The organism is Consotaella aegiceratis, assembly GCF_036541425.1.
In the GTDB taxonomy this organism is placed as follows: Bacteria; Pseudomonadota; Alphaproteobacteria; order Rhizobiales; family Rhizobiaceae; genus Consotaella; species Consotaella aegiceratis.
Window position 1 is genome coordinate 115,344 of the sequence record NZ_JAZHFT010000001.1, and the last position, 170,984, is coordinate 286,327.

159 protein-coding genes, 1 tRNA gene and 2 pseudogenes (1 of these 162 only partly in view) are annotated in these 170,984 nt (G+C 65.8%); 89 read left to right on the top strand and 73 right to left on the bottom strand.

The window, feature by feature from the left end:
- The 4 genes in view from hutU to hutI are tightly spaced (at most 14 nt apart) and all read right to left on the bottom strand, a layout consistent with a single transcriptional unit that may run on beyond the window.
- Positions 1–371, bottom strand: the 5' portion of a protein-coding gene (gene hutU, locus SMD10_RS00510; RefSeq protein ID WP_331683670.1) for a urocanate hydratase. 1,312 nt of this gene lie to the left of the window's left edge; 371 of the gene's 1,683 nt are visible here — the first part of the coding sequence; it begins with the start codon at positions 369–371; its stop codon lies beyond the left edge, outside the window.
- Positions 372–385: 14 nt separating this feature from the next.
- Complete coding sequence (gene hutG / locus SMD10_RS00515) at positions 386–1,195, bottom strand: N-formylglutamate deformylase (RefSeq protein ID WP_331683671.1); 810 nt, start codon at positions 1,193–1,195, stop codon at positions 386–388.
- The gene (hutH, locus tag SMD10_RS00520) at positions 1,195–2,760 is read right to left on the bottom strand and encodes a histidine ammonia-lyase (RefSeq protein ID WP_331683672.1); all 1,566 of its coding nucleotides are present in this window, start codon (positions 2,758–2,760) and stop codon (positions 1,195–1,197) included. Before hutH ends, hutG begins: the two co-directional genes overlap by 1 nt.
- Positions 2,732–3,943: an imidazolonepropionase gene (hutI, locus tag SMD10_RS00525; RefSeq protein ID WP_331683673.1), complete on the bottom strand. Its 1,212-nt coding sequence runs from the start codon at positions 3,941–3,943 to the stop codon at positions 2,732–2,734. Before hutI ends, hutH begins: the two co-directional genes overlap by 29 nt.
- Positions 3,944–4,009: 66 nt before the next feature.
- Here hutI and SMD10_RS00530 point away from each other — a divergent pair, with 66 nt between their 5' ends.
- Entirely contained in the window at positions 4,010–5,374 is a 1,365-nt protein-coding gene (locus tag SMD10_RS00530) for a formimidoylglutamate deiminase (RefSeq protein WP_331683674.1), read from the top strand.
- Positions 5,371–6,072 (top strand): histidine utilization transcriptional repressor HutC, encoded by a 702-nt coding sequence (gene hutC, locus SMD10_RS00535; RefSeq protein ID WP_331683675.1) that lies wholly within the window; start codon positions 5,371–5,373, stop codon positions 6,070–6,072. Before SMD10_RS00530 ends, hutC begins: the two co-directional genes overlap by 4 nt.
- 116 nt (positions 6,073–6,188) lie before the next feature.
- Here hutC and SMD10_RS00540 read toward each other — a convergent pair.
- A tRNA-Gln gene (locus tag SMD10_RS00540) sits at positions 6,189–6,263 on the bottom strand.
- Positions 6,264–6,543: 280 nt separating this feature from the next.
- Between SMD10_RS00540 and SMD10_RS00545 the strand changes: the two genes are divergently transcribed.
- The 10 genes from SMD10_RS00545 to SMD10_RS00590 all read left to right on the top strand — a co-directional run bounded on the left by SMD10_RS00545 (position 6,544) and on the right by SMD10_RS00590 (position 15,468).
- Entirely contained in the window at positions 6,544–6,777 is a 234-nt protein-coding gene (locus tag SMD10_RS00545; protein ID WP_331683676.1) for a DUF2249 domain-containing protein, read from the top strand.
- Position 6,778: 1 nt separating this feature from the next.
- On the top strand, positions 6,779–7,141 hold the full coding sequence (locus SMD10_RS00550; protein WP_331683677.1) for a metal-sulfur cluster assembly factor: 363 nt from the start codon (positions 6,779–6,781) through the stop codon (positions 7,139–7,141).
- On the top strand, positions 7,138–8,211 hold the full coding sequence (locus tag SMD10_RS00555; protein ID WP_331683678.1) for a DUF8744 domain-containing protein: 1,074 nt from the start codon (positions 7,138–7,140) through the stop codon (positions 8,209–8,211). The genes SMD10_RS00550 and SMD10_RS00555 overlap by 4 nt, the downstream gene beginning before the upstream one ends.
- Before the next feature lie 263 nt (positions 8,212–8,474).
- Complete coding sequence (locus tag SMD10_RS00560) at positions 8,475–9,995, top strand: ABC transporter substrate-binding protein (RefSeq protein WP_331683679.1); 1,521 nt, start codon at positions 8,475–8,477, stop codon at positions 9,993–9,995.
- A gap of 113 nt (positions 9,996–10,108) precedes the next feature.
- Positions 10,109–11,050, top strand: coding sequence for an ABC transporter permease (locus SMD10_RS00565; protein WP_331683680.1), 942 nt, complete (start codon positions 10,109–10,111; stop codon positions 11,048–11,050).
- Complete coding sequence (locus SMD10_RS00570) at positions 11,050–11,907, top strand: ABC transporter permease (RefSeq protein ID WP_331683681.1); 858 nt, start codon at positions 11,050–11,052, stop codon at positions 11,905–11,907. The genes SMD10_RS00565 and SMD10_RS00570 overlap by 1 nt, the downstream gene beginning before the upstream one ends.
- A gap of 4 nt (positions 11,908–11,911) precedes the next feature.
- On the top strand, positions 11,912–13,018 hold the full coding sequence (locus tag SMD10_RS00575; protein WP_331683682.1) for an amidohydrolase/deacetylase family metallohydrolase: 1,107 nt from the start codon (positions 11,912–11,914) through the stop codon (positions 13,016–13,018).
- On the top strand, positions 13,015–14,016 hold the full coding sequence (locus tag SMD10_RS00580; protein WP_331683683.1) for an ABC transporter ATP-binding protein: 1,002 nt from the start codon (positions 13,015–13,017) through the stop codon (positions 14,014–14,016). Before SMD10_RS00575 ends, SMD10_RS00580 begins: the two co-directional genes overlap by 4 nt.
- Positions 14,009–14,959, top strand: a complete 951-nt coding sequence (locus SMD10_RS00585) for an ABC transporter ATP-binding protein (RefSeq protein ID WP_331683684.1) — start codon at positions 14,009–14,011, stop codon at positions 14,957–14,959. The genes SMD10_RS00580 and SMD10_RS00585 overlap by 8 nt, the downstream gene beginning before the upstream one ends.
- Before the next feature lie 8 nt (positions 14,960–14,967).
- Positions 14,968–15,468, top strand: coding sequence for a RidA family protein (locus SMD10_RS00590; RefSeq protein ID WP_331683685.1), 501 nt, complete (start codon positions 14,968–14,970; stop codon positions 15,466–15,468).
- Between the two features lie 49 nt (positions 15,469–15,517).
- Here the strand turns inward: SMD10_RS00590 and SMD10_RS00595 are convergent, their stop codons facing one another.
- A complete protein-coding gene (locus SMD10_RS00595) occupies positions 15,518–16,282 on the bottom strand; it encodes an IclR family transcriptional regulator (protein WP_331683686.1) in 765 nt (254 codons plus the stop codon).
- Between the two features lie 230 nt (positions 16,283–16,512).
- Here SMD10_RS00595 and SMD10_RS00600 point away from each other — a divergent pair, with 230 nt between their 5' ends.
- From SMD10_RS00600 to SMD10_RS00625, 6 genes are all read left to right on the top strand, one after another.
- A complete protein-coding gene (locus SMD10_RS00600; RefSeq protein WP_331683687.1) occupies positions 16,513–17,709 on the top strand; it encodes an aminotransferase class V-fold PLP-dependent enzyme in 1,197 nt (398 codons plus the stop codon).
- Positions 17,710–17,925: 216 nt separating this feature from the next.
- Positions 17,926–20,202 (top strand): sensor histidine kinase, encoded by a 2,277-nt coding sequence (locus tag SMD10_RS00605; protein ID WP_331683688.1) that lies wholly within the window; start codon positions 17,926–17,928, stop codon positions 20,200–20,202.
- Positions 20,175–20,798: a response regulator transcription factor gene (locus tag SMD10_RS00610; protein WP_331683689.1), complete on the top strand. Its 624-nt coding sequence runs from the start codon at positions 20,175–20,177 to the stop codon at positions 20,796–20,798. The genes SMD10_RS00605 and SMD10_RS00610 overlap by 28 nt, the downstream gene beginning before the upstream one ends.
- Positions 20,799–20,861: 63 nt before the next feature.
- Positions 20,862–21,245 carry a response regulator gene (locus tag SMD10_RS00615; RefSeq protein WP_331683690.1) on the top strand — a complete coding sequence of 128 codons (384 nt, stop codon included), beginning with the start codon at positions 20,862–20,864 and terminating at the stop codon, positions 21,243–21,245.
- Between the two features lie 260 nt (positions 21,246–21,505).
- Complete coding sequence (locus tag SMD10_RS00620; RefSeq protein WP_331683691.1) at positions 21,506–21,949, top strand: MarR family winged helix-turn-helix transcriptional regulator; 444 nt, start codon at positions 21,506–21,508, stop codon at positions 21,947–21,949.
- Between the two features lie 520 nt (positions 21,950–22,469).
- Positions 22,470–23,006: a response regulator gene (locus SMD10_RS00625; protein ID WP_331683692.1), complete on the top strand. Its 537-nt coding sequence runs from the start codon at positions 22,470–22,472 to the stop codon at positions 23,004–23,006.
- Here SMD10_RS00625 and glcF read toward each other — a convergent pair whose 3' ends face one another.
- Genes glcF through SMD10_RS00640 form a run of 3 tightly spaced genes read right to left on the bottom strand, consistent with a single transcriptional unit; the run spans position 23,007 to position 27,054 of the window.
- Positions 23,007–24,320, bottom strand: a complete 1,314-nt coding sequence (gene glcF, locus SMD10_RS00630) for a glycolate oxidase subunit GlcF (RefSeq protein WP_331683693.1) — start codon at positions 24,318–24,320, stop codon at positions 23,007–23,009.
- Positions 24,320–25,558: a glycolate oxidase subunit GlcE gene (glcE, locus tag SMD10_RS00635; RefSeq protein WP_432757144.1), complete on the bottom strand. Its 1,239-nt coding sequence runs from the start codon at positions 25,556–25,558 to the stop codon at positions 24,320–24,322. Before glcE ends, glcF begins: the two co-directional genes overlap by 1 nt.
- Positions 25,559–25,560: 2 nt before the next feature.
- The gene (locus tag SMD10_RS00640) at positions 25,561–27,054 is read right to left on the bottom strand and encodes an FAD-linked oxidase C-terminal domain-containing protein (RefSeq protein ID WP_331683694.1); all 1,494 of its coding nucleotides are present in this window, start codon (positions 27,052–27,054) and stop codon (positions 25,561–25,563) included.
- 414 nt (positions 27,055–27,468) lie between these two features.
- Between SMD10_RS00640 and SMD10_RS00645 the strand changes: the two genes are divergently transcribed.
- The 3 genes from SMD10_RS00645 to SMD10_RS00655 are packed head-to-tail and all read left to right on the top strand — an operon-like array spanning position 27,469 to position 31,393.
- Positions 27,469–28,266 (top strand): gluconate 2-dehydrogenase subunit 3 family protein, encoded by a 798-nt coding sequence (locus tag SMD10_RS00645; RefSeq protein ID WP_331683695.1) that lies wholly within the window; start codon positions 27,469–27,471, stop codon positions 28,264–28,266.
- 2 nt (positions 28,267–28,268) lie between these two features.
- Complete coding sequence (locus SMD10_RS00650) at positions 28,269–30,038, top strand: GMC family oxidoreductase (RefSeq protein ID WP_331683696.1); 1,770 nt, start codon at positions 28,269–28,271, stop codon at positions 30,036–30,038.
- Positions 30,039–30,049: 11 nt separating this feature from the next.
- Positions 30,050–31,393: a c-type cytochrome gene (locus SMD10_RS00655; RefSeq protein WP_331683697.1), complete on the top strand. Its 1,344-nt coding sequence runs from the start codon at positions 30,050–30,052 to the stop codon at positions 31,391–31,393.
- Positions 31,394–31,445: 52 nt separating this feature from the next.
- Here the strand turns inward: SMD10_RS00655 and SMD10_RS00660 are convergent, their stop codons facing one another.
- Positions 31,446–31,841 (bottom strand): YbaN family protein, encoded by a 396-nt coding sequence (locus SMD10_RS00660; protein ID WP_331683879.1) that lies wholly within the window; start codon positions 31,839–31,841, stop codon positions 31,446–31,448.
- 338 nt (positions 31,842–32,179) lie between these two features.
- Here SMD10_RS00660 and SMD10_RS00665 point away from each other — a divergent pair, with 338 nt between their 5' ends.
- Complete coding sequence (locus SMD10_RS00665) at positions 32,180–33,535, top strand: dicarboxylate/amino acid:cation symporter (protein WP_331683698.1); 1,356 nt, start codon at positions 32,180–32,182, stop codon at positions 33,533–33,535.
- Positions 33,536–33,659: 124 nt separating this feature from the next.
- Here the strand turns inward: SMD10_RS00665 and treS are convergent.
- Positions 33,660–35,363 (bottom strand): annotated as a pseudogene (gene treS / locus SMD10_RS00670) (maltose alpha-D-glucosyltransferase); the annotation flags it as partial.
- A gap of 355 nt (positions 35,364–35,718) precedes the next feature.
- Between treS and SMD10_RS00675 the strand changes: the two are divergent.
- A complete protein-coding gene (locus SMD10_RS00675) occupies positions 35,719–37,473 on the top strand; it encodes a SulP family inorganic anion transporter (RefSeq protein ID WP_331683699.1) in 1,755 nt (584 codons plus the stop codon).
- Between the two features lie 39 nt (positions 37,474–37,512).
- Here the strand turns inward: SMD10_RS00675 and gyrB are convergent, their stop codons facing one another.
- Positions 37,513–39,945, bottom strand: coding sequence for a DNA topoisomerase (ATP-hydrolyzing) subunit B (gyrB, locus tag SMD10_RS00680; protein WP_331683700.1), 2,433 nt, complete (start codon positions 39,943–39,945; stop codon positions 37,513–37,515).
- 193 nt (positions 39,946–40,138) lie between these two features.
- On the opposite strand from gyrB, the gene SMD10_RS00685 reads away from it, so the two are divergent.
- Complete coding sequence (locus SMD10_RS00685) at positions 40,139–40,426, top strand: hypothetical protein (RefSeq protein ID WP_331683701.1); 288 nt, start codon at positions 40,139–40,141, stop codon at positions 40,424–40,426.
- 123 nt (positions 40,427–40,549) lie between these two features.
- On the opposite strand, the gene cysK is transcribed toward SMD10_RS00685, so the two are convergent.
- Positions 40,550–41,542 carry a cysteine synthase A gene (cysK, locus tag SMD10_RS00690; protein WP_331683702.1) on the bottom strand — a complete coding sequence of 331 codons (993 nt, stop codon included), beginning with the start codon at positions 41,540–41,542 and terminating at the stop codon, positions 40,550–40,552.
- Between the two features lie 330 nt (positions 41,543–41,872).
- On the opposite strand from cysK, the gene SMD10_RS00695 reads away from it, so the two are divergent.
- Positions 41,873–42,697 (top strand): GGDEF domain-containing protein, encoded by an 825-nt coding sequence (locus tag SMD10_RS00695; protein WP_331683703.1) that lies wholly within the window; start codon positions 41,873–41,875, stop codon positions 42,695–42,697.
- Positions 42,698–42,777: 80 nt separating this feature from the next.
- Here SMD10_RS00695 and dut read toward each other — a convergent pair whose 3' ends face one another.
- Both dut and coaBC read right to left on the bottom strand, forming a co-directional pair.
- Complete coding sequence (gene dut, locus SMD10_RS00700; RefSeq protein WP_331683704.1) at positions 42,778–43,227, bottom strand: dUTP diphosphatase; 450 nt, start codon at positions 43,225–43,227, stop codon at positions 42,778–42,780.
- On the bottom strand, positions 43,224–44,444 hold the full coding sequence (coaBC, locus tag SMD10_RS00705) for a bifunctional phosphopantothenoylcysteine decarboxylase/phosphopantothenate--cysteine ligase CoaBC (protein ID WP_331683705.1): 1,221 nt from the start codon (positions 44,442–44,444) through the stop codon (positions 43,224–43,226). Before coaBC ends, dut begins: the two co-directional genes overlap by 4 nt.
- 140 nt (positions 44,445–44,584) lie before the next feature.
- On the opposite strand from coaBC, the gene SMD10_RS00710 reads away from it, so the two are divergent.
- Positions 44,585–45,238, top strand: a complete 654-nt coding sequence (locus SMD10_RS00710; RefSeq protein WP_331683706.1) for a glutathione S-transferase family protein — start codon at positions 44,585–44,587, stop codon at positions 45,236–45,238.
- Between the two features lie 32 nt (positions 45,239–45,270).
- Here SMD10_RS00710 and SMD10_RS00715 read toward each other — a convergent pair whose 3' ends face one another.
- The 4 genes from SMD10_RS00715 to ubiE all read right to left on the bottom strand — a co-directional run bounded on the left by SMD10_RS00715 (position 45,271) and on the right by ubiE (position 49,865).
- Entirely contained in the window at positions 45,271–45,855 is a 585-nt protein-coding gene (locus SMD10_RS00715) for a nucleotidyltransferase family protein (protein WP_331683707.1), read from the bottom strand.
- Complete coding sequence (locus SMD10_RS00720) at positions 45,855–47,285, bottom strand: MATE family efflux transporter (RefSeq protein WP_331683708.1); 1,431 nt, start codon at positions 47,283–47,285, stop codon at positions 45,855–45,857. The genes SMD10_RS00715 and SMD10_RS00720 overlap by 1 nt, the downstream gene beginning before the upstream one ends.
- 99 nt (positions 47,286–47,384) lie before the next feature.
- Entirely contained in the window at positions 47,385–48,968 is a 1,584-nt protein-coding gene (gene ubiB, locus SMD10_RS00725; RefSeq protein ID WP_331683709.1) for a 2-polyprenylphenol 6-hydroxylase, read from the bottom strand.
- Between the two features lie 117 nt (positions 48,969–49,085).
- A complete protein-coding gene (gene ubiE, locus SMD10_RS00730) occupies positions 49,086–49,865 on the bottom strand; it encodes a bifunctional demethylmenaquinone methyltransferase/2-methoxy-6-polyprenyl-1,4-benzoquinol methylase UbiE (protein WP_331683710.1) in 780 nt (259 codons plus the stop codon).
- A 189-nt stretch (positions 49,866–50,054) separates the two neighbouring features.
- Between ubiE and mutM the strand changes: the two genes are divergently transcribed.
- The 10 genes from mutM (at position 50,055) to SMD10_RS00780 (ending at position 59,663) form a co-directional block, all read left to right on the top strand.
- Positions 50,055–50,957, top strand: a complete 903-nt coding sequence (gene mutM / locus SMD10_RS00735) for a bifunctional DNA-formamidopyrimidine glycosylase/DNA-(apurinic or apyrimidinic site) lyase (protein ID WP_331683711.1) — start codon at positions 50,055–50,057, stop codon at positions 50,955–50,957.
- A 196-nt stretch (positions 50,958–51,153) separates the two neighbouring features.
- Positions 51,154–51,927 carry an enoyl-CoA hydratase gene (locus tag SMD10_RS00740; RefSeq protein ID WP_331683712.1) on the top strand — a complete coding sequence of 258 codons (774 nt, stop codon included), beginning with the start codon at positions 51,154–51,156 and terminating at the stop codon, positions 51,925–51,927.
- Positions 51,928–52,121: 194 nt separating this feature from the next.
- Entirely contained in the window at positions 52,122–52,391 is a 270-nt protein-coding gene (gene rpsT, locus SMD10_RS00745; RefSeq protein WP_331683713.1) for a 30S ribosomal protein S20, read from the top strand.
- A 664-nt stretch (positions 52,392–53,055) separates the two neighbouring features.
- Positions 53,056–53,490 (top strand): rhodanese-like domain-containing protein, encoded by a 435-nt coding sequence (locus SMD10_RS00750; RefSeq protein ID WP_331683714.1) that lies wholly within the window; start codon positions 53,056–53,058, stop codon positions 53,488–53,490.
- Between the two features lie 107 nt (positions 53,491–53,597).
- Positions 53,598–55,067 (top strand): chromosomal replication initiator protein DnaA, encoded by a 1,470-nt coding sequence (dnaA, locus tag SMD10_RS00755; RefSeq protein ID WP_331683880.1) that lies wholly within the window; start codon positions 53,598–53,600, stop codon positions 55,065–55,067.
- 176 nt (positions 55,068–55,243) lie between these two features.
- Positions 55,244–56,362, top strand: coding sequence for a DNA polymerase III subunit beta (dnaN, locus tag SMD10_RS00760; RefSeq protein ID WP_331683715.1), 1,119 nt, complete (start codon positions 55,244–55,246; stop codon positions 56,360–56,362).
- A gap of 35 nt (positions 56,363–56,397) precedes the next feature.
- Positions 56,398–57,540 carry a DNA replication/repair protein RecF gene (gene recF, locus SMD10_RS00765; RefSeq protein ID WP_331683716.1) on the top strand — a complete coding sequence of 381 codons (1,143 nt, stop codon included), beginning with the start codon at positions 56,398–56,400 and terminating at the stop codon, positions 57,538–57,540.
- Positions 57,537–58,328, top strand: coding sequence for a molybdopterin-synthase adenylyltransferase MoeB (moeB, locus tag SMD10_RS00770; RefSeq protein ID WP_331683717.1), 792 nt, complete (start codon positions 57,537–57,539; stop codon positions 58,326–58,328). Before recF ends, moeB begins: the two co-directional genes overlap by 4 nt.
- Before the next feature lie 101 nt (positions 58,329–58,429).
- Positions 58,430–58,834 (top strand): response regulator, encoded by a 405-nt coding sequence (locus SMD10_RS00775; RefSeq protein ID WP_331683718.1) that lies wholly within the window; start codon positions 58,430–58,432, stop codon positions 58,832–58,834.
- Between the two features lie 100 nt (positions 58,835–58,934).
- Positions 58,935–59,663 (top strand): DUF7002 family protein, encoded by a 729-nt coding sequence (locus tag SMD10_RS00780; RefSeq protein WP_331683719.1) that lies wholly within the window; start codon positions 58,935–58,937, stop codon positions 59,661–59,663.
- Positions 59,664–59,714: 51 nt separating this feature from the next.
- Here SMD10_RS00780 and SMD10_RS00785 read toward each other — a convergent pair whose 3' ends face one another.
- The 4 genes from SMD10_RS00785 to argH all read right to left on the bottom strand — a co-directional run bounded on the left by SMD10_RS00785 (position 59,715) and on the right by argH (position 65,554).
- A complete protein-coding gene (locus SMD10_RS00785; protein ID WP_331683720.1) occupies positions 59,715–62,318 on the bottom strand; it encodes a TIGR02302 family protein in 2,604 nt (867 codons plus the stop codon).
- A 108-nt stretch (positions 62,319–62,426) separates the two neighbouring features.
- Positions 62,427–63,698 carry a diaminopimelate decarboxylase gene (lysA, locus tag SMD10_RS00790; RefSeq protein WP_331683721.1) on the bottom strand — a complete coding sequence of 424 codons (1,272 nt, stop codon included), beginning with the start codon at positions 63,696–63,698 and terminating at the stop codon, positions 62,427–62,429.
- 73 nt (positions 63,699–63,771) lie between these two features.
- On the bottom strand, positions 63,772–64,065 hold the full coding sequence (locus SMD10_RS00795) for a hypothetical protein (protein ID WP_331683722.1): 294 nt from the start codon (positions 64,063–64,065) through the stop codon (positions 63,772–63,774).
- Between the two features lie 91 nt (positions 64,066–64,156).
- Positions 64,157–65,554 (bottom strand): argininosuccinate lyase, encoded by a 1,398-nt coding sequence (argH, locus tag SMD10_RS00800; RefSeq protein WP_331683723.1) that lies wholly within the window; start codon positions 65,552–65,554, stop codon positions 64,157–64,159.
- A gap of 27 nt (positions 65,555–65,581) precedes the next feature.
- Between argH and tlpA the strand changes: the two genes are divergently transcribed.
- The gene (tlpA, locus tag SMD10_RS00805; protein WP_432757145.1) at positions 65,582–66,241 is read left to right on the top strand and encodes a thiol:disulfide interchange protein TlpA; all 660 of its coding nucleotides are present in this window, start codon (positions 65,582–65,584) and stop codon (positions 66,239–66,241) included.
- Between the two features lie 79 nt (positions 66,242–66,320).
- Here the strand turns inward: tlpA and SMD10_RS00810 are convergent, their stop codons facing one another.
- The 7 genes from SMD10_RS00810 to SMD10_RS00840 form a co-directional block, all read right to left on the bottom strand.
- Positions 66,321–66,683: a GFA family protein gene (locus SMD10_RS00810; RefSeq protein ID WP_331683725.1), complete on the bottom strand. Its 363-nt coding sequence runs from the start codon at positions 66,681–66,683 to the stop codon at positions 66,321–66,323.
- A gap of 84 nt (positions 66,684–66,767) precedes the next feature.
- On the bottom strand, positions 66,768–67,250 hold the full coding sequence (locus tag SMD10_RS00815) for a GNAT family N-acetyltransferase (protein WP_432757146.1): 483 nt from the start codon (positions 67,248–67,250) through the stop codon (positions 66,768–66,770).
- 46 nt (positions 67,251–67,296) lie between these two features.
- The gene (locus SMD10_RS00820) at positions 67,297–68,178 is read right to left on the bottom strand and encodes a 3-hydroxybutyryl-CoA dehydrogenase (protein ID WP_331683881.1); all 882 of its coding nucleotides are present in this window, start codon (positions 68,176–68,178) and stop codon (positions 67,297–67,299) included.
- Between the two features lie 80 nt (positions 68,179–68,258).
- Complete coding sequence (locus SMD10_RS00825) at positions 68,259–69,185, bottom strand: electron transfer flavoprotein subunit alpha/FixB family protein (RefSeq protein ID WP_331683727.1); 927 nt, start codon at positions 69,183–69,185, stop codon at positions 68,259–68,261.
- 19 nt (positions 69,186–69,204) lie between these two features.
- Positions 69,205–69,954, bottom strand: a complete 750-nt coding sequence (locus tag SMD10_RS00830; RefSeq protein WP_331683728.1) for an electron transfer flavoprotein subunit beta/FixA family protein — start codon at positions 69,952–69,954, stop codon at positions 69,205–69,207.
- A 147-nt stretch (positions 69,955–70,101) separates the two neighbouring features.
- Positions 70,102–70,674, bottom strand: a complete 573-nt coding sequence (locus tag SMD10_RS00835; protein ID WP_331683729.1) for a cob(I)yrinic acid a,c-diamide adenosyltransferase — start codon at positions 70,672–70,674, stop codon at positions 70,102–70,104.
- Positions 70,675–70,806: 132 nt separating this feature from the next.
- Positions 70,807–70,995, bottom strand: coding sequence for a twin transmembrane helix small protein (locus tag SMD10_RS00840; RefSeq protein ID WP_331683730.1), 189 nt, complete (start codon positions 70,993–70,995; stop codon positions 70,807–70,809).
- A gap of 219 nt (positions 70,996–71,214) precedes the next feature.
- Here SMD10_RS00840 and SMD10_RS00845 point away from each other — a divergent pair, with 219 nt between their 5' ends.
- A complete protein-coding gene (locus tag SMD10_RS00845; RefSeq protein WP_331683731.1) occupies positions 71,215–72,171 on the top strand; it encodes an AEC family transporter in 957 nt (318 codons plus the stop codon).
- Between the two features lie 43 nt (positions 72,172–72,214).
- Here SMD10_RS00845 and SMD10_RS00850 read toward each other — a convergent pair whose 3' ends face one another.
- Positions 72,215–73,174, bottom strand: a complete 960-nt coding sequence (locus SMD10_RS00850; RefSeq protein ID WP_331683732.1) for an aminoglycoside phosphotransferase family protein — start codon at positions 73,172–73,174, stop codon at positions 72,215–72,217.
- A gap of 130 nt (positions 73,175–73,304) precedes the next feature.
- Between SMD10_RS00850 and SMD10_RS00855 the strand changes: the two genes are divergently transcribed.
- From SMD10_RS00855 to SMD10_RS00875, 5 genes are all read left to right on the top strand, one after another.
- Positions 73,305–74,387, top strand: coding sequence for an NAD(P)-binding domain-containing protein (locus tag SMD10_RS00855; RefSeq protein ID WP_331683733.1), 1,083 nt, complete (start codon positions 73,305–73,307; stop codon positions 74,385–74,387).
- Between the two features lie 127 nt (positions 74,388–74,514).
- Positions 74,515–75,180 (top strand): YcxB family protein, encoded by a 666-nt coding sequence (locus tag SMD10_RS00860; RefSeq protein ID WP_331683734.1) that lies wholly within the window; start codon positions 74,515–74,517, stop codon positions 75,178–75,180.
- A 136-nt stretch (positions 75,181–75,316) separates the two neighbouring features.
- A complete protein-coding gene (locus SMD10_RS00865; RefSeq protein WP_331683735.1) occupies positions 75,317–75,598 on the top strand; it encodes a type II toxin-antitoxin system RelE/ParE family toxin in 282 nt (93 codons plus the stop codon).
- Positions 75,599–75,619: 21 nt separating this feature from the next.
- Positions 75,620–75,931 carry a HigA family addiction module antitoxin gene (locus SMD10_RS00870; protein ID WP_331683736.1) on the top strand — a complete coding sequence of 104 codons (312 nt, stop codon included), beginning with the start codon at positions 75,620–75,622 and terminating at the stop codon, positions 75,929–75,931.
- A gap of 291 nt (positions 75,932–76,222) precedes the next feature.
- Positions 76,223–76,732: a GNAT family N-acetyltransferase gene (locus tag SMD10_RS00875; protein ID WP_331683737.1), complete on the top strand. Its 510-nt coding sequence runs from the start codon at positions 76,223–76,225 to the stop codon at positions 76,730–76,732.
- 192 nt (positions 76,733–76,924) lie between these two features.
- Here the strand turns inward: SMD10_RS00875 and gluQRS are convergent, their stop codons facing one another.
- Positions 76,925–77,812: a tRNA glutamyl-Q(34) synthetase GluQRS gene (gene gluQRS, locus SMD10_RS00880; protein WP_331683738.1), complete on the bottom strand. Its 888-nt coding sequence runs from the start codon at positions 77,810–77,812 to the stop codon at positions 76,925–76,927.
- A gap of 55 nt (positions 77,813–77,867) precedes the next feature.
- Here gluQRS and SMD10_RS00885 point away from each other — a divergent pair, with 55 nt between their 5' ends.
- The 12 genes from SMD10_RS00885 to SMD10_RS00940 all read left to right on the top strand — a co-directional run bounded on the left by SMD10_RS00885 (position 77,868) and on the right by SMD10_RS00940 (position 94,595).
- Entirely contained in the window at positions 77,868–78,590 is a 723-nt protein-coding gene (locus SMD10_RS00885) for a DNA-3-methyladenine glycosylase family protein (protein ID WP_331683739.1), read from the top strand.
- 118 nt (positions 78,591–78,708) lie between these two features.
- Positions 78,709–79,266, top strand: a complete 558-nt coding sequence (locus tag SMD10_RS00890) for an HNH endonuclease (protein WP_331683740.1) — start codon at positions 78,709–78,711, stop codon at positions 79,264–79,266.
- Positions 79,267–79,437: 171 nt separating this feature from the next.
- Positions 79,438–80,202, top strand: a complete 765-nt coding sequence (locus SMD10_RS00895; protein WP_331683741.1) for an SDR family oxidoreductase — start codon at positions 79,438–79,440, stop codon at positions 80,200–80,202.
- A gap of 23 nt (positions 80,203–80,225) precedes the next feature.
- A complete protein-coding gene (locus SMD10_RS00900) occupies positions 80,226–80,699 on the top strand; it encodes a GNAT family N-acetyltransferase (protein ID WP_331683742.1) in 474 nt (157 codons plus the stop codon).
- A gap of 153 nt (positions 80,700–80,852) precedes the next feature.
- Positions 80,853–81,644, top strand: a complete 792-nt coding sequence (locus tag SMD10_RS00905) for an ImuA family protein (protein ID WP_331683743.1) — start codon at positions 80,853–80,855, stop codon at positions 81,642–81,644.
- Between the two features lie 37 nt (positions 81,645–81,681).
- The gene (locus SMD10_RS00910; RefSeq protein ID WP_432757151.1) at positions 81,682–83,091 is read left to right on the top strand and encodes a Y-family DNA polymerase; all 1,410 of its coding nucleotides are present in this window, start codon (positions 81,682–81,684) and stop codon (positions 83,089–83,091) included.
- On the top strand, positions 83,088–86,426 hold the full coding sequence (locus SMD10_RS00915; RefSeq protein ID WP_331683744.1) for an error-prone DNA polymerase: 3,339 nt from the start codon (positions 83,088–83,090) through the stop codon (positions 86,424–86,426). Before SMD10_RS00910 ends, SMD10_RS00915 begins: the two co-directional genes overlap by 4 nt.
- A 355-nt stretch (positions 86,427–86,781) precedes the next feature.
- Positions 86,782–87,933: an efflux RND transporter periplasmic adaptor subunit gene (locus tag SMD10_RS00920; protein ID WP_331683745.1), complete on the top strand. Its 1,152-nt coding sequence runs from the start codon at positions 86,782–86,784 to the stop codon at positions 87,931–87,933.
- Positions 87,934–87,956: 23 nt separating this feature from the next.
- Positions 87,957–91,085, top strand: a complete 3,129-nt coding sequence (locus SMD10_RS00925; protein ID WP_331683883.1) for an efflux RND transporter permease subunit — start codon at positions 87,957–87,959, stop codon at positions 91,083–91,085.
- Between the two features lie 222 nt (positions 91,086–91,307).
- Positions 91,308–92,846 (top strand): DUF4153 domain-containing protein, encoded by a 1,539-nt coding sequence (locus tag SMD10_RS00930; RefSeq protein WP_331683746.1) that lies wholly within the window; start codon positions 91,308–91,310, stop codon positions 92,844–92,846.
- Positions 92,818–93,555: a response regulator transcription factor gene (locus SMD10_RS00935; protein WP_331683747.1), complete on the top strand. Its 738-nt coding sequence runs from the start codon at positions 92,818–92,820 to the stop codon at positions 93,553–93,555. Before SMD10_RS00930 ends, SMD10_RS00935 begins: the two co-directional genes overlap by 29 nt.
- Positions 93,552–94,595, top strand: a complete 1,044-nt coding sequence (locus SMD10_RS00940) for a sensor histidine kinase (RefSeq protein WP_331683748.1) — start codon at positions 93,552–93,554, stop codon at positions 94,593–94,595. Before SMD10_RS00935 ends, SMD10_RS00940 begins: the two co-directional genes overlap by 4 nt.
- Here the strand turns inward: SMD10_RS00940 and SMD10_RS00945 are convergent.
- The 3 genes from SMD10_RS00945 to SMD10_RS00955 all read right to left on the bottom strand — a co-directional run bounded on the left by SMD10_RS00945 (position 94,585) and on the right by SMD10_RS00955 (position 97,774).
- Positions 94,585–95,367, bottom strand: coding sequence for a TIM barrel protein (locus tag SMD10_RS00945; RefSeq protein ID WP_331683749.1), 783 nt, complete (start codon positions 95,365–95,367; stop codon positions 94,585–94,587). The two genes, SMD10_RS00940 and SMD10_RS00945, sit on opposite strands and share 11 nt — an antisense overlap.
- Before the next feature lie 78 nt (positions 95,368–95,445).
- Complete coding sequence (locus SMD10_RS00950; protein ID WP_331683750.1) at positions 95,446–96,300, bottom strand: MurR/RpiR family transcriptional regulator; 855 nt, start codon at positions 96,298–96,300, stop codon at positions 95,446–95,448.
- Between the two features lie 262 nt (positions 96,301–96,562).
- Positions 96,563–97,774, bottom strand: a complete 1,212-nt coding sequence (locus tag SMD10_RS00955) for a winged helix-turn-helix domain-containing protein (protein ID WP_331683751.1) — start codon at positions 97,772–97,774, stop codon at positions 96,563–96,565.
- A gap of 267 nt (positions 97,775–98,041) precedes the next feature.
- Here SMD10_RS00955 and SMD10_RS00960 point away from each other — a divergent pair, with 267 nt between their 5' ends.
- On the top strand, positions 98,042–98,779 hold the full coding sequence (locus SMD10_RS00960; RefSeq protein WP_331683752.1) for a dienelactone hydrolase family protein: 738 nt from the start codon (positions 98,042–98,044) through the stop codon (positions 98,777–98,779).
- A gap of 937 nt (positions 98,780–99,716) precedes the next feature.
- On the opposite strand, the gene SMD10_RS00965 is transcribed toward SMD10_RS00960, so the two are convergent.
- The 5 genes from SMD10_RS00965 to SMD10_RS00985 all read right to left on the bottom strand — a co-directional run bounded on the left by SMD10_RS00965 (position 99,717) and on the right by SMD10_RS00985 (position 105,623).
- The gene (locus tag SMD10_RS00965) at positions 99,717–100,253 is read right to left on the bottom strand and encodes an AAA family ATPase (RefSeq protein ID WP_331683753.1); all 537 of its coding nucleotides are present in this window, start codon (positions 100,251–100,253) and stop codon (positions 99,717–99,719) included.
- Between the two features lie 55 nt (positions 100,254–100,308).
- Positions 100,309–101,574: a c-type cytochrome gene (locus SMD10_RS00970; RefSeq protein ID WP_331683754.1), complete on the bottom strand. Its 1,266-nt coding sequence runs from the start codon at positions 101,572–101,574 to the stop codon at positions 100,309–100,311.
- The gene (locus tag SMD10_RS00975; RefSeq protein WP_331683755.1) at positions 101,574–101,957 is read right to left on the bottom strand and encodes a hypothetical protein; all 384 of its coding nucleotides are present in this window, start codon (positions 101,955–101,957) and stop codon (positions 101,574–101,576) included. Before SMD10_RS00975 ends, SMD10_RS00970 begins: the two co-directional genes overlap by 1 nt.
- 241 nt (positions 101,958–102,198) lie before the next feature.
- Positions 102,199–104,742 (bottom strand): cytochrome c oxidase subunit I, encoded by a 2,544-nt coding sequence (gene ctaD / locus SMD10_RS00980; protein ID WP_331683756.1) that lies wholly within the window; start codon positions 104,740–104,742, stop codon positions 102,199–102,201.
- Complete coding sequence (locus SMD10_RS00985; protein WP_331683757.1) at positions 104,739–105,623, bottom strand: cytochrome c oxidase subunit II; 885 nt, start codon at positions 105,621–105,623, stop codon at positions 104,739–104,741. The genes ctaD and SMD10_RS00985 overlap by 4 nt, the downstream gene beginning before the upstream one ends.
- Before the next feature lie 497 nt (positions 105,624–106,120).
- On the opposite strand from SMD10_RS00985, the gene SMD10_RS00990 reads away from it, so the two are divergent.
- Entirely contained in the window at positions 106,121–106,546 is a 426-nt protein-coding gene (locus SMD10_RS00990) for a metallopeptidase family protein (RefSeq protein ID WP_331683758.1), read from the top strand.
- 32 nt (positions 106,547–106,578) lie between these two features.
- On the opposite strand, the gene SMD10_RS00995 is transcribed toward SMD10_RS00990, so the two are convergent.
- Positions 106,579–106,785: a DUF1737 domain-containing protein gene (locus SMD10_RS00995; RefSeq protein WP_331683759.1), complete on the bottom strand. Its 207-nt coding sequence runs from the start codon at positions 106,783–106,785 to the stop codon at positions 106,579–106,581.
- A 168-nt stretch (positions 106,786–106,953) separates the two neighbouring features.
- Between SMD10_RS00995 and leuD the strand changes: the two genes are divergently transcribed.
- Both leuD and SMD10_RS01005 read left to right on the top strand, forming a co-directional pair.
- Positions 106,954–107,559, top strand: a complete 606-nt coding sequence (gene leuD / locus SMD10_RS01000; protein WP_331683760.1) for a 3-isopropylmalate dehydratase small subunit — start codon at positions 106,954–106,956, stop codon at positions 107,557–107,559.
- Positions 107,556–107,939: a RidA family protein gene (locus SMD10_RS01005; protein WP_331683761.1), complete on the top strand. Its 384-nt coding sequence runs from the start codon at positions 107,556–107,558 to the stop codon at positions 107,937–107,939. The genes leuD and SMD10_RS01005 overlap by 4 nt, the downstream gene beginning before the upstream one ends.
- Positions 107,940–107,960: 21 nt before the next feature.
- Here the strand turns inward: SMD10_RS01005 and SMD10_RS01010 are convergent, their stop codons facing one another.
- Positions 107,961–108,671, bottom strand: a complete 711-nt coding sequence (locus SMD10_RS01010) for a mechanosensitive ion channel family protein (RefSeq protein WP_331683762.1) — start codon at positions 108,669–108,671, stop codon at positions 107,961–107,963.
- A gap of 106 nt (positions 108,672–108,777) precedes the next feature.
- Here SMD10_RS01010 and SMD10_RS01015 point away from each other — a divergent pair, with 106 nt between their 5' ends.
- A complete protein-coding gene (locus SMD10_RS01015; RefSeq protein ID WP_331683763.1) occupies positions 108,778–109,947 on the top strand; it encodes an ISAs1 family transposase in 1,170 nt (389 codons plus the stop codon).
- Here SMD10_RS01015 and SMD10_RS01020 read toward each other — a convergent pair.
- Positions 109,928–110,152: a hypothetical protein gene (locus tag SMD10_RS01020; RefSeq protein ID WP_331683764.1), complete on the bottom strand. Its 225-nt coding sequence runs from the start codon at positions 110,150–110,152 to the stop codon at positions 109,928–109,930. The two genes, SMD10_RS01015 and SMD10_RS01020, sit on opposite strands and share 20 nt — an antisense overlap.
- A 68-nt stretch (positions 110,153–110,220) precedes the next feature.
- Between SMD10_RS01020 and SMD10_RS01025 the strand changes: the two genes are divergently transcribed.
- Positions 110,221–110,739, top strand: a complete 519-nt coding sequence (locus SMD10_RS01025) for a VOC family protein (protein WP_331683765.1) — start codon at positions 110,221–110,223, stop codon at positions 110,737–110,739.
- A gap of 12 nt (positions 110,740–110,751) precedes the next feature.
- Here the strand turns inward: SMD10_RS01025 and SMD10_RS01030 are convergent, their stop codons facing one another.
- The 6 genes and pseudogenes from SMD10_RS01030 to SMD10_RS01055 form a co-directional block, all read right to left on the bottom strand.
- Complete coding sequence (locus tag SMD10_RS01030; protein WP_331683766.1) at positions 110,752–111,642, bottom strand: protein-L-isoaspartate O-methyltransferase family protein; 891 nt, start codon at positions 111,640–111,642, stop codon at positions 110,752–110,754.
- Positions 111,643–111,664: 22 nt separating this feature from the next.
- Positions 111,665–112,129, bottom strand: coding sequence for a GNAT family N-acetyltransferase (locus SMD10_RS01035; protein WP_331683884.1), 465 nt, complete (start codon positions 112,127–112,129; stop codon positions 111,665–111,667).
- A 33-nt stretch (positions 112,130–112,162) separates the two neighbouring features.
- Positions 112,163–112,564: pseudogene (locus tag SMD10_RS01040) on the bottom strand (fosfomycin resistance glutathione transferase); the annotation flags it as partial.
- Positions 112,561–112,959 carry an NINE protein gene (locus tag SMD10_RS01045; protein ID WP_331683767.1) on the bottom strand — a complete coding sequence of 133 codons (399 nt, stop codon included), beginning with the start codon at positions 112,957–112,959 and terminating at the stop codon, positions 112,561–112,563. The gene SMD10_RS01045 and the pseudogene SMD10_RS01040, both read right to left, overlap by 4 nt.
- Before the next feature lie 155 nt (positions 112,960–113,114).
- Positions 113,115–113,495, bottom strand: a complete 381-nt coding sequence (locus SMD10_RS01050; protein WP_331683768.1) for a hypothetical protein — start codon at positions 113,493–113,495, stop codon at positions 113,115–113,117.
- Positions 113,496–113,736: 241 nt separating this feature from the next.
- Positions 113,737–114,306 carry a fasciclin domain-containing protein gene (locus SMD10_RS01055; protein ID WP_432757152.1) on the bottom strand — a complete coding sequence of 190 codons (570 nt, stop codon included), beginning with the start codon at positions 114,304–114,306 and terminating at the stop codon, positions 113,737–113,739.
- A 177-nt stretch (positions 114,307–114,483) separates the two neighbouring features.
- Here SMD10_RS01055 and SMD10_RS01060 point away from each other — a divergent pair, with 177 nt between their 5' ends.
- The 3 genes from SMD10_RS01060 (at position 114,484) to leuB (ending at position 116,937) form a co-directional block, all read left to right on the top strand.
- Positions 114,484–115,041, top strand: coding sequence for a sigma-70 family RNA polymerase sigma factor (locus SMD10_RS01060; protein ID WP_331683770.1), 558 nt, complete (start codon positions 114,484–114,486; stop codon positions 115,039–115,041).
- A complete protein-coding gene (locus SMD10_RS01065; RefSeq protein ID WP_331683771.1) occupies positions 115,038–115,766 on the top strand; it encodes an anti-sigma factor in 729 nt (242 codons plus the stop codon). Before SMD10_RS01060 ends, SMD10_RS01065 begins: the two co-directional genes overlap by 4 nt.
- A 70-nt stretch (positions 115,767–115,836) precedes the next feature.
- The gene (leuB, locus tag SMD10_RS01070; RefSeq protein WP_331683772.1) at positions 115,837–116,937 is read left to right on the top strand and encodes a 3-isopropylmalate dehydrogenase; all 1,101 of its coding nucleotides are present in this window, start codon (positions 115,837–115,839) and stop codon (positions 116,935–116,937) included.
- Positions 116,938–116,991: 54 nt separating this feature from the next.
- Here the strand turns inward: leuB and SMD10_RS01075 are convergent, their stop codons facing one another.
- Entirely contained in the window at positions 116,992–118,254 is a 1,263-nt protein-coding gene (locus tag SMD10_RS01075) for a hypothetical protein (RefSeq protein ID WP_331683773.1), read from the bottom strand.
- Positions 118,255–118,583: 329 nt separating this feature from the next.
- On the opposite strand from SMD10_RS01075, the gene SMD10_RS01080 reads away from it, so the two are divergent.
- The 3 genes from SMD10_RS01080 to SMD10_RS01090 all read left to right on the top strand — a co-directional run bounded on the left by SMD10_RS01080 (position 118,584) and on the right by SMD10_RS01090 (position 121,366).
- Positions 118,584–119,045: a ferritin-like domain-containing protein gene (locus SMD10_RS01080; protein ID WP_331683774.1), complete on the top strand. Its 462-nt coding sequence runs from the start codon at positions 118,584–118,586 to the stop codon at positions 119,043–119,045.
- 310 nt (positions 119,046–119,355) lie between these two features.
- The gene (locus tag SMD10_RS01085; protein WP_331683775.1) at positions 119,356–120,387 is read left to right on the top strand and encodes an aspartate-semialdehyde dehydrogenase; all 1,032 of its coding nucleotides are present in this window, start codon (positions 119,356–119,358) and stop codon (positions 120,385–120,387) included.
- Positions 120,388–120,475: 88 nt separating this feature from the next.
- The gene (locus SMD10_RS01090) at positions 120,476–121,366 is read left to right on the top strand and encodes an alpha/beta fold hydrolase (RefSeq protein WP_331683776.1); all 891 of its coding nucleotides are present in this window, start codon (positions 120,476–120,478) and stop codon (positions 121,364–121,366) included.
- A 159-nt stretch (positions 121,367–121,525) separates the two neighbouring features.
- Here the strand turns inward: SMD10_RS01090 and cowN are convergent, their stop codons facing one another.
- The gene (gene cowN / locus SMD10_RS01095; RefSeq protein WP_331683777.1) at positions 121,526–121,819 is read right to left on the bottom strand and encodes a N(2)-fixation sustaining protein CowN; all 294 of its coding nucleotides are present in this window, start codon (positions 121,817–121,819) and stop codon (positions 121,526–121,528) included.
- 264 nt (positions 121,820–122,083) lie between these two features.
- Here cowN and SMD10_RS01100 point away from each other — a divergent pair, with 264 nt between their 5' ends.
- Positions 122,084–122,746, top strand: a complete 663-nt coding sequence (locus SMD10_RS01100) for a YiaD family glycine zipper/OmpA-like lipoprotein (protein WP_331683778.1) — start codon at positions 122,084–122,086, stop codon at positions 122,744–122,746.
- 128 nt (positions 122,747–122,874) lie between these two features.
- Here SMD10_RS01100 and SMD10_RS01105 read toward each other — a convergent pair whose 3' ends face one another.
- From SMD10_RS01105 to SMD10_RS01125, 5 genes are all read right to left on the bottom strand, one after another.
- Positions 122,875–123,714 carry a patatin-like phospholipase family protein gene (locus tag SMD10_RS01105; protein WP_331683779.1) on the bottom strand — a complete coding sequence of 280 codons (840 nt, stop codon included), beginning with the start codon at positions 123,712–123,714 and terminating at the stop codon, positions 122,875–122,877.
- A gap of 13 nt (positions 123,715–123,727) precedes the next feature.
- Positions 123,728–125,059: a M16 family metallopeptidase gene (locus SMD10_RS01110; protein ID WP_331683780.1), complete on the bottom strand. Its 1,332-nt coding sequence runs from the start codon at positions 125,057–125,059 to the stop codon at positions 123,728–123,730.
- Between the two features lie 92 nt (positions 125,060–125,151).
- Positions 125,152–126,642 carry a M16 family metallopeptidase gene (locus SMD10_RS01115; protein ID WP_331683781.1) on the bottom strand — a complete coding sequence of 497 codons (1,491 nt, stop codon included), beginning with the start codon at positions 126,640–126,642 and terminating at the stop codon, positions 125,152–125,154.
- Between the two features lie 113 nt (positions 126,643–126,755).
- Positions 126,756–127,310: a 16S rRNA (guanine(966)-N(2))-methyltransferase RsmD gene (gene rsmD, locus SMD10_RS01120; protein ID WP_331683782.1), complete on the bottom strand. Its 555-nt coding sequence runs from the start codon at positions 127,308–127,310 to the stop codon at positions 126,756–126,758.
- Between the two features lie 6 nt (positions 127,311–127,316).
- Positions 127,317–129,110, bottom strand: a complete 1,794-nt coding sequence (locus tag SMD10_RS01125) for a pseudouridine synthase (RefSeq protein WP_331683783.1) — start codon at positions 129,108–129,110, stop codon at positions 127,317–127,319.
- A gap of 63 nt (positions 129,111–129,173) precedes the next feature.
- Here SMD10_RS01125 and SMD10_RS01130 point away from each other — a divergent pair, with 63 nt between their 5' ends.
- The gene (locus tag SMD10_RS01130) at positions 129,174–129,623 is read left to right on the top strand and encodes a nucleoside deaminase (RefSeq protein WP_331683784.1); all 450 of its coding nucleotides are present in this window, start codon (positions 129,174–129,176) and stop codon (positions 129,621–129,623) included.
- A 106-nt stretch (positions 129,624–129,729) separates the two neighbouring features.
- On the opposite strand, the gene SMD10_RS01135 is transcribed toward SMD10_RS01130, so the two are convergent.
- From SMD10_RS01135 to SMD10_RS01150, 4 genes are all read right to left on the bottom strand, one after another.
- Positions 129,730–130,440, bottom strand: coding sequence for a hypothetical protein (locus tag SMD10_RS01135; protein ID WP_331683785.1), 711 nt, complete (start codon positions 130,438–130,440; stop codon positions 129,730–129,732).
- Between the two features lie 139 nt (positions 130,441–130,579).
- Positions 130,580–133,573 carry an isoleucine--tRNA ligase gene (gene ileS / locus SMD10_RS01140; protein ID WP_331683786.1) on the bottom strand — a complete coding sequence of 998 codons (2,994 nt, stop codon included), beginning with the start codon at positions 133,571–133,573 and terminating at the stop codon, positions 130,580–130,582.
- A 328-nt stretch (positions 133,574–133,901) separates the two neighbouring features.
- Entirely contained in the window at positions 133,902–134,879 is a 978-nt protein-coding gene (locus SMD10_RS01145) for a bifunctional riboflavin kinase/FAD synthetase (protein ID WP_331683787.1), read from the bottom strand.
- Entirely contained in the window at positions 134,876–135,718 is an 843-nt protein-coding gene (locus SMD10_RS01150; protein ID WP_331683788.1) for a TIGR01459 family HAD-type hydrolase, read from the bottom strand. Before SMD10_RS01150 ends, SMD10_RS01145 begins: the two co-directional genes overlap by 4 nt.
- A gap of 228 nt (positions 135,719–135,946) precedes the next feature.
- Between SMD10_RS01150 and SMD10_RS01155 the strand changes: the two genes are divergently transcribed.
- The 8 genes from SMD10_RS01155 (at position 135,947) to fumC (ending at position 142,993) form a co-directional block, all read left to right on the top strand.
- On the top strand, positions 135,947–136,981 hold the full coding sequence (locus SMD10_RS01155) for a TadE/TadG family type IV pilus assembly protein (protein ID WP_331683789.1): 1,035 nt from the start codon (positions 135,947–135,949) through the stop codon (positions 136,979–136,981).
- Positions 136,982–137,072: 91 nt separating this feature from the next.
- Positions 137,073–137,216, top strand: a complete 144-nt coding sequence (locus SMD10_RS01160; RefSeq protein WP_331683790.1) for a hypothetical protein — start codon at positions 137,073–137,075, stop codon at positions 137,214–137,216.
- An 85-nt stretch (positions 137,217–137,301) separates the two neighbouring features.
- Positions 137,302–137,598, top strand: coding sequence for a co-chaperone GroES (groES, locus tag SMD10_RS01165; protein ID WP_331683791.1), 297 nt, complete (start codon positions 137,302–137,304; stop codon positions 137,596–137,598).
- A gap of 79 nt (positions 137,599–137,677) precedes the next feature.
- On the top strand, positions 137,678–139,321 hold the full coding sequence (gene groL, locus SMD10_RS01170; protein ID WP_331683792.1) for a chaperonin GroEL: 1,644 nt from the start codon (positions 137,678–137,680) through the stop codon (positions 139,319–139,321).
- 314 nt (positions 139,322–139,635) lie between these two features.
- Entirely contained in the window at positions 139,636–140,043 is a 408-nt protein-coding gene (locus tag SMD10_RS01175) for an RrF2 family transcriptional regulator (protein ID WP_331683793.1), read from the top strand.
- Positions 140,044–140,223: 180 nt separating this feature from the next.
- Positions 140,224–141,000, top strand: coding sequence for a sulfite exporter TauE/SafE family protein (locus SMD10_RS01180; RefSeq protein ID WP_331683794.1), 777 nt, complete (start codon positions 140,224–140,226; stop codon positions 140,998–141,000).
- 86 nt (positions 141,001–141,086) lie between these two features.
- Complete coding sequence (locus SMD10_RS01185; RefSeq protein WP_331683795.1) at positions 141,087–141,266, top strand: CsbD family protein; 180 nt, start codon at positions 141,087–141,089, stop codon at positions 141,264–141,266.
- A gap of 335 nt (positions 141,267–141,601) precedes the next feature.
- The gene (fumC, locus tag SMD10_RS01190) at positions 141,602–142,993 is read left to right on the top strand and encodes a class II fumarate hydratase (protein ID WP_331683796.1); all 1,392 of its coding nucleotides are present in this window, start codon (positions 141,602–141,604) and stop codon (positions 142,991–142,993) included.
- Positions 142,994–143,195: 202 nt separating this feature from the next.
- On the opposite strand, the gene SMD10_RS01195 is transcribed toward fumC, so the two are convergent.
- Positions 143,196–145,160, bottom strand: a complete 1,965-nt coding sequence (locus SMD10_RS01195) for a polysaccharide biosynthesis protein (protein WP_331683797.1) — start codon at positions 145,158–145,160, stop codon at positions 143,196–143,198.
- 284 nt (positions 145,161–145,444) lie between these two features.
- A complete protein-coding gene (locus SMD10_RS01200) occupies positions 145,445–145,978 on the bottom strand; it encodes a gluconokinase (RefSeq protein WP_331683798.1) in 534 nt (177 codons plus the stop codon).
- Positions 145,979–146,243: 265 nt separating this feature from the next.
- Here SMD10_RS01200 and SMD10_RS01205 point away from each other — a divergent pair, with 265 nt between their 5' ends.
- From SMD10_RS01205 to SMD10_RS01220, 4 genes are all read left to right on the top strand, one after another.
- Entirely contained in the window at positions 146,244–147,113 is an 870-nt protein-coding gene (locus SMD10_RS01205) for a FadR/GntR family transcriptional regulator (RefSeq protein WP_331683799.1), read from the top strand.
- A complete protein-coding gene (locus SMD10_RS01210) occupies positions 147,110–148,159 on the top strand; it encodes a TRAP transporter substrate-binding protein (RefSeq protein WP_331683800.1) in 1,050 nt (349 codons plus the stop codon). The genes SMD10_RS01205 and SMD10_RS01210 overlap by 4 nt, the downstream gene beginning before the upstream one ends.
- Positions 148,160–148,276: 117 nt before the next feature.
- A complete protein-coding gene (locus SMD10_RS01215; protein ID WP_331683801.1) occupies positions 148,277–148,882 on the top strand; it encodes a TRAP transporter small permease subunit in 606 nt (201 codons plus the stop codon).
- Position 148,883: 1 nt separating this feature from the next.
- Positions 148,884–150,212 carry a TRAP transporter large permease gene (locus tag SMD10_RS01220; protein ID WP_331683802.1) on the top strand — a complete coding sequence of 443 codons (1,329 nt, stop codon included), beginning with the start codon at positions 148,884–148,886 and terminating at the stop codon, positions 150,210–150,212.
- Between the two features lie 96 nt (positions 150,213–150,308).
- On the opposite strand, the gene SMD10_RS01225 is transcribed toward SMD10_RS01220, so the two are convergent.
- The 8 genes from SMD10_RS01225 to SMD10_RS01260 form a co-directional block, all read right to left on the bottom strand.
- Positions 150,309–150,581, bottom strand: coding sequence for an HNH endonuclease (locus tag SMD10_RS01225; RefSeq protein ID WP_331683803.1), 273 nt, complete (start codon positions 150,579–150,581; stop codon positions 150,309–150,311).
- Positions 150,582–150,684: 103 nt separating this feature from the next.
- Positions 150,685–151,299: a hypothetical protein gene (locus SMD10_RS01230; RefSeq protein ID WP_331683804.1), complete on the bottom strand. Its 615-nt coding sequence runs from the start codon at positions 151,297–151,299 to the stop codon at positions 150,685–150,687.
- Entirely contained in the window at positions 151,296–151,919 is a 624-nt protein-coding gene (locus SMD10_RS01235) for a hypothetical protein (protein WP_331683805.1), read from the bottom strand. Before SMD10_RS01235 ends, SMD10_RS01230 begins: the two co-directional genes overlap by 4 nt.
- Complete coding sequence (locus SMD10_RS01240; protein ID WP_331683806.1) at positions 151,916–152,680, bottom strand: ABC transporter ATP-binding protein; 765 nt, start codon at positions 152,678–152,680, stop codon at positions 151,916–151,918. The genes SMD10_RS01235 and SMD10_RS01240 overlap by 4 nt, the downstream gene beginning before the upstream one ends.
- On the bottom strand, positions 152,677–153,735 hold the full coding sequence (locus SMD10_RS01245; protein ID WP_331683807.1) for a FecCD family ABC transporter permease: 1,059 nt from the start codon (positions 153,733–153,735) through the stop codon (positions 152,677–152,679). The genes SMD10_RS01240 and SMD10_RS01245 overlap by 4 nt, the downstream gene beginning before the upstream one ends.
- Before the next feature lie 15 nt (positions 153,736–153,750).
- Complete coding sequence (locus tag SMD10_RS01250) at positions 153,751–154,833, bottom strand: ABC transporter substrate-binding protein (protein ID WP_331683808.1); 1,083 nt, start codon at positions 154,831–154,833, stop codon at positions 153,751–153,753.
- 340 nt (positions 154,834–155,173) lie between these two features.
- Positions 155,174–156,136 (bottom strand): nucleoside hydrolase, encoded by a 963-nt coding sequence (locus tag SMD10_RS01255; RefSeq protein WP_331683809.1) that lies wholly within the window; start codon positions 156,134–156,136, stop codon positions 155,174–155,176.
- An 88-nt stretch (positions 156,137–156,224) separates the two neighbouring features.
- Positions 156,225–157,379, bottom strand: a complete 1,155-nt coding sequence (locus SMD10_RS01260) for a LacI family DNA-binding transcriptional regulator (protein WP_331683810.1) — start codon at positions 157,377–157,379, stop codon at positions 156,225–156,227.
- 385 nt (positions 157,380–157,764) lie between these two features.
- Here SMD10_RS01260 and SMD10_RS01265 point away from each other — a divergent pair, with 385 nt between their 5' ends.
- The 5 genes from SMD10_RS01265 to SMD10_RS01285 all read left to right on the top strand — a co-directional run bounded on the left by SMD10_RS01265 (position 157,765) and on the right by SMD10_RS01285 (position 164,457).
- On the top strand, positions 157,765–159,054 hold the full coding sequence (locus SMD10_RS01265; protein WP_331683811.1) for an extracellular solute-binding protein: 1,290 nt from the start codon (positions 157,765–157,767) through the stop codon (positions 159,052–159,054).
- A 66-nt stretch (positions 159,055–159,120) separates the two neighbouring features.
- The gene (locus SMD10_RS01270) at positions 159,121–160,047 is read left to right on the top strand and encodes a carbohydrate ABC transporter permease (protein ID WP_331683812.1); all 927 of its coding nucleotides are present in this window, start codon (positions 159,121–159,123) and stop codon (positions 160,045–160,047) included.
- A gap of 4 nt (positions 160,048–160,051) precedes the next feature.
- The gene (locus tag SMD10_RS01275; RefSeq protein WP_331683813.1) at positions 160,052–160,885 is read left to right on the top strand and encodes a carbohydrate ABC transporter permease; all 834 of its coding nucleotides are present in this window, start codon (positions 160,052–160,054) and stop codon (positions 160,883–160,885) included.
- A gap of 3 nt (positions 160,886–160,888) precedes the next feature.
- The gene (locus SMD10_RS01280) at positions 160,889–162,034 is read left to right on the top strand and encodes an ABC transporter ATP-binding protein (protein WP_331683814.1); all 1,146 of its coding nucleotides are present in this window, start codon (positions 160,889–160,891) and stop codon (positions 162,032–162,034) included.
- A gap of 44 nt (positions 162,035–162,078) precedes the next feature.
- A complete protein-coding gene (locus SMD10_RS01285; RefSeq protein WP_331683815.1) occupies positions 162,079–164,457 on the top strand; it encodes a glycoside hydrolase family 3 N-terminal domain-containing protein in 2,379 nt (792 codons plus the stop codon).
- An 85-nt stretch (positions 164,458–164,542) separates the two neighbouring features.
- On the opposite strand, the gene SMD10_RS01290 is transcribed toward SMD10_RS01285, so the two are convergent.
- Positions 164,543–165,118 (bottom strand): NADPH-dependent FMN reductase, encoded by a 576-nt coding sequence (locus SMD10_RS01290; protein ID WP_331683816.1) that lies wholly within the window; start codon positions 165,116–165,118, stop codon positions 164,543–164,545.
- Between the two features lie 176 nt (positions 165,119–165,294).
- Between SMD10_RS01290 and SMD10_RS01295 the strand changes: the two genes are divergently transcribed.
- The 3 genes from SMD10_RS01295 to zwf all read left to right on the top strand — a co-directional run bounded on the left by SMD10_RS01295 (position 165,295) and on the right by zwf (position 168,236).
- Positions 165,295–165,666, top strand: coding sequence for a winged helix-turn-helix transcriptional regulator (locus SMD10_RS01295; RefSeq protein ID WP_331683817.1), 372 nt, complete (start codon positions 165,295–165,297; stop codon positions 165,664–165,666).
- Positions 165,667–165,818: 152 nt separating this feature from the next.
- Positions 165,819–166,610, top strand: coding sequence for an SDR family NAD(P)-dependent oxidoreductase (locus SMD10_RS01300; protein ID WP_331683818.1), 792 nt, complete (start codon positions 165,819–165,821; stop codon positions 166,608–166,610).
- A 108-nt stretch (positions 166,611–166,718) separates the two neighbouring features.
- Positions 166,719–168,236: a glucose-6-phosphate dehydrogenase gene (gene zwf, locus SMD10_RS01305; protein WP_331683819.1), complete on the top strand. Its 1,518-nt coding sequence runs from the start codon at positions 166,719–166,721 to the stop codon at positions 168,234–168,236.
- Between the two features lie 22 nt (positions 168,237–168,258).
- Here the strand turns inward: zwf and SMD10_RS01310 are convergent, their stop codons facing one another.
- Positions 168,259–169,371: a glycoside hydrolase family 88/105 protein gene (locus SMD10_RS01310; RefSeq protein ID WP_331683820.1), complete on the bottom strand. Its 1,113-nt coding sequence runs from the start codon at positions 169,369–169,371 to the stop codon at positions 168,259–168,261.
- Positions 169,365–170,888 carry a polygalacturonase PglA gene (pglA, locus tag SMD10_RS01315; RefSeq protein WP_331683821.1) on the bottom strand — a complete coding sequence of 508 codons (1,524 nt, stop codon included), beginning with the start codon at positions 170,886–170,888 and terminating at the stop codon, positions 169,365–169,367. The genes SMD10_RS01310 and pglA overlap by 7 nt, the downstream gene beginning before the upstream one ends.
- Between the last annotated feature and the right edge of the window lie 96 nt (positions 170,889–170,984).

Genomic DNA, 170,984 nt, shown 5'->3' on the forward strand with positions numbered 1-170,984 from the left:
CCCTTGCGATCGAGCTCGTTGAAGTGCTCCCAGGTCGCCCAATGCGGCACCAGATTGGAGTTCGCGATCAGGACGCGCGGCGCATCCTTGTGGGTGCGAAAGACGCCGACCGGCTTGCCGGACTGGACCAGCAGCGTCTCGTCGTCCTCCAGCGTCTTCAGCGTCGCGACGATGCGGTCGAAATCGTCCCAGGTGCGGGCGGCACGGCCGATGCCGCCATAGACGACGAGCTCGTGCGGGTTTTCCGCCACGTCCGGATGCAGATTGTTCATCAGCATGCGCATCGGCGCCTCGGTCAGCCAGCTCTTGGCGCTGATCTGAGATCCGGTCGGCGGATAGATGTCGCGCATGTTGTGCCGGGAACTTGCCATGGCGCGGGGTCCCTTCAATGTCGTGCGAGCGCGCCGGCGAGCGCCCGCTCGCTCAGCGCCTCGAGGATGGCCTTCAGGTGGACGCGCAGCCTCTCGGCCTTCTCGCCGTCGTAGGCGAAGGGCAGCTCCTCGGCGGCGAGATGGGTCGACTGGGCGAGCTCCATCTGGACCGCATGGATGCCGTCCTCGGGTTTTCCATAATGGCGCGTCGTCCATCCGCCCTTGAAGCGGCCGTTGACGACGGAGCTGTAGCCCTCGGCGCGCGCGCAGATCGAGGCGACGGCCTCTTCGAGAGCCGGCGCGCAGCTGGCGCCGTCATTCGTGCCGATATTGAAGTCGGGCAGGATGCCGTCGAAGAGGTAGGGGATCCGGGAGCGGATCGAATGGCAGTCATAGAGCACGGCGACGCCATGCCTGGCTTTCACCCGCGCCAGCTCCGCCTCGAGCGCCGCGTGGTACGGCGCATGAAAGCCTTCGAGACGAGCTTGGATGTCCTGCGGGGTCGGGTCTTGACCCTCCCGATAGATCGGCCGCCCGTCGAAGTCGGTAACGGGGCAAAGGCCCGTCGTGTTCTGTCCGGGATACAGGCTTCGGCCGCTCGGATCCCGGTTCGCGTCGATCAGATAGCGATGAAAACTCGCGCTGACGACTGTCGCATCCGGCACCAGGTCGGCATAGAGCCGATCGAGGTGCCAGTCGGTGTCGGTGAGGCGCTGGCCCCGTTCGTCGAGAGCGCCGTGGACGTCGGGCGGCAGCCATGTGCCGGTGTGCGGCAGGGCCAGAACCAGGCAGCTTTCGCCACGGGATACGGTGAAGGGTTGCATCAGCTCTCTCCCAGGACGAGGCGGTCGCCCAGGCCTGCTGCATCGCAGATCTCGCCGGATGCGATCAGGCCGGCGGACGCCTGAAGGTCCGCCGCGAGATAGCGGTCGGCCTCGAGCGCCGGGCAATCCTGCCGGAGACGCGCCACCACGGCCTCCAGCGGCGGGCTCGATCGAAACTCGGCGCGGAACTCGACGCCCTGAGCGGCGCAGAGCAGTTCGATTCCCAGAATCTGCGCGAGGTTGGCGTTCATGGCCGTCAAGCGCCTGGCCCCATGCGCGGCCATCGACACATGGTCCTCCTGATTGGCGCTGGTGGGCGTCGAATCCGTCGAGCAGGGATTGGCGAGGTGCTTGTTCTCGCTCATCAGGGCGGCGGAGGTCACCTCGGCGATCATGTAGCCGGAATTGAGCCCCGGATCGGGCGTCAGGAAGGGGGGCAGATCGAAGGACAAGGCGGGATCGACCATCAGCGCGACGCGCCGCTGTGCGATGGCGCCGATCTCCGCGACCGCCAAGGCGATCTGATCGGCGGCGAAGGCGACGGGTTCGCCATGAAAGTTGCCGCCCGAGACGATGCTCCCCGAAGAGGTCAGCACGAGGGGATTGTCGGTCACGGCGTTGGCTTCGACCGCCAACGTTTCGGCGGCGTGTCGTAAAAGGCCGACAGCGGCTCCCGTCACTTGCGGCTGGCAGCGGATGCAGTACGGGTCCTGCACGCGGCTGTCGTTGTCGACATGGCTTTCGCGAATGGCCGAGCCGGCCATCAGGTATCGCAGCGCCGCGGCGACTTCGATCTGGCCGCGGTGGCCGCGCAGCGTGTGAATCTCCTCCTCGAACGGCGCCGTCGACCCCATGATGGCGTCCGTGGAGAGCGCTCCTGTGACGACGGCAGCACGGGCGTTGCTCCAGGCCTCGAACAACCCCGCCAAGGCGTAGGCGGTGGAGAACTGGGTGCCGTTGATCAGGGCGAGCCCTTCCTTCGGCCCCAGCGTCACGGGCTCGAGGCCGGCTTCCGCCAGGGCTTCGCGAGCAGGGCGGATATGGCCGCGGTCATCGACCTCGCCCTCGCCGATCATCGCGGCGCTCATATGGGCGAGCGGAGCGAGATCGCCGGAGGCGCCGACCGAGCCCTGGACGGGAATGAGCGGCAGAATACCCCTCTCCAGCATCGCCTCGATCAGAAGGATGATCTCCCAGCGCACGCCCGAGGCGCCCCGTCCCAGGGACAACAGCTTGAGCGACATCATCAGCCGGACCACCGAAGCCGGCGTGCGTTCGCCGACACCACAGCAATGCGAAAGGATCAGGTTGCGCTGGAGCTGCGCCGTATCCTTCGGATCGATGCGCACGCTGGCGAGCTTTCCGAAGCCCGTGTTGACGCCATAGACCGCGGCTGCGCCGTTGGCCGCCTCGAGAATGCGGGCGGCGGCGTGTTCGACGCCGGCCCGGCAGGACCGGTCGAGCGATACCGCGCCGCCTTCGCGATAGATTTCTTCGAGCTGGGCGAGCGTCGCAGCTCCGGGTGTGAGTATCAATTCATTGGCCTCCCGAAAAAAGGCGCTCATGCAGCGGATGGGAACCGATCCAGTAGGAGAGTTCCGACGGTTGTTCGACATTCCAGATGGCAAGATCGGCCCTCAGCCCTGCCCGGATCACACCGGCATCGCTCAACCCGAGCGCGCGGGCGGCTTCACGGGTGACGCCCGCCAGCGCCTCTTCCGGTGTCAGGCGGAACAGCGTGGCCGCCATGTTCATGGTCAAGAGCAGTGAGGTGAGCGGCGAGGTCCCCGGATTGCAGTCGGTGGCGATCGCCATGGGAACGCCGGCCTCGCGCAGGGCCTGGACGGGGGGCTGCTGCGTTTCGCGAAGAGTGTAGAAGGCACCGGGCAGAAGCACCGCGCATGTGCCAGCCTCAGCCATCGCCGCGACAGCGTCCGAATCCAGATATTCGAGATGGTCCGCCGACAGCGCGCCATGGCGCGCGGCGAGCGCCGCGCCGCCGAGATTCGACAGCTGCTCGGCATGGAGCTTGACCGGCAGGCCGAGCGACGCCGCCTTGTCGAACACCTTGGCGATCTGCTCGGGCGAAAAGGCGATGCTCTCGCAGAAGCCGTCGACGGCATCGACGAGGCCACGCGCATGGGCGGCCTCCATGCCGGGCAAGACGATCTCGGCGATGTAATCGTCGGCGCGGCCGCTGAATTCCGCGGGCACCGCATGCGCCGCGAGATAGCTCGTCAGGACGCGCACGGGCCGGACTTCGCCGATGCGCCGCGCCACCCGCAGCATCTTCAGTTCGTCTTCGATGGTCAGGCCGTAGCCGGATTTGATTTCCAGCGTGGCCATACCCTCGGCCATCAGGGCGTCCACGCGCTTGAGCGCGTCGGCCAGCAGCTGGTCCTCGGGCGCCGCCCGGGTCGCCGCGACGGTGGAGACGATGCCGCCGCCCTCGCTGGCGATCTGTTCATAACTGGCGCCCAGAAGCCGGAGCTCGAATTCGCGCGCGCGATGGCCTCCGAAGACCACGTGGGTGTGACAGTCGATCAGTGCCGGCGTGACCAGTCGGCCCTGAAGATCGCGGCGCGTCCAACCCGCATAGCGGGCCGGAAGGTCATGACTGTCGCCGCACCACGCTATTCGACCCCCGTCGATCGCGATCGCGCCATCGTCGATCAGCCCATAGGGCACGGCCCCCTCTTCCATCGTGGCGAGGCGTGCATGGATGAGAATTTCGGGTGAAGGCGCCATCTTGTCCAAGTCCCGTTTATTGATATTATGTATGCACATATTCTGATGTCAATGGGGTCGACAGCCATGCGAACCATCCATGCGGACCAGGCGCTCGTCGGCGGAGACTGGAAGCGCGACGTGCTGGTTCGGATCGGCGCGGACGGCCGGATCGCCGACGTTTCGACTGGCCGCGATCCCGACGCGCGCGAGGTCGGTGTGCTGCTGCCGGCGCCCGTCAATCTGCACTCGCATGCCTTTCAGCGGGCGATGGCCGGGATGACCGAAAAGCGCGGCCCATCCGGGCACGACACCTTCTGGACATGGCGAAGGCTGATGTTCCGCTTCCTGGAGGCGCTGACCCCCGAGGACGTCGAGGCGATCGCGGCCTTCGTCCAGATGGAGATGCTGGAAGCGGGCTATGCGGCGGTGGGCGAGTTCCACTACGTGCATCACCAGCCGGACGGGTCGCCCTATGACGATCTCGGCGAACTCAGCGCCCGCATTGCGTCTGCGGCGCGGCAGACCGGCATCGGGCTGACCCTGCTGCCTGTCCTCTATCAGCAGGGCGGCTGCGACGGCTCCGCCCTCGCTCCGGGCCAGCTCCGCTTCGGCAATTCGGTCGACCGTTTCGCCAAGCTGCATGAGCGGGCGGCAGCGCTGATACGGGAGCTGCCCGCCGACGCCCGCCTCGGCGTCGCACCACACTCCCTGCGGGCCGTCAGCCGGGACGGTCTCGCCGCCTGCGTCGCGCTGGCCCCGCAAGCCCCCCTGCACATGCATCTGGCCGAGCAGGCCGGTGAGGTGGAGGAGGTGTCGTCCGTCTACGGCCAACGACCGGTCGACTGGCTCTTGACGCATCACCCGGTGGACGAACGCTGGTGCCTCATTCACTGCACCCAGATGACCGAGGACGAAACGGTGCGGCTTTCGGCGACGGGCGCGGTGGCCGGGCTCTGTCCGATCACCGAATCCAGCCTTGGCGACGGAATTTTCGACGGCCTCCGGTATATCGGCCGTGGCGGGCAGTTCGGCGTTGGCTCGGACTCCAACATCCGCATCGCGCTGTCCGAGGAGCTGAGGACGCTGGAATATTCGCAGCGGCTGCGCGACCGGCACCGCGCGATCCTCGCCACGCCGGCCGCTTCGACGGGGCGCGTCCTGTTCGAGGGCGCGGTGGCGGGCGGGGCGCAGGCCGCAGGCCGCGCCTCCGGTGTCATCGCCGCGGGACGCTGGGCGGATCTTCTGGCGCTGGACAGCACCCATATCGATCTCGAAGAGCGGGCCGGCGACGCGATTCTGGACAGCTACATCTTCGCCGGCGACGACCGGATGATCACCGACGTCTGGTCGGCGGGCCGGCATCTGGTACAGGGCGGACGCCATATCGACAAGGACCGCATCGAAGGCCGATACCGGCAGGCCATGCGTTCGCTGAAAGACCGGATATGAGGGCCATCAACACCAACTCCTGGCGCGGCATTCACACCGAGCTTCTGCGTCGCATCAACGACAGGGAATGGCTGCCGGGCAGTATGCTTCCCAGCGAAACCGAACTTGCGGCCGAGTTCGGATGCGCCCGAACCACCGTCAACCGGGCGATGCGCGAGCTGGCGGATGCGGGGCTCCTCGACCGCAGGCGCAAGGCCGGCACCCGTGTCGCCCTCAACCCGACGAGCCGGGTGGTGCTCGACATTCCGATCATCCGCCTGGAAGTCGAGCAACGCGGCGCCGAATGGCGATACAGCCTGATCGAGCAGACCATCTGCGCCGCTCCGTTGCCGGTGACGAGCCGCCTCGGCCTGGAGCGGGATACGGAGATGCTGCATGTCACGAGCCTCCATTTTGCCGACAACCATCCTTTTCTGCATGAAGACCGGTGGATCAATGTCGGTGTTCTGCCGAAAGTCCGCACCGCCGATCTGTCGGCGCTGAGCGCCAACGAATGGCTGATCCAGAACGCACCCTATTCGGGAGGCGACATCGCCTTTTCAGCGACGAATGCCGACAAGGCCCTGGCGGATTTACTGGGGGCGCCGGATGGAGCGGCGATCTTCGTCGTCGACCGTATCACCTGGGACAAGGGCGAACCGATCACCTCGGTGCGGCTGTCCTATGCGCCGGGCTACCGGATGAACACCAAGATCTGATCCGCCACCTCACGGGCCGACGATGAACCGCGCCGCCACGGGCGAACGATCGGTCACCGGCGACAGGGAGTCACACACCGACTCGTAAGTCACTGGAAAATATCGATAATCTTGAATGGCTGGGGCGGCAGGATTCGAACCTGCGAATGGCGGCACCAAAAGCCGCTGCCTTACCGCTTGGCGACGCCCCAAAGCCTCGCGAGAGGTGCGTCTATAGCCGTTCGCTCTGCCATACGCAAACCATCGCGAACGCCGATCGCCGGAGAATGGCGCAGCCCTGAGAAACGGCAAGTCTTGCGCGCCCGGCGGCGCCTCAACGACCGATAATGGAGTCGTGCTGTCCGGCTTCTTCGGCTCGACCGCCACGCAACATCCGCGGCTCGCCCAGGCCCGATGCCGATCTTTGTCACGCGACAAAGAAGCGGCCCGCCGGCTCTGCCATCTTCGCCCTCGTTCGGCGGAGTGATGACGATGAGCGATACGGAACCCATACTCGACGTTCGCGGCCTACCCTGCGCGGTGCGCCGCGCGACCATCTTCGAAATGTTCGACCTGCTTCAGGACGGGCGTGCGTTGCAGATCGTCAACGATCATGATCCGGGGGGCCTGCGACGGCATTTCGAAACGCACGCTCCGGGTTGCTACGACTGGGCCTATCTCGTGGCTGGCCCCGAGGAATGGCGCGTACGGATCACGCGAGTCTGACATGCCGGCCATCGAGCAGGAGGTCCGGGAGGCGCTGCGCTCGGTCGACGACCCAGAACTGGGCGTCAACATCGTCGATCTCGGCCTCGTGCGATCGCTCGCGATCCGCGACCGCGATGTCGCGATCGTTCTGATGATGACGACGCCCACCTGCCCTCTCGGGGCTTTGATCGCCGAGACCGCGAAGGCCGCCGTCGAGCAGCGTCTGGGACTGGACTGGACGGTCGCGGTGACGCTCGACCGGGAGACGATCTGGCAGCCCAACCTGGCCGCTCCGGAGATCCGTGCGCGCTTCGCGCAGCCCCTGCCCGCCCTGGGCACAGCGGTAAAGGCAGGCCTCGCCCGCCTGTTCGCGCGGTCATGACGAGCACGATCCTCCTTCGCCTGCCGCTTCTCGCGATCACCGCCGGCGCCCTCGTCCTGGGCTTGGACGGGGGCTTGGCCCGCCTCGGTCTCGCGCCGGCTCCGATGGCCGCGCTCGACCTCCACGGCGCGGTGATGATCTGCGGCTTTTTCGGCACACTGATCGCGGTCGAGCGCGCCGTCGCGGACGGGCGGACCCCGGCGTTTCTCGTCCCGGCACTTGCGGCACTGGGTGCCGTCCTGCTGATCGCCGGCCAGGAGCGGCCGGCGGCCGCCGCGTTTCTCTCCGCCGGGCTCGGCCTGACCCTGCTCACGGGCCTCGCGGCCTTCAAGCTGCGCACGCTGTTTGCCGCGATCATGACGGCCGGCGCCGCCCTATGGGCCTGGGGGTGCGGCCTGTGGATCGCCGGCGCCTTCGTCATGGATGTCAGCTATCTTTGGCTCGGCTTCCTCATCCTCACCATCGTCGGCGAACGGGTGGAGCTGTCGCGGCTGATCAGCGTGGGAACCGGCGCGAAGGGCCTTCTCGTGCTGCTGGTGGCCTTGTTCGTCAAGGCGCTCGGGCGTGGAGAACCGTGGAACGGCGTTGGGCTGCTGGCACCCTCGATGGCCGGGATGGCCTTCTGGCTCTTCGTCCACGACATCGCGCTGAAGACGGTGACGACAAGCGGACTGGCGCGCTATTCGGCGGTCTGCCTGCTCGCCGGCTACGCTTGGCTCGCCGCCGCCGCCGTCAGCATGGCCGTTGCGCCTCCGGGCGTGGCCGCCTTCGGACACGACGCGGTCGTTCATGCCATCGGCCTGGGCTTCGTGCTGTCGATGGTGTTCGCGCACGCGCCGATCATCCTTCCAGCCGTGACCGGCATCGCCGTGCGTTACTTGCCGGCCCTCTATGCTCCGGCCATCCTGCTGCATACGGCGGTGGCCCTGCGCATCATCGGCGATCTCAGCGAACGGATCGCCCTCCTCTCGCTCTCGGCCTGGCTGACGATCGCCAGCATCATTCTCTATGTCGGGACGCTCGTCGCCTCGGCAGGCCGCACCGTCTGCCGGAAGCACCCGATCGCCTAGCCCGATCTTCTTGCCGCCATCAGATGCTGCAGGCATCGCAGTGTCGCCGTTGCGATCCCTCACGCGACGGACCCTCGGTCCATGTTTTTCTTATCGAATCTGAAAAATGTCGCTCTGGTCCCGCCGTCCCAGGCCTGACAGAGGCCGTCATCGGCCGGACAGCCTGCGCCGCTGCCGCTGCAATTGGCATCTTGACAGGCCGCCCAACTTGTACGCATCATCCTTAATTATGGAGCTTGTTACGTAGCAAGGGAATAACGTTTATGAAGACCTGCTTCTCCGTCGTCCTTGCCGCGGCCTTGGGATCGGCCGCCGTGCCAGCCCTGGCCCAGGATGTCATCAACTTCGCCATCATCGGCGAACCGGACACTCTGGATCCCACGGTCTCCACCAAGGACGTGGTGTCCATCGTCACCCAGCACGTGGTGGAAACCCTCTATACGTTCGACAGCTCCTGGGCGGTCGCTCCCCTCCTGGCCAAGGATCTCCCCACGATTTCCGAGGACGGCAAGACCTACGATATCACGCTGCGCGAAGGCGTCACCTTCTCCGACGGCTCGACCATGGACTCGGCCGACGTCGTGGCGTCGCTGGAGCGCTGGATGCGCGTCGCGGCCCGCGGCAAGGTCGTTGCCGACAAGGTGGAGTCGGTGACGGCCAAGGGCCCCTACGAGGTCGAGATCAAGATGAGCACGCCCTATGCGCCGATGCTCTCGCTGCTCGCCTTCTCCAATTCGGCCGCCGCGATCTATCCCGAAGAGATCGTTCCGGACGACGACAGCAACCTCACCGAGGTGATCGGCACCGGCCCCTACAAATACGGCGAGCACGTGCCCGACCAGTATCTGCAGCTCGTCCGTTTCGATGGTTTCGTGCCGCGCGACGAACCGGCCAATGGCGGCTCGGGCAAGCGCGGCCAGGTTCCGGACGAAATCCGCTTCGTGCCGGTGCCCGATCCGAACACCCGCGTCGAGGGCCTGTTGTCGGGCCAGTTCGATTTTGCCGATTCGCTGCCGGCCGAAAGCTATGATCGCATCGCCTCCAGCGACCAGGCCGAGCCTGTCCTTCTGGAACCGTTCGGCTGGCCGGTCTGGGCGATCAACCACAAGGCGGGGCTCTTGACCGACAAGACGATCCGCCAGGCACTGCTCGCCGCGCTGCCCTTCGACGACATGCTGTTTGCCGCCTTCGGCGACGACAAGTTCTTCAAGGTCGACGGCGCCATGTATCCGGAGAGCTGGAACTGGTATTCGGACGCCGGCACCGACCTCTACAATCAGAACGATCCCGAGAAGGCCGCGGAGCTTCTGGACGAGGCGGGCTACGACGGCACGCCGCTGCGGATTTTGACCTCGCGTCAGTACGAGTTCCACTACAAGATGGCCGAGGTCGCCAAGCAGGCGCTGGAGGCCGCCGGCTTCAAGGTCGAGATGGACGTCGTCGACTGGGCGACGCTCGGCCAGCGCCGCGACGATCCGGCGCTGTGGGACATCTACATCTCGCACTCGCCGTTCCTGCCCGAGCCGGCCCTGACCGACATGTGGTTCCCGAACGCGCGCATCGGCTGGTCGGAACCGGAAAAGGACAAGCTGGCCGAGGCCTTCGTCACCGAGACGGACCAGGCCAAGCGCCAGGAGATCTTCGCTCAGCTGCAGCAGAAGAACCTGGAGGACGTCGGCTTCATCAAGGTCGGCAACTTCAATGCGCTGATCGGCGAGGCGAAGTCGCTCGAAGGTGTCGATCCGTCGCCCTGGCCGTATTTCTGGAACGCCTCGAAGAACTAGGCTCCGAAGCGGCGGCCGGCCGCGATCGTCGCCGGCCGCCATCCTGTCGCGCATTGCCTTGCGACGCCCGATGACGGGCGCCGCATCCACCGTATCTCCACCCGGCAGGGATCATGCGGAACTACATCCTGAAGCGGCTGGCCGGTATGGTGGTGGTGGTGTTCCTCGTCCTCACCATCGCCTTCATTCTGGTCCGTCTCGCACCCGGCGACCCGGCGGCGCTGATGCTGGGGCCGGACGCCACTCCCGAGGACACAGCCGCCCTGCGGGCCCGCCTGGGGCTCGATCAGCCGATCGCGGTGCAGTATCTGACCTTTCTCGCCCATGCCTTGCGCGGCGATCTCGGCCAGTCGCTGTTCTTCAACCAGCCAGTCCTCTCCGTCCTGGCGCACCGGGCCGAGCCGACCATCTTTCTCGCCTTGTTCTCGCTCGCCTTCGCCATCGTCATCGCGCTGCCGATCGGGGTGCTCGTCGCCTACTATCGCGGGTCGACCGCCGATCAGGCGGCGGTGTCGACGGCCATGCTGGCGGCCTCCGTGCCGTCCTTCTGGACCGGCCTCATCCTGCAACGCTGGTTCGCCACCGACCTCGGCTGGTTTCCGGCCTCGGGCTATGGCGGTCCGAATACCGGCTTCCTCGACCGCATGGGCTATCTGATCCTGCCGTCGATCGTGCTCGGCATCGTCAACTCGGCGCTGATCCTGCGCTTTGCCCGCGCCTCGATGCTCGACGTGCTGGGCGAGGACTATATCCGCACCGCCCGCTCCAAGGGCATGCGCGAGAGCCGCGTCGTGCTGCGCCATGCCCTGAAGAACGCCGCGATTCCCATCGTCACGGTGGTGGGACTCACTTTCGCGCTTCTCGTCTCCGGCGCCGTGGTGACGGAACGCGTGTTCAACATTCCCGGCATGGGCAACCTCGTCGTCGGCGCCGTGCTCCGACGCGATTACCCCGTGATCCAGGGGACGCTGATCGTGGTCGCCACCCTTTATATCCTGATCAATCTGGCGGTGGACCTGCTCTATCTGCTGATCGACAAGAGGGTGCGCTACTGATGGCCGCCGCATCCGTCTCCGAAGATCCGGGGCTCTTTCGCAATCTGATCGAACGACGCGCAGTGCTGATCGCCCTGATCGTCTTCGGCCTGATTCTCCTCGCGGCGCTTCTGGCGCCTTGGATCGCGCCGGCGAGCCCATCCAGGATGTCGGTCCGCGCGCGCTTGTCGCCACCGCTCGGCGATTACCTGCTCGGCGCCGACGCCTTCGGCCGCGACGTGCTTTCACGCCTGCTCTATGCCGGCCGGATCTCGCTCATGATCGGTCTCGGCACCGCCGTCGTCTCCACGGCCGTCGGCATCGTCATCGGGCTCGTCGCCGGCTTCTTCCGCCGCCTCGATGCGCCGCTGTCGCGTCTGATCGACGCGATGATGGCGTTTCCCGACATCCTGCTCGCGATCGCGCTGGTGGCGATCCTCGGCGGCTCGATCGTCAACGTGATCGTGGCGCTGTCGATCGTCTATACGCCGCGTATCGCCCGCATCGTGCGGGCCGCCACGCTGGTCATCCGCGAGCTGCCCTTCGTGGAGGCGGCGCGCGCGCTCGGCACGTCGAATCTCTCGACCATGATCTGGCACGTGCTGCCGAACATCGTCTCACCAGTCACGGTGCAGGCCACCTTCATCTTCGCCTATTCGATGCTGGCCGAGGCCGGCCTGTCGTTCCTGGGCGTCGGCGTCGACCCCTCGATTCCGACCTGGGGCACGATGATCAACGAAGGCCGCCAGTACATCGACCAGGCCTTCTTCCTGATTCTCTTTCCCGGCATCGCGATCTCGCTGGCGGTGCTCAGTTTGCAGCTGATCGGCGACGGCCTGCGCGACGCGCTGGACCCGCGCCTTGCCAAGGACGTGTAATCGGATGGCTCTGACTCTCACCAATTTCCGCGCGATCGGCTTCGATGCCGCGCCCACGACGATCCACGTCGCCGACGACGGCACACTGACCGCGAGCGCGCCGGACGGCGCCCGGACACTCGACTGCGGCGGCGCCTATCTCTCGTCCGGCTGGTGCGACCTGCACGTCCATGTCTGGCACGGCGGCACCGACATCTCGGTGCGCGCAGCCGAAGCCGGGCGGACCACCGGCGTGACCGCGATGGCAGACGCGGGCAGCGCCGGCGAGGCCACCTTCCACGGCCTGCGCGAATACGTCATCCAGCCGGCGGCCGAGACCGTTCGCGCCTTCATCAACATCGGTTCGATCGGGCTCGTCGCCTGCAACCGGGTGCCCGAACTGATCGACATGCGCTCCGTCGACGTCGACCGGACGCTGGCGGTGATCGAGGCCAATCGCGACGTGATCTGCGGCGTCAAGGTTCGCGCGTCCGGCGTCATCGTTGGCGCCTGGGGCATCACCCCCGCCAAGATCGCCAAGCGCGTCGCCGAGATCGTCAACCTGCCGCTGATGGTCCATGTCGGCGAGCCGCCGCCGATGATCGACGAGGTGTTCGACATCCTCACCGAAGGTGACATCGTCACCCACTGCTTCAACGGCAAGAAAGCCGGCTCGATCGCCGATACGGAAGCCCTGTGGGCGCATGCGATGCGGCTTGCCGATTCCGGCGTGCGCATGGATATCGGCCATGGCGCCGCATCCTTCGACTTCGGTGTCGCCCGCAAGGGCATCGAGCGCGGCATGAAGCCCTGGTCGATCTCCACCGACCTTCATCTGCACAGCATCGCGGGGCCGGTCTACGATCTCGCCACGACCATCGCCAAGCTTCTGGCCGTCGGCTTGCCGCTTGAGGACTGCGTGACCGCCGTCACCCGCAATCCGCGCTCCGTCGTGGGCCTCGGATCGGGTCTCGAACCCGGAACCAGGGCCGATTTCACGATCTTCGACGTGGTCGAGTCCAGCATCGACACCGCCGATAGCCTCGGCAACCATCTGGTTCTCGACCGCATGGTCGAGCCGCGCATGACGGTGATCGGCCCCTCCGTCATGGAGGCCGCGCGGCGCACATGACGGAGGAGCCGATCCTCTCTGTCGAGGCGCTGCGCGTCGCCTTCCGCTCACGCCGTGGCGCGCTGACGGCGTTGCGCGACGTCAGCTTCACCCTGGCGCCCGGACGGACGCTGGCGCTGGTCGGCGAAAGCGGGTCGGGCAAGTCGGTGACCTCGCTGGCGCTGCTCGGGCTGCTGCCGACCAACGGCCGGGTGACGGCGGGCGCCGCGCGCTACCGCACCCGCGAGGGCGAGACGCTCGATCTGACGGGCCTGGCCACCGCCGGCTACCGCCGCATCCGCGGCCGCGAGATCGCGATGATCTTCCAGGAGCCGATGTCGTCGCTGAACCCCCTGTTCACGATCGGCGACCAGATCGGCGAGATGCTGCTGCTGCACGAACAGCTGGACGGGGCCGCGCGCCGCAAACGGGTGACCGAGATGCTGGAGATGGTCGAGATTCCGGCCGCCGCCTCGCGCCTCGACAGCTATCCGCACGAATTGTCCGGCGGCATGCGCCAACGCGTGATGATCGCGCTGGCGCTAGTATGTACGCCGCAACTCCTGATCGCCGACGAGCCGACCACCGCGCTCGACGTCACCGTGCAGGCGCAGATCCTCGACCTGATGCGGCGGCTGCAGCGCGAGATGGGCATGTCGATCCTCTTCATCACCCACGACATGGGCGTGGTCGCGGAGATGGCCGACGACGTCGCGGTCATGTATGCCGGCGCCGTGGTCGAGCAGGCTCAGGTGAAAGCGCTCTTCGCCCATCCGTCCCATCCCTATACGCACGGCCTGCTCGCATCGATTCCGCGCACCAACCGTCCGGATGGCGAACGGCTGACGGCCATTCCCGGCGCCGTGCCGCCGCTTTCCGCGCTGCCGCCCGGCTGTGCCTTCGCACCGCGCTGCCCGCTGGCAATCCCGGCCTGCGAGGAGCCGGTGGCCTTGCGCGACGTGCGGCCCGGCCACCGCGTCGCCTGCATCCGCGCCGAGGAGGCGATGGCCGATGCCTAGCAGCGCGCCGCTCCTGGCGATTCGAAATCTCTCCAAGCGCTTCGAGACCTCGCGCGGCGTCGTTCATGCGGTCGAGGACGTCAGCCTCGATATCGAACGCGGGTCGATCACCGGTCTGGTCGGCGAAAGCGGCTCCGGCAAGACGACGTTGGGCCGCACGCTGCTGCGCTTGATCGAACCCAGTGCCGGCTCGATCAGATTCGACGGAACGGAACTGACCGACCTGTCCGAGCGCGAGATGATGGCGATGCGCCGGCGCATGCAGATCATCTTCCAGGATCCGGTGGCCTCGCTCAATCCGCGTCTGAAGGTCGAGCACATCGTGGCCGAGGGCCTGCGCGCCCACCGGATCGGCAGCGTGCGCGAGCGGCGCGACCGGGTGGCCGCCCTGCTCAAGGAAGTCGGCCTCGCTCCCGATCAGATGAGCCGCTATCCGCACGAGTTTTCCGGCGGCCAGCGCCAGCGCATCGGCATCGCGCGGGCGATGGCGCTGGAGCCCGAATTCATCGTCGCCGACGAGAGCGTCTCGGCCCTTGATGTCTCGATCCAGGCGCAGATCCTGAACCTGCTGCTCGACCTGCGCGAGCGGCGCAATCTGACCATGCTGTTCATCGCCCACGATCTGAGCGTCGTCGACTATCTCTGCGACCGGATCGCGGTGATGTATCTCGGCCGCGTGGTCGAGACCGGCCCGGCCCGGCCTCTGGTTCGCGACCCGTCGCATCCCTATACCCGAGCGCTGCTGTCCGCCGTGCCGCAACCGGACCCGGAGGTCACGCGCCAGCGCCAGGTGCTGGAAGGGTCGATTCCCAGTCCGCTCGATCCGCCGTCGGGCTGCGTCTTTCGCACCCGCTGTCCCCGCGTCCTTCCGGCCTGCGCCGAGACCGTTCCACCGCCTGTGCCCCTCGGCACCGGACGGACCGCCCACTGCATCAATCTCTGATGGATTTCATGGCTTCGATCCCCTCTCTCCAATCCAGTGACGACGATACTCCGGAGGTCCGCCTGTCGCGGGCCGGCATCGTTCTGCCGGCCGCGCCGCCGGTGCCGATCGGCTCGTTCACCAATGTCAGGGACTCCGGCGGCCTGCTCTATGTCTCGGGTCAGGGGCCGGTGCTGGAGGACGGCCAGCTGATGCGCGGCAAGGTGGGTGCCGATGTCGCCGCCGAGGTGGCGCGCGGCCATGCCGAACTGGTGGCGCTCAATATCCTTGCGGCCCTGCGCGCCCATTGCGGCAGCCTCGATGCGATAGGCGGCGTGGTCAAGCTGCTCGGGCTGGTCAATGCAACGCCGGATTTCGACCGTCACTCCTTCGTCATCGACGGCGCCTCCGACCTGCTTGCGAAGATCTTCGGCACCGCCGGCATCCATGCGCGGTCGTCCTTCGGCGTCGCCTCGCTGCCGAACGGCATCACCGTCGAGGTGGAGGCGATCTTCGAACGTGTGGCCTAGTCTCAGCCTTCACCGGTCCGGCGCGACGCATCGCGCCCTCCCCGGCGGACTACGGTCGTCCGAGCGACTGCTCGACGGCAGCGGCGGACGCGCGCACGGCGGCAGCGAGTTCCTCCTGCCGTTCTTCCGCCTTGCGATCGGGCAGGACGATCGAGATCGTGGCGACGCACGCCCCCTTTTCGTCCCGGATCGGCGCTGCGATGCAGGCCACCGAAAACTCGCTGGCGTTGAACTGGACGGCCAGCCGGTTTTCGAAATCGGCCCGTGCCTGGGCCGACAGGCGATCGGGATCGGTCTCGGCCATGCCGGTCAACGACGGGCGGGCCGTCGCCGCAAAGGCGGCACGACGCGCCTTGTCGTCGAGATGGCCGAGAAGCAGTCGACCGGACGCGGTCCAGTTGAGCGGCACCCGCGTGCCGACATGGGAAGCGACGCGGAAATGACCCTCGCCCTCCGCCATGCCGATCACCAGCATCATGCCCTCGTCGCGGGTGCAGATCTGCACGGTCTCGCCCGTCGCCTCGACCAGCTGCTGCATCTCCTGCTGGGCCAAGCCGAAGACGTTCATGCGCGCCCGGTAAATCAGCCCGTAACGCATCAGCCGCGGCCCCAACCAGACGGCATTGTCCGGACCTCGCGACAACATCTGCCGCTCGACCAGTTCATCCACCAGCCGATAGATCGTCGAGATCGGCGCCCCGGCGCTCTTGGCCAGATCGTAGGCCGACATCGGCGTGCGACGCTCGGCCAGGATATCCATCACCTGCAGAGACCGGTCGATTCCGCTGGTCCGGCTCCGGGTCATATCGTTCATCGCGCGCTTTCTCCGTTTGGCTTCCATAAAAGAGGAAGACTCGGCGCGGTCAAGTCACACTCTGACGCGAAAACCGAAAGAGCGTTCAAGCGCCGGCCCGAACACCATCGCGAATGGCAGGCCGATCGGTCTCCCGTCCAATCCGGCCGGCACTCGGCCACAGCCTTTTCCTGATCCCCTCCAAGCGGCACACTCCATCGTCTGCTCACCTATCTGGACCCCGAGAAAAAATGACATCCCCTCTTCGCCACAACTCCCACATCCGGACACGTCTGGGTTTGCGCCAGGTGATCAACGTGTCGGGCACCATGACGTCTCTCGGTGCCTCGATCATGAACGAGGAGGCGATCGCGGCGATGGCCGAAATCGCCCCGGAATGGATCGAGATGGACGATCTGCAGCGTCGCGCCAGCGCCATCGTCTCCCGTCTGACCGGCGCCGAGGCCGGTTTCATCACCTCCTGCTGCGCTGCCGGCATCACCATGACGGTGGCCGGCGCGATCACCGGCGACGATCTTCTGGCGATCGAGCGGCTGCCCGATCGAACACCGGGCCTGAAGGACGAAGTAATCCTGCAGGTGGGCCACGCCGTGAACTACGGGGCGCCGGTCGACCAATCGATCCGGCTCGGCGGCGGAAAGGTCGTTCTGGCGGGCACCGCCACCGCGGTGCAACATCACCACGTCGCCAATGCGATCACCGAGAGCACGGCGGCCATGCTCTATGTCGTCAGTCACCATACGGCGTCCTACGGCATGCTCAGCCTTGAGGAGGTGGTGGACATCTGCCGGCCGCGCGGTGTGCCGGTTATCGTCGATGCCGCCTCGGAATACGACTTGAAGGGTTTTCTGGCCCGCGGCGCCGACGTGGTCATCTATTCCGGCCACAAGTTCCTGTCCGGCCCCACCAGCGGCATCGTCGCCGGCCGAAAGGATCTCGTGCGCGCCGCCTATCTGCAGAATCGCGGTGTCGGCCGCGCCATGAAGGTCGGCAAGGAATCGATTGCCGGCGTGATGGCGGCGTTGGAAGCCTGGGAGACGCGCGATCACGCTGGAATCCGGGCACGCGAGCGTGCGGCGCTCGATCTTTGGCTGGAGACGGCCAACGCCCTGCCGGGCCTCGAGGCGCGCATCGTGCCCGATCCGACCGACAACCCGCTCGATCGGTTGGAGATCACCGTCACTCCGGAGAGCGGCTTCACCGCGACCGGTCTCGCCAAGACGTTGGCGGCGGGCGAACCGCCGGTGATCGTGCGCGACCACGAATCGGAGCGCGGCTACTTCTACTTCGATCCCTGCAATCTCCACCCTGACGAAGCACAGGCCGTCGCGGACGCGCTGAAAGGCGCCTTTGCCGAACCGCGCCCGGACGGGGCGATGGCGCGGCCTTGCCGCAGTGCCGAAGCGGCGTTGCATTGGCCGGATTGAGCGCCAATTCAAATTGAGTGAACCTCGCCTTGCAGGGTCTTGCCAGCACAACCTAAGGATATAAAAAGAAAGAAGAATCAGTGCACGATTCGAGGTCGGCGATAGTATTGCCGACTTACAGAATCGGCAACGCAAAAAACGGACAAGGGAGATTCTCGTGAGCTTCCAGGCCTTCACCCTATCGCTTCCCTCGGGGAGGGAAGCCGGCCAAGTCCTGTGAATCTGTCTCTGCGCCTCTCCATTGTCATGGTCGCGCTCGTTGCGCTGACGGCAGGTGCGGTCGGTGTGCTGATCTACAAACGCGCGGTCACGGCCGTCGTCCCCTCGACCTTGCAGAGCCTGCGGTCAAACGCCGGCCTCGTCGCCGCCAACCTGGAAGGATTTGCGGCCGGAGCTCGAGCCGACGTCCTGGCTTTGAGCACTATGCCGTTCGTCGTCGACGCGGCGGTCGAGCTCGAAACGATCGCCCCCGCGACGCCGAGCGAGGGATCGCCCGGACAATGGCGGTCTCATCTTGCGGCGGTCTTCACCTCGATGCTGCAGGCACAGCCGCACTATCTGGAACTGAGGCTGATCGGCGCTGACAACAGTGCGATGGAACTGGTCCGCGTCGTGCGCGACGAATCCAGCCTCGTGACGCGCGTCATCAACGAAGCCGACCTGAGATCCAGAGCCGACCGCCCCTATGTCGCCGCTACACTCGCGCTGCCACGCGGTGGTGTCTACGTCTCCAGGCTGGACTACAGACGAGATGGCGGCGATGTCATCGAGCCCCCCATACCGGTGTTGCGGATCGCCACGCCGGTGCGCTCTGGAAGTGAAGCGCCGCTGGGCCTGATGATCATCATTCTCGACATGCGTCCAATCCTGCAGCAGCTTCCCGTGCAGACGCCCAACGGCGCAAACCTCTATCTGGTCGACGCTGAAGGCAACTATCTCGTCCATCCCGATCCGCGGCGCGCCTTCGCCTTCGAGCGCGGCGATCCGGCCCTGTTCCAGGACGATTGGCCGAACCTCGCGGACATCGTCACGACCGAAGCCCCGATGACGACGACCGCCGTTGGCGCCGACCACATCGAATATGCCGTCGCCGCCTGGCCGGTCAGGCTGGCGGAGGTTCGGCCGCTGTTGGTGCTGGAGCTGATGCCAATCCCCCAACTGCTGGCGCAGTTCGGCAATGTCGCGCGCTCGAGCCTCAATGTCGGGCTCGCCGCCGCCCTGATCGCGGCGCTGCTGGCAATGGTGATGGGCATCACCTTCACCCGTCCGCTGCGCGAGATCGCCCGCGCGGTCGATCCAGCGGAGACGACCGCGCGCCCCCTGCCGCTCGAGGCCAAGGGCGAGATCGGCGTGCTGGCCCGTGCGCTGCATCGCTATATGGAAAGCGAGACGCGGCTCGGCGCCGTCATCAACTCGTCGGTCGATGCGGTCTTCACCACCACGCTCGACGGCATCGTCACCTTCTGGAACCCCGCTGCCGAAAAGCTTCACGGCTATTCGGCGGAGGAAGCGATCGGTGCCAATGTCGCGATGGTGGTGCCGGACGACCACAAGGAGGAGCTGATGGCGATCATGGGCCGCGTCGCGCACGGCGAACCGGTCGCTCAGCATCAGACCGTGCTGACGAACAAGGACGGCGAGCGCCGCGACATCTCCCTGACGATCTCGCCCGTGCGCAATTCCGATGGCGAGGTGGTCGCGATCTCCAAGATCGCCCGCGACATCTCGCATATTCTGGCCCAGGAACGGCGGGCACATCAGCTTCAGGCCGAGGCGGCGCACGCCTCCCGCCTGAACGCCGCGGGCCAGATGGCCGGCGCTCTCGCCCACGAACTGCGCCAACCGCTGACGGCGGTGGTCAACTACGCCAAGTCGGCGCAGCGCCTGATGAGCCAGCGGCCTTTCGAAGGGGACGAGCGGCTGTCGCGCTATATCGATAAAACCGTGGAGCAGGCGCAGCGGGCCACGATCCTGATTCGCCGGATGCGCGAATTTATCGGCAACCCGAACGCCACGGTCGAGTTAAGACAGATCAACGACGTCGTTGAGGAAGGCCTCGAAACGGCTCTGCTGGGACAAGCGGAGCCGATAGAGATCATCCGCGACTACGATCCCGACCTTCCGTTGGCACCTGTCGATCGCGTGCAGCTCCAGCAGGTCATCGCGAATCTCGTCGCCAACGCCGTCGAAGCGATGACCAACTGCAACCGGCGCGTGCTGACCGTGACCACAAAATTCGACGATGACCGCATCAAGGTGAGCGTCGGCGACACCGGGCCGGGTCTCGCCGCCGAGATTCGCGGGAGACTGTTCAAGCCGTTCCAGACCACCAAGCCGAAGGGCATGGGGTTGGGGCTGGCGATTTGCCAATCCATCATCGAAACCCACGGCGGGGAGATGACGGTTGTTAGTAGCGAAACGGGTACCACATTCTATGTATTCATACCGATCACACAGGCACAATCATGGTCGATGCAAACACTGTCTGCGTAATCGATGACGATCCGGATGTGCTGGACTCTATCTCCGCACTTCTGGAAACTTCGGGCTTTACCGTATCTGCCTTTCGGTCAGCTGCGGCATTCTTGAGTCGGAAACCTTTCGAGGCCGGCTGCCTCATCGTTGATCTCAAGATGCCGGAGATGACCGGGATCGAATTGCAGCGACGGCTTGCCCAGGACGCCGCGCACCTGCCCGTCATCGTCATCAGCGGATTCGGAGAGCTGCGCACCGCCGTCGAGGCCATGAAACTGGGCGCCATCGACTTCATCGAAAAGCCTTTCGACGACGAGATGCTGCTCGGCGCGGTGAAGCAGGCGCTGACTCAGGATCGCAACAAGCGCCAATGGCTGGACGCCCAGAACAGGGCGGCACAACGGCTGGCATCCCTTTCACCGCGGGAGCAGGAAGTTCTGGCGGAAGTCGCCCAGGGATCTCCCAGCAAGATCATCGCCTACAATCTCGGAATCTCGCGACGCACCGTGGAAATCCACCGCACCAACATCATGCGAAAGGTGGGCGTGAGGAATCTGGCCGAACTGGTGAGTCTCACGCATCAGGCGGGACAGGCGCCGGCGCTGGATATGTAGTTTTGCTTATTGTTGAGGCAGTCCCTGTATAGCATGATCTGTCATGCTTGTTGGGGCTCCGCCATGACTCCATTGGCTGGAATCACCGTATTTGTGGTCGATGACGACGAGGCCGTGGGCGAGTCTTTCGCCGCCTTGCTCGAAATCGAGGGGGCTACGGTTCGATCTTTTTCGTCTGCAGAGGAGGTGCGGGCAACGCCGCTCGATGATGACGGCTGCCTTTTGATCGACGTGGACCTGGGATCGGAGAGTGGCCTCGATCTGCTGGCCTGGCTCAGGACACACGGTGTCCGAATGCCCGCCGTCATGATGACAGGCAAGCTATCGCCCGGATTGCCGGCGGCGGCCGCGCAAGCGTCGGCCACTGCGCTCCTGGAAAAGCCGCTGGATAGCGAAGATGTCGCCAGGGTGATCGCCAATTGTGTGGCCATGAGCGGCCGAGCCTAAGCCGAATGTACGGCGTCTTTTATGGAAAACGTTTCATACGTTAGAATTTTCTCGATTTTTTTCATGTTCTAGAATAGTGAAATGGCAGTCTCATTTCATATGATCAGGCGTTCTTACCAAAATCCCTTGTTTAGAGTAAGTATAAATACTAGCTTAAGGGAATTGAAGATTTCTATTAAATCAGAATTGCTTAATACGAGGAGAGCGAAAGGCGCCGGCGCGTAGAGCGGGAACTCGGCACCATAAGGAGAAACGCTGAAATGCTTCAACATCATGACACGGTAGGCGCGGCGGCCTTTGCGTTGACGGACGCGGCACGGCTTCTGCGTAGCGAAATCGACAAGAGCGTGGTCGAAAGCGGAATCGAACTCACACCGGGCGCGATCCGCACGCTTCTGCTCATCCAGCAATACCAGGGCGTTCGCCAATCGGTCTTGGCCGAACGCATGGGCGTCGAACCGATGACGGTGACGGCCTATCTGGACCGACTGGAGGCGCGTGGACTGATCGAACGGAAGGTCGATCCGGCCGACCGTCGCGCCAAAGTGGTGACGGTGACCGACAAGGTCGAGCACGTCTTCAACGAGATTCGCCCGATCCTGACAAGGGCTTACGAACGGGCGATGAGCGGCATCGAACCGATGGCTCGGACCGTCGTCGAATCGTCTCTCGAAAGGATGCGCGTCAACCTGTCCGAGGTTTGAGGCTGCAGACGAGCCGACGCCGCAACACCACAAGGCGCAGCGGCTTCGAACGGTCTGTGATGCGACAGACTCTATTTGCAGCAGGGGATGGCGAGCCGATTCGCTCTGACCCCTCACGGTATCGAGCGTGACACCGAAAACCCGGGTTTTCGGTGTCACGCTCCGGCTGCATTCCGGACAGCTTGCCTCCCCCGCCCAGCAGACAGATCAAGCTTGATCGGCCGGTTGCCTCAAGCCGGATCGTCGTCGGCTGCCATTCAGGTAGTCCGCTTCGGCGGCAGCGCCTGTCATTCTTCTTGATCGCTTGCCCTCCAACACAACACACAGACAATTCAAAAATAAACTTGCGTGACAATCATATGTATTTTTGCGTATTTGAATTTTTTGTGAAAGGTCCTAACGTCGAAAAGTAACGGTCCCATAGTTCTCGAGCTGGAACGCGCGATTGGCGTCGATTGGAGGCCGTGGTCGGTGTGCGTGAACAGCGTCAAACATATCTCGGCGAGCAGAGGGGACGGACATGCCGAGAATTCTTGTCATCGAGGATCGGCTCGACGCGCTGAACACTGTTGGACGGGCGCTGGAATCGCAAGGCTATGTCACGTGCACGGCCGATGATGGCGATCAGGGCCTTTCCCTGTTGGGCCAGGGGCGCTTCGATTGCGTCTTTATCGATATCTTCATGCCCAAGCTCGACGGCCTGGGCACCATTCGCCAGATCCGATCCATCGATCCGGACATTCCCATCGTGGTGATCTCGGGCCATCCCGTTACGCAGGTTTGCGACGGCCGCCCGGACTTTCTCAGAATGGCGGTCAAGCTTGGCGCAGCGGCGGCATTGCGCATGCCGCTGTCGGCAGATCGGGTGATCGATGCGGCCGATCAGGCGCTGGCAACCGCTGGAGCCGATAGCGCGCTGCCGGGATATCGGCAATCCACCGTCCCGGCCGCCGTGGCGTTGCTGACCGCCGGCTATGGCGAGAGCACCGCCGATCGACGCGATGCCGCTCGCCCTGCCTGGCTCAGGTTCGGTCTGGACGCGCCCCTCTTCGCCTAGCTAGGTCGTCCTGCGGGCGGCGAGCTTGTCCGGTTTGGCGCCTCCCAGGGCCCAATCCAGCAGTTCGACCGTATGCAGAACGGGGATATCGGTCGACGGCGCGAGTTGCGTGATGCAGCCGATATTGCCGGTGGCGACCACCTGTGGCGCAACGCTTTCGATGGCGCCCACCTTGCGGGTCCGCAGCTTCGCCGCGATCTCCGGCTGCAGGATATTGTAGGTTCCTGCCGAGCCGCAGCACAGATGGCCCTCCGGCACGTCGCGGACGACAAACCCGGCATTCGCAAGCAGCAGCTTCGGCTGGCGGACGATTCTCTGGCCGTGCTGCATCGAGCAGGCGGAATGGTACGCGACGACGAGGCCGGGTTCTATCGAAGGCAGCGGCAGGTCGAGCCCTGCCAGGAACTCGGTGACGTCCATCGCAAGGGCCGACACCCGCGCCGCCTTCTCGGCATAGGCGGGATCGAGCCGGAACAGATGGCCATAGTCCTTGATCGCCGTGCCGCAACCGGAGGCCGTGATGACGATCGCGTCGAGCCCGCCCTCGTCGAGCGCCCGGCACCATGCATCGATGTTGGCCTTCGCCAGCGCCACGCCTTGCTTCTGCTCTCCCATGTGCTGGACGATGGCGCCGCAGCAGCCCTCCCCCTCCACGTCGACCACCCTCACGCCCAGCCGGATGAGCAGCCGGACCGTAGCGGCGTTGATGCCGGGATCGAGCACCGATTGGGCACAGCCTCGAAGCAACGCGACGCGCTTGCCCGAGGCGGGCCCGGCGGAAACGGCACTGCGCCGATCGTCGCCGGAGGACGGCAGCCGCGCCGGAGCCATGCGCAACATGGCCGCCAGCGGCTTCAGCGATGCAACACGCTCGAAGACGCCCGCGATCGGACGAGCGAGCCGTGCCATCGACAGGGCCGCGCGAAACCGCTTCGGATAAGGCAAGGTCCTGGCGAGCAGCCAGCGAATGGCGCGATCGGCCAGGGGCCGACGATAGGTCTTTTCGACATGCTCGCGGCCGTGCTCGACCAGATGCATATAGTCGACGCCCGAGGGGCAGGTCGTCATGCAGGACAGGCAGGTGAGGCAGCGGTCGAGATGGGTGACGACCTCGGGCTCGGCCGGCCGGTCGTTCTCCAGCATGTCCTTGATGAGATAGATGCGGCCACGCGGCGAATCGAGTTCGCTCCCGAGCGTCACATAGGTCGGGCAGGTCGCAAGGCAGAAGCCGCAATGCACGCATTTGCGCAGGATTGATTCGGCTTCCGCGACGTCCGGATCGGAAAGCTGAGACAGAGAGAAGGACGTCTGCATCAGCCGAGCCGTCCCGGATTGAGTACGCCCTTTGGATCGAACTGATCTTTGAGCCGCCCAGTCAGGGCCGCGAGTGGACCGGCTTGCGGCTGAAATACCGGGATAGCGGCTCGCGCCGCATCGGACGCCCGCACCAGCGTCGCATGACCGCCGCCGAAATGCGCGACGGCCGTCCGCACCAGGTCGGCCTCCGGCTCTCCCACCTCCATGCGCAGCCAGATCAGGCCGCCCTGCCAGTCGTAAAAGGCATCGATGGCTGCCTGCATCCTCAGCGCCATGACGATCTCGTGGCCCCGTGTCGGCGTGACGGACAGGCGCCAGACCGGCTTGTCGGTGCCGTCGGCGAAGGGGACCGCGTCGCGCACGTCGCGCCAGAAGGCGCGAGATTGCCCGGCCTCCAGCCGCTCCAGCGGCGCCACGCGCGTCAGGGCCTGACCCAGATAGGCGGCTCGCGCCTCGACCGATGGTCCGAAGCCTTCGAGCCGCAGCGCCGTCGCCGCGTCGCTTCCGAGCGCGCCGCCGAGAACCCGGGTCGCAACCAGATGCGGCAGATGAGCCGCCCCCGAGACTTCCGCCGACGAACCCATCGCGGCGGCCATGGCACCGGCGGCCGCGTCGTCCAGCAGCCCGCGCAGGAGCAGCGTCGTCTCGGTCTCGGTCTTCGGCATCACCTTCACGGTGATCTCCGTCAGGATCGCCAGAGTGCCGTAGGAGCCGGCCAGGCCCTTGGCGAGGTCGTAGCCGGTGACATTCTTGACGACCCGTCCGCCGGACTTGAAGATCTCCGCACGTCCGGAAACGGCCTGCACGCCGAGCACGTGGTCGCGGGCCGCGCCGTGCTTGATCCGGCGCGGACCGGAGAGATTGCAGGCGACGACCCCGCCCAGCGTGCCCTGGCCGGGCGCGAGCCCGTGCAGCGGGCCGTAATCCATCGGCTCGAATTCCAGCCGCTGGCCGTTCCCGTCGAGCAACCGCTCGATGTCCGCGATCGGCGTTCCGGCCTTGGCCGACAGAACCAGTTCCTCCGGCTCATAAAGCGTGACGCCCGACATTGCGGCGAGCGAGACCGCGCGCGAAGCGTACATCGGCCGGCCGAGGCCGCGCTTGGAGCCGGTACCCTCGACCGCCAAGGGCGCCTCGTCGGCAATCGCGGCGGCCACGACGTCACGCACCGCCTCGGGCGAATCGGGCGTCATAATCGTGAGATTCTGCTCGTCCGCGGTCTGCCATGCAGCCATTGTCAGAACCTCGGCAGATCGGGAAATGCGACCTGCCCTCTGTGAACGTGCATGCGTCCCAGTTCGGCGCAGCGATGAAGCTGCGGAAACACCTTGCCGGGATTGAGAAGGTGCTTGTCATCGAAGGCGCATTTGACGCGCTGCTGGTGCTTCAGATCGTCCTCGCCGAACATCGCCGGCATCAGGTCGCGCTTTTCCACGCCGACTCCGTGCTCGCCGGTGAGTACGCCGCCGACTTCGACGCACAACCGCAGAATGTCGGCGCCGAACGCTTCCGCGCGGTCGAGTTCGCCCGGCTTGTTGGCATCGTAGAGGATCAATGGGTGGAGATTGCCGTCGCCGGCGTGAAAGACGTTGGCGACGCTCAGCCCATATCTCTCCGATAGCGCCTTCATGCCTACCAGAACCTGCGGTAGCGCCTTTCGCGGGATGGTGCCGTCCATGCAGTAATAGTCGGGCGAGATACGGCCCGCCGCGGGAAAAGCCGCCTTGCGCCCGGCCCAGAACAGGATGCGCTCCTCCTCCGACTGCGAAGTCTGACAGGTGGTCGCGCCATTGTCGCGGGCGATGGCCTCGACGACGCCGAGGAGATGATCGACCTCCGCAGCCGGCCCGTCCAGTTCGACGATCAGCAGCGCCTCGACGTCGAGCGGATAGCCGGCGTGGACGAAGTCCTCGGCGGCGCGGATCGCCGGTCCGTCCATCATCTCCATGCCGCCGGGGATGATGCCCTCCGCAATGATCGCCGCGACGCAGGCACCGGCCTCCTCGCTGGTCGGAAAGCCGATGAGCACGGCACGCGCCGTCTCCGGCTTCTGCAGGATGCGCACCGTGACCTCGGTGACGACACCGAGCAGCCCTTCCGAGCCGGTCATCAGCGCGAGCAGGTCGTAGCCTTCGGAATCCAGATGCTTGCCCCCCAGGCGGATGACCTCGCCTTCGATGGTCACGAACTCCAGTCCCAGCACGTTGTTGGTGGTGAGCCCGTATTTCAGGCAATGCACGCCGCCGGAATTTTCCGCGATATTACCGCCGATCGAACAGGCGATCTGCGAGGACGGGTCCGGCGCATAGTAGAAGCCGCGGTGCTCCACCGCCTTGGTGATGCCGAGATTGGTGACCCCTGGCTGCACCACGGCACAACGATTGTCGAAGTCGGTCTCCAGGACCCGGTTGAACTTCGACATCACCAGGAGAACGCCGTCGGCAAGCGGCAGCGCACCGCCCGACAGCGACGTACCGGCGCCGCGAGGCACCACCGGAATCTCTTCGGCATGGCAGTATCGGAGGATCGCCGCGACCTGTTCCACCGTTTCGGGCAGAACCACGGCCAGCGGCATCTGGCGATAGGCGGTCAGCCCATCGCTCTCGAAAACCTGCATCTCGCGCGGCGTCTCGACCACGCCTTCTCCCGGCACGACAGCGCGGAGCGCGGCCGCGATCTCCTGCCGGCGGTTCAAAATCGCCTCGTTGGGCTTCGGCATCGCCAGCGCCATTCCCGACCTCCCGCGCTCGGCCTTGCAACAGCGGGAATCGTTACCCGTCCGAGGCCGGCAAGTCCACGCCGGCCGTCGTCCAGCCAGCCTTCAACTGGCGGCGTCTGCCTTTCACGACAGCCGAAAGATGCTTTCCCAGCTCAATACAACCGCCGCTGAAATGGGATGCCGTCCTATGGACGAACTAGAACCATTCCATAGTTATCCGCAAGCCGCCCAGGCTGGCGCGACATCATCGCTGCTCGATCAAGCCACATCCTCGGACCGACATCGTTGGAGTTTGTGCGACGGGCATCCGGCGTTCGCCGTGCGTACCGCTTCGTGTGCGGCCGGAGTTCCGTTGACTGCGAGCGTTTCAGCAAGATCGGTCGACATCGCTCCGTCGGCGACGGACGAGCCATACGAGGATAGACAATGTCGACTCATCCCTTCAGACCCAATCGGCGCAGCTTCCTGCGAGCCGGCGCCGCCGGGGTGGCGTTGCTGCCGTTTCAAAACCCCGCCCTGGCTCAAGCGAAGAAGCCGCCGGTCCCCCTCACGAAATACACCGCCAAATACTTCAATGCGGACGAATGGGTTTTCATCCAGGCAGCGACCGCGCGCCTGATCCCCTCCGAAGGCGATGGTCCGGGCGCGATCGAGGCGCGCGTGCCGGTGTTCATCGACAACCAGCTCGCCGGCGATTTCGGACAGGCGGCCGACTGGTACATGGAGGGCCCGCACAAGGCCGACGCCGACCCACTGATGGGCTTTCAGTCACCGCTGACTCCCGCCGAGATCTACCGTCAGGGGATTGCCGTCTTCGACAAATGGTGCGCCGACACGATGGGCAAACGCTTCGCTGATCTCGACGCCGACGGTCAGGATGCGGCGCTGAAGGCGCTCGAGGGCAAAGGCGACCAGCAAAAGCCCACCCATGCGGCGGGCGGCGATTTCGCTCAGTTCAATCCGTCGACGCAGGGTGCCGGTCAGGCGGCGCCGGAGGCCACCAAGGTTCCGTTGCCGCCGGAGCTCCGAAACTTCTTCTCGCTGCTGCTGCAGAACACCAAGGAAGGCTATTTCGCCGATCCGATGTATGGCGGCAATCACGAGATGGCCGCTTGGGTCTATATCGGCTTCCCTGGGGCTCGCGCCAATTTCCGCGAATGGGTCGACCAGGACAACGTGCCCTATCCGCTTGGTCCCGTCTCGATCTCCGGCGAGAGGGCGTGACCATGGCCAGAACCGAGAAGAAGAAGGATGTCGTCATCATCGGGCTCGGCTGGACCGGCTCGATCCTCGGCATGGAATTGTGCGAGGAAGGCCTGGAGGTGCTCGCCCTGGAGCGCGGGCCGGACCGCAGCACGGTGCCCGATTTCCAGTATCCTGAGGTGGCCGACGAATTGCGCTACGGCGTGCGCTACGGCTTCATGCAGCGCCCGCGCCAGTCGACGCTGACCATCCGCCATTCCACCTCCGACGAGGCGCTGCCCTATCGTCAGCTCGGCTCCTTTCTTCCGGGCAACGGCGTTGGCGGGGCCGGCGTCCACTGGAACGGCCACACCTTCCGGCCGCAGAAGGAAGAGCTGCGTCTGCGCTCCTATGTCGAGGAGACCTTCGGCGCCGACATCATTCCGGAGGACGTCCAGCTTCAGGACTGGGGCGTCTCCTACGAGGAGATGGAGCCCTTTTTCGACCGCTTCGAAAAGGTGGCCGGGATCACCGGCCAGGCCGGCAATCTCAACGGCCAGATCGTCGAGGGCGGCAATCCGTTCGAGTCGCCTCGGTCGAGCGACTACCCGCTGCCGCCCCTGCCGTCCACCTATGGCGCGCGGATGTTTGCCGATGCCGTCAGGCAGATGGGATATCACCCCTATCCGCGCCCCGGCGCCAACGCGTCGGTCGCCTATACCAATCCCTACGGTATGCAGCTCGGACCCTGCAATTTCTGCGGTTTCTGCGAGCGCTTCGGCTGCCTCAATTATTCCAAGTCGTCGCCGCAGACCTGCGTCCTGGACGCCCTGAAGCGCAAGCCGAACTTCCAGTACCGCGTCAATTCCGAGGTGCTGCGGATCGAGCTCGCCCAGGACGGAAAGACGGCGACGGGCGTCACCTATGTCGACATCGATGCCCAGGAGGAGGTCTTCCAGCCGGCCGACATGGTGATCGTGGCGGCCTATTCGCTGCACAATGTCCATCTGATGCTGCTGTCGGGCATCGGCCAGCCCTACGACCCGGCAACGGGTGAAGGCGTCACGGGCCGCGCCTACTCCTATCAGATGAACGGCGGCACATCGCTCTACTTCAAGGACGTCGACTTCAATCCCTTCGTCGGTGCCGGCTCCAACGGCATCGTGATCGACGATTTTTCGGTCAACCAGATCGACTTCGGCAAGGAGGGCTTCATCGGCGGCAGCTACATCAACTCTTCGCAGACCAACGGCCAGCCGATCCGCTCGATGAGCCTGCCCTCGGGCTCGCCATCGTGGGGCGCCGGCTGGAAGCAGGCGATCGGCGAATGGTACGGCCATTCGATGAGCATCGGCAGCCACGGCACCAATCTCGCCTATCGCGACACCTATCTCGATCTCGATCCGACCTACAAGGATCCCTACGGCCGGCCGCTCATGCGCATGACGTTCGACTGGAAGGCCAACGACATCGCCATGACGCAATTCATGAAGACCAAGATCGAGGGCATCACCAAGGCGCTGAACCCCGACAGCTTCAAGTCGAGCTACAAGTCGGACGGCAGCCACTACGACACGACGGCCTATCAATCGACCCACAATGTGGGCGGCGCGATCATGGGCGGTGATCCCAAGACCTCGGCGCTCAACCGCTATCTGCAGAGCTGGGACGTCCACAACGTCTTCGTCATGGGCGCCAGCGCCTTTCCGCAGAACCTGCAGTACAACCCGACGGGCATGGTGGGCGGCCTCGCCTACTGGGCGGCCCATGCGATCCGCAACGACTACCTGCCCAACCCGCGGCCGTTGGTCTGAGGAGGACGCCCATGAAAACCGTGCTGAAAATCCTTCTCGGCCTGATCGCGCTCGGCGTGATCGCCCTGCTCGCCTTCATCTTCATCCCGGTCCAGACGACCGGAGCGAAACAGCAGCTTGCCGACGACTATCAGGTTCCGGACGGCGCCGGCCTCTATGCGGCGCAGGTGGCCGATTGTCAGGCCTGCCACACGGCAGAGGGCGGCAAGCCATTTGCCGGCGGCCGGGCGATCGACAGCCCGTTCGGCACCATCTATTCGTCGAACATCACGCCCGACAAGGACACCGGTATCGGCGACTACACGCTCGATGAGTTCCGGGCGGCGCTCTACGACGGCATCCGCCGCGATGGTGCCCATCTCTACCCGGCGATGCCTTACGACAACTACCGCAAGCTCAGCGAGGTCGACGTCCGCGCGCTCTATCACTATTTCCACGACGAACTTCCGCCCGTGAAGAACGAGGTTCAGGAGACCCGGCTCGACTTCCCGTTCAACCAGCGTTGGGGAATTCGGGCCTGGAACTGGGTCGGCCTGCCCGAATCGGAGTTCAAGCCGCCCTTCCAGGACGATCAGCTCAATCGTGGGGCCTACCTCGTCGAGGGTCCGGGCCATTGCGGCGCCTGCCATACGCCGCGCAACGACCTGTCGGTCCAGGCGGGCTTCTCCGAAGGCAGCGACGACTTCCTGTCGGGCGGAAAAATCGGCGGATGGAGCGCGCCGGATCTGCGCGGCGACGACAGCGCGCCGCAGAGCTGGAGCGCCGACGACCTGGCGCTCTATCTCTCGACCGGCCGCAATGCCCATTCGGCGGTGGCCGGCGAGATGACGCTGGTGGTGCAGGACTCCCTGCAATATCTCTCCGACGACGACATGGCCGCGATGGTTGCCTATCTGCGGGCGATCGGACGCAACGGTCCGGCGCCGGAGAATGCCGGGAACGAGCCAGCACAGCAGGGCGGGACGGCGAGAGAGCCGACCGACACGGAAAAGCTCCTGGTTTCGGCCGACCCGTCCATGGATCTCGGGGCGCGGCTTTATCTCGACAACTGCAACGCCTGCCATTTCGCCGACGGCAGGGGAGCGGCCGAGGTGTTTCCGCGGCTCGACGGCAATTCCCTGGTGACCGCCGATTCGCCGGCCGGCTTGGTGAGCCTGATCCTCAACGGCGCCGAACTGCCGTCGACCTCGAAGCGGCCGGAGCGCCTGCGCATGCCCGGCTTCGCCGACCGGCTTTCCGACGACGAGGTGGCGGCCCTCGCGAGCTTCCTGCGCCAAGCCTGGTCGAACGATGCCGGGGCGGTCAAGGCCGACACGGTGGCCGACGCCCGGTCACGGCAGACGGCCAGCCAATAACGGCCAACGACCACAGGTCGCGCAGCCTCGCGTTGCGCGACCTGTTTCGAATTCAGACCTCGCCCGCCTCGGCATCCTCTACCCGTCTATGAGCGACGGGCTCGGGCCGGGTCAGCAGAAAGATCGACACGGCCGACAGAACGGCCGCCTGGATGATCACGACGCGGCCAAAGCCGAGGCCGATCCAGCTGCCGATCAACATCAGTGCCATTGCGACGATGGCAACGAGCTTCGCGCGGCGACTGATGGCGCCCTCCCTGCGCCAGTCGACGATCATCGGCCCGAAGCGCGGATGACTGAGCAGCCACCGCTCAAGCCTTGGCGAGCCGCGGGAAAACGCGAAGGCACTCAGGATCAGAAACGGCGTCGTGGGAAGAAGCGGCAGCGCAATGCCGACGATGCCCGCGCCAAGCGCCATCCAGCCGAGAGAAAGCCACGCCAGCCGCATCGCGATCACTCCCTTGAGGGCGAGCCAAAGCCCGTGGCCAAGCTCAACCGACCCCGTCGCGGGAAGTCAAGGTTGCCAGCCTCCCAGCGGTCTGACGGGATGAAGCGACACCGATGACACGGCCGAAAGGGGCAATCGGGGACTCCACCGCAAATGTGACGGAACCTTGACAGAGCCAACTGCTTCTCTAAAGTCATGATCAAGAAATAGACAGTCTAACCTTGATAAATTCTGTCTTGGCGTGATCTCACGCTGAGAGGGAGAGGTTTATTCTGTAAAAAGATTGAGTGGATCTGCACTTTAGGCTGGCCTCCGGGCCCAAGAGATGGAACTTGCCCATGCAGAAGGTCCTGAAATTCAACCGCACGACAAAGATCATGCTGGGCATGGGGCTCGGCCTGATCGTCGGCGTGCTCTTCAACCAGATCGATTCGGCCTTCATCAACGAATACATCGTGTCCGGCCTGTTCTGGATGATCGGCACGATGTTCGTGAATGCCCTGAAGATGCTGGTCGTGCCGCTGGTCGTGTTCTCGCTGATCTGTGGCGTGGCCGGTATCGGCGACGTGCGCGTCCTCGGTCGCGTCGGCGGCAAGTCCTTCGGCCTCTACATGATGACCACGGCCATCGCCATCGCCGTGGCCATCGCCATCGCGGTCGTCGTTGCGCCCGGCTCCGGCTTCGACATGACCGGTGTCGACGCCTCCGCCGGCATCGACGCCAAGGAGGCGCCGACCGTCTGGTCGGTGATGGCGGCGATCGTCCCGACCAACCCGATCAATGCCTTCGCCCAAGGCGAAATGCTGCAGGTGATCTTCTACGTGGTGCTTGTCGGCGTGGCGGCCCTGATGCTGGGCGAGCGTTCGCTGCCCTTCGTCCAGGCCTGCGAATACATGAACGAACTGATGATGAAGGTCGTCTCCATCGTCATGGCCTTCGCGCCCATCGGCGTCTTCTGCCTGATCGCGCGCGTGTTCGCGGAACAGGGAATCGGACTGTTCGTGCCGGTACTGGCTTATGTCGCCACGCTCACGGGCACGCTCTTCCTGCACCTGTTCATTACGCTGATGGTGATTCTCAAGGTGTTCTCGGGGCTGAACCCGATCACCTTCATGCGCAAGCTTCGGCCGGCGCAGCTGTTCGCCTTCTCCACCGCCAGCTCCAACGCCACCATTCCGGTGACGCTGCGCTGTGTCGTCGAGAGGATGGGCGCCAACAATTCGGTCGCCTCCTTCACCGTGCCGTTCGGCGCCACAATCAACATGGACGGCACCGCCATCATGCAGGGGGTGGCTACCGTCTTCCTGTCCAATGTCTACGGCATCGAGCTCGGGCTGTCCGGCTATCTGATGGTGATCGCCATGGCCGTTCTCGCCTCGATCGGCACCGCAGGCGTTCCGGGTGTCGGTCTCGTCATGCTGACGATGGTGCTGACGCAGGTCGGCCTGCCGATCGAGGGCATCGCCTTGATCCTCGGCGTCGATCGGCTGATGGACATGATCCGCACCGCCGTCAACATCACCGGCGATGCGGTGGTGACGGCGATCGTGGCCAAGACCGAGGGGCAACTCGACATGGCGACCTACAACGATCCGCTGGCTGGGCAACGCACCGAAGAGATCGAACTCGAGATCGATCCGATCGCCGAGGGCCATCTCGCCGACGCCGCCCGCCCTCACATTCAGGCTGCCTGACGGCTTAGGCCAACTACGATCGGGGCACGGTCGGCGTGCCCCGATCGACGTCGCCGGTGGGAAGCGACGGCTGGGTGCCCTCTTCGCTGCAGATGTCGCAGGAATCGCTCAGCTCTTCCTGCGGCGACAGCTTCAGCCAGAAAAAGGTATGGCCCGGCAGGCTGAGTTGATAGGGCAATTCCCCGACCATCGGGAATTTGCATCCGCCGAAGAGATCGAGCGGCACATGGTCCCGATAGCGGGACAGGTCGATCTCAGCGGCCTGGGCCGTCTCCGACAAATTGACGGCGCACAGGACGGCCTCTCCGTCGAATGAGCGCGTATAGGTCAAAAGCCGCTTGTTGCTCGACGGCACGAACTGGATGTCGCCGCAGCCGAAGACCCGGCTTTCGTTGCGCACCTTGATGATCCAGCGCATCCAGTTGAGCAGGGATGTCCGGATCTGTCGCTGGGTATCGACGTTGACCGCCTCGTAGCCGAACAGCGGATCGACGACGGGCGGCAGGAACAGCTCCATCGTGTTGGCGCCGGAGAAGCCGCCATTGCGGTCCGGCGACCACTGCATCGGCGTGCGCACGCCGTCTCGGTCGCCGAGAAAGGGATTGTCGCTCATGCCGATCTCGTCGCCGTAATAGAGAACCGGCGTTCCCGGCAGCGAGAACAGAAGCGCGTTCAGAAGCTCGATGCGCTTGCGGTCGCCGTCGACCAGCGAGGCGAGCCGCCGACGGATGCCGAGATTGATCCGCAGGCGCGGATGCGTCGCGTAAAATCGCAGCATGGTCTCGCGCTCTTCGTCGGAGACCATCTCCAGCGTCAGTTCATCGTGATTGCGCAGGAAGATCGCCCACTGGCAGCGCTCGGGCAGCCGCATGGTGCTTTCCACCGTCGAGACGATCGGCGTTCCGTCCTCCTGCGCCAGCGCCATGAACAGGCGCGGCATCAGGGGAAAGTGAAACGCCATATGGCATTCGTCGCCATGGCCGAAATAGGGAATGGCATCCTGCGGTCGCTGGTTGGCTTCGGCCAGAAGCACGCATTCGGGCTTGCGCTCTTCGATCTTCCTGCGGATCTGCCGGAGCACGTCGTGGGTTTCCGGCAGGTTCTCGCCGTTGGTCTGGTCGCGCTCCACCAGATAGGGGACCGCGTCCAGGCGAAAGCCGTCGACGCCGTGGTCGAGCCAGAAGTCGAGAATTTTGTCGACCTCCGCGGCGACGTGTGGATTGTCGAAATTGAGATCCGGCTGGTGGCTATAGAAACGATGCCAGTAATAGGCCCGCGCGACCGGGTCCCAGGCCCAGTTCGAGGTCTCGGAATCGAGGAAGATCACACGGGCGTCGGCATATTCGTGCCCGGTCTCGCTCCAGACGTAATAGTCCCGCTCCGGGCTGCCCGGTTCGGCGTTGCGGGCTCGCTGGAACCACGGATGCTGGTCCGAGGTGTGGTTGACGACGAGTTCGATGATGACGCGCAGACCTCGCTCATGCGCGGCGTCGATGAAGGTTTTGAATTCCTCCATCGTCCCGTAGGCGGGATTGACGCCGCAATAGTCGGCGATGTCGTAGCCGTCGTCCTTGAGCGGCGAGGGGAAGAACGGCAGCAGCCAGATCGTGTTGGCGCCCAGATCGACGATGTGATCGAGCTTTTGGGTCAGTCCGGCAAAATCGCCGATGCCATCGCCGTTGGAATCGTAGAAGGAGCGGACATGAAGCTGGTAGATGATGGCGTCCTTGTACCAGCAGGGCGGTTCAGACGCCGGCTCGAGGCCGCTTTCTGAATGGGCATGCGTGCGAGGCTCGCCGATCGCGGCGTTGAATTCGATAGTTCGCATGGAAATAAGGACCGTGCTCGATGGACAACAAACATCGGCCGGCAACCCGTCCCATCAGCCCGGCACAGTCGTGGTAAGCGCGTAGAGCGGGATTTGTTCCAGCCCAATCAATCGTCCCGATCGGACAACGACGATGACGGCGTCGAGCCAGGCGATCCGTCGCCACCGTTCCTCCGGCGGAGGCCAATCCGGCATCCGGGCCACACGGCAGGAAATTCAACGGTGACAGCGGCCGGGGCCATACGAATTTGATTGCCGTCCGCACCGTTCGACGTCAAAGTGCGACCCTCCTACCTCCCAGACCTCCAAGCGAGTGCCCTTCCCTCGGACCGGCGCCGACAGCGGCGCGTTGAACATGAGTGCATCATCTCCCTCCTCCCCTGTCGCACCCGCCACGTTTGCGGAGCTCTTCACGCCGAAGCTCATCACCGTCTTTCGCGAGGGATACGGGCTGAAGGATCTGCGGACCGACGCCATCGCCGGCCTGACGGTGGCGATCGTCGCCCTGCCGCTGTCGATGGCGATCGCCATCGCCTCGGGAACGACGCCTGACCGCGGGCTCTACACCGCTATCGTCGGCGGCTTCCTGGTCTCGCTCTTCGGCGGCAGCCGCTTTCAGATCGGAGGCCCGGCGGGCGCCTTCATCGTCCTGGTCGCAGCGACGATTCATACCCATGGCCTCGACGGATTTCTGCTGGCCGCGATGATGTCCGGCGTCATTCTGCTGGCGCTCGGTCTTCTGCGTCTCGGCAGCTACATCAAGTTTCTGCCCTATCCGGTCACCGTCGGCTTCACGGCGGGCATCGCCGTCATCATTTTCGCCAGCCAGTTGAAGGATTTCTTCGGCCTGACGCTCGCCGGGCCCGAGCCCGGCGAGTTCCTGGCAAAGATGGAGACGCTCGGCGCGGCCGCCGCGACTGTCAATCCGGCGGCGGTCGGCGTGGCGCTCGCCTCGATCCTCGTCATCGTGGCGCTGAAGCGATCGATCCCGTCCTTCCCGGGCATGCTCATCGCGGTCGCGCTGGCCGCCCTGGCGACATGGGTGTTCGACCTGCCGATCGAGACCATCGGCTCGCGTTTCGGCGGCATTCCCCGCACGCTTCCCGCCCCGAGCCTGCCGCCTCTGTCGTGGGACAAGGCGATGGCGGTGCTTCCCGACGCCTTTTCCTTCGCGCTTCTCGGCTCGATCGAGTCGCTCTTGTCGGCGGTGGTCGCCGACGGCATGACCGGGCGTCGGCATCGCTCCAACTGCGAGCTCGCGGCGCAGGGCATCGCCAACATCGTCTCGCCGCTGTTCGGCGGCCTGTGCGTGACGGGAACGATCGCGCGCACGGCCACCAACGTGCGCACCGGCGCGCGCGGCCCGGTCTCCGGCATGTTGCACGCCGTCTTCCTGTTCCTGTTCATGCTGCTCGCCGCACCGCTCGCCAGCGCCATTCCGCTGGCCGCACTCGCCGCGGTGCTCGTCATGGTCGCCTGGAACATGGCGGAAAAGCACGAGTTCGTGCTGCTCCTTCGCTCGTCGAAGGGCGACGCGGTGGTGCTGCTCGCGACGTTTCTGCTGACGGTCTTCCGGGATCTGACGACCGGCATCGTCGTCGGATTTGCCATCGGCGCGGTGCTCTTCATCCACCGGATGGCCCAGACCACCGGTATCGAGGCGCATGTTCCGCCGCTGCTCGAGGACGGATCGGACGCCGCTGGCGGGCGGCCGCGCTACAGCCCGGCGCAGGCCACCGACCCGGAGATGGTGATCTACCGGATCTCGGGCGCCTTCTTCTTCGGCGCAGCCTCCAGCGTCGGCTCGATTCTCGATCGGATCGGTGATCGCTACCGGACGCTCGTCATCGACTTTTCGGCCGTGCCGTTCCTCGATTCCACCGCCGCCAACGCGATCGGCGTCATTGCGCGGCGCGTGGAAAGCCATGGCGCGAAGATGGTGGTGACCGGAGCCGCGCCCGCCGTTCGGCGCAGCCTCCTGACCCACGGCCTGCGGCCGCCCCACGTCACCTATGCGGCGAGCGTCGAACAGGCGGTTGCCGACCACCGATCCGATGCACAGGCGCCATCGACGCCATCACCGGAAACGATCGGCCAAGGCGGCGCATAAGGGGAACCGACGAACGGCCGGCCCCCAACCGGCGCGACCTCAGATGTCGAGATTGGCGACCGACAGCGCGTTGTCCTGAATGAACTCGCGGCGCGGCTCTACCTCGTCGCCCATCAGCCGGGCAAACAGCTGATCGGCGTCGCTCGCGTCGTTCACCCGAACCTGGAGCAGCGAGCGTGCCTGCGGATCAAGGGTGGTTTCCCAGAGCTGTTCGGGATCCATCTCGCCGAGACCCTTGTAGCGCTGCAGCGACAGCCCCTTGCGGCCGACTTCGAAGACGGTCGCGATCAGGTCCAGCGGGCCGGACAGGCTGCGCTCGGTCTCCTTGCGCTTCAGCACCGGCCGTTCGCCGTAGGCCTCTTCCAGCGCGGAAGCCAGACGGCTGAGGCGTATGGCGTCGGCGGAGTGGATCAGCGCCTCGTCGAGGCTGCGCACCTCGGTCACGCCGCGCACCGTGCGGCTAAAGCGATATCCGCCGGCGACCGCCTCGCCGCTCCAGCCCTGCTCAGTTTCCTCGGCGATGGTGTCGAGCCGGGCCGCCACCCGCTCGGCCATCGCTTGCGCCTGATCCGGATCCTCGGCGACCTCGGGCTTGAGAGCGCCAATGATGGCCGCCTGTTCGACGATCGAGCGGTCGTACCGGCTGTGCAGGCCGGTCAGGATCGAGCGAACGCTGGCTGCCTCGTCGACCACCAGGCGCAGATCGGCTCCGGCGCGCATCTCGCCCGAGGCAAGCTCCAGCACCGCATCGTCGAGGCCGCCCTCGATCAGGTAGTTTTCCAGTGCCTTCTCGTTCTTCAGGTACTGGGACTGCTTGCCGCGCGTGACTTTGAAGAGCGGCGGCTGGGCGATGTAGACGTAGCCGCGCTCGATCAGCTCGGGCATCTGCCGGAAGAAGAAGGTCAACAGCAGCGTGCGGATGTGGGCGCCATCGACGTCGGCGTCCGTCATGATGATGATCTTGTGATAGCGCAGCTTGTCGGCGTTGAACTCGTCCTTGCCGATCGAGGTGCCGAGCGCCGTGATCAAGGTGCCGATCTGGTCGGACGACAGCATGCGGTCGAAACGGGCCCGCTCGACGTTGAGGATCTTGCCGCGCAAGGGCAGGATCGCCTGATTCTGCCGCGAGCGCGCGCCCTTGGCCGAGCCGCCGGCGGAATCACCTTCGACCAGGAACAGCTCCGACTTCGCCGGATCCTTCTCCTGGCAGTCGGCGAGCTTGCCGGGCAGCGAGGTGATGTCGAGCGCGCCCTTGCGCCGGGTCAGCTCGCGCGCCTTGCGCGCCGCCTCGCGCGCCGCCGCAGCCTCGACCACCTTGCCGATCACCGTCCGGGCCTCTGGCGGATGCTCCTCCAGCCACCGGTTCAGGCCCTCGTTGATGAGGTTCTCGACCACCGGCCGGACCTCGGAGGAGACGAGCTTGTCCTTGGTCTGCGACGAGAATTTCGGATCGGGCACCTTGACCGACAGGACGCAGCTCAGGCCTTCGCGACAGTCGTCGCCCGTCGGCTGAACCTTTTCCTTCTTCAACAACCCCGAGGCCTCGGCATAGCCGGTGACCTGCCGGGTCAGCGCACCGCGCAGCCCGGCCAGATGCGTGCCGCCGTCGCGCTGCGGGATGTTGTTGGTGAAGCAGAGCACCGACTCGCTATAGGAATCGTTCCACCACAACGCCGCCTCGACGGTGATGCCGTCCTTTTCGCCGACGATCACGATCGGCTCCGCGATCAACGGCTTGCGCGCCCGATCGATGTAGCGAACGAACGCCTCCAGACCGCCGTCATAGTGCAGCTCGACGCGCTTGTCGTCCGCCGGCCGCTTGTCGGTAAGCAGAATGCGCACACCCGAGTTCAGGAAGGCGAGCTCGCGCAGCCGATGCTCCAGCGTGGCGAAGTCGAATTCGGTCTTGGTGAAGGTGACCGGCGACGGCATGAAGGTGATCTCGGTGCCGGTCAGCGAGGTGGCATCCCCGGTCACCGCCAGCGGCGCATCCGGCACGCCGTCGGTGAACGCCATCTCGTGGACATGGCCCTGGCGCCGGATCTTCATCTTCAGCCAGACCGAGAGCGCGTTCACCACCGAGACGCCCACGCCATGCAGGCCGCCCGAGACCTTGTAGGAGTTCTGGTCGAACTTACCGCCCGCGTGCAGCTGGGTCATGATAACTTCGGCGGCAGACACGCCTTCGGAGGTGTGAATGTCGGTCGGAATGCCGCGGCCGTTGTCGGTCACCGTGCAGGAGCCGTCGGCGTTCAGCGTGACCGTCACCTCGGTGGCGTGGCCAGCCAATGCCTCGTCGATGGCGTTGTCGACGACCTCGTAGACCATGTGATGCAGGCCCGAGCCGTCATCGGTGTCGCCGATGTACATGCCCGGACGCTTGCGCACGGCGTCCAACCCCTTGAGCACCTTGATCGAATCGGCGCCGTATTCGGTGTCGGGCCCGGGGATCGTCGGGTTCGTGTCTGACATTGAATTCCTTGGGCTGCAGCGAACCGGCCACACGCCGGCGAATCGCCATTCATGACGATCAAATATAGGGTTTTCAGCCCTTCAATCCAAGCGCGGGTGTGCCGGCAGCCCGTTCGTGGCGTAGGGAAACCCGCCCGACGGAACCCGGCACCGTTCCGGGTATTGAATCGGAGTGGAGGCCAAGGAGAATACGATGAAATCCGCTGCCGCTTTTCTGGCATGTCTGACCGTGGCGGGATGCACGGCGATCAGTCCCGTTCCCGACACCCCCTATCCGGGAACGCCGGTCTCGGCCAACCCTAAGCCACGTGGCACCGAAGCTTTCTGCCGAACCTATGCCCGGCAGACGGCCTCCAATGCCTATGAAGACCGCGTCGACACCGACGAGGATTCCTGGGTCGTTCGCCAAGGGACAGCCGAACAGGCCCGGCGCACCGGCGACGAAGCCTATCGCCGCTGCCTGGCCGGCCGCACGAACTGACCTTTTCCGCTCAAGCTCGCGGAGAGCCGAGGCCGAACTCCCCGATCCAGCGTTGACAACGGTCAGCCGGGTTGGCCGGCCGCCCGAAAGAACGGCTGCCGGCAGCCTCGTTTTGTCGGCCCCTTACTCGGCGGGTTCGAGCCCGTCGAACAGCGCCGTCGACAGATAGCGCTCGGCGAAGGACGGAATGATCACGACCAGGTTCTTGCCGGCATTCTCCTCGCGAGACCCGACCTTGACGGCGGCGGAGAGTGCCGCACCCGACGAGATGCCGACCGGAACGCCTTCCAGGCGGGCCACCAGACGCGCATATTCGAACGCTTCGTCGTTGCTCGCCGGCACGATCTCGTCATAGACCGACGTATCGAGGATCGACGGCGCGAAGCCGGCGCCGATGCCCTGGATCTTGTGCGGTCCCGGGTTGCCCCCGGCCAGGACCGGAGAAGCCTCCGGCTCGACGGCGATGACCTTCACGTCCGGATTGCGCTCTTTGAGCACCTGACCGGTGCCGGTGATCGTGCCGCCGGTGCCGATGCCCGCCACGAAGATGTCGACCTTGCCGCCCGTGTCGTTCCAGATTTCCTCGGCGGTGGTTACCCGGTGGATCTGAGGATTGGCCGGGTTGTCGAACTGCTGCGGCATCACCGCGTCGGGCGTCTGGGCGACCAGTTCCTCGGCCTTGGCGATCGCACCCTTCATGCCCTTGGCGCCTTCCGTCAGCACCAGTTCGGCGCCGAACAGGCGCAGCATCTTGCGCCGCTCCACCGACATGGTCTCCGGCATCGTCAAGATCAGACGATAGCCCTTGGCGGCCGCCGTGAAGGCCAGCGCGATGCCGGTGTTGCCCGAGGTGGGCTCGACGAGCGTCGTCTTGCCGGGAGTGATCCTGCCTTCGGCTTCCAGCTTCTCGATCATCGCCACGCCGATCCGGTCCTTGACGCTGGCGATCGGATTGAAGAATTCGAGCTTGGCCAGAAGGTTGGCCTTCACACCCTTCTCTCGCGCCAGCTTGTCGAGGCGCACGAGCGGCGTGTCGCCGATCGTGTCGATGATGGAATCATAGATTCGACCGCGCCCTCTGGTCCGCGCGCCGCTACCGATATCAGGCCTGTCCATCGCTTTCGTCCTTCCCGTTCGAGGCTTCGATCACCGGGTGTCCGGCCGTCATACATCCCACTATAGCTAGGGCGTGCCGACCTCCGGCACGAGGTCGGAATGCATCGAGCGGCGGCCAGAGCAGGAACAGATTTCTATACGCCGTCATTCTTACGGACGATTTTTCCGTCACCGCTCACGCCGCCTGCCCATCACGGCGTAAGATAAATCGGTAACAGACTATAACATACTGATTTTATTTAATATTTTTCTTCGCCCCTTCACCCGATGTTGGATCGCGGCGTGCTTGGTTCTTCTTCACCACGATCATGACGACCGCGGGGAGGGATTATGTCCGTTCGACAGCCGCACACCAAGCCGCTCTGGTGGGAGCTTGCCCTCAGCGCCGCGACGGCGGCCGCGATCGCATCCATCTGCGCCTTCTATGCTTTTCGAGGCTTCGGCCCTCAAGCGGTGGAAACGGGGATCACGTTGGCGCTGGTCCTCTCGCTCGGCGCGGTCATCTGCCACCATGTGCTCCTGACCCTGCGGGTCGCGCATCTCAACCGGATCAATTCCGGCCTGAGACGCGCCGCCACGACCGACGACCTGACCAAAGTCCTCAACCGGGCCGCCTTCGCCCGCCTGGTCACGCAGGAAGCCCGCGGACTGCGCTCCGACAATCGAGACAGCAGCCACACGCTGCTCATGATCGACGTCGACCATTTCAAGCAGATCAACGATCGGATGGGGCATGCGACAGGCGATCAAGTGCTCTATGCCATCGCCTCCACGTTACGGCGCTCGCTGCGCAGCACCGATACGATCGGCCGCCTGGGCGGCGAAGAATTCGGCGTGTTGCTGCGCGGCACTCATGGCGAAAGCGCCAGCCTCGCCGCCGAACGGCTTCGCCAGTGCGTCAACACCATCGAGGTCGGTCCGCCCGGCAACAAGATCCGGCTGTCCGTCAGCATCGGCGGCGTCGCGTTCCGCGAGCCTCTCCCCTTCGACATCATCTATCGCACCGCCGACGAACACCTCTACCGAGCCAAGCAGCGCGGCCGCAACCGCGTGGAGCTCAGCCCCGGCACACTGCCCGCCAACGAAGGCCGCAGCCGGCCTGGTCTCGGCCCGAACGGACCGATACTGACGCGCCTGAGAGCCGTACCGCGCTAGAGCGAGCCCGCGTTCACGGGAATCGCAGCGTCGCTCCAGCGGAATGCGCAAACAGCCCGCCCAGCGTCATGGGTTTCTCCTCACCGTCCCGTGGAGCCGAAGCCGCCGCTGCCGCGCGTCGTCTCCGCCAGAGCCTCGCTCTCCTCGAAGGCCGCCTGCAGCACCGGCGCAACAACGAGTTGGGCGATGCGGTCGCCGTGCTCAACGGTGAACGGTTCGCTGCCGAGATTGACGAGGATCGCCATCACCTCGCCGCGATAGTCGCTGTCGATCGTGCCCGGCGCGTTGACCAGCGTGATCCCGTGCTTGGCCGCCAGGCCCGAGCGTGGGCGCACCTGCACCTCGAACCCTTCCGGAATCTCGAAGGCGAGCCCCGAGGGCACCATGGCCCGCGCGCCGGGCTTGATCGTCATGGCTTCCGACAGCGCCGCGCGCAGATCGGCGCCGGCCGCCCCCGCGGTCGCATAGTTCGGCAGCGGTAGGTCTTCCGCATGGGCAAGACGCTTGACGGCAATGCGGACGGCGGTCATCGGGCTTCTCCATCTGCCAAAAGGGTCGCGAGCCGCTCAGCCAGCCGGCCGGCTACCTCGTCCTTATCCATCGCCGGCCAGGCCTCGACGCCGGCGGAGGTGACGAGACGGACGGTGTTGCGCGTGCCGCCCATCACGCCGGAGGCCGGCGACACGTCGTTGGCGACGATCATGTCGGCGCCCTTCCTGGCCAGCTTGGCCTTGGCATTGTCGATCAAGTCGTCGGTCTCGGCCGCAAAGCCGACCACGACCGCCGGCCGGTTCGCGGCATGGGCGACGGTGGCGAGAATATCGGGGTTTTCGGCGAGCGTCAGCGTCGGCGGGCCGCCCGCCGTCTTCTTGATCTTGTGGTCCGTGGCCGCGTCGGCCCGCCAGTCGGCCACCGCCGCGACGAAGACGGCAATGTCGGCCGGCAGCGCCGCCCGGACCGCGGCCAGCATCTCATCCGCCGTTTCCACATGCACGGTTTCGACGCCTTCGGGATCGGCGAGTGCCACCGGCCCCGAGACCAACGTCACCGTGGCCCCAAGGGACTTGAGGGCGGCCGCGATCGCGTGGCCCTGACGACCGGAGGAGCGGTTGGCGATGTAACGCACGGGGTCGATCGGCTCATGCGTCGGCCCGGACGTCACCACCGCATGGCGGCCGGCGAGCGGACCGGGCTCCTGCGACGACCACAGCGCTTCCAGCGCCGCGACGATCTCCAGCGGCTCGGCCATCCGCCCGAGGCCGGCTTCGCCACTTTCGGCCATCTCGCCGCGCATCGGCCCGACGAAACGAACGCCATCGGCCGTCAGCCGCCCGACGTTGCGCCGGGTCGCGGCGTGCGCCCACATGGCCGGGTTCATCGCCGGCGCCAGCAGAACGGGTGCCCGCGTCGCAATCAACACGGCCGCCGCCAGATCGTCGGCGAACCCGTTCGCGAGCTTGGCCATGCGCTCGGCCGTCGCCGGCGCGACGACCACGGCATCGGCCTCGCGGGCCAGCCGGATATGGCCGACATCGTGCTCGTCCTGGCGGTCGAAGAGATCGGTGTGGACATGGGTCGCGGCGAGCGCGCCGACCGCCAGGGGTGTGACGAATTCCTGGGCCGCGCGTGTCATGACGGGCGTAACCAAGGCGCCGCGTTCGCGCAGGCGCCGGATCAGATCCAGGGATTTGTAGGCGGCGATACCGCCCGAGATGATCAGCAGGATACGCTTTTCGACGAGAGACATGGCGAGGCCGTCGCTGAATCGGATAGGATGCCGATATGAACGAATTCGCCGGCTGAGAAAAGCCGCCAGGCCTTTCATCCGCCCCGGCGACCATCCCCAAGGCGGATAGAGGCGGGACTTCAGAAGAGGGACCAGCCGTCATGGCCGATCGCGTGCTCCTCTACGGGTACCGCTTTAGCGTCTACACCCGCATCGTGCGCATGGTCCTACAGGAGAAGGGTGTTGCCTACGATCAGGTCGAGATCGATCCGTTTTCGCCGACGCTTCCCGGAAACTATGCCGAATTGCATCCGTTCAGGCGCGTTCCGGTTCTGCGGCACGGCGATTTTACGATCTACGAGACCGGTGCGATCGCTCGCTATATCGACGCCACCTTCGATGGACCATGCCTGTGTCCCACGGATGCCCGGAGCCTCTCGCGGATGACCCAGGCGATCGCCATCATGGACAGCTACGGCTACCGGCCGATGGTTCGGCAGGTCTTTGCCCATCGCGTCTTCCGCCCGCGAACAGGAGAGCCGGCAAGCGAAGCCGAAATCGCCGAAGGTCTGGCCGCAGCACCGCCGGTTCTCACGGCTTTGGAGGTCATCGCGGCGGAGGGCCGCGTTCTCGATGGCCTGCAGATCACCCTGGCCGACTGCCATCTCGCTCCGATGTTCGGTTATTATCTCCAGGCCGACCGCGCTGCCTTGATGCCATTTCCCGCTTTGAGCCAGTGGTGGAACCGGGCTTCGAGGCTCGCCAGCTTCGTCGGAACTGAACCCGGCTTGCCGGAGCCCGCGATCGAGACCTGATCCGTCTCTGCCCCAGGACGTACTTTCCGGCATCAACCGATAATGCGCAGCCACGGCCAGCGGGCCTTGAGCGTTTCGGCCTTTTGGCGAAACAGCTCGGGCTGCGGGTTCCGGGGGTTCATCCGCAGCACGCCGGCCCCGATCCCGGCGAGACCGTTGGGCGCATAAAGGCTGCCGTCCATCACGTCGATGCCGACACAGGTGCATTCGATCAGATAGCGGTCGATACCGTCGCGCGCCGAGGTCAGACGCGGATAGGAAGCGCCGAAGCGGCGCTCGTACCAGAGATGGACGCGCGCCTGGTTCTTGACCTCCACCTCGACGCCGAGATCGGCGGTCAGCGCGTAAACCTGCCGGATGACGGCATCCTCCGCCTCCCACGACAGATCGCGCTCGTCGAAATAGAAGACGTCGTAGTCCTTGACGCCCCGCTCCGGCGCGAAACCGGACCGCCAATTCCAATACGCCTGATAGAGGCAGCCAGCCGTCAGATGGCACTGGCGAAGCCCGAGCGCCGGCAGGCGCGACAGGAGCGCGGCATTGACGGGATTAGCCGACGCCGTCTCCAGGAACGTCCTCGCGTCGAGATGCGGCGGCTCGTCCTGCTCCGCCGTCATCAGGTCGGCGCTCCGATCTCGACGAGCCCGTTGCGTTCGCGGCGCAGATAGCGGCCGTTGAGAAGCACCGCCGCCGTCGCGAGACCCGACGCCAGGCCCCACCAGATGCCGACCCCGCCCCAATCCGCGATGAAGGCCAGCAGATAGGCGACCGGCATGCCGATGACCCAATAGCTGAACACGGCGATGATCATCGGGATGCGGGTGTCCTTGAGGCCCCTCAGCACGCCGCTGGAGACCGCCTGAAGCGAGTCCACGATCTGGAACACGCCCGCCACCAGGAGCAGCGGAACGGCGTAGGCCAAGACCGCTTCGGCATTGACGTTGGCGGGGTCGAGATAGAGTCCGATCAGCCGGTCCGGCACGAGCCGGAACAGCGTGGCGCCGCACAATGCGATGGCACCGCCCAACAGCAGCGCCACGGCGCCGGCGCGCCCGAGCCCGATCCTGTCGTCCCGCCCGGCCGCCACGCCGACGCGCACCGTCGCGGCGCTGGCGAGCCCGAGCGGAATCATGAAGGCGATCGAGGCGAGCTGCAACGCGATGCCGTGCGCCGCCAGCGGCACCGCGCCGAGCCAGCCCATCATCACGGACGAGGCGGTGAACAGGCCGACCTCGGCGATGATCGTCGCGCCGATCGGCCAGCCGAGCCGGACGATCTCACGGAACCCGACCCAATCCGGCCGCCAGAACCGGGTGTAGAGCTCGTACCGGCGCAAGCTGCCTGCACCAGCCGTATAGGCGATCAGCAGGCCCGCCATCGCCAGGTTCGACACCAGGGTCGCGATCGCCGCCCCGACCAAACCGAGAGCCGGTGCGCCGAGATGGCCGAAGATCAGCACATAGTTCAACCCGGCATTGCAGACCGCGCCGACGATGATGGCGGCCAGCACCCAATAGGCGCGATTGACCACCGTCAGATAGGAGCGCAGGCCCATGATCAGGAAGCCCGGGAACATCGACCACTGCGCCACGTGCATATAATCGGCGGCAAGCCTCGCCAGATCGGGCTCCTGGCCGAAGGCGAGCAGAATTGCCTCGATCTGCCAGAGCGGGATCATCATGACGGCGGCGTAGAGCGCCAGCACCCAGAGGCTCATGCGGGTGGCGCGGCGTACGCCTCGCTCATCGCCCCGTCCCTCGGCATTGGCCGCCAGCGGCAGCGCCGCCTGGGCGAAGCCGGTGCCGAAGACGAAGCAGACGAAAAACGACTGGGTGGCGAGGACCGCGGCGGCGAGTTCCCGCGCGCCGAGCCAGCCGATCATCACCGTATCGGTGACGTTCATCGTCACCTGGGCAAGTTGGGCTCCGACCAGCGGCAGCGCCAGGACGACCGTCGCCAGCGCATGGCCGAGCCACGACTGGGCGCTGCCCGACGCGGCAGCGGCCGGCGCTGTTCTGTCTTGATCGGATCGATTTTCGGACTGCATGACATCACCACCACGAGCCGGTGGCCTACATGGCGCGCCCTGAAAATCCAACACCGGTGTCGAAGAATTGACGCCGCCCGCGGCGGCGGTGCGGGTTCCTCAGCCGAACAACAGGCTGCCGGCGATCGCCACCAGCGACAGCGCGATCACCCATTGCGCGATGCGCCCCGAGATGACGCTGGCGCGCTTTTCGGTGGCCAGCGACTTCAGCGTGTCGTCGTTCAGGTGGATGCCGTTTTCGACCAGGTCGGCGAGATTGCGGGTCAGCACCTCCAGGCCGCTGGCGGCCTCCGGCAGGGTGCGGAAGATGCGCCAGAGCGCCTCGAGATCGTCGCGGGCGTCGCGCAGCTTGGCGGCCGGACCGAGCTGCCGGGCGATGTAGTCGGCGACGACCGGCTCGGCCGCCTCCCACATGTTGAACTGCGGATCGTAGGAGCGGCTGACGCCTTCCACCACGACCATGGTCTTCTGCAACAGGATCAGTTCCGGCTGGGTCTCCATGTCGAAGAGTTCGGTCACCTCGAAGAGCAGCGTCAGAAGATGCGCCATCGAGATGGTCTCGGCCGACTGGCCGTGGATCGGCTCGCCGATCGCCCGGATCGCCTGGGCGAAGCTCGCGACGTCGTGCTTGCGCGGAACGTAGCCCGCCTCGAAATGCACTTCGGCGACGCGGCGGTAGTCGCGGCGGATGAAGCCGTAGAGGATTTCGGCCAGGAACTGGCGGTGTTTGCGGTCGAGACGCCCGACGATGCCGAGATCGACGGCAACGATCGCCCCGTCCGGCGCGACGAACAGATTGCCGGGGTGCATGTCGGCGTGGAAGAAGCCGTCGCGCATGGAATGGCGCAGGAAGGACTGGACGATGTTGATCGCCAACGCCTTCATGTCGTGGCCGGCCGCGGCCACCGCGGCGACGTTGTTGAGCTTGATGCCCTGCACCCAGTCCATGGTGAGGACACTGCGGCCGGTGCGTTCCCAATCGACCTTCGGCAGGCGAAAACCGGGGTCGTCGGCCGTGTTGGCCGCCATTTCCGAATAGGCGGCCGCCTCCAGTCTGAGATCCATCTCGATCTTGGTCGACTGGGCCAGCGTGTCGACGATCGCGACCGGACGCAGCCGCCGCATGCCCGGCACCCAGCGCTCCAGACGATGGGCGGCGAAATAGAACAGCTGCAGGTCGCGCCAGAAGCGGTTGCGCACGCCGGGACGGATCACCTTGACCGCGACGTCGCGCTCGCTGCCGTCCGGCAGCAGGCACCGGGCACGATGAACCTGCGCGATCGAGGCGGCCCCGACCACGTCGCCGAATTCGATGAAGAGGTCGCCGACCGTGCGCCCGAGCGAGGTCTCGAGCTCGTGGATCGCCTCCTTGCGCGAGAAGGGGGGCACCTTGTCCTGGAGCATCTCCAGTTCGCGCGCGATCTCCTGCCCCACGAGGTCCGGACGCGTTGCAAGAAACTGGCCCAGCTTGACGTAGGAGGGGCCGAGCCGGTTGAGGGCGCGCGACAGGCGCTCGGAGCGCGCCCGGCCGCCGGCCGAGGGCCGGGCGATCAGCCGGGAGGCCCGATGCGCCAAGACCGCGCTCGGCGGCAGGCCATCGGCCGGCAGCGCGGAGATCACGCCTTCGCGCGCCAAGACATAGACGACGCGCAGCAAGGCGAAGGTGCCCGATAGAGGGTTCATGCGTCGGCTTTCCCGAGAGACCGCCGTTGGGCGCCTTCGGTCAACTCCCTGACGGTCGCGGACGGGTCGAAGCCTCGGCGCCAAAGACGCAGGGACAGAACCGCCTGGACCATTGCTCTAGAACTTCCAACCCGAATGGATCGCGGCGATGCCGCCGGACAGGTTGCGATGGGTCACCCGTTCGAAGCCCGCGTCGCGGATCATCGATTCGAAATTCGCCTGGTTGGGGAACCGGCGGATCGACTCGACCAGATACTCGTACGACTCGCGGTCGCCGGCCACCCGCTCGCCGATCGCCGGGATCGCGCGAAACGACCACATCTCGTAGAGCTTGTCCAGAAACGGCACGTCGACCTCGGAGAACTCCAGGCACAGGAAGCGGCCGCCGGGCTTGAGCACCCGGTAGGCTTCGGCGAGCGCCGCGTCGATGCGCGGCACGTTGCGGATGCCGAAGGCGATCGTATAGGCGTCGAAGGCGTTGTCCGGCAGGTCCAGGGCCTCGGCATTGCCTTCCACGAAGGCGAGATTGGCGTCGAGGCGATGCTTGGCCGCGCGCTCGGCGCCCACGCCGAGCATCGAGGCATTGATGTCGAGAACCGTGCCCTGGACCTTGTTGCCGGACGCCTTGACGATCCTGAAGGCGATGTCGCCGGTGCCGCCCGCGACGTCCAAGAAGCGCCAGTCGGTGCGACGCGGCGGGGCCAGCCAGGCGACCATGGCGTCTTTCCAGAGCCGGTGCAGACCGCCCGACATCAGGTCGTTCATCAGATCGTAGCGCTTGGCCACCTGGTGGAACACGCGATTGACGCGCTCCTGCTTTTCCTCGCGGCCTCCGACTTTGGAGAATCCGTAAGAGGTCTCCATGCCCTCGGCACCGGTTTCTCGGGTTCGCGACATCGACACTCCACTTTCGTTGCAAGCCGAGATGCGGCAAGAGGTGGCGGGCGTTGCAGCCCGATCTCGTCGGGGACACTTATACCAACCAGCGCGGAGTGGAAGCCTCGATGCGCAATGCTCTGTCCGCGAGATGACATGCGGGCCTGACGATCGCGTGTTTCAGGCCCGGCCGCGTAAGGAACGACCACCATGCCAGAACTGCCTGAAGTCGAGACGGTGCGCCGCGGCCTCGCACCGGTGATGGAAGGCGCGCGGATCGCCCATGTCGAGCTTCGTCGCCCCGATCTGCGATTTCCGCTGCCGCCGGACTTCGCGTCGCAGCTTCAGGGCCGCCGGATCGAATCGCTCGGGCGCCGCGCCAAATACCTGATCGCCGACGTCGAAGGCGGCCGGGTGCTGGCGATGCATCTGGGCATGTCGGGGTCGTTCCGCATCGAGACGCCGACGGAAACGATGGCCAATCCGATTGCCGGGGAGGCCTTCCGCTTCCCGCGATCCAACGAACGGCGGCACGACCATGTGCTGTTCGACCTGGAGACGACGACCGGCCCCGCCACCGTCGTCTTCAACGATCCCCGCCGCTTCGGCTTCATGACGCTCACCGAGCGCGCGCGGCTGGACAGCCATCCGCTGTTCAAGGATCTCGGCCTGGAACCGACGGGCAATACGCTCGACGGCGCGGCGCTGGCGCCCCTCTTCCGGGGCAAGGCCGCACCTTTGAAGGCCACCCTCCTCGACCAGCGGATCATCGCCGGCCTGGGCAACATCTATGTCTGCGAAGCGCTGTGGCGCGCCCGATTGTCGCCGCGCCGGGCCGCCGGCAGCCTGGTCCGGAAGGACGGCCGGCCGACGCAGCGCCTGGAGGAACTCGCCACCCATGTCCGCGAGACCATCGCCGATGCGATCAAGGCCGGCGGTTCGTCGCTGAAGGACTATCGCCAAGCCGACGGCTCGCTCGGCTATTTCCAGCACAGCTTCGCCGTCTATGGCCGCGAGGACGAACCCTGCCGGCACGACGGCTGCCGCGGTATCGTCCAGCGGATCGTCCAGTCGGGCCGCTCGACCTTCTATTGCCCAGTCTGCCAGCGCTAAAGCATGATGCCGCGAAGTTGCAGACTTTTCGGACCCACATCATGCGGGAAAACAAGAGGCTAGAGCGACATAGCGATTCAATCTGAACGCATGTCGCTCTAAAGTCTTGCTCCTTTTCGGCAGCGAAAGAAGACCGGCTTGCATCGGCTCCGGTCCGACGTATGGTCGTCGATCTGCCGATAGGAGGGTTGGGCTCATGGCATACGAAACGATCAAGAGCGAGGTCAGGGGACGGGTCGGCTTGATCACCTTACACCGCCCTTCGGCGATGAATGCGTTGAACAGGACCCTGCTGGAAGAGTTGCTGAAGGCGCTGGCCGCCTTCGACCAGGATCCGAAGATCGGCGCCATCGTCTTGACCGGATCCGAGAAGGTCTTCGCCTCCGGGTTCGACGTCAAGGAAATGAGCACTCTCGACTTCGCGGAAGCGTTTCGCGAGGATTTTTCCGCCGGCTGGGCGAAGATCGCGGCGATCCGCAAGCCGATCATCGCCGCGGTGGCGGGTTATGCGCTCGGCGCCGGCTGCGAGCTCGCCATGGCATGCGACTTCATCCTGGCCGCCGAGACCGCCAAGTTCGGTCTGCCTCAGATCACGCTCGGCATCCTGCCCGGCATGGGCGGCACCCAGCGCATGGCCCGATCGATCGGCAAGGCCAAGACCATGGACCTCTGCCTGACGGGCCGTCCCATGGATGCCCAGGAAGCCGAGCGCAGCGGCCTGGTCGCGCGAGTGGTCTCGGCGGCCAATCTTCTTGAGGAAGCCCTGCGCGCGGCCGAGAAGATCACGACATACTCGCTTCCGTCGGTGATGATGGCCAAGGAGGCCGTCAACAGCGCCTTCGAAACCCCCTTGTCCGATGGATTGAGGTCGGAGCGGCGGCTATTTCACGCCGCCTTCGGGCTGGACGATCAAAGCGAGGGCATGCAGGCCTTCATCGAAAAGCGGCGGCCGCAATTCAAGAACCGCTAGGAGTTCTGCGCCCTGGCCGGCTTGCCGATCGGCGCGTATTGCTTTGGTCGCGCAGCCGCATTGACGAGGGGGCAGAGCATCCCTATAAGGGGCGCCGATATTAGGCGGCTCCCTTGGGGGCCGCTTGTTTTCGTGCGTTTTGCCGATTGCGGGCGGAAGCGCATGAGCGACGAGCTTGAGCGAGAGAGACGACCATGGCCAATACGCCGTCGGCCAAGAAGGCCACGCGCAAGATTGCGCGCCGCACGGAAATCAACAAGAACCGGCGCAGCCGGGTGCGCACCTTCCTGCGCAAGGTGGAAGAGGCGATCGCCTCCGGCGATCAGGAGGCCGCTCAGGGCGCCTTCCGCGCCGCCGAGCCGGAACTGATGCGGGCTGCCTCCAAGGGCATCTTCCACAAGAACACCGCGTCGCGAAAGGTGTCGCGACTGGCGGCCCGGGTGAAGGCACTCGCCGCCAGCTGAGGCGGTCGAAAAACGACATTCGATGATGATTGAAATGGCCCGGCGCCCTCGCCGGGCCATTTCGATTCCATTAGCCGCGAAGTGAGTCGCAGTGCATGTCATCGCAACGTCACACGCGATGCGGGCAATTGTCATCCCGGGATGATCGGCCGCAGTTTTTAGCCTTATTTGTCAGTTGGTTGGCGGAGGTCACAAAAGCGCCACCAATGGACCGACCGACGGACTAAGCGACTCGCAGAGTCAAGGGAGCCGGCTCCGAATTTTTTATATTTCCGCCGCAAGCCACCGCTTTTTGTGACACATGGTTCGTTGCCCCTTGCGAATCAGGACATTGGCGTCCGCGGCAAATGAGCACCTATCGCAACTCTGCCACACCGACTGGGCGGCAGGGTCGATTCTGAAAAGTCAAGCCTTGCCCGCGTCGAATGCCTTGCGTAATTTCCCCTGCGCCAAAACAGCGAGGAAGTGCAAGTGCGGGGCCAGCCACAGTTTTCCAGAACCTACTCGACTTTGCTTCAGGGTCTGGAAGCAATCCTCGGCATTGTATCGTTGCCTGAGCTATATCCTTCTTAGCTCGCGTTAAAGACTTCCTCACTTCCCAATTCGATTACCTCTTCGAAATCCACGGAATCCTTCCTGGATGCCGTGGATAGGAGATTTTTGTATGCCTCAGAATTATAAGGGTGATGTCACACCCAGGGAGTGCTGGGAGGCGTTGGCAGACGACCCCAATGCCTTTCTCGTGGATGTGCGTACCACGGCCGAATGGACCTATGTCGGGCTGCCCGATCTCACGGCGGTCCAGCGTCAGCCGCTTCTCGTCGAGTGGCAGCGCTTTCCTTCAATGGCCGTCGATCCGCTGTTCACCGAGAAGCTAGGCGGAGCGATCGAAATGGCCGGCGGCGACAGGCAGTCCCGGCTCTTCTTTCTCTGCCGGTCGGGCGTGCGGTCTATCGCCAGCGCCGCGGCCATGACGGAAATCGGCTTCGCCAACTGCTATAACGTTCTCGACGGGTTCGAAGGGGCGCCCGACGAGGCCGGGCATCGCGCGACGAAGGCCGGCTGGAAGGCGGAGGGCCTGCCATGGGTACAGCGATGAACATGCGGGTCCAGCACATGACACGGCCGGAGCGGCATCTGCCGACCAACCGGACGGCAGCGGTTTTCACGGGGCAACAACAAGAAAAGCACAGGAGTATCGAAGCGATGGCCGACGGCGGGGCCGGGCGAGGCGAGGCAGAGATTCTGCAGCGTGTCAAAGTGCGATTGAAAGCCCAGCTCGGGCAGGAGATCTTCTCCAGCTGGTTCCAGCGGATGAAGCTGGAGGAAATCGGCAAGGGGACCGTACGGGTGTCGGTTCCCACGGCCTTTCTGAAGACCTGGATACAGAGCCACTATCGCGAACTTCTGATCGCGATCTTCGCCGAGGAGGCGCCGGGCACGCTGGCCGTCGACATCGTGGTCCGCAGCGTCGTACGCAATGGCGTGCGCCCGGTCGCCGCGCAACCGGCGACCGATGCAATCGGGTCTGCGCGCGAATGTGCGCCGCTTAGCCCGGCGGACCATGCCGCGAACGGAACGACCGGGCCGGTGGCTGCTGCACCGGCGAGCCTGCCGGCACGTGGCGGCGGCGATTTCGGGTCGCCGCTTGATTCCCGCTATGTCTTTTCGAGCTTCGTCGAAGGCGCCGCCAACCGGGTCGCCCTCGCCGCCGCCCGGGCGGTTGCGGAAAACGGCCCGCAATCGGTCCGCTTCAATCCCCTGTTCGTCCATGCTTCCGTCGGCCAGGGCAAGACGCACCTGTTGCAGGCGATCGCCAACGCCGCCGTCGGGCGCGAGGATCGCCCCCGGGTCGTCTATCTGACGGCCGAATATTTCATGTGGCGCTTCGCCGCAGCGATCCGTGACAATCAGGCGCTCGACTTCAAGGAAGCCTTGCGCGGCATCGACATCCTCATCATCGACGACATGCAGTTCCTGCAGGGCAAGTCGATCCAGCAGGAGTTCTGCCACCTGCTGAATGCCTTGATCGACAGCGCGCGTCAGGTGGTGGCCGCCGCCGATCGTCCGGCCTACGAATTGGAGTCGCTCGATCCGCGCGTGCGCTCGCGCCTGACCGGCGGCGTCGCCATCGAGATCGCACCGCCCGATTTCGAGATGCGCAAGGCGATCCTCACCACCCGCGCGGCGGCCATGCGGGTGGACGATCCGACCTTTTCGCTGTCGGAGCGTGTCATCGAGCATATCGCGCAGCGGGTGACCGGCAGCGGCCGCGATCTGGAAGGCGCGTTCAACCAGATCGCCTTCCGCCATTCGGTCGGCCAGCCGCTGAGCGAGGAGCATCTCGACGACCTGCTCAATTCGCTGGTGCGCTCCAGCGGCGAGAAGCGAATTCGCGTCGAGGACATCCTGCGCTTCGTCTCCCGCCACTACAACGTCACGCGCACCGACATCCTGTCGAGCCGGCGCACTCGCACCGTGGTGCGGCCCCGGCAGATCGCGATGTATCTGGCCAAGACCATGACGCCGCGCTCGCTGCCGGAGATCGGGCGGCGCTTCGGCGGCCGCGACCACACGACGGTGCTCCATGCCGTGCGCAAGATCGAGGCCGAGCGGGAAAAGGACGTCAAGCTCGCCGAAGAGCTCGATCTCATCCGCCGCATGATCGAGGAATAGCCGAAACCGCCGTTTGGGCGCGCCGATGTCGAAAAGGTTTCTCCGCGCCCGCTCCTGCGTGATGCGGAGAAGTCGCCGTTTGCCGCTTTTCATCGCGTCCACGAGACTTTAAAACGGTCCGACATAGCAGACGAACGGCTCGATGAGGGCTGTTCCTCGAGCCAGACGGTCTTTTCATGCGTATCACCATCGAGCGTTCGAACCTCTTGAAGTCGCTGGGCCACGTGCATCGTGTCGTGGAACGACGCAACACGATCCCGATCCTGTCGAACGTCCTGTTGAAAGCGGAACAGTCCGCCCTCGGATTGAAGGCGACCGATCTGGATCTGGAGATCATCGAGAGCGCGCCGAGCGACATCGAGGAAGCGGGAGCGACCACGGTCCCGGCCCATCTCCTCTACGACATCGTCCGGAAGCTCTCCGAAGGCGCCGAGGTTCGGCTCGCCACCAACGCCGAGACGAGCCAGCTGGTGGTCACCGCGGGGCGCTCCAACTTCCGGCTGCAATGCCTGCCGGAAAGCGATTTTCCCGATATCACCGCCGGCAGCTTCAGCCATTCCTTCACGCTGCCGGGCGCCGACCTGGCCCGGCTGGTCGAGCGCACGCAGTTCGCGATCTCGACGGAGGAGACGCGCTACTATCTCAACGGAATCTACTTGCACACGATCGAGACCGAGGCGGGACTGCGCCTGCGCGCGGTGGCGACCGACGGCCACCGGCTGGCGCGCGCCGAGATTTCCGCGCCGGCGGGCTCCGAGGGGATGCCAGGCATCATCGTGCCGCGCAAGACGGTCGGCGAGCTTCAGAAGCTGCTCGGCGAGACCGAGGGTGAGGTTGCGGTCGAGTTGTCCGACTCCAAGATCCGCTTCGCCATCGGGCCGATCGTGCTGACCTCGAAGCTCATCGACGGCACCTTCCCCGACTATCAGCGGGTGATCCCGACGGCCAACGACAAGCAGCTGACGCTCGATCGCGGATCGTTCGCGGCCGCCGTCGACCGCGTCTCGACGATCTCGTCGGAGCGGGGCCGCGCCGTCAAGCTCAGCCTCAGCGACAGCCAGATGACGCTCACCGTGAACAGTCCGGATGCGGGCACCGCGACCGAAGAGATCGCGGTGGGCTACGAGGCGGACGATCTCGAGATCGGCTTCAACGCCCGTTATCTCCTCGACATCACTGGACAACTCTCCGGCGAGGAGGCGGTCTTCATGCTCGCCGATCCGGGCTCCCCCACCTTGATCAGGGACGGCGCCGACGACAGCACGCTCTACGTGCTGATGCCGATGCGGGTCTGACCTTAGCCGCAACTCACGAAGCCGGCGAGCGCACCATGGCAGCCCCGGCGGCGCCCAAGCTAATCCAGTTGACCGGGCTGCGGCTGGTCGATTTCCGGAACTATCCGTCGTGCCGGCTGGATTTCGACAGGCGGTTCGTCGTCTTCACCGGTGAAAACGGGGTCGGCAAGACCAATCTTCTGGAAGCCGTCTCGCTGCTCTCTCCGGGTCGCGGTCTGCGCCGCGCCACCTACACCGACATGGCTCGGGGCGGCGGCAGCGGCGGCTTTGCCGTGCGCGCATCGCTCGAGGGCGCCCTCGATGCCGTCGACATCGTGACCCAGGTCCGCCCCGAGCCCGGTGGCAGCGCGGTGCGTCAGGTCAGGATCGACGACACGCCCGCCAGGAGCGCCGACGAACTGCTCGACCATCTCCGCCTGATCTGGCTGACGCCGGCGATGGACGGCCTGTTCACCGGACCGGCCGGCGACCGCCGCCGCTTTCTCGACCGTCTCGTGCTGACGATCGACCCGGCGCATGGCCGGCGTGCCGCCGATTACGAGCGAGCGATGCGCAGCCGCAATCGCCTGCTGGCCGACCGCCGGATGGATGACAGCTGGCTCGCCGGCATCGAGACCCAGATGGCCGATCTCGGGGTCGCCATGGCGCTCGCCCGCGGCGAACTCGTGGGCCTGCTGCAGGCGATGATCGAGGCAGCGCCCGACGACAGCCCGTTTCCCAAGGCCGATTTGACGCTGGCGAGCGGCTACGAGGACGAGCAATTGGACCGGCCAGCCGCCGATCTCGAGGAAAGTGCACTCCGGCGCCTGGCCCAGTCGCGTGCTCTGGACGCCGCGGCCGGGCGCACGCTTGAAGGTCCGCACCGCGCCGATCTCTCGGTCCTCCACCGCACCAAGGGGATGCCGGCGGCCTTGTCCTCCACCGGCGAGCAGAAGGCCCTGCTGATCGGTTTGATCCTCGCCCATGCCAAGCTTACCGGAGCGGTCGGCGGCAGCGCCCCAGTGCTTCTGCTCGACGAAGTCGCCGCCCATCTCGATCCGGGGCGCCGCGCCGCATTGTTCGATCTCATCGAGGGGTTGGGCGTTCAGGCGTTTCTCACCGGCACCGACACGATTCTGTTCGAGGCGCTGGGCGAACGGGCACAGCGCTTCGATCTTCCCGGAGACAGTCACCCTTGAGCGAACCTAGGCCGCTTTCCTCGGAGGAACTCCAACGCTACGCGCGGCACATCGTGCTGCCGGAGGTGGGCGGCGCCGGCCAACAGGCGCTGAAGCGCGCCCGTGTGCTGGCGATCGGTGCCGGCGGTATCGGCTCGCCCGTCCTGCTCTATTTGGCCGCCGCCGGCGTCGGGACGTTGGGCGTGGTCGACGACGATGCGGTGTCCGTGTCCAATCTGCAGCGGCAGGTTCTCCACGGCACGCCGGACATCGATCGCCCCAAGACGCAGAGTGCGTCGGCGCGGATCGGTGCCATCAATCCTCATGTGTCCGTCGTCGAGCACCGGCTGCGCATCGATCCGCAGAATGGCGGCGAGTTGGTGCGTTCCTACGATCTGGTGATCGACGGCTCCGACAATTTCGCCACCCGCTATGCGATGGCCGATCTCTGTGCGGCCGAGCGCCGCCCCCTGATAACGGCTGCGGTCAACCGCTTCGCCGGATCGCTGACGACGCTGGTGCCGTTCCGGAACGGGCCGGACGGACGGCCCAATCCGAGCTACCGGGACCTCTTTCCGGAGGCTCCCCCGCCGGGAGTGGTGCCGAGCTGCTCGGAAGCCGGCATCCTGGGCGTGGTGCCCGGCATCCTCGGAACGCTCGCGGCGACCGAGGCGATCAAGCTGATCTGCAGCATCGGCGATCCGCTGATCGGCCGCCTGCTCATGGTCGACGCGCTGACCATGCAGTTCCAGGAGGTCCGGTATCGAAAGAGGGATCGCGGCTTGCCCGACGCATTGACACAACCCTAGGTATAACTACTTATCTTACTGAAATTCCAGCAAGTTCCAGACAAGGAAGCGTTTTTATACTGCTGCCAACGCGGGCATCCAACCTGCATCAGGAGACTGCAATGGCGAGAATTCTCGTTGCCGAGGACGATCCGGGGGTACGCGTCTTGGTGGCACGCGCTTTGGGCCTGGAGGGTCATGCCGTCGTCGTCGCCGAGGACGGCGAAGCGGCACTGGAGACCTTGGTGAAGGACGACGGCGCGTTCGATCTGCTCTTGTCGGATATCCGCATGCCCGCGATGACGGGGATCGAACTGGCGCACGAGGCATCCGCGCGGTTTCCCGATCTGACGATCCTCCTCATGACCGGTTATGCCGAGCAGCGCGAAAGCGCCGAAGAGCTCGATGCGATCATCGTCGGCGTGGTCGACAAGCCGTTCACCGTCGCCGAGATCCGGCGGGCTGTCGCGACCGCGCTGCGCGGCGCCTATACCGAGTGGGAGACCGTGCGATCCTGCTGCGCCTGATGGCGAGCGGCCGTGGTTCCTGACCCAGACCGGGGCGACGACGGGACGCAGTCGCACATATCGAGGCGGAAAGGATCGCGAAGGCAGGCGCTCGCCTGCTATGACGGCGCTCGCCCATGCAATCCGATCGGCAGGCGCCCCGGTGACGAACGGCGAACTCCAGGAACTCGTCGAGGACTGTCCCGTCCTCTATCACATGGCGGCGCGCGGAAGCTGGCCGTCGATCCAGGAGCACGGGCTCCTCAGCACCACGGCGCTGCTCGATCTCTTCGAGATCGCCGGAGAGGCTCGTGAGGCCATCGAGTCGCAGCGGCGGCGCGAAATGGCGATCCTCGTGCATCCAGCGTTCGGCAAGGCCGTCATCCGCGACCAGAAGCCGATGGACGATCGCGCCCTGCAACGCTGCCTGTCCGACGGGCTCACGCCGCGCGACTGGTACGAGCTTCTCAATGGCCGGGTGTTCTTCTGGCTGACGCGTTCGCGCCTCCACCGCCTGCTGTCGGCCGGACCGTACCGCGACGACGAGCACGACGTGCTCGAACTGGACACCGCGTCGGTCGTCCGCGATTATCGCGACCGCATCACCCTGGCGCCGATCAACACCGGCAGCACCCGGCGGCGGCCCGCCGTGCGAGGCAGGACCACGATCGCGGGCATCGACGCCTATCCCTATGCCGAATGGCGCGTCCGACGAAGCCGTGGAGAGCGGGTGGTCGAACTCGCGGTAGCGCCCGGCATACCGGATGCGATCCGCTATACGCGGCGTGTCGTCGCCATGCAGGCCGGCGAGGAAAAGCAGGTTCTGTGGCAGAACCCGGCGTTCGGCTGACCGGGCTTCTTCACCGGCGAGACGAGCTGCAATTCGGCAGGCACGTTCCTCTCAGGGGGTCTTCAGAAGCCGTTCCAGATATTCCCGCTCGAGCTGCGGCGAGAGCGCGTTGCCGAGCCGTTCGCGGATCGCATCCAGGATCTGCCGGGCGCGCTGAATGTCGATCTCGTCCGGCACCTCGACGTTCTCGCCGAACTCCGGCCCCCGCCGCGCCCGCGGACGGCCGAGCGGATCGCGGCCGGACGGGCCCTGCGGGCCGCGCGCAAATCCCGGGCCGGTGTTGCCGGGCTGGCCCGGTCCCGGCTGCATGGCCTGCTGCATCTGTTCCATCATCTGCTGGCCGCCGCGGCGCATCGCCTCGAGCGCCCGCCCCTGTTCGGTCACGGCGGTGCCGTCGTCGCTCTGGCCGAGCGCTCCCTCGGCATTGCCCATCGCCTCGCCGGCCTCGCCCAGCGCATCGGACGGCTGCATGCCCATCCCTTCCATCCGCTTCTGGAGCGCTTCGAGATCCTGCTGCAACTGGCCCTGCTGCGCCTGGAGCTGCTCCATCAGCTTCTGCATCTCCTCGGCGGTCATCGGCTCGCCGCCCTGCCCCGGCTGCTGGCCCTGCCGGCTTTGCTGTCCGGGTTGGTCTTGCGCGCCCTGTTGGCCCTGCTGCTCCATGCGGCGACCGAGCTGGAAGGTCTGGTCCATCAGCTCCTGCTGGCGGCGCAGCATCTCGCCCAGTTCGTTCATCTGCTGCTGCATCGGGCTCTGCTGGTTGCCGCGCGGCATCTGGTCGGGCCGCATCGCCTGGAGATTGTCCATCATCGACTGCAGTTCCGACAAAAGCTGCTGCGCGGCGTCCTTGGAGCCGGACTTCGCCAGGTCCTCGATCTGGTCGAGCATCTGGTTCAAGTCCTGCGGCCTCAGTTCCTGCATGTTCGAGAGCTGGTCCTGGGTCATCGGCGGCAGGTTCTTCATCGCCTCGGCCATCGCCTGCATATAGTCCTGCATGGCCTGGCGCAGCTCGTCCATGAGCCGGTCGATCTCCTCGTCCGACGCGCCGTTCTCCAGGGCTTCGGACAACCGCTCGCGCGCATCCCGCAGACGCCGCTCGGCGAGCGACAGGTCGCCGTCCTCGATCCCCAGGGCGATTTCCCAAAGGAAGTCCACCGCCGAGCGCAGGGCGTCATCGTTGGCGGCATTGGCGATGCGCTCGCGCACGGCGCGCAGTGCCAGATAGTCGGCCGGGCGCTCGATGAAGTCGTCGCCGCGCACGGTCACCGCGTCGAGCATGTCGACGACGCGCGGCGCCGCATTGGCGTCGAGCGCCAGCATCTGGCGCTGCTCGACGACGGCACGCGCCAGCGGGTTGAAGAAGCGGCGTGCGGGCAGCCGGAAGCGCTTCTCCTCGGAGCGGCCGATCTGCCCGGCGTCATCCGCCGCAGTCAGGGTCATCGCCACCTCGGCACCGGCATAGGGACTTTCGGTGAGATCGATGCTGGTGCGGGCGCGCGCCTCGCCGCGCGTGCGCCGCGGCATCGCCAGCCGGATCTCCGGCGCCGGGACGAGCGGCCGGGCGTCGTCGCCGACATGCTCGTCGAGCACCTCGATATCGGCGCCGCCTTGGCGCACGCCATAGTCGTCGCTCACGGTATAGGAGAGATGCAGCGCGCCGTTGCGTGCCTCTTCAGGTTCGCCGTCGAAGGCGATTGTCGGCACGTCATCGGGCAGCACCGAGAAGGTCCATTGGCCGAGCGCGCCCGATCGGCTCGCGAGATCGATGCTGCCGCTATCGGCGAGTTCGTATTCGTATTCGCTGGGCTGCGGCTGGTCGCCGCCGTCCGTTTCGGCCGCAGCGTCGCCGGCGACCGCCTTGTCGTCCAACGGCATCGGCTCGATGGCCACCGCCTCCCCGCCCTTCGCCGGCGTGAAGCGCAAGGCGGCGCCGGTGCCATCCGAAACCCGAACCGACAAGACGCTGCCCTGCGGCACCTCGATGCTGCCTGACGGCGGGCCGACATCCACGCCGGTCAGAAAGATCGGCGCCCGTCCGGTATAGGACGGCGGCGTCACCCAGGCGTCGACCCGGGCAGTCGCGATCGGCCCTTGCTCGGGCGGCCTGAAAGCATCGGCCACGCGACCGCCGCGCGAGCCGAAAGAAAAGGCGAAAGCGGTCACCAAAAGCAGGGCCAGCACCGCGCGCAGACCGTAGGGATCCAGCCGCTCGGTGCGCGTCCTGGGGCTGCCGCCGGTGAGGTTGCGCAAGCGCTCGGCCATGCGCCGCTGATGTTCGCGCCACAGCGCCACGGCGAACGGATCGTCGCTCGCCACCGCGTCGGATTGAGCCAGAAGCGGCTGATGCGACAGCCGGCTCTCGAGTTCCACGCGCTCGTCCACCTGCTGCGGCGACGGCAGCGACAGACCTCGCGCCCGCCAAAGCACGATGCCGAGACAGATCGCCAACAGGCCGAGCACGACAAAGCGCGCCCAGGCCGGCAACACGTAGAGGATGCCGAACCACGCCAGCGTCAGGAAGACCGCCACCACCCCGGCGGCGGCAAGAACCGTCGGCCAAGCCCGTTCGACCGCCAGCGACAGATAGGCGCCGCCTCGAATCCAGCTCAGCCGTCGACTGCGGAATCGGCTCGGTCTCCGCGCATCGTTGATCATTCGGCCGCACCCAGGAGCATCGACGATTTCATCAAAGGGTATCACGCTTTACGGCGTGAGCGAGGCGGCTGACGAGACTGTGATGAAATCGTTGCTGCGAGATGGCCGTCAGGCTCCGTGGAGCCAGGGCGGCAAGCGGTCGAGCGAGATCAGGTCCTCGACGGTCTGGCGTGGGCGCACGGCGCAGAACTGGTCGTCCTTGACCAGAACCTCGGCCACCAGGGGCCGCGAGTTGTAGGTGCCGGACTGGACCGCACCATAGGCGCCGGCCGAGGCCACATAGACCAAATCGCCGGCCTTCACCGGGCTGAGGCTGCGGTCCTTGGCCATGAAGTCCCCGCTCTCGCACACCGGGCCGACCACGTCGGCGATGACCACCTCGTCGCTCGCCGGCTCTGTGACCGGCCGGATGTCATGCCAGGCCTCGTAGAGCGTCGGGCGAATCAGGTCGTTCATCGCCGCATCGACGATCACGAAGGTCTTGTCGCCGGTCTCCTTCACATAGAGCACCCTGGCGACCAGGATGCCGGCGTTGGCGGCGATCAGGCGGCCGGGCTCGAAGACCACGCGGCAACCCAGATCGCGCACATGCCGCTTGACGGTCTCGGCATAGGCAGGCGGGGCGGGCGGCGGCTGGTTGTCGCTGCGATAGGGCACGCCGAGGCCACCGCCGAGATCGATGTGGCCGATCGCATGCCCCGCGGCGCGCAGTCGCCGCACCAGTCCGGCCAGCCGGTCGAAGGCATGATCGAACGGCTCGAGCTCGGTGATCTGGCTGCCGATATGCATGTCGATGCCATGCACCTCGACGCCCGGCAGCGATCGCGCCGTATCGTAGACCGCCTCGGCGCGATCGAAGGCGATGCCGAACTTGTCCGACTTCTTGCCGGTGGAGATCTTGGCGTGGGTGCGCGCGTCGACGTCCGGATTGATGCGGAAGGAGATCGGCGCGGTGCGTCCCAGCGCCGTGGCGCGGGCCGAGATTGCCTCCAGCTCGGGCTCCGACTCGATGTTGAAGCAGAAGATGTCCGCATCGAGTGCCTGATCGATTTCCTCCGCCGTCTTGCCGACGCCGGAAAACATGATCTTGTCGGCCGGAATGCCGGCCTTCAGCGCCCGGGTCAGCTCGCCGCCGGAGACGACGTCCGCCCCGGCGCCCAAGCGGGCGAGCGTCGCCAGAACTGCCTGGTTGGAATTGGCCTTCATGGCGTAGCAGACCAGCGCGTCGATATCGCTGAAGGCTTCGGAAAAGACGCGATAGTGCCGGGCCAGAGTGGCGGTGGAATAGCAATAGAACGGTGTTCCGACCGCTGCCGCGATCGCTCGGACATCCACTGCCTCGGCAAAGAGCGTGCCGTCGCGATACTCGAAATGGTTCATGGTCAGGGCCCGTTGAGGGTCAGCACGAGGCTTGCAATCGATGCTCGGAAGGTCGACGGGAGGGCCCCGACGGCTAGTTCAGCAGAAAATCCAGGAAGAACGTCTTTTTCTTCGCATCCTCGTTGCGGCGGGCCTGGGGTGCATCGACATCGTCGTCGTCATCGGTGCTCATCACATCCGAGATCGCCTTGTCGCGGCTTGTCGTCGCCGTCACCGTCGAGCTCGACGCACGATCCTCGTCGGGATCGATCTTAACCTCCTCCTGGCTCTGCGGCTTGAGCGGCGGCCCCTTGCGCCCGCAACCGCCGACCGCCAGCACAGCGAGGCCAAGGCAAAGGCAAACCACCGGCTTCCATCGTGTCGTCATCTGCGTTTCGCTCTTCGTTCCCCTCGCGGCCCGCGCGGTCCGCGTCCTCTGCTGATAGCGCGCATCCGACGCCCCGCCAAGGGCACGTCGTCTAGATGGCGGCGAGCCGCTGCCGCCATCCGGACGCCTGGGCGCGCACATTGTCGGGTGCGGTGCCGCCATAGCTCAGACGGCTGGCCGCCGACGCCTCGACGCTCAAGACCGCATAGACCTCCGCCGTGATGCGGCGGTCGAGCGACTGCAGCACGTCGAGCGGCAACTGTTCCAAGCCGATCCCCTGCTCCTCGGCGAGCGCGACGGCGCGGCCGGTGACGTAGTGCGCCTCACGAAACGGCATCTTCAGTTCGCGCACCAGCCAGTCGGCCAGGTCGGTGGCGGTGGAATAGCCCGAGCCGGCAGCCTTGCGCATCGCCTCGACGTTGACGGTGAGGTCGCGCACCATGCCGGTCATCGCCGCCAGCGCCAGGGCAAGGTTGTCGACCGCGTCAAACACCTGCTCCTTGTCTTCCTGCATGTCCTTGGAATAGGCGAGCGGCAGGCCCTTCATCACTGTCAGCAGCGAGACCAGCGCGCCGTTGATACGGCCCGTCTTCGCCCGCACCAGCTCGGCCGCGTCCGGGTTCCTCTTCTGCGGCATGATCGAGGAGCCGGTCGAGAAGGCGTCGGACAGCCGCACGAAGCCGAATTGCGGCGTCGACCAGATGACGATCTCCTCGGCCATGCGGGAGAGATGCGTCGCGGTGATCGCCGCCATCGACAGAAATTCGAGCGCGAAGTCGCGATCGGAGACGCTGTCGATGGAATTGCGCGTCGGTTCGCGGAAGCCGAGGGCGGCGGCCGTCCTGTGCCGGTCGATCGGAAAGCCCGTGCCGGCCAAAGCGGCGGCGCCGAGCGGACATTCGTCGAGCCGCTCCACCGCATCCTGGCAGCGCGAACGGTCGCGGGCGAACATCTCGACATAGGCCAAACAGTGATGGCCGTAGGTCACCGGCTGCGCCGTCTGAAGATGCGTGAAGCCCGGCATCACCGTCTCGGCATGCACCTCGGCCTTGGCGATGAGCGCCGTCATCAGGTCGGTGAGTGCCTTTTCCGTCGTCTGCAGCGCCGACTTGACGTAGAGCCGGAAATCCAACGCGATCTGATCGTTGCGCGAGCGCGCCGTGTGCAACCGCCCAGCCGCCGGTCCGACGATCTCGGCCAGCCGCGCCTCGACATTCATGTGGATGTCCTCGCGCTCGCGCGAAAAGCTGAAGCGGCCCTCGGCGATCTCGGCCGCGATCTGATCCAGCCCTTGCGCGATCCGCTCGGCGTCCGCGGCCTCAATGATGCCCTGTTCGGCCAGCATGGCGGCATGCGCCTTTGATCCGGCGATATCTTCGGCATAAAGACGCTTGTCGAAGTCGATCGAGGCGTTGATCTCCTCCATGATGGCGGCCGGACCGGAGGCGAAGCGCCCGCCCCACATTTCGTTGCTTGTCTTCTCGCTCATGGCGTTATCCGAAAGGTCTCTCGATCAATGGCTGAACGGCATCCGAAAACCGGTATGAAACTCGGGGCGATCGCGGGGTTGGCGCTCGCCGCCGGACTGGTGGCCGGCGCTGCCGGGATATACGTGATGGAAAGCGGCTCTGGCAATCAAGTCGCCTCCTGCCCGGCCGACGACAGCCTGCGCGAGGCGCTCGACCAGGCGGCGCAGGGCGAAGTGGCCGCCGTGCAGCCGCTCGCCGAGCCGTTCGACGTATCGGCCCTGACCTTCAAGGACGACGCCGGCCAGGACATGAAGTTAGACGGCTATTCCGGTCAGTCCCTGCTCGTCAACATCTGGGCGACGTGGTGCGTGCCCTGCCGTGAAGAGATGCCGGCGCTCGATCAGCTGCAACGCGAGGAAGGCGGCGGCGACTTCGCCGTCGTCCCGATCAACGTCGATCTGGGGGCCTCCGACAAGCCGCGCGCCTTCTATGACGAGATCGGGCTTGAGGCGCTGCCGCTCCTGACCGATTCCACCATGGGCATCTTCAACGATCTGAAGGGGCGCGGTCTCGCCTTCGGCCTGCCCGTTTCGCTGCTCGTGGACGAAAACGGCTGCGCCCGCGCCTCCATCAACGGTCCCGCCGACTGGGCCAGCGCCGACGCCGTCAAGCTGATCGACGCGTTGCGGGGAAAGAACGCGGCCTGACGCCGGACGGTGCCGGCTTCACTCCTGCGAAGACGCTGGCGACAGCCCTTCCGAGCGGCTTCGCGGATAGGCCGGCAATTCATCGACGATCACCTCCCACGACAGTTTTTCGCTGGTCCAGAGGTGGAAGGGTGGGGGGCGTCGCTTCGGGCTCATCCAGGCTGACCACGGTGACATCGAGCGTCTTGGGCTCGGAGTCGTGCCGATAGGCGAGCGGGGAGCCGCACGTACCGCAAAAGGTTCGAGTAACGGGCGGCGAGGACCTGTATTCGCGTGGCTCCCCTCGCACCACCGAGAACGCGGTTTGATCGACGGTGACGAACGGCAGGTTGGGGGCCGAGGCCGTCTTGCGGCAGCTATGGCAATGGCAGATGGCGCTTTCCAGCACCTCGCCGTCGATCCGATAGCGAACCGCGCCGCAGAAGCATCCGCCCTCCAACATGCCGTTCTCCGATTCCAGCTGCGCGGGCCGGACGAGGCAATCGCGGCCCTTCTCCGTTCGTAACGGCAGCCGACCCGGGTGGTTTCAGCTCTCTCGCGAACGAGACAGAACAGTGAGGCCGTGCGGCCCGACGCCCTCCTCCACGGGGCGCCACCCGAGATCCTGGTAGAAGGAGCATTTTTCCGGCAGCGCGCAGAGATAGACGGCGTCGTGTCCGAGATCGAGCGCCGCGCGCTCGCCACGGCGAACCAGCGTCCGGCCCACGCCTCGGCTCCGATACTCGGGATCGACCCAGACCGCGGCCACCCAAGGCGCGAGCTGCGGCCGCTCTTCGAGATCGCACTCGATGATCAGGCAGGAGCCCAGGTAACGGCCCTCCTCATGGGCGACGAGGCCGAACGGCAACGGCCGCTCGTCGAGCATCTCCTGCATATGGTCGTGAACGCGCGACAGCGGATGGCCCGCGTCTTTCCACCAGGCCTGCCAGATACGATCGGCGACGACGTCACAGAATTCGGGCCGCTCGCGAAGGTTCGAGATGACGTAGCGGGGCTGTCGGGAGTCCACCGTGGCACCTCGGCCGGCCGTCCGATCCGCCCGCGGAATCGACATCTTATCGCGTCGGGACCGGCGTTTCGCCGCGATAGTCGTAGAAGCCGCGGCCGGTCTTGCGGCCGAGCCAGCCGGCCTCGACGTATTTCACCAGGAGCGGGCATGGCCGGTACTTCGAGTCCGCCAGGCCGTCGTGCAGCACGTGCATGATCGACAGGCAGGTGTCGAGACCGATGAAGTCAGCGAGCTGCAGCGGGCCCATCGGATGGTTGGCGCCGAGCCGCATGGCCGCGTCGATGTTTTCGACCGTGCCGACGCCCTCATAGAGCGTGTAGATCGCCTCGTTGATCATCGCCACCAGGACGCGATGGACGATGAAGGCCGGAAAGTCTTCCGAAGTGACGATCGACTTGCCCAGCGCCTCGACGAAGGCCTTGGATTCCTGGAAGGTCGTCTCCTCGGTGGCGATGCCGCGCACCAGTTCGGCCAGCCGCATCACCGGCGCCGGATTCATGAAGTGGATGCCGATGAACCGCTCCGGCCGGTCGGTCACCGCGGCAAGCCGCGTGATCGACAGCGAGGAGGTGTTGGTGGCGATGATCGCGCCCTTCTTGAGGACGGCGGAGAGCTGCTGGAAGATCTTGCGCTTGACCGTCTCGTCCTCGATCGCCGCCTCAATGACGAGATCGCAGTCGGCCAGGTCGCGGATGGATTCGGCCGGCGTGATGCGGGCCAGCGCGGCCGCCCTGTCCTCGGTGCTGATCTTGCCGGCCGCGACCTCCTTTTCCAGCTCGTCGCCGATCCGCTCGATACATTCGGCGACGCGCGCGGCGCCCAGATCCTGAAGGATGACGTCAAAACCAGCGCTTGCCGTGACGTGCGCCACGCCGCTGCCCATCTGCCCGGCGCCGATAATTCCGACCGTCTTGATGCCGTGCCCCATCGCCCGCAAGCCGCCTTTCCTCGAAAATCGCGGCGACCCTATCGCCCCGCGCCGCCAGCGTCAAAAGGACAGGACGCCGCTCATACCTTGTCCTTCAATTCGGGAAGAATCTGGAAGAGATCGCCCACAAGGCCATAGTCGGCGACCTGGAAGATCGGCGCCTCTTCGTCCTTGTTGATCGCCACGATCACGCGCGAGTCCGTAATCCCCGCAACATGTTGGATCGCCCCCGAAATGCCGGCCGCGATATAGAGTTCCGGCGCCACCATCTTGCCGGTCTGGCCGACCTGCCAGTCGTTCGGCGCATAGCCGGCATCGACGGCGGCGCGCGACGCGCCGACCGCGGCCCCCAACTTGTCGGCGAGCGGCAGGATGAGTTCCTCGAACTTCTCCTTCGAGCCCAGCGCACGACCGCCGGAGACCACGATCCTGGCATCGCCGAGCTCCGGCCGGCCACCTTGGTCGAGCTGTTCGAAAACGAAGGCCGACAGACCCGGATCTTCGGCCGCCCCGATCGGCTCGACTAATGCCGAGCCATCCTCTCCCCCCGCCTTGAAGGCCGAGGTGCGCACCGTCATCACCAGCTTGGGATCGGAGGAGACCACCGTCTCGATGGCGTTGCCGGCATAGGTCGGCCGGTCGAACTCCTTGCCGCGGACGGCAATGACGTCGGAAATCTGCATCACGTCAAGCAGCGCGGCAACGCGCGGCATCACCGCCTTGCCGACGGTCGTCGCCGGAGCCAGCAGCGCATCGTAGCCGCCCGCGAGCTCGACGATCAGGACCGCCAACGGCTCGGCGAGCTGATGGCCGTAGAGCGGGCCGTCGGCGTGAAGCACCTTGGCGACGCCGGCGAGCTTGGCGGCCGCATCGGCAACCGGCCCCGCCCCCTCTCCGGCCACCAGCACGTGGACCTCGGCGCCCAGCTCGCGCGCGGCGGAGAGCGCCTTGGCCGTCTGTTCGGACAACGTCTTATTGTCGTGTTCGGCGATCAGTAGCGTGGTCATGTCGATCCCTTCCGCCCGCTCAAAGCACGCCGGCTTCGTTCTTCAGCTTGTCGATCAGCTCGTCCACCGAGGCGAGCCTGGCGCCGGCGCCGCGCTTTTGCGGCTCGGACGTCTTCAGAACCGTCAGCCGGGGCGCAATGTCGACTCCGTAGTCGGCCGGCGTCTTTTCGGCGATCAGCTTCTTCTTGGCTTTCATGATGTTCGGCAGCGAAGCATAGCGCGGCTCGTTCAGGCGCAGATCGGCGGTGACGATCGTCGGCATCGCGAGCTCCACCGTCTGCAGGCCACCGTCGACCTCGCGGGTGACGACCGCGCGTCCCTCGCCGAACTCGACCTTGCTGGCAAACGCGCCCTGGCTCCAGCCGAGAAGCGCGGCGAGCATCTGGCCCGTCTGGTTGCAGTCGTCGTCGATCGCCTGCTTGCCGAGCAGCACCACGTCCGGTTTTTCGTCTTCGACCACGGCCTTGAGGAGCTTGGCGACAGCCAACGGCTCGACCTTCTCGTCGGTGGCGATCAGAAGCCCCCGGTCGGCGCCCATGGCCAGCGCTGTGCGGATCGTGTCGGCCGCCTTCTGGGGGCCGACGGACACCGCCACCACCTCGCTCGCCGTTCCCGCCTCCTTCAGCCGCACGGCTTCCTCGACGGCGATCTCGTCGAACGGGTTCATGCTCATCTTCACGTTGGCGAGCTCGACCCCGGTCCCGTCGGGCTTCACCCGAACGCTGACGTTGTAGTCGACCACCCGCTTGACGGCGACGAGAACCTTCATGCTGATCGTACTCCTGATCGTTCCGCGTGGTGAGCCCGGCGCTCGTTTCGTCTCCGGACTTCGGAGAGACGAACGCTCGGAATCACGATCCACAACGGCGAATAAGCGAACCGGCCGCCATCGTCAAAGCCGAGGCCTTTTGCATCGCTAACGCGTCTGCCCCGGCTGCCAGAGAACATCCGAGCGGCCATCGTCATTGGCGATTCGGGCGGCGACGAAGAGCAGGTCCGACAGCCGGTTGGCGTATTTCAGCGCCGCCAGCGAAACCGTCTCGCCGTCCTCCCGCATCAATTCGACCATGTCGCGCTCGGCCCGGCGGACCACGGTGCGGGCATGATGGCAGTGGGCGGCGGCAGGGCTGCCGCCCGGCAAGACGAAGGAAGTCAGCGGCTCCAGCCGCTGGTTCAATGCGTCGATCTCACGCTCCAGCCGCTCGACCTGGGCATCGACGATCGCCAGCCGCTCGAAGGCCGGCGGCGGATCGCTCTCCGGCACGGCGAGATCGGCACCGAGATCGAAGAGATCGTTCTGAACGCGAGCGAGCGTGGCGTCGAGTTCGCCCTCGGCATGAAGCCGTGCCAGGCCGATCACGGCATTGGCCTCGTCGATGCTGCCGATCGCCGCTAAGCGCCGATCGCATTTCGGCCGCCGTTCACCGGACGCGAGCCCGGTCGTGCCGGCGTCGCCGGTCCTCGTATAGATCTTGTTGAGCCTGACCATCACGTCTCTGTCGGAAGAGAGCCTCGTGCTGGAACGGGATGCACTCTCAATCTCCGTTCGAGCCCCGCTCTATCTCTTTGGTTTAGTCGCATTTATGCGACGTCAGGTGATTTCCCCCGGCCGCAAAACACCCTAGCGCGCAAAAAGCAGGGCGCCGACGATGAACACCAGGGCCACGGCCTGGAGCATGACGCGGGCACGCATCAGCTTCTGCGACGTGTTGCCGGGACCGCCGCGCATCATGTTGCCCAGCCCCAGGACGAGCACGGCCAACACCGCGCCCAGGGCGATCACCGCCAGGAAGGTCATGAAGGTCGACATGAACGGTCAGTCTCCGGCTGGAGGGCGTATCCGATGCATATAGGTCGGATCGACCGATTGCGCGACCTTCAGCCGCAACTTCCGCACCGCCGCCGCTTCATCCTGGCAGTGCGGGGGGCACCCCAGTCGTGCGGTTGGCGTCCGGGTGGCCTGCGCGCAGCGGCATTGCACTTCAGGTTCCAGGCCGGTATCGGCTGACGATCAACTCGTCCGGGCGCCATGCAAACCATCCTCAACGTCATCGTTCCGATCTTCGGCGTGGTTTTCGTCGGTTATGCCATCGCTCGCGCCCGGCTCCTCAGTGCCGACCAGGGCGACGCGCTGGCGAAATACGTGTTCGTCGTCGCGGTGCCGATGCTGCTGTTCCGCACGGTGGTGACCGCGGATTTCGACGAAGCCAACCCCTTCTCCATCTGGACGATCTATTTCGGCGCCGTGGCCGTGGTCTGGACGGCCGGAACCCTCCTCATCCGATGGTTCGCCAAGGCCGACCGCCGCAAGAGCGTGATCGCCGGCATCTCCGCCAGCTTCACCAATACGGTGTTCGTCGCCATTCCCGCGGTCGAGCGGGCCTATGGTGACACCGGACTGCATCCGCTGTTCCTGATCATCTCGATCCACATGCCGGTGATGATGCTGGCCTCGACGCTGCTGATCGAGCGTGCCGCCGTGCTCGACGCGCACGAGGCGGGCACCGCCATGGAAGCCTCCACCCCACGCGAGACGCTGGTGCGCATCCTGAAGCGGCTGGCGTCGAACGCGCTCATCATCGGCATCCTCTGCGGATTCCTGTGGCGCCTTTCGGGGCAGCCTCTGCCCGGCCTTCTGAACGAGGTGACACGGTCGCTGGCGACCACCGCCGGTCCGGTCGCGCTGTTCGCCCTCGGAATGTCGCTCGACCGCTACGCGATCCGCGGCGACCTGCTGCCGCCGCTGATCTGCTCGGCGCTGTCGCTCGTCGCCCTGCCGGCGATGGTCTATCTCTTCGGCGTCCTGGTGCTGCCGCCGCTTTGGCTCAAGGTCGCCGTGCTCACCGCCGCCTGCCCGGCCGGCGTCAACTCCTATGTGCTCGCGACCTTCTTCGGCTCCGGCGAGCGGCTGGCGGCGACCACCATCCTTTTGACCACGCTGCTCTCGGTGGTCACGCTGACCTTCTGGCTCTCCGTTCTGGGCTGACACGACCTAAAGGGTCGCGCATCGGCGGCGGCTGAGTGCGTCTTCAATCCTGCTCTTCGAACGGCCAGATCAGCTCTTCCAGATCGGTCAGCCTGCCAATCCGGTCCTCCCATCCCTCGATGTCGACATTGCGGAGGTCGCTCGCCCGGTGGAGCAGCATCAGCGTGAGCAGACGCCGCCGCATCGTCGGATCCGCATCGCGAGGCGGCACGCCATACCCTTCCAGCAGGCGGCGGACCCGTTTCGGACGGCCGGCGCACATGAAGGCACTGGGGCCAAGAAGGTCGTATTCCCGCCACCCCGTCATCACATCGCCGAAGTCGATGAGACCGGCGAGCCGCCAATGCCCGTCGTCTTCCGCCAGCAGGAAATTCTCGGGGATCCATTCGCCGGTCAGGATCACGGGCGGCGCATCCATCGGCACGATCGAGGATGCCTCGGCGAGCAGCGCGTCGAGATCGGACAACAGGCGCGGCGCCAAACCCTGGCGGGCATGCCGCTCCTTGCACCCGGCGATCTGCCGCGCGATGAAGGTCGGCCAGTCCGGTTCGATCGATGCCAGATCGCCGGGCGGCACCGACTGCACCTCGGCGATTGCGCGGCCGATCTCGGCCAACACCCGCTCCTTGTCGGCTTCCGGCAGTTGCGGCCAGGCCTGAGATCCCAGCACGCCCGCCAACCGCGTGATGACGAGATAGGACCAGCCGTCCCGCTCTCCGTCCGCGACGATCGTCGGAATGGCCAGCGACAGCTGCCCCTCCAGGACCCGCAGCGTCGCGCGTTCGGAGATGAACTGACTTCGATGGATCGGCGGAAACACTTTCAGCACCCGTCCCCCACCAAGATCGACGACGAGGTTGGTTCCCGTGCCATAGGCGGCGAACATCGTCGCCGGAAGTTTCTCGACGCGCACGATTTCGCGGACCAGCGGCAGCCAGAGATCGCGGTCCGATCGCCATGACTTGAAGGCGCTGCCGTCCTCGATGGTCGGAAAGACCGTCATTGCTGCTCTTTCTGTACGGTTTGACGAAAAGCCCAGCTCGCCCGTTCGAGCCTTGGTCGGCTATGGGGATGGCGCCGCCGGTGGACGAATACCATGTTCGGCGAATCTGTGGTCGTGACGGAAAGTTTCAGTGTCCCACATAGCGGTCAAGATCGACATCGCGGTGATCGGCGCCGGCCAGGCGGGACTGTCCTCGGCCTATCACCTGCAGCGCCTCGGCATTTCTCCCGGCAAGGGGTTCGTCGTCTTCGACCATGCACCGCAGCCGGGCGGCGCCTGGCAGTTCCGCTGGCCGTCGCTGACGCTGAGCACCGTCAACCGCATCCACGACTTGCCGGGACTGAGCTTTGCCGAAGCCGTGGGAGACGAGACGGGGACGGTCCGAGCCTCGACCGCCGTGCCCGACTATTTCGCGCTCTACGAAAAGACGTTCGGGCTGCCGATCGCGCGGCCCGTCTCCGTCAAGGTCGTCTGCGATCGGGGCGAACGCCTTCGGATCGAGACCGATCGCGGCCTGTTCTCGGCGCGCGGCCTGATCAACGCCACGGGAACCTGGGAAACCCCCTACATTCCGGACTATCCGGGCGCCGACCGGTTTGGCGGCCGGCAACTCCACACCCGCGACTACCAGAGGGCGGACGCGTTTCGAGGCGACCGCGTGCTGGTCGTCGGCGGCGGCATTTCGGCCATCCAGCTGCTCGATGAAATCTCGCAGGTGACCGACACGCTGTGGGTGACGCGCCGGCCGATCACGTTTCGCGACACGCCATTCACCCCCGAAGACGGGCGTGCCGCCGTCGCCCGGGTCGAGGATCGCGTGCGGCGCGGGCTGCCGCCGGGTTCCGTCGTCTCGGTAACGGGGCTGCCGTCGACCCCGGCGATCGAGGCGGCGCGGAAGCGCGGCGCCCTGAACCGTCGGCCGATGTTCTCCGAGATCACCGAGACGGGCGTGCGCTGGGCCGACGGCACCGAAGAGGCCGTTGACGTCATCCTCTGGTGCACGGGGTTTCGCAGTTCGCTCGATCATCTGGCGCCGCTCGGTCTGCGGGAGGCGAACGGCGGCATCGTGATGACCGGCCGACTGGCGACCCAGGTCGCCAAGGACCCACGCGTGCATCTGGTCGGCTACGGCCCCTCGGCCTCCACCATCGGCGCCAATCGCGCCGGCGCAGCCGCCGCGCGGGAGCTCACGCGATTTTTGGGGGTGGAGTAGGCGGCGAGCGAGCCTAGGATAGTCCGAAACCTCGTTGGCCCGGCCGCCGTGACGTGGCCCGGACCGGCCGAGGGTAATCCTGTGGATCGGCCTCCGTTCCGACGGCTTTTATGGCAAGGAAAATGACATGGGCGGATCAGGCGTTCCGAAGATCTGGCGAACGTCCGCCGGCCCCACCTTCACCAAACAATTCGAGCTGAGCCTGGACGACCATATGGCCGTGCGCCACGGCACAAAGGGGCCGCTGCCGCTCGGACCCTTTTGCGCCCTGATCACCCTATGCACACTCGGGATCGGTCTGGCGGTCGCCTTCGGCCCCTGGAAGAAGGGAAACTGGTGGGCGGTGGCCGGCATCATGGCCGGAGCGGCCGCCGCCGGTCCGCTCTTGTCCTGGCTGCTCTATCGCTTTTTTCGAGGATTGATCAAAGGCTTCTGGGAAGGCTTCCTGGAGGTGCGCGAGGCGGTGAACGTTCCCTTCGAGATGACCGTCGACGCAAGCGGCGTTTCGGTTCTCGTCCGCCAGCAGAGCTGGTTTTGCCCCTGGGACAGCCTTCAGGACGTCGAGGAAGATGGCGAGCGCTATTATTTCTGGCTCTCGAACACGACGGCCCACGTGCTTCCGAAACGCCTGTTCGACGACGACGAGCGCGCGGAATTCGATTCGGCGCTTCGCGACTGGCTGGGGCACGCACCCGTATCGCCGCCGCGCCGGGTCGGTTCGAAGATAATGAACTGGGGCAAACCCGAACCGGAGGCGGAGGCGGAGGCGGAGGCGGAGGACAAATCGGCCTGAGCGGCCCGTTCGACTGCAACAGCGTTTGCGTGCCGTAGTGGGGCTGTGGCCAATCAGTTATGGTATCGTAGCGCGATGCCGTACCTTGATCTTGTCGATCTTTCGTATCATATTGCGATACCAAGGGACAAGGGGGATGATCCGGTCGTTCAGAGGCAAATATGTCGAGGCAGTCGCGAGGGGTCGTGCTCCCAAGGGTTTTCCCGCCGACCTCGTTCGTGTTGCCCAGCGCAAGTTGCGGTATCTGGACAGTGCCGGCGCTCTTGACGATTTGCGGGTCCCGCCTGGCAATCGACTCGAAATCTTAAGAGGTGACCGGGTGGGGCAGCATTCGATCCGGATCAATGACCAGTGGCGCATCTGCTTCCGCTGGACGGACGCTGGTATCGAGGATGTCGAAATCATCGACTATCACTGAATCATGCCAAGGAGGGCTGGAATGACGCTCAAAATCACGCCCCCCATTCATCCGGGGGAAATTCTCCGCGAGGACTTCCTGGCTCCCCTGGCCTTGAGCCCCTACGCCCTGGCAAAGGCGCTTCACATTCCGCGCACCCGGATCGAGCGCCTGGTGCGCGAGGAGAGCCCGGTGACGCCGGATACGGCGCTACGCCTCGCGCGCTACTTCGGCACGACGCCCGACCTCTGGCTCAACCTTCAACGCTCCTACGATCTTGCTGTCGAGGCCGAAGCGAAGAAAGAGGAGATTGCGCGGATCGAGCCGCGGCCGATTGCGGGAGAGGCAGCGTGAAGTGGGAGCCGCTCTACGGCTCATAAAGAAGCGGAAGCAGTATGGAAACGCCGAAACAGAATTCATAATTCTGTTGCAGATTTGAAAGGATTCGGCATCGGCGGATGCCTCGATTAGTAAGGAACTAGTGGCTCAGCCTTCTTCAACGCTGAGCACAGCCTTGAGAGGCATCACGGACGCAAGCCAATTACACCGACTATCTCCGGCCCACGCCCTAAGCTCCATGATTGGATACCCGTGGGCGATGTGCGAGTAGAACCTGTCGAGCAATCGACCTAAAGGCACAGCCAGATGATTGTTTTCAGATCGCTGACCGAAGCAGATTTTCCGATATTATGTGAATGGCTAAATAACCCTCATATGCGCGCTCACTATCAGAATTCTCCGATAACAATAGATGAAGTTAATAGTAAATATTCTGAACGCCTCGATCCAAGCCACCCCACGAATTGCCATATAGCTTTTTATAATGGCGAGCCTTTTGGGAAATTGCAGTGCTATTTTCTTCGGGATTATCCTGATTTTGCGTCTGAGATAGGCGAGAACGACGGTGTGGCTGTCGATCTATTTATCGGTGATGAGCAGTTCATAGGGAGGGGCTTGGGGAAAGCTATGCTTCGCTCATATGTGCTGAACGTGGTTCCTTCCCTTTTTCCTCAAGACTGCAAATGGTTCATTTGTCATGCTAAGGAGAACAAAATTGCTATTCGTGGCTCACTTTCCGCTGGTTTTCTGCCATATCGAGACGTCATAGAGGGCGGCGTAGAAAGTCTTCTGCTTTTATTCGACAGATCGACTTGAAGTAGCAAGAACGTCGCGGCTGCGGCTCCCGCAACAGCAAGACGTTACGACAGTGCGGCGGGGACATTAGCCTATCTCCCAAGGACAGACGGTCTAAGAGCATCGTATCTGGCGACTGCTTTCCATCCATCCCAACGCTCCTCATTGAAACACTTTCATCGTATTCTGTTTCAAGTTGACGCCCCTTCCCCCTCACCCCGCTACTCCTACCATCCGCCGAACATCCTTCGCCGTCATTCCCGCTTCGCGCAACGAGCGGAGCGAAGCGTCGCGGGCGCTTTTCGACAGCTTGCGTCCGTCCTCGCCGAAGATCAGGTCGTGATGGTGGTAGGTGGGCGTCGGGAGGCCCAGCAACGCCTGGAGCAGGCGATGCACGGCAGTCGAGAAGAACAGGTCGCGGCCGCGCACCACGTGGGTGACGCCCTGTAAGGCGTCGTCCACGACCACGGCCAGATGATAGCTGGTCGGCGCGTCCTTGCGCCCCAGCACGACGTCGCCCCAGGCGGCCGGATCGGCGGGGATCGTGCCGGTCTCGCCGTCGGGCGAGGCCCCCGTCTCCTGCCACGACAACTGTCCGACCTCAGCGAGCGCGGCCGCCATGTCGAGGCGCCAGGCGTAGGGCGCGCCCTCCTCCATGCGGCTCTGGCGCTCGTCCGCCGAAAGCCCCCGGTCGAAGCCCGGATAAAGCGGCGCGCCGTCGGGATCGCGTGGCCAGGGCCGGCCTTCCTCCTCGGTGAAGCGCTCGGCGGTGGCGCGGATTTCGCCGCGCGTCATGAAGGCGGGATAGACCAGGCCGGCGTCCACCAGCGCCTCGAGAGCCGCCTGGTAGTCGGCGAAGTGTTCGGACTGGCGGCGCGGCACCTCGTCCCAATCGATGCCGAGCCAGGCCAGGTCGTCCTCGATCTGGCGCTCGTAGGCAATGGTGCAACGGGCGCGGTCGATGTCCTCCAGGCGCAGGAGAAAACGGCCGTCGGTCTCCCGCGCCATGGCATGATTGACGAGGGCGGAATAGGCATGGCCGAGATGCAGTTCGCCATTGGGGCTCGGTGCAAATCGAAAAACGGGTTGCCGATCGCTCATCACTGCCCTTTGTTCCCGCGCTCCACCTCTCCCGACTTGGCAAGAGAGACCGGCCGTGGCCAGTGCCCTTCACAAAAAACCGCAGAACGCGCCCGTCCAGGCCGGCGGGCGGATTGCCAGCGAGGCCGACCTTGCGGCATCGCTCAAGGCCTTGCGGGCTCTGGACGACCGGCTTCCTACGGTCATCGATCGCGCCGGGCCGCTGCCGCTGCGCAAGAACCCGGACCGGCTCAAGGGCCTGGTGGCGACGATGATCGGCCAGCAGGTGTCACGCGCCAGCGCGGCCGCCATCTTCGGCCGGCTCGACGCGGCCCTCGACCTCGACGACCCGGCGGCGATCCTCGGCGCGCCCGAGACGGTCTATCGCGCCGCCGGCCTGTCGCGCGCCAAGCACCGCACGATCCTGGCGCTCGCCCTGGCGGTGGCCGACGGCGAACTCGACTTCGGGCGAATTGCCGCAGCCCCGGCGGAGGACGCGATCGCCGAACTGGTGCGCCTTCCCGGGATCGGGCCCTGGACGGCCGAATCGTACCTGCTCTTCTCGCTCGGCCACCCGGACGTATTCCCCTCCGGCGATCTCGCGCTGCAGGTGGCCGTCGCCGATGCCTTCGCACTGACGGAACGGCCGAAGGCCAAGGCCCTGGCGGGGATGGCAGAGGTCTGGGCCCCCTACCGCGCGACCGCCGCGCGCCTGTTCTGGGCCTATTATCGCGCGATCACCGCGCGCGACGCCGCCCCCGTCGGCCTGGCGGAAGCCGGTCCGGACCAGGCGGGATAGAAGGACAAACGTCCCTATCCCCCGGCAAGTCGCCGTTCAGGCTTCACAAAGGCGACATGATAGGACACGATAGTCCGCGCAAATCGACGCAAGTCGTTTTTTGTGAAGGAGACCCTCCTTGACGATTGCGGTGACTTCGGAACTGGCACCTGCGCTCGTATTGAACGCCGACTATCGACCCTTGAGCTACTATCCATTGTCGCTCTGGGGATGGCAGGATGCGATCAAGGCGGTTTTCCTGGACCGTGTCACAATCCTTGCAGAATACGACAAGACGGTTCGAAGTCCGAACTTCTCGATGAAACTCCCGTCGGTCGTCTGCCTTAAGTCCTACGTCAAACCCGCCAAGTATCCCGCGTTCACCCGCTTCAACGTCTTCTTGCGCGACCGCTTCGAGTGCCAGTATTGCGGGTCGACCCACGATCTGACCTTCGATCACGTCATCCCCCGCTCGAAAGGGGGCTTGAGCACCTGGGACAACGTCGTCGCCGCCTGCTCGCCCTGCAACCTCAAAAAAGGCAATCTCCTGCCCAAGACCGCCGGCATGGAGCCGCGGCAGAAGCCCTTCCAGCCCAGCGTCTACGACCTGCACAACAACGGCCGGCTGTTTCCGCCGAATCACCTGCACGAAAGCTGGCTCGATTATCTCTACTGGGATTCCGAACTGGAGCCCTGAGACGCTTTAGGCCTTTTCCTCCCGGCCGCCAGTCGCATCCTTCCACGTCCACGTTGCTATCCGGCTTCTGTCCCCTGTCCTGCCATCCGCATCCTGTTCGCCAAGACCGCCATCCTTGCTATGTGAACCCGGTGATACGCCGGATTTCAGCATGATGACGGGAGGAAAGAGGTGGCCAAGACCGCAATCGTGACCGGTGCCAGCCAGGGCATCGGTGTCGCTCTCGTCGAGGCGCTGCTCGGCGCGGGCTTCACCGTCCACGCGGTGGCGCGCGACGAGGCGCGCATGGCCGAGCGCTGGCGGCAGGCGATGACGGACGGCACGCTGGTTCCCCACGGCCTCGACGTCACCGACAGGACGGCGGTCGAGCGCTTTTTCGCCGAAACCTTTGGCGAGGCCGACGCGCCTCTGGACCTTCTGTTCAACAATGCCGGAACGTCCAACTCGCTCGGCGCGGTGTGGGAGAGCGATCCCGCCATCTGGTGGAGCGACCTCACCACCAACGTCCTCGGCCTCTATCTGATGACGCACGCCGCGCTGGGCGTCATGCGCCGGCAGAATCACGGCGTCATCGTCAACATGGACGGCGGCCGGCCGAAAGGCATGTCGGCCTACGCCGCCTCCAAGGCGGCGGTGGTGCAATTCACCAAGATCCTCGACGAGGAATTGCGGCACGAGAATTCGGCGATCGCGGTCTACGCCGCCAATCCCGGCCTGGTGAAGACCAGGCTTACCCAGGCGCAGGCGGACTCCGACGTCGCCGCCCACTGGAACCCTGGCGTGCGCGAAGCCTTCGCCAAGGGCGCGACGCGCCGGCCCGAGGAGGTGGCGCAAAAGCTCGTCAAGCTGCTGCCGAAGATGGGCCCCGAGACGAGCGGCCAATATTTCGACCCGACCACCCCGGACGGCGAATTCAAGCCGATGCCGGGGGAGTGAGGGGGATTTGCAGAGGATCGCAAATGCCACCCATTTCCCTGCGCAGAGCGACTATCGAGGACGCCGTAGCGCTGGCTGATCTTCACCAAGCGACGATCGGCGGGACCTATCGTGACGTCTACGCTCCAACCGCCTTGGAAGACTGGCAAAGCGGCCATACGCCGGACAGGTGGCGGCGACGGCTCGCGGGGGAAAGCCTCTTCGTTCTTGCAGAGGGGGATGGACGCGTCTTGGGTTGCGGCGGGCTCACCGGCAATCGAACCGGTGTCTATGTCCATCCCTCGGCGCAACGACGTGGAATCGCCCGAACTGTCTTCGCGGAACTGGAACGGCTTGCCAGGCTTCGAAATGTCCCGACGCTGGAGCTCTCCGCTCCGCAAAAGGCAGTCCCCTTCTATCGATCCGTAGGCTTTGTCCCGATCGCCCCCAAGCGGCACGATTTCGCCAATGGAGAAGGGATCATCGTCGTCGACATGAGAAAGGTGCTCTCCGGTTAATCCCAATGCGAGAATTGATAGCTTGTATGCGGTCGACGCGCTCAGCGAGCATCATTCCTTCCGCTAACGCCCTGCAAATGATTCCGAAATTGGCCCATTGACTCTTGTCCGGCCGAGCGCTTTTTTAGAACAAAACAGGAACACGAAAGCGCCATGCAGGCACAGCTTCTCCCCTTGCGCGACAGGCTGGCCGCGATCTCGCGGCCGCCCGCGCCCTCGCACCGCCGGCCCGCCAGTCTCGGCGGCAGCCTCGACGCGCCGCTGGCCGGCGGGTTGGCGCGCGCCGCCCTGCACGAGGTTCTCGCCGCCGCCCCGCGCCATGCAAGCGCGGCGAGCGCGTTTGCGGCCGCTCTCGCCTTGCTCGCGGCCGGAGGCTCGCCTCTGGTCTGGGCGCGCCAGAGCCTTGGCACGCTGGAGGCCGGCGCGCTCTACGGGCCAGGCTTGGCCGAACTCGGCCTCGATCCGGGTCGCGTGGTTCTGGTCGAATTGAAGGATGCCCTCCAGGTGCTGCGGGCGGCGCTGGAAGCGGCGCGGACCCCGGCGCTCGGCGCCGTCGTCGTCGAGATCTGGGGCGAGCCGCGGATCCTCGACCTGACGACCACCCGGCGCCTCGCCTTGGCGGCCGCCCGCTCGGGGACGACCGTCCTTCTCCTGCGGCTGGGCACCGAGGCGCAGCCCAGCGCCGCGCAGACCCGCTGGCAGGTGGCCGCCAGCCCCTCGCGGGCGCTCGCGGCTAATGCGCCCGGCCATCCGTCCTTCACCGTCAAGCTCGATCGCCACCGCGCCGGCCCCGCCGGCCAGAGCTGGCGCCTGGAGTGGAACCGTGACCGCCACCGCTTCGACATCGTCCCCGCGCAGTCCGCGCCGCTATCTGGCGCTGTGGTTTCCCTACCTGCCCGCCAACCGGCACAGGCGCCGGGCGGGCGGCTCGCCGCCACCGGATGAGGCGCCGCTCGCCCTCATCGAGCGGGTCGGCGGCGGCATGCGCATCGTCACGATCAACCGGATCGCGCGCGACCTGGGCGTGGCGCCGGGCCTGACGCTGGCCGATGCGCGCGCCCGCCTGCCGCAGCTCGCCGCCGAGCCCATGGACGCGGCGGCGGACGGCCGTTTGCTGCAGCGCCTCGCTGCCGCCTGCGACCGCTATACGCCGCTCGTCGCCATCGAGGCGCCGGACACGCTGATGCTCGACATCACCGGCTGCGCCCATCTGTTCGGCGGCGAGGCCGGGCTGGTGGATGCGGTCCGCCGACGGCTCGACGCGCTCGGCATCGACGTCCATGCCAGCCTTGCCGGCACGCCCGACGCCGCACGCGCCCTGGCGCGCTTCGGGCCGGACGTCATCGTCGCTCCGGGGCGGGAGGCGGAGGCCGTCGACCGCCTGCCCGTCGCGGCCCTCGGCCTGGCGGACAAGACCGCCACCGCGCTGGCGCGGGCGGGCCTCAAGACCATCGGCGTGCTCTCCCGCCGCCCCTCCGGCCCGCTCGCCGCCCGGTTCGGCGAGGGTCTGGTCGCCAGGCTGCGGCGCACCCTGGGCCATGAGGATATCGGCATCACGCCCGGCCGGCCGTCGCCCGACCGCGCCGCCGAACAGCGTTTTGCCGAGCCGATCGGCCATCTCGACGACGTCAAGGCGACACTCGGCCTGCTGGCGGCGCGGCTCGCCGTCCAGCTGGAGGAAGAGGGGCGCGGTAGCCGCCGGCTGATGGCCGAGTTCTTTCGCGCCGACGGGGCGCTGCGGCAGATTGCCGTCGAAACCAGCCAGCCGGTCCGCGATGCCAGGATCATGATCCGGCTCTTCGCCGAACGGCTCGACGGACTGGCCGATCCGCTCGACCCGGGCTTTGGCTTCGACCGGATCCGCCTTGTGGCGGTCGTCGTCCAGTCTCTCGATGCCCTTCAGGTCACGCTCGACGGCCACGGCAGCGACACCATCGAGCTGGCGACGCTGGTCGACCGGCTGGGCGCCCGCTTCGGCGGAGAGGCCGTGACGCGGTTTGACCCCGTCGACACCCATATCCCCGAGCGCGCGGTGCGCATGATCCCGGCCGGCCGGGGGGCGGGGCAGGAGATCGCCTGGATTCGGCCCGAGCCCGGTCAGCCGCCGGCGCGGCCCCTGCATCTGTTCGATCCGCCGCAGCCGATCGAAACCGTGGCGGAGGTTCCCGACGGGCCGCCCTTGCGCTTTCGCTGGCGACGGGTGCTGCACGCCGTCACCCGTGCGGAAGGGCCCGAGCGCATCGAGCCGGAATGGTGGCGCGAGAGACGGCCGGGCCGCGACTATTACCGCGTCGAGGACGCCGAGGGCCTGCGCTTCTGGGTGTTTCGCGAAGGCCGGTACGACCAGCCGGGCGGACCACCGCGCTGGTTTCTGCACGGGATCTTCCCATGAGCGCCGCCTCGACGAGCTCTTACGTGGAACTCGCCGCGGCGAGCAATTTTTCCTTCCTGCGCGGCGCCTCGCATCCGCAGGATCTGGTGGCCGAGGCAATCCGGCTGGGCCATGCCGGCCTGGGTCTCGCCGACCGCAACTCGGTGGCCGGCGTGGTGCGCGCGCTCGGTGCTGTGCGCAAGGCCCGCGAGGCTTGGCAGGAGCAGTATGGCCCCCAGGCGCGGCTGCCCTTCAAGCTCGCCACCGGCGCACGTCTGGTCTTGCGCGACGGCAGCCCGAACATCCTCGCCTATCCGCAGAACAAAGCCGGCTGGGGCGATCTCTGCCGCCTGCTGACGTTCGGCAAGCGCCGGGCGGATAAGGGCGATTGCTGGCTCGACCTCGACGATCTCCTGGCGCGCGCCGGCGACCTGTTGCTGATCGCCCGGCCCGATCCCTTCGCCGACGGCGCACGAGCGGTGCTGGCGCGGCTGGCCGAGGCGGCGCCGGGGGCGGTCTGGCTGGGCGTGGCCATGACCTATCGCGGCGACGACCGGCGCCGGCTGGCCGCACTGAAGCAGTTGGGGGCGCTGGCACGCCTCCCGCTGATCGCGGTCAATGACGTGCTCTATCACGAGCCCGCGCAGCGGCCGCTCCAGGACGTGATGACCTGCATTCGCGAAGGCGTGACGCTGGCTGCGGCCGGCCGGCTGTTGCAGGCGAACGCCGAGCGGCATCTGAAGCCGGCCGACGAGATGGCGCGGCTCTTTCGCGACGCACCGGAGGCGGTGGTCGAGACCGGAGATTTTCTCGCCCGCGTCGACTTCTCGCTCGAAGATCTCGGCTACGACTATCCGGAAGAGCCGGTACCGCCGGGCAGGACGCCGCAGAGCTGGCTGGAGGAACTGACCTGGCGGCGCGCCACCTGGCGCTATCCGGGCGGCATCCCGGAGAAGGTGGAAAAGCTCATCCGCGAGGAGCTGGCGCTGATCGCCAGCCTCGACTACGCCCGCTACTTCCTCACCATCCACGACATCGTGCGCTTTGCCGAGGACCGGGGAATCCTATGCCAGGGACGTGGCTCGGCGGCCAATTCAGCCGTCTGCTACGCGCTCGGCATCACCGCCGTCGACCCGGCCGAGCACGATCTGCTGTTTGCCCGCTTCATTTCGGCCGAACGCCGCGAGCCGCCCGACATCGACGTCGATTTCGAGCACGAGCGGCGCGAGGAGGTGATCCAGCATATCTACCAGCGCTATGGCCGCGATCGCGCCGGCATCGCCGCGACCGTGATCAGCTACCGGCCGCGCAGCGCCATTCGCGAGGTGGGTAAGGTGCTAGGGCTCACCGAGGACATCACCGCCCGGCTCGCCGACACGGTCTGGGGAAGCTGGGAGGGCAGCCGCGAACCGAAGAAGAAGGGTCGCAACGGCATCCGGGTGAACGAGGCCGGTCTTGATCCGGGCAATCCCTTGATCGCCCGCGCCGTCGAGCTCGCCACCCGGCTGCTCGGCTTTCCGCGCCATCTCTCCCAGCATGTCGGCGGCTTCGTGCTGACGCGCGGCCGGCTCGACGAGATCGTGCCCATCGGCAACGCCGCGATGGACGATCGTACCTTCATCGAATGGGACAAGGACGACATCGACGAGATCGGCCTGATGAAGGTCGACGTGCTGGCGCTCGGCATGCTGACCTGCATCCGCAAGGGCTTCGACCTGTTGCGCGCCCATTGCGGCGAGGATCTGCAGCTCGCCGACGTGGAAGGTGGTGATAAAAAAGTCTATGCCATGCTGCAAAAAGGCGATTCCATCGGCGTCTTCCAGGTGGAAAGCCGCGCCCAGATCAACATGCTGCCGCGCCTGAAGCCGAAGAATTTCTACGATCTCGTCATTCAGGTCGCCATCGTCCGGCCGGGGCCGATCCAGGGCGACATGGTGCATCCCTATCTGCGCCGGCGCAACGAGGAGGAAGACGTGGTCTTCCCCTCGCCCGCGCCGCCGCACGACCCGGATGAGTTGTGCCAGGTGCTGGGCCGCACCTTGGGCGTGCCGCTGTTCCAGGAGCAGGCGATGAAGATCGCCATGGTGGCGGCGGAGTTCACGCCCGAGGAGGCGAACGGCCTGCGCCGGGCGATGGCGACCTTCCGGCACATGGGCACCATCCACACCTTCGAGGAGAAGATGGTCGAGGGCATGGTGCGGCGCGGCTATGAGCGCACCTTTGCCGAGCGCTGCTTCGCGCAGATCAGGGGCTTTGGCGAATACGGCTTTCCCGAAAGCCACGCCGCCTCCTTCGCCAAGCTGGTCTACATCTCGGCCTGGATCAAATACCATCACCCGGCGGTGTTCGCCTGCGCACTCCTGAATGCCCAGCCCATGGGCTTCTATGCACCGGCCCAGATCGTGCGCGATGCGCGCGAGCACGGCGTCGAGGTACGCTCCGTCGACGTCAACGCCAGCTTCTGGGACAACACGCTGGAGGACATCTCCGAAGAGCGGTGCGGCCATCCCCCGACGCCTCGGCTTGAGCGACCGCCGCAGAAATCTCTCGCCCTCCGGCTCGGCTTGCGCCAGCTGGACGGATTTCGCGAGGAGTGGGCCGAGCGGCTGGGCACGGCGCGGGGGGCCGGCTTCGCCTCGATCGAGGAGCTGTGGCACCGCACCCGTCTGCCGCGCGCAGCCTTCGAAAAACTGGCCGATGCCGACTGTTTCGGCTCCCTGGAGCTGTCCCGCCGCGAGGCGCTGTGGGCGGTCCGCCGTCTGCCCGACGACGAGCCGCTGCCGCTGTTTGCCGCGGCCCAGGCGCGCGAACTGGCCGACGAGCCGTCGAGCGACCTGCCGGCCATGCCCCTGCCGGAAGAGGTGATCACCGATTACCAGACGCTGCGGCTGTCGCTCAAAGACCATCCCATGCGGTTTTTCCGCGCCGCCTGTCGGCGCGCCGGGATCAAAAGCTGCGCCGAGCTCGACCAGGTGCCGGACGGCGCACGGGCCAAGGTGGCCGGTCTCGTCCTGATCCGCCAGCGCCCGGGCAAGGGCAATGCGGTCTTCATGACGCTCGAGGACGAGACCGGCGTTGCCAATGCGCTGTTCTGGGTGCGGCGCTTCGAGCGCTATCGCCGAGAGGTGATGGGCGCCAAGGTCGCCCTGATCGAGGGCCGCGTGCAGAAGAGCGCCGAAGGTGTGGTGCATCTGATCGCCGAGCACATCGAGGACCGCAGCCATGCGCTGGTCCGTCTCATCGAGGACCGATCTCCCCGTGGTCCGAACGACCCGGCTCGCCCCGGGCCGCATCAGGCCATGGCCCACCATCCGCGCAACGTCCGCATCGTTCCGAAATCGCGCGATTTCCATTGAGACACGACGCGTCCGGGCCTTCTGGCGGCTCTCTGCCATTTACGCGAGGCCTGCCTCTTTGCCAAAGAGCACGCTTATGTTGCAAACTATTTCTTCTTGTAAAATTTCCGAATACCGCTCCGCGTCTCATTGACGCTATTTTAGACTTTCCATATTACAGTATTCATTCTTGCATGATTTTTATGTATATTTTAGAGAATTTTTGATGATAAAACTCGATCGACAAAGAACAGGACTACGAGCCTTGGATAGACGACACGCGCGTTGGAGCATCGCGATGCTCCTTCTCGTTTCTCTCGCCGGATGTTCCGACGAAGGATCTTCATCGTCGCAAGCGGCCCAAGGTCCGGATGCGATGGCAACCCGCGTGGTGGAGGTCGGCGTCGTCTCCCTCGAAACCCAGGCCGTGCCGCGCACGGTCGAGCTGCCGGGTCGCGTCGCCGCCAAGGCGACGGCCGAGATTCGCCCCCAGGTCGATGGCATCATCGAGGAAATCGTCTTCGAGGAAGGCCGACGCGTCAAGAAAGGCGACGTTCTCTACAAGCTCGATGCCGAGAAGTATCAGGCTGCCGTCGATGCCGCCAAGGCGGCTCTGAGCAAGACCGATGCCAGCACCGATGCGGCCCAGGCGACCTTCGACCGCACACAGAAGCTGGTCAGCACCAAAGCCCTCAGCACCTCCGACCTGGACGATGCCCGCTCCACCCTGCTTCAAGCCCAGGCCGACCAGGAAGCCGCCAAGGCCGATCTCAAGACCGCGGAAATCAATCTCGCCAATACGACAATCAAGGCGCCGATCTCCGGCGTCATCGGCACCTCCTCGGTCAGCGTCGGTTCCCTCGTCACCGACGCCCAGTCGGATGCGCTGGCGACGATCCGGCAGATCGACCCGATCTATGTCGATCTGGTCGATTCGAGCGCCAATCTGCTGCGACTTCGCCAGCAAGTCGAGTCAGGCGAGATCGGACGCCCGGACCACAAGCAGCATCCGAAGGTTACGCTGACCTTGGAAAACGGCGAGGAATACAATGAGACCGGTGAGCTCTCGCTCGCCGATTCCGTGGTCAGCGAGTCGACCGGTACATTTACGCTGCGGGCAACCTTCGACAATCCGGATCGCATCCTGCTGCCCGGCATGTTCGTGCGTGCGGCAGTCGAGGTCGGCATCATGCCGAACGCGCTTCTGGTGCCGCAGCGCGCCGTGCAACGCAGCAATACCGGCGAGGCCGTCGCCTATGTCGTCTCCGATGGAAAGGCCGAAGAGCGCACGCTCACCACCGACGGTTCGGTCGGCAACAATTGGATCGTTTCGGCCGGCGTATCGGCTCATGAACAGCTTATCGTCGACGGCTTCCAAAAGATCTCCAACGGCGCAGCGGTCAAGCCGGTCCAGGCCGAGATCGATGATAACGGAGTCGTCGAGCAGACCATTGCCTCGGCGGGCGGCGACGCCGAAGCCAAAGCCTCGTCCAAACCGTCCGACCAGTCCGAGGAGGCTGGGCAATGACGGAGCCGATCCGCCGCAATGCCATCGCCAGCTTCTTCATCGCTCGGCCGGTCTTCGCGATCGTTTTGGCGATCGCGACCGTTCTGGCCGGCGTGATGGCCATCTATTCGCTGTCGATCTCGCAATATCCTGACATCGCGCCCGTCACCATCCGCGTCAGCGCCACCTATTCCGGCGCCACGGCCGAGGCGGTCGAAAATGCGGTGGTGTCGAAAATCGAAAGCGCCATGACGGGCCTCGACGGGCTTCTCTACATGGAGTCTTCGTCGAGCACCGGCTCGGCGACGGTAACATTGACGTTCGACAACGACACCGATCCCGAGCTTGCTCAGGTCCAGGTGCAGAACAAGGTCTCCAGCGTCGAAGCCCAGCTTCCCGATTCCGTGCAAGACCAAGGGGTCAACGTCTCCCGTTCGCCCTCCGGCATCCTGATGGTCGGCAACATCATCTCGCGCGACGGTCGCTATTCGTCATCCGAACTCGCCGACATCATGGCGAGCCAGATCGAGGATCAGATCGAGCGGGTCGACGGTGTCGGCTCGATCCACTCCTTCGGCTCCGAACATGCCATGCGGATCTGGCTCGATCCCTCGGCAATGCGGAAGTACCAGCTTGTTCCCAGCGACATCACATCGGCGATTTCGACGCAGAACGCCCAGGTCGCTGCCGGCTCCATTGGCTCCACCCCCGTGGTCCAGGGTCAGCAGTTGAAGGCGAACATCATCGCCCAGACCCAGCTTTCGGATCCGGAGGAATTCCGTCGCATCATTCTCAAGACCGAAGCCGACGGGTCCGTGGTGCGCATCGGCGACGTGGCGCGCGTGGAGATCGGCCAGGAAAGCTACGGCCAGAGCTCGACCTTCAATGGCATGCCGGCGGCCGGCTTCGGCGTCCAGCTGGCGAGCGGCGCCAACGCCATCAGCACCGCCAACGCCGTGCACGAAGAGCTCGATCGGCTGGCTGAGGGCCTGCCCGACGGCGTCGAGATCGCATATTCCTACGAGACCACGCCCTTCGTCGAACTGTCGATCGAGAAGGTGGTAGAGACGCTGATTGAAGCCATCATCCTCGTCTTCTTCGTCCTGCTCTTCTTCCTGCAGAACTTTCGTGCCACGCTGATCCCCATGGTCGCGGTTCCGGTCGTGCTGATGGGCACCTTCGCCGTGCTCGCTGCCCTCGGTTATTCGATCAACATGCTGACCATGTTCGCCATGGTTTTGGCCATCGGCCTGCTCGTCGATGACGCGATCGTCGTCGTGGAGAATGTCGAACGTATCATGACGGAGGAAGGAATTTCGGCCCGTGCGGCGACGGAAAAGTCGATGGGCGAGATCACCGGCGCCCTGGTCGGCATTGCTCTCGTGCTGACGGCCGTGTTCATTCCCATGGCGTTTTTCTCCGGCTCGGTGGGCGTCATTTATCGGCAGTTCTCGGTGACCATCGTCAGCGCCATGCTGTTGTCGGTGCTCGTTGCCATCGTGCTCACGCCGGCGCTGTGCGCCATGATGCTGAAGCCGTCCCATGGCTTCATCGCGCGCTGGCTCGGCTGGTTCGACCGGGGTTTCGGCCGCCTGACCAACGGCTATGTCGGCGCGGTCGGCGGCATCGTACGTCGGCCCTTGCGAGTGCTGGTGCTCTTCGCGGTGCTGCTTGGCGGTGCCTATTGGGTCTTCACTCAGCTGTCCTCCTCGTTTCTGCCGGAAGAGGATCAGGGCGTTCTGATGACGCAAATCACGCTGCCAGCGGGCGCCAACGCCGCACGCACGCAGGCCGTCATCGATATGGTTCAGGACTATTACCTCAACCAAGAGAAGGACGCGGTCCAGAGCGTCTTCATGACATTGGGCTTCGGTTTCAGCGGCAGCGGCGAAAACGCCGCCATGGGCTTCGTGAAGCTCAAGGACTTCGACGAGCGCCAGGATGAAAGCCTATCGGCTTCGGCGGTGGCGCAGCGGGCCTCGGCCTATTTCAGCCAGATCCGCGATGCCCAGATCTTCGCGCTCGCGCCGCCTGCCATTCAAGGCCTCGGACAGACCAATGGGTTTTCCATGTATCTGGAGGATACCGGCAATAAGGGTCGCGACGCGCTGAACGACGCCAGCAACACGCTTGCCGACTTGGCCGACCAGGATCCGATGATCCAGAATGTGCGTGGCAACACGCGCACGCTCGAAGGTCAGCTCAAGATCGACATCGACCAGGAAAAGGCGGGGGCGCTCGGCGTCGACATCTCGGACATCAACAATCTGATCTCGGTCGCCTTCTCGGGCAGCAACGTCAACGACTTCATCTACAACGGCGAGGTCAAGCCGGTTTACGTCCAGGCGGATGCCCCCTACCGCATGCAGCCGAGCGACATCGATCGCTGGTCGGTCCGCAACGACGATGGCGAGATGGTGCCGTTTTCGTCCTTCGCGACGACCGAATGGGTCGCGGGATCGCCGTCGCTTGCGCGATTTGACGGCACCGCCGCCATTTCGATGAGTGGCTCGGCTGCGACGGGTCAGAGCTCGGGTGATGCGATGGATGATATGGAAAAGCTCGTCTCGCAGCTCGATGGCGGCTACACGGTGTCCTGGACCGATCTGTCTTACCAGGAGCGGTTGGCGGGCTCGCAGGCGAGCATGCTCTATGCCGTTTCCGTGCTGGTCGTCTTCCTGTGTCTGGCGGCTCTCTACGAGAGCTGGGCGGTTCCTTTCTCTGTCCTTTTCGTGGTCCCGGTCGGCGTTTTTGGCGCCCTGCTTGGCGCTTATCTGTTCGGCCAATCGAACGACGTCTACTTCAAGGTCGGCCTGCTCACCACGATCGGCCTGACGGCGAAGAACGCGATCCTGATCGTGGAATTCGCCCGCGACCTTCATGATCGCGGCCGCAATGCGGTCGAGGCGGTGCTCGAAGCGGCGCGGCTGAGGCTGAGGCCGATCATCATGACGTCGCTGGCCTTCATCCTCGGTGTTGCGCCGCTCGCCGTCGCCACCGGCGCCGGCTCGGCCGCACAGAATGCGATCGGCATCGGCGTGATGGGCGGCATGATCGCGGCCACCCTGCTCGGCATCCTGGTCGTGCCGCTGTTCTTCGTGCTGATCGCACGCCTGACCCGGCGCAAGGCCGAGGAACCTGAAACGCCGGAGGGGATGCCGGACCGGGTCTGAGCCCGGTCCGCGGACGCGTCGGCCGCGCCTGCACGAAATCTGCGCAAAGCGCCTGGAGAACTGCGAAGCTTCACCGTCTGGCCTGCAATCGGCGCCGCTAGAAGCGGCTCATGCGCTGCCTCATGGACATCCCCTCCCCTCTCCCCCGCCGCCTGCTGAACGATGGCTGGTGGCTCGTCTGCGATGGCAGCGCTCCTGTTTCGACGAGCGAAAGGCGCCTTCATGCAGACCACGGTCCTGCGAAGCATATCACGGCCGACGATCCATTCCGGGCCGTACCGGCTCCTTCTGGTGGTCCTGTTGGTCGCGGCTTCGGACGCTTTGTTCTACGGGCGGCAGGTCGGTCTTTCGCTGCCCGTGTTTCTGGTCCTGCTGACGCTGGCCGCGATTGCCGGCAACCGGCTTCACGCGACCCGGCGTGAATGGACGCTCGCCGGCCTGATCCTGGCCCTGGCCCTGGCGCCCTTGGTCGAAGCGGTCGGCCTGCTGTCGATCCTCTTTGGCTTTGCCGGAGCGGCCGCCTTCGCGCTGATCGTCACGGGCAGGGCTCGTGCGGCCTGGCCCACGCGAGCGCGGCGCCTATTGCTCCTGATGACCGGCCGTCCATTCACGACGGCCAATCGCCTCGCGCGCTGGTGGCAGTCGCATCGCTCGTCGACGGCTGCCCGCCTGTCGACCGTTGCCGCGGCCTGGCTCGTTCCGCTCGTTCTCGGGGCGATCTTCGCGACCTTGTTTTCCCAAGCCAATCCGATCTTCCGATCATGGATGCCGCGCATCGATCTTCGCTGGCTGTTCAACCAGATCGCGCCCGAGCGGATGGCTTTCTGGCTCCTGGTCGCGGTCTTCGTCAGCGGGTTCGTCGGCGTGTCCCGGTTTCGGCGCCGCAGGTCCGAACTTTTCGACGGACTGGTCGATCGGAGCCATCTCGAAATCGATCTGAGCAGAGGTCTGGTCGTCCGCTCGCTCGCCATCTGCAACGCCGTCTTCGCGCTCGAGACGGTGCTTGACGCGGTCTATCTCTGGGGCGGTGCGAAGCTGCCGGCCGGCGTCACGCCCGCGGCCGACGCGCAAGAGGCCGCCTATATCCTCGTCCTGACGGCGCTTCTTGCGGCAGCCTTCGTGCTCATCGCCATGCGGGACGGGAGCAAGGCGCGCTCTTCGCGGCTGGTGCGGTGGCTGATCTATCTGTGGATCGCCCAGAACGTCGTGCTCGTGCTTTCGGCGATGCTGAGGCTGGGCCTCTATGTGGAGATGTATTCGCTCACCCGGCTGCGGCTGGCGGCGGGCGTCTGGATGGGCCTCGTGGCGACCGGCCTGGCGCTGATCGTCGTGCGCATCGCCACGGAGCGAAACAACGGTTGGCTCCTCAAGGTCAATCTCGCCATCCTGGGCCTCGTCCTCTACGCCTGCAGCCTGGTCGATGCGAACGCCGTCGTCGCCCGTTACAACGTCGCCCATAGCCGAGAAGTCTCGGGGCACGGCCAACCCGTCGACCAACATTACCTCTGCCAGCTCGGTCCGTCCGCCCTGCCCGCGATCGAGACCTTTCTCAAGGCGCGACCGCCGGTGGATGGAACGTCGGAGCGCCTCGACTGCCTTGCAAGCTGCGTGCAACGTCATCGCTTGACGCTGAAGCGGCGATCGGATGATTGGAGGTCATGGACGTTTCGAGAGCACCGGTTGCGCGCCACCCTGGCCGCGCCCATCGCGACGCCGGGCCGGGAGGCAGGCGATGGCGCTGACGATTCTGGTCGCCGATGACGATCCGCATATCCGCGACGTGCTGGAATTCGCGCTGGCAAAAAGCGGCCATGCGACCGTGATGGCCAAAAACGGCGAGGACGCTCTCAGGCTCTTCGCCGAGCGAGGCCCGGACCTGATCGTTCTCGACGTCGGCATGCCGGAGCTCGACGGCCTGGAGGTCTGCCGGCGAGTGCGGCGGACTTCGGATGTCCCGATCCTCTTCCTGTCGGCGCGCGACGAGGAGATCGACCGGATCCTGGGTCTTGAGATCGGCGGTGACGACTATCTCACCAAGCCGTTCAGCCCGCGCGAACTGGTGACGCGGGTCGGCGTGATCATGCGCCGTCTGCAGCGCCCTCTCCCGGACATGCCGTCGGATGGCATCCTCCATCATGGCGATTTGGAGATCGATCGGGACCGGCACGAGGCACGACTGGCCGAAACCGTCGTCGCGCTGACCTCGATCGAATTCGCCATGCTGGCGGCGCTGATGGAACGTCCCGGCCACGTGTTCGATCGCGACAGGCTGATGGCGCGGGCCTATCCGGGCAATGTCCACGTTTCGGATCGCACGATCGACAGCCATATCCGCAACATCCGGGCGAAATTCGCGTCGGAAGGCTGCGACAGCGTCATCGAGACGCTGCACGGAGTGGGATTTCGGCTCGGTCGCTGCGCCCGCCATTCGCCGCGTTCAGCAGATGACGCCCCCCGGAAAACGCCATGACCATCGGATCCGGTCCGCCGGCGATCCGGCGGAAGTGGCGGCCGTCGCTCGCCATGGTCATCGGGGCGGTGCTGACTGTCGTCGTGGCGTTGCCGCTGATGGGCATGGCCGCCGTCGTCGCCCTGTCACGCTCGCCGGACGCGCTGCTGGACAGCCTCTCCAACAATTCCGGCAAGATCGCCGGGGCCGCGATCGTCATCGCCGCCGTGACGGTGGTGGTCGGCATCCTGTTCTGGCGCCTGGTCTCGGGACCGGTGCAGAGGCTGGTTCGGTGGACCGAGACGATTGCGGCCCAAGGCGCGGCGGAGCCCGCCCAGCATGCCCATTACGGCACCCAGGAGCTGGCCCGGCTGGCCGCGAGCTTTGCCGAGATGGTGGACCGGCTGCGCGAACGGTCCGACTATATCGCGACCTTCGCCGCCCATGTTTCGCACGAGCTGAAGTCGCCGCTCACCTCCATCGCTGCGGCCGCGGAACTGATGCGCGAGGCCGGCAACGAGATGGATGCGAGCGCGCGGGATCGGTTTCTGCAAAACATCGAAGCCGACGCCTTGCGTCTGTCCTCGCTGGTGGCGCGGATGCGCGATCTGGCGCAGGCGGATCAGGCCCGCCCGGCCGGATCGGTCGCGCTGGCCTTGGTCGCGGCCGAACTTCGCGAGCGATTTGCGACCCTGGCGATCGGCTGTCCGGAGGATGGCGCGCTCCTGCCGCTGCCCGCCGACGACGCCCTGGCGGTCCTCGCCCACCTTGCCGACAACGCACACCGCCACGGCGCCCGGAATCTAACCCTCCAAGCCCGGATCGGGAACGGCCGAACGGTGCTCGATATCGGCAACGACGGCGAGCCGATCGCTCCCGGCAACCGCGCCAAGCTGTTCGAGCCCTTCTACACAACGCGGCGCGAAAGCGGCGGCACCGGGATGGGCCTTGCCATTGCGCGCGCGATGCTGCGGGCGCATGGCGGCGACATCGAGCTCGCCGACACCGGGACGACCGTGCAATTCCGGATTTTGCTGCCGGAAGCGCCGATCAGACGGTGAAGGCCTCGCGGAAACGGGTGATCGCCTGTTCGTCGTCCTGCAACGGCCAGGCTTCGAGGCCGATCGTGCCGGTATAGCCCATCGCCTCGAGGGCACGGGCGATCGCCGGATAGTTGATCTCGCCGGTTCCGGGCTCGTGGCGCCCCGGCACATCGGCCACTTGGATCTCGCCGATGAAGGGCAGCGCCTTGCGGCAAAGCTCGATCAAATTCCCCTCGTCGACCTGCGCATGGTAGAGGTCGAGGTTGAGCCGCAGCGACGGCCGGTCGACCGCCGACACCAGGGCCAGCGTTTCGGCGGCGCGGGCGAAGGGCACGCCCGGATGATCGACCGCGGCGTTGAGGTTTTCCAGGCAGAAGACGACGCCCTCGCGCTCGCCGAGATCGGCGAGGCGGTTGAGCGTGTCATAGGCCTTGAGCCACATCGCTCCCGTGGCGGCACTGCCCGGCACCACAGGCAGGCCACCCTCGCCGAGGCCGGTCCCATGAATGTTTAGGCGCGGACAGGCCAGTTCCTTGGCGACTGCGACCGACAGCTCGGCGGTGCGCAGCATCTCGGCGGCTCCCGCCTCGTCCGCCAGCGTTCCCGTCACGTAGCCGTTCATCGAGGAGAAGGTCGCGCCCGACTTCGCCAGGGCCGGGATGTCATGCGCCGTCCAGTTCCAGATCTCGGCCTGGAACCCCAGTTCGGTGATGCGCTTCAGGCGCTCGACGGGCGGCAGCGCCCGAAAGACCATCTCGGCACAGACGGCCAGCGAAAACGTGTCGGCCATGATGAACCCTCCCGGCTTTTGCATCGACACGGCCGCATCCGGCCACGTCGTCGTTCTCGGCGATCGAGCGGAGGCCGCTCAGTCGGCCGAACGCATCGCCTCGCCCCGCTTGTTGGCGGCGGCCAGCGCCAGCGATACCGACAGCGCCATGGTGGCACCGAGCGAGCGGAACCCCTCATAGTCCGACTCCGCCACCTCCAACCAGACGCGCGACAGCCGCGCGATGGGCGAAAAGACGCTGTCGGTGATCCCCACCACCGGGATGCCGGCCTCGGTCAAAAACCGCGTCCACTCGATGGTGGCCGAGGCATAGGGGGTGAACGAAATGGAGAGCGCTGCATCGCCCGGCCGGGCGAAGGCCAGCACTTCCTGTTCGCACCCCTGCGCCGAGCCGATGATGGTAGCGCGCATCTTCAGCTTGCCGAAGACGTAGTTGAGATAGGCCGTCGCCGGATAGGAGCGCCGCTGCGCCAAGAGATAGATCGTGTCGGCCTCGGCCAGGATCGACGCCGCCTCGTCCAGAGCGCCCGGATCGAGTTCGTGCATGACGTGGTCGATCGACTGGATCGCGGCACCGAGGATACCCATGGCGATCGCCTGGGAGTCCGAAACGTTCTGGGGCATCACCGACTTGGCGTGGGCGAGCCGCTCCTGATAGGAGGCGTTGCGGGCGATCAGGCGTTGCCGGAAGACGCTCTGCAGATCGGTGAAGCCCTGATAGCCCAGGCTTTGGGCGAGGCGGACCAAGGTCGACGGCTGGACTTCGGCCGCCTGGGCAATGCTGGCGGCCGTCCCGAGCGCCACGTCTTCGGGATGCTCCAGCGCGAAACGGGCGACCTGGGCGAGGCGCTTGGGCAACCGGTCATGGCGCGCCAGGATCAATGCGCGCAGTCCATCGAAGTCCTTGGGAAGGGTCTCCTTCGCCGCGCTCATGACGCCGCTCCTCTTCGCCTGCCGGACGGCCGACCGGCTCCTACTGGAACATGTCTTTCATTTTTTGATCCATCTGACCATAGGCATTTCATCGCATTTCAGCATGTAGAGGCACACAAACGGCACCTAGCCGCTCGAAAACGTCTAAAACGCCGCCATGGGCTCAAGAGGTCCTTCCGACCTCTTCCACCTGACGGCGCCGAAACGGAATAAATGGAATGGACCCGGTGCCGCGCCCGATCCATCCAACCGAGCGCGATCCTCAGCCCTGCTGGGCCATCGGCGCCACAGCGCCCGCCAGAGCCAAGGCGAGATCGCCTTGCGGCTCGACGACGACGCGGTCCAGGTCCAGCCAGCCCGCCATCGAGCGAAGCTCGCCCGCCAGGGCCTCCGCCGTATGAGCCGGCGCGTCGGGCTCGGCATAGGAGGCCACCACTTTGAGCGCGCCCTCCTTGCGGTCGGACTTCAGATCGATGCGTGCGACCAGCCGGTCGCCCAACAGGAACGGCAGCACGTAATAGCCGAAGCGGCGCTTCTCGGCCGGCACATAGATCTCGATGCGGTAATGGAAGCCGAACAGCCGCTCGGTGCGCGAGCGCTCCCAGATCAGCGGATCGAAGGGTGCGAGCAGGGCACACGCGTCCACGCGGCGCGGGATGCGGGCCTCGGCGGAGAGATAGGTGGGCTGGCTCCAGCCCCGGACCTCGACCGGCAACAGCTCGCCAGTCTCGACCAACTCGGGCAGACGCGCCTTGATGACGTCCGGCGACAGGCGGAAATAGTCGCGCAGGTCGCTCGCCGTCGCGATGCCATGGGCGCGCGCCGCGATCGCGATCAGGCGGCGGTGCGCCTCGGCCGGCTCGGGCGTCGGCATCGCCAGGATGGCAGCAGGCAGGACGCGCTCCGGCAGATCATAGAGGCGGGCGAAACCGCGACGCGACGCGGTTGTGATGCGGCCGGCCCAGAACAGCCATTCGAGCGCCCGCTTGGTGTCGCTCCAGCCCCACCACCCGCCCTCACCGGCCGGGCCGTCGAACTCGGAGGTGCCGACCGGTCCGCGCCGCACCACCTCTTCGAACACCTCCTCGATGAAATCGCGGCGCTCGCGCCCGAAACGCGCCAAGCCGCCATAGATGCCGTGCCCCTCGGCCGCCCGCGCCATACGCCAGCGCAGCAGCGGCTGAGTCTCGATCGGCAGCAGCGAGGCTTCGTGCGCCCAGTATTCGAACAGGGTGCGCGGTCGTTTCCAGGCCATGGTTTCAAGGAGTGCGCGCGGATAGGGCCCGAGCCGCGAAAACGCCGGCAAGTAATGCGCCCGCGCCAGCACGCTGACCGAATCGATCTGGAAGAGGCCGGTATGGGTGAGGGTGCGTTTCAGATGCCCGCGGCCGATCGTGCCCGTCGGACGCGGTTTCGCAAAGCCCTGGGCGGCGAGCGCGATGCGGCGGGCGGTGGCGAGGGGAATCGTTTTCATGACGCGGCAAGAATGGCAGGATGGCCGCGATTGGCAATCGTGCCGCGGCCGTTTTCCCTCGGCCGGACTGCGGGGCGGACCGTCTTCGATAACGCCACCGCGATCTTGCTTTCAGCCTTGGTCAGATTTCCGTGATGGCCGCGAGCCAGACATTCGGCGGACATTAGGTTGGCCGACTATGAAGGCCCGGAGCCGACGCCCGACGCCTTCCGACGATCCGGCTGGCCCTGCTTGCCGAACCATCCAGGACGAACCCAGGAGCGACCGATGTACCGCCTTCTCTTCGCCTCCACCCTCACCCTCGCCGCCTCGCCCGCCCTGGCCGAGGACGTGTCCTACGAGGGGGCCGGCGCCAGCCTGACCGGCTATTATGCCGCCGCCGACGAACCGAAAGGGCTCGTCGTCCTCGTTCACGATTGGGACGGGCTCGACGATTACGAACGGGGCCGCGCCGACATGATCGCCGAGCTCGGCTACGACGCCTTCGCGCTCGACATGTATGGGGCGGACACGCCGGCGGGCACGGTCGAGGAGCGCCGGGCGGCGACCGGCGCGCTCTATTCCGACCGCGAACGGATGCGCACACTCATCGAAGCGGGGCTCGCCGAGGCCCGCAACCATTCCGACGCCGAAAAGGTCGTGGTGATGGGCTACTGCTTCGGTGGTGCCGTGGCGCTTGAGGCGGCGCGGTCCGGCGTGGTGGACGACGCCGCCGGCTATGCGACCTTCCACGGCGGCTTGGCGACGCCGGAAGGCCAGAGCTGGCCAAGCGACGTGGCGCCGCTGCTCATCATGCATGGCGGCGCCGACCAATCGGTGTCCATGTCCGACGTGACGGCGCTCTGGCAAGAGCTGGAGGGCGTCGGCGCCGACTATACGATCGAGGTCTATTCCGGCGCCCCCCATGCCTTTACCGTGAAGGGCAGCGACAGCTACCAGGAGCGCGCCGACGCGGAGAGCTGGCAGGCGTTTACCGAGTTCCTGAGCGACCAGCTCGGAAGCTGACCCCTGAGGCGGTGTCTCTCCCGTCCGCAACGGCGGGAGAGAGGTTCGCCCTGTCGCGCTGCGGCGTTCCGTCGCTGCCCGATGCCGATCCTATTGAACGCACGTCGGTTTGCACCGCGACGACGCTGCGGCGGTTGCCGGTCGATCGATGGATGCCTCGGGCCTTTTAGGCGCGGGGCATCAATGCCGGGTTGTCGCCGTCTTGCCGGGCAGTCTTGGCGGCGGTTCCGCCTCGTCCTTCGGTCTTCCGAGGACGCTTCATCATTCGGAGTCCGTCCGACCTTCGCCCTTTGGACAACTTATAGACGCATATGGTTTTGATCGGCCAGTGGTGGCGGCACTCCTAAAATCAGTTCGGCAGCCCGTTCCGAAACCTTAGAATTATTCTTCGCAACGCAGCAACGAATCCGTCATCGAAGCGTCATCCGGCTCTTGACGAGTGCTCGGAAAATCGTACCTTAGTAGTGCGTACAGTCGATGACGCAGGCATTTCCAGGAGGACTCCATGGAGCCACCGACGGAGCGACACCGCGATGATCGCAGGGGCTGACGTTCGGGTCATTGTGTAGCGGATCTTTCACTGACGAGCACTCGGGAGCGGCTGAGGGAGCGGAGAGTCATCAAGAAGGCTCCCACTGAGCCTCTCCCGTTTGCATTATTCCAGGTTGTATCGATGCGTCTTGTGGCAGCCTCGCCCAAGGCGTTTTTTGGCGTCCGCCGTTTGTCGCCGTCTCCGAAGAGAGCACTCCCAGCAACACTTGGGCAAAGTTCTTGGATGGGCTTCCGTACGTCTGGAGCCGCAAGAGAACGTTGCGGGGCGTGTTTCGATGGGCTGCTTGTTCAATACCGACAGTCGAGATGTGAGCCTTACCGAGCGAGGGCTTCGTTTCCGTAAGGTGATGCATGCGGCGCTCGAACGGAGAGAATTCATGTCCGTTCAGAGATCGGCCACCCATTTTGATATCACGGCGGCGGCCTCCCCAGGGCTCATCTCGGTCGTGTCCAGCTTCAGCAAATTTTCCTCTTCTAAGCCAGCAAGAACTTTTCTTTCGGACTGATTTCTACGAGCCATGTCGGAATCGCGCGGCTTGCGCTTCAAGTCTCGCTCTTCCGACCGGATCCGGCGGATATTCTCATCAAGATCACAACCGACATGGACGACGCAAAAAGGCGGCCGCGCCTTTCCTAAATTGACGATCCGCTGCCATTCGGCGGCGCCCCAATCGCTCTTGCCCGCCAGAACAGTGGTCAAGACAACGGGTTGATCCAACGGCAGCTTGAGAACGAGGTCATGTGCGATCGCTTCGACTTTTTCGACCGTCGCTTTGAACTCTGGCGACTTAAATTCCGTCAGCGCAAAGGCGATGTTGTAGACCGAATGTATGTCGAGCAAGCGGCCATCCATAACGGCCGCGAGTTCGCGGCCGATGGAGAGCTTGCCGACACCCGGATAGCCATTCAGGACGATGATCATCGAGTCTGATCTTGGTTCATGTCATCCAAGACGGCAAGTTTGGCCAATCGCGGTGTCAATTCGTTCCGGCCGCCTCCTGCTGCGAATACCAGAGCGCCGCCGCCTCGATCTCCTTGTCCGACATCTGATCGGCGATCTTGTCCATCACGTTGGCATAGCTGGTGCCGCCGCGCGTCCCGTCTTTCCAGAGATGGAGATGAGTCGACAGGTACCATTTCGGCTGGCCCGCAAGATAGGGGTAGTCCGGATGCTCGACATGCCCCGTCTCGCCATGGCAGCTTTCGCAAGCGGGAATCTTGCGCTCCGGCAGGCCGTCGCGCGCCAGGGTGCGACCGAGATCGAGCGGCGCCTCGCTTTCGGCGGCCGCCTTGGCGTCGGCCAACGGCTCCCGCGGTCCGGACGTCGGCGGGATCGCGCGCTGCGATGCCGCCTGGTGCGGCTCGGGGTCGTCGGATGCCAATGCGCGAGCGACGGCCGGGCAGTCTGCCGCCCCGGCTTGCGACGAACCGTGCGGCTGCTCGGCATAATAATCGGCCAGCCGCTTCAGGATCGCCGCGTCGTAGCGCTTGGCCGGCGGCTCCATGAAACCGCTCTCGCGGGTGCCGTAGGAAAAGGCCTGCAGCGTCGCGAACAGATAGTCCGCCGGCTGGCCGGCGAGGATGGGAAACGCGGCTGTCGGGCCGGCCCCGCGGCCGTCCTTGCCGTGACAGCGCGAACAATCGGCGAGCGCATTCTCGAACGTCGCATTGGCGGCGTCCTGGTTCTTCGAGTTCACCGCCTGGGTGGCCTCCTCGCCATAGGCGTAGCGCTGATAATCCTCCGTCGACATCGAGGGCAGCGCCTTCAGGAAGGCGACCTGCGCCCAGATCTCGTCGTCGCGCTCCTGGCTCGGCCAGGCCGGCATGCCGGTGTATTTGATCCCGTGCTTGACGATCCAGAACAGCTCGCGGTCCGCGTAATCGCCGACGGTGCCGGCCAACCGCGGCGGGGCCGGCGTCATCGACTGGATGACCGGCGACTGCGGCTCGGCGGGGCTGCCATGGCACGGCGCGCATTCGCCGGCAAAGTGGCCGGCCGCCCGCTTGATCAAGGCCGGATCCGTGAGGTCGATATCCTCGGGCACGCTGATCCCCAGCGACTGCTTTTGCGCCGCGTTCTGCATGGTCCAGTGCAGGAACCAGGCCCAAGGCGGAAAATGGCCCGACGAGGCGCGGATCGGCACCAGGCCGGACCAGGCGTAGCCGAAGCCGAGCACCGCGAGCACGACGACGGTGCCGACGAGACGTTTCCAGGTAACGGTGAAAGCAATTCGTTTCCGCATCAGCGGCAATCCGAGATCAAGAGGACGGGCAGAACGTTGAAGACGACGCCGATCAGCGACAGTCCGGCGAGGAGTACGGTGGAGAACTCGAGAAAGCGCTCGCGGTTCTCCGGCGTGTCGAGATCGTGCCGCGTGCCGCCGCCATGGCCGCGCCATTCGCGCAAGGCGCGCGCGAAGCCGAAGCCGAAGCCGATGATGCCGAGCGCCGCGACGGTAAGGACGCCGATGATCAGCCGGGTGCCGGCGATGCTCTCGAACAGCATGGCATTGGGGGCGCAGACCGATGCCGCCAGTCCATAGCTCGCCACGAAATGCAGCGCCCAGACGCCCGGCGCCGCAATCAGCGTCCAGACGTTGTCGCGGGTTTCCTTGCCAAGGGTCATGTATTCGCTCCCTGGAATCCGGCCGGCCGCTTCTGTTCGGGCTGCCGGCTCCGATACCCTTGCCGACGCTCCACGGTCGTCATCCTCGGGCTCCGTCCCGAGGATCCAGGTCTTTTTCTCTGAACGATCGATGGCCAATCGGCATCTTGAACCCATTCGAGCAGATTCCCCCAAGCTTTGGGTCCTCGGGACGGAGCCCGAGGATGACGGCGGAAGGTACCGGACATCATCGCCCCCCCACCTAGACGACCAGCGGGAACAGCGAGATGGTGACGACCGTCACCAGTGCCGTGCCGACGGCGAAATGCCAGTAGAGCGCGACGTTCGACAGATCGATGTCGAAGACGGGCGTCAGCTTGCCGGCCAACGACCGTGCCAGGCAGTAGGCCAGCATCAAGGCGCCGGCCGCGCCGTGGGCGGCGGTCCAGATCGCAAGCGTCCAGACGATCGCCGGGTAGACATGAACCGACGGATCGAGCCCGGTCGTATAGGGCGCCCAGAGAAGCGCGGTGGAGGCGACCAGCGCCAGGCCGGCGGCGCCGCCCATCAAAGCCCGCGACAGGTCCACCCGGTCCGCCTTGTTGGCCCGGAACGCGGCCTGCGTACTGCCCCATGCCGCGGCGAAGAGGATCAGCGACACGACCGGCCAGAACAGACCCGGCCCCTCCGATACCGGCGGCGGGAAGTCGGGATGGATGGTGAAGAAGAAATAGTAGCCGAAGGCGAGCCCGGCGAAGGCCGTGGCATCGCCGGTCATGGTGATCATCATCGCCCACCAGCCGACCGAATGCGGGCCGGACCGATAAAGCGGAAGGACGAGGCCGAGCCCGACGTCCTTTTCCATCTTCTCGGGCACCACCGCCGTGCCGCGCCACAGCCAGACCATGATCGAGATAGTGGAGAGCACCATGGACACGATGGTGAGCATCCACCAATGGAAGGTGGCGAAGATGAAGACAGCGCCGGTGAGCACGGCGGCCGCCATGGTCATGAAGGTCGGTCCCGGCACGCGCAGGCACTGGATCGGCCGCGCGTCGAGCACCGAGGTCACCAGCGTCTCGCGATAGCCCTCCTCCGCGTCCGGCAGATAGAACTGGCCGCTGTCCACCTTCTCCATCAGATCGGGCTGATCCCACAGCGGATAGCGGCTTTGGACGTAAGGCACCGAGCGCACACCCCAGTCTTCGCTCGGCATCTCGATCAGCCATTCCAGCGTGCCGGCGTTCCAGGGATTGCGGCGGGCATAGGGTTCCTTGCCTCTCGGCCGCAGGACGTCGAACACCACAACCAGAAAGCCGGCGGCGAAGACGAAGGCGCCGATGGTGGAAATCAGGTTCGGCAGCTCGAAGCCGAGGCCGGCCGGATAGGTCCAGATGCGCCGGGGCATCCCCATCAGCCCGGCGAAGTGCATCGGCATGAACGCGACGTTGAAGCCGACGAACATCAGCCAGAACGCGACCTTGCCGAGCCGGTCGGACAGCATGCGGTCCGACACCACCGGCCAGAAATAATAGACGCCGGCGATCACCGGAAACAGCATGCCACCGATCAGCACGTAATGCAGATGGGCGACGACGAAGTAGCTGTCGTGCGCCTGCCAGTCGAACGGCGCCACCGCCACCATGACGCCCGTCAGGCCGCCGAGGACGAAAATCGCCAGGAAGCCGGAGACGAACAGCATCGGCACCGAATAGATCACCCGGCCGGAGAGCAGCGTCGCCAGGAACACAAAGATCTGGACGCCGGTCGGGATCGCCACAGCCTCCGATGCGGCCACGAAGAAGCCGAGCGAGATCGACGGCAACCCCGTGGCGTACATGTGATGCACCCAGAGGCCGAAGGAGATGAAGCCGGTGCCGACGGCGGCAAGCACGATCCAGGAATAGCCGAGGATCGGGCGCTGCGCGAAGGTCGGCACGATCATCGCCACCAGGGCGACGGCCGGCAGGAAGACGATGTAGACCTCCGGATGGCCGAAGATCCAGAACAGATGCTGCCACAGCACCGGGTCGCCGCCGCGCTCCGGATCGAAGAACGGCCAGCCGAACAACCGCTCCAGTTCGAACAGGATGTCGCCGGCGATCAGCGGAGGAAAGGCGAAGAGGATCATGCCGGCGACGACCAGCACGTACCAGGCGTAAAGCGGCATCAGATTGATGCGCATGCCCGGCGGCCGACATTTCAGCGTGCCGACGATGAGCTCGACGGCGGCGGCGATCGAGGCGACCTCGATGAAGGAAAGGCCGAGCAACCAGATGTCGGCGCCATAGCCCGGGGTGAAGCGTTCCTGGGTGGTCAGCGGCGGATACATGAACCAGCCGCCGTCGGGCGCCGCGCCGAAGAAGATCGATCCGCAGACGAAGATGCCGCCGATCAGGAAGCACCAATAGCCGAAGGCCGACAGGCGCGGAAACGGCAGGTCGCGCGCGCCCAGCATCTGCGGCAACAGGATGATCGCCACGGCCTCGAAGATCGGCACGGCGAACAGGAACATCATCGCCGTGCCGTGCAGCGTGTAGGCCTGGTTGTAGAAGGATGCGGTCAGGAAGTCGTTCTCGGGCACCGCCAGCTGCACGCGGACCAGAAGCGCCAGAACGCCGGCGAACAGCATGAAGGCGAAGGCGGTGGCGGTATACCAGACGCCCACCTCGGTGTTGTTGACCGCCGACCAGTAGCGCCAGCCCTTCGGTGCGTTCCAGGCGGCGCGCAACCGATCCTCCTGCGCCGTCTTCGTCGCCTCGTCCGGTGGCCCGCAGGGCGGGGTGTGCCATTCGGGATGGGTCATTTCAGGCCCTCCAGCCAAGCGGCGATGGCCTCGATCTCGTCGTCGGCCAGCATGCCGAAAGCCGGCATCTCGACCCCCGGCTTGAGATGATCGGGGGCGCGGACGAAGTCGGCCATCGATCCCGTGGCCACCGGTAGCAAACCGGCTGCGATGGTCCGGCGAGCACCGACATGGGTGAGGTTGGGTCCGACCTTACCCCCGGCGTCCGTGCCGCGCACCGCGTGGCAGGCGCCGCAACCCGCCTTCAGAAATGCCGTGAGGCCCGGATGATCGGCGCTGCCGGCCGGCTCGGCCATGGCCGCGACATGCGCCTCGTAGTCGGCCTCAGGAGCGACGACGACGCGAAACCCCATCTGGGCGTGCGCCTCGCCGCAGAATTCCGCGCAGATGCCGTTGTAGACGCCCTCGCGCATCGGCTCGACGACGAGACGATTGACCCGGCCCGGAATGGCGTCGACCTTACCGGCGATCGCCGGCACCCAGAAGGAGTGGATCACGTCCGGGCTGGAGATCAAAAGCGTCGAGCGCCGGCCCACCGGCAGCCACAGCTCGTTAGCGCCTTCGACGCCGCCTCGGGGAAGCGTCCGGCCGACGCCGGGCTCGGCCTCGACATCGTAGCGGATCCGCCACCAGAAGCGTTCCGCCGAAATCGCGATGGTCGGCCCATCCGCTTGCCGGCGAAGCTGCGGCATCAACATGAGGCCATAGACGACGAGGCCGAGAAGCACGACCACGGGAAAGATGCCGCCACCCCACAGGATCAGACGCCCACCCGCGCGCTCGGAGATGGTATTGCGCCGGGTCCGCACCGCATGAAGCGAGACGCCAACGACGACGAGCCAGATGACGCAAGCCGCGGCCAGCATAACCAAGAACAGCATCCGCACGCGGGCTGCCTCCGTGCCGCCGGAGGTGAAGGTCGACTGCGGTCCGTCACAGGCCGCTAGGACAAAAGACGTCGCCGCGAGCGCGATGATTGCTGGGCCGCGCCGACCGGCCACCGGCCGCGTCGTCGGGATCGGTGGACCTTTGCACCATCCCGGTCGTGGCGGGGCGTCCGCCCCATCGCTTCGTTCGTCTCCTGAACTCAGGATGCCACCTTTCCAACGCCGTTGCGGCCCTGCTCGGCGCCGCGCGCGCATCGCCACGATCTGCCGCGGAGTCCTCCGGCCACGCCTGTTCTGCTGCCGGCCCCGCACGGGTTATGTCGCTGCAGGCGGCCCGATCAACCCCGCGACGAGGCGGCATCAGCGCCGGGAAAGCTTAGTCGTCCACATTTAGCTGGAGCGTCGACCCTCGCATCTGAACGAGACAGGCCTAGCTAAAAAACCTGGTTGCCGGCCGGGATGGGACAACATGCGTCAGGACGAAGAAGATCATGGGGCGTCTCGACAACAGCGGTGACTGGCATCGTCGAGCCGCACCCAGCCTTGAAGAAATCGAAGCTCTGGCCATCGAAGCCTATGCCACGATGCCGCCGGAGTTTCGCAGTCTGTGTGGCGAGATCAGCTTCATCGTTGCCGACTTTCCGGAAGACGAGGTCGTCGAGGAAATGGAGCTGGAAAGCGCGTTCGACCTGCTCGGCCTCTTCGAAGGGCTGCCGATCGGTGCGGCGGCCACGCCCTTCACCGGCGAGATCCCCAACCGGATCTTCCTGTTTCGCCGCCCCATCATCGACTACTGGGCCGAACACGACGAGACGCTCGGCGACATCGTGAGCCATGTTCTGATCCATGAGATCGGCCACCATTTTGGCCTGTCGGACGAGGACATGGAAGAGCTGGAGGCCCGCGCCGACCTCTGAGGCCGGCGAGCCAAGCCGCCGGACCTCCGATCCTACTGCTCCGAGAGCTTCATGTCGGGATGGTAGTCCTTGCCCTCGACCTCCTTCACGACCGCCTGCCCGCAGCGCAGCGCGCCGGCTGTGGCGTCGAAGGCATAGGTCGGGCTGCCGTGCAACTGCCAGCCCTGGTTCAGCGCCGCCGTCACCTTATGGCAGAAGCTGGAATCGTCCGGACCGGTGAGAAAGCGATAGAGTTTCATGGCGTTGCTTCTTCGGCTGGCGTCGGCAGCCAGATCGGGAGCCGCATCGACGGGGCCGGCAGGGCTTGCCCGATTTTCGGGGCGGGCGCAATCGGCGGGTTCGATGTTTGCCGTTTCTCGCGAAGGTGATAACAGAACTGGCTCGAGTCCGAACCGAGAGATGATCCGATGGACAAGTTCACCACTCTGACCGGCGTCGCCGCGCCCTTGCCGATCGTCAATGTCGACACCGACATGATCATTCCGAAGGACTACCTGAAGACCATCAAGCGCACCGGTCTCGGCACCGGCCTGTTCGCCGAACTCCGCTACAAGGAGGATGGCTCGGACAACGAGGACTTCGTTCTCAACAAGCCGGCCTACAAGCAGGCCAAGATCCTGGTGGCGGGCGACAATTTCGGCTGCGGCTCGTCGCGCGAACACGCCCCCTGGGCGCTCCTCGACTTCGGCATCCGCTGCGTGATCTCGACCTCGTTCGCCGACATCTTCTACAATAACTGCTTCAAGAACGGCATCCTGCCGATCCGGGTCACGCCGGAGCAGCTCGACCTTCTGATGGACGATGCCGAGCGCGGCGCCAACGCGATCATCTCCGTCGATCTGGAGAGCCAGACCATTACCGGCCCCGACGGCGGCTCGATCACCTTCGACATCGATCCCTTCCGCAAGCACTGCCTGCTCAACGGCCTCGACGATATCGGCCTGACCATGGAGAAGGAGACGACGATCGCCGGCTACGAGCAGCAGCTCGCCGTGAGCCGCCCCTGGGCGTGAGCCGCCAGAGGATCTCCAGCGGCTCGCCCTTCGAACAGGCGGCAGGCTATTCGCGTGCGCTGGTCCATGGCGAATGGTGCTTCGTCTCCGGTACGACCGGCTACGACTATGCCACGATGACGATGCCCGACGCGGTGGAGGCCCAAGCCGAAAACGCGCTTCGAACGATCGAGGCGGCGCTCCGTGAGGCCGGCTTTGCCGTCTCCGACGTCGTGCGGATGCGCTATCTCGTCACCGATGCGGCCTTTGCCGAGCTTCTGTTTTCGGTGACCGGCCGCTGGTTCGGCGACATCCGGCCGGCCGCGACGCTGGAGGTCTGCGGCCTGCTCAAGCCGGAGATGAAGGTCGAGATCGAGGCCACCGCGCTCCGTGCCTCGTAGGCGCCGACGCGTTCGCCGCTCTCACGCCGCGGACTGCCGCTCCGGCGGGTTGGCGGCCAGCTGACGGGCGATCGCGGTCCAGTCGAGCCCATGGGCCGGCGGCTCTTCGTTGACCGTCTTCGCCGCCTCGATCGCCGAGAGGAAATCCAGCAGCACGGCCTGTTCCAGTTCGCGCGCGTCCTGGACCAGGCAATAGATCATCACATGGAGCTGCAGCTTGCCGAAATCGGTGGTGCCGAGCGTCACCTCGGCGCCCGGACCGGAAATCTCGATGCCGTGCTTGACCGCCGTCAGGCGGTGAAACCGAGTGGCCCGATCCAGGTCCTCGGCCAACACCGCATCGGCGGCCGCCTGCATCCGCCGCATCGCTTCGGCCGCGGGAAAGGGCTCTTCCAGCGTGACGGTGAAGCGGTGCGGCGCGAACTGGCGCGGTTGCGCCTCGACGCGCACGGAGCCGGTGAGAAACAGGCTGTTGGGCAGCATCAGCATGCGGCCCGTGCCCCGGTGCCCGAGGTTGGTCGGCGGAACTTCCATCACCGTGGTGGAGAACAGGCCGTGATCGATGACCTCGCCGCGCAGCCCTTCCACCTCGATGCGGTCGCCGACCTTGAAGAGATGCCCGCCGATCCTGAGCGCCGCCCCCGCCACGCACATGATCAGCTCCTTGGTGGCCACCACGAGCGCGACCATCACCGCCGTCAGCGACAGCATAACGCTCTGGATCTGGTTCATCCAGAGGCTGAGCAGACAGACCAGGGCTCCGAACTCAAATGACAGCGGGTGACGGGTTGCGCAGAGACTGATTCCATGGCGTCGGTTGATTCGAGGAGCCGCCGCCATGTCGCCTACTGCCGATGCCCTGGGGCGCAAGTCGCGTCTGGCTGTTCTGCTGGAGCATTTCAGCGAGATCGAGGATCCGCGCGATGTCAGGCGGATCTATCATCCATTGCCGGAGATCCTGCTCCTCGTCGTCTGCGGGTCGATGGCCGACTGCGACGACTACGAGAACATCGCCGCCTGGGGAAAGGCGCATCTGTCGTTCCTGCGCCGCTTCCTGCCCTACGAGCATGGCGTGCCGGGCGATCGCTGGCTGACCATCCTGATGAACCGGATCAGTCCGGCGCTGTTCTCCCAGGCCTTCACCGACTGGGTGCGCGCCACCTGGCCGGAGCGGGCCGACCTCGTGGCCATCGACGGCAAGACCTCCCGCCGCAGCCACGACAGGGGCAAGGGCCAGGCCCCGATCCACCTGGTCTCGGCCTTCGCCACCACTGGCCGGCTCGTTCTCGGCCAGGAGGCGGTGCCGGACAAGGCCAGCGAACTCGCGGCAATCCCGGTGCTCCTGGAGCGGCTTGGGGCCGAGGGCGGGCTCGAGGGGGCGCTCGTCTCCATCGACGCCATCGCCACCAACGCCACCATCGCCAGTGCCATCCGCGCCGAGGGCGCCGATTACCTCTTGGCCGTGAAGGCCAACCAGCCGACGCTTCGGGCCGAGGTCGAAGCCTGCTTCGACGACGCCTCCTCCGGCACGATCGACACCGACATCCAGTGCGACAAGGGCCATGGCCGCATCGAGGAGCGGACCGTCCACGTGCTCCGCGAGGTCGACTGGCTCGCCGGCCAGCGCCGCTTTCCCGGCGAACTGCGCTTGCCCGACGCGGCCTGCATCGTCAAGGTGCAGAGCCGCACCCAACTGGCCGACCGCAGTCGCTTCGACACCCGCTACTTCATCTCCTCCGCCGCCCTCTCCGCCCCCAAGGCGGCCGAGGCCGTGCGCGGCCATTGGGCCATCGAGAACCGGCTTCACTGGGTGCTCGACGTCACCTTCGCCGACGATCAATCCCGCCTCAGAAAGGGCCACGGCGCCAAGAATATGGCCGTCGTCCGCCACTTCGCCCTCAACCTCATCCGCAGCGCAACCGACAAGAACTCCCTGAAAACCCGCCGTAAACTCGCAGGATGGTCGACAGACTACCTCGCCGAACTCCTCACATCATCCATTCAGTAATTTGGATTCGGAGCCCTGGCAGACAGACGGCGAGCAGGCCATTGGTGATGGCGCGGATCAGGAAGTTGCGCCGCCGCTTGAGAATAGGATCGGCGCTGCGCCCGGCCAGCCATTCGGCCGCCATGCGGACGGCGAAGATCACGAGCGCCACGCCGACGCTGAGCGCGAGGTTGCGAGCGGCGGCTTCGCTGAGGAAATCGGACACGGACGAAAGCTCCGGAATGCAAGCGGACGACGGCCGCGGTACGCCCGCACCATCGACAGCAGACGCGGATGGAGCTGGCGCATTCATGCGACATCAAGGTTAAAAGCCCGTTGACGAACGGGGCGGGGCGGAGCCGATCCCATCGGTCCGTCCTGAGCGCTGCTCACACACTCCAGGAGAAAGGAAAAATCATGGCGAAGATGGTCCATTCGATGATTCGGGTGCTCGATGAAGCGCGCTCGGTCCAGTTCTACGCAAGTGCCTTCGGGCTGGAGGTCGCCGGCCGCTTCGATTTCGACGACTTCGCGCTGATCTATCTGAAGAACGAGGAGAGCGGGTTCGAGTTGGAGCTGACCGTCAACCAGGGGCGGAGCGAGCCCTACAGCCTCGGCGACGGCTACGGCCATCTCGCCGTCACCGTCGCAGACCTCGCCGCCGAGCACGCCCGCATGATGCAGGCCGGCCTCGCACCCGGCGATATCAAGGAGATGCGCCATCGCGGCCAGCCGATGGCGCGCTTCTTCTTCATCACCGATCCGGACGGCTACAAGACCGAGGTGATCGAGGCGTCCGGCCGCTTCGCCTGACCCGGCGCCCGGTCAGGAGACCGGATCGTAGGAGAGGCTCCAGTCCGGCGACCACAGCCAGCAGCGGTTCGGATCGGCCCGCTGCTTCCAGACCAGGCTCTGGACGAACTCCACCGTCCTGGCGCGGAAGGCGTTGCGCAGGCGCTCGACCGCCTCCTCCGAATCCCTTCCCGCCGGCCCCTCGGCATGAATGAAATAGGCCGGGCAGATGTGCGCGGCGCGAAAGCCTTCGTTTGCCCGTTCGATGAGGAAGGCGCCGCCGTGGCGGGAAAAGCGCGGGCCGGCCGGCCGCATCGGCTCACCTGGAACGCCGAGCGGCAGGACCAGGCGGCCGCCAGGCGCGAGGTTTTCGATCCAGGCCGGCGGCGGCGCCGATACGGCGAAATTGACATAGATGCGCGTGGCTTCGACCTCGGGCCACCGCGCTGCATCGCCGACGATCACTTCGACATTCGCGAGGTCGGCGAGCGCCGCCTTGGCGATGTGTCCGAACACCGGATCGATCTCGACCGCGACGACGCGGCCTCGCGGCCCGACGAGATGCGCCAGAATGGCGCTGTAATAGCCGGTGCCGGCGCCCAGGTGGATCACGGTCTGGCCCGGCTCGGGCGCCAGGGCGTGGAGCAGGCGTGCATGCAGCGACGGCCCGCCGTTGTTGACACCGCGCGACGGCGACAGCGCGAAGAGCACGTCCTGATAGACGTAGACGGGATCGTTGGCGGGCAATGGCCGTGCGCCTCCCGCCGCGATGTCGGAGATCTGCCAGGGATCGGAGCCCAGAAAACGCTCGCGCCGCACGGCGGCAAACGCCTCCTCCAGCCGTCGATTATCGGTTGCCCCGGCCAGGCCCAGCATCTGGCGTGCGAAGGCGCGCCGGACGATCAGCAACTCTTCCTCGGTCATCGTACTGCCTGGCCGCCCATTCTCAGCGGTTGATAAGTCTTTCCATATATTTAGCAGTATCCTGCAACGGCTTGAAGCCGAATCTGGCATAGAGCTCATGCGCGTCGCCGGTGGCCAGCATCCAGCGACCGACGGCGCGAAGTTGGGGATGGTCGAGCGCCGTTTCGATCAGCCACGTCCCGATGCCCCGGCCACGATGGCTCGCCAGGACGAAGACATCCGACAAATAGGCGAGGCGGGCGCCATCGGAGAGGATCCGGGCGAAGCCGACCTGCCGGCCGCTTTCCTCCTCGTAGAGGCCCAGCACCATGGATCCGGCAATGGCGCATTCCACCAGGGCGCGCTCGATGCCGGGCGACCAATAGGCCTCCTGCGACAGAAACCGCCAGATCATGTCGATGTCGAGACGCCGGCGGTCGGTGCTGATCAGATGGCCGTCGCGGCGCCACTCGTGGATCGGACTTGCGGCTTGAGGCGCCTGAATCATCGGATGGGCTCGATCGTCGTTGAAGATCTCGCGCCCTGGCCGGGGATGAGCGCGGTAGTGGGCGAGCCGCGAAGCGAGCGAGCCCACATGCAACTCCAGCTTATGCCCGTCCGGGTCGAGGAAATAGAGGGAATCGCCCTCGCTGCGGTTGTCCTTCCAGAGTTCGGCCCTCCGGCAAATGCGCTCGCCCAACGCCTCGAATGCATCCGGTTCCACCGTGAAGGCAATGTGGGTATAGTCGGGATGCGGCTCGCGGCGCGCCGCCTCGTCGACCGATAGGCACAGCCACAGCGGCCCGGCCTCCAGATAGGCGCCCTCCTCCCATCGCGCGCGCAACGCGCAGCCCAGGACGTCGCGATAGAAGGCGACCGCACGTTCGAGATCGCTGACGGCGAGCGTGATGTGATTGAGGCCGGAGATTCGAGCGAAGGTCATCGATCGGCGGTTTCCAAGGATTGCCGAATGGCCGCGTTTCGCTCCCTCAGCAACCCTGGAATCAGAAACAGGTCGAGCACGTACCAGGTCACGGCAGGGACGATCAGCAGCGAGCGAAGGCCGGTCGGGACGGACGCAAAGGCCAGGACGAAAGTCGCAGCACTCAGCCCGAGCTGCAACTTGGCCGAGCGATGGTAGCCCAGATAGAAGCGGTGAAGCCCCAGATAGCCTCCACCTCCCAAAAGGTGCAGCGCATAGGCGATCCAGATCGACTTCAGATAAGAAGCCGCGCGCGGATCGCGATCGGGCCTCTCTGGTTCGCGAGAACGGCGGAGTTCGGAGGATGGTTCGATCGGCTCGCCCTCGGGCGAACGTCGGATGGAGGGTACGCGCATCGGACCGATTTCTCCGCCGGCGAGTATGCCGACCCGATCGATCCGGTGGACCGACGTCGAGACCTCGCAACACCCCGCCACCTAGCGTCCGGCAACCGCGCGTAAAGCGGATCGTCGGCCGGCGGCGGGGACGATTGGAACCGGGTTTCCGGCCGCTAAAGCTTTCCCATGTCCTTCAGGGCGGCGCGATAGGCATATTCGGCCTCGCGCTCGTCAAGCTTGGTCGGCAGGCCATGATCGAGCATGGGGAAGTCAGCGTAGAACAGGGCGTCGAAACGCAGACGGCCGAACCCCCGCCCGGGTCGCGGCTCACGCCTCGTCACCGGCTTCGGCGCTTCGACGGCGGGCTCTTCGTCGAGCGGATCGATTTCGACGATGGATGCGCCTCTGGCCTTGCGCGCTTTCAGCGTTTCCTGATCGGGGCGGGCACGAGCGATCGCGCGGCCGTCGCGCATGATGTCGACCGCCTTGCCCTCCTTGAGGGCCGCCAGCATCTGAAAGGTGTTCAGCCCGGGCCCAACGCCGCCGATCGCCATCGCCTTTCCTCCAATCGTCCGGAAAGGCTACGGGAATCGGCTTAACGCCCGATTGACGGCAGCGGCGGGCCGTACCTGCCGATGTGCGAGGCCCGCCGCTCGAAGGGAGAGCGGCGGGTCCGAAGGGCTCGCCGGCCGATCGGAGCCGACCATGAGAGGGCGGGCGGTTCATGGTGGCCCATCTTGTCGTCCGCCGGGTCCCCGATCCGATTGCCGTCGGGCACCCGCGCGGCCGGCCGGGTCAGCCCATCTTGGGCATCAGGACGCTGTCGATGACGTGCACGACGCCGTTCTTCTGCATCACGTCGGGCGTCTGGATGACGGCGCCGCCGCCGGATTCGTCGATGACTACGAGCTTGTCGCCATCCATCTTGACCGTGATGGGCGATCCCTCGACAGTAGTGAGGTGCATCTCGCCGTTCATCTTCACCTCATCCATCAGCTTCTTGGCCGTATAGGTGCCGGGAACGACGTGGTAGGTCAGGATGCCGGTCAGCATCTCCTTGTTCTCGGGCATCATCACCTTGTCGACGGTGCCGGCCGGCAACTTGTCGAAGGCGCTATTGGTCGGCGCAAAGACGGTGAAAGGACCTTCGCCGTTCAGGGTATCGACCAGGCCGGCGGCTTTGACCGTGGCGACCAGCGTCGTCAGGTTGTCGGCATTCGGCGCGTTTTCGGCGATCGTCTTGTTGGCGTACATCGGCGCGCCGCCGACCATCATGGAATCCTGCGCGGACGCGCTGCCGGTGGCGGCCAGGGCGCCGATGGACAGGCTGCATGCGGCGGCGAACGTCATGATCGTCTTCGACATCTTCGGCATGATGGGTCTCCTTCCGTTTGAGCCTCCGTTGGGAGGGGTCGGCAGCAGATACGGAGGCTTTTCCCCGTCGGATGCAGCGCTCTTCCAAAAAAATATCGACGACTTTTTCTGAAACGATTCTTGACCGAACGGCTTTCCTCCATGCGCCAATGCTTCGGAAACCCGCTTGTGTCTCAGAGTTCATCCCGCGCGGAACTGGTCAGCCTGCTTCGAAAGATCGCCAACGGGGATCGCGCAGCTTTGCGCGCGCTCTACGAGCGCACATCGGCAAAGCTCTTCGGCATCTGCGTGCGCGTGCTGCCTGATCGCGAAGAGGCGGAGGACGTCCTGCAGGAGGTCTATCTGACGATCTGGAACAAGGCCGGCAGCTTCGATCCGTCACGGGCCAGCCCCATCACATGGCTTGCGACCATCGCCCGCAACCGCGCCATCGACCGGCTGCGTTCGCTCGGTGCAAGGGGCCATGGCCGGCCGATCGAGGACGCCGACCAGATCGGTGACGATTCGCCCGATCCGCTCGCCGGGCTCCAGCACGCCCAGGAGACCGAGCGTCTCCACGACTGTCTCAAAAGCCTCGATCAGCGAGCCCGGATCTCGATCGGTGCAGCCTATTTCGGCGGGCTCACCTATCAGGAGCTGGCGAACCGGGCCGCGATGCCGCTCGGTACGATAAAGAGCGTCATCCGCCGGGCCCTGATCAAGCTCAAAGGGTGTCTCGAGTCATGAGTGGTACCCCTACCGATACGCCCGACGACAGCACGCTCGCGGCCGAATATGTTCTCGGCCTGCTGAGCGCGCCCGAGCGGCGGCGCGTCGAGCAGCGGCGCGACGGGGATCCTGTCCTCGCGGCCGAGATCCTCGCCTGGGAAGACCGGTTCGGCCGCCTGGGCGACGCCGTGCCTCCTGTCGCGCCGCCGGAAGGCACGTGGGCTGCGATCGCGGAGCAACTCCCCGCCCCGCGCCCGCAGCTCGCTCCGGCTCCCGTCGTCATCCGCTCCAGCGGCGCGAGATTCTGGAAATGGCTGAGCTTCGGATCGCTCGGCGTCGCGCTGGCGAGCCTCGTTCTGCTGGCGGTCGTCTTCCTGCAGATGCCCGAACCGGCCGCTCCGACGATCCTGCAGACGGCCGAGATCGAATCCGACAACGGCACCGCGCTCTATACGGCGGTGATCGATCGCGGCGCCGGAACCGCGACGCTCGTGCCGGTGAATGCTCCTTTTGCCTCGGGCCAGGCGCTGGAGCTCTGGTTCATTCCCGAGGGCGGCGAGCCGGTCTCCATGGGCGTTCTGGCACCCGACGCGCCGCTTCGCATCGCTCTGCCGCAGGCGATCGCGTCGGCACCTTCCAACGCGGCGGCTGCGCTGGCGATCTCGATCGAGCCGCCCGGCGGTTCGCCCACCGGCGCGCCGACCGGGCCGGTCGTCGGCCAGGGGCCGATTCAAGCGGTCTAGCGGGCGCTGCGCTCTTGCAGCCTCGGCGTGGCGGCGCTAGCAAGCAGGCGACCGCAATGGAGAGATCGCCATGACCCGCACGCTTCTGCTTCTTCCCGGTGACGGCATCGGCCCGGAGGTGATGGCCGAGGTCGAAAAGCTGATCCCGCTCCTGAACGAGCGCGGCGCCGGGCTCGAGATCGAGCGGGGCCTGGTCGGCGGGGCCGCCTACGATGCCCATGGACAGGCGATCTCCGAGGCCGACATGGCGCTGGCGCTCAAGGCGGATGCCGTTCTGATGGCGGCCGTCGGCGGACCGAAATGGGCCGACGTGCCCTATGAGATGCGTCCGGAAGCCGGCTTGTTGCGCCTGCGCAAGGATCTCGGCCTGTTCGCCAATCTGCGCCCCGCCATCTGCTATCCGGCGCTGGCCGAATCCTCGTCGCTGAAGCGCGAGCTGGTCGACGGCCTCGATATCCTGATCGTGCGCGAACTGACCGGCGGCGTCTATTTCGGCGAGCCGAAGGAGATCGTCGATCTCGGCAACGGACAGAAGCGCGGCATCGACACCCAGGTCTACGAGACCTATGAAATCGAGCGCATCGCCCGCGTCGCCTTCGATCTCGCCAGGACGCGGCGCCAGACCGTCACCTCGATGGAAAAGCGCAACGTCATGTTGACCGGCGTCCTGTGGAACGAGGTGGTGAGCCGCATCCACCGCGACGAATACGCCGACGTCGCGCTCGACCACATGCTGGCCGATGCCGGCGGCATGCAGATCGTGCGCCGGCCCAAACAGTTCGACGTCATCCTGACCGACAATCTTTTCGGCGACATCCTCTCCGACATTGCGGCGATGCTGACCGGCTCCCTCGGCATGCTGCCGTCGGCCTCGCTCGGCGCGGTGGACCCGACGACGAAGACCCGCAAGGCGCTCTATGAGCCCGTGCACGGCTCGGCGCCCGACATCGCCGGCCGCGGCGTCGCCAACCCGATCGCGATGATCGCCTCGCTGGCCATGTGCCTGCGCTATTCCTTCGCGATGGTCGAGGAGGCCGACCGGCTCGAGGCGGCGATCGCCGAGGTTCTCGAAAGCGGCCTGCGCACCGCGGACATCGCGGCCGGCGGACCGGCCGTCTCGACCGCCGAAATGGGTGACGCCGTCGCCAAAGCCTACGCCCGCCGCTTTTAGGCGACGGGCGTCTGAAGCATCGTTCCTGACGAGCCGGCCACGCCGGCTCCGGGATTATTTGTCTTCGTTGTCGTCCTCGGACGCGAACTGTGCGAGCAGCGCTGCCGGGTCGAAATCGTCCGCCTCATCATCATCCGCCGCCGCGGCCAGGAGCGAAGCCGGGTCGAAGTCTGCGTCCTCTTCGGCTTCCTCAGCCCCGTCGGAGCCGGCGTCCAGCAGAGACGACGGGTCGAACGCGGTATCGTCGTCGAAGCTCACGTCCCCGTCGAGCACCGATGAGAGGTCGACGTCCTCCGCCTCCTCGTCGGCCTCGACGTCGTCAGCGGCATCGGCCAGCAGCAACGCGGGATCGAAGTCGGCGGCCTCGTCGTCTTCCGAGACCTCCGCCAGGAGCGAAGCCGGATCGAACTCGCCATCATCGTCGGAGCTCGCCGCCGCTTCGAACAGCGAGGATGGATCGAAATCCGCTTCGTCCTCCTCCGTCGCCTCGGACATCTCCTCGGCCAAGCCGCCATCGAGCAGCAACGAGGGATCGAAATCGGTGTCGCTCTCGAAGCTCACGTCACCGTCGAGCAGGGAGGAAGGATCAAACTCCTCTTCCTCGTCACTATCCTCCTCTCCGGCGGCATCGGCCAGCAGCGAGGCGGGATCGAAGTCGGGTTCGGTGTCGAAGCTGGCATCGCCTTCGAACAGCGATTGCGGATCGAACGCGTTCTCGTCTTCGGCCTCGTCGGCCTCTGCATCCAGCAGAGACGACGGATCGAACGCGGCATCGTCCTCGAAGCTCGCATCGGTGTTGAAGAGTAATGTTGGGTCGAAATCCGCCTCCAGCTCGAAATCCGCCTCCACCGCATTCTCGTCGACCGCATCCTCGGGGTCCTCCTGGCGATAGGAGGGTAGATCGTCGAGGCCCGGCTGCAGCGGCGGCAGGATCTCCACCGAGACCCGACGATGCTCCGACGCGTCATCGAGGATCGTACGGTAGGCGCTCATCGCCATACCCCTGCCGACCATGAACCGGTCGCCCGGCTCCGGCAGCGGCAAGTCCGCCAGGAACAGGGAGTCGAAGCGCTGCTGTGGGTCCCGGCCCTCGGGGCGCGCCTTTCCGGGCGGCAGGATCGTGCCCGCCGGAGCCGGCGGAGCCCCGCCGTGCGGGTTGTCCTCCCCTATGGCCCGGCGAATACGCTCCGCCTCGGCATGGGCCCGCGAATGGGCCGCATCACGCTGATCCTGCGATTGCTCGTCGTCTCTGCGCCGTTGCACCGCGCCGAGCAGTTCCGCCAAACGCGATTCACCAACCACGTTCTCGACTGCCATACAGACACCTCCTGACCGTAGCCGAAGGATAGGCGGAAGGCACCTAACTCGCGTCTGCCGCAATGCCGACAATTCGAACGATCGGCCCATGCCGTGACAAGCTGGTGAAAAGAGCGCTAGCGGGATGCCGACAATTCGAGCGATCGGCAGCGCCGCGCATCGCCTGATGCGACCGTCGATCGGTCCGCGATGCGGCCCCCGACCGGTCGAGCCGGCGTCCCGTTCCCGGCTAATCGCTTGCACCGGCCGAGGCGGAACCGGGACGCATGCGCGGGGTTCATCAGCTTAGCGAAGCAAACCCCGAAGAATGGAAGGAAAGGGACAGGATCATGGCGACGAAAATCGGGACGGAGTCGGACTTCGGCGAGCTGGTGCAGAACCTGCTCACCCTGGAGCATGATGCGATCGCCGCCTACGAGTCGACGATCGAACGCCTGGACAGCGCCATCTACAAGGATCAGGTGAGCGAGTTCAAAAGCGACCATATGCGCCACGTCGTGGAACTGACCGCGCTGGCGCAGCGTCTCGGCGTCGAGCCGCCCACCGAGGGCGACCTGAAGCAGTATCTGACGACCGGCAAGGTGGCGCTCGCCTCCATGATGGGCGAGCAGAACATCATGAAGGCCATGGCGACCAACGAGGACGACACCGTCGCGGCCTACGAGAATGCCTCGACGAACACCGTGGCAGACGCCGCGGCGATCGACGTCTTCAAGAAGGCGCTCACCGACGAGCACAAGCACCGCGCCTGGTTCAAGCAGGAATCGCATTCGCACACGGCGCGCGAATAGGCGAGCTGCGTCCGGGCGGGCTATGAGTGGCGGGTGTCCAAGCCGGACGTCCGCCATTTTCGACGGTTCCGCCTTCGGTACACCGTCCTCCTGACAGGCCGCAGGACCGGCACGCGGCATTTTGCAGCGCTCCTTTTCCGGAACGCGCCGTTTGACTTTTTCGTGTCCCCGCCGCATAGAACGGCGCATGTTCACGCGCTTCTCGACGAAAACGACGACCTGACCCGCGTCCACCCCGCTTGTCTCCCCCGGGGTGGGACGACGAGCGTGTGTCAAGGTCCAGTCGGGGAGCTGAGGACGGGGTTTCCAAATGGGTTACAAGATCGCTGTTGCCGGGGCGACCGGCAATGTCGGCCGTGAAATGCTCTCCATCCTGGAGGAGCGCGGCTTTCCGGCCGACGAGGTGGTGGCGCTCGCGTCGCGCCGCAGCCAGGGCAAGGAGGTCTCTTTCGGCGACAAGACGCTGAAGGTGAAGGCGCTCGAGAGCTACGACTTTTCCGATACCGACATCTGCGTCATGTCGGCCGGCGGCTCGGTCTCCAAGGAGTGGGCCCCGAAGATCGGCGCGCAGGGCTGCGTCGTCATCGACAATTCGTCGGCCTGGCGCTACGACCAGGACGTGCCGCTGATCGTGCCGGAGGTGAACGCCGACGCCGTCGTGGGCTTCACCAAGAAGAACATCATCGCCAACCCGAACTGCTCCACGGCGCAGCTCGTGGTGGCGCTGAAGCCGCTGCACGAGGCGGCGACGATCAAGCGCGTCGTGGTCTCGACCTATCAGTCGGTGTCCGGTGCCGGCAAGGAAGCCATGGACGAGCTCTTCGAGCAGAGCCGCGCGGTCTTCGTCGCCGATCCGATCGAGGCCAAGAAGTTCACCAAGCGTATCGCCTTCAACGTCATCCCCCATATCGACGTCTTCATGGAAGACGGCTCGACCAAGGAGGAGTGGAAGGTGATGGCCGAGACCAAGAAGATCCTCGATCCGAAGATCAAGGTCACCTGCACCGCCGTGCGCGTGCCGGTCTTCATCAGCCACGGCGAGGCCGTCAACATCGAGTTCGAAAAGCCGATCACGGCCGACGAGGCGCGCGAGATCCTGCGCGAGGCGCCAGGCTGTCTGGTCGTCGACAAGCGCGAGAACGGCGGCTACGTCACGCCCTACGAGGCGGCCGGCGAGGACGCGACCTATATCAGCCGCATCCGCGAGGACCAGACGATCGACAACGGCCTGTCCATGTGGGTCGTCTCGGACAATCTGCGCAAGGGCGCGGCGCTCAACACCGTCCAGATCGCCGAGCTGCTGGTCAATCGCGGGCTGCTCAAGGGCCGCAAGGCGGCCTGAGGCGACTGGCATTCGTCATCGCCGATTCGGCGCCCGCAAGGGCGCCGGACGCTATTCGCCCAGCGCAAAGACATCGGCGGTCGGCCGAATGAAGACCGCTGAGTGTCGAATCTCCTCGGCTGAGAGGCACTCCTCTCTAGGGCTGAATCGTTGTCCAATGCGAGAAACGATTGCCAGCCGCCGATATCCACGCGACAGGAGGTTTCCGATGCACCGTGGGGGAACGACGATCGCCATCGACGGCGTGCGTCTGTACGTTCAGCAATGCGGAGATCCTTGGGGTCGTCCCGTGCTGTTCCTGCATGGCGGGGCAGGCAGCCTCGACGACTGGGACCCGCTGATCGAACGGTTTTCCCACTATCGCTGCATCCTGCTCGACAGCCGGGGCCACGGCGCATCGACACGTACGCAGCAGCCGTTAAGCTATCCGCGTCTCGCCTCTGATACCGAAGCGGTGATCGCAGCGCTCGAACCGAAACGTCCGATCATCGTCGGGCACAGCGACGGCGGCATCACCGGGATCCATGTCGCCGCCCGCGACAGAATCGAGTTGGCCGGGCTCATCACCATCGCTGCCCATGGCGACGCGCCGGGCGAAGAAATCATGCGCGAAATCTACCAACCACTGACAGCCGCGCTTTGGCGAGCCCGCTTTCCCGAGATGGTCGCGGCTTACGAGCGGCTGAATCCCAACGCCGACTTCGACGCTTTCTTCGAGTGGTTGGTCGCAATGTGGCGCGATACTTCTGCCGGCAACTACCCCGGCGAGCGGACCGACGACATCCGCTGCCCGGCCCTCGTTATCGGTGGAGACGCCGATCATCTGGTTCCGCGCGAGGAAACGGTCGCGCTCGCGGGCCGAATCGACGGAGCGGCACTGGGGCTGGTGCCAATGGGCAGCCATGTGCCGCACTGGGATTGCCCCGACTTCGTCGGCGGATGGATCGAGGGCTTCATCGAGGGACTGGCGCCGGGGTAACCCGCCACGGCCGCGAGCGACCGAGGCCGCCTCACATTCGCTCTCGGTTCAGCGTGACAGTTGGCACATTTTCCTGGTCGGTTCCGGCACGTCTATCCACCACTCGATCTGGCCGCTCAGCCACACGCGGCTGCGCTGGGCGCATCCTGCTTTTCGCCGTCAGCAGCACTCCACTTCGAGCTTGTGCAGGATCGCCAGGCCCTCTTCGTCCTCGTGCTCCTCGAACAGTTCGGTCATGGTGGAAACGGCGGCGCAGAGGAGGCAGAGCTCGTCGGCCTGACGGTTCGCCGCATCCTGCGCCTTTTCGAGTTTCGCCTTGAACTGCTCCCAATAGGCGTTCGATTTTTCCGGGTCCTCGATGTGCATCAGCACGCGCTCGATCACGGCGCGAGCATTGGCGTCGCAATCGATGCCCTTGAACGAGACATAGCGGTCGGGCGGTGAATTTTCCAAAAGATCAACCTTTGCAAGGATGTGGCGGCGCCGGCAGGCGAGACTTGCGCGAAGTCGACCGCATCATGGTGCAATCATGGTGCAATGCAACATGAAATTGGACGGCGACTCTTCGGCCCGGCGAGCGGAAGGCAGGGTGGACCCGCGGCAGGCGACCGGGACCGGAAATCGCCTCAATCCGGCCAATTGTGGCCTTTATCCGCTCATACGAATCAACTAACGGCCAAGCTGAAGGGCCGACGACCAAAGGGCTGGATTGAAAGCATGAAGAAGATCGCGCTTGCTCTTGCGCTGTCCGCTGCGTTAGCGGGCTGCACCACCGATCCCTATACCGGCGAGCAGAAGCTCTCCAACACGGCGGGCGGCGCCGGCATCGGCGCCGGCGTCGGCGCGCTGGGCGGCTATCTCGTCGGCCGGGCGACGGGTCAGGACGCGGGCAAGGCCGCGCTGGTCGGCGCCGGCATCGGCGCCATCGGCGGCGCCGGCATCGGCGCCTACATGGACAACCAGGAGGCCGAGCTGCGCCGCCAGCTCCAGGGCACCGGCGTCTCGGTCACGCGCGTCGGCGACCGCATCATCCTCAACATGCCGTCCAACATCACCTTCCCGACCGACGGCGACAGCATCCGGCCGGAATTCTATCCGACGCTGAATTCGGTGGCGATCGTGCTGCGCAAGTTCGACAAGACCATCGTCGACGTCGCCGGCCACACCGACAGCCAGGGTTCCGACGCCTACAATTTCGCCCTGTCGCAGCGCCGCGCCTCGTCGGTCGCGCAGTACCTGACCGGCCAGGGCCTGAACCCGCAGCGCTTCAACGTCCAGGGCTTCGGCGAGAGCCAGCCGATCGCCGACAACGGGTCCGAGGCCGGCCGCGCCCAGAACCGCCGCGTCGAGATCGCGATCTCGCCGCTGCAGGCGGGCTGAGTCCCGATCGCGACGGGGCCCGGTCGCGCCGGCCGGGCCTTTCGCTCGAAGGAATTGCAAGAAGGCCCGGTCGGCTGTCAGCCTGCCGGGCCTTATTGCATGGTCGGCCCCTGGAACGGAAACCGGGCTCAGGCGCCGTCGATCGTCTCCAGCCGCGCCGCAACGGCGCGCTTGACCTCCTCGCGGGCTGACTGGGTTGCGGCGAGAATGGTCGGCGCCTTGAAGAAATCCAGCACCCCGAAGCCCGAGACGGCCGGACGCACCAGCAGATCGGGGGGCCGAATCTTCAGCTTGGTCTCGATGATCGACTGCATCATCAATTGCGAGGCGCCGAACATGGCGTCGAGCGGCGTCGGGATCTGACCGGGGTCGCCCTCCGGACCGCCCGTGACGTCCACTGCGACGACGAAATCGGCCTTGTCCTGCAGAAGATCGAAGGGCAGCGGATTGGTGATGCCGCCGTCGATCAGGATCGCGCCCTCGCGCGACACTGGCCGGAACAGCGCGGGTATCCCCGCCGAAGCCGCAAGCGCCACCATCAGGTCGCCCGTATCGATGGCGCATTCCCGGCCGGCATAGAAATCGGTCGCGACCACGATCAGGGGGATCGTCAGATCCTCGAAGGAAGCAGGGACCCGGCCTGGCAGAAAGGCCGTGAGCACGCGCTTGGCGTTGAGCTGGCCCAGGCGGAAGCCGCCATCGGCGAAGAATTCGGAAAAATTCGGCGGACGCGTGCGCCACAGCCTGCTGGCGATCTGGCCGCTGGTAAGGTTGGCGAGCGCATAATCTCGGATCTCGGCCCCGCTCATGCCCGCAGCATAGGCTGCGCCGATGATGGCGCCGATCGAGGAGCCGGCGATCGCCGTCGGCTTTACCCCGAGATCGTCCAGCGCCTCCAGGACATGGATGTGGGCCAGGCCGCGGGCCCCGCCGCCGCCAAGGGCCAAGGCGATTGGATCAGCACTCATACCAGCCAGTTTGTCAGCTTCCGGCCGGCCCTACGGTCACGACGGTGGGATCGGCCGAGAACAGCTGCTTGGCCATCCGCTTGACGTCGTCGAGCGTCACCGCGTCGATCAGGCCGCCACGCCGGTCGATATAGTCGATGCCGAGACCGTCGAGCTGGATGCCCACCAGGGTGGAGGCGATCGACAGGGAGGAGTCGAGATTGTTCACGGCATAGGCGCCTTTGACGTAGGCTTTGGCCTTGTCCAGCTCCTCCTGCGTCGGCCCCTGATCGGCCATCTTCTTGATCTCGTCGCGAATGATCTTTTCGCTTTCGGCGGCGGCGTCGGCGCGGGTCGCCGTGGAGATGCCGATCATGGCGGAATGATCGAAGGCGGCCAGGAACGAGGAGATGCCGTAGGCCAGACCGCGCTTCTCGCGAACCTCCTGATAGAGATGCGAGGTGAAGGTTCCGCCACCGAAGATCTGGTTCATCAGATAGGCGGCGAAGAAGTCGGGATCGTCGCGCATGACGCCCGGCAGAGCGAATTGCAGGCTCGTCTGCGGCACGTCGAGCTCGACATTGATCGTCTTGCCCATGACGGGATCGACGTCCTTGACGGCCGGGAGATCGGCCTTGTCGGCCAGCGGACCGAAGACCTGATCGAGCTTCCGGCCGAGCGTCTCGCTGTCGATCGCGCCGACCACTCCGATATAGAGGTTGTCCTTGGCAAAGCCCTTTTGCCGATAGGCGCGCAGGTCATCGACGGTCACGGCGTTCAGCGATTGGACGGTGCCCTCCGACGGCCGCGAATAGGGGTGGCCCGGAAACACCGCCTCGCGGAAGGCCCGCCCGGCCTTTTCGTGAGGATCGTTCTCGTCGGCGATGATGCCGGTGGCAATCTGCCCCCGGATCCGCGCGACCGGCTCCTCGTCGAAACGGGGTTGGTTGAGCGCCAGCGTCAGCAGGTCGAAGGCCTCGTCCTCGTTTTCGACGAGGGTCTGGAAATTGCCCATGAAGGCGTCGGACGTGGCGTCAAAGCTCAAATTGATGCCGAGTTCGTCGAGCTTCGACTGGAACTCCTGGCTCTTGATGTCGCCTGCGCCCTCGTCGAGAAGTCCCGACAGGAGGTTGCCGGTTCCCGCCTTGCCGTCCGCGTCGAGGGTGGAGCCGGCGCCCTTGAAGGCGAATTTCACCGCAATCAGGGGATTGGTGTAGTCCTCCACGAGATAGGCCTTGATGCCGCCCGGACTGGTGACCTCCTGAATGTCGACGGCCTCGGCCGGCCCGAGCGAGAGAAGACTCGCGCCGAGCGTCAGAAACAGGGCAGCGATGGGATGGGCGAACGATCGCGGGATCAGGGTCATGCGGTCTCTCGATGAGTGGAAAGGCCGGGTCAGGCGTCTCGGCTCATTGCCAGGGTTGAGAAGCAAGGCGGAAAAGCAGACGGTCATATCCGTCAGGACGGGCTGTCGGGACCAATCACCGGCGCCGCGGCCGGACCTTCGGCCGCCGGCCGTCCGGCGCCGGGCTCGGGCTTCAGGTACCCGGTCACCGAGCGCTCGGGCTTCAGATATTTGCGGGCGACGGCGTTGACCTGGTCGACGGTCACCGCCTCGATCCGGTCCGGCCACGTCTCCACATCTTCGATGCTGCGACCGGTGGACAGGGCAGCGCCATAGCGCCGAGCCATGGCCGCCTGGTTGTCGCGCTCGTAGATCACGCCCTTGCGCACGTGGTTCTTGGCGCGTTCCAGCTCGTCCTCGGTGATGCCGTCCTTGACGACCTTGGCGATTTCGGCGTCGAGTGCGGCCTCGATCTGGTCGAGGGTCGCATCGCCCCGAGGGGTGCCGTAGATGATGAACTGGCCGTCATCCAGCGCCGTTCCGGCATAGTAGGTGCCGGCACCCGCCGCGATCGCCTGATCCACGATCAGCGAGCGATAGAAGCGGCTGGTGGTGCCGCCGCCCAGGATATCGGCCAGCACGTCGAGCGCTTCGGCCTCGCCGCTCTCGGCATTGCCATCCGAAGGGACGAGATAAGCGCGCTGCAGGCTGGGCTGCGTGACGCGCGCATCGGTCAGCGTCACGGTGCGTGCCGTAAGCGGCTCGGGCTCCTGCGGCCGGACGCGCTGGCCCGGATCGGCGCGGCGCGGCACCATGCCGTAGGTCGCCTCTGCCAGCTTGCGCACCTCGTCGGATGTGACGTCGCCAGCGACGATCAGCGTGGCATTGTTGGGCGTATAGTACTTGTCATAGAACTCGATGGCGTCCTCGCGCGACAGCTGTTCCATCTCGTTGCGCCAGCCGATGACCGGAATTCCATAAGGGCTGTTCTCGAACAGCGTGGCCTGGACCGACTCGGAGAGCTGGGCGCCGGGATCGTTGTCGGTGCGCATCCGCCGCTCCTCCAGGATGACGTCGCGCTCGGGCAGGACCTGTTCGTCCGACAGAACGAGATTCTCCATCCGGTCTGCCTCGAAGCCCATGACCATTTCCAGCTGGTCGGCAGCGACCTGCTGGAAGAACGCGGTATAGTCCTGGGTGGTGAAGGCGTTCTCCTGGCCGCCGATATCGGCCACGGCCTGACTGAACTCGCCTTCGGGATGCTTCTCGGTGCCCTTGAACATCAGATGCTCGAGGAAGTGGGCGATGCCGGACACACCCGGCTGTTCGTCGGCTGCACCGACCTTGTACCAGATCATGTGGGTGACGATCGGCGCCCGGTGGTCGGGAATGACGACCACCTGAAGCCCGTTGTCGAGCGTGAAGCTGTCGATCTGGGACTGCTTGGCCTCGACCTTCTTCTGGGCCTGAGCCTCGGACGAGGACACCACCTCGCCCTGGGCCTTGGGGACCGGTTGTTCGGCCCAGGCCGCCGGTGCCAAGGTGCCGGTGGCCAGCGCAGTGGCGAGAAGGCAGAGACGGGCGCGGCGGACGAGGCTGATCATCGTCGAGAGGGCTCCTTGATAACGTCTGCGGGCCGGCTGGCAGGCGATCGCCTACATAGTCCGACCTTCGGGCATCGCGCCACTTACCATTTGGTTAGGCCGCGATTGTGACGTTATTGCAGGCGAAGGAAGCGCAGGACGCTGTCGCCCATCCGGCGCTCGTCGACGAGGCGGAAGCCGGCCGGAACCTGAAACGCCGCGTCGGCGGCCTCCTCGACGACGCAGAGCGCGTCCGGCTTGAGCCAGCCGCCATCGGCGGCGCTCGCCAGCGCGGCGTCACCGAGACCCTTGCCATAGGGCGGATCGGCGAAGAGCAGGTCGAAGGGCTCCATGGTGCCGACGACGCCGAGACGGGCCGCGTCGCGGCGGAAGATCTTGGTGCGGCCCTGCAGCCCGAACGCTTCGATATTGGTGCGCAGCAGCCCCCGCCCCTCGACGCCTTCCTCGACGAACAGGCAGAAGCGGCTCCCCCGCGACAGTGCCTCGAGCCCAAGCGCACCCGTTCCCGAAAACAGGTCGAGCACGCGCCGGCCGTCGAGATCGAAGTCGAGGCCGTGCGCGAGAATGTTGAACAGGCTCTCGCGATTGCGGTCCGTAGTGGGGCGGATCCGGTCGGATTTCGGCCCCGCCAGCGTCCGGCCACGAAGCGCGCCACCGACGATCCGCATGCCGCCTCAGTCCTGCGAACGAGGGCGCCGGGGACCTCGGGTCGTCGGGCGATCGCCCTTCGGTCCGCGGGCGTCGTCGCGCCGCTCCGGTCGCTGCGAGGCGGAACGGCCCTTCGGTGCCGAGCGCGGCGCATCGGCGGAGCGGCCCTGGCCTTCGCCCGCCGGCTCCTGGGGGCGCGGGCGCTTGCCGCCGCCGCCGGGACGGGCGCCGGGCGCCATCCAGACATTGGCGTGGCGGCGGCCGGGACCCGGCCGCTTGGGCGCCGAGGGGCGATCGGCCTGGTCGTCCGCCTCGCGCCGATCACCGAACCGGCCACGGCCCGGCTTGGTGTCGAGCCGCTCCAGCGCCTTGGTGCGCTTTTCCTCGCCGAAGCGCTTCTTGTTGGGCCGTTCGGGCCGGTCCGGCTTGCCGCGGCTTCCCGTCGTCGCCCCTTCAGACGAGCTGATCCACTCGCTTCGGCTCTTGGGCGGATTGGCGGCGTCCGCGGTCTTGTCGGTCGCGACCGCCTTGTTGGAGAACGGCGTGGTGACGGGCGCGTCGAAATCGGCGCCCGATTCCTCGATCAGCCGCTCGCCGAGCTGATCGCGCAGGGTGCGGCCCTTGATCTCGCGCACCGCCCCCTCTTCCAGGTCCGCCAGCTGGAACGGACCGAACGACACGCGGATCAGCCGGTTCACCTCCAGGCCGAGATGGCCGAGGATGCGTTTGACCTCGCGGTTCTTGCCTTCTCGCAGGCCGACCGACAGCCAGACGTTGGAACCCTGTTCGCGCTCCAGTGCCGCCTCCACCGCGCCATAGAAGACACCGTCGATGGCGATGCCCTGGCGCAGCTCGTCGAGCTGGGCCTGCTTGACCGTCCCGTGCGCCCGCACCCGGTAGCGGCGCAGCCAGCCGGTGGCCGGCAGCTCCAGCGTCCGCGCGAGACCGCCATCATTGGTAAGCAGCAACAGCCCTTCGGTGTTGATATCGAGGCGGCCCACGGACAGAACGCGCGGCATGTCCTTGGGCAGCCGCCCGAACACCGTCGGCCGGCCCTCGGGATCGCGGTTGGTCGTCACCAAGCCGGCCGGCTTGTGGAAGAGCCACAGTCGCGTGCGCTCGATCGCCGGCAGCGGCGCGCCGTCGATCTCGATGCGGTCGGCGGCGGTCACGGTGACGGCCGGGGTGTCGAGCACTTTGCCGTTCACTTTCACCCGGCCGTCGGCGATCATGCCCTCGGCATCGCGGCGCGAGGCGATACCGGCGCGCGCAAGTCGCTTGGCGATGCGCATTCCGGCCGCATCTTCGGCTTCGGCTTCCACCCGGCGCGGCGGTCTCGATGTCCTCGGAGCGGATTTCGGGACACGCTCACCGGGCTCCGAGCGGCGATCGTCGCGCCCACGGCCTTCGAACCCGCGCGAGCGGCCGCCTTCGTCCCGACGACCGTTCCCCGGCGTGCGTTCCGAGCGCTCGCCGGCGCGGGGCCGCTCCTCCGATCGTTCGCGACGCTTGCCGAAGGCGGCACCGCCCGAGCGGCCACGCGCGGCCTCATCGCCGAGGGTGCGCGGCTTGCCCCCATCGGAGGCCTTGGCCGCCACCCGGCCATAGCTTTTCGGTTTGCCGTCGCCGCGAGCCTCGGCGCCACCATGGGACAGCATGCCGTAGCTTCTCGGCTTGAACGGCTTGGATTCCCCCGATGCGTCGGAGCGCGAAGCCTTGGGGCGGAAGGGCTTGCGCGCGCCGCCGCCGGACGAACCCGATCCACGGTCGCCGCGGCCGCGCGGTTTGCCGCCGCGGTCATCTCTGGTCTTGTCGTTCATGACTCTTTGCCTTTGCTCGCGCGCTCATTATCAGGTGATGGAACAACGGGCGAGAGGCCGCGGATGGCTCGAGTTAATTTCATGGATCTGGCGCTGGCCGAGGCGCGGGCCGCCGCCGGCCGCTCCGAGATCCCGGTCGGCGCCGTCGTGGTCAAGGACGACGTGGTCGTCGCCCGCGCCGGAAACGAAACCCGGACGCGCAACGATCCGACGGCCCATGCCGAGATCCTGGCGATCCGCAGTGCCTGCGCGACACTCGCGCAGGAGCGTCTCGTCGATTGCGATCTTTACGTCACGCTCGAGCCCTGCGCCATGTGCGCCGCGGCGATCTCGTTCGCGCGTATCCGCCGGCTCTACTACGGGACCGGCGATCCGAAAGGGGGCGGCGTCGAGCACGGCGCCCGATTCTACGCACAGCCGACCTGTCACCATCGCCCGGACGTCTATTCCGGAATCGCCGAGACCGATGCGGCCGAGCTGCTGCGCGACTTCTTTGCCGCCCGCCGCGACTAGAACCAGTGCAGCGCGACCGCGCCATCAATCCGAAAAGCCCGCTCTTTCAGGGATCATCAGTTCAAGCAGCGGGTCCGTCCGGACGATGCCGGCGTTCGGCCTCGGATCAGAGCGGCCAGAGCTTCTTCAACTTGGTGCCAAGCGTTTCCTTGCCACCTGCCTTCCGCTCCGCTGCCTTGACGTCCTCGTCGACACCAGGATCGCCAACCGGGGCGCTCGCCGCGGGCTGGCGATAGGTGGTGGGCGGCTCGCTCAGATATTTGCGCTCGGTCGCGCTGCCCTGGCGCATTTCCTGAATACGCTTTTGGAATTCCGCTCCGCCGCTCTTCAGTTGGTCGGGCGACAGAGGATCTCCCTCGTTGAACCGTTTCCTGTCCTCTTGTTCCTCCCGCGTGAGAGTGGGCTGAGGACCTTCGCCTGTTGCGGCCATGTAGTGGGCGGGCACGGGCTGGTCCGGATCGCCGGCATAAGCCGCCGCCTGGATGCGGGCCCGTCGCTGATCCGGCGATTCCGGCCAATCGGGATTGGAGGCCACTTCCACCTGCTGAGCCGGTGGCGGCAGCACGGAGGTATCGGCGGGTTTCACCAACTCCGGCCGCGGCTTGTAGTCGATCTTCTCTTTATTGGTGGAACCCAGAGAGACCAGATCGGTCACATCCTCGACCAACTGCGTTCCGACCGGCTTATCCGTGCCGTAGGTCGGCCCCATGCAGCCGGCGACCAGCACACCAGCGGAGGCCACGCCCAGCAAACGAGCGGTGGGATGAACCCGTCGCAAAACCATGTTGTCGGCCCCCTCGCCGATGAAAACGGACAAACTTTGCCGATCCTAGCCGGCAATGCCCGCCCTGCCATGCAAACTTGGCAAATTCCAGGCGTTTCTTCTAGGCCACGCCGAACAGCGAAGCAAGACGACCGGAGGCCCGGTCATCCTGCTTCGACGCACCGCCGTCAGATCACGCGCCCGCGGCCTGCAATTCGCGCAGCGCCTGGGCATCGCGCGGCGTCACGTTCGGATAGTCCGGATCGCTGCCGACCTCTTCCGAGATCTTCCAGGAGCGCGCGCATTTGCGGCCCTTGGCTAACTCCGGCACCACCGAGACGCCGGCCGTGTCGTCCAGGCTGAAGGCGGTGTCCGGCGCCGGTCCGCCGACGATCTCGATGCCGCTCACGATGGCGATTTCGGCAAAGTCGACCGACGTCGCCAGCGCGCGCAGTTCCGCATCGTCGATGAAGACGATCGGCGCGGCCTCCAGCGAGGCGCCGATGCGCTTTTCCCGACGCTCCTCTTCCAGCGCGCCCATGACGACGCGGCGCACTCGCTTCAGCTTCTGCCAGCGCTCGGCCAGCACCGAATCGTGCCATGCCGGGTCGATCGCACGGAACTGTTCGAGGTGCACGGAGACCGCGTCCGGATAGCGCGACAGCCACGCCTCCTCCATGGTGAAGGGCAGCATCGGGGCGAGCCACGTCACCAGATGGTCGAACAGGGTGCGCACCACCTGGAGCGCCGCCTTGCGCCGCGTCGACGACGGCGGATCGCAATAGAGCGCGTCCTTGCGGATATCGAAATAGAAGGCCGACAGCTCGACCACCATGAAGTCGAGCAGGGTCCGCGCGATGCGCTTGAAGTCGAACTCGTCGTAGCCCTTGGTGACGACGCGGTCGAGCTCGGCGATGCGATGCAGCATCAGCCGCTCCAGCTCCGGCATGTCGGCGTGGGCCACCATCTCGCCCTGGTCGTGGGCGAGCGTGCCGAGCATCCAGCGGATGGTGTTGCGGAGCTTGCGATAGGCATCGACATTGGTCTGGATGATCGTCTTGCCGAGACGCTGATCCTCCCAGTAGTCGGTGTTCATCACCCAGAGGCGCAGGATGTCGGCGCCCGATTCCTTCATCACGTCCTGCGGAAACACCTGGTTGCCGAGCGACTTCGACATCTTGCGGCCGTCCTCGGCCATGGTGAAGCCGTGGGTGACGACCGCGTTGTAGGGCGCGCGGCCGCGCGTGCCGCAACTTTCGAGGAGCGAGGAATGGAACCAGCCGCGATGCTGGTCGGAGCCTTCCAGATAGACGTCGGCCGGCCATTTGAGGTCGGGCCGGTCCTCCAGCGTGAAGACATGGGTGGAGCCGGAATCGAACCAGACGTCGAGGATGTCCTTGACCTGGATCCACGGCTCGTTCGCCTTCGACCCGAGGAAGCGCTCGCGCGCGCCCTCGGCGAACCAGGCATCCGCGCCCTCCGCCTCGAAGGCTTCCAGAACGCGCTTGTTCACGTCCTCGTCCTTCAGGATATTGCCGTCGGCGTCGGCAAAGACGCAGATCGGCACACCCCAGGCGCGCTGACGCGACAGCACCCAGTCCGGCCGATCCTCTATCATCGCCCGCAGCCGGGTCTGACCGGCCTTCGGCACGAAGCGCGTCTCGTCGATCGCCTTCAGAGCTCTATGACGAAGCGAGTCGTACAGCCTGTTTCCACCAGCCAGCGTGATCATGTCGTCAGACAGTTGCTTGTCCATGTGGACGAACCACTGCGGCGTGTTGCGGAAGATCACCGGCTTCTTGGAACGCCAGGAATGCGGATAGGTGTGCTTCAGCCGGCCGCGCGCGAACAGCTTGTCGTCGGCGATCAGCGCCTCGATGACGGCCTTGTTGGCATCGCCCTTCTTGCCCTTGTCGTCGAGGACGCGCGCCGGCCCACCCTCGCGATCCGGCCCGAAGCCCGGCGCGTCCTTGGTGTAGAAGCCGGCATCGTCGACCGGGAACGGGATGGCGGTCGGCACGCCGCGCGCTTCCAACTCGCGGGCGTTGTCCATCCACGCGTCGAAGTCCTCGCGGCCATGGCTCGGCGCGGTATGGACGAAACCCGTGCCGGCATCGTCGGTGACATGCTCGCCGACGATCAGCGGCACGGGGAAGTCGTAGCCGCCGCCGAGGCCCTTGAGCGGGTGGTCGCAATAGATTCCGGCAAGCTCGGCAGCCGAAACGTTGTGCAAACGCTTGTATTCAAGCTTCGCCTTGGCGAAGCTCTCCGCCGCCAGGGCATCCGCAAAGATGAGCTTCTCGCCCGGCTGCGGGCCGAAGTCGTTTTCGGCCGCCGCCACCTCGTAGAGGCCGTAAGTGATCCGGTCAGAATAGGCGATGGCGCGGTTGCCGGGGATCGTCCAGGGCGTCGTCGTCCAGATGACGATCGACGACGAATGCAGAAGCTCGAGCTTGTCTTCTCGCGAAAGCATACCGTCGCTCGTGGACGTGCTCGTGTTTCGAGCCTCCCGAACCGGAAACTTCACCCAGATCGTGTCGGACTCGTAGTCCTGATATTCGACCTCGGCTTCCGCCAGCGCGGTGCGCTCGACCACCGACCACATCACTGGCTTGGAACCGCGATAGAGCTGGTCCGACATGGCGAACTTCAACAGCTCGCCGGCGATCCGCGCCTCGGCGTGGAAATTCATCGTCGTATAGGGGTGGTCGAAGTCGCCCTCGATCCCGAGACGCTTGAACTCCTCCGACTGGACCGCGATCCAGTGGGCGGCGAAGTCGCGGCACTCCTGGCGGAACTCGTTGACCGGTACCTCGTCCTTGTTCTTGCCCTTGGCGCGGTACTCTTCCTCGATCTTCCACTCGATCGGCAGGCCGTGACAGTCCCAGCCGGGCACGTAGTTGGCATCGTACCCGCGCATCTGGAAGGAACGGGTGATGACGTCCTTCAGGATCTTGTTGAGCGCGTGGCCGATATGGATGTTGCCGTTGGCATAGGGCGGCCCGTCGTGCAGCACATAGGACGGCCGGTCCCTGGCCGCCTCGCGCAGCTTCTTGTAGAGGCCCATCTCCTGCCAGCGGGCGACAAGCTCGGGCTCCTTCTTGGGCAGCCCGGCGCGCATCGGAAAATCCGTCTGCGGCAGGTACAGCGTTTTCGAATAGTCGACGGTCTCGGCGGTATCGTTCATCGGTGGTCAGCCATGTCGTCGGCCGCGCCAGGACGGACGCGGCACAAAAGAAAGATCGAAAAGAGGGCGCGACGCCAGCATCCCGACCGCCCATGGCTGAAGCCCTCAGGCGGCCGGGCGGCGAATTCGTCTGAAAAAGACAGGCGTGCGCAGACCGGACATGGCGCCAGCCCATAGCAAGTCCGGGGACGAAAGGAAAGTTTTTGACAGTGGCAGCGCCAAGCCGTCCGGTTTCGTCGAGTTCGGGATCCTCGACACGCGGGCGGAGGACGACGCGGTCGGGCGGACGGCGCTCGCTTTGCCTCGCCGTTCCGATGAGGCAGGATGTCTAGAAGGCGATCGCCGCGTCGAGTTCGGACAGTGGCCGCGCGCCCGCCAGCAGCGCCCGCGCCTCCTCGGCGTCGCGATCCATCTGGGCGATCAGTTCGGCCGCGCCGTCGAACTTTTCCTCGCCCCTCAGATAGCCGAACAGCGAGACATGGGCGGTCTCGCCGTAGAGATCGCCGGCAAAGTCGAAGAGATGCGTCTCGAACAGCACGGCGCCGTTGTCGAAGGTCGGTCGGCGGCCATAGCTCGCCACCCCGTCGAACAGCCCGCCATCGGACCGGCGATAGCGCACGGCATAGACGCCCTGCTTGAGCAGGCGTTCCGGCCCCAGTTCCATGTTGGCCGTCGGATAGCCGAGGGTGCGGCCGAGTTGCTGTCCGGGCATCACGGTGGCCTCGATGGTCCAGCGATAGCCGAGAAGACCGGCCGCCTCCGCGACTTCGCCGGCGGCCAGACGATCGCGCACGCGACTGGACGAAATGGTGGCACCGCCCTCGTCGAAGAAGGCGTCGATGCGCGTGACGCCGAACCCCTTGGCTGCGCCGCGCTCGATCAGAAAGTCGGGCGTGCCCGAACGCCGGGCGCCGAAATGGAAGTCGAAGCCGATGACCACGTGACGCGCGCCGAGCGCCTCGACCAGGACACGGTCGACGAAGGCCTCGGCCGTCAGGGAGGCGAAGGCCTCGTCGAAGGGCTGCTCGACGACGGCGTCGAAGCCGAGCGCGGCGAGCAGGCGCGCCTTCATCGCTGCCGGCGTCAGACGGATCACCGGCTGGTCGGGCGCAAAGACGGTGCGGGGATGCGGCTCGAAGGTGAGACAGACCACGGGAACGCCGAGCTCGGAGGCCTTCTCGCGCGCCGCGTCGAGCACCGCCCGATGGCCGCGATGCACGCCGTCGAAATTGCCCACCGCGACCACGCCACCGCGCAACGCGGCGGGAAGGGCCTCGGCCCGGGGCACGCGCACGATGTCGCTCATCTCAATACCGGCATGAAGTAGCGCGCGGTCAGATCCGCCTCGCGCAGCGCCTGCGCGACCGACTCGGTGCTGGCCTCGATATCGTCGGCGTGAATGCCCGCCAGGATCAGAAGCGCGTCCAATCCGAAGGTCTGGGCGCCCTTGATGTCCGTCGCCAAGCCGTCGCCGATCGCCAGGACGCGCTTGTCGGCGATGCCGCCGACCCGCTGGGCGGCCAGCTCGTAGATCGGACGATACGGCTTGCCGGCGATGCGGACCTCGCCGCCCAGCTCCTGATAGGCGCGAGCCAGCGAGCCGGCGCACCAGATCCTTCGGTCGCCGCGCTGGACGACCACGTCGGGATTGGCGCAGATCATCGGCAGGCCTCGCCCGGCCAGGCCGCGCAGCATGTCGGCATAGTCGTCCGGCGTTTCCGTTTCGTCGTCGAAGAAGCCGGTGGCCACGATCGTTGCGGCCTCCTGTTCGCCGCACAGGGCGACGTCGAGGCCCTCGAACAGGTCGAGATCGCGCTCCGGTCCGAGATGAAACACCTTGGAATCGGCCTCGGCGATCAAAGCGCGCGTCACGTCGCCGGAGGTCACGACGAAGTCGTAGGCCTGCCGCGACAGACCGATTTGGTCGAGTTGCCGATGAACGCCTTGGCTGAGCCGCGGCGAATTGGTGATCAGCACCACCGGCTTGCCCGCCTCGCGCACCCCTTGCAGCGCCGCCTCCGCCGCTTCGAACTTGGCGCGCCCGTTGTGAACGACGCCCCAGACGTCGCAGAAGACGCCGTCATAGCCGTCCATCGCCTCGTCGAGCGTGGCGATCGGCTGGAGAGGAGCGATCTGGCTGGTCATCCGTGTCGTTTCTCCAAAGCCGGTTCGCCCGAGGAGCCGCGTCGATGCGAGGCGATAGCGAGGGGCACGACCTCGGTCAAGCCGTCCGTCTGGAGACGGTATCGCCGCCGACGAGACCGGCGAATGCGATAATCGCTAAAATTGCAACAGCCTCTCTATCCAGGATTTAATCTGGCAAGCTTAGCGTCTTGTCAGGCCAATGGTGTCAGTGGTCGGGGTGGGGCCAAAATGACAAAACGCTTGTTCGGCGACGAATCGGGGCAATTCGCGGTCATCACGGCGCTGCTGGCCGTGCCGGTGGTCGGCCTGATGGGATTGAGCATCGACTATGCCCGCAGCACAGGCACCGCCAGCCTTCTGCAAAATCACGGCGATGCAGCCGCTCTCGCCATGGCCACCCAGGGACCCGACGGCGGCGAGGACAGTTCGCTGCGCTACCTCTCGGCGTTCGTCGAGAAGCAGCTCGCCGATTCCGGCCAGTTGAAGAACGCCGAGGTCGAGGCCGGGTGGACCTCCGACGTCGATTATACGGTGACGATCAGCGGCGTGGTGCCGCCGACCCTGTCGGGCTTCATTCCCGGAGCGACCAACGGGATGGCGGTGTCCATCGTGTCCATCGCCCGCTACCGCGACATCACCTGGAAGCCGCCCGAACTGGCTTCGCTCGATCCGGAGGCCGGCGACTACAACCGCATCTACGCCTATTGCTTCGATCCGTCGAAGAAAAACGATCCCAAGACGCACGGCCGCTCGCAGGAGGTGCCGATCTCCGACAATGGCGGCCGGATCACCTACGACATGAGCCAGTTTCCGCAGTGCGCGACCGGCGTCGTCAGCTACCGCCTCTACAACGTCCGCAATTCGCGCACGAACCAGGGCAACTGGGACAACCCGCTGGCCGAGCACTACAACTACTATACCGACACGGTGCTCAACAGCCAGATGGGCAGGGACCAGGACGAAGAGATCGCAGCCGGAGCCGAACGCTACGACGCGACGACCGACGGCGAGGCCGCCTCGCGGATCCTGGAGACCATCCTCTGCGACACCAAGGAGCAGTGCGTGCCGAAGAGCCAGGGCGGCATCCTGCCGAGTGGCAAGAACCGGACGCCTCAGCGCACGACCAAGGCCTGCGAGCCTGGCAAGTACATGTACTATGGCTGGGAGGACCGTCCCGTGGGCGACAAGGACTATGATGACATCCGCGTCATTATCCAATGCCCCGAGATCAGCGAAGAGAAGAACGTTCGCCTGATCCGATAGCCGCCTCCGCAGGCGACAGCGTTTACTCTTCTTCCGCTTTTGACGCTCTGTCGGGCTGGCTCGCCTTGCATTGAAACAAGAGACGCACGATATGACGGCGATCGGCATGGTGGGCGTTTCGGATCGTCTCACCGGCCACCACTCGATGTCCGTTTCGAGCCCGCCGATCGGGCCAAAATTGAACGGCCAGCGCCTTGACAACGCCACTTTCGATCCCCTAATTGCCGGCCATTAGCACTCGCCCAAGCAGAGTGCTAGCAATGGCGCCGGGTGCCTTACGAGGGCCTGGCTTGTCACACTGAGCTAAGGGTTCAACGACAATGGCAAACGTGAACTTCCGTCCCCTCCATGATCGTGTCGTGGTGCGTCGCGTGGAGTCCGAGGAAAAGACCGCCGGCGGCATCATCATCCCCGACACGGCCAAGGAAAAGCCGCAGGAAGGCGAGATCGTCGCGGTCGGCGCGGGTGCACGCGACGAAAGCGGCAAGGTTCAGCCGCTCGACGTCAAGGCGGGCGACCGGATTCTCTTCGGCAAGTGGTCGGGCACCGAGGTCAAGCTGAACGGCGAAGACCTGCTGATCATGAAAGAGTCCGACATCATGGGCATCGTCGGCTGATCGCCACCGCCCGACGTTCGCTATTCACCCTATTCGAGATACGGCGCAGCCTTGAATGGAGCGCCAGGGAGACAATCACATGGCAGCCAAAGACGTAAAATTCGGCCGCGACGCGCGTGAGCGCATGCTGCGTGGCGTCGACATCCTCGCCGATGCGGTCAAGGTGACGCTCGGCCCGAAGGGCCGCAACGTCGTCATCGACAAGTCGTTCGGCGCTCCCCGCATCACCAAGGACGGCGTCACCGTCGCCAAGGAGATCGAGCTCGAGGACAAGTTCGAGAACATGGGCGCCCAGATGGTGCGCGAAGTGGCCTCGAAGACCAACGACATGGCCGGTGACGGCACGACGACCGCGACGGTTCTCGCCCAGTCGATCGTCAAGGAAGGCGCCAAGGCCGTGGCCGCCGGCATGAACCCGATGGACGTCAAGCGCGGCATCGACGCGGCGGTCGCCAAGGTCGTCGACACGCTGGTCGCCTCGGCCCGCAAGATCGACACGTCCGATGAAGTCGCTCAGGTCGGCACCATCTCCGCCAACGGCGAGAAGGAAGTCGGCGAGATGATCGCCTCGGCCATGCAGAAGGTCGGCAACGAGGGCGTCATCACGGTCGAGGAAGCCAAGACCGCCGAGACCGAGCTCGAGGTCGTCGAGGGCATGCAGTTCGACCGCGGCTACCTCAGCCCCTATTTCGTCACCAACGCCGAGAAGATGGTGGCCGAGCTCGAGGATCCTTACATCCTCCTGCACGAGAAGAAGCTCTCCAACCTTCAGGCGATGCTGCCGGTTCTCGAGGCTGTCGTTCAGTCGTCGCGTCCGCTGCTGATCATCGCCGAGGACGTCGAGGGCGAGGCGCTCGCCACGCTCGTCGTCAACAAGCTGCGCGGCGGCCTGAAGATCGCCGCCGTCAAGGCTCCGGGCTTCGGCGACCGCCGCAAGGCCATGCTCGAGGACATCGCGGTCCTCACCGGCGGCCAGGTGATCTCCGAGGATCTCGGCATCAAGCTCGAGAACGTCACGCTCGACATGCTCGGCCGTGCCAAGAAGGTCACGATCACCAAGGAGAACACCACCATCGTCGATGGTTCGGGTGAATCCGAGCAGATCAAGGCCCGCGTCGGCCAGATCAAGGGCCAGATCGAGGAGACCACCTCCGACTACGACCGCGAGAAGCTGCAGGAGCGGCTGGCCAAGCTCGCCGGCGGCGTCGCGGTGATCCGCGTCGGCGGCTCGACCGAGGTCGAGGTGAAGGAGAAGAAGGACCGCGTCGACGACGCCCTCAACGCGACCCGCGCGGCCGTCGAGGAAGGCATCGTGGCGGGCGGCGGTGTCGCTCTCCTGCGCGCTTCCAACGCGCTCGACATCAAGGGCGAGAACGCCGATCAGGATGCCGGCGTCAACATCGTGCGCAAGGCTCTGCAGGCCCCGATCCGTCAGATCGTCACCAACGCGGGTGACGAGGGCTCGATCGTCGTCGGCAAGATCCTCGAGAATCAGTCGCTCAGCTTCGGCTACAACGCCCAGACCGGCGAATACGGCGACATGATCCAGATGGGCATCGTCGACCCGGTCAAGGTGGTGCGCTCGGCGCTTCAGGACGCTGCGTCGGTTGCCGGCCTGCTGGTCACCACCGAGGCGATGGTCACCGAGGCGCCGAAGAAGGACTCCGGTGCTCCGGCCATGCCCGGCGGCGGCATGGGCGGCATGGGCGGCATGGACTTCTAGGAAGTCCATAAAGCCGCCCATCCCGAACAAAGGTGCCGAAACCGGGCAGGCCCGGTTTCGGGTGGCGGCATGGACTTCTAGGAAGTCCGTAAAGCCGCCCATCCCGAACAAAAGTAGACTTTGCAAAATCGTCGAAGCCGGCCCCGTCCGGCTTCGATCGCGGCCCGACCATCGGGACGTTGAAACGGGCAGAGGAGCGAAGACGTTTCGATCCGATCGGATGCGTCGAGATTTCAGCTTCGACTGTCCAATGCTTGCGACTATAGGGTCTGGCTTTGCCAGGCCCTTTTTTCTTGGGATGATGAGGCTTTCCGATGATGTCCCAACGCGCGCGCTACGCCTTGCGTGCGATGCTCGCCATCTCTCGGCGCGACGCGCCGCTCTCCGTCTCGACCATCGCCGCCGAGGAGGTGATCCCGCGCAAGTTTCTCGAGGCCATTCTGGTCGAGCTCAAGCAGGCCGGCCTTCTCGTCAGCGTGCGTGGCGTGCGCGGCGGCTACCGTTTCTCGCGTCCCGGCTCCGAAATCAGCTTCGCCGACGTGCTGCGGGTGGTGGACGGACCTTTGGCGCTGGCGCCCTGCGCCAGCCGCACGGCCTACCGGAAATGTCCCGATTGCCAGGATGTCGAGACGTGCGAAACCCGCAAGACGCTGATCGCCGTGCGTGATGCCACCGCCGCCATTCTGGAGGCGCGGCGCTTCGACCCGCCGGCCGCCGATTGATCCGGCAAGCCGAGCCGATCTGCTTCTCACTCGAGGCTGATTTGCTCTTTTTCTCCGTTCTTGAGGCAAACTACGCAAAATTCTGCCCCGAACGGGCCTAAAGGATCGCGCATAAAACCTATCGTGCAGGTAGGATATATGGCTACCATCAGACTATGTTGTCTTCCGGAGACCCTGGCGATGGGTAGCTTTCTGTTGTTCCTGCTGGTGGGCGGCCTCGCCCAATTGGTCGATGGCGCCCTCGGCATGGCCTATGGCGTGGTCTCGTCGACGGTGCTGTTGAGCTTCGGCGTTCCGCCGGCGCAGGCGTCCGCTTCCGTTCATGCCGCCGAACTGTTCACGACGGCCGCCTCCGGAGGCTCGCATCTGTTCCATCGCAACGTCGATTGGCGGCTGTTCTGGCGCCTGGCGCCGCTCGGCATCGCCGGCGGCATGGTCGGCACCTACGTGCTGACGAGCATCGACGGTGCCGCCGTAAAACCCTACGTCGCGGCCTATCTCACCGTCATCGGGATCTATCTCGTCGTCCGCTCCTTCCGCCGCATTCCACAGAAGCCGGTGACCGGCCCGGTGGTGCCGGCTCTCGCCGCGGCGGGCGGCTTTCTCGACGCCGTGGGCGGCGGCGGCTGGGGGCCGATCGTGACCTCGGGCCTGCTCGGCGCGGGCGGCCAGCCGCGCTACGTGGTCGGAACCGTCAACACGGCCGAATTCCTGCTGACCGTCGCGGTATCGGCAAGCTTCGTCGTCGCCCTGCTGACCGGCCATTGGCAGGAGGCCGACGGCCTGCTCTCCCATCTCGTGCCCGTTGCGGGCCTCATCGTCGGCGGCGTCGTTGCAGCACCTTTTGCCGGCTACATAGTTCGCGTCGCACCGGAGAAGCTGCTGTTGCGGGCCGTGGGCCTGCTGATCTGCGTCCTGGCCGCCACCCAGATCTATCAGATTCTCGGAAACGCTTGAACCAATTGAGGAACCCCGAACGGCCCACCGGCGTTTTACAGTTCGGACAGCTGACTTTCGTCGGCTCAGAACAAAGGAGTCCGATCATGGACAAGAACGTTTCGGAAGGTGCAGGCAAGGAACTGGGCGGCAAAATCAAGAAGGCCGCTGGCGACCTGACCGACAACGAGCGTCTGCAGGCCGAGGGCGAGGCCGATCGCCTCGAAGGCAAGACGCAGAAGAACATCGGCAAGATCAAGGATGCGGTGAAGGATCAGTTCGACTGATTGTCGGACCGCATTTCTGGCCTCTACGAGCCGTCCCGGTTACCGGGGCGGCTTTTTGCCTTTGGGCTGGATGAACAATTGAATGGCCAAGCGAATGCATTGTCGCGCTTCACATCCTGACCCTGTTTGAAGCCTCCCGATCGGTCGCTCGACCGGTGACTGGGGCAGTAGCTGGACGATAGCGAAAAACACCCGGGAACGGGCCTTTCCCCGTGGAGTTAACTTCGGGTTGTTCGCCGCGCCTTTGCACCTATGCGACCGGAAAACCGATTCCGATTCGTGGCGCGATGCTTTAGGAAGGGCTGCAACGGCGAATTTCCAAAAGGGATGGAGACATGAGCGAGACGCGGAAAGAAACCGATTCGATCGGTGCCATCGAGGTTGCCAGCGATCGCTATTGGGGTGCCCAGACCGAGCGCTCCCGCAATAACTTCAAGATCGGCGGCGACCGGCAGCCGCTGCCTCTCATCAAGGCCCTGGCCCTCGTCAAGAAGGCGGCGGCCCGCGTCAACGCCTCGTCGGGCCGGCTCAACGGCGAGCTCGCCGACGCCATCGAAAGCGCTGCAGATCAAATCATCGCCGGTCAACTGGACGATCACTTTCCGCTGGTGGTCTGGCAGACCGGGTCCGGCACGCAGACGAACATGAACGTCAACGAGGTCATCTCCAATCGCGCCATCGAGATGCTGGGCGGCGAGATGGGCTCGAAAAAGCCGGTGCATCCGAACGACCACGTCAATATGAGCCAGTCGTCCAACGACACCTTCCCCACCGCCATGCACGTTGCGGCGGTGCTGGAGGTCAAGCAGCATCTGCTGCCTGCGCTCGACCGGCTGGAGGCCGCCCTCACCGCCAAGAGCCAGGAGTTCTCCGGCATCATCAAGATCGGCCGCACCCACACCCAGGATGCGACGCCGGTCACGCTCGGCCAGGAATTTTCCGGCTACTCAGCCGCTTTGACGCTCGGTCGCGCGCGCATTCTCCAGGCGCTCGAAGGCGTCTATGCGCTGGCCCAGGGCGGCACGGCGGTCGGCACCGGCCTCAACTCGCCCGAAGGCTTTGCCGAAGCGATCGCTGCCGAACTCGCCAAGCTGACCGGAGAGGCGTTCCGCAGCGCCGACAACAAGTTCGAGGCGCTCGCCTCGCATGGTGCGCTCGCGTTTTTCCACGGCAGCCTCAACGCGCTGGCGACGGACCTTTTCAAGATCGCCAACGATATCCGCTTCCTCGGCTCCGGCCCGCGCTCGGGCCTCGGCGAGTTGTCGCTGCCCGAAAACGAGCCCGGTTCGTCGATCATGCCGGGCAAGGTCAATCCGACCCAGGCCGAAGCGCTCACCATGGTGGCCACCGAGGTGTTCGGTCACGAGACAACGGTCACCGTCGCCTCCTCACAAGGCCATTTCGAGCTCAACGTGTTCAAGCCGGTGATCGCCAAGGCCGTGCTCGACTCCGTCCGGCTGTTGTCGGATGCGATGGTGAGCTTCGCCGAGCATTGCGTCGAGGGCATCAAGGCCAACGAAACGCGCATCAAGTCGCTGATGGAGCAGTCGCTGATGCTGGTGACGGCGCTGGCGCCCACCATCGGCTACGACAATGCGGCGGCGATCGCCAAGACGGCCCACAAGAAGGGCACGACGCTGCGCGAGGAAGCGATCGCCTCAGGCCTCGTTTCGGCGGACGACTACGACCGCATCGTCGATCCGAGCCATATGGTCAAGCCGGGCTGATACGCCGATCCGCAGATCCCGGACGACGGAGCTCTGATCGTCCGGGAGAGTGCAGAATGCCCGGCGGAACCGTTGTTGCCCGGGGAATCGAGCCGATATCGGCTCGGCATCCGGGATCGATCGCTGTTCGTCGAGCGGATTTCTCAGGCAACGTGTCCGAGGCGGAGAGCCGACGGGCCGCCGCCGCTGCCGGGACGGCGCGTCAGCCGGCCCGCCCGCCCTGACCGGATTGCTGATCGCCAAATTTGGGCCGCGTGTCGATCAGGCGCAGCTTTTGTGCTGCCGGCGTGGCCGCCGCTTCGTCCTTCAGCCCCGGGACGAGATGACCCAGTTGAGCAATCGCGCGCGGTTCGTCGCCGGATGCCACGGCCGATTCGATGGCATCGATATTGCGGCGCAGCAGCGTCAGATTGGTGGCTCGCGACCGTGCGATCATGATGCCGGACCAACCGGTACCTTCGACGATCTCGTCCGGCCCGAAGAGCTCTTCCTTGAGCTTCTCGCCTTTGCGCAGACCGATGAGGTCGATGCCGATATCGACGTAGGGTCGCAATCCGGCAAGCTGGATCAGCCGTTCCGCCAGTTCCAGGATGCGGATCGGCTCGCCCATGTCGAGGACCAGGATCTGGCCCTGGGCGTTGTGGTCGTTGAGGCCGTGGCCGGCAGCATGGAGAATGAGCCGCGACGCCTCCGGAATCGTCATGAAATAGCGATAGATGTCGGGATGCGTCACGGTCAGCGGACCGCCGCGTTCGAGCTGCTCCTGGAACAGCGGGATGACCGACCCGGTGGATCCCATGACGTTGCCGAAGCGGACGGTCAGGAAGCGTGTGCCCTGCTGCGAGAGATCCAGCGCCTGACAGTAGGTTTCGGCTGCCCGCTTGGTGGCGCCCATGACGTTGGCGGGGTTCACCGCCTTGTCGGTGGAGACCATGACGAACGCCAGGGCGCCGCAATGCAGCGCTGCGTCGGCGACGTTCCGCGTGCCCAGGAGATTCGTCTCGATGCCTTCGAGCGGATTGTCTTCGACGATCGGCACATGCTTCAGTGCGGCGGCGTGGAAGACGACCTCAGGCTTCACCTGCTCGAACAAATCCGCCACACGCGCTCCGTGACGCACGTCGGTGACCCTTGCCGTGACGGCGACCTGTGGGTGCTTGTCGCTCATATGCCGGTGGATTCGGTAGAGAGCGTATTCGTTGTTGTCGACCAGCAAGAGATGGCGCGGATGGAAGGGCGCGATCTGTCTGACCAGCTCCGAGCCGATCGAGCCGCCAGCTCCCGTCACGGCAACGCAGCGGCCGTTGAGCAGGTTCGCGACCTCGTCGACGTCAATCTGAATTTCCTGGCGGCCGACCAGATCCTCCAACGACAGCGGACGCGGCACGATCTGCGTCGTGTCGCGGATCAAGCCAGCCTGAGAAATGTCATGCAGACGCCGGACCGTGAGCTTGTGAGGCGCAGCATGCGCGACCACGCTGGTCAACTCCTGCGCCGTGATCTCGGTCGATGTTACGATCAACTCGTCGATCGGCAACGCCTTCAGATCGCTTTTGCGCAGCACCGCCGGCAAGTCTTCCAACGTACCCAACACCCGGATGCCATGCAGCTGGCGCCGCCGGTTCTTGAGGCGCGGATCGATGAGCCCGAGGATGTTGACGCCGCTGTGGTTGCGCCGCGCATCGCGGATGAACAGATCCGCATTGTCGTTGAATCCATAAAGCAAAGCATTGTGCTTCGTCGGCCAGAAGCCGCTGCGCCGCGATTCCGACAGGCCATTCTCCTTGGTCACCCGGTAAAGCAAGCGAGGCCCGCCGAGGGCGACGATCATCACGAACCACGTGGTGACCATGGCGCTGCGCGGCAGCCAGGCGCCACGATACAGGAGAAAATGGCCGATCACGAAGATCACCGTGATGGCAGTGGCGGCTTTGACAATCGAAATCACATCGAGAAGCGAGGCGTAACGCCAAGCTCCGCGATTGAGCGAAAAGAGAGGGAAGAGACAGGCGCTCAGCGCCGTGAAGGCGATAATGATCGCCCAAAGCTGCCACGTGGTGAACAGCGGCCCGTATCCATAGGCCAGCGCAAGAGCAAGCGTGATGGAGAAGGCCGCGACCAAGATGTCGTGAGCAGCTCCAAGCGGCTGGAGCGAGCTACGCGGCAATTTCGAAATCATCGAACGAAATGGATTATGCTTCAGCACAGCCACTCTGATTTCTGATGGGGCTAGTGGCCGATGGAGCCGCTATCCATTGGGCATTCGAGAACATTCCCGATTAAATGGCGCTCTCGCAGGAAAAACTAGATGGCGTTTGGGCGGAAAGCCAAATCACGAAAGTTTTCTGACGTACGGACAACTTTATTGGACTCCGCGCTGCGCTGCGCTGCGCGATCGCTATGCGCCCTGATGCCGCTGGCGTGGCGAAGCGACAGTCAGGGATCCAACCCTCATATCATCCGAATGCGCCAGCCAGCCTCCATAAAACGCCGGATCGCCTCATCGGCGACCTCTTTTGCCGACTTGTCGATAGTGACAGCAATCCCCGGTTCGTCGGTCTCCAGCGGCTCCAGATCTCCGAATTGGGAAGCCAGCAGGGAGGCGGGCATATAGTGACCCGATCGCGCGGCGAGACGCTCTGCGACCAGTGACGCATCGGCGGCGAGAAACAGGAAACGGACATCGGCGTCCGCCGCCCGCAGGATGTCACGGTAGCTGCGCTTCAAGGCCGAACAGGTTGCAACGACGCTGCGTCCGGCACACGCCTCGGCGCTGATCCAATCCCGGATCGTCGAAAGCCAGGGCCACCGATCCTCGTCCTGAAGCGGGATGCCGTGCGACATCTTTGCGATGTTCTCGGGCGGATGGAAATCGTCGGCCTCCGCGAACTGCCAACCCAGGCGTTCCGCCAGAATTCGGGCCGTGGTCGTCTTGCCGACGCCGGCCGGTCCCATCACGATCAGGGCCTTCGAGGTCGATTTCATCATCCGTCACCAATGGCTTGGCGGGCACCCAAAGCCCCGCCCGGCGCGTCGTCGCGCCTCACATAATCGCTTCGCCCCCTGAGCGACAACGGCCCGCCGCGACGCAGGTCGGCTCAAGCCGCCCAGCAAGTCGTCCGTCGAACGCGATCCCGTTTTACCCCTTCGGCGCTGCAAGATCGTTTTGACGCACTGCACATGTCGAACTGGGTTGCACTCCATGTCTGACATGGATATACCTTTTGTCAGGCTTGGGGAGGCATCGGTAATGGGCAAGACGGGAGTCGTCAACAATGAGCGTTCATTGGGCGCCCAGGTTGCCGAATCCTTGGCCCGGGAGCTTCTCTCCGGCGCCTATCGTCCAGGCGACATCCTGCCGAAGGAAATCGAGCTGACCGAGCGGTTCGGCGTCAGCCGTGCGTCGGTCCGCAGCGGGCTGCAGTCGCTGACCGCCTGCGGCATGGTCCGCCGCCTCGCCGGCCAGGGCACCATCGTCCAGGACGTGGGCGAATGGAACATTCTCGACCCCGTCATCACCCGGCGGCTCGCCGATCAGGAAACGCCGCATCCGGACCTGGTACGGGCCATCTTCTCGTTCCGCTATGCGGCCGAACCGCTGATCTCGGCGATCGCGGCCAAAAGCGCCAGCGCGCGCGACCTCCTGGCCATGGAAGAAGCCTTCGAGGGCATGACGCGTGCCGTCGAGTTCGGCACCCTGCGCTGGGATCGCGCCGACTTCAGCGAACACGACGTGGATTTTCACGCCGCGATCTACCGCGCGACGCGCAACGCGATCTGGGCACAACTCGTCCACATCCTGCGGCCGGCGATCACCCTCGTGGTGCGCCAGAGCAACGAGACGGCGGACGAACTGCGCGACAGCCTCGGCCGTCACCACCGGCTCATGGAGGCGATCCGGCTTCGCGATCCGCACGGCGCCTTCAAGGCCGCCCGGAGCGTCATGGACCGCACCGCCCAGGATCTTCACATCAATCCCGATTCCGGCATCGATGGCGATGCCGGCAATGCGCTTCTCGTCTTGTCGGAAGATCTCGACGCCGGGACGGCGAAGCCCCCTTCCCATCGCGACCATGAAGCAGAAACGGGCCCGAGCCCGAAACAGGAGGAACGATCATGATTGCCTTACCGACCAAGCGCCTGCTTGCCAGCCTCTGCGGCCTCGCGGTCGCCGCCATGGCGGGCGCGGCCCTGACGACCGACAGCGCACTCGCCCAGGCCGAATACAGCTGGACCTTCCAGACGTCGGAGACGAACGGCGAACCGCAGTTCGAGATCAAGAAGGAGTGGGCCGACAACATCAAGACGATGAGCGGCGGCCGGATCGAGATCGAGATCCTGCCGGTCAACGCCGTGGTGCCCTCCAACCAGACGCTCGACGCGGTGGCGGCCGGCATCCTGCAGGGCCATCTCACCGACCCCAGCTACTTCTCCGGCAAGGACCCCGCCTTCGGCATGATGGGCAACCTCGTCGGCGCTTGGGGCGATCCACTCGAGTTCCTGGAATACATGAAATACAACGGCGGCGAGGAGCTCTATAACGAACTGGTCGAGCCCTACGGCCTGCATCTCATCGGCGCCGCGGCCACCGGACTGGAGTCGCTGCCGTCGACCAAGCCGATCCGCACCGTCGAGGACCTCAAGGGCCTGAAGCTGCGCGCGCCGGAAGGCATGGTCTACGACATCTTCTCCAAGGCGGGCGCGACGCCGGTCAACCTGCCGGGCTCGGAGGTCTATACCTCTCTCGAGAAGGGTGTGATCGACGCCGCCGACTACACGGTGTTCGCGACCAACCAGGCTCAGGGACTGCACGGCTTCGCCAAGTATCCGAGCTATCCGGGCTTCCACTCGCTGCCGATGGTGTCGGTGTCGATCAACAAGCAGATCTGGGACGGACTGCCGGACGATCTGAAGACGATCCTGGAGACGGCGACCGATTCGATGGCCTACGAGATGGTGGCCAAGCTCAAGCAGCGCGACATCGAGGCCGTGGCCGAGGCACGCCAGGACCCGAACATCGAGATCGTCGACCTGCCGCCCGAGGAGCGCGCCAAGTTCCGCAACATCGCGCGTCAGGAGTGGGAAGTCTGGGCCAAGAAGAACGAGATCACGCAGAAGTACTACGACTCCGTGACGAAGTTCCTCAAGGACCGCGGCATGATGTAGGCGGCCGAACCGCCTGTGCGCGGCGGGTGGTGCAGAGCCTCCCGCCGCGCATCCTTTCATTTTCCGTCATGCGGCTCCTGCCGGGACCCCGGCAGCGCGCTGCCCGAAAGCGTCCTCATGTCCAACAACGATCCTCTATCCGAAGCGGTCGAGCCGATCGACGAACCCAGTTCGGGCAATCGATCCGAGGAAACGCCGGCAACCGCTCTCGACCGGGCCGTCGTGGCCGCCAGCAAGGCCATCGGCTGGCTGGCCTTCGCGGCGATGGCGATCTCGGTCTACGAGGTGTTCATGCGCTATGCGCTGAACTCGCCGACCTCGTGGGTGCACGAAACGACAGTGCTCCTCATCGCCATCATCTTCGCGCTCGGCGGGCCGATCGCGCTCGCCCGCAACAAGCACATCCGCGTGCGCCTTCTTTACGACATCGCGGGGCCGCGCATGCGCTTCGCGCTCGACCTCTTCAACGGCCTGCTGACGCTGATCTTCACCGCCGGCATGTCCTATGCGGCGTGGATCATGTTCTACACCGCCTCACACAATCCGACCGGCGCCTGGCAGCTCGAACGTTCCGGCACCTCCTGGAATCCGCCCTTTCCGGCGATCACCAAGGGGGTGATCCTGATCGCCGTCACCCTGATGCTCCTCCAGACGGTCATGCATCTCGTCCATACGCTGCGTCAGGGCCCGGTCCCGCACCCGGCCGGCGAGGGGGAGCGCTGAGATGGGCGGTCTCGGAATGAGTGCAATCGGCATCGAATGGGGCACCTATCTTCTCGTCGGCAGCATCTTCGCGCTGCTCCTGACCGGCCTGCCGCTCGCCTTCGTCACCGGCCTCGTCGCGCTGGTCTTCACCTTCGGCTGGTTCGGGCCGAACGCCCTGCCGCTGATCACCAGCCGCATCTACGGCTTCATCACCGAATATTCGCTCGTGGCGGTGCCGATGTTCGTGTTCATGGCGTCGCTGCTCGACCGATCGGGCATCGCCAAGGACCTGTTCAACTCGATGCGAATATTGGCCGGGCGGCTGCCCGGCGGCGTCGCGGTGCAGACGCTGGTGGTCGCCTTCCTGCTGGCGGCGATGTCCGGCATCATCGGCGGCGAGATCGTGCTGCTCGGCCTGCTCGCCCTGCCGCAGATGCTGCGTCTCGGCTACGACCGCTCGATCGCCATCGGCGTGGTGTGCGCCGGCGGCTCGCTCGGCACCATGATCCCGCCCTCGATCGTACTGATCATCTACGGCCTGATCGCCCAAGTGTCGATCGCCGACACCTTCGCGGCCGCGGTGACGCCGGGCACCATCCTGATGCTGTCCTACGTCGCCTATGTGATGTTCCGCTGTCTGCGCAATCCGGAGCTCGGCCCGCCCATGCCGGAGAGCGAGCGCCTGCCGCCCAAGGAGCGCCTGATCACCATCGCCAAGGGGCTGTTCTGGCCGGTGATCATCATCGGCATCGTGCTCGGCACCATCTATGGCGGCATCGCCTCGGTGACCGAGGCGGCGGCGATGGGCGTCATGGGCGTGCTTGTCGCCATCGTCGCGCGCCGCGAGTTCTCCGCCCGCATGCTGCAGCAGGCCGTGCTCCATACGCTCGACACCTGCGGCATGATCATCTGGATCGGCGTGGGCGCTGCCATCCTCGTCGGCGTCTATAATCTGATGGGCGGCAACCGCTTCGTTTCGGGCGCGATCCTCGGCTTCGAGACATCCCCCACCGTGATCATCGTCATCATGATGGTCATCCTCGGCATTCTCGGGCTGTTCCTCGACTGGATCGGCATCGCCATGCTCGCCCTGCCGATCTTCGTGCCGATCATCAAGCAGCTCGGCTACGACCCGGTATGGTTCGGCGTGCTCTTCGCCATCAACATGCAGGTCTCGTTCCTGAGCCCGCCCTTCGGGCCGGCCGCCTTCTACCTGAAGGGCGTCGCCCCGCCGCACATCACGCTGCAGAACATCTTCTCGGCGCTCGTGCCTTTCATCTGCATCCAGATCGCCGTGCTGGCGCTGCTCGTGGCCTTCCCCGAGATCGCCATGTGGATCCTCCGGTAGACCGGGCACCAAGAGAAAATAAAGACAGAGGGCCGGACGACACACCGTCGGCTGGCCCTTTTCAAATCGAAATGTGCCCTCCGGCCTGTCCGCCCCCTACCGCCGCCGATGCGTCGGAGCGTGAAAGTCGGGCGGCTTGCCGGCGATCCAGCGCAGGAACCGCTCGATCCTGGGATCGGCCGCCAGCGGTACGCCCGCATCCGCCATGCGCGCCAGATCGTGGTTGGAAAAGCAGGCGTGGATGGTCCGATGGCAGATCGGATGGACGGCCGCGACATCGCGCCCGCCGCGGCTCTTGGGTCGGACATGATGCCATTCGACGCGGCGCCCCAAGCGACGCCCGCACAGCCAGCAAGTCTCTTCGCCCACCGTCTCTCTTCGCCCGCCGTCCCGTTTCCCGTCGCCATGACCGGACTGTAGGGCGTGCGGCCGCAGCGGCGAGAGAATGCCTGTCTTCGAGCGGGTCCGGCGATTATGCGATGGCCATCGCCGACTGCTCGCGCAGCCAGGGCAGGAAGCCGTCGAGAAACCGCGTGGTCGCCGGCATGAAGTGATGGCCGTGGTGGAAGAACGGGTCGAGGGTCGTGACGACCATGCGCCCGGCCGTCGTGACCTCGTCGACATAGAGGATCGGTCGGGCTTCCGGCCCCGTCGCCAATACCTCGGCGCCCTCGGGCGGCGCCAGGAAGCCGTGCAGGTGCCAGGTCAGATCCGCCTGGCCAATCCGGGCGAACAGCGGATGATCCGGCTTTGCGACGCGGATGCCGAGGTCGGCGCCTGGGGTCAGCCACCACCAGAAATTCGTCTCGCAGGGCTCGAAGGCGACGCCGGGAAGCCAGCGTTCGCTGTGGCATTCGCCCATGGCGACGACGGTGCCGCCCCGGTCGAGATAGCGCGACAGGACGGCGGCCTGCGGCTCCAGCCGGTAGGCCGCCGTCCGGCACAGCACGACCACCGCCCCGAACCGGCCGAGATCGGTCTCCGGCAGGGCCTCGGGCCGGATCGTCTCGTCGAAGTAACCGGCATAGCGGCCCTCGATCGCCTCGATCTGGTAGGCCGCTCCGGCATGGACCGCGAGCATGGTCATGTCGGGACCTCCTCCGGGGTCCAGGCCCGGCACCAGGCAACCAGCCGCGCGGCGATGCGGCGCTTGACCTCCGGATCGTCGCCGACGCCCCAGAGATCGTTGCCGGAATGAACGAACAGCGCGCCGCCCTGCGGACGTTTCCACTCCCAGTCGACCGGCAGCCGGCCCGGCCCGATGCCGGTGATCGCCACGGCTCCGTCCGGCGGCGGGTTGTGGCCGCGACCATAGAAGCCGGCGACGCCCCGATTGGTCTCGAGGGACCGCGCCGCAATCCCGCTGAACACCGGATGCTCGGCAAGGCGGGCCAAGTCGAAATCGCCCCGATGCGGCCGGACGAGCGGAACGAAGGGCTTCAGCCCCTGGACGAAGGGGCGCACGACGTGGCCGTTGAAAACCATCCGGCCGCCCGCATCGAGGAAGCGCTCCAGGCTTTCCTGTCGTTCCATCAGGTCGAGCTGATCGACATGAGCACTGGCGACGAGGCCCGCCGCCGCATCGATGTCGGCTGCGCTCAGGCGGTCCTGCCGGACCGCGCTGATCAAGCCGTCTCGTTCGAGCGGAGCAAAGGGCGGCGGCAGCGGCGCGTCGGTGGACAGGATGATAAGGACGGGCTTCGTCATGCGGCACTTCCTGCCTGTCCGAACAGCGGTACGATGCCGCGCGCGACGCGGCTGTCGGGTCCGTCGGTGCACTCGACGATGCGCACGGGAAGACCGTAGAGGCGAGTGATGTTGGCCTCCGTGATCGTCTCCTCGACCGGACCCAGGAGCCGATCGCGCTCCCCGAACATCAGCAGGGCGTCGTCGGCGACCGTCGCCGCGTGCTGCGGCAGGTGGGTGGTAAAGACGATTGCATGCTCGCGATCCGCCCGCAGCTTATCCACGACGGCGAGAAAACGATCCTGGTTGCGCAGATCGAGAGCCGAGGCCGGTTCATCGAGCACCAGCGTCGAGGCGCCGGTGGCGATGGCGCGGGCCAGCAGGACCAGCTGACGCTCCCCGCCGGACAGGCGGTCGAAGGCGTTGTCGGCGAAGCGCTGCATGCCGACACGGGCGAGCGCCTCGTCGGCGGCCGCCATGTCGGTCCGGGTGGGCGCGGCAAACAGGCCGCGCCGCGCCACCCGTCCGGTGGCGACCACCTGGCGGACGGCATAACCGATCTCGCGGGTCGCAGTCTGCGGAACATAGCCGATCACCGGCGGCGCGAGGCGGCGGCCTTCCGTCAGCGGCTGAAACCCCATGATCGCACGCAACAGCGTGGTCTTGCCGCGGCCGTTGGGGCCGAGGATCGCGAGGCAGCGACCCACGGGCGCTTCGAGATCGAGAGCACGGAAGATCCAGCGCGAGCCGAAGCGCACGCCGGCACCTTGAAGTTCGATCATCGCCCCTCCTTCAGCCGCCAGGCGCGGCGCAACAGGATGGCGAAGACCGGCGCCCCGACGATCGCGGTGAGCACGCTGAGCGGAATCTCGGCGGCGGTGGCGGTGCGCGCCAGCGTGTCGATGGCGACGAGATAGGCGCCGCCCAATAGCGCCGAGGCCGGGATCAGCACGCGATGGTCCTCGCCCACCAGCAGGCGGGCGGCATGCGGCACCACCAACCCGACCCAGCCGACCACGCCGGCGACCGCCACCACGGCCCCGGTGGTCAGCGCGACGAGGACGAAGAAGATCCAGCGATCGCGCTCCACCTTCACACCGAAGGAGCGCGCTTCGTCGTCGCCCAGCGACAGCACGTTGACGCGAAAGCGCAGGACGAACAGACCGAGGCTGCCGATGAGCACCGGCGGGACGGCAAGCAGAGCCTTGCCCCAGGTGGCGGAGGCGAACGAGCCCATCAGCCAGCCGACGATGGCGGGCAGGGAGGAGTCCGGATCGGCGACGAACTGCAGCAGCGAGACGAGCGCCGAGAACAGCGCGCCGACGATGATGCCCGCCAGCACGATCGTCGCCGTCTCGGTGCGCCCGTCGATCCGCGCGATCAGCCCGACGGAGACGAGCGCGACGATGCCGAAGGCGAACGCCGATCCGACCAGGAGGCCGCCCGAAACCCCAAACAGAATGGCGGCCGCGCCGCCGAAGGCCGCGCCGCTCGAAATGCCGAGGATCTGTGGCGAGACCAATGGATTGCGAAAGATGCCCTGGAGCGCCGCACCGCAGGCCGCGAGCCCGGCTCCCGAGAGCGCCGCGAGCAGAATGCGCGGCGCGCGCACCAGAAGGACCACGCGCTCGTCGAGAACGGCCCAGGTTGGCTCGATCGGCAGGATGGACTGGAAAAGGATGCCGCCGACCGTTCCGAGCGGAATGGAAAGGCGGCCCAGTCCGAGGCTGACGAGCATGGCCGCGAGCAGCAGGACGGCGAAGCCGGTCAGCCACAGGGCGCCGGCGACGGGTGTCCGGATTCGCTCTGCCGAGGCGTTTGCGACCATCTCCGCCATTCGTGCCACCCGACCCTATTCGGCTGCGAAACGATCGTAGTTCGCGCCGTCGCCGTTCATGTCCAGGCGCAGGATCGCGTCGATCTGGTCCGGCGTCGGAGTCTGCCCGTAGAGCGTCCGGTACCACTCGACGATCTGCCCACGGATGTCGAAATCGACACGGTCCGGGTGCAGCAGGTCGGCCAGCCACTGCCAGGTCAGCGGCGATTCCTGGCTCGGCGGGTCCCAGCGATAGCCGCCGATCGGCATCTTGTAGACGCGCCTGTCGACGGCCGCGTTGGTCGCGCCCAGCACCGGATCGTCATAGATGCGGCTGACGTCCAGCTCGGATTCAAAGCCGTTGAGCAGGATGACGTCGGGATTCCAGGCGGCGATCTGTTCGGCGTTGACCGGCTTAAGGCCGTCGATCTCGGCCGCCGCGTTCCGGCCCCCGGCCAGATTGATGTAGTAGTCGTTGTAGGTGCCGGTTCCCGCAACCCGCAGCTCGGTTTCGGCGCGCAGGAGATAGAGGACGCTCGGACGCTCGGCGTCCGGCAGATCCTTCAGGCCCGCCTCGATCTTCGCGGCCGTCTCGTCGCGCCAGCCGATGATGGCGTCGACCTTTTCCGGCTTGCCGATCAGTGTGCCGAGCAAGGTGATGATGGCGCGCGCCTTCTCTTCGTCGCCATAGAGGATGAGTGCGGTTTCCAGACCGGCATTGGTCAGCGGCGCGACGATGTCGTCGCCCTGCGAGCCCCATTGCACGACCAGGTCGGGATCGAGCGCCGCGATTGCCTCGACATTCGGCGCGAACCCGCTGTTGCCTGCGATGATGTCGCTGGGGATGTCGCGAGCGCCGGGGAAGAATTCGCCGAGGATCGCCTCCTCGATCGCCGACTTGGCGAGCGGATGCATGCCGACCAGCCGGTCCGTGCCACCGTCGAGCGCGATCACCGTGGAGGTCGAAGGGATCGGGATGACGACGGCCCGTTCGGCCGGCTGGTCGAGCTCGACCGTCCGACCGGTCTGGTCGGTGACGGAAATGGAATCGGCCTGCGCGGCCAAGGTGGAGGCCAGAAGCGCGGCGGACAGAAGCGCAACGCGCGTGGGCTGGGGCATCGACAGGTCTCCGGCTGGGCCTGCATATGGCCCTCGCAGTTAATATGAGTACACTACTCATATTAAAAGGCCGGCTTCGAATCAATGGGGCTGCGAAACTTCCAGCGTCTGGGCGACGGCCCTGCCCTTGGCGTGCGGCCAGCCGGCTGCAGAGAGAGAGAGAGAGAGAGACCGAACTACGACATCGGCCGCATCTGGAAGGCGATTGAGATCGACCCCCAGTCCGAAGTGACGTCTCGTTTGTCGCAAAACGCCGGCTAATCATCATCCGGCCGGCAACCAGACCGCTATCGAACAAGCGAGACTGGTGACGGAGATCCGATGCTCCGCACGGGACACTTCAGGCCAGGGCGTCCATCATCATACGCCGCAAACCCGCGAGATCCGCCTTCTTGACGACGCGGGCGTTGGCGGTCCCGGCCGGCGCCAGATCCGGGTCGGCCTCGTCCGGATCGGGCAGACGCGCCGAGGAGACGCTGGAATAGCCGCGCGTCAGATCTCCGCGCGTCTCGATGTCGACCACCGCGGCCTCGCTGGCGAGGATCAGGCTTTCGTCGATAGCGCAGGCGCAGGTCAGCGTGTCGGGATGGACCGTGCCCGCGTCCTGGTAGCGCGCCCGACTGAAGGCCACCGCCTGGCTGTTGACCTGGTGAAAGAAGGCGGAGCGTCGGGTCCCCAGTGCCTCGATCGCCGCGAGATCGGCCTCCGACAGATAGGAGTCGCGCAGTGACAGGGTCCAGGTCACCAGCGTGATGGCGAAACCCGCGCCGAACACGATCTTCGCCGCCTCGGGATCGACGTAGAAGTTGAATTCGGCGGCCGGCGTGACGTTGCCCATGGCATTGTCGGTCCCGCCCATGATCCAAAGATGCTTCACGGCCCGCCCGAAGCCCGGCTCCTTGGTGACGGCGGCCGCGATGTTGGTGAGCGGCGCCTGCGCCACGATGGCGATCTCGCCGGGGCTGGCCATCACCGTGTCCACCAGCGCGTCGACGGCATGCGCCGGCTCCGGTCGCTGCGGCGCCGGCGGATAGTGGGCGCCGCTCATGCCGTCGTCGCCGAACACGTAGGGCGCGTGGATGGGCTTGCGCAGAAGCGGCCGGCGGCATCCCGCGTAGACCGGCACCCGCGCCGGCAGATCGCAGACCGCCAGCGTCGCGAGCGCGTTTTCCACCTGCTGGTCGAAATCGATGTTGCCGGTGCAGATGGTCAGCGCTTCCAGCGTTACCGCCGGATGGCGCGCCGCCAGCATGATCGAGAAGCAGTCGTCGCCGGCGGTGTCGGTATCGATGATCAGGCGCATGGATGGTCCAGGTGTCGGGTTTCGCCACAATCGGCATGAAGACGGCCGCCTTGCAAGGCCTGCGCGAGGGAACCAAGGCCCCGCCCTTTCAGGCCTCGTGTCGGCCGCGGATGGGAGCGGCAGTCGAGCCGCGAACGATCAGCTGGATCGGCACGGTGGCCGAGGGCGGAGCCGACGCCGGACTGACGATCATCTCAAGCAGCATCTTCACGGCCGTGCGGCCCATCTGGGTCAGCGGCTGGCGGATCGTCGTCAGACCGGGCCGAAGCTGGCCGACTAGCGGAATGTCGTCGAACCCGACGATCGAGATATCGCGCGGCACGTCCAGGCCCGCGTCATGAATGGCGGTGATGGCTCCGAGCGCGCTGATATCGTTGGCGGCGAAGATCGCCGTCGGCCTGTCGCGGAGCGCCAGAAGACGATTGGCGGCGTCGAACCCGGACTTCTGCAGGTAGTCGCCTTCGACGATCAGCGTCGGATCGATCGGCAGGCCGTGCGCGGCCAGCGTGTCACGGTAGGCGCGAAGCCGCTCGCGCGCCGAGGCCAGCCGATGAGCGCCGGTGATGAAGCCGATCCGTCGATGACCGAGCTCGATCAGATGGCGCATCGCCAGGCAGCCGCCCTGATAGCTGTCGGCGGAGATCGACGGAAAGGTGGTCTCGTCGCTGCCCCGCTCGACGGAGACGACCGGGACGCGAGCCCGTTCGAGCGCCGTCAGATAGTCGGCCTCATAAGGCAGGACCGCGATCACGCCGTCGACCATCTGGTGCAGGAGATCGAGCACCTTGCCGGGCGGCACGCGGGTCGGCGCGGGCAGCGAATAGACCAGCATGTCCTGCCCCCCGCCGCGGACGGCGCTGCCGATCGCCATCACCAGGTCGCCGACGAAGGGCGTGTGCAGTTCCGCGATCACCCCGATGATGCCACTGCCGCCACCGTTGCGCGCCGTCGAGAGCTTCTGGGCGACGCGGTTGACGACATAGCCCATCTCGTCGGCGATGCGCAGGATGTCCTCGCGCATCTGCCGCGAGACGCCCGGCCGGTTGTTGATCGCCCGCGACGCCGTCATGCGCGACACGCCGGCGACGCGCGCGACCTCGGCGAGCGTCAGCGCGGCCCGGCGAGCCGGGGGGGCGCCGTCATCCATCGGACCGGCGTGGCCGGGCTCGTGGCCGGGGTCGGACGAGGCGGCTTCCGTCCCGAGGCTGTCGGGATCCGGCCGGGTGGGTCGGACATCGGTCATCGAACGGTCTCGCAGCTCATCTGAAACTCGGCAACGGTGGCTTTTGCGACAGGTCCACCGGGCTCTCCTCTAGCACGCCCCCCTCCTCTCTCGGCCAGACATCCCTTGGCGGGGGCTTCATCGACGCCCAGCGGCGCAAAGCCGCAGGCCGGCCATAGGGAGGACCGCCGCAGGCCGGCCGATCCGGTCGCCGCCTGGAAGCGAACCGTCAGCTTTGCACGGATTCTTTCCCTCATGCCAATGCGAACGTGCGGTCCTGCCCTTTCGTCCACCGCATCCGCGCGGCCCCAGACGGATCGATACCAGATTGACAGGCCTCGAACGTTACCGGTAACGTACCTCACGTCGCTTGACGATGGGAGCAAGCGGGCAAGGGAGGCCCATTATGACGACAAGACTGTTTTCCAAGGCTCGGATTCTCGGCTGCAGCGCGCTGGTGGCGGCCACGATTCCGTTCGCCGCGCAGGCGCAGGACAAGGTCATCACCTCGTGGGATCTGCAGACGAACGCCAGCGCGGCCGCCGTCATCGACGATGCCGCCGCGCGCTTCGAGGCGGCGCATCCCGGCTTCAAGGTGGACGTGTCCCACACCCTCAACGACGCCTACAAGACCAAGCTGAAGATCGCCTTCGGCGCCAACGAACCGCCATGCGCGTTCACCTCCTGGGGCGGCGGACCGCTGCGCGAATATGTCGACGCCGGCCAGGTGGTGGACCTCACGCCCTATCTGGAGCAGCACCCGGAATTCAAGGACCGCTTCGTGCCGGCCGGCTTCTCCGCCGTCACCTTCGACGGCAAGATCTACGGCCTGCCGGCCGAGAACACCTCGGTCGCCGTGATCTTCTACAACAAGGAGATCTTCGACGAATACGGCCTGACGCCGCCCAAGACCTGGGACGAGCTGATGCATGTCGTCGACGTCCTGAAGGAACACGACGTTGCGCCCTTCGCGCTCGCCAACAAGAACAAGTGGCCGGGCTCGATGTTCTTCGTCTATCTGGTCGATCGCATCGGCGGGCCGGAAGCCTTCCAGGCCGCAGCCGATCCCAAGGCCGACGGCAGCTTCGAGGATCCGGCCTTCGTCGAGGCCGGCAAACGCATCCAGGATCTGGTCAATGCCGGCGCTTTCGCCCGCGGCTACAACGGTCTGGACTACGATATCGGCGGCTCGCGCCGTCTGCTCTATTCCGGCCGTGCCGCCATGGAGCTGATGGGAAGCTGGGAGCTTTCGACGATCCGCGGCGAGAATCCCGATTTCGTCGAGAAGCTCGGCTTCTTTCCCTTCCCTGCCGTCGAAGGCGGCAAGGGCGATCCCAAGAACGTCATCGGTACGGTGGGCGACAACTTCGTCTCGATCTCGGCAGCCTGCCCTTACAAGGATGCTGCGTTCGACTTGCTGATGACACTCACGGACGACACGGCGGCCCAGGGCCGTCTCGCCGACAAGCGTGTGGTGCCGCTCAAGAACATCAAGGTCGACGACCCGTTCCTGGCCGACATCATGGGGCTGGTCGCCGAAGCCCCGAGCGTCCAGCTCTGGTACGACCAGGAACTGCCGCCCGCACTCGGCGAGGAGCACAAGGACACCACCCAGGCACTGTTCGGCCTGTCGATGACGCCGGAGGAAGCCGCCGCCAAGATGGAAGAGGCCGCCCAGTCGGCGTCGGCCGAATAACACCCTTCTACCCCGAACCGGCCGCGACGCGAGCGGCCGGTTCGGGCCGATGGTGGAGGAATCCCATTGACCGTCGACGATGCCAGCCCGGCCGTGTCGCCGCCGAGGCGCCGCCGGATCACTGCCCAGACGATCGCGCCCGCGCTCTTTCTGGCCCCCGCGGTGATCCTGCTCGCCCTCTATCTGCTCTACCCGCTCGTCGACAGCTTCCGGCTGTCGCTGCTCGACTGGAACGGGCTCGGCAACACCGCCCGCTTCGTCGGCCTCGACAACTGGATCGCCCTTGCGCAGGACGGCGTCTTCTGGCGGTCGGCCCGCAACAACATCCTGATGGCGGTGTTCTCGATCGTCATCCAGATGCCCATCGCCCTCGTCCTGGCGGTCGTCCTGGACGAGGCGAGCAAGGGCTCGCGGCTCTTGAAGATCCTGTATTTCCTGCCGATGCTGATGTCGAGCGTCGCTCTCGGCGTGCTGTTCAAGAACTTCTACGATCCCAATTTCGGCGCTTTGAACGGCATCCTCGATGCCTTCGGCCTCTACGACTGGACTCAGGACTGGCTCGGCGACCCGGACCTGGCGCTGGCCTCGGTGATCGCCGTCGTCTGCTGGCAGTTCATCCCCTTCTACATGGTCCTCTTCCTGGCCGGCCTTGCCTCCTTCCCGCGCGAGCTGACCGAAGCGGCGCGGCTCGATGGCGCCAGCGAGGTGACGATCTTCTGGAAGATCAAGCTGCCGCATCTACGCGGCACGTTTCGCACCGCCGTGCTGCTCTCCATCATCGGCTCGCTACGCTATTTCGACCTCATCTACGTGATGACCGGCGGCGGTCCCGACAATGCCTCCGAGGTCATGGCCACCTACATGTACCGCACCGTCTTCAGCTCGTTCCGGCTCGGCTACGGGAGCACCATCGCCTCGGCCATGTTCATCATCGTGACGCTCATCGCGGCGGTGTCGCTGCGGATGTCGCGGCGTTTCGAGACCCAGGTGTAACGGCATGGCTTCGCGTCCCTTTCATCCCGCCCGCCTGTCGATCCCGGTGCTCGGCCTGCTTTGGCTGGCGATCACCACGCTGCCGTTCGTCTTCGTGGTGTTCACCAGCCTGAAGACCCAGCAGGAGACCTATGCCAATCCGGTTTGGGCGCCGCCCGAATCCCTCAACCTGGTGAATTACCTGGACGTGCTCCAGGGACCGTTCCTGATCTATCTGCGCAACAGCGTCTTCGTGATCTCGGTGTCGGTGGCGCTGATCCTGATCGCCAGCGCAATGGCCGCCTACGCCTTGGCGCGTCTCAAGTTCCGGCTGTCCGGTCCGCTCTTCGGCCTGATCGTCGCCGGCATGGTCGTGCCGCTGCACGTCACGCTGGTGCCCGTCTACCTGATGACGCGCAACATGGGGCTCTACGACACGCCCTTCGCGCTGATCGGCCCTTATGTGGCGACCAGCCTGCCGGTGTCGGTGTTCATCCTGACGGAATTCATGCGCCAGGTGCCGCGCGAGCTGGAGGAGGCGGCGCTGCTCGACGGCTGCGGCCCGTTCAAGATCTTCATGAAGATCTTCTTCCCGCTGTCGGCGCCGGGCTTGTCGACGGTTGCGATCTACAACGGCATCATGCTGTGGAACGAGTTCATCTTCGCCTACGTGCTGACCTCGTCCACGGAAAACCGCACCCTGCCGCTCGCGGTCTGGGATTTTCAGGGCACCTACAGCGCCAACATTCCCGCCATCCTGGCCGTCGTCACGCTGACGTCGCTGCCGCTCATCATCGTCTACGCCATCGGCCAGGAAAAGATCGTCAACGGCATGATGGCCGGCTCCCTCAAGGGCTAGAGTATGACCAGTATCACCCTTTCCGGCGTCCAGAAGAGCTTCGGCCACCATCCGGTGTTGTGCGACATCGATCTGAAGATCGAGGACGGCGAGTTCTGCGTGTTCCTCGGACCGTCCGGCTGCGGCAAGTCCACGCTGCTGAGGATGATCGCCGGCATCGAAAGCATTACCAAGGGCGACGTCATGATCGGCGGGGCGCGGATGAACGACGTGCCGCCGGCGGAGCGGCGCGTGGCCATGGTGTTCCAGAACTACGCGCTCTACCCGCATATGAGCGTCTACGAGAACATGGCTTTCGGGCTGCGCCAGGCGAAGACGCCGAAGCCCGAGATCGACCGCCGGGTGAGGGAGGCGGCCCGCGTCCTGCAGATCGAGGCGCTGCTCGAGCGCATGCCGCGCCAGCTCTCGGGCGGCCAGCGCCAGCGCGTGGCGATCGGCCGGGCGATCGTGCGTCATCCGGCCGTCTTCCTGTTCGACGAGCCGTTGTCGAACCTCGACGCGGCCTTGCGCGTCCACATGCGCACCGAAATCGCGAACCTGCATCGCGACTTTCCGGAAGCCAGCATGATCTACGTCACGCACGACCAGACCGAGGCGATGGCGCTCGCCGACAAGATCGTGCTGCTGCGCACCGGCAAGGACGTCACCGCCAAGGGCAGCATCGCCCAGGTGGGCGCGCCGCTCGACCTCTACCACCGGCCCCAGAACCTCTTCGTCGCCGGCTTCCTCGGCTCGCCGACCATGAACTTCATCCCGGCACGGGCGGTGGACCACGATGCGCACGGCGTCAACGTCCAACTGGTCGATGGGGAGATGATCACCGTGCCGGTGGCCGGCGACGGCCTGACGGCCGATATGCCCGTCACGCTCGGGATCAGGCCCGAACACATGCAACCCGTCCCGCAGGACGGCGGGGCGCAGACCATCCGCCGGGCGGTGCAGTCGGTCGAGAACTTCGGCGAGTACAGCTATCTCTATCTGGCCGGCAAAACCGATGCGCCGCTGATCGCCAAGGTGCCCGGCGACACCGCTCCGGGATCGAACGAACCCATGACGTTCGCGCTGCGGCCGGAGTCCTGCCACCTCTTCGACGGCAACGGGCAGGCGCTGCCGCATCTTGACGCGGCCTTAAGCGCCGATTTCATCTGACAAACGGGATCGGCGGCCGGAGCCGCCGGGGAGGAACGACGACCATGTCGAAGCTTTATCAGGATCCGAGCAAGTCCGTTCAGGAGCGCGTGGACGATCTCCTGGCGCGCATGAGCGTCGACGAGAAGATCGCCCAGATGCATGCGCTCTGGCTCTTTCTCTCCCCCGACGGCGACCACAAGACCCGCAGCGACCAATTCACCGGCGCAAGCGATCCCGAAAAGGTCAAGCAGATGCTGGGCTTCGGGCTCGGGCAGATCACCCGGCCGCTCGGCACCCGCAGCGTCGACCCGCGCGAAGGCGTCAAGGCGCTGAACCGGCTGCAGAAGTTCTTCATGGAGGAAACCCGCCTGGCGATCCCCGTGATGAGCCACGAGGAATGCCTGTCAGGCCTGATGGCCAAGGGGGGCACGCTCTTCCCCTCCTCGCTCGCCTACGGCGCGACCTGGAATCCGGAGCTGATCGAACGGGTCGGCGCGGCGATCGGCGCGGAAGCGCGCGCGGTCGGCTGCCATCAGGGCCTGGCGCCGGTGCTCGACGTGGCGCGCGACGCGCGCTGGGGCCGCACCGAGGAGACCTTCGGCGAGGATCCCTATCTGGTCGGCGTGCTCGCCAGCCGCTATGTGCGCGGCCTGCAAGGCGAAAAGCGCGATCTGCTCGCCACCCTGAAGCACTATGCCGGCCATTCGGCCAGCGAGGGCGGCCGCAATCATGCGCCGGTGCATCTTGGCTGGCGCGAGCTCAACGACACCTTCCTGCTGCCCTTCGAGATGGCAGTAAAGCTCGCCAATGCGGGCTCCGTGATGCCGGCCTATCATGACGTGGACAACGAGCCGGCGCATGCCTCGCGTCATCTGCTGACGGAGGTGCTGCGCGAGCAATGGGGCTTCGACGGCATCGTCGTCGCCGACTATGTCGGCGTCAGCCTGCTCTATCAGCATCACGGGCTCGCCGCCGACCGCGCCGAGGCCGCCGCGCTGTCGTTCAACGCCGGGCTCGACGTCGAGCTGCCGGGCGACGACTGCGCCACGCATCTCAAGGATGCGCTCGACCGCGGCCTGATCTCGATCGAGACGATCGACGAGACGGTGCGCCGCGTGCTCACCGAGAAATTCCGCATCGGCCTGTTCGACAAGCCTTATGCGGACGAGACGGGGATCGCGCTACAGACGCCGGCAGCGGTGGACATCGCGCGCGAAGTGGCTCAGCAGTCGGTGGTGATCCTCGACAATGACGGCGTGCTGCCGCTGAAGTCCGGGCTGAAGCTCGCGGTGATCGGCCCGGCCGCCGACGATCCGCTCGCCATGTTGGGCGACTACAGCTTCCCGGTGCACCTGATCCACAACGACAAGCCGGAGGAAGTGGCCAACGTCGTCACGCCGTTCGCCGGGCTGAAGGCGCTCTGCGGGGCCGAAAACGTCACCTTTGCCCAGGGCTGCTTCATCCTCGACGAGCGCCGCGCCGGGGCGCCGGTGTTTCCGGGCGACGTCGACGACGCCACGAGCCTGGAGCAGGCCTCGACCCTATCGACCCGCCTCGATCTCATCCCCGAGGCCGTGGCCGCGGCCGAAGCCGCCGACGTGGCGGTGGTCTGCGTCGGCGATCTTTCCGGCATCTTCCAGACCGGCACGGTGGGCGAAGGATCGGATGCCGACACGCTGGAGCTGCCCGGCGTGCAGCAGCGGCTGCTCGATGCGGTGGTGGCGACGGGCAGGCCCGTCATCGTCGTGCTGTCCAGCGGGCGTCCCTACAACCTCGGCGGGCTGGAATCGAAGCTCGCGGCCCAGGTGATGACCTTCTTCGGCGGCCAGGAAGGCGGCACGGCGCTGGCCGAGGTGCTGACCGGTGCCATCGAGCCGTCCGGCCGGCTGACGCTCTCGGTGCCGCGCAACGTCGGTGCGGTCCCCTATTTCTATGACCACAAGTTCAAGAGTTCCGGCACGCCGATCGCTCGTCACTTCGGCAGCCAATATCCCTTCGGCCACGGCCTCTCCTATACCGACTTCGCCTATGAGGACGTGGCGGTGGACGCCGCGACGGCCGGCATCGAGACCGGAGAGATCCGTCTGGCGTTCACGGTGCGCAACACCGGCGCTCGGGCCGGCGTGGTAGTGCCGCAGCTCTATGTGCGCGACCGGCTCGCCACCATGGTTCGGCCGGTCAAGGAGCTGAAGGCCTTCGGCCGGGTGGCGCTGGACGCCGGGGCGGCCGCACGCGTGACCTTCGTGGTGCCGGTCGACATGCTGAACTTCACCGGCGCCGAAGGAGCGCGCATCGTCGAGCCGGGGTTCTTCGACCTGATGGTCGGCGCCTCAAGCGCCGACATCAAGCTGCGCGCCGAGGTGGAGGTGACGGGTGGCGTGCGCCGCCTGCCGCGCGACTGGCGCATGGAAAGCCGCTGCGAGACCGCGCCGCTCGGCTGAACCGGCGACAGCCAGCCGAAACCATCGGCCGTCCGTCCCGCATAAGGACGGGCGGCCGCAATCGTTCGGGGTGGAGTTCTGCGGCCTACGCCGCCTTGTCGCGCATCGCCTTCAGGCTCTCGGCCCAGCTGTTGAGCTCGGTCAACATCAGCTTGGCGCCGTCCATCATCACCTCGTTGGGGTGGAAGGTGTTGTCCTCGCCGATGAACTGCGGGAAGAACGGGATCGGCACCGACTGGCTGAGCGCCACCATCCCGACATTGCCGAGGAGCTGACGCAGAACCTGGCTGGAGCGCAGGCCGGCCGAAACGCCGCCATAGCTGACGACCGCGGCCGGCTTCCTGCGCCACTCGTGCAGCAGATACTGCACAGCGTTGATCACCGCCGCCGACGGGAAGAAGTCGTATTCCGGCGTCACGAAGACGAAGGCATCCGACGCCGCGACGATCCCGCTCCACCGCTTGGTGTGCTCGTGAGTGTATTCCTGCTTCGACGGATGCGCCGGCTCGTCGAACAGCGGCAGATCGATCTCGGCCAGATCGGCCACCTCCACCTCGAAGGGGCTGTTCTCGCGCGCAAAGTCGGCGGCCCATTGGGCAATCGTCGGTCCGACGCGTCCAGGCCGCGTGCTGCCGATGATGACGGTGAGCTTCAATGCCATGATGGTCCTTTCCCTTGGCGGGACAGCCGGCTGGGAGACGCGGCGATCCGCCTGTCGCATCCATTCGAAACCGTGGTATCCGATAGAGACTCATTGGTCCATCGGGAAGAACCGCATTGATAAAGGGAGAGGCCGGCGCCGCAAGACGGCACATGGAAGCAACCGAGGTTACCTCGATGAAACCGCATCTGCAGTTCGAGCATCCGCGCTGCGGCACAGTTCGCGAGCTGCTCCAGACCGTCGGCAGCAAGTGGTCGGTGTTGATCGTCAACCTGCTCAGCCACAAGCCGCAGCGGTTCTCCGAGCTGAAACGCGCGGTCGGCGGCATCAGCCAGAAGTCGCTGACGAAGACGCTGCGCGAGCTTGAGCGGGACGGATTGGTGGAGCGGGTCGTGACGCCGATCATTCCGCCTCGCGTCGACTATTGCCTGACCGATCTGGGCCGTTCGCTGCTCGGGCCGCTGCAGGCGCTGGGCGATTGGGCGGTCGAAAACGAGGCCGCCGTGACCGCCGCGCGAAATCGGTTCTTGGCGAAGGCCGAGCCGTAGCCGCCGGTCGCGTTGCGGCGCCCCCAGGCGTCTGATACTCACCGGGCATGGGCTGGCCGCAATCGCAGTCGGCTCTCTTGCGAGGCCCTGCCGCCGGGTGCTTGATCGCCCGGGCGCCATGACGGGCCGGCTCGGTTCGGGGAGGCCGGGAAATGGATCTTGGACTTCAGGGAAAGGTCGCCGTCATCACCGGCGGCTCGGTCGGTATCGGGCTGGCCGTGGCCGAGGGGCTGGCGGCGGAAGGCGCCCATCTGGTTCTCGCGGCCCGCGGCAGGGAGCGCGTCGAGGCCGAGGCCGCACGGATCGCTTCGCAATACGGCGTCAGGGCCGTCGGCGTCGCGGCCGACGTCGCCACGCCCGAGGGGGTGGAGACCGTAGTGGCGGCCGCCGAGGCAGCGTTCGAGGGCGCCGACATCCTGATCAACAATGCCGGCACCGGCTCCAACGAGACGATCATGGAGGCGCCGGACGAGAAGTGGCAGGCCTATTGGGAGCTCCATGTGATGGCCGCGATCCGCCTGGCCCGCGGCATCGTGCCTCAGATGAAGCGGCGCGGCGGCGGCGTCATCCTGCACAACGCCTCGATCTGCGCGGCCCAGCCGCTGTGGTACGAGCCGATCTACAACGTCACCAAAGCGGCGCTGATGATGTTCTCCAAGACGCTCGCCACCGAAGTCGTCAAGGACAACATCCGGGTCAACTGCGTCAATCCCGGGCTGATCCTGACCTCCGACTGGATCAAGACCGCCAAGCAGCTGACCGCCGACAGCGGCGGCGACTGGGAGGGCTATCTGCAGGGCGTGGCCGACGACTATGCGCCGATACGGCGGTTCGCCTCGCCGCAGGAACTGGCGAACTTCTTCGTCTTCCTGTGCTCGGACAAGGCGACCTACAGCATCGGCTCCAGCTATTTCGTCGACGGCGGGATGCTGAAGACCTTGTAGCGTCGGCCCGGATTGCGCGCGATCAGGACGGCGTCCGATCGCGAACCTTTGGAGCTTCCGCCGCCGCTTCGCGTTGACCTCGTCTCCCTTTCCAAAACAGGACACGACATGCGCGAGATCATCACAGGGCCGCTTCCCAGCTCCGCGCCCGGCACCGGCCAGACGCCACCCGCCACGCTGGTCATCTTCGGGGCGAATGGCGATCTCACCTCGCGCCTGCTGTTCCCCTCGCTCTACAACCTCGCCTGCGCCGGCCTTCTCGACGACGGCTTCCGGATCCTCGGCCTGGATATCGCGGGCGGCAGCACGGAGGCCTGGCGGACCAAGCTCGGCGACGTCATGCGGTCCTTCACCACCGATCGCGCGGCCGAATTCCATCCCGCCAAAATCGACGACGAGCGCTGGGATTGGCTGATGCAGCGCGCCGAACTGGTCCAGGCGGACTTCAGCCAGGACGAAACCTTCGCCGCGCTGAAGGAGCGCGTGGGCGACGACTCGGCGATCTTCTATCTCGCCGTCCCGTCGCGCTTCTTCGGCGGCATCATCGATCATCTCGGACGATCCGGCCTGCTGCAGGAACCCGACGATAAGTTTCGCCGGCTCATCATCGAGAAACCCTTCGGCTCGGATCTGGCGTCCTCGAAGACGCTCAATCGCCGCATCCTGCGCCGGGCTCGCGAGGATCAGGTCTTCCGGATCGATCACTTCATGGGCAAGGAGCCGGTCCAGAGCATCCTCGCCATGCGCTTCGCCAACGGCCTTTTCGAACCGCTCTGGCGCTCCGAATATATCGATCGGGTCGAAATCACGGCGGCCGAGACCATTGGCGTCGAGGGGCGCGGCCGGTTCTACGAGCCGACCGGGGTGCTGCGCGACATGGTGCCCAACCACCTATTCCAGCTGCTCTGCATGGTGGCGATGGACCCGCCCTCGTCACTGGACGCGGAGGCGATCCGAAGCGAAAAGACCCGCCTGCTCGAAGCGGTGCGGCCGTTGCAGCCCTCCGACATGGTGTTCGGCCAATACGGCGCCGGAACGATCAACGGCAAGCCCGTGCCCGCCTACCGCGAGGAGCCCGATGTCGCCCCCGACAGCGTCACGGCGACCTATGTCGCCGCCAGGCTCCAGGTCGACAGCTGGCGATGGGCGGGCACGCCGTTCTACCTGCGCACCGGCAAGCGGCTGGCGGCCCGGCGCACCGAGATCGCGCTCTACCTGAAGCCGGCGCCTTTCGCGCTATTTCCGGAGGCGCCTCGTGGCGCGGCCACCTCCGACATGATCGTGCTGTCGATCGGACCGCAGCAGGGCATCGAAATCGTCTTCGACGTCAAGCGTCCCGGCCCGACCATGGATATCGCCAAGGCGGCAACGCGGTTCGACTTTCAGGAGAGCTTCGAGGAGCGGCCGAATGTCGGCTACGAAGTGCTGCTCTACGACTGCATGCGCGGCGACACCACGCTGTTCCAGCGCGCCGACACCATCGAAGCCAGCTGGCGGATCGTCGACCCCGTGCTGCGGAACGGGCAGAGTTCTCCACCGGAGATCTATGCGGCGGGCACGCCGGGGCCGGCCTGTGCCGGCGACGTCTGCCTGACGGGTTGGCGCGACCTGCGAGCCGGCGCATGACGCGGCGCGCGGCGGGGCGCGCCTATCCGACAGACGCCCGGACGGGCTTCTTCGATCCGCCGTAGGAGACGCTGACCGCCTCGGCGGCCGCCATCATCAGCGGCCCGACGCCCTTGGCGTCGTCGGCGACCACCGGCTCGGTCAGGTAGTAGTCCGGTGTGCCGTCCCGGTAGCGTCCCGAGAAGCCGCCCAGACCCGCCACCTGGCAGATCCCCTCGAAGCGGACGCCGGCCGGCCCTTCGACCAGCCGTGTCGCCACGAGGCGATTCAAGGCCTGCCGCCCGACGGCGCCGTCCACTGGCAGGCCGAGCCGTCCCGCCTTCTGGAGCGCATAGGCGAACATCGCCGACGCCGAGCTCTCCTCGTAATTGCCGGGAAGATCGGGCTGGTCGATCACCTGCAGCCAGAGCCCGGTCGGGGTTTGCAGTTCGATGATCCTGGCGAGCAGTGCCTTCGTCCGTTCGGCAATTCCCGCGACGGAAGCGCGCTGCAGGCCGACGAGATCGATCACGTCGACCAGCGCCATTGACAGCCATCCCAGCGCCCGGCCCCAATAGGCCGGCGATCGGCCGGTCTCGGAATCGGCCCAGCGCTGCTCGCGGCTTTCGTCGTGGCCGTGGACGTAGAGCCCGTCGCCGCCGTCGGTCAGGTCGAGCGCCCGCGAAAGCTGATCCAGCGCGTCCTCGATCAACGCTTCCTCGGCGGTCGCCTGGCCGAGCTCGATCTGAAAGGGCAGGCCCATATAGAGGCCGTCGAGCCAGACCTGCCACGGATAGGTCTTCTTGTGCCAATAGCCGCCCGCCTTGGTGCGCGGATGCTTGGCCAGTTGCTCGCCCAGAAGCTTGGCTGCCTGCATGTAGCGCGCCTCGCCGGTGACCTCGTGCAGATAGATGAGCGCCCGGCCCGACAGGATGTTGTCGATATTGTACTCGTCGACCCGATAGCCGGCGATCGTGCCGTCGGGCGAAACCTGGAGGTCGACGAGACGCTTCAGATGGTCGTACCAGCGCGCTTCGCTGGTGGCCTCGTGCAGGAGCCGCAGGCCGCGGTAGACGCATCCGTCCTCGTAGCACCAGGCGCCGTTCTTGTAGGGGTCGTAGCGTCGGGCATACGCGTCGAAATAGTCCATCAGCATGGTGTCGAGATCCCCTCGCTCACGGACAGACCGTCTGGAAGGCCGCCCTCGCCAATCGTCAGGTGAGTGAATTCGGTGATGATGCCGGCATGGCGCAGCCTCTTCACATGACACGCCATCAGCGGGCTCGCCGGCTGGGCCTGTGGGTCGAAGGACGCACTCAGACGGGCCAGCCGGACGTTCTCCACGGGTGCCTCGGGCAGCCCGAGCAGCGCCGCGACGGCGATCCGCAGATTCTTCAGCTCGACATCCTCGACGAGAATGTCGGCGATGCGCGGCGTCGTTTCGTCGACCGGCACGGCTTCGCGCGATTGAACCGGCTCGTCCTTGCCGTCCGGATCGCAGAAATAGAAGGCGTTGGCGGTGATCGCGGTGTCGACGCCGTCCATTACCACGCGGCGGAAGGTGACATCGGTCACCGCGCCGCCGCGGCCGCGCCGCGTCTTGATGCGCAGGCCACGGTCGGTGCGGCGCATGTCGCAGTCCTCGACCGTTACGCCATGGATGCCGCCGCTCATCTCCGAGCCCAGCACCACGCCGCCATGGCCGCGCTCCATCAGGCAATGGCGCACCGCGACGTTGCGGGTGGGCAGCAGATGGTCGGTCCGGCCAAGCGCTCGCTTGCCCGCCTTGATGGCGATGCAGTCGTCTCCGACGGAGAAATGCACGCCCTCGATCGTCACGTCCTCGCAACTCTCCGGATCGAAACCGTCGGTGTTCGGGCTCTCGGCCGGGTTCTGGACCGAAAGGCCGACCGCCGTCAGCCGACGGCAGCGGTAGGGATGCACCGTCCAGGAGGGCGAATTTCGGATCACCGGACCGGCCAGCGTCAGGTCTTCGCAGCCGATCAGATGCAGGACGCGGGGGCGCCGGGCTCCGTCGCGCGTCTCCTTCGGCCATGTCCACCAGTCGCCTCGGTCACCGCCGCCGTCGATGATGCCAGGACCCGTAATCGCCAGATCGCGGCAGTCGATGGCGGTGATCAGCGCCGCGAAGCAGGCGTCCGGCAGGCCTTCCCAGGAGCCCAGCACATGGTCGCCGCGCCACGGCTCGAGAACCGGATAGGCGGCACGATCGGTAATCGCCGCCAATTCGGCGCCGTCGGCCAGATAGAGCGTCATGGCGCTCTTCAAGAACAACGGGCCGCTCAGCCACCGCCCCTTCGGCAGCATCAGCGTTCCGCCGGCGGGCACCGCATCGATCGCGCGCTGCAGTGCCGCCGTGTTGTCGGCTGCATCCGTCGAAGCGTAGTCGGCCGCGTCGATCAGCCCGGCACACGGCGCTGTGCGGAACGACAGCGGAGCGAAGCCGTCCGCATCGAGCCGATAGTCGGTGTCGGGCGTCAGATCGTGCCAGAGCTCGACGGCTTTCGTCGCCATGCCCGCTTGCGTCGCGCCAGCGCCCGTCAGGCGCCAGCCCACGGGCTGCGGCAGGTCGTATTTGGCGCCGGGCACGGCCAAGCAAAACGCCGCCGTGCGCGCCGTCACGGCGGACGGCGCGATCGCAATCTCGGACATGGGGTCTCTTCGATGGTTGGCGAACGGTTCGCCGGAGGGGCTTGCGGCGGCCGGGGCCCCGCACTCCCCTGCCACCATCAGCCCAGGATGTCGTAC

Coding starts and splice junctions, on each gene's coding strand:
- groL (WP_331683792.1), top strand. CDS start 137,678: ATGGCAGCCAAAGACGTAAAATTCGGCCGCGACGCGCGTGAGCGCATG.
- SMD10_RS00615 (WP_331683690.1), top strand. CDS start 20,862: ATGACTCCATTGGCTGGAATCACCGTATTTGTGGTCGATGACGACGAG.
- dnaA (WP_331683880.1), top strand. CDS start 53,598: ATGGCCGACGGCGGGGCCGGGCGAGGCGAGGCAGAGATTCTGCAGCGT.
- SMD10_RS01240 (WP_331683806.1), bottom strand. CDS start 152,680: ATGATCGAACTTCAAGGTGCCGGCGTGCGCTTCGGCTCGCGCTGGATC.
- mutM (WP_331683711.1), top strand. CDS start 50,055: ATGCCAGAACTGCCTGAAGTCGAGACGGTGCGCCGCGGCCTCGCACCG.
- hutC (WP_331683675.1), top strand. CDS start 5,371: ATGAGGGCCATCAACACCAACTCCTGGCGCGGCATTCACACCGAGCTT.
- SMD10_RS00565 (WP_331683680.1), top strand. CDS start 10,109: ATGCGGAACTACATCCTGAAGCGGCTGGCCGGTATGGTGGTGGTGGTG.
- SMD10_RS00665 (WP_331683698.1), top strand. CDS start 32,180: ATGCAGAAGGTCCTGAAATTCAACCGCACGACAAAGATCATGCTGGGC.
- SMD10_RS01050 (WP_331683768.1), bottom strand. CDS start 113,495: ATGGCGATCGGCGGCGTTGGGCCCGGGCTGAACACCTTTCAGATGCTG.
- SMD10_RS01235 (WP_331683805.1), bottom strand. CDS start 151,919: ATGACGAAGCCCGTCCTTATCATCCTGTCCACCGACGCGCCGCTGCCG.
- SMD10_RS00830 (WP_331683728.1), bottom strand. CDS start 69,954: ATGAAGGTTCTCGTCGCCGTCAAGCGGGTGGTCGACTACAACGTCAGC.
- SMD10_RS00900 (WP_331683742.1), top strand. CDS start 80,226: ATGCCACCCATTTCCCTGCGCAGAGCGACTATCGAGGACGCCGTAGCG.
- SMD10_RS01025 (WP_331683765.1), top strand. CDS start 110,221: ATGGAGCTGGCGCATTCATGCGACATCAAGGTTAAAAGCCCGTTGACG.
- groES (WP_331683791.1), top strand. CDS start 137,302: ATGGCAAACGTGAACTTCCGTCCCCTCCATGATCGTGTCGTGGTGCGT.
- SMD10_RS01030 (WP_331683766.1), bottom strand. CDS start 111,642: ATGACCGAGGAAGAGTTGCTGATCGTCCGGCGCGCCTTCGCACGCCAG.
- SMD10_RS01065 (WP_331683771.1), top strand. CDS start 115,038: ATGAGTGGTACCCCTACCGATACGCCCGACGACAGCACGCTCGCGGCC.
- SMD10_RS01290 (WP_331683816.1), bottom strand. CDS start 165,118: ATGGCATTGAAGCTCACCGTCATCATCGGCAGCACGCGGCCTGGACGC.
- SMD10_RS00850 (WP_331683732.1), bottom strand. CDS start 73,174: ATGACGGTCTTTCCGACCATCGAGGACGGCAGCGCCTTCAAGTCATGG.
- leuD (WP_331683760.1), top strand. CDS start 106,954: ATGGACAAGTTCACCACTCTGACCGGCGTCGCCGCGCCCTTGCCGATC.
- SMD10_RS01015 (WP_331683763.1), top strand. CDS start 108,778: ATGTCGCCTACTGCCGATGCCCTGGGGCGCAAGTCGCGTCTGGCTGTT.
- SMD10_RS00835 (WP_331683729.1), bottom strand. CDS start 70,674: ATGGTCAGGCTCAACAAGATCTATACGAGGACCGGCGACGCCGGCACG.
- SMD10_RS01210 (WP_331683800.1), top strand. CDS start 147,110: ATGATTGCCTTACCGACCAAGCGCCTGCTTGCCAGCCTCTGCGGCCTC.
- SMD10_RS01160 (WP_331683790.1), top strand. CDS start 137,073: ATGACGGCGATCGGCATGGTGGGCGTTTCGGATCGTCTCACCGGCCAC.
- SMD10_RS01045 (WP_331683767.1), bottom strand. CDS start 112,959: ATGCGCGTACCCTCCATCCGACGTTCGCCCGAGGGCGAGCCGATCGAA.
- SMD10_RS00960 (WP_331683752.1), top strand. CDS start 98,042: ATGTACCGCCTTCTCTTCGCCTCCACCCTCACCCTCGCCGCCTCGCCC.
- SMD10_RS00910 (WP_432757151.1), top strand. CDS start 81,682: ATGCGCATCGTCACGATCAACCGGATCGCGCGCGACCTGGGCGTGGCG.
- ileS (WP_331683786.1), bottom strand. CDS start 133,573: ATGAACGATACCGCCGAGACCGTCGACTATTCGAAAACGCTGTACCTG.
- SMD10_RS01285 (WP_331683815.1), top strand. CDS start 162,079: ATGTCGAAGCTTTATCAGGATCCGAGCAAGTCCGTTCAGGAGCGCGTG.
- hutI (WP_331683673.1), bottom strand. CDS start 3,943: ATGGCGCCTTCACCCGAAATTCTCATCCATGCACGCCTCGCCACGATG.
- SMD10_RS00560 (WP_331683679.1), top strand. CDS start 8,475: ATGAAGACCTGCTTCTCCGTCGTCCTTGCCGCGGCCTTGGGATCGGCC.
- SMD10_RS00920 (WP_331683745.1), top strand. CDS start 86,782: ATGGCAACCCGCGTGGTGGAGGTCGGCGTCGTCTCCCTCGAAACCCAG.
- SMD10_RS00930 (WP_331683746.1), top strand. CDS start 91,308: ATGCAGACCACGGTCCTGCGAAGCATATCACGGCCGACGATCCATTCC.
- SMD10_RS00985 (WP_331683757.1), bottom strand. CDS start 105,623: ATGCTGTTCTTGGTTATGCTGGCCGCGGCTTGCGTCATCTGGCTCGTC.
- SMD10_RS00845 (WP_331683731.1), top strand. CDS start 71,215: ATGCAAACCATCCTCAACGTCATCGTTCCGATCTTCGGCGTGGTTTTC.
- SMD10_RS00820 (WP_331683881.1), bottom strand. CDS start 68,178: ATGGGGCACGGCATCAAGACGGTCGGAATTATCGGCGCCGGGCAGATG.
- SMD10_RS00840 (WP_331683730.1), bottom strand. CDS start 70,995: ATGTCGACCTTCATGACCTTCCTGGCGGTGATCGCCCTGGGCGCGGTG.
- SMD10_RS00865 (WP_331683735.1), top strand. CDS start 75,317: ATGATCCGGTCGTTCAGAGGCAAATATGTCGAGGCAGTCGCGAGGGGT.
- dut (WP_331683704.1), bottom strand. CDS start 43,227: ATGACCGCCGTCCGCATTGCCGTCAAGCGTCTTGCCCATGCGGAAGAC.
- SMD10_RS00860 (WP_331683734.1), top strand. CDS start 74,515: ATGGGCGGATCAGGCGTTCCGAAGATCTGGCGAACGTCCGCCGGCCCC.
- pglA (WP_331683821.1), bottom strand. CDS start 170,888: ATGTCCGAGATTGCGATCGCGCCGTCCGCCGTGACGGCGCGCACGGCG.
- SMD10_RS01220 (WP_331683802.1), top strand. CDS start 148,884: ATGGGCGGTCTCGGAATGAGTGCAATCGGCATCGAATGGGGCACCTAT.
- SMD10_RS01205 (WP_331683799.1), top strand. CDS start 146,244: ATGGGCAAGACGGGAGTCGTCAACAATGAGCGTTCATTGGGCGCCCAG.
- SMD10_RS00530 (WP_331683674.1), top strand. CDS start 4,010: ATGCGAACCATCCATGCGGACCAGGCGCTCGTCGGCGGAGACTGGAAG.
- SMD10_RS01115 (WP_331683781.1), bottom strand. CDS start 126,642: ATGATCAGCCTCGTCCGCCGCGCCCGTCTCTGCCTTCTCGCCACTGCG.
- SMD10_RS01260 (WP_331683810.1), bottom strand. CDS start 157,379: ATGACCGATGTCCGACCCACCCGGCCGGATCCCGACAGCCTCGGGACG.
- SMD10_RS01080 (WP_331683774.1), top strand. CDS start 118,584: ATGGCGACGAAAATCGGGACGGAGTCGGACTTCGGCGAGCTGGTGCAG.
- hutG (WP_331683671.1), bottom strand. CDS start 1,195: ATGCAACCCTTCACCGTATCCCGTGGCGAAAGCTGCCTGGTTCTGGCC.
- SMD10_RS00785 (WP_331683720.1), bottom strand. CDS start 62,318: ATGATCAACGATGCGCGGAGACCGAGCCGATTCCGCAGTCGACGGCTG.
- SMD10_RS00545 (WP_331683676.1), top strand. CDS start 6,544: ATGAGCGATACGGAACCCATACTCGACGTTCGCGGCCTACCCTGCGCG.
- SMD10_RS00600 (WP_331683687.1), top strand. CDS start 16,513: ATGACATCCCCTCTTCGCCACAACTCCCACATCCGGACACGTCTGGGT.
- SMD10_RS01245 (WP_331683807.1), bottom strand. CDS start 153,735: ATGGCGGAGATGGTCGCAAACGCCTCGGCAGAGCGAATCCGGACACCC.
- SMD10_RS00970 (WP_331683754.1), bottom strand. CDS start 101,574: ATGCGGAAACGAATTGCTTTCACCGTTACCTGGAAACGTCTCGTCGGC.
- SMD10_RS01300 (WP_331683818.1), top strand. CDS start 165,819: ATGGATCTTGGACTTCAGGGAAAGGTCGCCGTCATCACCGGCGGCTCG.
- zwf (WP_331683819.1), top strand. CDS start 166,719: ATGCGCGAGATCATCACAGGGCCGCTTCCCAGCTCCGCGCCCGGCACC.
- SMD10_RS00655 (WP_331683697.1), top strand. CDS start 30,050: ATGAAAACCGTGCTGAAAATCCTTCTCGGCCTGATCGCGCTCGGCGTG.
- SMD10_RS00570 (WP_331683681.1), top strand. CDS start 11,050: ATGGCCGCCGCATCCGTCTCCGAAGATCCGGGGCTCTTTCGCAATCTG.
- SMD10_RS01230 (WP_331683804.1), bottom strand. CDS start 151,299: ATGACCATGCTCGCGGTCCATGCCGGAGCGGCCTACCAGATCGAGGCG.
- SMD10_RS01280 (WP_331683814.1), top strand. CDS start 160,889: ATGACCAGTATCACCCTTTCCGGCGTCCAGAAGAGCTTCGGCCACCAT.
- SMD10_RS01085 (WP_331683775.1), top strand. CDS start 119,356: ATGGGTTACAAGATCGCTGTTGCCGGGGCGACCGGCAATGTCGGCCGT.
- SMD10_RS01145 (WP_331683787.1), bottom strand. CDS start 134,879: ATGAGCGACATCGTGCGCGTGCCCCGGGCCGAGGCCCTTCCCGCCGCG.
- SMD10_RS01035 (WP_331683884.1), bottom strand. CDS start 112,129: ATGATTCAGGCGCCTCAAGCCGCAAGTCCGATCCACGAGTGGCGCCGC.
- SMD10_RS01155 (WP_331683789.1), top strand. CDS start 135,947: ATGACAAAACGCTTGTTCGGCGACGAATCGGGGCAATTCGCGGTCATC.
- SMD10_RS01255 (WP_331683809.1), bottom strand. CDS start 156,136: ATGCGCCTGATCATCGATACCGACACCGCCGGCGACGACTGCTTCTCG.
- SMD10_RS01310 (WP_331683820.1), bottom strand. CDS start 169,371: ATGCTGATGGACTATTTCGACGCGTATGCCCGACGCTACGACCCCTAC.
- SMD10_RS00715 (WP_331683707.1), bottom strand. CDS start 45,855: ATGACGGCGGAGCAGGACGAGCCGCCGCATCTCGACGCGAGGACGTTC.
- argH (WP_331683723.1), bottom strand. CDS start 65,554: ATGAGCGAGAAGACAAGCAACGAAATGTGGGGCGGGCGCTTCGCCTCC.
- SMD10_RS01180 (WP_331683794.1), top strand. CDS start 140,224: ATGGGTAGCTTTCTGTTGTTCCTGCTGGTGGGCGGCCTCGCCCAATTG.
- SMD10_RS00955 (WP_331683751.1), bottom strand. CDS start 97,774: ATGAAAACGATTCCCCTCGCCACCGCCCGCCGCATCGCGCTCGCCGCC.
- SMD10_RS00780 (WP_331683719.1), top strand. CDS start 58,935: ATGACGGCGCTCGCCCATGCAATCCGATCGGCAGGCGCCCCGGTGACG.
- SMD10_RS01110 (WP_331683780.1), bottom strand. CDS start 125,059: ATGACCCTGATCCCGCGATCGTTCGCCCATCCCATCGCTGCCCTGTTT.
- SMD10_RS00640 (WP_331683694.1), bottom strand. CDS start 27,054: ATGGCGCTGGCGATGCCGAAGCCCAACGAGGCGATTTTGAACCGCCGG.
- SMD10_RS00620 (WP_331683691.1), top strand. CDS start 21,506: ATGCTTCAACATCATGACACGGTAGGCGCGGCGGCCTTTGCGTTGACG.
- SMD10_RS00660 (WP_331683879.1), bottom strand. CDS start 31,841: ATGCGGCTGGCGTGGCTTTCTCTCGGCTGGATGGCGCTTGGCGCGGGC.
- leuB (WP_331683772.1), top strand. CDS start 115,837: ATGACCCGCACGCTTCTGCTTCTTCCCGGTGACGGCATCGGCCCGGAG.
- tlpA (WP_432757145.1), top strand. CDS start 65,582: ATGGCTGAACGGCATCCGAAAACCGGTATGAAACTCGGGGCGATCGCG.
- SMD10_RS00585 (WP_331683684.1), top strand. CDS start 14,009: ATGCCTAGCAGCGCGCCGCTCCTGGCGATTCGAAATCTCTCCAAGCGC.
- SMD10_RS00720 (WP_331683708.1), bottom strand. CDS start 47,285: ATGCAGTCCGAAAATCGATCCGATCAAGACAGAACAGCGCCGGCCGCT.
- SMD10_RS00825 (WP_331683727.1), bottom strand. CDS start 69,185: ATGACCACGCTACTGATCGCCGAACACGACAATAAGACGTTGTCCGAA.
- SMD10_RS00550 (WP_331683677.1), top strand. CDS start 6,779: ATGCCGGCCATCGAGCAGGAGGTCCGGGAGGCGCTGCGCTCGGTCGAC.
- SMD10_RS01075 (WP_331683773.1), bottom strand. CDS start 118,254: ATGGCAGTCGAGAACGTGGTTGGTGAATCGCGTTTGGCGGAACTGCTC.
- SMD10_RS00975 (WP_331683755.1), bottom strand. CDS start 101,957: ATGACCCTTGGCAAGGAAACCCGCGACAACGTCTGGACGCTGATTGCG.
- SMD10_RS00575 (WP_331683682.1), top strand. CDS start 11,912: ATGGCTCTGACTCTCACCAATTTCCGCGCGATCGGCTTCGATGCCGCG.
- SMD10_RS00945 (WP_331683749.1), bottom strand. CDS start 95,367: ATGGCCGACACGTTTTCGCTGGCCGTCTGTGCCGAGATGGTCTTTCGG.
- SMD10_RS01150 (WP_331683788.1), bottom strand. CDS start 135,718: ATGACCAGCCAGATCGCTCCTCTCCAGCCGATCGCCACGCTCGACGAG.
- SMD10_RS01275 (WP_331683813.1), top strand. CDS start 160,052: ATGGCTTCGCGTCCCTTTCATCCCGCCCGCCTGTCGATCCCGGTGCTC.
- SMD10_RS01200 (WP_331683798.1), bottom strand. CDS start 145,978: ATGAAATCGACCTCGAAGGCCCTGATCGTGATGGGACCGGCCGGCGTC.
- SMD10_RS00990 (WP_331683758.1), top strand. CDS start 106,121: ATGGGGCGTCTCGACAACAGCGGTGACTGGCATCGTCGAGCCGCACCC.
- ctaD (WP_331683756.1), bottom strand. CDS start 104,742: ATGACCCATCCCGAATGGCACACCCCGCCCTGCGGGCCACCGGACGAG.
- SMD10_RS01175 (WP_331683793.1), top strand. CDS start 139,636: ATGATGTCCCAACGCGCGCGCTACGCCTTGCGTGCGATGCTCGCCATC.
- SMD10_RS01215 (WP_331683801.1), top strand. CDS start 148,277: ATGTCCAACAACGATCCTCTATCCGAAGCGGTCGAGCCGATCGACGAA.
- SMD10_RS00555 (WP_331683678.1), top strand. CDS start 7,138: ATGACGAGCACGATCCTCCTTCGCCTGCCGCTTCTCGCGATCACCGCC.
- SMD10_RS01250 (WP_331683808.1), bottom strand. CDS start 154,833: ATGCCCCAGCCCACGCGCGTTGCGCTTCTGTCCGCCGCGCTTCTGGCC.
- SMD10_RS00645 (WP_331683695.1), top strand. CDS start 27,469: ATGTCGACTCATCCCTTCAGACCCAATCGGCGCAGCTTCCTGCGAGCC.
- hutH (WP_331683672.1), bottom strand. CDS start 2,760: ATGAGCGCCTTTTTTCGGGAGGCCAATGAATTGATACTCACACCCGGA.
- gluQRS (WP_331683738.1), bottom strand. CDS start 77,812: ATGAGCGATCGGCAACCCGTTTTTCGATTTGCACCGAGCCCCAATGGC.
- SMD10_RS00610 (WP_331683689.1), top strand. CDS start 20,175: ATGGTCGATGCAAACACTGTCTGCGTAATCGATGACGATCCGGATGTG.
- SMD10_RS01105 (WP_331683779.1), bottom strand. CDS start 123,714: ATGAGTGCTGATCCAATCGCCTTGGCCCTTGGCGGCGGCGGGGCCCGC.
- SMD10_RS01090 (WP_331683776.1), top strand. CDS start 120,476: ATGAAGACCGCTGAGTGTCGAATCTCCTCGGCTGAGAGGCACTCCTCT.
- SMD10_RS01055 (WP_432757152.1), bottom strand. CDS start 114,306: ATGTCGAAGACGATCATGACGTTCGCCGCCGCATGCAGCCTGTCCATC.
- rsmD (WP_331683782.1), bottom strand. CDS start 127,310: ATGCGGATCGTCGGTGGCGCGCTTCGTGGCCGGACGCTGGCGGGGCCG.
- ubiB (WP_331683709.1), bottom strand. CDS start 48,968: ATGAACCCTCTATCGGGCACCTTCGCCTTGCTGCGCGTCGTCTATGTC.
- rpsT (WP_331683713.1), top strand. CDS start 52,122: ATGGCCAATACGCCGTCGGCCAAGAAGGCCACGCGCAAGATTGCGCGC.
- SMD10_RS00695 (WP_331683703.1), top strand. CDS start 41,873: ATGTCCGTTCGACAGCCGCACACCAAGCCGCTCTGGTGGGAGCTTGCC.
- SMD10_RS00965 (WP_331683753.1), bottom strand. CDS start 100,253: ATGATCATCGTCCTGAATGGCTATCCGGGTGTCGGCAAGCTCTCCATC.
- SMD10_RS00795 (WP_331683722.1), bottom strand. CDS start 64,065: ATGACGACACGATGGAAGCCGGTGGTTTGCCTTTGCCTTGGCCTCGCT.
- SMD10_RS00580 (WP_331683683.1), top strand. CDS start 13,015: ATGACGGAGGAGCCGATCCTCTCTGTCGAGGCGCTGCGCGTCGCCTTC.
- SMD10_RS00595 (WP_331683686.1), bottom strand. CDS start 16,282: ATGAACGATATGACCCGGAGCCGGACCAGCGGAATCGACCGGTCTCTG.
- fumC (WP_331683796.1), top strand. CDS start 141,602: ATGAGCGAGACGCGGAAAGAAACCGATTCGATCGGTGCCATCGAGGTT.
- SMD10_RS00950 (WP_331683750.1), bottom strand. CDS start 96,300: ATGAGCGCGGCGAAGGAGACCCTTCCCAAGGACTTCGATGGACTGCGC.
- SMD10_RS00750 (WP_331683714.1), top strand. CDS start 53,056: ATGCCTCAGAATTATAAGGGTGATGTCACACCCAGGGAGTGCTGGGAG.
- SMD10_RS00685 (WP_331683701.1), top strand. CDS start 40,139: ATGAAATCCGCTGCCGCTTTTCTGGCATGTCTGACCGTGGCGGGATGC.
- SMD10_RS00870 (WP_331683736.1), top strand. CDS start 75,620: ATGACGCTCAAAATCACGCCCCCCATTCATCCGGGGGAAATTCTCCGC.
- SMD10_RS01125 (WP_331683783.1), bottom strand. CDS start 129,110: ATGAACGACAAGACCAGAGATGACCGCGGCGGCAAACCGCGCGGCCGC.
- SMD10_RS00875 (WP_331683737.1), top strand. CDS start 76,223: ATGATTGTTTTCAGATCGCTGACCGAAGCAGATTTTCCGATATTATGT.
- SMD10_RS00740 (WP_331683712.1), top strand. CDS start 51,154: ATGGCATACGAAACGATCAAGAGCGAGGTCAGGGGACGGGTCGGCTTG.
- recF (WP_331683716.1), top strand. CDS start 56,398: ATGGCAGCCCCGGCGGCGCCCAAGCTAATCCAGTTGACCGGGCTGCGG.
- SMD10_RS01130 (WP_331683784.1), top strand. CDS start 129,174: ATGGCTCGAGTTAATTTCATGGATCTGGCGCTGGCCGAGGCGCGGGCC.
- SMD10_RS00650 (WP_331683696.1), top strand. CDS start 28,269: ATGGCCAGAACCGAGAAGAAGAAGGATGTCGTCATCATCGGGCTCGGC.
- SMD10_RS00625 (WP_331683692.1), top strand. CDS start 22,470: ATGCCGAGAATTCTTGTCATCGAGGATCGGCTCGACGCGCTGAACACT.
- SMD10_RS01265 (WP_331683811.1), top strand. CDS start 157,765: ATGACGACAAGACTGTTTTCCAAGGCTCGGATTCTCGGCTGCAGCGCG.
- lysA (WP_331683721.1), bottom strand. CDS start 63,698: ATGAACCATTTCGAGTATCGCGACGGCACGCTCTTTGCCGAGGCAGTG.
- SMD10_RS00935 (WP_331683747.1), top strand. CDS start 92,818: ATGGCGCTGACGATTCTGGTCGCCGATGACGATCCGCATATCCGCGAC.
- SMD10_RS00810 (WP_331683725.1), bottom strand. CDS start 66,683: ATGTTGGAGGGCGGATGCTTCTGCGGCGCGGTTCGCTATCGGATCGAC.
- glcF (WP_331683693.1), bottom strand. CDS start 24,320: ATGCAGACGTCCTTCTCTCTGTCTCAGCTTTCCGATCCGGACGTCGCG.
- SMD10_RS00675 (WP_331683699.1), top strand. CDS start 35,719: ATGAGTGCATCATCTCCCTCCTCCCCTGTCGCACCCGCCACGTTTGCG.
- SMD10_RS00590 (WP_331683685.1), top strand. CDS start 14,968: ATGGCTTCGATCCCCTCTCTCCAATCCAGTGACGACGATACTCCGGAG.
- SMD10_RS00940 (WP_331683748.1), top strand. CDS start 93,552: ATGACCATCGGATCCGGTCCGCCGGCGATCCGGCGGAAGTGGCGGCCG.
- glcE (WP_432757144.1), bottom strand. CDS start 25,558: ATGGCTGCATGGCAGACCGCGGACGAGCAGAATCTCACGATTATGACG.
- SMD10_RS00995 (WP_331683759.1), bottom strand. CDS start 106,785: ATGAAACTCTATCGCTTTCTCACCGGTCCGGACGATTCCAGCTTCTGC.
- SMD10_RS00905 (WP_331683743.1), top strand. CDS start 80,853: ATGCAGGCACAGCTTCTCCCCTTGCGCGACAGGCTGGCCGCGATCTCG.
- ubiE (WP_331683710.1), bottom strand. CDS start 49,865: ATGTCGCGAACCCGAGAAACCGGTGCCGAGGGCATGGAGACCTCTTAC.
- cysK (WP_331683702.1), bottom strand. CDS start 41,542: ATGGACAGGCCTGATATCGGTAGCGGCGCGCGGACCAGAGGGCGCGGT.
- SMD10_RS01185 (WP_331683795.1), top strand. CDS start 141,087: ATGGACAAGAACGTTTCGGAAGGTGCAGGCAAGGAACTGGGCGGCAAA.
- SMD10_RS01295 (WP_331683817.1), top strand. CDS start 165,295: ATGAAACCGCATCTGCAGTTCGAGCATCCGCGCTGCGGCACAGTTCGC.
- SMD10_RS00915 (WP_331683744.1), top strand. CDS start 83,088: ATGAGCGCCGCCTCGACGAGCTCTTACGTGGAACTCGCCGCGGCGAGC.
- SMD10_RS00710 (WP_331683706.1), top strand. CDS start 44,585: ATGGCCGATCGCGTGCTCCTCTACGGGTACCGCTTTAGCGTCTACACC.
- coaBC (WP_331683705.1), bottom strand. CDS start 44,444: ATGTCTCTCGTCGAAAAGCGTATCCTGCTGATCATCTCGGGCGGTATC.
- SMD10_RS00775 (WP_331683718.1), top strand. CDS start 58,430: ATGGCGAGAATTCTCGTTGCCGAGGACGATCCGGGGGTACGCGTCTTG.
- gyrB (WP_331683700.1), bottom strand. CDS start 39,945: ATGTCAGACACGAACCCGACGATCCCCGGGCCCGACACCGAATACGGC.
- dnaN (WP_331683715.1), top strand. CDS start 55,244: ATGCGTATCACCATCGAGCGTTCGAACCTCTTGAAGTCGCTGGGCCAC.
- SMD10_RS01010 (WP_331683762.1), bottom strand. CDS start 108,671: ATGAACCAGATCCAGAGCGTTATGCTGTCGCTGACGGCGGTGATGGTC.
- SMD10_RS01100 (WP_331683778.1), top strand. CDS start 122,084: ATGAAGAAGATCGCGCTTGCTCTTGCGCTGTCCGCTGCGTTAGCGGGC.